Here is a 230,686-nt window from a genome sequence, read left to right as displayed (position 1 = left end):
GCGTATTGCGCAGCAGGTCGCGGATCGTCACGACGCCCGCACCGTCGAAGCCGCCCGGACGGCTTTCGAGCCGCACCACATGTGGATGGTTGAGCGACAGTTCGGCCGTGTCCTCGATCGTCACGACACGCTCCGGCTCGGGGATGTGAAAGGCCAGCGCGTTGAGCAGCGACGTCTTGCCCGAACTCGTTCCGCCCGACACCAGCACATTGCAGCGCGCCATGACCGCGGCTTCGAGCAGCGCGCCGATTTCGGGACTGTAAGTGCCGTTGCCGAGCAGATCGTCGGGACGCAGCGGGTCCTTGCGGAATTTGCGGATCGACACGATCGGCCCGTCGATCGACAGCGGCTCGATCACCACGTTGACGCGTCCGCCGTTCGGCAGGCGCGCATCGACCATCGGATTCGATTCGTCCAGACGCCGGCCGATCGGCGCGAGAATGCGCCGCACGATGCGCAGCAAATGCGCGTTGTCGGCGAAACGCACCGGTATCTTCGTGAGGATGCCGTGGCGCGACACGTACACGTCGTTATAGCCGTTGATCAGGATGTCTTCGACGGCCGGATCGTTGAGCAGATCCTCGATCGGTCCGAAGCCCGCGAGCTCCTTGGTCAACGCGTCGGCAATCGCGCGCACCTCGGCCTCGTTGATCGGCACGCGCCGCAGCCGCACGAAGCTGTCCATTTCCAGATCGACGAACTGATTGATCGCGTTGCGCGACCAGCGGCCGAACTCCGAGCCGAGTTCCTCGATACGCGTGAGCAGATGTTCGTGCGCGGCGTTCTTGATGTCCTGGAACTGCTGGCTTTGCGCAAACGACGGCGCGTTGTCGGCGAATTCGATTTCTTTTGCCATCGTCTATGACCGTCTGGAAGAAGTTGGGATGAAGCGTTTGAGCGCGCCCAACGCGAACTTGCCGCGCGCCGGCGCGCTCGTGTGTGCCGGGCCCGCGAGCCGCTCGATCAGCGGCTCGAGCGCGCGCACGTACGGGTCGCGCGCGGCGGCATCGGCGAGCAGCAAGCCCTGGTTCGCCGTCTGCCCGAGCGCCACGCGGCGATCGGGCAAGCTCGCGACGAGCGGAATCTCGAGACGCTCCGCGATCTGCGCGGCGCCGAGGCCGAGATCCGGGTCGAACTTGTTCACGATCAGCCTGACGTTGGTCGTGTCCGTGCCCGCATCGCGCAATGCCTCCAGCACGCCGACCGCCGATACGATCGACGCCACGCCCTGATCGCAGACGAGCCACGCTTCGTCGGAAGCACGCACCACGTGCGCGATGAATTCGATGTTCGAGAAGCCGCCGAGGTCGATGATCTGCTGGTCGAAAAACGCGCGCAGCCGGTTCAGGAGACTGATCGACGACGAATAGGAAATCTCGCGCATGTCGGCGAGATTCGGCGGCAGCGTGGTGAATGCGAGGCCGCTCGTGTGATGCGAAAGCGCCGTGTGCACGAAGGTCTGATCGAAGCGCCGCAGATTGCGCACGGCTTCGACGAAATGAAAGTCGCTGCGGGTGTTGAGCATCAGCAGGCCGTCGCCGGCGGGCAAGCCGAGATCGAGCAAGGCCGCCTGCCTGCCCTGCTGCGCGTCGCGCCGTTGCAGCATGACCGCGAGATTGGTCGCGAGCGTGCTCACGCCCATGCCGACGCGCGCGCCGAGCAGCGCCGTCACGCGGCCATGCCGGCTCACCGGTTCGACCAGGTTGTCGAGCACCTGCTGCGTAATGCGCAGCGCGTCGGCGGCGGGCGCGGTCAGATCGATGAAGTCGCGCACGCCCGCGCGCAACGCAGCCAGCGCGCTCTCCGGCTCGGCGAGCGAACCGATCGCGACGATCTGGAGCCCCGGATACTGCGCGCGCACCGCGTTCGTCGCCGCGCTCGCCGCCGCGCCGCGTCCGCCCGAAAAGTCGACGAATACGAGCGACGGGTTGAGCGTCGCGATACGCTGCGTAAGAATCGACGGATCGAGCGTGACCGCCTCGACCGCGCCCGCGGCAAGCAAGGTCTCCGAGAGCCAGTGCACATGTTCGTCGGCGAGCGACGCAAACATGAAATAGTCGGTGACGGCCCGGTCAGTCAACGAGTGCGTTCTTGCGTTCATCGTGCCCATCCTCTTGCGGCATCGGCGCAACGACGCGTGCCTTTGCCTTTCGTTGCCCGCCGCAGCCTAACTGCGGCAGACGCGCGCCGATCTTGCAGCGGCAAGCCGTGCGCGCGCCGCGAACTGCCGCCTGGCCGCGCGCGTTCATTTCGAAAATCCCGGCGCCGCGTCGCGCGCCGCCACGCCGCCGATCAGCGAGCGCCACACCGGCGCGTTGCGCTGCTCCGACTGCTCGCCCGGCGTGGCCGGCAAGGTCGCGCCTTTCGCGAGCGGCGACACCAGATGCGGCGTGACGATGATCACCAGTTCCTTGTCGTTCTGCTGATAGTTGAGCTGCTTGAAGAACGCGCCGATCACGGGCAGGTCGCCAAGCAGCGGCACCTTGGCCACGTTCGAAATCGTTTCGCGATCGATCAGCCCGCCGATCACGAAGCTCTCGCCGTCGCCGAGTTCGACCGTGGTGTCGGTGCGGCGCGTGGTGATCGCGGGCACCGATACGCCGCTGATCGTGACCGCGTTCGCGAAGTCGAGCTGGCTCGCTTCGGGCGCGACCTTGAGCGCGATGCGCTGCGGGCTCAACACAGTCGGCGTGAGCGTGAGACCGACGCCGTACGGCTTGTATTCGATCGACGTCGTGCCGAGACCTTGCGGAATCGGCACCGGAATTTCGCCGCCGGCAAGAAAGCTCGCGCTCTGACCGGACAGCGCGACGAGCGTCGGCTCGGCCAGAATCCGCGCGAGGTTGTTGCTTTCCATCAGGCTCAGGTCGGCGAACAGGCCGTGCGTGGCCGAGTTGAACACGAGATTGAACGCCGACGAAATCGGCGCGACCGAACTGAACGACGGCGTGGAGCCGTAGGTCGCCGAGGTCAGCGCCGACGGCGCGAAGGAGCCGAACGTGAAGCCGTTGTTCTGCTTGAGAATGTTCAGGCCGACCTGCTTGAGGACCGTGCGGCTGAACTCCACCACGCGCACGTCGACCTGGACGACCGAGCGGGTCGCGATTGTCGAGGTGTCGTAGATTTGCGCGCTGTTTGAGGCGCTGTTTGCGGCGCTGTTTGCGCTGCCGTTTGGTCCGCCGTTTGCACCGCTTTTTGCTCCGTTCACAGCGCCGATGCCGCCCGCGCCGCCCAGCGCCGCGCGCTGATGTGCCTCGATCTCGGCGGCGGCTGCTGCGCGGTGATGCGCTTCCATCGTCGGCGCGGCGCCCGTGATCAGTGCGGTGTCGCCGAGCACCTTCACGGACGGCGTGCCGGGCCCGAGCAAACTTTTCGCGGCCGGCGAACTCACGTTCACGACGTACGACAACGGCGCGTCCTTGCCCTGCTCCCACAACATGACGTTCGTCGTGCCCGGCGATTTGCCTATCAGCAGCACGCCGCCCGTTTTGTCGCCCTTGATGATGAGCACGTCCGCGACGCTCGGATCGCCGATCGCAACGCGCCGCAGCGTATGGCCGCCCGCAAGCGACTGCTGCGAGCCGACCGCGATGTCGAGCTGCTCCGCGCCGCCCGCTGCAAAACTCGCGGACGACATCGCCATCGACGAGCCGCACAGCAGCGCCGTTAATCCGTACCCGAAAATGCGTTTGTTCATTTTTTTATGGACGCGCGTGGCCGCGCGGCTCCCTGAAACCGCTATCGGGCGACCGTCTCGGCGCGCCCACCCCGTATCACTTCGATGACGCCGCCCGCGCTTCCCGCATGATTCACGACGCGCGTGACGGGCGGCGCTGCATGCGGTGCGGCCGGCGTGCGTGGCGCGGCATTGCCCGCGCCGCCCGACAGCGCGTCGAGCGAGACGCCGGCGGCCGCGCGCGTTAAATCGCCGGACGGCGCGGCGTCGCCCGCTCGCGTCGCTGTCTTCAACACCGCGGGCAGCGGCGCGAAGGCGGCGGCGTCGATTACTTCGGCATCCTTGGGATTGCGCAGCGCGAACACGAGCCGCCCCGAACTTTCGGCGAGCGTCAGACGGTCGACATCGGCAACCGGCACCGCGAGAACCGCTGTCCTGACCATGCCGTTCGGATCGCCGGACGTGTCGCCGGCAGCCGTCGCGTTGCCGAACGCGAGCACGCGCACCTTCGACATCAACAGACGCGCCTGGGTACGCTCGATCTCGCCGCCGCTGCCCATATTGCCGTCGCGCTTGAGCGTGAAGAACACGTCGACGAAATTGCCGGGCCGCAAGCGGTTGCCGACCGCATTCGATTCCTCGACGCGCACCGCGACCGCGCGCTCGCCCGGCTCGATCCGCTCGGCGAGACCGGACGACAGTTGCTCCTCGAGCACCGGCGAGTCCGCGCCGATGTCGGCGGCGGGCACGCGCCCCGCGACCAGCGAAGGATCGGCGAACGCGCCGTTGGGGTTGATCGGCAACGGCTGAACACGCAGCGCATCGGCGCCGATCGGCTTGCCCGCGGGCAGCACGCGCATCGCCACCACCACCGGAAACACCGTTTGCTTGACGGACGCGACCGGCGCGGGCGCGGGCCGGCGCAGCAACATCACGGCGAATACGCCGAGCAACAGCGCGACGGCAATCAGCGCGCCGGCAACGATGCGGGTCAGCTTCAGCATGGCCGGGCGCGCCATGAATCGCGCGAGGCCATGCGGCCGTCATGCGCGGACGAGCGAGCCGGAGTCGACGGAATCGGAGCGTGTGCGTCAGTCAAAGTATGTTCACCGGATTGAGTTGCACCGTGGCGGTACTGGTCAGGTTGTCGGGCAGCACGAGCCCGAGCAGAGGCAGGTTCGGCACGAGCGGATGCGCCGCGTAGTTGTAGGTCAGGGTCACGGCAATGCAGGTCATGGCCGGCTGGTAGCTGCATGCGGCGGGCACGGTCTGGCATGCGGCGGTGCTGATCATCTGCGCGACCATGTTTGTGGCGGTCGTGCACGCGGCTGCGGCGCGCAGATTGATGGCGGCGGGGACGTCGTTCGCTTTCTGATAGTTCAGCGCGGCGCGCGCGCCCTCCTCGCTTGCCAGCGTGAGACTCTGCTGCGCGACGAAGATCAGACTGAAGGTCACGATCGCATAGAACACGCAGAAGAAGAGCGGGAACACGAGCGCGAATTCGATCGCGGTAGCGCCGCGCTGGGAACGGCGGGGGTGTGTGTTGCGTGCGTGTGCGTTGCGTGCGGGGACGCGCGGCGCGGCGTCGATACCGTTGGCGGGTATCGAGGCCAGTCTCGAGGCGGGTCTCGAATCGGCCTGCCTGCCGCGTTGCGGACGCGCGATCATCGGGCGCCTCCTACAACGAGTTGCGCGGCGAGCCATACCATCAACGGCACGGTGAGGCATGTGGCGAACGGCGTCGAGCGCCGGCCGGCCAGCTCGAAGGTAGGCGCCCGGCGTTGCAGCAGCGCGGCCACGCGCGTGCGCGTCGCGACGAGCACCCACAGCGCATGCAGCCCGGCGGCGACGCTCGCCACCGCCCACAGCCCGAGCAGCGCATGAACGCCGCACCACGCGCCAAGCACCGCGAACACCTTGACGTCCGCGGCGCCCATCACACCGAGCGCGAAAAACGGCAACAGGGCGATGAGGCCGACGGCGGCGCCGGCCGCGGCCTGAGCGGCGGAAATACCGAACGGAGAAATGTTAAATAGAGCGCACAAAACCGCCGTTATTAAACCGACAACGACAAGCGCATTGGAAATATGCCGGCTGCGGTAATCGCAAATGGCGACGCACGCACACCAGAGCATGAATACGAGAAGCGCGAAGGATACTTGCATATTAGAACTCGACAGACGCATCAATTCACCCGGATTGCAATCGCAATCCGGGTGCGCCTATCAGGCAAGATCCCGGCAGGAATAAGAACGTAAAACGTTAAATTAATAATGCCTTACGCCGTGCTTGCCGAGACCCCATTGCTTTATTTGCTAATGAGGCAAAAGCCCGGCGATCGTCTGGAATGCCGTATTGAGCTGCGTGCCCAGACCCTGCACTGTCGAACCGATAACGACGACGATCAGACCTGCGATCAGACCATATTCCAGCGCTGTTACGCCCCGGTTATCTCTCAGGAAGCTTGCGGTGAACTTTTTCATTGTTACCCTCGATTTTCGATTTATTCGTCATTCTGTGTGCCGCGTGTTGCAGCCAGGTCCAGCACGCACTGCACCGTTGGTCTCTCGTTCCGGTGCGCGTTGCTACCGTGCAGCATCTGAGCGTTGCGGCCGCCCCCAATAAAACGGATGTGCATGAGCTGTCTGTTCGATAACCCACCTCCCTCGTGAATCCGTCCGGCTTTTGGGCTTTATAGCTGAACAATCTTTTTTAAGCAATTCTCGTGTGCCCGCACGGATGATTGCCCGTTGGTTCTTCCCGTACACATAGGTTAACGGCTGTTCGTGCGTTGCAGCACATAGTATTAACCATAATTTTGAATCGGTGCACTAATTAACTATTTGAAAGGATGTTTCAAGCGGAACACGCCGCGATATGCGCTCGCGTTACGGCGAATTCCGTAACGGCGTCCCCGGCCCGTTACGTTACGCCGCTATCGCCAATGCGCCGCGGCGCCTTTTTCCCATGCATTTTCTGATTTAGCGCTTGCTCCATCGAATTCGGCAACGCCTTATTCGATAAGGCATTGCGACGCCCATTCGAAAATCTTCGCTATTGGTCAGTCGAAATGGCATGGGTCGTGCAGAGAGAGCCCGCAGCAGGACCACACACAACACATGCGATGCGAGGGCGACATGAACATTCAAACAATCGGCACGAACCACACGACCAACCTCAACGGAACAATCCGGATCACGAAGGCGGCGAACGTCGTCACGTTGCGCACCACGCTGATCGCGGCCGGCGTGGCGGCGCTGCTTTCGCTCGGCGCGTGCGGAGGCTCGGGAAGCCTCAGCTCGGGCACCGGCAGCAACGGCAGCGGTTCGGCAGGCGGTACGCTGTCGACCGGGAGCGGCAGCGGCTCGATGGGCTCGGCCGGTTCGGGTAGCGGCGGTTCGGGCGGCCAATCTAATACAAACACCAGCACGAATACGAATACCGATCCGAACACGCACACCGATCCCGGCACCGACCCGAGCACGACGCCGGTCGCGAATGCGATCGGCACCGTGGTCGGCAACTCGGGCGGCGTGATCGGCGACGTCGGCTCGACGGTCTCGGGCGTCGGCACGGTAATCGGCTCACAGACGCTGCCGGGCGTGAGCCCGCAGACCACCCAGGCCGCAGGCGGCATCGTCAACGAAGTCGGCGCTGCCGTCTCCACGCTCGGCGGCGGCGTCACGCAGGGGCTCGGCCAGCTCGGCACAGGCGGCAACGCGGTCGGGACCACGGTGTCGAGCCTTGGCGGCGTCGTCGGACATGCCGGCGGCGCGGTGACGGAAACCGGCAAGCTCGTGACGAGCCTCGGCAGCGGCCCGCTCGCTCCGTTGTCGGCACTCACGACGCCGCTGGGCGGCGCGGTCGGCACGCTGGGCGGCGCGGTCACGAACGGCGGCAGCGTGCTCGGCACGGCGCTGTCGACCGGTCCGGTGCAGCAGGTCACGCAGACGCTGAGCACGGCGATTACGCCGATCACGTCGATGGTGGCATCGACGACACAGACCGTCGGCAACACGACGGGTCTCGGCGCGCCCGTCAACACACTGCTGTCGACGCTCGGCGGCGGGCTCGGCCACGCCGGCGTACTGCTCGGCGCGAGCGGCGGCAATCCCGTGACGACCGCGCTCGGACGCACGGTGACGGATACGGGCGCGACGGTCGCGTCGGTTGGCGGTCTTTTGACGGGGGGAACGGGCGGCAACCCGCTCGCGCCGCTGACGGGGGCGCTTGGTGGGTTGGGTGGCTTGACGGGGGGAACCGGTAGCGGGCCGCTTGCGCCGCTGACGAGTGCACTTGGTGGGCTTACTGGCGGAACGGCTAGTGGGCCGCTGGCTCCGGTTACCGGCGTGCTTGGCGGGTTGACGGGTGGCACTAGCGGCGGGCCACTTGCGCCGGTTACCGGTGTTCTCGGCGGCTTGACGGGCGGCGCTGGCAGCGGGCCGCTTGCGCCAGTTGCCGGCGTACTCGGCGGCCTGACGGGTGGAACGGGTAGCGGGCCTCTTGCGCCAGTTACCGGTGTGCTCGGCGGCCTGACGGGCGGAACGGGTAGCGGGCCGCTCGCCCCTGTTGCCGGCCTGGTCGGCGGCCTGACGGGCGCGGTCGGCGGCGCATCGGGCGGCACCAACGCGCTTGCGCCCGTGACCGGCATTCTCTCCAGTGTGACGGGCGGACTCAGCGGCGCTGCCGGCGGCGGCGCCACCAGCAGCCCGCTTGCACCCGTCACCGGCTTGCTGTCGACCGTGACCGGCGCCATCGGCAGCGCCACTGCGCCTGCAGCGGCAACGTCGAGCGCGCCGGGCGCCGCGCCCGCGAGCGTGTCGCTCACGGCGACCTCGGGTAATGCGACCACGAACAATCCGCTCGCGCCCGTGACCTCGCTGGTGGGCGGTCTGCTCGGCGGATTGTCGAAGAAGTAAGAAGCGCAACCGCTCGCGCGTCGCCGCGCGCTCAGTGCGGCTGGCGCGGCACGCGCCGGGCGGCGACTAACGCGAGATGAACCTGCAATCGACGCACATCCGCACAAGCTCGCCTGCGGCACGGACAGCGATGTTCAACGGCGGCCTTCGCGCCCGCTTTGAATGCAGTTTCACGGGTTTGGGCACAGCGTCGAACACGGCTTCAGATACGGCTTTGAGCACGCTTCCAACCGGGCTCGACACACGGCTTCGAATGCAGCTTCGAACACGGCTTCGAACCCGGCCTTAAACACCACGCGCCGCCACCCACCACACAAACGGCACGTTCCAGCAGCAAACACGATCGCCAGAAAAGGCATTGAGGAGCACACATGTCCACGCACCGCCTGTTTAACCGCCGCCCCGCCGCGAGCGCCTTTCTGTCGCTGCGCACTCCGTTGATCGCGGTGGCCGTCGCCGGCCTGCTCGCCGCGTGCGGCGGCAGCACCGTCAACTCGCCGCCGACAGCGAGCACCGGCACCGGCGGCGGCTCCGGATCGACGGGCGGCGGAGGCACCACGACGACCACGACCGGGACTTCCGGCGCCGTTACCGGCGCGGCCAAGACGACCAACGACCTGGGCGCGTTGATCGCCGCGCAGACGATTCCCGGCCTCAGCCCGCAAGTCACGCAAGGCCTCGGCAACGCCGTGTCGGGCACGAGCGCCACGCTGAACTCGCTTGCCAATGCGGTGACGAGCGGCGTCGGCCAGATCGGCGCGACGCCGAACCCGGTCGGCGCGACCGTCGCGGGCCTCGGCTCCGTGGTGAGTTCGACGAGCGGTGTCGTGCAAGGACTGAGCACCGCCGTCGACGGCCTGGGCAGCGGTAATCTCGCGCCGCTGTCGCCGGTGACGACGCCGCTGGCCGGCGCGCTCTCGACCACCGCAACGGCGCTCAACGCGGGCGGCGCGACGCTCGGCAATACGCTCGGCTCCGTGCCCGTCCAGCAGGTCACGCAGCCGCTCAGCACCGCGATCACGCCGATCGTCACGACCGCGGGTCTCGTCACCCAGGCGGCCGGCACGCAGACGGGCCTGGGCGCGCCGGTCGGCGGTCTGCTGGCTCAGGTGGGCGGCGCGCTCAGCTCGGCCGGCTCGCAGATCGGCGCGGCGAGCGGCAATCCGGTCGGCGCGGATGCGGGCGCGCTGGTCGCCTCGCTCGGCAACACGGTGACGAACGCCGGCGGCCTCGTCAATCCGAACGGCCCGAACGGCGCACTGCCGATTCCTGGCCTGATTACGAGCCTCGTCGGCAACACGAATCTGAGCGTGGCCAACGGACCGCCGTCGAACAGCAGCCCGTTGAGCCCGCTGCAAAGCGTGCTGGCCAGTCTCGGTCTGGGCGGCAATCCGCTCGGCTCGGTGTCGACGCTGCTCGGAGGCACGCCTCTCGCCGGCCTCGGCTCCGGCCTGAGCGGCGCACCGCTCGGCTCGCTGACATCGACGCTCGGCGGCACGGGCAGCGCAGCGAGCCCGCTGTCGTCGCTGTCCTCGCTGGGCGGCGCGCTGTCCGGCGTTGCAGGCGGTACGGCAAGCGGTTCCGGCGGCGGCGCTCAGGCGCTCGGGCCCGTGACGGCTCTCGTCGGGCAACTTACCGGCACATTGAGCGGCGCGGCGGGCTCGACGGCTTCCGGCGGTTCCGCTGGCGCGTCGGGCAATCCGGCGAGCGGACTGACGACGCTGGTCGGCGGCCTCCTGCCGGTTAATCGTAAGTAGTCCGCATAAGCGGTGCTGAGGCGCGGATGCGGCGCGCGTGGCATCGGCCGGAACACTCCACGGTTCCCGCCGATGCCGCTCGCAAAGACAGTGAGACTCATCGCGCGACGCCTGCTGAAACGAACACGCTTCGATTGTGCGGCTGCGAGGCTCGCCGTCGATGCCCGCGACACTCCGCGCGATGGGCGCTGCATTCAAGCTTCGTGCACTGCATGACGTAATACATGGTGGGACGGCAAAGTTCGTCCGGCCATACATAAGCGGGCGCCGTCAGGCGGCAAGGCCATGCCGCGCATCGACAGGCGCCCGTAAAACAAGATGGCATACGAGGACAATCCGATGAAACTCGGGTACGGCAGCACCTGGACCTTCGTGCTCGCGGCGCTCGCCGCGAGTGCATGGCAAGCACCGGCGCACGCGCAATCGCGCCCGGCACCGACGGCAGGCGGTAGTACGCTGGGCGGCAATCCGCTCGACTCCCTCCCCCAGATCAAGGCGCCCGACAAAGGCCCGAACGTGACCGTGCAGGTCGCGCCCCAGGCGCCTCAACTCCAGGAACTGCTCGCGCGCCATCTCACGCCGACGCGCGTGCAGGTCGAAGGCGTCAAGTCCATTCCGTTCGACGACGTCGCGCAGCGCTTCACGCCGCTCGTCGGCAAGGACACGACCATCGGCGATCTGATCCAGGTGGCCAATGGCGTGACCAAGCTCTACCAGGACCGCGGCTTCGCGCTCTCGTTCGCATTCATCCCCGCGCAGACATTCGACGACGGCGTCGTGCGCGTGACCGTCGTGGAAGGCTACGTGTCCGCCGTCAAGGTGACCGGCAGGGCCGGCGCCGTGGAAGACCGGATTCGCGCGATCGCCGATCACATCACCGCCGACCGGCCGCTGCGGCGCGCGACCTTCGAGCGCTACATCAACGTGCTCGGACTGTTGCCCGGCGTGAAGGTCGCGGCCAACGTGCCACCGCCGCAAAACACCGACGGCGCGACCACGCTCGCGCTCAACGTGGAGCGCAAGCCTTTCGACGTCAGTACGGGCATCGACTTCAATCATCCCGGCGTGCAAGGTCTGCTGACCGCGACCGAGAACGGCCTCACCGCGCTCGGCGAGCAACTGAGCGTGTCGGCGCTGCTGCCGAAAGGCCGCGACAACGTCACCTATCTGGCCGCGCATGCCGCCGTGCCGATCGGCAGCAACGGCCTGATTTCGAAGCTCGACGCGTCGCACTATCGCGGCAATCCGGTCAACAATCCGGGTTTGCCGTCGTATGTGGAGCGCACGGTCATCAACGACAAGATCGGCGGCTCGCTCGCGTATCCGCTTCTGCTGAGCAATACGCAAAGCGTGATCGGCACGGCTTCCGTCTACGCGTCGCGCAACGAGGACCGCTATCACAATCAGGTGAACGGCGCGCAGATCGGTCTGCGCTCGCAAGTGCGCGTAATGCAGTTGCAAGCCGATTACGCGAGCGTCGGAACCGGCCAGGTGCGCCGCGCGAGCATCAACGTGGCGAAGGCGTTCGACATTCTCGGCGCGTCGAAATCGGGCGATTCGAACGTGCCCGGCACCAGCATCAACAATCCAGCTTCGATCAATTTCGTGCGCACAGGTGCGAGCTTTTCGCAAACCAACGAGTGGCCGCTGAAGATCGGCACGGCGATTTCGCTGACGGGGCAGTACAGTGCGGTGTCGCTGCCCACGTCCGAGCAGATCGCCTTCGGCGCGCAGCGTTTTGCGCAGGGCTATCAGCCGGGCGAAGCGTCGGGCGATTCGGGTTGGGGCGCCATGTTCGAGATCAACCGTGCGTTCACGCCGGGCTTCACTTATCTGCGCACGTTCACGCCCTACGTTTCGTTCGACATGGCGCGCGTCTATCTGCACGCGGGCACGCCGTCGCCGTCGCGGCTTGCGTCGATTGCGTTCGGCTTTCGCATCAGCGACGCGAAGTATTACAGCCTCGATCTTTCCGTGGCGAAGGCGGTCGGCGATGCTCCAGTGGAAAGCGCGTCGCGCAGTCCGCGCATCAATGCGACGTTCTCGTATCAGCTCAATTGAGCGGCGAGTGCCCTGCTCCGATTAGAGGTTCCACTATCAAACCGTGCGCGCACTTTCGCGCGCACATCACGTATTCTGCATCGATCGCATCAAGCGGCCGCGCCAGAGCCGCCAGCCGAGCCCCGTGTGCGGCGCGCGTCGGGAGAACCTAAAGGCATCACGCGGCATCACCGGGCATCACGCGGCATCACGCGGCTCGCGCCTCACGCGATGCCAATAACGCTGCGCGACCACGATCGCGCCGTCTTTTATCAAGGAGGAAGACAATGATGCAGTTCACCCAACGTGCCCGCGCGATCGCGCTTCGTACAGCGAAACAGGCCGCGCTGGCCGGCGTGCTGCTCGCGAGCGCCGTCACCGCGATGGCGCAAGCCGACACGCCTGTGGGCACCTGGCAGACCATTGACGATCACACCGGCCAACCGAAGGCGCTCGTGCAGATCGTCGACAGCGGCAACGGCACGCTGAGCGGCAAGGTGATCAAGGGTCTCGGTCCGAACGACCAACCCGATCGCCGTTGTACCGCCTGCACCGATGCGCGCAAGGATCAGCCGATTCTCGGCATGACGATCATCGATGACATGAAAAAAGACGGCGATGCCTGGGATCACGGGCAGATTCTCGACCCGGAAAACGGCAAGCTCTACAAGTGCAAGATGCACCTGGAAGACGGCGGGAACAAGCTGGTGGTGCGCGGGTATATTGGCGTGTCGCTGCTCGGGCGCTCGCAAACGTGGGTTCGTCAGCAGTAGCGAAGACGCGCTAACCCGGCGCGCGAGCGAAAAAAGAAAACGGCCGACGAGATGATCGTTCGGCCGTTTTTTCTACGTGATGTCGCGTGATTTGAATCGTCATGCAGCGTGTTTGAAGGGCGACGTGAAAGCAAACGGAGACGACGGCAACGGATTGACCGGCGGCGGGGTATATACCGCAGGGGCCACCGGAGCCGGCGCTTTCTGCGCTGCAGCGACGTTTTTCTTTTCCGCGCTCAGATGCGTGCGCATGCGTGCTTCCATCATTGCGCACAGTTCTTCGCTGGCGGCGCCGAACAACTGTTCCATGACGCGCTTGAGCACGCCGGACTGATACCACGCCTTGAAGCGGCGATGACAGGTTTGATACGACGGGTCCCTTCAGCCTTGCCACAGGCGGCTCGGCTGTACTTGCGCGGTGTTGCTTGTTCATTCTGGGACATTTCTGGGACAGTGAACATGGCAACCATCACAAAACGAACCGACCAAGCACCGCACCGCCGCTGGCAGGCCCGCGTTAGGCGCAAGGGTTTTCCGACGCTGAGCAAATCCTTTGCGACGAAGACAGAAGCCGAACTATGGGCACGCGAGGCCGAGCAAACGTACGATAAAGGTCATGCCGTCGATTTGAAGGACGCACGCGAGACAACACTCAAGGAGGTATTGCAGCGGTATCTCGACGAGGTTGTGCCGAACCACAAAGGCGCGAAACCCGAGACTTACCGAATCCGGCAGTTGATCGCCATGCCCATCGCGCAGTTTGCGCTGGCGAACATCACGCGCCGAGCGGCAGCGGATTTCAGAGACGAGCGGATCAAGCACGTCAGCGGCTCAACTGTCACGTCAGAAATGAACGTCATAGGCCGCGCAATCGAGACCGCCCGCACCGAGTGGGGCGTGCACCTCGTCTATAACCCCTTCCATAGGGTCAGACGGCCCAAGGCTAACGCATCACGCGATAGACGGCTGGAGGATGGCGAGGAGGCCCGGTTGCTCGCGGCCTGCCGTGCCTCGCGCTGTCCCTACCTCGCGCCCGCCGTCATTGTTGCCATCGAGACAGGGATGCGACAGAGCGAAATTCGGGCGTTGAAGTGGGCGCATATCGACACGGCCCGGCGATATGCCGTGCTGCCGACGACAAAGAACGGCGACGCTCGCGTTGTGCCGCTCTCCTCTCGCGCCCTCGCGGCGATAGAGGAAATGAAGACGGCGCGACAGTACAAATATCAGGGCGTTTCCCTTGAACGCGTTGACGGCCCGTTCGCCCATATCGACGCTACGGTGATCCGGCACGCCTTCATGCGAGCGAGAGACAAGGCCGGTATGCCTGACTTACGTTTCCACGATCTGCGCCATGAGGCCACGAGCCGACTGTTCGAGAAGGGCTTCAACACAATGGAGGTCTCGTCGATCACCGGGCACAAGACCATGCAAATGCTAAAGCGTTACACGCACTTGCGAGCCGAGGAACTGGCGTTGCGCCTCGGTTGATGTGAGGCAAGCGGCTCCGTTCTCATCGAAGCGAAGCCGCTGCGCGTTCAGGTCCGATAGACGCGATGGAATACCACCCTGTCACTGTAGACCTTATTAATCAGCATCGACAGCCCGCCAAACACCACTAGACCGGTGACCCAGCCGCTGTATGGCACACCCGAAAGCAAGTGCCCAGCCTTGAGGCCGATCAAAGCCGCAACCACCAGCGCCCCACCAAACAAGCCATTAGCTGGACCGTACTTGACCTCTGCTTGACAGCCGGTGCAAACAGTCGCGCCTCTCGGAACCTGCGTGCGGCAATGCGGGCAGACCAGATTACTCATTGTGTGACCCTCTCTCTCGTGTTGGACGTGATTTCAAGCATTCGCAATACTGCTATCGGCAGTAGAAGGTCAAACTTTAGTAGCAGTTTGCGATGCAATTGGTTCACGCGTTTGCCACATGCGACAGTGCATACTGCCGTTACGCAATTGACCTCGCGCTGCGGCAGTCCACGAGCAGGCGAAAACACGGGAAGTACATCCGTGGGTCCTTCATCTTTCTTGGAGGCCCACTATGGCAACTATCACCGAACGCCGCGACACACGCGGCAACGTCACGTTTCAGGTCCGTATTCGCCGATCGGGCTACCCTCCCCTCTCTCGCAGCTTTCCGGGCCGGATGCAGGCCGTTCTATGGGCCGAGGCCGTAGAGAACGAGCTAGACAAACGGGACGAACAACGCGCCGTAGATATAGCTCTCCGCAAGATCGCCGAGTCCGCCCCGCCGGATCGCTTGACACTGGGAGACCTGTTAGAGCGGTACGTGGAGCGCGTCACGCCCGATAAACGCGCCGCAGCTGAAGAAGGTTGGCGCATCCGTGGGCTTCTGAAGCACCCGCTTGCCCGGTGTCCCGTTATCACCCTCGGTCCGATTCAGGTTGCGGAGTGGCGAGATTGGCGCCTCAAGAGCGTTACCGGCTCGACGGTCAATCGAGACATCAATCTGCTTGGTCATGTTATCGAGATTGCCCGTATCGAATGGGGCATCAAAATCGACTGCAATCCGTTCCGTTTGATAAGACGCCCACGCGAGAATCCACCGAGGGAACGACGCCTCGCGCCCGCCGAGGAGTCAAGGCTGCTGCAAGCGTGCGAGGCTGCGAGCAGCTACATGCAACGCATCATCGTGTTAGCCGTCGAGACGGGCATGCGACGCAAGGAAATCATCGAACTTGAATGGGAGCGAATCGACTTCGACAAACGTCGAGTCCATCTCACGCAGACCAAGACCGGGGCGTCTCGTGGCGTTGGATTGTCATCGCGAGCGCTTGCCGAATTACTGAAGATACTGCACGAGCTTCGGGAGTGGGCGCGACGGCGATGCTGTGAGGTGCCGCCTCGCGTGTTTCCGGGCCTTACCCCTGTGGCTGTCGGGGAGTGCTTCGAGCGCACTGTCCGCCGCGCAGGCATCAAAGACTTGCGGTTTCACGACTTGCGGCACGAAGCGATCAGCCGGATGTTCGAGAAGGGATTGAATCCGATGGAGGTCGCGCAAATGTCAGGGCATCAAACGCTGCAAATGCTGAAGCGCTACACCCATCTACAAATGGGCGACCTCGCAAGGAAGCTGGACAGGAAGCCGGGCGGCGAGTAAGCCGCGCCCACCCCTCAGTTAGTCAGGACCGTGCCGTCGAGCTTTGCTGTGAGTTCGGCGGTGTCGTCCTCGTCGATGTCGATACAGTACGTGCACAGTTTGCGCATCGCAGACGCAAGGCGAGGCATCCACACGCTACGCGAGCCGGGCGGCGTTGTGCCCGTCAGCGCCAGTGTACGTTCAATACCATGCCCGTGTGATACCTCGAACACTTCGCCCGACGTAAACGCGAAGCCCCGCGCTGCCAGCTCTGCCGCGATAGTCAGCGGAGTGTTATCGGGCTTACCATCGAGACGGGAAAGGGGGAAATACAGGGTGACTTGTTGGGAAACTGCGGCGGTAGTTTGCATGGCTGCGATCCTTACGTGAGTTGGCCCGCTCTCGTCGCCAAACGAGGTGGACGGGCATATAGCGAGGTTGGCGAACCGGTCACGTAAGCACCCGGCAGACCGCAAGGTCTCCCCGCCATTGCCCGTCCGTAGAACACGCAATGCAATACAGCTAAGCAGCCGAATGTTACATGATGCGGGTCGCCAAACCCGGTCGCATGATTGCGCGACAGAGAAAGTTTACGAGCGCGTGGAAATGGAGGTCAAGATATTTCGGTGTCCCACATTGTTTGTTGACACATTGCAGCGCGGTCTACTGTACCCCCGAACGTTATGGCCCTTGACGGCCTATCAGGTGAGGCGAATACCCATGCCGCCGCTGCTAGCACCGACGCTCGACCCTGCACCGTTACCCATATATCTCCTTCGTGGATCGGAGCCATCACCAACTGTGCTGCTCGTCAGGTCAATCTGCGTTTGCGGCTGCTGTGTCTGCATGGCAGCAATTTTGTTGGAAAGGATTGTCTGGTTAATCGTTGCCTGCTGCGCCTGTGCGGCGGCCTGCGCCTGTTGGTTGAGCATCGCGGTTTGTGCCAGCGACGCCTGACGCGTCGCCTCTGCCTGCGTATTCGCAGCCTGAATTTCTGCTGCGGCCTGCGTCGCTGCCGCCTGTCGAATAGCATCGGCCTGCGCCTGCGGGTCGATGCCCAGCAACTTGCCAACGTCAGACGCTGCCTTGAAGGGGTTAGGATTGGTAAGAGCGTGGAAAAGATTGCCAAGGAAACCCATTTGTAGTCCTCTTTAATGATAATGATGACGTGCCCCACTAAGGGACGAGTTATGCGGCCAGTCCGTTCTTAACGTTAAGGATGTCGCGACTGATGACGCACGGATGGCGTACCGGATGTTTATCCACCATCACGGCAAGCACTTGCGCAAGTGTCTCGCTGGGCGGACTGTACTCCCCATCAGCACCCTTTCCGCCCGTCTCCTTGAACAGGGTGAGTTCCAGGCGTAACAACGGGTCAACTTCGAGCGCTTGTAGAGCGAGACTGCGCAGTTGCCAGTCCTCTGCGACTTGCCACGCCCGCATGATCTGCTCAGGCGTCATCCGCTTGACCTCCGCGACCCAACGATACTGGCGCGTCCAGTACGCCTCCGCGTCGCGCAGTTCCTCGCGCAGCGCATGCAAAGCATCAGACACCTCACGCTTCGGTGATGCCTTCAGCGTGCGAGGCCGGACTTGCACCGTGGCTAGCGGCTGCACTGGCATGCTGCGCGACACCCGACGCGTGGGCGGCTTCACGCTGCGCGTGGTCGCCTTGTTCGTCGCCTTCATAGCCGACTCAGATAAGCGTGCTGACATATGCGCGATCCTGTGCGAGGAAACCACGGCGACGAGCAACAAGCCAGCGTTCGAGGGCCGCTTCCGGCGTGTCGGCAAGTGCGAGAATGTCTGCGGGCAGCTTCTCGGGCACACGCAACAACGCCGCCTTTTGGAAGGCATCCATGTTCTCCAGCGCGATCTTCACTTCGGTTCGTGCATCCTTATCAAACATCGTGACCTGTCGCGCATCCGTGATTTTCGTCTCGGTCGCATACTTGAACTCAATACCCCGAACCTCCCAGCGGATGACTGCGCGCTCTAGCTTGCTCGCCTGCTCCTGTGCGTACGCCTCGGCCCGAGCACGTTGCTCGGCTTGCAGTTCGGCCAACAACTTTCCCGCCGCTTTGAGTCGTGCGTACAGCGCAACATCCTTCTCTGCCTGTGCGAGTGCGCTTCTCAGTTCGTCACTATTCATCTTCTTGATGTCCATATGTGTTCCCTTCGCTCGTTGATCGACGCCCCTTCGCGGGCGCGACAAATTCGGTGCCGTTCGCGCACGGCGAAAATCACCGCTCGATAACCGTGCTGTTTGATGCGGCAACGTCACGCGCCGCCGCTTGCACAATCGCGTCACGCTGATGTGTTTCCTCCTTAGCCGCCTTTAACGCACCGAAGCCCCTCGTTGTTCCGGTTACGCCATATCCTTGCGAGGCGTCAATAGCCGGGCGACCGTCAGGGCCAACAACGATGTCGGTATAGCCTTCGAGCGGCGACATATCACCCGTTGCGCTCGCGTACCGCAATGCTGGCTCGATATGCGTCATCGTGAATCGGACGTTTCGCTGACTCGGCGGCGCGTTGTCGTCTGTGATGCCGAACGACGAACCAACGGTCATAGCCGAGGAACTGCTATTTGCGCGAGCCATCGAACCGAGCATCTGGTGAACGGCCAGTTTCGCCTGTCCCACCGTGACCTGTCCGCTGGGTTGCAGACCGAGCGCAATGCAGAATGCAGTTGGGTCGGCGTACATGTTGATGCGCTCACCGCTGGGTAGATATGCCCACGGATGCACTTCGCCGCTGTTGTGGCTCTGACCGCTTAGCCTCATGTGTACTCCTTATTTAACTCGATATGGCCTCCCCGGTATAGCGGAGTGTGCCGACGATTGAGGCCCTATACGGCCCTTGCCGCTCTGTGCTTCAGTCGATCCAGTTAGCCCAGCGCAGCACCTCTAGGAGGTCGGGATAGCGCTGACACATTGCATGCACCTGAACGCCTTCTAACCGGCTCAGGTCGGGCTGGTGGATATGGTGAATACGCGAGTAAACGGCGAGGCGTCCTGTCGGATACTGAATGGCTGTGAACGCGCCGCAGGTGAAGGTCTCGTGCTCGCCTTGCCGCTCGCGTTTGGTGCGTTCCAGCCGGTCTAGATAGCCATCGCGAGTGTTCTTTGATGGGGGCATGACGTTGGCTAGCATCAACGACCAGTCGCTACGGTTTGCCGTCAACATGCAGTCGTAACAATCGCAACTACGGACACGCCGCCGAGTGCTGCCGCACCGCTTACATTCCCGGCCTTCGAACCATGACCGCCCGTCAATGAACGCCTCCCATCGTGCGGGATTCGCCACCCGCGCACGCAGCGCCTCCGCGAATGCCTCGTCAGCCATACAAATTTCGCGCTGGCGTCCGGTCAACCTTTTACTTCGCGGCTGTTGACCGTGTAAGGCAAAGCGCGGATCGTGATGGCGACGAATCATCGCAGGCATGCGCGCCGTGCCTTCAATTCTGCGGGTGTTGCTTCGCGCACCGCTGCGGAGTCCGCCCGAATGAATTCTTGAATACCGATGCCTCGTATCGTCAGAACATGACGAAGCGGCAGACAGTCCCCAGCGAGTCTTATGCCGAGTCGATACCACGGTTCGTCCGACTTCGCGAGCACAGGCACGTAGGGATAGAACTTGTCGCCGAGGAACACGCCATCCGCTTTGAACTGCGTTCGTACCGTATGCGAGCGTTCCGTCACAGCGACAGCGCCTGCGGCAACACTGTCGCGGATGCCGAGGCCGGTCCGCACGTTGGCTGTACTGTAGCCGTGGCTGCGAAGTATCGAGTGCACCCTTTCCGTTTGCTTTACCGACAGCGGTTTGGAGAGCCTGACATAGCTAAATGGCTTGTCGAGGTTCATACGGTTGGTCAGCACCTTGGCTAACTCAGGCCCAGACAGAGCGGCTAATGAGGGATCGCCACATAGCAACTCCGCAAGCACGGTCGCCCAAGTCTTAGTGCCATCGTTGACATACACCTTCGTTACTGTGTCCAGCGTCACGCCGAACGACGCGGCCCGCGATAACTGCTCTGCGCTGAACTTTTCGATATTGCCAGTGACCGCGCTAGCAACCTGCTTACACAACAGCGAACTACTACTGACCTCAGTACGCAAAGGCTTACTCCTTATGTTGATAGGTAGGGTTGTGAACAACTTGGCAACATTGACAACCTCATACCCGCAAAGCCTTGTCCAGCAAGGGTCCGGTTCAAGGCGAAAATGAGGGGGTGCTCTGCCGAGAAATTGGCAACACTGGCAACATGCATGCGGGTCGCCGAATACGGGACCTACGGGCGTATGTCGCCTGAGCACATGTCCGCGTGCTTGCCGGTAGCCTTGCCAGAAGACGCTACGCGGTCGGTAGCGGGCTGCTAATCGTCGGCGAGGGTGTTGAGTACGTCGTCATCGTCGGCCTCACCAGCGACCTCGTGCACCGCCTGTGACGCTGCTTGCTCTGCACGACGACGGGCCAGGAACTCGCGCAGCGATTCGACCTTTTCCGGCGTCGGCGCGATGGCATCATGACCGGTAGTTACCTGCTTGGTAGTTACCTGATCCGTGCTACGAGGCTCGACAGCATCGCCTGTTCGGGTAGTTACTCGTGCCCACGACGGAAGATCGCCGGTAGTTACTCGAACGATGCGCCGCCATGCTGCCTTGCCGTTCTTGTTCTGCCGCTCGAAGTATTCTCGCTCGGCGGAGTTCGCTTCCAGCATGTGCATTAGTAGTCTCCCGATGCCCGCGAAAGGAACGGGTCTGACGTGCGCCGCTTGCGGCCCGGTTTCCCGCGCTTTGCCCATGTCGGCGTCGAGCCGGTCGTGGCTTCAACGGCTCGCCGGTACGCTGCCTTGCCGTGCTCACCTTGTCGGGCAAAATAATCCGCCTCGTCTGCCCGGTATTCGAGGGGATGTGCTGCGGTGGTTTTCATGATGGCCTACGTTGGTTGTGTCGTGAAGGAACCCTTAATTGCCTGCACAGGATTGGACCATCGGCAGGCGTGTCATTTCTCGCCACGCTTAGGTGACACGGTTCTCTGTGTCATGTAGGAACCGGAATTGGCCGTACAGACTTAACCCATTGACGCAAAAGAGAAAGGGCCAGCCGGATCGCTCCGAACTGGCCCCGCGTTGTTGCCGTATAGCGTTATGCCTTCTCGCGCTCCCGCTTCCTGTTGGTCCGGTCAGCCCAAGCCATCAACTCGAAAAGGATGACGAGGCCGACGCAGAGCGCTACGCCCGCATTCGGGCGCGTGGGCGCGATGAGGCTAAGGGAAACTAGGAGAACGCCTTGCGACAGGCGGAGGAGGATTTGGGTCATTCGAGACTCCGTTGGTTGCCGGTCGCCCGGTCGAGCTTCCTATCCGGTGTAGCCACCGAATCGTTAAATCCACTCGCCAAAGCTCGAAAATTGCTAGAGTCTCCCCTCTAAATCGTCGCGAAGCCTCATGCCGTCGAGACCTTGAGAATTGTCGGATGGGACACCCCGAACTGTTTCGCCAGCCCTCGCGCCGTCGCTCCCTCGGCGAGCCGCCGCCGTATATCAGCCTTCTGCTCGTCCGTCAGGCTGGCACGCCGACCCAGCTTCTTGCCCTCTGCCTTCGCCCTCGCCAGCCCCGCATGCGTTCGCTCAATCAACAGATCGCGCTCGAACTGCGCCACAGCAGCTAGCACGGTCATATGCAGCCGCCCGCTCGCGCTGGTCAGGTCAACGCCCTTGAGCGCAAGACAGTGAACATGGACGCCGAGGCCAGCAAGCCGCTCGACCGTGCCCAGCACATCGGTCGTATTGCGGCCCAGACGGTCCAGCTTGGTCACAACCAGCGTGTCGCCCTCGTCGAGCTTGTCTAGGAGCTTGGCAAAGCCGGGCCGTTCTGCTGCCAGTACGCTGCCGGATATCGTCTCGGTAATGATGTGGCGGGCATGGATGTCGAATCCTGCGGCCTTCGCCTCATGAAGCTGGTTATCCGTGGTCTGCTCCGCCGTCGAGACGCGAGCGTAGAGGAACGTGCGGGCCATGCTCTTCTCTTGGTAATCAATCGTGGAAAGAATCCTAGTCGGTAATCAACTCGTATGCAAGGACTTTCTTACCACGGCTAGATACCCCTAGGCTGCGGTAGTCAATCGCTCGTCTAATTACCGCGCAGCGTCGGCGCGGCAGGGCTCGCTCAAACGTGGGTAAAGCGGATGTATCATTCCGTCACACAATAATGAGACGGGGTAAGAAATGAGGGCAATCATTGCGGGCGTAGCGCTCGCTCTTGCCGCTTGCGCGCAGCAGTTGCCGTACACGGCACACCCACCTGTGAACGACCCGAACAGCGTGATACAGCAGGTACTCATGGAACAGGAGCAGGATCGCCGCCCTGAGTTCGTGGACACGCAGCCTGAGTACGTCGAGTACGGCAAGGGCACGACAGGCCGCTATAACGGGTTCGGCGTGACGCGCAGTAAGCACGAGGTAACGCGGCTGTACTACCGCTCGATCAAGGAATCGAACCTTTACCAGAAGCGCAAGCGCTTCATCGTGCAGTTCAGGAACGCGCAGGACAATCTATTGGCGACCGTCGTGACGGACGATGGTGACGCAGCACGCAGGCTGATAGATGCCGTGGCAACGATGCAGCCAAGGCAGACAACGCAGTAGCGCCGCGCACCGCCCGGCACACCACTCCCTCACTCGCTGCCGCTTTTTTTGCGGAGGGTGCTATGGGGGAAACTGCACGCGGCTGCGGCGGCGCTGTGCCCACGAATCAGTAATCCAAATTTAAGTCGGAACGAAATTCGAGCGAAGAGGAATCATTGTGCATTTCAAACGATTGCAAGTGGAACAGTGGCAGCAATTCCATAAGATTGATATTGACCTATCGAACCGCCTGACGATTTTAACCGGGGCAAATGGCAGCGGGAAAAGCACATTGCTCGGGATTTTAGCGCGTCACAACGGATGGGATGTGGGGCATCTTGCGGTTCCTAGACAGGAAGAATCTAGCGGGATTGTTCGATTTATGTCGAGGTTCTTTAAAGGCTTATCTGTCGAAGCCACAGCGCCTGCTCAGGTGCAAATCGGCTCTTTGCAATATTCAAATTCGATTTCGTGCGCTTTAATGCTGCCTACTGGCAATAACACAGCACATTATCAACTTCATCTGATGGGCATGCAAGCAGTACCGTCCTTTTTCATCCCTTCACATCGAGTAAATTTTCGCTACGAACCCATTGGCGCAATCCCCACTGTCAAAAAGGACAAACAGCAGGCGTTTCAAGAGGTTTCTGGGACAGCACGAACTAGATACATGGGTGGGCATACGCAATCCAGCAGCTTCTTCATGAAGAACAGTCTGATTGCGTGGGCGATTCAAGGTTATGGCGTAAGCAGCGCGAGCAATAAGCATATAATGCCGCCCGATTCGGATCAACGCAAACATTTCGAAGGCTTTCAAGAAACGTTACGAAAAGTTTTGCCCGGCACGCTAGGATTTAAGGAACTCGAAATACGGAACATGGAAATTGTTTTCGTCTGCAATAACGGCGACGACGAGTTCATGCTTGAAACTGCTTCGGGAGGCATAACCGCACTGATCGACATCGCATGGCAAATTTATATGTTTGCGCCAAAGGATAACAGCGAGTTCACGGTAATCATCGACGAGGTGGAGAATCACCTCCATCCAACAATGCAACGTCGGCTGCTACAAGACCTGTTGAATGCTTTTCCCAGCGCACGCTTTATTGTATCGACGCATAGTCCGCTAGTAGTTAGCTCGGTCCGTGATGCAAGTGTCTATGCGCTTAGATACAACGCAGGCAAAAAGGTCGAAGCGACTAGACTTGATCTGCTTACCGAAGCGAAAACTGCGGGTGAGATTCTAGATGAGGTTCTGGGCGTATCCTTCACGATGCCAATTTGGGCAGAGAACCGACTGAATGAAATCGTTGGAAAATTTAATGACATGAGCGCGGAACAGATCGATTTTCGCGAGCTACGTAAGCAACTTGCTGAGTCAGGGCTCGAAAAGACCGTGCCGTATGCTATTGAGCAAGTTGTGAGGAACAAATAATGAGGAAACTAAACCGCCCGCCATGCCCTCATCCTCAGGCACTGACCGATGGCAACTATAAGCATCCGAAGAATAAACAAGCATTGAACGATAGCAGCTTTGGCAAGTGTATGTATTGCGAAGGCAAAGTTACGCATGTCGATTACGGGGATGTTGAGCACATTAAGCCTAAGGCGGAAGGACTTTTCCCTGAACTCGAATTTGTTTGGGATAATTTAGGATTTGCTTGCGCCGTTTGTAATATCACAAAGAGTAGCAAGCATTTTCCCGATGCCCCGATTCTCAATCCCTATGAAGACGATCCCGAAAACCACCTCTATGCTTTCGGGGCTTTGCTGTTTACCAAGAACGGTAGCGAGCGAGGAGAAATGACCATTAGGGAGGTAGGACTCAACCGCCCCACGCTCGTCGAGCAACGCACAAACCGGATAAGCGCAATTGCGAAGGCGGTAGATGCGTGTAATCGCGTTGCGTCGCCGCGGTTGAGGGAAGCTGCTTTAGAGGAACTGCTGAATGAAGCTGCACAGGATAAGGAGTTCTCGGCAGTTGTCGCGGCGCAGTTGCGCGCATCGGGGGTTGAGGCTAATCCTGCTATCGCGGCTTGATCTGCCAAAATGTGAACTACAGATTCCCGAGTGTACGAGCGCATAGAGCAAGCACGCTCCGGGCCGCGCTATGGGTACAGATTACCAATCCAAATTCGACTCCGGTTGCGCGCTACAGCGCCGCTGCGACAAACTAGCAGGGACAATGCATGAATGTTTGGAATCATACAGTCAAGGCGGTATCCGCTGCCGTAGCCATAGCCGGGGTGTTTGCGGTAGCCAACTACTTAGGGATCACGGTTCCGGCTACAGTTGCGTGGCTCAAGTCCTTGGGTGGATTTTGGGGAGGTGACGCTGCACTGCCCCGTTGGGCATTGTGGCTGTGGGCGGCGATTTCGATTGGGGTTGCTACTCGGCTCATTTCACGTCTTTTGTTTGCCTTGCGAGTGACGCCTCAGCAGAATTATCGAGGTGACGTTCTTTACGGCTTGAGATGGCAATGGGACGTTTCCGCGAATAACGAGGTGCTGCGGCCACGTATGTTCTGCGCCAAGTGCTACCACGAGTTCCGAGACGCAGACTTCCGTTTTGCGACGCCAACAGCAGCCGGTCCCGTGTGGAACCTAGCGTGCGAAACTTGCGCCAATGCGATTACCGTTCCCGGCGCCCACGAGTTGTACCGAAGGGTTAAAGCGGAAGCAGAGCGCAAGATACGAACGGGAGAATGGCGGCAAGCTAAACGATCCAAGTGATTTCCGTCTAGCTGGCAGTGAACAGCCGATTCAAGGTGCTCTGAATCCGCAAGTTGTTCTCCTCTGCCTTACGTCGTCGAAGCAGTTCCGCACGTTCCGCCGCTGCTTGTGCCTCTGCATCCCTCTTGAGCATGTCCTCATACACACGCGTCGCAGTAGGGAGCCAGTTCTTGAAGTGCTGAACGATGGCCTCTATCTCGTGCTCTTGAGCGTCGATAGACGCGGCCTTCCCCGTAAAACCGAACCTCTCTGGACCTTTGTTCATCACCGACGAATAGCTGCCCATATTCCTCAGCGCCTGAATCCACTTGGGATTGACCGGTTCGCTAAGTTCAAAGCGCAACATCCCGTTATCCCATGTGCACCCCACGATTCGTATGCCGTTGGCTATGATCGGATCATCGATGTCACTTACACGGACCACAGTCTCGTCTATGCGGCTGATTTTTTGCAGGGATACAACGTTCTCGCGCTGGAACTGAATTTCCCGCTTTAGCGCGTCGATAGATACCGGCCGTGCGGCAGGGTCCTGCCGCAGCATTGAATCAACGATCCCGTCAAGCCAAGCGCAATCCGGTGCTGCGTCGGCGATCTTGCGATAGCCCGTACCATGAGGTACTTGGCCCGTGAATAATTCATTCAGCAGTAGACCCAAGGCGTAGATGTCAGCGGCAACTCCCACTTGCCGGTCCCTAACACGTTGTTCCGGCGCGGCGTACTGAAAATTAGCCAAGCGAGTCCCGGGCTTCGTCTCGATTGATGTCACCAATTCTTCCGCATTGAATCTGGCGACACCGAAGTCCGCTACCGCAAGTCGGTTCGTCTCGTAACAGTAGAGTATGTTCTCCGGCTTTAGGTCTCGATGTACGACGCCCTTTAGGTGCGCGGCTTCCACCCCGTCCAAAACTTGACTGAATAGCCGCAACACATCGGCGTGCGCAATGCCCCGCTGCATCAACCCACGCAAACTCTCGTCGTACATTTCCATGACGTAGAATGGCGTGCTCACAGCACCGTCCACCTGTACCCCGTGATCCGTAACTCGGACCAAGTTGTCGTGCCGCGTGCTCTGAAGGAATCCGATTTCGTTCTTAAAGCGTCGGCGCTTGTCCGTTGTAACGCCTTGTCCGAGTAACAACTTCAGTGCGAATGGTGCACCAGATTCGTCTCTGACAAGATAAACGCGACCGGCGCCACCTTCCCCTAGAATGCGCTCCGCAACGTATCGACTGAACGTCGTTTCGAAGCAGATTTCTTTCGCGTTCTTAGCCATGTCTGATGTCCCGAGGCAGAAGCAGCGCTTGCTCGGCTGCATTGCCGTCGATGATAAGTGATATTGATTCTCTGGGACACTGCTGGGACAATCAGCGTCGAACAAGCATCACGCGCTTGAGCAGAAGCCGACCTAAGTCGTTGATTTTATAGGTCGGCGCACCCACGCCGGACTGATACCACGCCTTGAAGCGGCGATGACAGGTTTGATACGACGGGTACTTGCGCGGCATGGCGGACCAGGTAGCGCCGCTGTACATCACCCACAGCACGCCGTTGAGCACCGACCGGGTGTTGGCCAGCGGGCGGCCGCGCAATTCGGAGCGCGGACGCAGTTCGGGCAGCAACGGCGCGATGCGCTGCCATTCTTCGTCGTTGATGTCGCGATAGGGATTCATGGTTTCTCCTTTGTCAGATACCCGACAAAGATAGCCAGTCACCCGAAGGCAAAACATCGGAGCAATCCGAATCTTGAAAATACGCCGTTAGGCCTAGGCCGCTAGGCGCAGGCGATGTGACCTATCGCAAAAGCACACCCGGCAGCTTGCGAACGCGCTCGCCGCGGCGCCGGCTTCAAGTCAGCGACGTATCGACGATCCGCCGCGGCGCATCGAGATACTCCTTGCTCTGCATCTCGACGATGCGCGACACCGTGCGCGTGAATTCGTTGGCCATCGGGCCATCCACGTAAAGCTGCTCGGGCGGCACCGCGGCCGACATCAGCAGCTTCACCTTGTGGTCGTAGAACACGTCGATGAGCCACGTAAAGCGGCGCGCTTCGGACGCCATGCGCGCCGACATCTGCGGGACCGCGGACAGAATCACCGCGTGAAAACGGCTCGCCAGTTCCAGGTAGTCGTTCTGCGAGCGCGGACCGCCGCACAACGTCGCGAAGTCGAACCAGACGACGCCGTCCGCCTTGCGCAGCGCCTTCAACTCGCGCTTTTCGATGTGCAGGATCGGGCTTTCGTCGGGCACCGCGGCGAGGCGCGCGAACGCGTCGCGCAGCGACTTGTCGGCGGCCGCGCCGAGCGGCGTGTGATACACCTCGACCTGCGCCAGCGTGCGTTGCCGATAGTCGATGCCCGCGTCGACGTTGATCACGTCGAGCTTCTGCTTGATCAACTCAATCGCCGGCAACATGCGGTCGCGATGCAGGCCGTCCGGGTACAGCGTGTCGGGATCGTAGTTGGACGTCATCACGAACTGCACGCCGTTCTCGAACAGCTTGTCGAGCAGGCGATAAAGAATCATCGCGTCGGCAATGTCGGACACATGAAACTCGTCGAAACAGATCAGCCGATAACGCTTCGAAACGCGCCGCGCGAGTTCATCGAGCGGATCGGCCTGCCCTTTCAATTCTTCGAGCTCGCGATGCACCTCGCGCATGAACTCATGAAAATGCAGCCGCGTTTTGCGCTGCACCGGCACGATCATGTAGAAGCTGTCCATCAGAAAGCTCTTGCCGCGCCCTACGCCGCCCCACATGTACACGCCGCGCGGCTGCTCCGGATGATTGATCAGCTTCTTGAACGCATTCGAGCGGCGCGACTTGTACTCGACCCACTCTTCGTAGCACCGCTGCAGACGGTCCACCGCCGCGCGTTGCGCCGGATCGGATTGGTAACCCCGCGTCTGCAGTTCTTTCTCGTAGTATTCGGTGACGTTCATTGTGTTGCTGCAAAAGTGTTGCTGCAAAAAGAAAGGCGGGAGGGATTGAACCCGCCCGCCTTGTGATGCCAGAAATGCCGAAGTTGCGTTCAGTCAGGCGTGCGCGTTTACATGTTCAGCGCGCGCTTGTCCACGGCGAGCGCCGCTTCGCGCATGACTTCCGACAGCGACGGGTGCGGATGGCAAATGCGGCCGATGTCTTCCGACGCCGCCTTGAACTCCATCGCGACCACGGCTTCTGCGATCAGATCCGATGCGTTTGCCGAGATGATGTGCACGCCGAGCAGTTCGTCGGTCTTTGCGTCGGCGATCATCTTGACGAAGCCATCCGCCTTGTTGATGCCGAGCGCGCGGCCGTTCGCCATGAACGGGAACTGGCCGGTCTTGACCTCGCGGCCTTCCGCCTTCAGTTGCTGCTCGGTCTTGCCGACCCACGCGATTTCCGGCTCGGTGTAGATCACCCACGGGATGCAGTTGTAGTCGATATGCGGCTTCTGACCGTCGATGATCTCGGCCACCAGCACGCCTTCGTCCTCAGCCTTGTGCGCGAGCATCGGGCCGCGCACCACGTCGCCGATCGCGTACACGTTCGGCACGGCCGTCGCGCAATGATCGTCCACGTCGATGAAGCCGCGCTCGTTCGCCTTCAGACCGATTGCTTCGAGACCGAGGTTGTCCGTATTCGGCACGCGGCCGATCGACACGATCAGGCGGTCCGCTTCGAGCTTCTGCGCGTTGCCGTCCTTGTCCGTGTAGTTGATCGTGACGCTGTTCTCAGTGGTCGTGACTTCGCCGACCTTCACGCCGACGTGAATGTCGAGGCCCTGCTTCTTGAACTGCTTGGCCGCTTCTTTCGCCAAAGCCTGGTCAGCCGCGCCGAGGAATTCCGGCAGCGCTTCGAGCACGGTCACTTCCGCGCCCAGACGACGCCACACCGAGCCGAGTTCCAGGCCGATCACGCCTGCGCCGATCACGGCGAGCTTCTTCGGAGCCGAGTCGAAAGCGAGCGCGCCTTCGTTGTCGGCGACGATCTTGTTGTCGACCGGAATGTTCGGCAGATGGCGCGCCTTTGAACCCGTCGCAATGATCACGTTCTTCGCCGTGACCACTTCGGTTTCGCCTTCGCCGCTCACTTCGATCTGCACGCCGGCGTCCGTCTTGCCGGTGAACTTGCCGTGGCCCTTGAGCCACGTGATCTTGTTCTTGCGGAACAGGAATTCGATGCCCTTCGTCATCTTGTCGACGATGCCGTCTTTGCGGGCCATCATCTTCGAGATGTCGACCTTCACGTTTTCCACGGAAATGCCGTGGTCCGCGAGGTGATGCGATGCGTTTTCAAATTCTTCCGACGACGCGAGCAGCGCCTTCGATGGAATGCAGCCCACGTTCAGGCAGGTGCCGCCGAGCTTCAGCGCGCCGGCCGGGTTCTTCCATTTTTCGATACATGCGACGGTCTTGCCGAGCTGCGCTGCGCGGATCGCGGCGATATAACCGCCAGGGCCGGCGCCGATCACGACGACGTCAAATTCTTTGGACATGACAATCCTTTTGATGACGGAACGGCGCGGCCACGCTTATTGGCCAAGCTTATTGGCCACACTTGGTGGCGCGGCTCGTTCCAGTACTGCGGAATGCGAAAGACGTATTGCTCATCTGGAGCCGGCTTGCGTGTTTTACAAGCCGGCTCCGGTCGGACCGTTGCTTACAGGTCGAGCAGCAGACGCGCCGGATCTTCGAGCGCGTCCTTCATGGCAACCAGCGACAGCACCGCTTCGCGGCCGTCGATGATCCGGTGGTCGTACGACAGCGCCAGATAGTTCATCGGGCGGATCACGATCTGGCCGTTCTCGACCACGGCGCGTTCCTTCGTGGCGTGCACGCCGAGAATCGCGGACTGCGGCGGGTTGATGATCGGCGTCGACAGCATCGAGCCGAACACGCCGCCGTTCGAGATGGAGAACGTACCGCCCGTCATTTCGTCGATGGACAGCTTGCCGTCTTTCGCCTTCTGACCGAACTCGGCGATCTTCTTCTCGATGTCGGCGAGGCTCAGCTGATCTGCATTGCGCAGGATCGGCACCACCAGACCGCGCGGCGAACCGACAGCGATACCGATGTCGAAGTAGCCGTGATAGACGATGTCGTTACCGTCGATGGACGCATTCACCAGCGGGAACTTCTTCAGCGCGTGAACAGCCGCCTTCACGAAGAACGACATGAAGCCGAGCTTCACGCCATGTTCCTTCTCGAACTTGTCCTTGTACTTGTTGCGCAGATCCATGACCGGCGCCATGTTCACTTCGTTGAACGTGGTCAGGATCGCGTTGGTTTGCTGCGACTCGAGCAGACGCTCGGCGATACGCGCGCGCAGACGCGACATCGGCACGCGTTGTTCCGGGCGGTCCTTCAGCCATTGATCAGCCGATGCCGGCGCCTTCACGTCCGGCAGCGACGGCTTGGCGGCCTTCGGTGCGGCAGCCGGTGCCGGCGCTGCGGCCTTGGCGGCGGGTGCGCCGGCCGTCAGCACGTCGCCCTTGGTGATGCGGCCGTCGCGGCCCGTGCCGGCGACGTCGCCCGACGACAGGCCCTTCTCCGCCATCAGCTTGCCGGCAGCCGGCGAAGCAGCGGTGTTCGCACCCGTTGCGGATGCGGCTTGCGCGGCCGGTGCGGCAGCAGGAGCCGGAGCCGGCGACGCTTCGGGAGCCGGCTTCACTTCGGCTTCGACGGCAGCGGCGCCAGCCTTGCCTTCGGTGTCGATCTTGGCGATGACCTGATCGGCCGTGACGGTGTCGCCGTCGTTCGCGATGACTTGCGCGAGCACGCCGGCCGAGGGTGCCGGCACTTCGAGCACGACCTTGTCGGTCTCGATTTCGATGAGAATTTCGTCTTGCGCCACAGCCTCGCCGGGCTTCTTCTTCCACTGCAGCATGGTGGCTTCCGAGACCGACTCGGACAGCTGGGGAACCTTGACTTCAACAATAGCCATTATGAATATCCTGAATACGTATCGGGTGACGGCGCGGTGAACGACGACCGCCTGCGAACCCTGCGTGCCGCGCTTCAACCTTGATGGGTTGCAGAACGCGGCACGGGAAAGCGCGCTGCGCTTTCCCGGTTCGTCTGTTCTCTTTATTTAGCGATCGACGCGCTCTTGAGGCGGCCGAAAGCGCCTTCGACCAGCGCCTTCTGCTGCTCGTAGTGCTTCGCGTAGTAGCCCACTGCCGGCGAAGCCGAAGCCGGACGGCCGCTGTATGCCAGCTTCTGTCCTTCCTTCATGCCTTCCTTCAGGTGATGCTCGATGTAGAACCACGGGCCCTGATTCTGCGGCTCGTCCTGGACCCACACCACTTCCGTCGCGTTGTCGTACTTCTTCATTTCCGTTTCGAACTGCTTGTGCGCAAACGGATAGAGCTGTTCGATACGGATGATCGCGACGTCGTTTGCCTTCGCTTCGCGGCGATGCGCGACGAGGTCGTAGTACACGCGGCCCGAGCACGCCAGCACGCGCTTGACCTTCTTCGCGTCGATGGTGTCGTCCACTTCGCCGATAACCGGCTGGAACGAACCCTTCGCGAGTTCCGACAGATCCGACACCGCTTCCTTGTGACGCAGCAGCGATTTCGGCGTGGCGACGATCAGCGGCTTGCGGAACAGGCGGATCATCTGACGGCGCAGCAGGTGGAAAATCTGCGCCGGCGTGGTCGGCTGAACGACCTGCATGTTGTGGTCTGCGCACAGTTGCAGGAAACGCTCGATACGCGCCGACGAGTGCTCCGGACCCTGGCCTTCGTAGCCGTGCGGCAGCAGCATGGTGAGACCCGACACGCGGCCCCACTTTACTTCGCCCGACGAGATGAACTGGTCGATCACGACTTGCGCGCCGTTCACGAAGTCGCCGAACTGCGCTTCCCACGCGACGAACGTGTTCGGTTCAGCCGTCGAGTAACCGTATTCGAAGCCGAGCACCGCTTCTTCCGACAGCACCGAGTCGATTACCGTGAACTTCGCCTGACCTTCGGCGATGTTCTGCAGCGGCACGTACGTGCCGTCGTTCCAGCGCTCGCGGTTCTGGTCGTGCAGCACCGCGTGACGGTGCGTGAACGTGCCGCGGCCCGAATCCTGACCCGTCAGACGCACGGCATAACCCGATGCGACCAGCGACGCGAACGCGAGATGCTCGCCCATGCCCCAGTCGAGCTTCGCTTCGCCACGGCCCATCGCGCGACGGTCGTTGATGACGCGCTCGACCAGCGGGTGAACCTTGAAGTTTTCCGGAATCGTGGTGATGCGCTCGGCGAGGCGCTTCAGTTCCGCGAGCGGCACGGCCGTGTCGGCTGCGTCGGTCCACTTGCGGTTCAGGAACGGCACCCAGTCGACCGCGTACTTGCTCTTGTAGTTCGAGAGCACCGGATCGACCGTGTGATGGCCTTCGTCCATCGCCTTGCGATACGCCTTGACGAATTCCTCGCCTTCCTCGGCGGTGATCACGCCTTGCTGCACCAGCTTTTCCGCGTACAGCGCGCGGGTGCCCGGATGCTTGGCGATGGTCTTGTACATCAGCGGCTGCGTGACAGCCGGCGTGTCCTGCTCGTTGTGACCCAGCTTGCGGAAGCACACGATGTCGACCACGACATCCTTGTGGAACTGCATGCGGAAGTCGATAGCCAGTTGCGTGGCCAGAACGACCGCTTCCGGATCGTCGCCGTTCACGTGCAGCACCGGCGCCTCGATCATCTTGACGACGTCCGAGCAGTACAACGTGGAGCGCGAATCGCGCGGGTCCGACGTCGTGAAACCGATCTGGTTGTTGATGACGATGTGCAGCGTGCCGTGCGTGCCGTAACCGCGCGTTTGCGCGAGGTTCAGCGTTTCCATCACGACGCCCTGGCCGGCAAAAGCCGCGTCGCCGTGGATCTGCACCGGCAGCACTTGCAGGCCGCTGTCGTCGCCGCGACGGTCCATACGCGCCTTCGCCGAACCTTCGACCACCGGGTTGACGATTTCGAGGTGCGACGGGTTGAACGCGAGCGACAGGTGAACCGGGCCGCCTTCGGTCGAGACGTCCGACGAGAAACCCTTGTGGTACTTGACGTCGCCGGCCGGCAGGTCGTCGACGTGCTTGCCTTCGAATTCGGCGAACAGGTCAGCCGGCATCTTGCCGAGCGTATTGACCAGCACGTTCAGACGGCCACGGTGAGCCATGCCGATGACGATTTCCTGGACGCCGCGAGCACCGCCGTGACGCACGACTTCGTCCATCGACGCGATGAAGCTCTCGCCGCCTTCCAGCGAAAAGCGCTTCTGGCCGACGTATTTGGTGTGCAGGAAGCGCTCGAGGCCTTCAGCGGCCGTCAGGCGATTCAGGATGTGCTTCTTCTTCTCGTTCGAGAAGTTCGGCGTGGAGCGGATCGACTCCAGCTTTTCCTTCCACCAGCGCTTCTGTTCCGGATCGCTGATGTACATGTACTCGGCGCCGATCGTGCCGCAATACGTGTCGCGCAGTGCCTTGACGATCTCACGCAGCGACGCGCGCTCGAATCCGAAATACAGATTCGTGGCGCTGAACTCCTGGTCCATGTCGGCTTCGGTGAAGTCGTAGAACGCGGGTTCGAGTTCGGGGATTGCGGGACGTTCGCGGCGCTTCAGGGGATCGAGATTGGCCCATTGCGAGCCGAGGAAGCGATATGCGCCGATGAGGGACTGCACATAGACTTGCTTTCGCGCGGTAGCGAGGTCTTCGCCGCCGGGTGCGGTGCGCGGGATGAAGGCATTGGCCTTGGCCCGTTGCGCAAACGATTCGACGATCGGGCCGTGGGCCACGTCGTTGGCATTGCTGCCGTCCGATGCGGGAACATTCTGCAACGCGTCGAAATAGCTGCGCCAGTTCTCGGGCACTGACGCCGGATTGTCGAGATATGCTTCGTACATTTCTTCTACGTACGGAGCATTGCCGCCGAACAGATAAGAGTTCGACTGGAATTGCTTCATCATTTTTACGCTCACCTTTCTTCGAGTTTCTCGAGAAATAGCGGGTTACAGAACCTTCCGCGACACGGCCTGACCGTTTAGCGGATTGCGCGAATCAAGTCTTGCTTGGAAGGACCTAAAACTTGCACCCGGGGAGCATATCACAGAACCGATAGTCCAGATAGCAGACGGATTGCCGCCCGGGCCCGCAACGACGGGCCTTCGCGGCGATTTTCGCGGCGCGCAACAGTCTTCTGCGATTAACGGAGACAAACGCGCATAAACGAAGTGCGAACCGGCGGTAAGTGCTGATAACGCTATCGGCGCGGCAAAAACAAAAAGCCACCCGAAGAAGGCTTCGGGTGGCTTTTGAACAGCAGTCAGAGCAAAGGCGCCGTAACCGGCGCGCGCTGCTCCTAGTCCACCGCGCCCTTACGGCTTGCGCTGCGGCGCTCGTGTTCCTTCAGGTAGCGCTTGCGCAGACGGATGGATTGCGGCGTGACCTCGACCAGTTCGTCGTCGTCGATAAACTCGACCGCGTATTCCAGCGACATCTGGATCGGCGGCACGAGGCGCACGGCTTCGTCCGTACCCGACGAACGCACGTTGGTGAGCTGCTTGCCCTTGATGGGGTTCACGACCAGGTCGTTGTCACGGCTATGAATGCCGATGATCATGCCTTCATACAGCGGCTCGCCCGGCGACACGAACATACGGCCGCGGTCCTGCAGCTTCCACAGCGCGTAAGCGACTGCGGCGCCGTCGTCCTGCGAAATCAGCACGCCGTTGCGGCGCTCGCCGACCGCGCCTTCCTTGACCGGCTGATACGAGTCGAACGTGTGGCTCATCAGGCCCGTACCACGCGTGAGCGTCAGGAATTCCGACTGGAAGCCGATCAGGCCACGCGCCGAAATACGATACTCGAGACGCGTGCGGCCACGGCCGTCCGACGCCATGTCGAGCATTTCGCCCTTGCGGCGGCCCAACTCTTCCATCACGCCGCCCTGGTGCGCGTCTTCCATGTCGACGGTCAGGTTTTCGTACGGCTCGTGCTTCACGCCGTCGATTTCCTGCATCACCACGCGCGGACGCGACACGGCCAGCTCATAGCCTTCGCGACGCATGTTTTCCACGAGAATGGTCAGGTGCAGTTCGCCGCGGCCCGCCACTTCGAACGTGGTTTCGTCGCCGGTTTCTTTCACGCGCAGCGCGACGTTGTGGTTCAGTTCCTTCATCAGGCGGTCGCGAATCTGACGGCTCGTGACGAACTTTCCTTCACGGCCAGCCAGCGGCGACGAATTGACGAGGAAGTTCATGGTCAGCGTCGGTTCGTCGACGGTGATCATGGGCAGCGCTTCCGGCTGTTCCGGCGAGCAGATGGTCACGCCGATGCCGATTTCCTCGATACCGTTGATCAGCACGATGTCGCCCGCTTCCGCCGACTCGACCTGCACGCGCTCGAGACCCTTGAACGACAGCACCTGGTTGATCTTGCGGTTCAGAATCGCGCCGTCCGGACCCGAACGCACGGCGACGGCCATGCCCGGCTTGATGCGGCCACGCGTGATGCGGCCCACGCCGATACGGCCGACATACGACGAGTAGTCGAGCGACGTGATCTGCAATTGCAGCGGGCCTTCCGGGTCGGCTGCGCGCACCGGCACGTGCTTGAGCACGGCTTCGAACAGCGGGCGCATGTCGCCTTCGCGCACGTCCGGCGTGAGGCCGGCATAGCCGTTCAGGCCCGACGCGTAGACGATCGGGAAATCGAGCTGCTCGTCGGTCGCGCCGAGCTTGTCGAACAGGTCGAACGTCTGGTTGATCACCCAGTCGATACGCGCGCCCGGACGGTCAACCTTGTTGATCACGACGATCGGCTTCAGGCCGAGCGCCAGCGCCTTCTTGGTCACGAAGCGCGTTTGCGGCATCGGGCCTTCGACGGCGTCGACGAGCAGCAGCACGGAGTCGACCATCGACAGCACGCGCTCCACTTCACCGCCGAAGTCGGCGTGTCCCGGCGTGTCGACGATGTTGATGTGCGTGCCTTCGTATTCGACGGCGCAGTTCTTGGAAAGAATCGTGATGCCACGTTCTTTTTCGATGTCGTTCGAGTCCATCACGCGTTCGGCAATCTGCTGGTTGTCGCGGAACGTGGCGGTCTGACGGAGGAGCTGGTCGACGAGCGTGGTCTTGCCGTGGTCGACGTGGGCAATGATGGCGATGTTGCGTAGGGCGCGGGTCATAGGAACCTGGAGACAGTTGAGTGCGCCGCTTGCTCATGCCGCTTACCCCTGCCGCTTACCCTTCTATCAGAGCAATACGAGGACAAAATTACGACAAGCCCAAAGCGCACTTTTGGGAACCCAACATTATAGCACGCGATGGTGACGCTTTCTGGTATTCCCCGATAGCGGACGCCGCGGCGTGCCATTTGCAGCCCGCAACACTGACAGCGCACCTCATTTGCGCCTACGCAAAAACGCGCCGATTCCTTCTTGAGTGCGGAAAATTCCTTGCCTAAGCTGTAATAACCCTTGCCGCGTCAATCATCCGGCTCCTATAATCGTGCATAGTCAACCATTGCATTCGCACGAGAATCATGACGGAGCCGTCCTCAACACCCGCGCCGGAGATCAGCGAGTATCAGCTCGGCGAAAGCGTCGGCTACCTGCTCGCGCGAGTGAAGTCGACCATGTCGAACATGGTCACCCAGCGCAGCATGGCCGAACTGGGCATCACCAGTCAGCAGGGCAGCATCCTGTTCATGGTGGCGAGCGGCAAATGCGTGCTGGCGGCCGAACTGGCCCGCGAATACGGCATCGACGCAAGCGCCGTCACGAGGCTGATCGACCGGCTGGAAAAGCGCGGGTTGCTGACGCGGGTGCGCAGCAGCGAAGACCGGCGCGCCGTGCGGCTCGCGCTGACGCCGGAAGGCCACGCAATCGCGGCGAAGATGCCGAAGATTTTCACCAGCGTGCTGGATAGTCTGCTCTCCGGTTTCACCCCGGAAGAAGTGGGCTTCTTAAAGAGCATGCTGCGGCGAGCCCTGATCAATTCCGGCGAATGCACGGCATTTGCTCGCGATGCGGCAAGCAGCTCCGGCAACAAGACTTAAAAATTACTTGCAGCGTCCATCATTACATTCCACTCAAAGAGTCGAGCGATGAAATCCCTTTCCCTGTCCGCGCCCGCGTTTCCGCGCCGGGCCGCTGTCGCCGCCGCGGTGGCAGCGCTCGCCCTCGCGGGGTGCGCGAACTACTTCGGTGTCAAAAGCGACAAGCAGATCTCGTCGCCGGAGCAGTACGAGTCCACGCAGAGTCTGACGGGCCAGGGCGGCCAGTGGCCGTCGCTCGAGTGGGCGAACCAGTTTGGCGATCCCCAGTTGCCGAAGCTGATTGACGAAGCGCTGGAAGGCAATCCATCGATCGCGCAGGCGCAGGCGCGTCTCGCGAAGGCGTCGTCGTATATCGAAAGTTCGCGCTCGGCGCTCTATCCGAAGGTCAACGGCAGCTATTCGTGGACGCGCGAACTCTTCTCCGGCAACGCGCTCTACCCGCCTCCGTACGGTGGCACCTGGTATAGCGAAAACAACGTGCTGGCGAGCGCCTCGTGGGACCTCGACCTGTGGGGCAAGAACCGTCAGCGGCTCGGCCAGGCGGTGTCGCAGGAAAAGGCGGCTCAGGCGGACATGCAGCAGGCGCGCGTGACGCTCGCGGCCTCCGTGGCGAGCACCTATAACCAGCTTGCGCAGCTCTACGCGCTGCGCGACATCGCCGCGCGCGAGATCGAGAATCGCCAGGAAATCGGCCGGATCACGAATGGCCGCGTCGCCGCGGGCCTCGACACCAACGTCGAACGCCAGACCGCGACCGGCAATATCGCGACGAGCCAGTCGAACCTGACCGACCTCGACGGCCAGATCACCGTGGTGCGCTATCAGTTGGGCGCGCTGCTCGGCAAGGGGCCCGACCGCGGCCTGCAGATCGCGCAACCTGTGCTCGGCGCCGGCAACGCGGTGACCCTGCCCGACAATCTGCCGGCCGACCTGGTCGCGCGCCGCGCGGACATCGTGGCCGCACGCTGGCAGGTCGAAGCGGCGATGCACGACGTGAAGGAAGCGAAGGCCGAGTTTTTCCCCGATGTGAATCTCGCCGCCGCTTTCGGCTTCGACGCGTTCGGCTGGGGCCGCTTCCTGAAGGCCGGCAGCCGGCAGATACAGTTCGGCCCGGCGGTTCATCTGCCGATCTTCGACGCCGGCGCGCTGCGCTCGCAGTTGAAGGGCCGTTACGCCGACTTCGACCTGGACGTCGCGAATTACAACCAGACGCTGATCAATGCTTTGTCGGATGTAGCCACGCAAGTCTCGTCGATCCGCTCGATCGACCAGCAATCGGGCGACGCACAGCGCGCGCTCGACGCATCCACGAAGGCGTATCAGCTCGCCGTGATCCGCTACAAGGCCGGGTTGTCGCCGCAATTGCAGGTGCTGACCGCGGACCAGAACCGCCTCGCCGCCGAACAGACCGTGACCACGTTGAAGATGCGCCGCCGCGATCTGCAGATCGGTCTCGTCAAGGCGCTCGGCGGCGGTTTCGACGCGACGCAAACCGGGCTCGTGGTGCCTGGCGACGGACCCCAGCAAGCAGCCGCGCCGGCCGCCGCGGCAAGCGCCAGCGGCACCGCGGCCACCGCCACGACCACGGCTGCGGCTGCGAAGTAACAGCGCGGACCGCAACGGATCGACAGCAACAGACCACACACGAACATCCGAATAAACGACGACGTTAGAGAGAACCCGGAGCACATCAATGAGCACCCCCCAGCAGCCCGCGGCTAACAACCAGCCGGCACAGCCGAACAAGCCGGCGCAATCCGCGAACAACGGCAAACGCAAGCGCATGATGACGCTGCTCGTCATCGTGATCCTGATCGCCGCCATCGCCTACGGCCTGTACTACTTCCTCGTGGCGCGCTTTCACGAAGACACCGACGACGCCTACGTGAACGGCAACGTCGTGCAGATCACGCCGCAGGTCACCGGCACGGTCGTCGCGGTCAACGCCGACGACACCCAAACGGTCAAGGCCGGCGACCCGCTCGTCGTGCTCGATCCGGCCGACGCCCGCGTCGCGCTCGAACAGGCCGAAGCGAATCTCGCGCAGACGGTGCGCCAGGTGCGCGGCCTCTTCGCCGACGACAACCAGTACCAGGCTCAGGTCGCCCAGCGCCAGTCCGACCTGTCGCGTGCTCAGGACGACCTGAAGCGCCGCATGACCGTGGCTCAAACCGGCGCGGTGTCGCAGGAAGAAATTTCCCACGCACGCGACGCCGTGAAGAGCGCCCAGGCCGCCGTCGAGGCCGCCCAGCAACAACTCGCGTCGAACCGCGCGCTGACCGCGAACACGACGATCGCGAATCACCCGAACGTGCAGGCTTCTGCCGCGAAGGTCCGCGACGCGTATCTGAACAATGCGCGCAACACGCTGCCGGCACCGGTCACCGGCTATGTCGCGAAACGCTCGGTGCAGGTCGGACAGCGCGTCTCGCCGGGCACGCCGCTCATGGCGATCGTGCCGCTCGGCGCCGTCTGGGTCGACGCCAACTTCAAGGAAGTGCAGCTCAAGCACATGCGCATCGGCCAGCCGGTCGAACTGACCGCCGACGTGTACGGTTCGTCGGTCGTCTATCACGGCAAGGTGGTCGGCTTCTCGGCGGGCACGGGTTCGGCGTTTTCGCTGCTGCCCGCGCAGAACGCGACGGGCAACTGGATCAAGGTGGTGCAGCGCCTGCCGGTGCGTATCGCGCTCGATCCGCAGGAGCTTGAAAAGCATCCGCTGCGTATCGGCCTGTCGATGCAAGCCGACGTCAGCATCAAGGACGAGAACGGCGGCCAGCTCGGCAACGCGCAGAACACCGTCTATCAGACGAACGTGTTCGCGAAATACGGCGACGAAGCCGACGCCGAAATCGCCCGCATCATCGCGGAAAACGCAGGTCCGAACGCTGGCGCGCAGAAAGCCGTGCAGTCGGGAACCGGCAAGCCCGCGGCTGCGGCCGCAAAACTGATGTAAGCCGCGCGGCGACTCCTACAAGGCTTTTTGAATGGCTCAGGCTCAGGCGCAAGCCCCTCATCCGCCGCTCGAGGGGGCGCAACTGGTGATCGGCACCATCGCGGTGTCGCTCGCCGTTTTCATGAACGTGCTCGACACGTCGATCGCGAACGTCTCCATCCCGTCCATTTCCGGCGACCTCGGCGTGTCGGCCGATCAGGGCACGTGGGTGATCACGTCGTTCGCGGTCGCCAACGCGATCTCCGTGCCGCTGACCGGCTGGCTCACCGACCGCATCGGCCAGGTGCGGCTTTTCATGGCGTCGATCGTGCTGTTCGTGATCTCGTCATGGATGTGCGGCCTCGCGCCGACGCTGCCCTTCCTGCTCGCCTCGCGCGTGCTGCAAGGCGCGGTGGCCGGCCCGATGATTCCGCTGTCGCAAACGCTGCTGCTCGCGAGCTATCCGCGCGCGAAGGCGCCGATGGCGCTGTCGATGTGGGCAATGACCACGTTGATCGCGCCGGTCGCCGGCCCGATTCTCGGCGGCTGGATCTCGGACAACATTTCGTGGCCGTGGATTTTCTACGTCAACATTCCCGTCGGCGCCGTCGCCGCGGCCGCGACGTGGATGATCTTCCGCAACCGCGATTCCGTCGTGAAAAAGGCGCCGATCGACGGTGTCGGCCTGGGCCTGCTGATCTTGTGGGTCGGCTCGTTGCAGGTCATGCTCGACAAGGGCAAGGACCTCGACTGGTTTTCGTCGACCACGATCGTCGTGCTGGCGCTCGTCGCCGTGATCGCGCTCGCGTTTTTTATCGTGTGGGAATTGACGGCCGAGCATCCGGTGGTCGACCTCTCGCTCTTCAGCAAGCGCAATTTCACGGGCGGCACGGTCGCGCTGTCGATCGGCTACGGCCTTTACTTCGGCAATCTCGTGCTATTGCCGCTGTGGCTGCAAACCGACATCGGCTACACGGCGACCGACGCCGGTCTCGTGATGGCGCCCGTCGGACTGTTTGCCGTGCTGCTGTCGCCGATCACGGGCAAGGTCTTGCCACGCACCGATCCGCGCTACATCGCGACCCTGTCGTTCCTCGTGTTCGCGCTGTGCTTCTGGATGCGCTCGCGCTACACGACCGGCGTCGATACGTACTCGCTGCTGTTGCCCACGCTGATTCAGGGCATCGGCATGGCCGGGTTCTTCATTCCGCTCGTGTCGATCACGCTGTCGGGCTTGCCGGGCAACCGGATTCCGGCGGCCTCGGGCTTGTCGAACTTCGTGCGGATCATGTGCGGCGGCATCGGCACGTCGATCTTTCAGACGGCGTGGGACCATCGCTCTATCATGCATCATGCGCAACTGACCGAGCGCGCCAACGCCTACAACCCGGTCTTCGATCAGTCGATCCGGCAAATGGGCGCGGCGGGTTTCAGTCAACCGCAAGCGTATGGGCTCTTCAATTCGATGGCGACGCAACAGGCCGCGCAATTGGGCGTGAACGACCTGTTCTTCGTTTCGGCCGGCATCTTCGTCGCGCTGATTGCGCTGATCTGGATCACGAAGCCGGAAAGAGCCGGTGGCGATGCGGGCGCGGCTGCTGCGGCGGCGCATTGAGACGAGCAGACCAGACTGACAACCTGCTGCACCGGGCTGGCGCCACAGACGGATCAGGGCATGACGGGGGGATGGAAGGTCAACGTCCCCGCAAGAATCCACAGCATGAAGATCACGAGCGGAAGATGCACGATGAACTGGGTAAACGTGAAGCCCACCACGTCGCGAGCCCGCAATCCCAGCACGCCTAGCAACGGCAGCATCCAGAAAGGGTTGATCAAATTCGGCAACGCCTCCGCCGCGTTGTAGACGGTTACCGCCCAGCCCAGATGAACCTGCAGTTCCCTGGCTGCCGCGATCACGTACGGTGCCTCGATGATCCATTTCCCGCCACCTGACGGCACGAAGAATCCAAGGACGGCAGAGTAGATGCCCATCAGCGCCGGAAACGACGCATGCGACGACACTGCAACGAAGAAATGCGAAAGATGATCGGCCAACGGTAGTCCCGACGGCGCGGAGGCTTTCGTCAGCATGTACGCAATGCCTCCGTAGAGAGGAAACTGGATCAACACGCCAGCCACGGACGGCACCGATTTCGCCACGGCGTTCAGGAAGCGGCGGGGGCGCCAGTTCAACAGCATCCCGGCCAACAGGAACACGAAGTTGTAGGTATTGAGATTCGAGATCGCCAGCACCGGATTTTTCGCGGTGAATTCGTGCCATGCCCAAACAGAGCCGAGTGCGACGATCAGGATTGTGATCAACGGGCTGTACTCGAGCCAGTCGCCGGGGCGTGAAGGCGCTGCTACTTCGAGTTCCGCCTCGTTCAGCGAGATGCCCAGATGCTGCGCGGTTTTGGCGCGTTCGGTGCCCGGCGCAGAGAGATACGCGATCAAAAGCGATACGACGGTCAGAGCGGCGACTATCAGCAACGACTGGGGAAGAAAAATCGTTTCGGAGAACGGAATGACACCGGTGATCGCCAGCAGCGCTTTCGGCAAACTGTCCGGATTCGCCTGCAATTGCGATGCCGACGAACTCAATCCCAGCGCCCAGGTCGCGCCCATGCCGAGATAGGCGGCGGCACCCGCCGCTCGATAGTCCATACGGAGCCCGGTGCGACGAGCGAGCGCACGAACCAGCAGGCCGCTGAAGATCAGGCTGATCGCCCAGTTGAAAAGCGACGCCGAAATGCTGACCAGCGCGACGAATGCCACCGCAGACTTGCCGTTCGACGGCAAGCGGGCAAGCCATGCGATCAATTTGGCGGCAGGCGGAGATACCGCGACCACGTAGCCTGAAATGGCCACGATCGCCATCTGCATCGTAAAGGGAATCAGGCTCCAGAATCCGTCTCCGAAGGCAATGCCCACACGTTGTGCAGGCGCGCCCGTCGCCAGCGCGCCGACCGCGACGACGACAACCGCGATCGCCGCGAATATGTATGCGTCGGGAAACCACTTTTCCGACCAACGGGTCACTGCTGCGGCCATACGCTCGAGTCCGACTGCATCGTCGGCTGTCGAGGCTGCCAGGTCTTGCTGACGGTTCAATTCCTTCATCATGGTCTCCGACGCTTCGAGTGATTAAACATGCTGTTCATAAACCTGCACTGCCGCAGCCAGGTCTTCGAGTGCGGTCCCCACCGCTTTGAATACCGTGCGCTCGCTGCCGTCGAATCGCCCACCGACGTCGCCCCGGCACAGGGCCGCGAGCGTACCGTTCAGGTCCGCCGGCGAAATCACGTTGCGCGACAACGGCCCAATCAGGTCGCCGGACTTCTGCGGCGCCTCGTCCGTATCCACAAACACGCGTGCGTGGCGGAAACAATCGTCGTCAGCCTCGCGCATCTGCGGCGTGAAGCTTCCGATAAGATCGAGATGCGTTCCCGCTTTCAACCACGAGCCGCGTACGATCGACTCGGTGGCGAGCGTCGCGCAGCTCACGACATCCGCGCGCGCCACGCTGTCCGGCAGACTGGCGACAACGGCCGCATTGAAACCTTCGCCTCGCAGTTGCTGCACGAGTCGCGCGGCCGATTCCGGATAGATGTCCCAGACCTCGACATGCGTGATTGGGAGCTGGCTTCGATACGCTGACGGCACCAGGCTTGCCACGCGTCCGGCGCCCAACAGCACCATGTGCGAGGAGTCGTCGCGCGCCAGAAAGGTTGCAGCGAGTGCCGAGGCGGCGGCGGTCCGGCGTGAGGTGATTTCATTGCCGTCCATCTGCGCGAGTGGCTCACCCGTGCTGGCGTCGTACAGCACGTAAGTCGAGTGCAAGCCGGGCATTCCGCGGCCCTGGTTACCGGGGAAAATGTTCACGGTCTTGATGCCGAGATATCCGTCCGCCTCCCACGCCGGCATGATCAATACGGTGCCGCTATTGCCGTCGCCGCTATTGATCGTGTGCGAGTGCCGGAGTGGAACCTCACACCCCTTGATGAACGCCTTCTTCAGCGACGGAATCAGCGTGGCGAAGTCCAGCGCTTCGCGTGTCGCTGGCGTGTCGAAAAATTTCATGCTCGATTTGGCTCCTCGTGGGTCATTCACGCTTCAATGGAAATATCAGTGGCCGGGATCGCCTGGCAGGCGAGGCACATATCGGCTTCATCCGGCCCATGCCCCGTCATATGCGACACCTTGCCCGCCAGGACCTTGACGGCACAGCTCTCGCATTGCCCGACCCGGCAGCCGCTCGGCATGCTGATGCCGAGGCTCTCGCCGAAGCTGAGCAGGCTTCCCCGTTCGGGTGCCCATTCCGCCTTGATCCGCGACCGCCGGAATTCGACGGCGAAGCGCTGTGATGGATCGAGGGCCGGCTTTGACGGAGACCGAAAGGCCTCGCTGAAGATATCGAACGGCGGTACGCCGCGCTCGACGAGGCCTGCCGTGATGGCGTTCATCATCGGCTCCGGGCCGCATAAATAGAATCGCGCGCGGTGCTGTATCAATGCGTCGTCCACGACGTCCGCAGTGAGGTAGCCCTGCATCTCGAAGTCGCGTCCGAGTACTTCGTCGCGCGGCTGGTTATAGCAATTCACGACCTTGAGCGTTGGCAACGCACGCTGCAATTGCGCAATTCGTTTCCGGAACGCATGAGTCGAGCTATTGAGATTCGCGTAAAACAGCTGCGATTCAGGCGCTTGTGTGCCCAGTTCCCCGATCGTTTCCAGCCACGAAATGAAGGGCGTTATTCCAATCCCACCCGCGAATATGACGACCGGTCGCTTCGAAGCCGGCGGTACGACGAAGGTGCCGCTGGGGGCTTGAAGCAAGACCCTGTGTCCAACTGCCAACTCGCGATGAATATGCGAGGACATGACGCCCTCGAACTGCTCACCATCGGCACTTCGGCCTCGCTGATGGCGCACGGAGATCGAGTATGTCCGGCGATCGCTTTCAATCGCATGGCCAGTGAGCGAATAGGCACGCGTCGTTCCTCCTTCGCACAACTCCGGAATATGGACCGTCACATGCTGTCCGGGCAGATAGTCGGGGAGCGGTCCACCGTCGGCTGCGCTGAACGTAACCGTGCGAACGCCTTCGGCTTCTCCATGTACGGCCGACACGACAAAGTCCCGGAATCCTTGCCATGCCCGTCGCGCTGGATCGACCGACGCGTCGAGCGTGACGTCGCATGGCACGGCACGAAGCGGCGACGAACCGCTCAGCGGATCGACAATGGCGCCGGACACGATGCTGTTGTAGTTACTGTTTGCGCTTCCCAGTGCCGCCGACGATTCCATGCCGATTTCGTCGCACGCCTGCCACCAGCCATACTCCGCGACTACGACATCCGGCGCGAGTTCGGGGACAACTCGCGCACGAAATCGCGCGGTGCCGTTGGTACTGGCGACGCGTATCCAGTCGCCGTCGACAATGCCCTTCACGGCCGCCAGATCGGCGCTCAGTTCCGCGACGGGATAAGGGGCACGGCGACGAAGGCTTGGCAGGCTACGATGCTGGCTGTGGCAGTAGTAGCCGTTCTTGAAGGAAGTGAGCGTATAGGGAAAGCGTCGACGCTCAGCTGCGCGTGCTACTTCTCCGCGGCTCGGCGGTACATAGTGAGGTACGGCCGGATAACCGTACCGATGCAGCTTCTCCGAATAGAACTCGACGCGCCGCGTTTCGGTCGCAAAGCCTCGCGGGCCATTCGGCGTGGCGCAAGCGTATTGCTTTTCCTGCTGCCTGAGCGGCCGGTAAATGCCTTCGGGATGTGAACGCAGCGTCGCGACGTCCAGGCCCAACGGTTCGAGAACATGGTTCCATCCTTTTTCGACGTCGCCACCGAAGAATTGATCCCCCATCCCGAGCCTGACCGCCAGATCCAGCACGATGTTGTAGTCCGCCCGGCTCTCCCCGCGAGGCGTCACCATCCGCTGCCGCAACTGGACCAATTCGACGGCCCGCTCATTGATCTCGAAGCCGAGACGCAGTCCTTCCCGTTCCCAAGGCGTATTGACCGGAAGGAGAATATCCGCATAGCGGGCGGATGGCGTTTCGAACAGGTCGCAATGGACATGAAAATCCAGTGCGCACAGCGCGTCCCGCGCCAATGCGCTGTCGGCTTGCGACATCACCATGTTGGTGCCGAACGCGACAAGCGCGCGCACCCGATAAGGCCTGGACTCGAGAATCGCACGATAAACGTCGCGCGCGGTCACCCATCCCTGGGACGGCGGACCGAGCGGTCGCTCGTCAAGTCCGAGCGCCTTTGTTCGCTGCTGAGGACTCAGCATGGCGTAATTACTGAGAGGATTTGCTGGCTGCTTCAGCAACTCGCGGTTTGAACCCTGCGTATCGAATGCACCTGTCAGTGCATACAGCGTAGCGATCGCCCGCTCCGTTTGCGTCGCGTTCGTATGTTGTCCCACGCCAGACCACGCGTGATAGGCAATGCGCTGGCGTGGGCTGAGCATCGCCGCCACGATTTCGATCGCCGAGGCGTCGACACCGGTGATTCTGCTCACGTGTTCGGGCGTGTAACCAGACAGCGCATCGCGGTACACCTCGAAAGCGGGCGTACACGTGACTTCTATCACCCGGCCCGTCAGGTCGAATACGCGAATCTGATACGAGGCTGAAATCGAAAGATCGGACGGCGACGTGCTCGCCTCCTCTCCGACGAGTTCGAGTCGATTGAGCGCGCCATTCCAGACCGCATATCGATTGTTCGACGACTCCGGATCGATGTCGCGCTCACGCAGAAAATATCCGCTATCACGACGAACCAGGAACGCGCCATTCGTCCACTCGCGGACAAATGTATCGTCGATATTTCCCGTCGCGATCATTTGCCGGGCAATTCCCATAGCAAGCGCGCCGTCCGTGCCTGGCTGCACGCGCAGCCATACATCCGCATCGCGCGCAAGCGCCGTGGGTCTCGGGTCCACGACAATCAGCTTTGCGCCGTTGCGCCGACCCGCTGCGATACTGTCCGCCTGGGCCAGCCACGTGTTGGCTGGATTCGTACCCCAAAGCACGATGACGTCGGAATTCCGGTAATCGGCCGTTGGCATGCCGCAACCGAACGTAAACACGTGCGCGAAATCCTTATGCCAGTTGCAGATCTCGGTTGCGTAGCAGATATTCGGACTCCCGAAAGACCACACGAATCGCTCCACCCAGTCGATGCTGTCGCTCATCGGCGTACCGCTCGGGGTGGTGACGCCGAACACCACCGATTCAGCGCCGTTTTCCCGCTTGACGTGCGCGAGCGTGGTCGCGATCTCGTCAAGGGCCTCGTCCCAGCTGATCCGTTTCCAGCGCGGATCGGCCGCCCCTTTTGGGGCAGTGCGGCGCATGGGATACAACACCCGGTCGGGGCTGTGTACGAGTTCCGGCGCGGCCTTGCCTTTCATGCACATCGCGTTGCCGGTCGGGTGCGTGTTGTCGGGACGAACCTTCAGCAACACGTCGCCGCGGACCGTATTGATCGTGCCGCATCTTGACCGGCATAACGTGCAGTACCCCTTCTTCTCCTGCGTCTCCATCATCGTTCCACTGTTTCCTTTCATGACGGGATGCTATGCAGCCGAAATTGCCCTGCCTAATTCATATTTCTTGCCTCGCGATATATAATTTTTCAATACCTCAGTTCGGTCGTGGGTTCGCGCCGTCGGTTTGCACGGCGCCACAACCTAGGGGAGTACGTCAACGTGGCCACACACATTACGCTTCGCCAGATCGAATACTTCATCTCGGTGGCTGATACCGGGCAGATCTCCAGATCTGCCAATCTCTGCGCCGTTTCGCAGTCGTCGATGACGATCGCGCTGAAGAATCTCGAAGACACCGTGGGGGTGCCGCTGCTGCAGCGCCACGCAAGGGGCGTCCGCCTGACCCGAGCAGGCGAGCGATTTCTTCGGCATGTGCAGAACGCGAATGTGTCCGTCGGGCGCGCCGTGGTCGCGGCCCAGGAGGAACCTGAACAGATTTCGGGGCACGTTCGGGTGGGCGTCACGGAAACCGTCTCGGCTTACCTGATGCCGTCAATGCTTGCTACCGTCTCGCAGCGCTTCGAGCACCTGACTGTCGAGGTCATCGAAGACGCGCGCGAGGATATCGAGCAACGTCTCGTCGACAATCAGCTTGATATCGGTCTGATGCTTGTGTCCAATACGGCCAACGTGGACGAGCTGAAATACGAAACGATTCTGCGCTCCATGCGCCGGCTTTGGACCCATCCGGATCACCCGTTGCAAGATGCACAACAGGTCACGCTGCAGGACATTGCGCAGGAGGACTACCTTTTACTCGACATGGACGAGCATGTCCGAACTGTTCGCAAGTATTGGGGAAAATATGGCCTCGCACCGCACGTGCGTATCCAGAGCAAGTCGATAGAAGCCGTGCGAAGCATGGTCGCACTCGGGTTGGGCGTCACGATTCTTTCGGACCTCGTCTATCGTCCGTGGTCGCTCGAAGGGAGCCGGATTATGAGGCGTGACCTGAGCATTCCGATCCCGACCATGGACGTCGGCGCCGTCTGGCACCGAAAGAGCATCCTGCCGACGCCCGCGAAAGTGCTGCTAGATCTCTTCCGGTCCTGGAAGAAGACAATCCAATAGTTGATCGTTCCTGACGGACATAGCGGACGTTCGGTATGCGAGCGACCGGGAATTGATGCGAAGCCGACACACGAACGTCACACCTACGAGCCAGGTGAAGGCGAACGGCAGATTCTTGGGCCGACAGGCAAAAGGCGCTACTTGCCGAGCCGGCAAAACTAAACGCTTTCGCCAGAACGTCAATATCAGGCATCCTGCCCCGCAGCCCTGACATATCTCCCCGGCGTCTCGCCAAAAGCCTTGCGGAACATCGCGATGAAACTGCTTGGGCTGGCATAGCCCAAGACGTCTGCGACCGCCGAGACGCACTCGCCCTACGCGAGCAGATACACGGCACGCAGCAGCAACGCCTGCTGTCGCCACTCGGCCAACGATATGCCGAGCGATACGGAAAACAGGCGCCGAGCGGTTCTAGCCGACAGGCCGGCCATTGACGACAGTGCTTCCAGAGAGTGTTCCCGGCTCAAATCCTTCAGCACGATGCTGACCATCTTCAGCAGGCGCTTGTCGTCCGGTATGGGAAGGTGCAGTGGTTCATGCTCTGCCGCGCGCATTTCGTCTATCAGCACTGAGACGACCCGCGCCTCTTCAGGCGTCCGCTCGACGGGATGGTTCCACGGTGCGACGCGCTGTATCAGCGCTCCGAGCAAAGGTCCGACCGCCAGGACCTGCGGTAGCAGTCTTCCTGCTGGGACGACATGGCCCGCGAAGTCGGGACTGACGCTCGTAGGCGATGCCGCCCACGTAATGCCGCCAATGGGCGCAGGCGTCAATCTGGCCATGCTTGACGCTGCCGAACTCGCTGAAGCAATCGTCGCGGCGGCAAACTGGCGAGACGCGGTTTGCGCACAGGAGCAAGTCATGCTTGATCGGGCGGCGCCTATCGTTGAAGAATGTTTGCGCGGTTTCGGCGAATGGTTCGACGCGTAGTGGCGCTCGCACACACTGCTTTACGGGAGCACAAGCGGCATCAGGCGGCAGAGTTCGTGCGCACCGGGCACGCTTCTTCGCAGAGCAGTCTCCTCGAGACGGCTCTCCCGCCGAAATGTCTATCGGACCGGGAGGGATGGCGCGCGCTGGCGCTGGGTCCATCCAAGCCTCGCCTCTGCGAGACTCAATGACATACCGAGAGTCAGTTCCTCGGCATCACGCGTTCCGCAGGCAGGGAGCCGCGGATCGTAGCGACCTATGACCAACGTCTCGCGACGCCCATTCAGGCGATAGTCGAACGGGAAACTAACTACCTCAGACGACGTAACGGCCACATACAGGCCACGTTGGTCGGCCACTTTGGTGGCCACCTTGTAGATACTGCCGGTCGGGTTGAGCGCCCGCAATCCGGGGTCCGTAAGCGTCGGGGAAATCCAGGCGCTTATGGACCTCTGCAGACCTCTGCAGAGGATCCTAAATCACTCCCACTCAATCGTCGCCGGCGGCTTCCCCGAAATGTCGTACACCACCCGGTTAATCCCGCGCACTTCATTAATAATGCGGTTCGACACATGCCCCAGCAACTCGTGCGGCAGATGCGCCCAATGCGCGGTCATGAAGTCGAGCGTCTGCACCGCGCGCAGCGCGACCACATACTCGTAAGTCCGGCCGTCGCCCATCACGCCGACGCTCTTCACCGGCAGAAACACCGCGAACGCCTGGCTCGTCAAATCGTACCAGGACTTGCCGGTTTCCTTGTCGATGAACGTGCGCAGCGTCTCGATGAAAATCGCGTCCGCGCGACGCAGCAGGTCCGCAAACTCGCGCTTCACTTCGCCGAGAATCCGCACGCCAAGACCGGGACCGGGGAACGGATGGCGGTACACCATCGCCGGCGGCAGACCGAGCTTCACGCCGAGTTCGCGCACTTCGTCCTTGAACAGTTCGCGCAGCGGCTCGAGCAGCTTCAGGTTCAGCGTCTCCGGCAGGCCGCCCACGTTGTGGTGGCTCTTGATGGTCTGCGTCGCCTTCTTGCCCTTGCCCGCCGATTCGATCACGTCCGGATAGATCGTGCCTTGCGCGAGCCACTTTGCGTCGGTCAGCTTGCCGGCTTCCGTCTGGAACACTTCGACGAATTCCGCGCCGATGATCTTGCGCTTCGCTTCCGGATCGGTCACGCCTTCGAGCTTGCGCAGGAACACATCGCTCGCGTCGACGTGAATCACCTTCACGCCCAGGTGATCCGCGAACGTGGCCATGACCTGCTCGGCTTCGTTCAGGCGCAACAGGCCATGATCGACGAACACGCACGTCAGTTGATCGCCGATCGCGCGATGCAACAGCGCCGCCGCGACCGACGAATCCACGCCGCCCGACAGACCCAGAATCACGTGCTCGTTACCGACCTGCTCGCGAATTTTCGCGACCGCCTCGTCGATGTAATGGCCCATCTCCCAGTCGGGACGCGCGCCGCAAATCTGCAGCACGAAGCGCTCGAGCATCGCGCGGCCTTGCACGGTGTGCGTGACTTCCGGGTGCCATTGCAGACCATAGAAATGACGCTGCTCATCGGCCATCGCGGCGATCGGGCACGATTCCGTCGATGCCATCAGCGCGAACCCCGGCGGCATCTCCAGCACCTTGTCGCCGTGGCTCATCCACACCTTCAGCATGCCGTGGCCTTCGGGCGTCGTGAAGTCGCTGATGCCTTCGAGCAGGCTCGTGTGATTGCGCGCGCGCACTTCGGCATAACCGAACTCACGCAGATGGCCGATGTCGACCCGGCCGCCCAGTTGCTCGGCCATGGCCTGCATGCCGTAGCAGATGCCGAGCACGGGCATGCCGAGTTCGAACACCACTTGCGGCACGCGCGGCGTGTCGGTTTCAGTGACCGAGCTCGGTCCGCCCGACAGGATCACGCCCTTCGGCGCAAAGTCGCGGATGAACGAAGCATCGACGTCATACGGATGGATTTCCGAATACACGTTGGCTTCGCGAACGCGACGTGCAATCAGTTGGGTGACTTGCGAACCGAAGTCGAGGATCAGGATCTTGTCATGCATGGCAGCGGACGATGTCAAAAGTGAGCGGATACGGAATGCCGCGCGTACGGCGCGGCGTTGAATTCAAAGCGGTCCACGAGGGAACAAACGGCCGGGGCTTGCGACGGTGAAGCGCAACGGCGGGAAAGCGGAACGCAATGCTGATGCCCGCGTGACGTTCGCTCGTTGCGCCCGAAGCCACAACATGGGTCACCAGGCTGCGGTGCGGCGCGCGTGCGGATTCCGGTTGCTTCGGCAAACGAGTCGCGCGCGGCCAGTCAACCATGGAACGGAGGCCGTGGCGCATTCGCGGCGTCGTCGGCGGCATTGCGGGCATCGTCGCGTGCGGCAGCAGCAGCTTCAGCGCGTGCCGCTCGCTCCGACGGGCTCAGCACTTCGCCCGTCGTGGCATGCAAATGGGCGGAGGTCGTCGGGTTGACCGGCGACGCTTCGGACGCCGCGGGCACCACAGGCGCCACGCCAGGCCTTGCAACCGGATCAACTCCACGCCCGATAACAGGCTCAACCACCGGCTCCGCGTGATACACCGGAAACCCCGCCGTAGCCGGCACAACCGGTTCACGGCGATTTGCCTCGAGGTTCGCCGCGTTTTTCGCGGCGTCTTTTGCGGCCTGCTTTTCGGCGCGCTCAGCGGCAACAGCCTCAGCGACGCGCAACTTCTCGCGCCGCCGCACCGCGCCCGACAAACGCACGCCGCCAAGACCGAGCACCAGCAGCACGACACCGGTCAGCACCGCGACGATCTGCCCGAACGCGCTCAGCGACGGCGTATGCAGCCCGAGCAGCCACACCAGCATGAGCACGCCGGTCAGCCAGTTCACATGGCCGACCACGCGTGCCACCGACGAAGTCAGCGCCCCGTCGATCGACGCATGCAACGCCAGCCAGGCGAGCCCGATGAGCGCCAGGCCAAACGCCTGGCCGGCCAGAGCCGGCTGCGTCTGCACCAACAGCAGCGCGTTGTACAACGACGTCCAGGGCGTCAGCAGGAACAGCAAGCCGAACGCGAGCAGCAACAGCGCATCGACAATCAGTACAGCGCGCAGCAATGGCTTCATTGGCGTTTAGTCCACGTGGTAGTTGGGCGCTTCCTTGGTGATCTGAACATCGTGCACGTGCGACTCGCGCAAACCCGCGCCCGTGATCTGCACGAACTCGGCCTTCTCGTTCATCTCGGCAATCGTGCGGCAGCCGCAGTAGCCCATGCTCGCGCGCACGCCGCCGATCAGCTGGAACAGGATCGCGTTCACGGAACCCTTATAAGCGACGCGGCCTTCGATGCCTTCCGGCACCAGCTTGTCGATATTCGCCGAGTTGTCCTGGAAGTAGCGGTCCGCCGCGCCGTCCTTCATTGCGCCGACCGAGCCCATGCCGCGGTACGACTTGTACTGACGGCCTTGATAGAGGAACACGTCGCCCGGCGCTTCTTCGGTGCCGGCGAACATGCTGCCCATCATCACGGCGTTCGCGCCCGCTGCCAGCGCCTTGCTGACGTCGCCCGAGAAACGCACGCCGCCGTCTGCGATGACCGGCACGCCCGTGCCCTTGAGCGCTTCCGACACGTTCGCGATTGCCGTGACCTGCGGCACGCCGACACCGGCGACGATTCGCGTCGTGCAAATCGAGCCCGGGCCGATGCCGACCTTCACGCCGTCCGCGCCGTATTCGACGAGCGCTTTGGCTGCCGCCGCGGTGGCGATGTTGCCGCCGATCACCTCGACGTGCGGGAAGTTCTGCTTGACCCAGCGCACGCGCTCGAGCACGCCCTTGCTGTGGCCATGCGCGGTGTCGACGACGATCACGTCCACGCCCGCCTGCACCAGCAGTTCGACACGCTCTTCGTTGTCCGCGCCGACGCCGACGGCCGCGCCCGCGCGCAGCTTGCCGTGCTCGTCCTTACAGGCGTCCGGGTGTTCGGTCTGCTTGGTGATGTCTTTCACCGTCATCAGGCCGCGCAGCTCGAATGCGTCGTTGATGACCAGCACGCGCTCAAGGCGGTGGCTGTGCATCAGCGCCTTGGCCTCGGCGAGCGACGTGCCTTCCTTGACGGTCACGAGGCGCTCGCGCGGCGTCATGATGCTGCGCACCGGCTCGTCCAGACGCTCCTCGAAACGCAGGTCGCGGTTGGTCACGATACCGATCAGCTGCGAGCCTTCCACCACCGGAAAGCCGGAAATGCCATGCTGCTGCGACAGCGCGATGACGTCGCGCACCTTCATTTGCGGCGGCACCGTGATCGGATCGCGCACCACGCCTGACTCGAACCGCTTGACCTTGGCCACTTCACGCGCCTGTTCGGCAGCCGTGAGGTTCTTGTGGATGATGCCGACGCCGCCCATTTGCGCCATCGCAATGGCGAGACGGGCTTCGGTGACGGTGTCCATGGCGGCGGACACGAGCGGCATATTCAGGGAGATGTTGCGGGTCAGCCGGGTCTTGAGGCTGGTGTCGCGCGGCAGAACATCGGAGAAGGCCGGGACGAGGAGCACGTCATCGAACGTGAGTGCTGTTTGGATCAGACGCATGGCAAATCCTATAGGCGCAAAAGCGAATTATACGCGATACCTCCCCGCTTTTCACTGCGCGAACAGCAGCTTAGCGAATTTCGGGCGCATTTTTTCGTGGCTTTTACACCCTTGATTTCGCTTCGCCGTTCGCCTCGGGTTCGATCGCGTTTCGTTTGCTCGGGCCCGAATGCAGAATCAAACAAGACGCCCCTCGCGCCGGCCGGCTACGCTTGCGACCATTCCAGTTTTTTCGCAGGAGCAGTCGATGCAGCGCGGTGTCGCCTATGGAGTCATGGCCGGAGCCCTATGGGGCATGGTGTTTCTGGTCCCGCGCGTGCTGCCGGATTTTTCGCCGCTGTTGCTGTCGGCCGGCCGCTACACGATGTACGGCGTCGTCGCGCTCGCAGCGGCGTTGCCCACGGCGCGTTCGCTGCTCAAGCGCCTGACTCGCGAGGACCTCGTCGCGCTCGTCAAGCTCGCGCTGGGCGGCAATCTCCTGTACTACCTGCTGCTGACGGCGGCGGTGCACCTCGTCGGCATCGCGCCGGCGTCGCTGATCGTCGGCGTATTGCCGGTGACGGTCACGCTGATGGGCCGCGGCGACCGCGGCGCGGTGCCGCTCGCGCGCCTCGCGTGGCCGCTTGCGGCCGTGATGGCGGGCATCGTCTGCATCAATATCGACGTCTTTACGGCCGCCGACGGCACGCCCGCCGGCGTCCTGACGAAGCTGCTCGGCCTTGCCTGCGCAGTCGGCGCGCTCGGCTGCTGGACGTGGTTCGCGGTCGAGAACACCCGCTACCTGCAACGGCACACGCATTTCAGCGGCAACGAGTGGTCCGTGCTGTGGGGCGTCGTGACAGGCGCGCTCGGCGCCGCGCTGTGGCTCGCGATCGCCGCGCTGCCGCCGGGCGGCCCGCAGGGCGAACTCGCGCAAAGCCGCTGGCACAGCTTCTGGGCGCTCAATCTGGTTCTCGCGATCGGCGCGTCGTGGCTTGGCAACGGGCTGTGGAATGCGGCGTCGAAGCGGCTGCCGTTGACGCTTTCCGGTCAGATGATCGTGTTTGAAACGCTGTTCGCGCTGCTCTACGCGTTCATTTACGACGAGCGCCTGCCGCGGCCGCTCGAACTCGCCGCGATTCTGTTGCTGGTGGCGGGCGTGTGCTGGTCGGTGCGTCAGCATGCGGACGACGATTCCGGCGGCACTGCGCCGGTCGAAGAAAAGGCTCAGGGTTCGGCGCCCTAGCACGCATGGTCCACGGGCCGCCCCGCATTGCAGGGCGCGCACCGCGCAACGTACGCGTTTAACGCGAATCCTTGTTCTGCCAGCGACGCCCTTCGATCGAGCCGGCCTTGCGGGTCTTCTCGACGCGACGCTGGCGTGACACCTTCGGGTCCACGAGCAGCGGCCGGTAGATCTCGACGCGGTCGTGATCGGCGAGCACGGTGTCGAGCGGCTTGAGCTTGCCGAATACGCCGACCTTTTGCGTCGCTAGATCGATCTGAGGAAAACGCTGAAGAATGCCGCTTGCCTCGATAGCCTGTGCGAGCGTGGCGCCCGCCGGCAATTGCACGTCGACGAGCGCCTGTTCGTTCGCGAGCGCATAACAGACCTGGACGGACAGACGCCCGCTCATGCCTTGCCGTAGCGCTGGTCCGCGCGCTTCACGAAAGATTCGACGAATGTATTGGCGATGTGATTGAACACCGGCCCGATGATCTTTTCGAGGATGATGTTGGTGAACTCGTAGTGCAGCGCGAACTCGATCTTGCAGGCGTCCGCGCGCAGCGGCGTGAAGCGCCAGAAGCCGGTGAACTTGCGAAACGGCCCGTCGGCGAATTCCATGTCGATGCGGGTGGGCCGCTCCATGCTGTTGCGCGTCGCAAAGTGCTGCTTGATGCCCTTGAAATTGATGTCGATCTTCGCCTCCATGCTGGTATCGTCCCGATGACGGACCTCGACGCCTCCGCACCAGGGCAGGAAGTTCGGGTAATCGGCGACGTCGGTGACGAGGTCGAACATCTGTTCCGCCGAATGGCGGATCAACACGGTTTTCTGGACATCTGCCATAAATTGAACAGCACGTGGCAAGGGTGGACGGGCGCGGCGGGCTTTCCTTGCCCCGCTTTGCTAAAATCGTGATTTTAAACGAGTTGGGCACTTTCCATTCATGAGCATTATCGACAACAGAAAAGCGTTCTACGACTACTCGGTCGAAGAACGTTACGAAGCAGGGCTCGTGCTCGAAGGATGGGAGGTCAAGGCGCTGCGCGCCGGGCGCGGCCAGATCAAGGAAGGTTACGTCGTGATCAAGAACGGCGAGCTGTTCCTGATCGGCACGCACATCAGCCCGCTGCCCGAAGCCTCGACCCACATCAACCCCGACCCTGTTCGCACGCGCAAGCTCCTTTTGCACAGCGAAGAAATCAGCAAGCTGATCGGCAAGGTGGAACAGCGCGGCTACACGCTCGTGCCGCTGAATTTTCACTACAAGGGCGGCCGCGTCAAATGCGAGATCGGCCTCGCCAAGGGCAAGAAGATGCACGACAAGCGCGAAACCGAGAAAAAGCGCGATTGGGAGCGCGAAAAGGCGCGTTTGATGCGCTCGCCGACCTGAGTCGTGGGCGGGCGTTTGCCGCGACGCTGCCAGAGCAGCGTTTACCGAGCACGATAAAAATGGCCCGCTTGCTGCGGGCCATTTTTTTACAGCAATGGCGCAACGGCGCCCAACGCAAAAACCAACGCGCGCTCAGCGCGCCTCCGCCACCCCGCTCTTGCCCTTGTTCACGATGGTCAGCGCCGATGCGATCATCGAACTCATATCCGCGAGATTGCCGGGCACGATCAGCGTGGTGCCCTGCTTCGCCAGATTGCCGAACGCGTTCACGTATTGCTCGGCGACCTTCAGGTTCACCGCCTCCATGCCGCCATGCGACTGAATCGCAGCAGCAATCTTCTGGATGGCTTGCGAATTGGCCTCGGCAACCGCAAGAATCGCCGCGGCCTGCCCTTGCGCCTGGTTGATCGCCGCCTGGCGCTCGCCTTCCGATTTCTGGATTGCCGCCTCGCGCCCGCCGGACGCGATGTTGATCTGCTCCTGCTTGCGCCCTTCCGAAGCCGCAATCAACGCGCGCTTTTCGCGCTCGGCCGTAATTTGCGCCTGCATCGCGTGAAGGATTTCCTTCGGCGGCGTCAGATCCTTGATCTCGTAGCGTAGGACTTTGACGCCCCAGTTCGCCGCTGCTTCATCGAGTGACGAGACGATGCTGTGATTGATGAAGTCGCGCTCCTCGAAAGTCTTGTCGAGTTCGAGCTTGCCGATCACCGAGCGCAGCGTGGTCTGCGACAACTGCGTGATCGCGAACACAAAGTTGCTCGATCCATACGACGCCTTCATCGGATCGGTCACCTGGAAATACAGCACGCCGTCCACCTGCAACTGCGTGTTGTCGCGCGTGATGCAGACCTGGCTCGGCACTTCGAGCGGAATTTCCTTGAGAATGTGCTTGTACGCGATCCGGTCGACGAAAGGAAACGCGAAGCTCAGGCCCGGCGTGAGCGTGCGGTGATAGCGGCCGAGCCGCTCCAGCACCCACGCGTGCTGCTGCGGCACGATCTTGATGGTCTGCGCCGCCAGCACGATCACAATGACGAGCAGCACTGCCCCGATAATGGTGGAATCCATTTACGCCCTCCAATCTTTAGTTGGTTTGATTAGTTAGTTCGGTTAACTAGTTCGGTTGACTGGTTTGGGTCAAACAAGTCAGCGAATGTCCGACGCTTACCGCGTATTAGCGTGATGCGTCGCGGGCCGCTTCGCCGCGACCACAAGACAACTGCCGTGCAGTTCGATGATTTCGTAGGTTTGAGCATCTTCGGGCTCGCCGGGCGCCAGTTCGGCGTCCCATTGCGCGCCGCGATAGCTGACCCGCGCGCGACGCTCGTGCCACGCGGGCACGCTGAGCGTCTGCCCAATGTCGAGATTGACGTCCGGATTCGCGGACGCTTCCTTGCGCGTCCTGCGGCCAAAGCGCGAACGCTTGAGCACAAACACGGCCGCCAGCGCGACGACCGCGGCAACGGCGAACTGCACGTCGGCGGCGGCGCCCGCAATATGCGCGATAGCCGCCGCGACGCAACCGAGCGCGATCATCAGCAGATAGAACGTGCCGCTGAGCAATTCCAGCACGACCAGCACGCCCGCCCCGACCCACCAGAACAATCCCCCTGGCGCCACGTCGACCTCCACAAAGCAAAACACCCCGGATCTACCGGGGTGTTTATAGCACGAAGCGCGGACAAATTACCGGCATTCAGGACGCGCTTCACTGCGCCGCTGACGCGCGTTTGACGCGCCGTTGATATGCCGCACTTTTCGTTATGCGTGCCGCTTAGGACGCGGCACGCCGCACGCTTACTTCGTCGACGATTTCGCCAGTTGCTGCCACGTCTCGATGATCGTGTCAGGGTTCAGCGAGATCGACTTGATGCCTTCATCCGTCAGCCATTGCGCGAAGTCCGGATGATCCGACGGACCCTGACCGCAGATGCCGACGTACTTGTCCAGACGCAGACACGTTTCAATTGCGCGCTTCAACATGAACTTGACCGCCGGATCGCGTTCGTCGAAATCGACCGCCAGCAGTTCCATGCCGGAGTCGCGGTCGAGGCCGAGCGTGAGCTGCGTCAGGTCGTTCGAACCGATCGAGAAGCCGTCGAAGAATTGCAGGAACTCTTCGGCGAGAATCGCGTTCGACGGCACTTCGCACATCATGATGAGACGCAGGCCTTTCTCGCCGCGCTTCAGGCCAAACTTCTCCAGCAAGCCGACCACGCGCTCAGCCTGCTTCAGCGTACGCACGAACGGCACCATGATCTCGACGTTGTCGAGGCCCATCTCTTCGCGCACCTTCTTCAGCGCGACGCATTCCATCTGGAACGCTTCGGCGAAGTCTTCGGCGATGTAGCGCGACGCGCCGCGGAAGCCCAGCATCGGATTCTCTTCGTCCGGCTCGTAGCGCGAACCGCCGATCAGCTTCTTGTACTCGTTCGACTTGAAGTCCGACAGACGCACGATCACAGGCTTCGGATAGAAGGCCGCGGCGATCGTCGCGATACCTTCAGTCAGCTTGTCGACGTAGAACGCGCGCGGCGATGCGTGACCGCGAGCGACGCTTTCCACGGCCTTCTTCAGGTCCTGGTCGATGTTCGGGTACTCGAGAATCGCCTTCGGATGAACGCCGATGTTGTTGTTGATGATGAACTCGAGACGCGCGAGACCGACGCCCGCGTTCGGCAGTTGCGAGAAGTCGAAAGCCAGTTGCGGGTTGCCGACGTTCATCATGATCTTCACCGGAATGGGCGGCAGTTCGCCGCGCTGCACTTCGGTGATTTCCGTTTCGAGCAGGCCGTCGTAGATCTTGCCTTCGTCGCCTTCCGCGCACGAAACCGTGACGAGCGCGCCATCCTTCAGCACGTCGGTCGCGTCGCCGCAGCCGACCACGGCCGGCACGCCCAGCTCACGCGCGATGATTGCCGCGTGGCACGTGCGGCCGCCACGATTGGTGACGATTGCGGACGCGCGCTTCATGACCGGCTCCCAGTTCGGGTCGGTCATGTCGGCGACCAGCACGTCGCCCGGCTGCACACGGTCCATTTCCGACGGATCGTGAATCACGCGCACCGGGCCCGCGCCGATCTTCTGGCCGATCGCGCGGCCGGTAGCCAGCACGTTCGATTGACCCTTCAGCTTGAAGCGCTGCTCGGCCTTGCCCGTCGCCTGGCTCTTCACCGTTTCCGGACGCGCCTGCAAGATAAAGATCTTGCCGTCGCGGCCGTCCTTGCCCCACTCGATGTCCATCGGACGCTGGTAGTGCTTTTCGATGATGACCGCGTATTTCGCGAGTTCGATCACGTCTTCGTCGGTGATCGAGAAGCGGTTGCGCTGCTCGTGCGTCACGTCGACGGTCTTCACGCGGCCTTCTTCACCGGCCTTCGTGAACTCCATCTTGATGAGCTTCGAGCCAATCGAGCGGCGGATGATCGGATACTTGCCTTGCGCGAGCGTGGTCTTGTAGACGTAGAACTCGTCCGGATTCACCGCGCCTTGCACGACCGTTTCGCCGAGACCGTAGCTCGACGTGATGAACACCGCGTCCTTGAAGCCCGATTCCGTGTCGAGCGTGAACATCACGCCGGCCGCGCCGACGTCCGAGCGCACCATGCGCTGCACGCCCGCCGACAACGCGACTTCAGCATGCGTGAAGCCCTTGTGAACGCGATAGGAAATAGCGCGGTCGTTGTAGAGCGACGCGAACACGTGCTTCATGCGATCGAGCACGTCTTCGATACCGACCACGTTGAGGTAGCTTTCCTGCTGACCCGCGAACGATGCGTCCGGCAAGTCTTCCGCCGTTGCCGACGAACGCACGGCAAACGACAGCTCTTCAGGCGAGCTGTTTTGAAGCGTGTCGAAGCCCGCGCGAATGTCGGCTTCGAGTTGCGGCTGCATGGGAGCGTCGACGATCCATTGACGGATCTCCTTGCCCGCTTCGGCAAGCGCCTTCACGTCGTCGACGTCGAGCGTCTCGAGACGTTGGGCGATGCGTTCCGTCAGGTTGTTGTGATGCAGGAAGTCACGGAAAGCCAGTGCCGTCGTGGCGAAACCGGTCGGCACGCGCACGCCGGCTTCGGCAAGCTGACTGATCATCTCGCCTAGCGACGCGTTCTTGCCGCCGACAATCTCCACATCGGTCATCCGCAACTGCTCGAACGGAACTACATACGCCTTATCCTTTGCGACGGTAACTGCGTTAGTCATACAAGCCCCTAAGTGTGAAAGAAATTCACGGCTGTGCAAGTGGGCTCGAACGCGAGACGCTCATTGGAAGCGTGAGCTCGCGTCTTGCACAACCTGTTGGAGAAGCAATCGCTTGTGGCGCCGCGCGGGTTCGGGCTTGCGCTCCCGTTCCACACGAAGAAGGCGAATCGACGCATTTAGCGCCCGATCAATCGCGATCCGCCCGCTTTAGCACCAGATAACATCGCGTTGAACGACCGTTCGCAGCGAGTTAGACGCCAATCGCCTGCAATTGCTTATCCAACAGGTTGCCGCTATTCTACCGTGCCGACTCTCGAAATGTGACTGTCGGACGAGAATTGCGCCTCGAATCGCGCCAGGCTGCCCGCAGGGCTCTTCCAATGCATGAAGAGAGCCTCCAGGCCAGTCCTGGCGTAGTAGCGGTGCCCACGGCGCGCTGTTTCGACGCCGCTGCATGAGTGGTCAGCCACCGCGCAGCGAAGTCGCTCCAGCAATGTTCCATTCGAGCGCTTTTTGCCGCTCACGTTCCCTGCCCCACTGATGCCGCCCACCGTATTCATCGTCTCCGACGGTACCGGGATCACTGCCGAAACCTTCGCGCATTCGATCCTCTCCCAGTTCGACCAGAAATTTCGCCTGGTCCGCGTGCCTTTTGTCGACTCGACAGAAAAGGCCTACGCCACGCTCGAAAAAATCAATGAAGCGGTCCAGCAGGACGGTCGCCGTCCGATCGTCTTCACCACGCTCGTGGACAGCGCATCGAATCAGATCGTCAAAGGCTCGAACGCGCTCGTGCTCGACATGTTCCAGACCTTCGTCGAGCCGCTCGAACAGGAACTGGAGCTGAAGTCGAGCCACGCGATGGGGCGCGGCCACCAGAACGCGGACACCGAGGAGTACAAGAACCGCATCGAGGCGATCAACTTCTCGCTCGCGCACGACGACGGCCAGTCGAACCGCAATCTCGCCGACGCAGACGTGATCCTCGTCGGCGTATCGCGCAGCGGCAAGACGCCGACGAGCCTCTACCTCGCGATGCAGTACGGCGTGAAAGCAGCGAACTATCCGCTGATTCCGGAAGATTTCGAGCGCGGCAAGCTGCCTACGCCGCTATTGGCGCATCGGCAGAAGATGTTTGGCTTGTCGATCGATCCGCAACGGCTTTCGGAGATTCGCAACGAGCGCCGGCCTGGCAGCAAATACGCTGCGCCGGAAAATTGCCGTTACGAGATCAACGAAGCCGAGGCGATGATGCGTCGCGAAGGGATCAAGTGGCTGTCGTCGACGCACAAGTCGATCGAAGAGATCGCGACCACGATCCTGCAGGAAATCAAGCTGGATCGGCCGTCGTATTGAGCGAGCCTTCGCTCGTTTATGCGCGGCTCGCGCGCTGCTGTCTGCATTGCTCGAACACGCAGACAGCCGCGGCCGCCGCGACGTTCAGCGATTCCATGCCGCCCGGCTGCGGAATCGTCACGCGCAACGTGACCGCGTCGCGCCATGCTTGCGACACGCCGGCGCCTTCATTGCCGAATACCCACGCCAGTTCCGCGCTCAGATCGCAATCGTAGATCGCTTCGGCGCCGTGCGAATCCGTGATGACAACCGGCACCGCGAGGCGCTCGATCAACGTCTGCGCTTCGACGTCTTCGTGAATCTGCAGCAGGAAGTGCGCGCCCATGCCCGAGCGCAATACTTTCGACGACCAAGCGTATGCCGTGCCCGGCGCGCAGAACACCTGCTGAATGCCGGCCGCGGCCGCACTGCGCAAGATGGAGCCGACGTTGCCTGCGTCCTGCACGCCGTCGAGCACGATGCAGGTTTGCGCGACCGTGTCGGGCAGCGGCGTATCGAGCTTTTCCACGAGCAGCAGCATGCCGACGCCGTGCACGACATTCGACAGTTGTCCGAACAGCGCGTCTGGCAGCGTGACGATGCGTTGCTCGTCGATACGCGAAACGATCGCCTGAGCTTCGTCGTGACGAAGCGCGCCCTCGGTGACGATGCACATTTCCGGCTGCCCCGCGACGTCGAGATACGCGCTCGCGAGATGAAAACCTTCCAGCAGCGCATGACCGCTGCGACGCTGTTGATGCGTCGATCCGGCAAGCGCCTTCAGGCGTTTATAGAGCGGATTCTCCCGCGAGGTGATGGCTTTCACAGGCAGCGAAGACGATGAGAAATGAGGAGAAGGATGAGCGCGTTGCTGATCGCAGGCGGTGCGGCTAGGTGCTGGTTACGGCGACGGCAGCATTGACGGGCGATTGTGCCACGTTAGCTGTGGCGTCTTATGCTCACGCGCCGCTGCGTTCGCCGAACGCGTCGCTGTCGAGCAGCGCATCGTCCAGCACGCCGTCCGCGAGCATTTCCGGCACGGCGATAATCTCGCCCGCCGGCAGCGGCACGCCGGTGCCAAATCGCAGATGCGCTTCGCGCACGGGTGCGAACGAGCGCCGGTGATGCTCGCACGGCCCATGTTCACGCAAGGCCGCCAGATGCTGCGGCGTGCCGTAGCCGGCATGCGCGTTAAAGCCGTACACGGGATAAGTCTGGTGCAATTCGAGCAGCATCCGGTCGCGCGTCACCTTCGCAAGAATCGACGCCGCGGAAATGCTTTTGACCAGTGCGTCGCCGCCGATCACCGCTTCGCTGCGAACGCTCAGCGTGGGGCAGCGGTTGCCGTCCACCTTCACGAGCGTCGGCGTGACGGACAGCCCTTCTACCGCGCGCTTCATGGCCAGCATGGTGGCGTGCAGAATGTTCAGCGTATCGATTTCCTCGACCGTTGCCGAGGCGATGCAGTAAGCGAGCGCACGGTCGACGATCTTCTCGTACAGTTCGTCGCGCTTTTTCGCGGTAAGCACCTTCGAATCGTCGAGGCCGCGAATCATCGGCTTCGACGGATCGAAAATCACAGCAGCAGCGACGACCGGCCCGGCCAGCGGCCCGCGCCCGGCTTCGTCGACGCCGCAGACGATGTCCTCCGCCGTCTCGAAGTTCAGGCCGACCTGCCGAGTCGCCGCGCTGGCGACGGCCGCGGTCTTGCGGCGTGGCGAGCGGGCAGCGGCGTGCGCAGCGGCGTGCTCGTTAGTGCGCTTGGTGCGTTCGTCGCTCACGGCCGCGCCCTGCGCTTCTCAACGACACTCGCGACCACTTCCGCCGCACGCTGCGCGGTGTTCTGCTTCAGCACGTGATGCATCTCCGTGAAGATTTCCGTCAGCGTGCGCCGGTTGGCTTCATCGCGCAACTGTTTCAGCGTGGCTTCGGCGAGCGCCTGCGGCGTCGCGAAGTGCTGCAGGATTTCCGGCACCACGAAGCGGCCCGCCAGAATGTTCGGCAAGCCGACGTACGGCAGATAACCCTGCCGGCGCATGATCTGGCCCGTCAGCCAGGGCACCTTGTACGAGATGACCATCGGCTTTTTCAGAAGCGCGGCCTCGAGCGTGACCGTGCCGCTTTTCACGAGGATCGCGTCGGCGGCGGTCATCGCGAGTTGCGACTGGCCGTCCGTAATGGTCAGCGCGAGGCCGGGGTGCGAATCGACCAGCGGGCGCAGCATCTCGCGCAACGCCGGCGTCGCCGCGGGCATCACGAAGCGCAGACCGGGCTCCTGGTGCTGCATCATTTCCATCGCGGCGAAAAACGTCGGCCCGATCAGATCGATCTCCGAGCGGCGGCTGCCCGGCAGCACCGCGATGACCGGACCGCTTTCCGCCAGACCGAGCGTGCGGCGCGCGCCGAGCGTGTCCGGCTCAAGCGGAATTTCGTCGGCGAGAGGATGACCCACGTACGATGCCGCGACGCCCGCCTTTTCGAGCAGCGCCGTTTCGAACGGGAACACGCACAGCATATGGTCGACCGCCTTGGCGATCTTCTTGATGCGCCCGCCGCGCCACGCCCAGATGGACGGGCACACGAAGTGAACGGTCGGGATGCCGGCCTCGCGCAGCGGATGCTCGAGCCCGAAGTTGAAATCGGGTGCATCGACGCCGACGAACACCGAGGGCGGCTCGGCCAGCAGTTGGCGCTTCAGGTCGGTGCGGATGCGCAGAATCTCGGGGATATGCCGCAACGCTTCGACATAGCCGCGCACGGACAGCTTCTCCATCGGCCAATGGGCGTCGAAACCGGTGGCGACCATGCGCGGACCGCCGATCCCGTAATAATGCGTGGCGGCAGGCAGGCGGCTCGCAAGGCCGTCCAGCAGCGACGACGCCAGCAGGTCGCCGGACGGCTCGCCGGCCACCATCGCGATGCGCAGCGGACTGGGTTGCAATGCCATCGCTTAGCGGATGATGCCGCGCTGCGACGCTTCGACGAATGCGAGCAGCGTCCCAACCGGGCCGTCGCCGTCGCCGCCGGCGGATGCAAGCTCACGCAGTTGCGCCTTGGCTTCCTCGAGCGACAGGCTGTTCTTGTACAACAGACGGTACGCCGAGCGCAGCGCCGAAATGGCGTCCGGCGAGAACCCGCGGCGGCGCAGACCTTCGACGTTGATGCCGTGCGGCTCCGCCTTGTTGCCGGCCGCGATCACGAACGGCGGAATGTCCTGCACGAGCGCCGATGCGCCGCCCAGCATGGAATGCGCGCCGATGCGCACGAACTGATGCACGCCCGACATGCCGCCGACAATCGCGTGGTCGCCGATCGTCACATGGCCGGCCATCTGCGCGTTGCTCGACAGAATGACGTTGTTGCCGACATGGCAGTCATGGCCGATGTGCACGTACGCCATGATCCAGTTGTCGTCGCCGAGCGTGGTCACGCCTGCGTCCTGCACCGTGCCGGTGTGGATCGTGGTGAACTCGCGGATCGTGTTGCGGTTGCCGATCTCGAGCCGCGTCGGCTCGTCTTTGTACTTCATGTCCTGCGGACGGCCGCCGACCGATGCGTAGTGGCCGATGCGGTTGTCTTCGCCGATCGTGGTGTGACCTTCGATCACACTGTGCGAGCCGACCGTGGTCCGCGCGCCGATCGTGACATGCGCGCCGATCACGGCATACGGTCCGACTTCAACGGATTCGTCGAGTTGTGCGCCCGGTTCGACGATCGCAGTGGGATGAATCCTGCTCATGCGTCCTCGCTTCTGATTCTGTTGCGTTGTCTGGATGGGCTGCGGCGAGCCGGCTGCGCTGCATGAGGCGCCGGCTGGCCGAAGCTCGAGTCAGGTGCCCTTGATTCAGGCGTCCTTGTCCGTGTGACGCACCGCGCACATCAGGTCGGCTTCAGCCGCCACCACGCCGTCCACCTCGGCTCGCGCCTTGAACTTCCAGATGCCGCGCATATGCCGTTCGAACGTGCAGTTGAGGATGAGCTGATCGCCCGGCTCGACGACACGCTTGAAGCGCGCGTTGTCGATACCGACAAACAGATACAGCGTGTTCGACGGATCGCTCGGCTCTTCCGAGAACGTCAGCAGCGCCGCCGTTTGCGCAAGCGCTTCGAGGATCAGTACGCCAGGCATGACCGGACGCGTCGGGAAATGCCCCTGGAAATACGGCTCGTTGATCGACACGTTCTTCAACGCTTTGATGCTCTTGTGCGGCTCGAGTTCGAGCACCCGGTCGACCAGCAGGATCGGGTAACGATGGGGCAGCAGCGTGAGAATCTTATGGATGTCGAGATTGATTTTTTCGGTGCTCATGGTGTTTCTGCTCACGCATTGACTGCGCGATGATGACTGCGGATGCTGGTGCAGGTGGGTTGTCAACGCGTTGTTAGCGCGTGATGAGCGCATGCTGCCGGCGCTCGCCGTGAACCGGTTGCCATGCCACCGCGGGTCACGGCAACCCTCTTCGCTTCCTGATATTCGCCCGCCATTTTACGCGGAGTCGGCGGGCCGTCCGGAAAACTAGCTTTTCTCACTCCGTGCATGACCTGCCGCGCCGGATGCCGCGCTCGCCGGCTTGCTGTCCTGCTGATCCGCTGCGGCGTTTTCCAGTGCCTTGATGCGGTCGCGAAGCTTGTCGATATTGCGCAGCAAGGCCGCGCTCTTGTTCCAGTCGGCGTGATTCACGGCCGGGAACGCGCTGGTGTACATGCCGGGCTTGAGCAGCGACTTGGACACGCCGGACTTCGCGGTCACGATCACGTGATCGGCCAGCGTCACATGCCCGGCAATGCCGACCGCGCCGCCGATCATGCAGTGACGGCCGATGGTCGTGCTGCCCGCAATGCCCGCGCAACCGGCAATGACCGTGTATGCGCCGACTTTGCAGTTGTGCCCGATCTGCACGAGGTTGTCGATTTTCACGCATTCCTCGATGATCGTATCGGCCATCGCGCCGCGGTCGATCGTGGTGTTCGCACCGATTTCGACGTCCGCCGCGATCGACACGCCGCCCACTTGCGGAATCTTCACCCAGCTACCGGTGCGCGCGTCGCCTTCGCCGACGAAATCCGGCGCGAAGCCGAAGCCGTCCGAACCGATGACCGCGCCCGCGTGCACGATCACGCGCTCCGCAAGCTTGCAGCCGTGATACACGGTGACATTCGGATAGAGATGCGAGCCAGCGCCGATGCGCGTGCCGCGGCCGATGGCCACGTTCGCGTCGAGCCGCACATTCTCGCCGATGACCGCGCCCGCTTCCACCGTGACATGCGGTCCGATCACCGCGCTTGCGGCGATCTGCGCGGACGGATCGATCGTCGCGCTCGGATGAATGCCGGGCGCGACCTTCGGCGTGGCGAGGTCGATGAAGGTTTGCGCGACGCGCGCGAAGTAAGCGTACGGGTTCGGTGTGACGATGAAATTACGCCCGCTGCCCGATGCGAGCTTCGCGAGGTCGTCCGCATTGATCAGCACCGCGCCCGCGCGGGTTGTTTCGACTTGCGACAGGTACTTCGGGTTGGCGAGGAACGCCAGCTGGTCCGGGCCTGCCTGGTCGAGCGGCGCCAGACTGCCGACGCGCTGCGAACCGTCTCCCACTACTTCACCGCCGAACCGCTGGACGATGTCCTCGAGCGTAAAAGCCATGCCTATCGTGTCTCCTGCTGATCAGTACAACTTGTCGGTGCGCGCTGTCAGTGCGCGCTGTCGGCGCTCTACTACCGCCTTCAGTTGCCTGAAGCCGCGAGAGCCTTGAGCACCTGATCCGTAATGTCGATGCGCGGGCTCACATACACCGCTTCCTGCACGATCAGGTCATAGTGCTGCGCCTCGGCGATCTGCTTGATCACCTTGTTCGCGCGATCCAGCACCGCTGCCAGTTCTTCATTGCGGCGCTGATTCAGGTCTTCGCGAAACTCGCGTTGCTTGCGCTGGAAGTCGGTGTCGAGTTGCGACAGATCGCGCTGCTTTTGCGCACGGTCCGTGGACGACATCGACGCGCCGTTCTTGTCGAGCGAATCGGACATCGACTTGAGCTTCTGCGCCATGTCCGCGAGGTCCTTGTCGCGCTTGGCGAACTCGGCCTCGAGCTTGACCTGGGCCGCCTTCGCCGCCGCCGATTCCCGCAGAATCCGGTCCGAATTCACCGCGGCGATCCTGGCTTCCTGAGCGTGCGCCACTCCGACGCCCAGCGTCATTGCCAGCGCCAGCGCGCAAGCCACACGTTTCGAAAACATACCGGTTAGCAAAGTGATCCTCTCGATACTGTTGTTTGGCGAGCCGTCCGCAACGCGGATCAGAACGCCGTCCCGATCTGGAACTGGAACTTCTGATACTGGTCGCCCGTGTGCTTCGTGAGCGGGAAGCCCAGGCTCAGCTTGAGCGGCCCGATCGGCGAAATCCATGCGAGACCGACACCGTAGCCGTAACGCAGACCGTTCGCGCCGTTCGAATTGGCCGCAGCGCTCGCGTCCGCCCAGACGTTACCGGCGTCGAGGAACGTGAACACGCGCAAGGTGCGATCATAGCCGGTGCCCGGCAGCGGGAATGTCAATTCGATGTTGCCGACGAGCAGCTTCGAGCCGCCGATCGGATCGCCCGTCGTCTTGTCGCGCGGACCGAGCGAGCTCGGCTCGTAGCCACGGACCGAACCGATACCGCCCGCGTAGTAGTTCTTGAAAATCGGGTATGGCTTGCCGCCCGTGCCCTTGCCGTAGCCGCCCTGGAAGTTGAAGCCCAGCACGAAGCCGCGCGCAAACGAGTAATAGTACTGTGCGTTGATGTCGGCCTTGTAATACTGCGTGCTGCCGATCGGCGTGCCGTATTCGGCGTTCGCCTGCGCGAAGTAGCCGCGGCTCGGCACGAGCGCGCTGTCACGCGCGTCGCGCGACCAGCCCACCGTGACCGGCACGTTGTTCGACACGCGGCCGAAGTCGTCGACGTATTGCTTGTACGATGCCGGCGTGTTCGCGTCGACGTCGAGCTTGTTCTGCTCCAGACCCGCGCCGAAGTACACCGTATCGACTTCCGAGAACGGAATGCCGAACTTCAGGTCGCCGCCCATCGTGACGATCTTGAAGCTCGAATCGGTCGAGTAATACAGCGGCTGATACGTGCGGTAGTAGACGTCGGTAATACGCTTGATGCCGTCCACCGTGAAGTACGGGTCGACCTGCGTGACGGTCAACGTGCGATACGTCTTCGCGGTGTTGACGTTCACCGCGAGGCTCGTGCCCGAACCGAACACGTTGTCTTGCGAGACGCCTGCGGACAGCACCACCTTGTCCGTCGACGAGAAGCCCGCGCCCAGCGTAATCGCGCCGGTCGGTTTTTCGGCGACCTTCACGTCCACGTCCACCTGGTCGGGCGTGCCTTCCACGGGGATCGTGGTCACGTCGACGTCGGTAAAGTAGCCAAGACGGTTGATACGGTCTTTCGACAACGCGAGGCGGTTCGAGTCGAACCACGAGCTTTCGAGCTGGCGCATTTCGCGGCGCACCACTTCGTCGCGCGTACGGGTGTTGCCCACCACGTTGATGCGGCGCACGTAGACGCGGCGGCTCGGGTCCACTTGCAGCGTCAGGTCCACCTTGTGATTCGACTGGTCGATCTGCGGCTGCGCGTTGACGGTCGCGAACGCGTAACCGTATTCGCCCAGCTTGTCGACGATTGCCTTGGTCGTGGATTGCAGCTTTTCGGCCGAGAAGCGGTCGCCCGGTTTGATCTTGATGAGCTTGGCAAGCTCCGGCTCGCGGTCGAGCAGATTGCCGGCCAGCTTGATGCTCGAGATCGTGTACGGCTCGCCTTCATGCAGCGTGACCGTCAGATACATGTCCTTCTTGTCCGGCGTGATCGACACCTGGGTCGACTCGATGTTGAACTCGAGATAGCCGCGGTTCAGGTAGTACGAGCGGATATTTTCGAGGTCGCCGGTGAGCTTGTCTTTCGCGTACAGGTCATTCTTCGTGTACCACGAGAACCAGTTCGGCGTGGACAACTGCATTTCGTCGCGCAGCGTGCCGGTGCTGAACGCCTTGTTGCCGATAAAGTTGATCTGGCGAATCTTGGCGCTCGGCCCTTCGGCCACCGAGAACAGCACCGAGACGCGATTGCGGTCGATCGGCGTGATGGTGGTCGTGACTTCGGCTGCATAGTAGCCGCGCGTCAGGTACTGGCGCTTCAGTTCCTGTTCCGCCTTATCGACGAGCGCCTTGTCGTAGTAACGGCCTTGCGACAAACCGACCGCGCGCAGCGCCTTGGTCAGGTTTTCCTTGTCGAATTCGTGAATGCCCGCGAAGTCGATCGTGCCGATGGCCGGACGCTCCAGCACCTGCACGATCACTACATTGCCTTCGGTCGCGATCTTGACGTCGTTGAAGAAACCCGTTGCGTACAGCGCGCGAATCGCTTCGGATGCCTTGTCGTCGTTGAACGTGTCGCCCTGCTTGATGGGCAGGTAGGCGAACACCGTACCGGGTTCGACGCGTTGCAATCCCTCGATCCGGATGTCTTGCACCACGAAGGGCGTGGTTGCGTGAGCAACCAGCCCATGCGCGGCGAATGCCGCGGTTATAACCGTCTTCGGAACAAAGCGATGAGGTTTAAACAACGTGCTTCCCCAGTGTGTATAGCTGCATCAGGTCGGACGGTCGCTATTGTGAGCGCCGCCGGACACTTTAAAAGTGGATTAAACGAGCGAGATCGTTGAACAGTGCAATCGCCGACAAAGCGACGATGCAGGCGAGACCCGCCCTCTGAAAAACGAGTTGCCAGCGATCGGAGACAACTTTACCGGTCACAGCTTCAACCAAATAATATAACAGATGACCCCCGTCCAATACCGGAATTGGTAGCAGGTTCAGTACACCGAGGCTAATACTGACGAGGGCGAGGAACGACAGGAATGCAGAAGGACCCAGACGTGCGCTCTTTCCTGCGTAATCGGCGATGGTCACCGGACCCGACAGATTCTTCAGCGATGCATCGCCAACGATCATGCGGCCGAACATCCGCACCGAGTAAACCGCGAGATCCCACGTGCGGCGCGCGCCGAGCTGAAGACTTTCGACCGGTCCATAACGCACGTTGATGGACGGCACCTGGGTCGCAAGCTCAGCGCCGATGCGACCGACCTGCTGCCCCGTTGCCGCGTCGCGCTGCGCTTGCGGAACGATCCTGATGTCTTCGAGCTTGCCCGAGCCCTGCGCTTCCGTTTGACCCGCGGCTGCGCGCTCTACTTGCAGCGTCAGCGGTTGGCCGGCGTGCGATTTTACATACGCGATGAAGGCTGTGGCGTTATCAGTCGCGACTCCGTTGATCGCGCGCAAGCGATCGCCCGGAAGAAGGCCCGCCTTTTGCGCGGCACTGCCCGGCTGCACGCCGGCAACCGTCAGCTTGCCCCCGCCGGGTTCGAAGCCGAGCCGCGACATGAAGTCGTCGTCGACGTCCTTTTCGGTGACACCGCGCAGATCGAGCTGGAAGTCGGACGGGCCGTTCGCGCCTTTCGCGATCAGCACGACGCGCTTGTGATCGAACGCCGCGCCGAGCAGCTTCCAGCGCAAATCCGACCACGAGCGCACCGGCTCGGAGTCGGCCGCGTTCTCCGCGCGCACCGCCACCACTGTTTCGCCGCCTTCGAAACCGGCGGCCGCAGCGGTCGTGTTGGGCGCGGGCGTGGCAAGGATCGCCGCCGGTTCGGTGACGCCGGTCGCGAACACGAGGCCGAACAGGACGATGGCAAGCAGGAAATTCGCGACCGGCCCGGCCGCGACGATTGCGATGCGGCGCCACACCGACTGCCGGTTGAACGCATGCGGCAACGCTTCGGCGGGAATCGGCGCGCCGCCCGTCTCGCGCTCGTCGAGCATCTTCACGTAGCCGCCGAGCGGCAGCGCGGCGACCGTCCATTCGGTGCCGCTCTTGGGACTAACCCATTGGAACAGCGGCTTGCCGAAGCCAATCGAAAAGCGCAGCACCTTGACGCCGCACAGCCGCGCCACGCTGTAATGCCCATATTCGTGGACGACCACCAGCACGCCAATCGCGACCGCGAAGGCGAGCACTTCGATCAGCAGATTCATAGGCGCCTCACTGGACGGCGCGTTCCGTGCGGCGGGCGGCGTCGGGCAGACGCGCGATGAATTCGGCTGCGGCGCGACGCGCGGCGGCGTCCGCTTCGATCACGTCTTCGAGCGCATGCGCGCTGCGATTGGGCAACGCGTTGAGCACCGAGTCGACCACCTGCGCGATCGCCATGAAGCCGATCTGGCGCGACAGGAACGCTTCAACAGCAATTTCGTTAGCGGCATTGAGCGCCGCGCTGGCGACGCCGCCTTCGGCGAGCGCCTTCATGGCCAATGCCAGGCAAGGGAAACGCGTGTAGTCCGGCTTTTCAAACGACAGCGACGCGATTTCCACGAGATCCAGTTGCGCGACGCCCGAATCCACGCGATCCGGGAACGCGAGCGCGTGCGCGATCGGCGTGCGCATATCGGGGTTGCCGAGTTGCGCGAGCACCGAACCGTCGGCGTACGACACCAGCGAATGAATCACGCTTTGCGGATGAATCAGCACGTCGATGCGTTCGCCCGGCAAACCGAACAGCCAATGCGCCTCGATGACCTCGAGGCCCTTGTTCATCATGGTCGCGGAGTCGACGGAGATCTTGCGGCCCATCACCCAGTTCGGATGCTTGCAGGCTTCATCGGGCGTGACGTCGGCGAGCGTGGCCGGTTCGCGCGTGCGGAACGGGCCGCCCGACGCGGTCAGGATGATCTTGGAGACGCCACCATGCAGCGCGGCTTCGCGCGGCAGGCACTGGAAAATGGCGTTGTGTTCGCTGTCGACCGGCAAGAGCACGGCGCCGTTGTCATGCACGGCATCCATGAAGATCGCGCCCGACATCACGAGCGCTTCCTTGTTCGCGAGCAGAATGCGCTTGCCGGCGCGCGCGGCCGCGAGGCTCGGCGCGAGGCCGGCCGCACCGACGATGGCCGCGACCACGGTGTCGCAGCCGTCGCTCTTCGACACCTCGACGAGCGCCTCGGCGCCGTGCGTCACCTCCGTCTTGCAGCCCGCGTCGCGCAGCTTGGCCGCGACGCGCGCCGCCGTGTCGGCGTCGCCGACCACGGCGACTTCTGGCCGGAAGCGCAGGCATTGCTCGACGAGCTTGTCGCCGTTGCGGTGCGCAGTGAGCGCATAAACCGAAAAGCGCTCGGGATGACGCGCGACGACGTCGAGCGTGCTGTCTCCAATCGAGCCCGTGGAACCGAGCAATGTCAGACGTTTTTGCATATCTCTTTCTCTAGCCGAGCAGCAGCATGGCAAGCGGCAGCACCGGCAACAATGCGTCGATGCGGTCGAGCACGCCTCCGTGCCCCGGCAACAGGCCGCTCGAATCTTTCACGCCGGCCTGGCGTTTCATCATGGATTCAAAAAGGTCGCCCACCACGCTGAACGCCACCAGCAGCGTCAGGGCAAGCAGCGCGCGCGGGGCGCCCCAATGCGCCCACAGCTCAGAATACAGGGTCGGCTCGAACGCATGCGAAAGGACCGCCGCCACCGCGACGATCATCACCGCGAGCCAGCCGCCGATCGCGCCCTCCCACGTCTTGCCGGGACTGATGGCGGGCGCGAGCTTGTGCTTGCCGAACGCCTTACCCGAGAAGTATGCGCCGATATCCGCGAGCCATACCAATAGCAGCAGCGACAGCACGAACGGCACGCCTTGCATGCGCGCGGCGACGAGAGCATGCCAGCAGGCGACGAATATCACAATCCCGACAAGCAGCAGAAAGCTGCGCCAGGCGCCTTGCGCGAGCGTCGGCTTGCGCAGCAGCACGAACGGGCCGGCGATCACCCAGAAAATGGCGGCCGCCTTGTAAAACGGCTGCGCGCTGTCCACGCCGATGCCAAGCCGCGTGCTGGCCACGAGCGCGACCGCCGCGACGAGCGCGTAGATAACCGGGCCGGCGCCGCCCAGCTTCAGCAGGCGGGCCCATTCCCATGCGGCGAACACGACGACGAAAGCGATCAGCGCGCCGAACGCGCCGACCGGCGCGAACAACGTGACGGGCAGGAACACCGCCAGAAGCACAATCGCCGTGATGACACGGGTTTTTAGCATGGAAGCGAATCGACGTTTTGCGATTGCGGCTCGAGCTGAGCGCTGGTGCGGCCGAAACGGCGCTCGCGCTCGCCGTATGAGGCAATCGCGCGGCCGAGCGCGTCGGCGTCGAAATCCGGCCAGAAGGTGTCGGTGAAATAGAACTCGGTGTAGGCGAGTTGCCACAGCAGGAAATTGCTGACGCGCCGCTCGCCGCCCGTGCGGATGAAGAGGTCGGGCTCAGGCGCATAGGCCATGGACAGATGCTCGGCGAACGAATCCTCGTTCACCTCGACCGGCTTGCCGGCGAGCGCGGCCTGTTCCACGAGCTTGCGGGTCGCCTGCATGATGTCCCAGCGGCCGCCGTAATTGGCGGCGATGGTCAGCGTGAGGCGGGAATTGCGCGCCGTCTTGGTTTCCGCCCGTTTGATCAGGTCGCGGATGCGCGCATCGAAACGTTCGAGATCGCCGACCACGCGCAAACGGATGCCGTTTGCGTGCAGCTTGCCGATTTCGCGCTCCAGCGCCGTGACGAAAAGGCGCATCAGGAACGACACTTCGTCGTTCGGACGGCGCCAGTTTTCGGAGCTGAAAGCGAACAGCGTCAGATATTCGACGCCCTGGCGGGCACACGCCTCGACGGCCGCGCGCACCGCGTCGACGCCGCGCGTATGACCGGCCACGCGCGGCAAGCGGCGCTGGGTGGCCCAACGGCCGTTGCCGTCCATGATGATCGCGATGTGTCGCGGCACCGCGGCGACATCAGGCACGCGCACGGTTGAACTGGTGTAGGTCATGGCCGTCGGGACAATAACTGCAAATGAAGAAGTAAAAATCCTGAAAGTGTGAGTGCTCCCAGACCTGGCGCTTCACGACTCGGACTTCGCGCGAGCTCCGCACAGACAGTAACGCCGAAGCGAGCCGGCGTTCTGTTCGGAGCCTCGCAGCCTCATACCGTCATGATCTCTGCTTCTTTGGTCACAACAAGCTTGTCGATTTCAGCGACGAATTTGTCCGTCAGCTTCTGAACGTCGTCGCCGGCGCGGCGTTCGTCGTCTTCCGAAATTTCCTTGTCCTTAACGAGCTTCTTCAGTTGCTCGTTCGCGTCGCGGCGCAGATTGCGCACGGCGACTTTGGCCGTTTCGGCTTCGCTCTTGACGACTTTCGTCAGTTCGCGGCGGCGTTCTTCGGTCAGCGCGGGCATCGGCACGCGGATCACGTCGCCCTGGGTAGCCGGGTTCAGGCCGAGATCCGACTCGCGGATCGCCTTTTCGACGACCGGGACCATCTTCTTTTCCCACGGCTGCACGCCGATCGTGCGTGCGTCGATCAGCGTCAGGTTCGCGACCTGCGAGATAGGCACCGGCGAGCCGTAGTAATCGCACTGGATGTGATCAAGCAGGCCCGTGTGCGCACGGCCCGTACGGATTTTCGACAGATCGTTCTTGAACGCGTCGATGGAACGCTGCATCTTTTGTTCAGCGCCCTTCCTGATATCAGCCACAGACATTTTAAAACCTCCGAACCTTCAAAACGGTGCGAGCCGGCCAGCACGCGCGATATGCGGCGGCCCGGGCTCGCGTCAAAGCCCACGTTATGTGAACGAGAGTTTACACGTGGACGAGGGTGCCCTCGTCCTCGCCGAGCACGATGCGCTTCAATGCGCCCGGCTTGACGATCGAAAAAACGCGGATCGGCAGCTTCTGGTCGCGGCACAGCGCGAACGCCGTGGCGTCCATGACCTGCAGGTTGCGGCCGATTGCCTCGTCGAAGCTGATCGTGGTGTAGCGCGTCGCGCTCGGATCTTTCTTCGGGTCGGCTGAGTAGACGCCGTCCACCTTGGTGGCTTTCAACACGACTTCGGCGCCGATTTCCGAGCCGCGCAGCGCGGCGGCCGTGTCGGTCGTGAAGAACGGGTTGCCGGTGCCGGCCGCGAAAATCACGACTTTGCCTTCTTCGAGCTGGCGAATCGCGCGCGGACGGATGTACGGCTCGACGACCTGGTCCATGCGCAGCGCGGATTGCACACGCGCCTCGATGCCGGCGTGACGCATGGCGTCTTGCAGCGCCAGCGCGTTCATCATGGTGGCCAGCATGCCCATGTAGTCGGCCGTGGCGCGATCCATGCCGGCCGCGCCGCCCGCGACGCCACGGAAGATGTTGCCGCCGCCGATCACTACCGCCAACTGCGTTCCAAGACGGACCACTTCGGCCACGTCCGCCACCATTCGTTCGATGGTCGCGCGATTGATGCCGAAGGCATCGTCGCCCATCAGAGCTTCACCGGAGAGTTTGAGCAGGACGCGTTTGTAGGCAGTGGGCATAGGGGTATCCAGATCGCGCAGAACAGGGCAACAACAAGGGACTAATGTAGGGGTGAAACGCCGATTCGGGCAAGCGCCGCCAAATTGATGAACCCGGAAGGTCCACCGGCGGCGGCCGCGCGGCGAGGATCAACCCGCGCGCAGCCTTGCGGCGCTGCCGACCGCGGCACAGTCTTGCTGCGCCGCGGGTACAACGGTACTAGCTAAGACTCGCGATGCTTATTGTTGCTTCGCAGCAGCCACTTGAGCGGCAACTTCAGCGGCGAAGTCGTCCTGCTTCTTCTCGATGCCTTCGCCGACCACGAAGAGCGCAAACTTCTGGACGCTCGCGTTGCCCGCCTTCAGCATCTGTTCGATCGTCTGCTTGTCGTTCTTAACGAACGTCTGGTTCAGCAGCGACACTTCCTTCAGGTACTTCTGCACGCTGCCTTCCACCATCTTCGCGACGATTTCAGCCGGCTTGCCCGATTCGGCGGCCTTCTGCTCGGCGATGCTGCGTTCCTTGGCGATCAGGTCCGCCGGCACGTCGTCCGACGACAGCGAGACCGGCTTCATCGCGGCGATGTGCATGGCCACGTCCTTGCCGACCTGCTCGTCGGCGCCGGTGTACTCGACCAGCACGCCGATGCGCGTGCCGTGCAGGTACGCTGCCAGCTTGTTCGACGTCTCGAAGCGCACGAAACGGCGGATCGACAGGTTTTCACCGATCTTGCCGACCAGCGCGAGGCGCACTGCGTCGACGGTCTGGCCGTCGAGCGGCAGAGCGGACAGCGCGGCGACGTCGGCCGGGTTTTGCGTGGCGACCAGTTCGGCGATCTTCTTCGAGAAAGCCAGGAAGTCGTCGTTCTTCGAAACGAAGTCGGTTTCGCAGTTCAGCTCGACCAGCGAACCTGCATTGCCGCCGATGAACGATGCGACCACGCCTTCAGCCGTGACGCGCGATGCCGCCTTGCTGGCCTTGTTGCCCAGCTTCACGCGCAGCAGCTCTTCGGCGCGCGCCATGTCGCCGTCGGCTTCCGTCAGCGCCTTCTTGCATTCCATCATCGGCGCGTCGGTCTTTGCGCGCAGTTCTGCAACCATGCTTGCGGTAATTGCCGCCATCATTTGCTCCTTGAGTTCCGTCTGTGTTCCGTGTCACACGCCGCCCGCACTTCGATACCGGCGGCAAGAATTCGTTTCAGCGTTATGCGAATTTTTTACGGATAACGCCTTGCTACAGCGTCGCGGCTTAAAAAAAGGGGGCCTGTAGAAAGCCCCCTTTTTTGCCGGACACGGGGCAGCTTTACGCTTCCGCGTTGACCTCGACGAACTCGTCGCCGTCGTCGCCGCGTGCAGCCTGCACCACTTCGTTGACCGCGTTGGCACGGCCTTCGAGGATCGCGTCAGCCACGCCGGCCGCGTACAGAGCGACGGCCTTGCTGGCGTCGTCGTTACCCGGGATCACGTAGTCGATGCCTTCCGGCGAGTGGTTCGTATCGACCACTGCGATGACCGGCACGCCGAGCTTGTTCGCTTCGGTGACGGCAATCTTGTGGTAGCCGACGTCGACCACGAAAATCGCGTCCGGAATGCCGCCCATGTCCTTCACGCCGCCGATCGACTTCTGCAGCTTGGCCATTTCGCGTTCGAACAGCAGAGCTTCCTTCTTGCTCATGCGTTCCGTTTCGCCTGCTTCCAGCGCCGCTTCCATGTCCTTCAGGCGCTTGATCGAAACCTTCAGCGTCTTGAAGTTGGTCAGCATGCCGCCGAGCCAGCGTGCGTTGACATAAGGCATGCCGGCGCGCTGCGCTTCCTGGGCGATCGTGTCACGCGACTGACGCTTCGTGCCGACGAACAGGATGGTGCCGCGATTGGCTGCCAGTTGACGCGCGTACTTCAGCGCGTCGTTGTACATCGGCAGCGTCTTTTCGAGGTTGATGATGTGAATCTTGTTGCGATGGCCGAAAATGAAGGGGGCCATCTTCGGGTTCCAGAAGCGCGTTTGGTGACCGAAGTGGACACCGGCTTCCAGCATTTGACGCATGGTAACTGCCATGAAAATCTCCGCGAGGGTTGGGTCTTAAGCCGGCTGCCGTATCCGCCGCGCCGCCATGTCTTGTCTGGCTGAGCGCCGCGAACACCCTGGGTGCGCCGGCTTGCGAGTCTGCCGCCTTGATACTGCTCTCACCCGTGGCTCGGGCGACAAGCGCCACGGGAAGCTTCACCTCTATCTGCCGTTGGTTGATTGGTTGCTGGCCCGCTGCCACCATAATCAGCCTAGAGTCGGTCTGAACGATGACAAGAAGCCACCAGGACAGGAAAAGGATCGACTTAGCCAAACATTATAGCATGCGACTATCGGCCGACTCAACCTGCCGGGTGGCTCCTTCGCGCGGGCTCCGGTTGCACCCGGCGCCTGGCTGGCCGCCTCGCGCGTCGTCTTCCAGCCGTGAACCGCAAAGCCCTCCGCTCTATCGTTACAGCCGCCGAAACGCCGCCAAAAGACTGCGGCACGGGGAATATGGTGCGATAATCCCGGAATAAATCGCATTTCAGGCCCGACTCATGGCTATCACGCTCAAAAACGAACACGACATCGCGCAAATGCGCGTCGCCTGCAAACTTGCGAGCGAAGTGCTCGACTACATCACGCCGTTCGTCACGGCCGGCGTCACGACCGGCGAACTCGACCGCCTGTGTCACGAATATATGCTCAAGGAACAGGGCACCGTGCCCGCGCCGCTGAATTATCAGCCGCCCGGCTATCCGCCCTACCCCAAGGCCACCTGCATCTCGGTGAACGACGTGATCTGCCACGGCATTCCCGGCGACAAGACGCTGAAGAACGGCGACGCGCTGAACATCGACATTACGGTGATCAAGGAAGGTTACTTCGGCGACACGAGCCGCATGTTCATCGTCGGCGAGGGCTCGATTCTCGCGAAGCGGCTGGTTCAGACCACCTTCGAGTGCATGTGGCTCGGCATTGACCAGGTCCGCCCCGGCGCGCATCTGGGCGACATCGGCTATGCGATCCAGAAGCACGCCGAGGCGCAAGGCTACAGCGTGGTGCGCGAATATTGCGGCCACGGCATCGGCACCGTGTTTCACGAAGACCCGCAGATTCTGCACTACGGCCGCCCCGGCACCGGGCTGGAACTGCAAGCCGGCATGATCTTCACGATCGAGCCGATGATCAACGCCGGCCGCCGCGACATCCGCACCATGCCCGACCAGTGGACCGTCAAGACGAAAGACCGCAGTCTGTCGGCGCAATGGGAACACACGGTGCTCGTGACGGAAACCGGCTACGACGTGCTGACCGTGTCCGCCGGCACGCCCGCGCGCCCGCCGGTGATCGCCGCCACGGCCTGATCGATCCCGCCTTTTCACCGCCAGCCGCCCATGAGTAGTGTTCCAGCCGTCGCCCGATCCCACGCCACGTCGCTCAAGGCGGACTACAAAGTGGCCAAAGCCCAGTTGCTGGAACGCTTCAGGACCGCCACCAACGTAGAAGGATTGATGGCGGCGCTCTCGCGTACCACCGACGACTCCCTGCGCGCCGCCTGGAACACCTGCGAACTGCCGGCCGAGCTGGCGCTCGTCGCCGTCGGCGGATTCGGTCGCGGCGAACTGGCTCCGCATTCCGACATCGACATTCTGGTGCTGCTGCCGGACGCGCCGCTCGAGCATCTGGAAGCGCGCATCGAGCGTTTCATCAGCCTCGCGTGGGATCTCGGGCTCGAGCTGGGCAGCAGCGTACGCAGCGTCTCGCAGTGTCTGGAAGAAGCCGCTAACGACGTCACCGTGCGCACGTCGCTGCTCGAAGCGCGGCGCATTACCGGCAGCGCGGCCCTGTTCGACGACTTCGCGAAGCGCTATCGCGAGGCGCTCGATCCGAAAGCGTTTTTCCAGGCGAAAGTGCTGGAAATGCGTCAGCGTCACGCCAAGTTCCAGGACACGCCTTACGCGCTCGAGCCGAATATCAAGGAAAGCCCCGGCGGTCTGCGGGATCTTCAGCTAATTCTGTGGGTGACCCAGGCGGCCGGCTTCGGCAGTAGCTGGCGCGAACTCGAGGCGCGCGGACTCATCACCGAGCGCGAAGCGCAGGAACTGCGGCGCAACGAGGGCTTCCTCAAGTCGCTGCGGGCGCGGGTCCACGTCACTGCCGGCCGTCGCCAGGACATTCTGGTGTTCGATCTGCAAACGCCGGTAGCCGAGAGTTTCGGCTACAAGCCGACCGCCACCAAGCGCGCGAGCGAACAGCTGATGCGCCGCTATTACTGGGCGGCGAAGGCGGTCACGCAGCTCGCGACAATTCTGATCCAGAACATCGAGGCTCAGCTTTTTCCCAGCACGAGCGGCATTACGCGGGTGCTGTCGGACCGTTTCGTCGAAAAACAGGGCATGCTGGAAATCGCCAGCGACGACCTGTTCCAGCGCGAACCGAACGCCATTCTCGAAGCCTTCCTGCTGTACGAGCAGACGCCGGGCGTGAAAGGGCTTTCGGCGCGTACGCTGCGCGCCATCTACAACGCGCGCGAGGTGATGGACCAGCACTGGCGCCGCGATCCGGAAAACCGGCGTCTTTTCATGGACATCCTGAAGCAGCCGGCCGGCATCACGCACGCGTTGCGCCTGATGAACCAGACCAGCGTGCTAGGGCGATATTTGCTGAATTTCCGGCGCATCGTCGGACAGATGCAGCACGACCTGTATCACGTCTACACGGTCGATCAGCACATTCTGATGGTGCTGCGCAATCTGCGGCGCTTCGCCGTGGCCGAACACGCGCATGAATATCCGTTCTGCAGCCAGTTGATCGTCAGCTTCGACCGGCCGTGGGTACTGTACGTCGCGGCGCTCTTTCACGACATTGCGAAAGGCCGCGGCGGCGACCATTCCACGCTCGGCATGGCCGACGCGCGGCGCTTCTGCCGCAATCACGGCATCGAGGGCGACGACGGCGAACTGGTCGTCTGGCTCGTCCAGCAGCATCTGACCATGAGCCAGGTCGCGCAAAAGCAGGACACGAGCGATCCCGAGGTCATCAAGCGATTCGCGGAACTGGTCGGCACCGAGCGCCGCCTGACCGCGCTGTACCTGCTGACGGTGGCCGACATCCGCGGAACCAGCCCGAAGGTCTGGAATACGTGGAAGGGCAAGCTGCTCGAGGACCTGTATCGCGCGACGCTCGCCGTGCTCGGCGGCGCGCGGCCGGACGCGCATTCGGAACTGGAGTCGCGTCAGGAAGAGGCGCTTGCGCTCTTGCGTCTCGAAACAGTGCCGGAAGGCGCGCAGAAGGCGCTGTGGGACAAGCTCGACGTCGGCTATTTCCTGCGTCACGACGCGGCCGACATCGCTTGGCAAACGCGTGTGCTCTACCGTTACGTCGAGACGCCGACGCCGATCGTCCGGGCTCGCCCGTCGCCGATCGGCGAAGCGCTTCAGGTGCTCGTGTACGTGAAGGACCAGCCGGATCTGTTCGCCGGCATTTGCGCGTATTTCGACCGCAATGGCTTGTCGGTGCTGGATGCGCGCGTCAGCACGACGCGTCACGGCTACGCGCTCGATAATTTCCTCGTCGCGCATACCGAAGAAGACGTGCATTATCGCGACATTGCCAATCTCGTCGAACAGGAACTGACCGCGCGCCTCACCGGCGACGGCACCTGGCTTCCGGGCCCGTCGAAGGGCCGCTTGTCGCGGCTGTCGCGGACCTTCCCTGTTACGCCGCGCGTCGATCTTCGGGCCGACGATCGCGGCCAATACTACATCCTGTCCGTGTCGGCGAACGACCGGCCAGGCCTTCTTTATTCGATCGCGCGCGTGCTCGCCGAACATCGTGTCGGCGTCGCGTCGGCACGGATTAATACGCTCGGCGAACGCGTCGAGGACGTGTTCCTGCTGGACGGGCACGGTCTGTCGGACAACCGCCTGCAAATTCAGGTCGAGACGGAACTGCTGCGCGCGATCGCAGTGTGAGATTTCATGCGAGTCAAATTAACAGCCAAGCACCCGCGGCCGGCTTCGTCCGAACGCGCCCCTGTCCGTAGCGGCAGCACGTCGGCGCGCAAGCCGACACGGCCGGCGGGACCCAAACCGTCGACGTCCGGCCCGGGCGAGGCGCGCGGCGAAGGCGCGGGGGCGTCGGCGGGCGAGAAACGTTCGGCTGGCGCACGCGCGCCGCGTGCTCCTCGCGAGGAAGGTGGGTTCGCGCGTGAGCGTGGCGCTGGCGGGGCTGGCGGCGCGGCTGGCGCGCGGCGGAGCGGGTCCGATCGGCCGCCGCGTCGCGAAGGTACGAGCGGTGCGCCTGCACGGCGTTTTGAAGGAAGCAGTGAGCGCGGTGGCGAGCGAGCGCCGCGACGGTTTGAGGATCGGGCCGGTGGTCGCGAGCGCGCACCGCGTGCCCCAGCCGGCGACCGCGCTGAGCGTGGGCCGCGGCGCTTTGAAGATCGCGCCGGTAGCAGCGAGCGCGCACCGCGACGGTTCGAGGATCGCGCAGGTGGTGGTGAGCGAGGGCCTCGTGCCCCGGCCGGCGAGCGCGCCGAACGTGGGCCGCGACGCTTTGAAGATCGCTCAGGTGGCGGCGAGCGAGCACCGCGACGGTTCGAGGATCGCGCAGGTGGCAGCGACCGCGGGCCTCGTGCCCCGGCCGGCGACCGCATCGAGCGCGCACCGCGACGCTTTGAAGATCGTGCCGGTAGCAGCGACCGCCCACCGCGGCGCTTCGACGATCGCGCAGGTGGTGGTGAGCGCGGACCTCGTGCCCCGGCCGGCGAGCGCGCCGAACGGGCACCGCGACGTTTTGAAGATCGGGCGGGCGGCAGTGACCGCGCACCCCGACGCTTTGACGATCGCGCAGGTGGCAGCGAGCGCGGACCTCGCGCACCGGTCGGCGACCGCGCCGGCAGCGCCGACCGCACACCCCGACGCTTTGAAGACCGCGCCGGCAGCAGCGACCGCACACCGCGACGCTTCGAAGACCGCACCGGCAGCACCGACCGAGCCCCTCGCGGCGCAGGCGCGGAACGCGCCCCCCGTCGTTTCGGAGACAGCACCGAGCGCCCGCCCCGCCGCTTCGACGGCAACGCCGACGGCGGCGCCGCGCGCAAATTCGGTGGAGACCGTGCGCCGCGCGGCGACAGCGGCGAGCGCCGGCCATTTGCTGGACCACGCACCGGAGCAGGCCGTCCTGCGGAAGCCGGTGCGCGCGGCGAACGTCCGACGGGCCGCGAGCGCGACGCATCCGATCGCCCGCGTTTCGGCAGCGAGCGCGGACCGCGTAGCGACAGCGCCCCGCGTCGCTTCGAAGGCGAACGCGGAGAGCGTGGAGAACGAAGCTTTGCGAAGCCCGTGAAGAGCGGCTACGGCGACCGCCCGGACCGTGAAGCACGCGCGCCCCGTGACGAACGCGGCGAACGCACACCCGCCCGACGCGATTTCAGCAACGCCTCCGCCCCGCGCACAGAGCGCACGGACCGCGCCCCCCGCAGCTTCGATAAGCCATCCGCCACACGCCGCGGCCCCGACGACCGCCCCGCGCGCGCCGGCAAGCCGCGCGGCGCCGCATCGGCCGACCGTCACGCGCAAGCCGAGCAGGCCCCGCGCACACCGCGTCGCGACATCGAAGACGCGCCAGGCACGCTGCGTCTGTCCAAGCTCATGTCGGAGCTTGGCCTCTGTTCGCGCCGCGAGGCCGACGAATGGATCGAGAAAGGCTGGGTGCTCGTCGACGGCGAACGGATCGACACGCTGGGCACTAAAGTGCGTCCCGATCAGCGGATCGAGATCGACCCCGCCGCCGAAGCCGTGCAAGCGAGCCAGGTCACGGTGCTGATCCATAAGACAGTCGGCTACGTGTCGGGCCAGGCGGAGGACGGCTATCAGCCGGCCATCACGCTCGTGACGCCGGAAAACCGCTGGGAAGGCGACCATTCGGACATCCGTTTTTCCGTCGCGCATTTGCGTCAACTGGCGCCGGCCGGGCGTCTCGACATCGATTCAACGGGCTTGCTGGTGCTGACGCAGGACGGCCGCATCGCCAAGCAACTGATCGGCGGGCATTCGGAGATCGACAAGGAATATCTGGTGCGCGTCGCCTACGGCGAGCATACCGTCGACGTCGAAAGTCACTTTCCGGCGGAAAGCCTCGAATTGCTGCGCCACGGCCTCTCGCTCGACGACGTCCCGCTCAAGCCCGCGCAGGTCAGCTGGCAAAACGGCGAGCAGTTGCGCTTCGTGCTGCGCGAGGGCAAGAAGCGCCAGATTCGCCGGATGTGCGAACTGGTCGGCCTCGAAGTGATCGGCTTGAAGCGCGTGCGGATGGGTCGCGTGGTGCTCGGCGCGCTGCCGCCCGGACAGTGGCGCTACCTGGCCGCCGACGAGTCGTTCTGACAGACGTCCGAAAAAACAGCCCGATCAGCGTAAGCCGATCGGGCTGTCCCAGTCATCCAGCAATCTCATCGAACCCACTCATTTGCGTGAGTTTTTTCTTTCGCCTCGAACTTCCGCCTCAATCGTCGCTATTCGGGTCCAGGTCCGGAAACAGCACTTCCGTAAAGCCGAACTTCGCGAAATCGTTGATTCGCATCGGATACAGCTTGCCGATCAGGTGATCGCATTCGTGCTGCACGACGCGCGCATGGAACCCTTCGGCAACGCGGTCGATCGGTTTGCCGTACTGATCGAAGCCGTGATACTTGATCATCGAAAAGCGGCTGACCGCGCCGCGCAAGCCCGGCACCGACAGGCAGCCCTCCCAGCCCTCTTCCATATCGAGCGAGACCGGCGTGATGGTCGGATTGATCAGCACGGTTTCCGGCACGGGCGGCGCGTCCGGATAACGCTCATTGCTGCCGAAGCCGAAGATCACCACCTGCAGATTGACGCCGATTTGCGGCGCGGCAAGCCCTGCCCCGTTCGCGTCGTGCATGGTCTCGAACATGTCTTTAATGAGCTCATGCAATTCCGGCGTGTCGAAGTGATCGACCGGATCGGCAATACGCAACAGGCGCGGATCGCCCATCTTGAGAATTTCGCGGATCATGACTGCCCCTCCAGGAGCTTACGCATACCATCTTCGTCGAGTACGGGAATGCCGAGTTCCTCGGCCTTCACCAACTTGCTGCCAGCTTCGGCCCCTGCCACCACATAGTCTGTTTTCTTCGACACCGAGCCGGCCACTTTCGCGCCGGCCGCTTCCAGCATTTCCTTCGCTTCTTCGCGGGCAAGGCTCGGCAACGTGCCGGTCAGCACAATGGTCTTGCCGGCCAGCACGCCTTGCGGCGCCTTCGGCGCGGGCGGGCCCTCGGGCCATGTGACCTTGCCGTGCGCGCGCAGTTGCTCGATCACCGTGCGGTTGTGCTCTTCGGCGAAAAACTGGTGAATGGATTCGGCGACAACCGGCCCGACGTCGTTGACTTCGAGCAGCGCCTCCACCGAAGCCTCCATGATCGGGTCCAGCGAGCCGAAGTGCTTCGCCAGATCCTTTGCCGTGGATTCGCCGACATGCCGAATCCCCAGTGCGTAGATGAAACGCGAGAGCGTGGTGTGCCTCGCCTTCTCGAGCGAGTCGAGCAGGTTCTGCGCGGACTTGTCGGCGAAACGGTCGAGTTGCGCGAGCGTCGAGAAGCCGAGGTTGAACAGATCGGCGGGCGTGCGCACCAGGTTCTGTTCGACGAGTTGATCGATAATTTTTTCGCCCAATCCGTCGATGTCCAACGCGCGCCGCTGCGCGAAATGCCACAGCGCCTGCTTGCGCTGCGCCGGACAAAAAAGGCCGCCCGTGCAGCGCGCAATCGCCTCGTCCGGCAGCCGTTCGATGTTGGAGCCGCACACCGGGCAATGCGTCGGCATCACGAATTCGCGAGCGTCATCCGGACGACGGTCGATGAGCGCGCTCACCACTTCGGGAATCACGTCGCCGGCACGCCGCACGATCACCGTGTCGCCGATGCGGATGTCCTTGCGGCGCACTTCGTCTTCGTTATGCAGTGTCGCATTGGTCACCGTGGCTCCGCCGACGAACACCGGCTCGAGCCGCGCAACGGGCGTGATTGCGCCGGTGCGCCCGACCTGCACGTCGATCGCGACGAGCTTCGTAAGCGCCTCCTGTGCTGGGAATTTATGCGCGAGCGCAAAACGCGGCGCACGCGATACAAAGCCCAGCGCTTCCTGCTCGTCGCGCCGGTTGACCTTGTAGACCACGCCGTCGATGTCGTACGGCAGCTTGTCGCGCTTCTCGCCCACCGCGTGAAAAAACGCGAGCAAACCTTCGGCGCCCTTCACGACCGCGCGCTCCGAATTGACCGGCAGGCCAAGCTCCTTGTACCAGTCGAGCAGTTCGCTGTGCGTGGCCGGCATCTCGATGCCGTCGAGCACGCCGATGCCATAGGCAAAGAACGACAGCGGCCGCTGCGCGGTGATCTTCGGATCGAGCTGACGCAAGCTGCCTGCGGCTGCATTGCGCGGATTGGCGAACTCCTTGTGTCCCGCCGCGCGCTGACGCTCGTTCAGACGTTCGAAGTCACGCTTGAACATCAGCACTTCGCCGCGCACGTCGAGTATGTGCGGCACGCGCTTGCCTTTGAGCCTGAGCGGAATCGAACGGACCGTGCGGATGTTTTCGGTGACGTTCTCGCCCGTCGCACCGTCGCCGCGAGTCGCGGCCTGCACGAACACGCCGTCGACGTAACGTAGCGAGATGGCCAGGCCGTCGAACTTGAGCTCCGTTGCGTAGTCGACGGGCACCGGCGGCTCTTTCGCATTGTTGCCGAGCGCGTCGCCGACGCGCTTGTCGAACGCGATGATGTCTTCGTCGGCGAAACCGTTGTTCAGCGACAGCATGGGCTGGTCGTGAACGACCGGCTCGAAGCCGCTCGCCGCTTCGCCGCCCACGCGCTGGGTGGGCGAATCCGGCACGATCAGATCCGGGTGCTCCGCCTCGATGCTTTCGAGCTCCTTGAACAGCTTGTCGTATTCGGCGTCGGGCAGATCAGGCTGGTCGAGCACGTAGTACGCGTAGTTGGCGCGTTCGAGTTCCGCGCGCAGCCACTCGGCGCGTGCAGCCGGATCGCGCTCGGCCGGAGCGCTCGTGGCTGAATGTGAGGCGGGAGTTCGAGCCATGCTGTGGGACGCTTCTTCAGTGAAATCGGACACTGGATTATCGCAGGAAAGCGTGCCCCTTTACATCGTCCGAATGGCCAGGTTTCGGGCCTCGTGCAATGGCGTTAAAGTGAGCGCAACGTCATTTGCAAACGACAACGGCCGCGCATCGCGCGGCCGTCGGCAACACTGGAAACCTTCGGTGAGTTACTGGCTGAAGAGGCGCCGCGTGGCCGGCGAGCCCGCCGGAATGCCGGCCTGCTCGAGCTTCGCGTAAAGCGTCATGAGCTGCTTTTCGATCGCGAGCAGCGCGGTCTCGGGCAACGGGCGCCGACCATCGTCGACCACTCGCCCGCCGATGCGCTCGGCCAGCGACTTCGCGTAGTCGCACATCAGACGGAACGGCAGGATGTCTTCGTCGGCGACCGGCACGTCGAGCACCAGCGTGATCATCTGCCCGCCCTTGTACGTGAGGTCGTCGCGCAGGAAATTGGTGTCGCCGAACTGCAGCATGAACACCGGGCTCTGGCGCGCGTCGAGCTTGACGAAGCGCGTGCCGTCGCGCGACAGCAGCAAGCCGTCTTGCGAAGCGACCGCCTGCACATAGTTGGCCGACCACGGCGCGCCGTCCGACAGCACGTTGATCGACAACTGCGCGTCGCACTGCGCGGCGAAAGCGTCGAGCTCTCGCGCCATCGCAACCGTTTCGAGCATGTCGGGAAATTCCGGCGATGCGTCGAGCGCGTCGGCGAACTGCTGCACGCCTGTCACGAACTCGGAGAACTCGAGTTCGTTGAGCGCGCCGCTGCGGTTGGCCAACTGCGCGGCCGCGCGCAACTCTTCGTAACGCGCGCCGTTTTGCAGCAGTTCCCACGCGCCGCCTTCGAGCTTGCCTTCGATATGCACGGGCTTGCTGCCCGCGCGGCGCAAACGCTGCGCAAGCGGGATGACCTTGTCGCCCGCAACCGGTCCGTTCAGACGAATCGGCACGATGCAGTCGATGCGGCGATCGACGATAGCCGGCGGCGCCGACGAGATAGTAGTGGCCGCAGGCAGGATCGGTTCGATGTGCTCGTCGGGCTCGCGCGAAGCGTCGGCGGATTGTGCTGCCGCTGCGTCTTTGTCAGCACCGGCGCTCGCACCGCGCTCGGCATCGTCGTCATTGCCCGCTGGTGTAAAACCGTTCGGCGTAGTCGTCTCGGCCTGAATATCAGCCGGCGTATCGAGCGGCGCAGCGCCCACCGGCGCGCCGAAAGTCGGCTCTACACGTGCCGACGCCGTATCGGCAGACGTATCCGCGCCGACCACCGGCTCGCGGCGCGTGGTCGGCCGGGCCGGTTCGATGAACGGGCTCTGCTCCTCGTGGTCGTCGCGCGCGAAACTCTCCGCGGCGTCCGCCGGCATCGGCCGCGGCATCTTGCGACGCACCTTGGCGCTCTGCCACGCGTTGTACACGACCACGCCCCCGACCACCACGGCGCCCGCGCCGATCAAACCGAGTGTCAACTCGTCCATGCATGCTCCATCAGCAATTCTTTATATGCGCGGCCCGATGCCCGCTCCACGTGTCGCGCAGCCGCGGCCGCAGCGCTGAACGCGGGCGGCCGCGCTTCCATGATTCAAACGAAATTCGAACCGAATTCGAACCTAAGCTCAAACGATATTCTGGGCGAAACCCGCAGCCGTTTCCATGTCGACGGCAACGATGCGCGACACGCCCTGCTCCTGCATCGTCACGCCGATCAGTTGCTGCGCCATTTCCATCGCGATCTTGTTGTGCGAGATGAAAAGGAACTGGGTCTTGTCGGACATCGCGCGCACGAGGTTCGCGAAACGTTCGGTGTTGGCGTCGTCGAGCGGCGCGTCCACTTCGTCCAGCAGACAGAACGGCGCGGGATTCAACTGGAACATCGCGAACACCAGCGCGGTCGCGGTCAGCGCTTTTTCTCCGCCGGACAGCAGATGAATGGTCGAGTTCTTCTTGCCCGGCGGTTGCGCCATGACCTGCACGCCGGCGTCGAGAATTTCGTCGCCGGTCATGATCAGCTTCGCCTGGCCGCCGCCGAAAAGACGCGGGAACAGTTCGCCGAAATGACGGTTCACTTCGTCGAACGTGCCTTGTAGCAGCGTGCGCGTTTCCGCGTCGATCTTGCGGATCGCGTCTTCGAGCGTTTCGATCGCGCTCGTCAAATCGGCCGATTGCGCGTCGAGGAACGTCTTGCGCTCGGTCGCCGCCTTCAGTTCGTCGAGCGCGGCCATGTTGACCGGACCGAGCGCGGTGATCGCGTTGTTGATGCGCGTGACTTCGCCCTGCAGGTACGACGGCTTCATGTCCGGCGTGAGCTTGGCCTGCAGTTCCGCCTCGTCCACGCCGGCTGCCGCCAGTTGCTCGACGAACTGCTCGCCGTTCAGCCGCGCGGCCTGTTCCTTCAACTGCAATTCGTTGATGCGGTCGCGCAGCGGTTGCAGCGCGCGCTCGGCGGTCAGACGCGTTTCGTCGGCGGCGCGCAGCTTGGCGGTCAGGTCGTCCAGTTCGAGGCGAGCGGCGTGCAACGCCTCTTCCTTGACCGCGCGAATGTCGAGCGCGTCCTGCAAGCCGGTGTGCGCGGTCTGCTCGTTGATCGTTTCGAGTTCGGCGCGCGCGTCTTCCAGCGACGCCGCCACGCGCTCGCTCTGCTCATGCGCGACCTGAATGCTGCGCTTCAATTCGTCGATGCGAGCGGCCATGTTGCGCGCGGCGAAGCGCGCGTCGGTGGCGGCGCGGTCGAGATCGCGCGCCTGTCCGCGGGCCGTGGTCAGCTCTTCGTCGAGCGCCTCGAAAGCCAGTTGATGATCTTCGAAACGCGCCTGCAATTCCGCGAGTTCGCCGTCGTAGCGCTCGAAGTTCGCTTCCGACTCGGCACGCAGCGCGCGCTGTTCGTCGATCTGCGCATTGATCTCTTCGAGTTCCTCGCGAATCTGCGTGCTGCGCTGCGTATAGCGCTCGTGCGCCTGCGTGAGCTTGAGCACGTCGAGCTGCAACGCATGCACACGCTGCGTCGCGCGCTCGGCTTGCTGGCGCACGTCGGTCAGCGCCTGCGCGGCTTGCGTGTGCGCGGCTTCGGCGCGGATCGCGGCGGCCTTCGCTTCGTCGGCGAGCAAAGCCTGAGCGCGCACCTGGCGCGCGAGATTTTCGATTTCCTGCTGACGGGCCAGCATGCCGGCCTGCTCGGAATCGGCGGCATAAAGCTGCACGCCGACGCGCGTCACCACGTGCCCCGCCTTCACGACGAACGAGCCGCCTTCGGGCAACTGCGCGCGCATGCTGAGCGCCTGCTGCAGATCGTCGGCGACGAAAGCGAGGCCGAGCCAGTCGTTGAGCACGGCGCGGATGCCCGCGTCGTCGATCCGCACCAGCGACAGCAACGGCCGCAGCCCAGCGGGCGCCGCAACCGGCTGACCGGCGACGGGTGGTGCGTAGAACGCGAGCTTCGCGGGCGGCGCGTCGGTGGCGAACGCCTTGACCCAGTCGAGATTCGACACTTCGAGCGCGGCAAGCCGCTCGCGCAGCATCGATTCGAGCGCGGCTTCCCAGCCGGCTTCGACATGCAGCTTCTTCCACAGACGCGGCAACGCACCCAGTTCGTGCTTTTCGAGCCACGGCTGGATCTTGCCTTCGGTCTGCACGTTTTCCTGCAATTGCTTGAGCGCGGCGAGGCGCGCATCGAGCTGATGAATCTGCGCGCTTTCGGCCTGCACGCGCTCTTGCGCGGCGCGCCGTTCGGCGTCCAGACGCGGCAGCGTTTCCTGCGCATCCGCGAGACGCGCTTGCGCGTCGTGCAAAATTTCTTCGTGCTCGGCGAGCTGCATGCGCAGTTCTTCGAGTTGCGCTTCGTCGGGCGCATCGAGACCGCCGGCTTCCGCTTTCAGCCGCTCGTGACGCTGCTGCAACTGCTGCAATTGCTGGTCGGCGTTGCGCTGGTGCGCGGCTTCGAGCTTGAGCGCCTGTTCGGTCTGCGCAATGCCGCCGCGCTCCGCGTTCAGCTCCGCTTGCGCGTCGCGCCAGCGCGCTTCGAGCGCGGGCATGGCGTCGTGTTTCGCCGCGGCTTCTTCCTCGGCGACTACCGCTTTTTCTTCGGCGACGGCAAGCTGCTCTTCGGCGTCTTCCAGATCGCCTTGCGCCTTTTCGGCTTGCGCGAGCCATTGCTCGCGCTGCGCGGTGAGCGCGGCAATCTGCGCCTGCACGCGGTTGCGCGATTCGACAATGAACTTGATCTCGGCTTCGAGCTTGCTGACGTCGGCGTTCGCCTCGTAGAGCGCGCCTTGCGCGCCCTGCATCGCGTCGCTCGCCGAGTAGTGCGCGACGCGCAGCGTCTCGAGTTGCGCTTCCACTTCACGCAGTTTGGCGGTTTGCGCCTCGAGGTCGATCTGCGCCTGTTCGATCGCGCGCTGCTGACGTTCCTGCTCGCTGCCCGCCTCGTTCTTGCGCAACAGCCACAACAGACGCTGCTTTTCCTCGCCGTCGGTCTGCAGTTCCTTGTAGCGCGTGGCGACGACCGCCTGCGCTTCGAGCTTCTCCAGATTCGTGCTCAGTTCGCGGACGATGTCCTCGACCCGCGTCAGGTTTTCCCGCGTGTCATGCAGACGATTCTCGGTCTCGCGGCGGCGTTCCTTGTACTTGGAGACGCCCGCGGCTTCTTCGAGAAACACGCGCAACTCTTCAGGCTTCGCTTCGATCAGGCGCGCGATCATGCCCTGCCCGATGATCGCGTACGCGCGCGGCCCGAGGCCCGTGCCGAGGAAAATATCCTGGATGTCGCGGCGGCGCGCCGGCAGGTTGTTGATGTAATAGCTCGAGGTGCCGTCGCGCGTCAGCACGCGCTTGACGGCAATCTCCGCATATTGGCCCCACTGGCCGGCGGCGCGGCCGTCCGCGTTGTCGAACACGAGTTCGACGCTCGCGCGGCTGCCCGGCTTGCGCGCAGTCGAACCGTTGAAGATCACGTCCTGCATCGACTCGCCGCGCAGCTCGGAGGCGCGCGATTCGCCGAGCACCCAGCGCACGGCGTCGATGATGTTGGACTTGCCGCATCCATTCGGTCCGACCACGCCGACTAGCTGGCCCGGAACCTGGAAATGCGTGGGATCGACGAATGACTTGAATCCAGCGAGTTTGATCGAGGTCAGACGCACGGCGATTTCGCTGTTTGAGAAGGAAAAATAATAGGTGGCTCACGAAGACCGCACGAGCCGTTCGCGGCTGCGGCGAGACGGCCTACGGTCCTTGCCAGCCCTCGGGAATTGGGGCGCCGGTTGCACGCGGGTCGCGCATGCGCCGGCTAATGAGGGGCAATCATACCATCGCGCGTCGGCGGTTCTTGCGGTCGTTAGACTGTTCGCCCGCGCTGTCGTGCTTGTTGTCGTCCTTGTCGTCGCGGTCGGCCGCGGCGGCGTCGCCAGTGTCCTGATTGGCGGGATCGGGCGGCATGGCCTTCGGGCGATGCATCCAGCTCGACAGCGCCGACGCCAGCACGATGCACGCGCCGCCCGCCCATTCGCGCGGGCCGGGCGTTTCGCCGGCGAAGAGCCATGCGGAGAGCGCCGTCACTACCAGTTCGAACAGCATGATGATCGACGCCCGGTTGGCCGGCACGCGCGAGAGCCCGTACTGCACCAGCATGTTGTTCGACGCCAGCAGGAAACCGAGCCCCAGCACGAGCCACGCCGCGGTGCCGAGATGCGCGCCCGTCGGCGGCGAGGGCATCGCTTCGAACAGCGACGCGCACGCGCCGAAAATCGCCGCGCCGCCGAAGATGGTCGCGGTGCGCATCTCCGGTTTCATCTGCGGCAACACGCGGCTTGTCTTGAGGATCAGGACGTTGCTCATCGCGAAGCCCATGCCGCCCGCGAGGCCCGCCCATTCGGCGAGGTTGCCCGGCAGCGGAATGCCGAGCTGCGGCGACCATAGCATCGTCATCGCGCCGACGAGCGACAGCGCGGCGAGACCCGCGCCCGGCCAGGTCAGGCGCTCATGCAGGATGAAATGCGCGAACAGCGCGGTCCACGCGGGCGTCAGATAGAAGAGCAGCAGCACGCGCATCACCTGGCCGTGGATCGAGCCCCACACGAAGCCGAGATTCGTGATGCCCGCGGCGAGCGCAAGCGCCGGCAGCAGCCAGTGCCAGCGCACGGTCCGGATGGCCCGATGACGCACGAGCAGCACGAACAGGCAACCCGCGCCGCTCGTCAGCGCGCTCGCCGCCGTGCCCGTAACGCCGAGCGACGCCAGCATCCGCAACGGATACCAGATCACGCCCCACACCGACGCGCCCAGCATGATCGCGAGCGTCGGCCAGCCTGTGCGCAGCCAGTTCGTCATGGCGACGGGCTCCGCGAGAGCGTGGCGGCGATTCGCTCGACGGCGTTGCTGGTGTTGCTGGTTTTGCTCGCGTTACTGCTGTTGCTGGTGTGGTAAGCAGCGGTGTTTTCACGGCTGCATTGCCTGGATGTCTGCCCGGCTCCTGCGTACATTGCTGCTCCTGCGGTGTTGCTGTTCGTGTTGCTGCGTGTCTTGTTGCTTGTGTTGCTGCTTGTATTGCTGCTCGTCGTTGTTTGCGTTGCTGCTCGCGTTACGGCCCGCGCCGTCCGCGCCGCGCCAGGCCCAAGCCCGCCCCACGCCACGCTATAATTCCCTGCTCGCCGCCGCCGTCCCGCCGCCACTTAGCGCGGCTCGACAGGACACCAGCGGAGGCGCATGCGCCGTCGCACCTCTTTCCGCGCTTTCTTCGATCAGGCCCGATCCGCCCAGTGAATCCGCTACTCGACTCCCTTCAGCCCTATCCGTTCGAAAAGCTGCGCGCGCTTTTCAAGGACGTCACGCCGGCCGCCGGCCTCGCGCATATCAGCTTCGGCATTGGCGAGCCCAAGCATCCGACGCCCGCGCTGATACGCGACGCGGTGATCGCATCGCTCGGCGGTCTGTCCGCGTATCCGGCGACGCTCGGCTCGGCGCCGTTGCGCGAGTCGATCGCGACCTGGGTCACGCAGCGCTACAGTCTGCCGCCCGTCGATCCCGCGACTGAGGTGCTGCCGGTGTCGGGCTCGCGCGAGGCGCTGTTCGCGCTCGCGCAAACGGTCATCGACCCGAAGCGTAATGCAGAAGGCGAGCCTGCGATCGTACTCTGTCCCAACCCGTTCTACCAAATCTACGAAGGCGCCGCGATCCTCGCGGGCGCCGAGCCGTACTTCGTGAACAGCGACCCGGCGCGCAACTTCGCGTGCGATTACTCGGCGGTGCCCGAAGCGATCTGGGCCCGCACGCAGTTGCTGTACGTGTGCTCACCCGGCAATCCGACGGGCGCTGTGCTGACGCTCGAAGACTGGCGTGAACTCTTCGCGCTGTCGGACCGTCACGGCTTCGTGATCGCCTCCGACGAGTGCTACTCCGAAATCTACTTCGACGAAGCCAACCCACCGCTCGGCGGCCTCGAAGCCGCGCACAAACTGGGCCGCGGCTACGATCGGCTCGTGATGCTGTCGAGCCTCTCGAAGCGCTCGAACGTGCCGGGCATGCGCTCGGGTTTCGTCGCGGGCGACGCCGCCATCCTCAAGGACTTCCTGCTGTACCGCACGTACCACGGCGCGGCGTTGTCGACCGTGTATCAGAGCGCCAGCATCGCGGCCTGGAACGACGAGGCGCATGTGCGCGAGAACCGCGCGAAATACGTGCAGAAATTTTCGACGGTCACGCCGATGCTCGCCGAGGTGCTCGACGTGCGTCTGCCGGACGCCGCGTTCTATCTGTGGGCCGACGTCTCGCGCACCGGCCTCTCCGATACCGAGTTCGCCCAGCGTCTTTACGCCGACTATAATGTGACCGTTCTGCCGGGTTCGTTCCTCGCGCGCACCGCGCACGGCGTGAACCCAGGCCGCAATTTCGTGCGCATGGCGCTCGTCGCCGACGTCGACGAATGCACGCAGGGTGCGCAACGAATCGTCGATTTTTGCCGCGGGCTCGCGGGCTGACTGTCGTGCTGCCGCGTTTGCGCTTGCCGGCTTTGCGCTGCCGGCTTTGCGCGAACACTGCACACCGCCTCCCTTCTTCAGACTTCAACTCTTCATAAAGCACGCATATGTCGCAACAACTTCAGCAGATCATCGACACCGCCTGGGACAACCGCGCCGAGCTGTCGCCCAAGGCCGCTCCGGCCGACGTGCGCGAAGCCGTCGCCCACGCCATCGAGCAACTCGATAAGGGCGCGCTGCGCGTCGCCGAGAAGAAAGACGGCGACTGGGTCGTCAATCAATGGCTGAAGAAAGCCGTGCTGCTGTCGTTCCGCCTGGAAGACAATGCGCCGATGCCGGCCGGCGGCTACAGCCAGTTCTACGACAAGGTGCCGTCGAAGTTCGCGAACTACACCGCTGAAGACTTCGCGGCCGGCGGCTTTCGTGTCGTGCCGCCCGCCATCGCGCGCCGCGGCTCGTTCATCGCGAAAAACGTCGTGCTGATGCCGTCGTACACCAACATCGGCGCTTACGTCGACGAAGGCTCGATGGTCGATACGTGGGCCACCGTCGGTTCGTGCGCGCAGATCGGCAAGAACGTGCACCTGTCGGGCGGCGTGGGCATCGGCGGCGTGCTGGAGCCGCTGCAGGCGAACCCGGTCATCATCGAGGACAACTGCTTTATCGGCGCGCGCTCGGAAGTGGTGGAAGGCGTGATCGTCGAGGAAAACTCGGTCATTTCGATGGGCGTGTACCTCGGCCAGAGCACCAAGATTTACGACCGCGAAACCGGCGAAGTGTCGTATGGCCGCATTCCGGCGGGTTCGGTCGTGGTGGCGGGCAATCTGCCGTCGAAGGACGGTTCGCATAGCCTCTACTGCGCCGTGATCGTCAAGAAGGTCGACGCGAAGACACGCGCGAAGGTCGGCCTGAACGAGCTTCTGCGAGGCGACTGATGGCGCGCGGCACAAAAACTGTCGTCTACGGTATTCCGAATTGCGACACGGTGAAGAAAGCGCGCGTGTGGCTCGAGGAGCACGGCGTCGAGTTCGAGTTTCACGACTTCAAGAAGGCCGGCGTGACCGAGCCGCTCGTGCAGGACTGGCTGAAAGACGTGAAGCTCGACGCGCTGCTGAACCGTCGCGGCACCACATGGCGCGGCCTGTCCGACGACATGAAGGCCGCTGCCGACACGCAGCCGGGCGCGATCGCGTTGATGATCCACAAGCCGTCGGTGATCAAGCGGCCGGTGCTGGTGGTCAACGGCCGCGTCAAGTCGCTCGGTTTTTCCGCCGACGAATACGCGGCGTTGTTTGCGTAAGCGTAGCGTTGTTTATCTAAAAACGCGGTCCGCCGCGTTGCGTCAAAGCTGTTGCCGGCTGCGGTGCTTCACCGCCAGCCGGCATTTTTTCATTTCCAAGTGGCTTGTACTGAATCCATGTCCGGCACCCTCGCCCTTACCGAACAACTGATCGCGCGCGCCTCCGTCACGCCCGACGACCAGCATTGCCAGCGCCTTCTGATCGAGCGCCTGTCCGCGCTCGGCTTCGAGCACGAAACCATCGAATCGAACGGCGTGACGAATCTGTGGGCCGTGAAACGCGGCGTCGACGGCCGGGCGGGCAAGCTGCTCGCGTTTGCCGGTCATACGGACGTGGTGCCCACCGGCCCGCTCGATCAATGGCAATCGGCGCCGTTCCAACCGACGCATCGCGACGGCAAGCTGTACGGCCGGGGCGCAGCCGACATGAAAACGTCGATCGCCGGCTTCGTGGTGGCGAGCGAGGAATTCGTCGCGGCGCATCCTCAGCATCGCGGCTCGATCGCGTTCCTGATCACGAGCGACGAAGAAGGCCCCGCCACCGACGGCACCGTCAAAGTGGTCGAAGCGCTGCAGGCGCGCGGCGAACGCATGGACTACTGCATCGTCGGCGAACCGACTTCGAGCGCGCAGTTCGGCGACACGGTAAAGAACGGCCGGCGCGGCTCGATGTCGGGCAAACTCGTCGTCAAGGGCGTGCAAGGCCATATCGCGTATCCGCACCTGGCGAAAAACCCGGTCCATCTGCTCGCGCCCGCGCTGGCCGATCTCGTCGCCGAACGCTGGGACGACGGCAACCAGTACTTCCCGCCCACCACCTGGCAAGTGTCGAACATTCATAGCGGCACGGGCGCCACCAACGTGATTCCCGGCCACGCCGACATCATGTTCAACTTCCGCTTCTCGACGGCCAGCACGGTCGAAGGATTGCAGCAGCGTGTCCACGCGATCCTCGACCGGCACGGCCTCGAATACGATCTGCAATGGACGGTCAGCGGCCTGCCGTTTCTCACGCCGCACGGCGAACTGTCGAGCGCGCTGGCGAAAGCGATCAAGGACGAAACCGGCGTGAGCACCGAACTGTCGACCACGGGCGGCACGTCGGACGGCCGCTTCATCGCGCGCATCTGCCAACAGGTGGTCGAGTTCGGCCCGCTGAACGCCAGCATCCACAAGATCGACGAACATATCGAAGTTGCCCACATCGAGCCGCTCAAGAACGTGTATCGCCGCGTGCTCGAACAACTGATCGCTTAACCCTCGGCACATACGAGGGACATTCAAGGACTATTGCGATGACGCTGCCCTTTTCCACCGTCCGCGACCTGCTGCGTTTCGCGGTGTCGCGCTTCAACCAGGCCGGGCTGTCGTTCGGCCACGGCTCGGCCAACGCCTACGACGAAGCCGCCTACCTGGTGCTGCACACGCTGCATCTGCCGCTCGACCTGCTCGAGCCGTTCATGGACGCGCGTCTCTCGGCAGCCGAAATCGACGCCGTGCTCAACGTGATCGAGCGCCGCGCCAGCGAGCGCGTGCCGGCCGCGTACATCACGCAGGAAGCGTGGATGCACGGCTTTCGCTTTTACGTCGACGAGCGCGTGATCGTGCCGCGTTCGTTTATCGGCGAGCTGCTGCAGGACGGCCTGCAACCGTATGTGGAAGATCCCGAGCAGGTGAGCGCCGTGCTCGAACTGTGCACGGGTTCCGGGTGTCTCGCGATTCTCGCGGCGCACGCGTTTCCGAATGCCGACATCGACGCGGTGGACCTGTCCGCGCCGGCCCTCGAAGTCGCCGCGCGCAACGTGGCCGACTACAAGCTCGACGACCGCATCGCGCTCTTCGAAGGCGATCTTTATGCGCCGCTCGCGCAGCGCCGCTACGACGTGATCATCAGCAATCCGCCGTATGTGAACGCGGCGTCGATGCAGGAACTGCCCGCCGAGTACAAGCACGAGCCGGAAATGGCGCTTGCGGGCGGCGCGGACGGTATGGACATCGTGCGGCGAATCATTGCGGACGCACGCAACTGGCTGACCGAAGACGGCGTGCTCGTGATCGAGATCGGCAACGAGCGTCAGCATGTGGAAGCGGCGTTCGGCGGCCTGAACCTCGTCTGGCTGTCGACGAGCGCCGGCGACGACAACGTGTTCCTGATTCAGGCCGCGGATCTGCCTCTCTGATGTTGTGACGATGTTTTAGCGCCGAGCGGTGTGTGGGCGAGAGGCGCCTGCGCGCCGGTCGACGTTGGCTTGCCGCTTTTGCTGGGCTGCCCGCCGAAGCCAGCCAGCACGCGCGCCGCCGCGCGCACGCGCCGTCCACGGAAGCTCTAAGCCCGCCCCCGCCGTCGCCCCACACAAACCCCGCCCTCACCCCAACCGCCTCGCGTTCGGTAAGATGAGCGCCGTTGCCCGCGTTCCTCCGACGCCCCGGCACGGCATTTCGCTCAACCCTTCGCTCGCCTATGCAATTCGACCTGCTTCACGTCGGCACGCTGGTGGCCCTCGCGCACATACTCGGCGCGGTCGCGGCGTGTCACGCGATTCTCAATACCCGCACGTCGCAAGGCGCGATCGCGTGGGCCGTGTCGCTGGTCGCGATGCCGTATCTGACACTCGTCCCTTACCTGTTCCTCGGGCGCAGCAAGTTCGCCGGCTATGCCGACGCCCGCCGCGTCGAGAACGAACTGTTGCGCACGCACGCGCATCCTCCGCAGTGGGACAAGCTGGCTTCGTCGGTCGAACTGCCCGCGCATGCGCTGGGAGGCAGGCTCGTGCACTCGCTGACGCGCCTGGGCGGCATGCCGTTTCTGCCGGGCAATGCCGTGCGTACGCTGGTGAACGGCACGGCGACTTTCGAGGCCATTTTCGATGCCATCGAGCACGCGCGTCACTACATCATCGTGCAGTTCTTCATCGTCCGTGAAGACGCGCTCGGCGAGATGTTCAAGGAAGCATTGATCGCGAAAGCGCGCCAGGGCGTGCGCGTCTATTTCCTCTACGACAGCATCGGCAGCTTCGATCTGCCTCATCGTTACGTCGCGTCGTTGCGCGCGGGCGGCGTGGACACGCATCCGTTCGCGACCAATCGCCTGTTCGTCAACCGGCTGCAACTGAACTTCCGCAATCACCGCAAAATCGTTTCCGTCGACGGCGAGCGCGCGTTTGTCGGCGGACACAATGTCGGCGTCGAGTATCTGGGCGCGAAGCCGCCGCTTTCGCCGTGGCGCGACACGCATATCGAAGTGCGCGGGCCGGCGGTCGCGAGCATCCAGTTCGTGTTCACCGAGGACTGGTACTGGGCCACGCAGCAATTGCCGCAACTCGATGTGCCGCCGATGCCGGTGGACTCCACGAACGCGTCGCTCCCCGCAAGCTCAACGCCCGCCGCCAACCACGACATGCACTGCCTGGTTGTGCCGAGCGGCCCCGCCGACAAGCAGGAAACCTGCTCGCTGTTTTTCGTCGAAGCGATCAACGCGGCGCGCGAGCGCATCTGGATCACGACGCCCTACCTCATTCCCGACGAAGCCGTGTTCTCCGCATTGCGGCTCGCCGCGCTGCGCGGCGTCGACGTGCGCATCATGATTCCGAGCCGGCGCGATCACGTCGTGGTGTTCGAAGCGTCGAAGCTGTACGCGTACGATTCGCTGCGCGCGGGCATCCGCATCTTTCGTTATCAACCCGGCTTTCTGCACCAGAAGGTCGTGCTGATCGACACCGTGGCCGCCGCGGTGGGCAGCGCCAACCTCGACAACCGTTCGTTCCGGCTCAACTTCGAGATCATGGTCGTGACCGTCGATCAGTCATTCGCGAAAGAAGTCGAAGCCATGCTGCTCGACGACTTCGCGCAATCGCGCGAGATCGACCGCAACGAGTATCGTCAGGCAAGCGCGGTGCGGCGCGTACTCATGCACGTGGCCCGGCTGTTCTCGCCGATCCTGTAAAGCCCCGCCACGTGCCGCCGGTTTCACAGCAGCTTTTCGATGTCCTCGGTAATCGTCTCCGGCTTGGTCAGCGGCGCATAGCGCTTGACCACGTTGCCGTCGCGGCCGATCAGAAACTTCGTGAAATTCCACTTGATGCCTTCCAGGCCGAGCAGCCCCGGCGCTTCGCCCGTCAGATAACGGAACAGCGGATGCGCATTCGCGCCGTTCACGTCGATCTTGTCGAACATCGGGAACGTCACGCCGTAGTTCTTCTCGCAGAAGCTGCCGATCTGCGCGGCGTCGCCCGGCTCCTGCTTGCCGAACTGATTGCATGGAAAGCCCAGCACCGTGAGCCCGCGCGCCGCGTAGCCGTCATAGAGCTTCTGCAAGCCCGCGTATTGCGGCGTGAACCCGCATTCGCTCGCCGTATTGACGATCAGCAGCACTTTGCCTTCGTACTGCGCGAGGCTCACTTCCTCGCCGCCTAGCGTGCGGGCCGTAAAAGAATAAATCGATGTCATATGCTCTCCCCACGAAAGCCGTCAGTCTATGTCAAAAGCGCGGCCGATACAGTCGGCCGAATGGCCGATGCCGGCTAAGGTCCCGGTGTCATCCCCGGCAGTCTAAAATAGCGTTTTTCTTCAGCCGGCCTTTTCGTGATCCGCTTTAACCAGTTCAGCCTCGCGCGCGGCACCAAGCCGCTCTTCGACAACACCACGTTCACGCTCAATCCCGGCGAAAAGGCCGGCCTCGTGGGCGCAAACGGCGCGGGCAAGTCGACGCTGTTTGCCGTGCTGCTCGGCGAACTGCACGCGGACGGCGGCGATTTTTCGATCCCGCCCACGTGGCAGATCGCGCACGTCGCGCAGGAAACGCCCGCTGCCGACAAGACCGCGCTCGCCTATACGCTCGACGGCGACGCCGCGTTGCGCGCGATCGAAGCACGCATTGCCGCCGCCTCCGCCGCGCACGACGGCGCGGCCGAAGCCGAAGCCCACGCCGCCTTTGCGGACGCCGACGGCTACACGGCGCCCGCGCGCGCCGAAGCCTTGCTGCTCGGTCTCGGCTTCACGCTCGAGCAGACCCGCGAGCCGGTCAGCAGCTTCTCGGGCGGCTGGCGCATGCGCCTGAATCTCGCGCAGGCGCTGATGTGCCGCTCGGACTTGCTGCTGCTCGACGAACCGACCAACCACCTGGACCTCGACGCAATCGTCTGGCTCGAGGAGTGGCTGCATCGCTATCCGGGCACGCTGATCGTGATCTCGCACGACCGCGAATTTCTCGACTCCGTCTGCAACGTCACGCTGCATCTCGAACAGCAGCAGATCAAGCGTTACGGCGGCAACTACTCGCAATTCGAAGTGCTGCGCGCGCAGCAGATCGCGCTGCAACAGAATGCGTACGAGAAGCAGCAGCGCACGGTCGCGCATCTGCAGAGCTACATCAACCGTTTCAAGGCGCAGGCCACCAAGGCGCGCCAGGCGCAAAGCCGCGTGAAGGCGCTGGAAAAGATGGAACTGATCGCGCCGGCGCACGCCACGTCGCCGTTCACGTTCGAATTCCGCACGCCCGATTCCGCGCCGAATCCGATGATGGTGATGGAAGACGTGCGCTGCGGCTACCACAGCGAGGACGGCGCGGAGATTCCGGTCGTCGAGCGTGTGATGCTGTCTATCCAGAACGGTCAGCGCATCGGCCTGCTCGGCGCGAACGGCCAGGGCAAGTCCACGCTGATCAAGACGCTGGCCGGCACGCTTGCGCCGCTCGGCGGGCATGTGCGCGAAGGCAAGGGTTTGCGCATCGGCTATTTCGCGCAGCATCAGCTCGAAACGCTGCGTGCCGACGACACGCCGTTGCAGCACCTCGCGCGTCTCGCGCCCGACACACGCGAACAGGAATTGCGCGACTTCCTCGGCAGCTTCAATTTTTCCGGCGAAATGGCGACGTCGAAAATCGCGCCCTTCTCCGGTGGCGAAAAGGCGCGGCTCGCGCTTGCGCTGATCATCTGGCAAAAGCCGAACCTGCTCCTGCTCGACGAGCCGACCAATCACCTGGATCTGGAGACGCGGCATGCGTTGACGATGGCGCTCGCGCAGTTCGAAGGCACGCTCATTCTCGTCTCGCACGACCGGCATTTGCTGCGCGCCACGACCGATCAGTTCATGCTGGTCGCGAAGCACCGTCTGCAGGAATTCGACGGCGATCTCGACGATTACCGCGACTGGCTCTTGCAGCACGCAGCGGAGCAGCGCGCGGCGTTGAAGGCGGGGAATGCGGCGAACGGCGCGTCCAATGGTGGCTCGAACGGCACCGACAACGGCGCTGACGGCGGCGTGAATCGCAAGGAGCAACGCAGGCTCGAAGCAGAAACGCGTCAGAAGCTCGCGCATCTGAAAAAGCCGCTGCAAAGCCGCATCACGAAGATCGAGAAGGAAATGGACGCGCTCAACGCGGAGAAGGCGACGCTCGACGCGTTCGTCGCCGATCCGGCCAGTTACGAGCCCGCTCAGAAGAGCAAGCTGACGGACGCGATCCGCCGTCAGGCAGATGTGAACGCACGCCTCGAGGCGCTCGAAGCCGAGTGGCTCGAGACACACGAGGAACTCGAACAAATCGGTTAGCGGAACGCTCGCTGCGATCCGCGCCGGCATCGACGAGAGGTTGGCTTTGTCATCTGCGACGTCTTCCGCTGCATCTGCTGCATCTGCTTCGTCTTTCGGCGAGTCCGCGCCGGCCGACGCCGCGCCACCGCCTCTAAAGGGCCTGCGCGTGCTCGACCTCACGCGCCTGCTCCCCGGCCCCGTTGCCGCTTTGCGGCTTGCGGAACTCGGCGCCGACGTCCTGAAGATCGAAGCGCCCGGCGCCGGCGACCCTACCCGCACGATGATGCAGTCGTCGAGCGACCGCGTAGCCGGGCGGCCCGGCGCGTTCTACCGGCTCGTCAATCGCGGCAAGCGCGAGACGCGTCTCGACCTCAAATCCGAAGCGGGACGCAATGTGCTGCGCGCGCTCGCGTCCGAGGCGGACGTGCTGATCGAAAGCTTCCGGCCGGGGGTGATGGACCGGCTCGGCGTCGGCTACGCGACGCTGCGCGCGGCCAATCCACGGTTGGTGTACTGCGCGATTAGCGGCTACGGCGCACGCGGACCATTCGCCGATCGCGCCGGGCACGACCTGAACTACATCGGCTACGCGGGTGTGCTGGATCAACTCCAGAGTCGCGACGGCACGCCTATCGTGCCCAACTTTCAGATCGCCGATCTGCTTGGCGGCGCGCTTAGCGCGGTCACGCAGATTCTCGCCGCGTTGTGGCAGGTGTCGCGCGGCGGCGAGGGCCGCTTTGTCGACGTTTCCATGACACACGCCACGCATGCGCATAACGTGGTCGCGCAAGTTGCGCTTGCCAATGAGAATGCCGCGGCAAACATAGCGGCAAGCGCAGCGGGAAACATGGCGGCAAGCGCAGCGCGACAGGCGCCGGAAGAAACACGCGCGGGTTCGGGTCTGCTGAACGGCGGCGTGCCCTGCTACAACCTCTACCGCACGCTGGACGGCCGCTGGCTCGCGGTCGGCGCGCTCGAACTGAAGTTCTGGGAGAGCTTGTGCATGGCGCTCGATCGCCCCGAGTGGGCCACGCGTCACTGGAGCCTGGGTCAGGCGATTGGCGGACCGGACGCCGCCGCGCTCACGCAGGAGCTTGCCGACGTGTTCGGCTCGCGCGCACTCGATGAATGGGTCGCGCTGCTCGAGCCGCTGGATTGCTGCGTCTCGCCTGTACTGACGGCGGCGGAAGCGGCGCGGCATGTGCTGTTTGATCCGCGGGCGTATGAAACGCAGGAAGCGGATCAAGCGCATGAGCCGAACCACGAGCTCGACGCGTTCGGTCAGCGCAACAAGGAAAGCGAAGGCTAAAGCGCCCTTCGCTCCTCATCCCAACCCGAGGACGCCGCCGACAACTACCGCCGCGCCACCGTCTGCCGCGGCAACGTCTGACGCGGCGTCTTTTCATCGTCGTAAAGCAGATGCTTGCGGCCTTCCACGTGGCGATTGATGGTGGCGCGCACGTCGGCGGCGGTGGCGTCGCCCGCTACCACGCGGCGTGAAATCTGTCCGGTCCGGTCGATCCACTCGACAATCCGGCAAGCGCCGCCCCACGGTTGCTGAATGGGCGCGGAGACCCGGCAACCGCGCACCTGTATCGGCCGCTCGGCTACGGTTTCATGTGACTGTTTCAAGGCGCGATCCTTTTTCCGGCATCGAAGGGATGCAATACCCTGGCAGCTTAAGGAAAAAGGAAGGGCTTGTTGGTTACAGCCAACCTGGAGATATTTACCGCGCATTACGGCAAGCGCCGCGCGCGCCCCGGTCGCGGCAGCGGCGAAAGGCCCGTCTACTCGAGCGTACGAACCCGGTCGATTGCCTGTTCGATACGCTCGACCGCAACGACCTGTAAGCCTTCTATCGGCTGCTTGGGCGCATTGGCCTTCGGAATCACGGCCACCGAAAAGCCGAGCTTGGCCGCTTCCTTCAGACGTTCCTGACCACGCGGCGACGGCCGGATTTCGCCGGCGAGGCCGACTTCGCCGAACACCACGAGGCCTTTGGGCAACGGCTTGTTACGCATCGACGAATGAATCGCGAGCAGCACCGCGAGGTCAGCGGCGGGCTCCGTGATCTTCACGCCGCCCACCGCGTTCAGGAACACGTCCTGATCGAAACAGGCAATGCCCGCATGCCGATGCAGCACCGCGAGCAGCATCGCGAGACGATTCTGTTCGAGGCCGACGGCGAGACGCCGCGGATTCGGCGCATTGGCGGAATCGACCAGCGCCTGCACTTCCACCAGCAGCGGCCGCGTGCCTTCCTGCGTCACCAGCACGCACGAGCCCGGCACCGACTGTTCATGCTGGGACAGAAAAAGCGCCGACGGATTGGCGACGCCGCGCAAACCGCGCTCGGTCATCGCGAACACGCCAAGCTCGTTGACCGCGCCGAAGCGGTTCTTGATCGCGCGCACGAGGCGAAACGACGAATGCGTGTCGCCCTCGAAGTACAGCACCGTATCGACGATATGTTCCAGCACGCGCGGCCCCGCGAGCGCGCCCTCTTTCGTGACGTGGCCGACCATGATGATCGTGGTGCCCGACTGCTTCGCGATGCGCGTCAATTGCGCCGCGCACTCGCGCACCTGGGCGACCGAACCGGGCGCGGACGTGAGCGCGTCCGAGTACACGGTCTGGATCGAATCGATGACGGCGACATCCGGCCGCTGGTCGGCAATCGTCGCCTGAATTTTTTCCAGCTGGATTTCGGCGAGCAATTGCAACTCGCTCGCCTTCGAACCCGGTTCGAGCAGCGACAATCGTTGCGCGCGCAACGCAATTTGCGCAGCCGATTCCTCGCCGCTGATGTAGAGCGCGCGCTTGTCGGCGGCAATTTCAGCGAGCGACTGCAGCAACAGCGTCGATTTGCCGATGCCCGGATCGCCGCCGATCAACACCACGCCGCCCGGCACCAGACCGCCGCCGAGCACGCGGTCGAATTCGCCGACGCCGGTGGTGAAGCGCGGCACGTCGGACGCTTCGATGTCCGCGAGGCGCCGCACCGGCGCGCTCTTCGCGAGCGACTGGAAGCGATGCGTGGAAGGTGCTTCCGCAACCGATTCGACCAGTGTGTTCCAGGCCTGGCATGACGGGCATTGTCCTGCCCATTTCGGCGATTGACCGCCGCATTCACTGCATACGTACAACGTTTTTGCTTTTGCCACGCGTTCCTGCCCGAGTTGCGGTTGTTCTAATGTTGCTTGGTTGTTGTTTGCCGTTGCCTACGTCATTCCGCGCGCACCGGAACGCGTGGCGCGACCGCGCACATCAGCTCATAACCAATCGTGCCGCACGCGCGCGCCACATCGTCGATGGGCAAGGACGCGCCCCACAATTCGACGCGCGAGCCGACGTTCGCCGTGGGAACCGGCGTGAGGTCGACGGTCAGCATGTCCATCGAAACGCGTCCGACGATCCGCGTGCGCACGCCGTCCACGATCACCGGCGTGCCTTCGGGCGCGACCCGCGGATAGCCGTCCGCATAGCCGCACGCGACCACGCCGATGCGCATTGGCCCGCGCGCCTTGAAGAGCGAGCCGTAGCCGACGGTCTGACCTTCCGCGATGTTTTGCACGGCGATCAGTTCCGACGCGAGCGTCATGGCCGGCTGCAAGCCCGTGCCCTGGATCGCCGCGGACACGCCCGAAGGCGACGCGCCGTACAGAATGATGCCCGGCCGCACCCAGTCGAAATGCGATTGCGGATGCCACAGCGTCGCAGCGGAATTAGCGAGGCTGCGCGCGCCGGCGATGCCTTGCGCGCCGCGCTCGAACGCTTCCATCTGGTGAGCCACGCCGCGCTCGCTGTCGGCGTCGGAGAAATGGGTCATTAGCGTGATCTGGCCGACGCCCTGGCAGGCGCGCGCCCGCTCCCACGCCGCGCGGAATTTTTCCGGCGTGTAGCCGAGCCGGTTCATGCCGCTGTTCATCTTCAACTGGATGTTGACGGGCTTGGAGAGCCGCGCCATTTCCAGCATGCGCAACTGCTCGTCCGAATGCAGCGCCGTCGTGAGGCTATAGCGGTCGATGACGTCGATGTCCGTCGGACGAAAAAAGCCTTCGAGCAAAAGAATCGGGCCGGCCCAGCCCAATTCACGCAACTTCACGGCTTCTTCGAGGTCCAGCAACCCAAAGCCGTCGGTTGCCCGCAAACCTGGAAAAGCGCGCGCGAGGCCGTGCCCGTAGGCGTTGGCCTTGACGACCGCCCAGATCTTCGATTTAGGCGCATAGCGGCGCGCGACGGCAAGGTTATTGGCAAGGGCGGACGTGTGAATCGTGGCTGAGAGGGGGCGCGGCATGGAATATTTTCGTAAAGACGCTTGCGAATCAGCGGCTTACAGGGCGTTTTCAACGCGCGGCAGCCCGCTGGGCGGTGCGATCAAGGATTCTGCTAGTCTGAATGCAGCTATTTTCATGATATAAAGCCGTGCGCACAACCCATTTCGAACGGCATAAGCCCGGACGCATAACAAACGGCCGGGGCGGACAGACCGCAGCGAGGACAGCATCGCATCAGATGAAAAAAGGTTTTTACACCATCATGGCCGCGCAGTTTTTTTCGTCGCTGGCCGACAATGCGCTTCTGATCGCCGCTATCGCACTGCTGAAAGATCTTCACGCTCCGAACTGGATGACGCCGCTGCTCAAGCTGTTCTTTGTGCTGTCGTACGTCGTTCTTGCCGCCTTCGTGGGCGCCTTCGCCGATTCCCGTCCGAAAGGACGCGTGATGTTCATCACGAACACGATCAAGGTGCTCGGCTGCATCACGATGCTGGTCGGCGCGCATCCGCTTATTGCCTACGGTATTGTCGGTTTCGGCGCGGCGGCGTATTCGCCGGCCAAATACGGCATTCTCACGGAACTGCTGCCGCCTGACCGCCTGGTTGCCGCCAATGGCTGGATTGAAGGCACCACGGTCGGCTCGATCATTCTCGGCACCGTGCTCGGCGGCGCGCTGATCAGTCCGCATATCGCGGCGCCCATTCTGCGGCACCACATTCCCACAGTGAACACGCCCGCCGAAGCGGCGATGCTCGTGATCATGGTGATCTATGTGATCGCGGCGCTCTTCAATCTGCGCATTCCCGATACCGGCGCGCGCTATCCGAAGCAGCAGCACGGTCCGATCAAGCTCGTGACCGATTTCGCCGACTGCTTCGTCGTGCTGTGGCGCGACAAGCTCGGGCAAATCTCGCTGGCCGTCACCACGCTCTTCTGGGGCGCAGGCGCGACGCTGCAATTCATCGTGCTGAAGTGGGCGGAAGTGTCGCTCGGCATGTCGCTCTCCGAAGCCGCGATTTTGCAGGCCGTGGTGGCCGTCGGCGTCGCGGCCGGCGCGATCTTCGCGGCTTCGCGCGTGCCGCTCAAAAAGTCGCTGTCGGTGCTGCCGGTCGGCATCATGATGGGCATTGCCGTGATGCTGATGGCGTTCTACACGCGGCATCTGTTCCCCGCTCACTGGGGGCTGTACTTCGGCCGCATGCATGTGCCCGGCTATCTGATCTTCGCGTACATTTTCCTGATGATCGTGGGCGGCCTGTCGGGCTTCTTTGTCGTGCCGATGAATGCGCTGCTCCAGCATCGCGGCCACGTGCTGCTGTCGGCCGGCCATTCCATCGCCGTGCAGAACTTCAACGAAAATCTCTCCGTGCTCGTCATGCTGTGCCTGTACGCGGTGCTCGTCTGGCTCGACGTGCCCGTCGCGGCGGTGATCGTGCTGTTCGGCACCTTCGTCTGCGTGATGATGTGGCTCGTCATGCGACGTCACCAGGCGAATCAGCGCGCGTTCGACTCGGTCGCGCTGATCGGCGAAGTCAAGCACTGAACCACGCGCGCGGCCCGGTTGTCGGGCCGCCCACCGTCAACCGTCTCCGCGGCTTTACGCTGCTGTGCCAGTCCGCTTTGCCATGACCCAATCGATTCCCAATGTGCTGACGATCGCCGGTTCCGACTCGGGCGGCGGCGCCGGCATTCAGGCCGATCTGAAGGCCTTCTCCGCGCTCGGCGCTTACGGCGCGAGCGTGATTACCGCGCTGACCGCGCAGAACACGCGCGGCGTCACCGCGATTCACGCGCCGGACGCGGGCTTCGTCGGCGCGCAACTCGACGCGGTGTTCGACGACATCCGTATCGACGCGGTGAAGATCGGCATGCTGGCCAATGCGTCGATCGTGCGCGCCGTCGCCGACGCGTTGCGCCGGCACAAGCCCGCGCACATCGTGCTCGATACCGTGATGATCTCGAAGAGCAACCATGCGCTGCTGCTGCCCGACGCGGTCGCGGCCTTGCGCGACGAACTGCTGCCGCTTGCCGATCTGCTGACGCCCAATCTGCCCGAAGCCGCCGCGCTGCTCGGCGGCGCGCAAGCCGCTGCCGACGAAGCCGCGATGCTCGAACAAGGCGAAGCGCTGCGCGCGCTCGGCGCCCGCGCGGTGCTGATGAAGGGCGGCCATTTGAACGCCGCCGACAGTCCCGACTGGCTGGTGCAGGAGAGCGGCACGCTGCGTCTGGGAGGTCCGCGCGTGCCGGTGAAGAACACGCACGGCACGGGCTGCACGTTGTCGTCGGCGATTGCAGCGCTGATCCCGCAACGCGGCGATCTGGCGAGCGCGGTCGCGGATGCGAAGGAATATCTGACCGGCGCATTGCAGGCGAGCGATCGCCTCGACGTCGGCAGCGGCGTCGGCCCGGTGCATCATTTCTATCGATGGTGGTAACGCAGCGCGCCCACTGCTACTGCTGCCGTGCGTAGTCCCTTGCCCGCTGCGGCCAATCGTCGGGCACGATGAAACCGCGACTGCGTTCGAGCAGATTGCCCGTCGTGTCTTCGTCGAATGCGGCGACCATCGTCGGAACGTGTTGCTGCGAGGTTTGAGCCGCGAGCGTTTGTGCATCGACGAACGGCGTGCTGGCCGCGTGTTGTTCGCCAACGCGATAGCGACGCGGCGCCAGCCATTCGAGACGCGGCAACGTGCGCCAATGCTGGCCATGCGCCGACGCGAACCGCAGCCACTCGCCATGCGTCACCCACCAGCCGCGGCCATGCGCGGGATCGAGTTCGACGGGATCGGCCGGCGTCTCGCCGTGTCCGTGCCGATAGAACAGCCAGCCTTTGATGAACATTTGCGGCGTCCACAAGCCCGGATAACCGGCCGACGCAAAGTCTTCACGCGCGCTCAACAGCAATTGATGGCCGAGCAAATGGGCGAGCTTCAGATCGAAGCGGTCTTTCAGATTTGGGCCGACATAGTCCGATAGCTCTGACGCGTGGTGCGTGCCGGAATGGCCCGCATGCAGATAGCACTTCACCGCGAGTTCCCAGTGAAGCCGCGCGCCTTCTTGCGTTTCGAGCAGAAAATCGCATTCGCCAAGCGTGACGCCCGCGCGCCGCAACGGCACACTGGCCGCGACGAGCCGCGCCGCCGGTCCGTGCTGCAGAAACCAGCCCAGCAGACGTTCAGCGTACCGGCCAAGCCGCGTCATGCGCGTCGCCGCGAGATCGCGGTGCAAGGGCTCGGGCGCGGCGTCGAGCGAGCGCAGAAAGTCCAGCGTTTCGGCGAGTTCCTGCGGCGTATGAAAAAGCGTGGCCAACTCGCCTGCCGGCGGTTGCGGACGCAACAAATCGACGCTCAGAAGCAGCCACGCGAGATCGCGCACCGCGGGGTCATGCAACGCGTCGAGCAAGGCGCGAAGCATCGCCGCGTCGGCGCGCGGCGCGTCAGGTCGGGCCGCGTCAGGCCGGGCCGCGTCAGGCCGGGGCGCCGACGGTGGGTCGACCGTCACTGGCTCGCCGCATTCGACGACTCGCCGCCCGCCTCGCGCCACGTATCGCGCGCGAGGCACAGATCGGCCCACGCCTTGGCTTTGTCGGGCAGGCTGCGCAGCAGATAGGCCGGGTGATACGTGACGATCACCGGCACGCCCTCGTATTCGTGGACGCGGCCGCGCAGCGACGAAATGCTCGCATCCGTCTTGAGCAGGCTTTGCGCGGCGAAGCGGCCGAGCGCGACGATCAGCTTCGGCTTGACGAGCGCGACCTGCCGTTGCAGATACGGCTCGCAGCGCGCGACTTCGTCGGGCTCGGGATTGCGGTTGCCAGGCGGCCGACACTTGATGACGTTCGCGATATAGACGTTGCTGTCGCGCGCGAGCGTCAGCGAACGCAGCATGTTGTCGAGCAGCTTGCCGGCCTGGCCGACGAACGGTTCGCCCACGCGGTCCTCGTTTTCGCCTGGCGCTTCGCCGATCAGCATCCAGTCCGCGTTCCGATCGCCGACGCCGAATACGGTCTTCGTGCGTTTCTCGCACAGCCGACAGCGCTCGCAGGTCGAGACGCGCTCGCTCAGTGCGTCCCAGTCGAGCGTGTCGATTGCGGGCAGCGCCGGCATGGCGGCGTCGGCGTCGCCCTCGCCCGGCGGATGCAGCGGCAGATCGTCGAACCACGCGAAACCGTCGTCGGGCGGAGCGTCGAAAGAAGACGGCTCCGATGTGCGCGGCGGCTGCGCCACGGCCGGCTCATCGCTTGCGGCGATGGAAGGCTCGCGCTCCGGCTCAGGCGTGCGCGACGGTTGCGCCGTTCGCGGATCGCTGCCGTCGGCTGCGGGTTGCACGCGCTGCTGCTGCCGCGCTTGCGACGCAGGCGGCGCAGCGCGGTCGTGCTTCTCCGCGCCCTGCTGCGCGCTCTCGACGAAGCGCGTGGACTCGGCGGCGCGCCCGGCCGGCTCCGCGCTCTGCGACCGCTCACGCGGCAGCGCTGGCGCTCGTGGCGTCTGAACCCCGTCAGCACGCGGTCCGGTTTCAACCGACGTTCGCGCGTGGACCGCATCGTCGGCCCGTGTGCCCTGCGGCTCGTCGCTCAGCCCGGCAGCCGCTTCCTGCACCGCGCCCATGCCGCGACGCACCCAGCGCGGCGCGAGTCCGAATTCTTCCAATACCGATTCATGCAGCGCCATCCGCGCCCTCCCTGACAAACGATAAACGCATCACGATGGCGTCCTCCCGGCTGCGATGCCGCGCCGGATAATAGTTTTTGCGCCGGCCAATCGACGTAAAGCCGAAGCGCTCATAAAGCCGGATCGCGCGATGGTTCGACGGCCGCACTTCGAGCAGCAGTCCGTCGAGCTTTTCGGCGCGCGTGATGCGCACCGCTTCGCGCAGCAGCGTGAGCCCGGCGCCCGCGCCTTGCGCATCGGGCGCGACGCACAGATTGAGCAAATGCATTTCGTCGACGACGGGCATCAGCACGCAATAGCCAATCAACGTGCCGGTGACGTGCCGCAGACAGATGCCGAAATAGCCGTTGCGCAGCGAGTCGCCGAAGTTACCGCGGCTCCACGGAAATTCATAGGCGAGCTTTTCGATGGCGGCCACTTCGTCCAGATCGCCTTCGGTCATCGGCGACATGTAGCGATCCGCCAGCAGCACGCCGCTCATGGCCGGCCCTCGCGCAACGGGGTGTCCTCCGCACCGTTCGGGCGCTCCGCGAGCGCCGCCGCCTGCTCCGCTTTCGCGGCTTTTTCGGCGATGCGCTCCGCCGTGGTCTGCGCGACCTTGTTGCGCACGTACTCGGGCGCGGCCTGGTCGGCGGGCACCGTGCGTCCCGCGTGGAACGCCCGCAGCGCGGCGTAGGCGAGCGGCAACGCATGCGGCAGCGCGTCGTGATCGACGGTTCGGGCGGCGGACGCGGCCGGCAGACGCGCGCCGAAAGCCGCGGCGGCGTTGCCCGCGAGCGTGAACGGCTCGGCGGGCACGACAAGCTGCTGAGGCGTGTCGAGCGACGCTTGCTGCAAGACGCGCCACTCGCCTTGTGCTTCGTCCCACGCGTAATCGGCCCAGTAAATCTCGTCCATGCGGGCGTCGAGCGCGGCCAGCACGCGCGTCGCGGCCGGATCGCGGCGCCGGGCGCTTTCCGCGCAAACGAGCAAGGTGCTGATCGGCACGACCGGCAGATCGAGGCCGAACGCGAGTCCCTGTGCGACGCCGGTCGCGGTGCGAAGTCCGGTGAAAGAGCCGGGGCCGGAGCCGAATGCGATCGCGTTGCAATCGGCGAGCGTCAGGCCGGCTTCGTCGAAAAGTTCGCGGATTGCGGGCAGAAGCCGCGTGCTGGACACGGCGCCGGTCTGCTCGTGGCGGACCCACGCGCGCGGCCCGGTTTGCACGTGGCCGGCGGCGTCGACGGCGACGGACAACAGCGCGACCGAGCAGAATTCGGTGGAGGTATCGAGGGCAAGAAGCACGGTCTGAGTCATGGACGGTATTGTAATCGGCACGGCGCGCGCGGATGCGGTTTGGGCCCGCATCCGGTTGCCCGTTTGCCGATCAGCGATCGCCGGCGTTTGGAATAAGCCCTCGGCCACGCCGCGGCATGCAATTGTTATGATCGTCGGCCACCCGATCACCGCGCCGGAGCGCATCAAGATGACGAACCTCGACACGCAGTTCACCCAGGCCCAGGAAGACGTCAAGCAACTGCCCGAACGCCCGGGCAACCTCACGCTGCTGCGCCTCTATGCGCTCTTCAAGCAGGCCAGCGAAGGCGACGTGCAGGGCGACAAGCCGGGCTTTACCGACATCGTCGGCAAATACAAGTACGACGCGTGGGCCGCGCTCAAGGGCACAGCGCAGGACGCAGCCAAGCAGCAATACGTGGAACTCGTGGAATCGCTGAAGAGCGGCGCCTCGGCCTGACACGCGTGCGGGCGGGAATCCGGCTGGAAATTCGGCCATAAGCGCAGCCATAAAGCGGCCGAAACACGCGCCCCAACGCACCGCAGCGCCGGGCGGCGCCGCAACTTTCGTGCTAGGAAATATCCTAACAGTGGCGCAGTGCAACAAATACCTATACAATGCTGCCTGCGCTTCACTGCTTTGCCCGGCTTTCTCAAGCGGCCTTTGCGGCGCAGCGCCTCGTAGCGTTTAGCTCCAATCCAGTTTAGAACCTGTCCCCTCCTGCCTAGCCCCCTACGGGCGATCATGTCCCAGGCTGGCGGCAAGCCAATGTTGGCGTGTCGCATCCGATACAGCTTCTAACGAAAAACTCGCCCTCCATTGGTGCGAGTTGCCCCCGTTTTTCGATTTGCTCGCTGCTTCTTTGCTCGCTGAATCCGACGACTTGGGTATGCCGATTGGCGCCGACGTTTTAATTCCCTGTGTTTTAAGGATTCTCATGACTTCGAGCAATACCCCCAGCAGCCCGTTGAACGCCATCGCCGACCAGGCCCTCGGTTTCGCCGACGCACCCGCGCAAGCCGCAGCACCCGCTGTTGCCGCTGCCGCGCCTGCCGTCGCCGCTGAAGCCGCCGCCCCCGCCGGCCCGTCGTTCGCGTCGCTCGGCCTGTCCGCGGATGTCGTCTCCGCGCTGACCGCCGCTGGCTATCAGAACCCGACGCCGGTTCAGCAACGCGCAGTGCCCGCCGCCATCGCCGGCCGCGACCTGATGGTCTCGAGCCCGACCGGTTCGGGCAAGACCGCCGCGTTCATGCTGCCCGCCATCGAGCGTTTCTCGCAATTGCAAAAGGCGCAAGCCAGCCAGCCGCGCGAACCGCGTCCGGCCGACGGCGCCCGCAACACGCGCCGTCCGCAACCGGTTGCACGTCCGACCATGCTGGTTCTGACGCCGACCCGCGAACTCGCGATGCAGGTCACCACCGCCGCCGCCACGTACGGGAAGCACCTGAAGCGCCTGCGCACCGTCAGCATTCTCGGCGGCGTCGCTTATGGTCAGCAATTGATGCTGCTGGCAAAGAACCCGGAAATCCTGGTTGCCACGCCGGGTCGTCTGATCGACCACCTGGAACGCGGCCGTATCGACCTGTCGCAACTGCAGATTCTCGTGCTCGACGAAGCTGACCGCATGCTTGACATGGGCTTCATCGAAGACATCGAAACGATCGTCGCCGCTACGCCGGCTACGCGTCAGACGATGCTGTTCTCGGCCACGCTCGACGGCAAGATCGGTTCGCTGACGGGCCGTCTGCTGAAAGATCCGGAGCGTATCGAGATCGTTCAGCGCCTGGAACAACGCACGAACATCGCGCAAACCGTCCATTACGTGGACGACCGCGATCACAAGGACCGTCTGCTCGACCATCTGCTGCGTGACGAAGGCCTCGACCAGGCTATCGTCTTCACGGCAACCAAGATGGACGCCGATCAACTGGCCGGACGTCTCGCCGACGCCGGTTTCGAATCGGCCGCACTGCACGGCGACCTGCCGCAAGGCGCGCGTAACCGCACGATCAAGGCATTGCGCGAGCGTCGCGTGCGCGTGCTGGTGGCAACGGACGTCGCCGCTCGCGGTATCGACATTCCGGGCATCACGCACGTGTTCAACTACGACTTGCCGAAGTTCGCCGAAGACTACGTGCACCGTATCGGCCGTACTGGCCGCGCCGGTCGCTCGGGCATCGCGGTGAGCCTCGTGCATCACGCCGAACAGGGCGCGCTCAAGCGCATCGAGCGCTTCGTGCGCACGCCGCTGCCGGTGAACGTTGTCGTAGGCTTCGAGCCGCGCAAGTCGGCTCCGTCGGGTAACGGCCGTCCTGGCTTTGGCGGCCGCGGCCGTCCGGGCGGCGGCAATAGCGGCGGCCGTCGCTTCGGCAGCGGCTCGGGCAAGCCGGCCGGCAGCGCAGGCAGCTCGCGCAGCGGCAGCGGCAATGGCAGCGGTTGGGCCGGTAAGCCGGCAGGCAGCGGTTCGCGCGAAGGCTACGGCGGCTCGCGTGACGGCGGCTACGGCGCACGCCGCAGCGACGGTCCGCGTACCGCGCGTCGCGGCAGCTAACGTACGCAGCGCTACGCTCTGCGTAGCAATGAGTTGAATGACCCCGACAGCGCTTCATCGTCGGCTGGTCGACAGAAAAACCGGTGCCCAGGCACCGGTTTTTTTTCGCCTGCGACGCATCGCCGCCCAAATTTCACGATGTGGAAAAAATTTTTGCGTCGTAAAAAATCGTGCTGCACGGCACAACGACGGGCATTGCAGCAGGGAAAATAACGTTTCTTAATGCGGAACGTCGAAGATAAGCCACTGATTATCCGAACAAAGATTTATTGGAAAATCGCGCCCGCCCCGCTATTGCGCGTCTGTCGATTTGCCTAGACTCTTATATAAGACTTCACGAAACGGAACGCTTAGGCGCTGAGCGCCGGCCGGCCCGCTTCGACGAAGACAGAGTCCACCATCTGTTCATTAGGCAACCAAGGAGAAAATCATGACGACGCGCGAAGAACAAGCCCGCCAACTTCAACAGCAATGGGAAACCGATCCGCGCTGGAAAGGCGTCAAGCGCAGCTATACCGCCGAAGACGTGATCCGCCTGCGCGGCTCCGTGCAGGTCGAGCACACGCTCGCGAAGCGCGGCGCCGAAAAGCTCTGGCATAGCGTGAACACCGAGCCGTTCGTCAACTCGCTCGGCGCGTTGACCGGCAATCAGGCGATGCAGCAGGTCAAGGCAGGTCTGAAGGCGATCTATCTGTCGGGCTGGCAGGTCGCGGGCGACGCGAACGTGGCCGGCGAAATGTACCCGGACCAGTCGCTCTACCCGGCGAATTCGGTGCCGCTCGTCGTCAAGCGCATCAATAACACGCTGACGCGCGCCGACCAGATCCAGTGGTCGGAAGGCAAGAATCCGGGCGACGAAGGCTATATCGACTACTTCGCGCCGATCGTCGCGGACGCAGAGGCCGGTTTTGGCGGCGTGCTGAACGCGTTCGAACTGATGAAGGCGATGATCGAAGCCGGCGCCGCGGGCGTGCACTTCGAAGACCAGCTCGCCTCGGTGAAGAAATGCGGCCACATGGGCGGCAAGGTGCTCGTGCCGACGCGCGAAAACATCGCCAAGCTGACCGCCGCGCGTCTCGCCGCCGACGTCTCCGGCGTGCCGACCGTGCTGCTCGCCCGCACCGATGCGGAAGCCGCCGACCTGATCACATCGGACGTCGACGAAAACGACAAGCCGTTCCTGACCGGCGAGCGCACCGTCGAAGGTTTCTATCGCACGAAGCCGGGTCTCGAACAGGCGATCTCGCGCGGCCTCGCCTACGCGCCCTACGCCGACATGATCTGGTGCGAAACGGGCAAGCCGGACCTCGAGTTCGCGAAGAAATTCGCCGACGCGATCCACAAGGAGTATCCGGACCAACTGCTGTCGTACAACTGCTCGCCGTCGTTCAACTGGAAGAAGAACCTGGACGACGCGACCATCGCCAAATTCCAGCGCGAACTGGGCGCCATGGGCTACAAGTTCCAGTTCATCACGCTGGCCGGGTTCCATGCGCTGAACTACTCGATGTTCAACCTCGCGCACGGCTACGCGCGCAATCAGATGACGGCGTTCGTCGAGATGCAGCAGGCCGAATTCGCGGCAGCGGAAAAGGGCTTCACCGCCGTCAAGCATCAGCGCGAAGTGGGCACCGGCTATTTCGACGCGGTCACGCAGACGGTCGAGCGCGAAGCATCCACGACGGCGCTGCACGGCTCGACGGAAGACGAGCAGTTCTTCGACAAGAAAGTCGCGTAACGGTCTCGCGACCTGATCGCAAAAATGAAAGGCAGATAGACAGCGGACGGGCGGCGCAGCGGTTGCGCCGGCTGGCCGCCGTCGGCAGGGAGGAGCTTCGGCGGCGCATCGGCGGTTCTTGTGCGCAGCGCCGGAGGGAGTTGACGGTAAGGCGGGGGCTGCATAAAGCCAGCACAGCCAGGCATCACCGGATTGTGCGGCGAATGGACGACGCGCCGGCCCAGGCGCCGGCGCGTTCTCCACTATCAGCGATCACGACGGCCGTAACGACGGCCGTAACGACGGCGGTAACGACGGCGATAACGACGACGATAAGCGCCGGTATCCGCGATTTCAGCGATACACCAGCACGGGAATTTTCGTGTGCGTGAGCACGCGCTGCGTTTCGCTGCCGATCAGCAGACTGCCGAGACCGCGCCGTCCGTGCGACGCCATGAAGATCACATCGCAGCCACCGCGCTCCGCGGCTTCGATGATCCCGAGATACGGCGCGGGATGCACGCTCGTGCGTCGATCGACGACCACGCCGACGCGGCTCGCCGCAAATTCGACTTCGCGCAGATGCTCTTGCGCTTCGCGCTCGCTGCGGTTGAGAAACTCCGACGGCGGTTCGACGGCGATCTCGGAGAACGGCGCGTACGGATATTGCGGCAGGCACGCGTACGCGGTAATTCGCGCGCCGACCGCCTGCGCGAGATCGATGGCGCCCGCGATCGCTTTGCGCGAGAGGTCCGAACCGTCGGTCGGGACGAGAATGTGCCTGAACATGTGCCCTCCGTTTGCGTGCCCGGTTGGGTTGCTGCTGCGGTTGCGGGTCGGATTTGAGCAATCCCCGCGACGCTTTTCATCCACGCCTTAAAACCGATTGTAGGCCGCAGAAACCGGCGCCCAGGTCTTATTGCGGGTCTGTCCGAATATCGAAAACCCGTTGCGCGGCGTCATCCCCAGTAATCTGGAAGGCCATACGTATGCTTGAGAAAATCCAGGAACAGCCGCACGCGCAGCGGCAAATGGCGGCGCTGCGGAAACACCGCATGAATGCCGATGGGCGGCGCGGCGAACTCGTCGAGCACGCTGACGAGCCGGCCCGCCGCGATGTCCGCGCCGACTTCCCACCACGAGCGCCACGCGAGGCCGTGGCCTTCGAGGCACCACTCGTGCAGCACCGCGCCGTCCGAGCATTCCATCGTGCCCGATACCTTGATCGATACCACTTTGCCGTCCTGCTGGAACATCCAGCCGCGCTGCTGATTGGCGCTCGCGCCGAGCGCGAGACAGTTGTGCTGCGCGAGATCCGCGAGGCTGTGCGGCGCGCCGCGCCGGCTCAGATACGCCGGCGACGCCACGCACACGCGCCGGTTTTCGCCCAACTTGAGCGACACGAGCGACGAATCAGGCAATTCGCCGAGCCGCACCGCGCAATCGAAACCTTCGTTGACCAGATCGACGAGCCGGTCCGACAGATCGAGCGTGATCGACACATCGGGATGCGCGACGGTGAACGCCGGCACCAGCGGCGCGACGTGCCGGCGTCCGAAGCCGGCCGGCGCGGAAACGCGCAAATGCCCGCTCGCCTTCACGCCGCCCGCCGACACGCTCGCCTCGGCGTTCTGCATGTCGTGAATGATGCGCTGACAGTCCTCGAGAAACGCCGAGCCTTCGAAGGTCAGTGTGATCTTGCGGGTCGTGCGCACCAGCAGCTTGACGCCGAGGCGCTCTTCGAGCGCGTCGATACGGCGGCCGATGATCGCCGGCGCCACGCCTTCGGCAAGCGCCGCGGCGGACAGGCTGCCTTTGGCCGCGACTGTGACGAAAGTCTCGATCTGCTTGAAACGGTCCATGGAAGAAGCGCCGCTCGCGCGGCAAAGTTGGCCGGTGCGCGCCAGATTAGGTGGATGAAAGTAAAAGATCAAGTGATCTTTAGCCTCTTTTTTAGCGCGCAGTACCGCTAATACAATCTGTCCCGACCTCTGACAGGAGCGCACGGCAATGTCGGCCACAACGACACTCTCCCCAAAAGCCATCATTTTCGACGCCTACGGCACGCTGTTCGACGTGCACTCGGTGGTCGCCGCGGCGGAGCAGATCTTCCCCGGGCGCGGCGACGCGCTCTCCCAGTTGTGGCGCCAGAAACAGATCGAATACACGCAGTTGCGCACGCTTGCCGATGCCGGCGAAGGCGCCGCGCACTATCGGCCGTTCTGGGACATCACGCTCGACGCTCTGCGCTTTTCCGCGAAAAAACTTCAGCTCACGCTCGGCCGTACCGCGGAAAAACGTCTGATGGACGAATACGCGTGTCTGTCGGCGTTTCCCGATGCGGTGCCGGCGCTGCGTCTGTTGCGCGATGGGGTTTCGTCGTCAGCGGCGACTAGCGCGCGCCCCGGCCTCGCGATTCTCTCCAACGGCAATCCGCAAATGCTCGACGTCGCCGTGAAAAGCGCGGGCATGAGTGGCCTCTTCGACCAGGTGCTTTCCGTCGACGCCGTGCGCGCCTACAAACCCGCGCCCGTCGCGTACGCGCTCGGCACCCAGGCTTTCGGTGTGGAGCCGCGCGAGATCGTCTTCGTTTCGTCGAACGGCTGGGACGTGGCGGGCGCGACGTGGTTCGGCTTCACGACGTTCTGGCTCAACCGCCAGAACGCGCCGCTCGAGGAACTGGGCGTGACGCCGCACGGCACGGGCGCGGGCATGAACGATCTGCTGGCTTTCGTGAACACGCTCGCATCTGCCGGCGATGCGCCGCGCCCAAGCCGCGCTACCGCCGCGAGCCGCACGCGCCGTCCGCGCAGCAGCGGGGGCGCATAGCCACGCTCCGTAGCCGACTCATCAAGCCCACTCAAACGATTACAACCGCACCTCAACTTTGCATCTTCGCAATCTGACCGACCAAGGAGAAAACATGGCGAATTCGCTGCCATCGCTGTCATCGTTAGACCTGCCGCAAGGCATGGAAATCACCGGCGAAATCAAGCCCGGTTATGAAGCGATTCTCACGCGCGAGGCGCTCGAGCTCGTCGCCGCGCTGCATCGCACGTTCGAGCCGCGCCGTCAGCAGTTGCTGCAGGCACGCGCCGAACGGACCAAGCGCCTCGACGCTGGCGAGCGCCCCGACTTCCTCGCCGAGACGAAGAGCGTGCGCGAAGGCGACTGGACCATCGCGCCGCTGCCGCGCGACCTGCAATGCCGCCGCGTGGAAATCACCGGGCCGGTCGAGCGCAAGATGATCATCAACGCGCTGAACTCGGGCGCGGATTCGTACATGACCGACTTCGAGGATTCGAATGCGCCGAGCTGGGAGAACCAGATCATCGGCCATATCAACCTGAAGGACGCGGTGCGCCGCACGATTTCGCTCGAGCAGAACGGCAAGAGCTACAGGCTGAACGACAAGGTCGCCACGCTGATCGTGCGTCCGCGCGGCTGGCATCTCGACGAAAAGCACGTGAAGGTGGACGGCAAGCGCGTGTCGGGCGGCATCTTCGATTTCGCGCTCTTCATGGTGCACAACGCGAAGGAACTGGTCGCGCGCGGCTCGGGCCCCTACTTCTATCTGCCGAAGATGGAGAGCCATCTCGAAGCGCGTCTGTGGAACGACATCTTCGTCGCCGCGCAGGAAGCGGTCGGCGTGCCGCGCGGCACGATTCGCGCGACCGTGCTGATCGAAACCATTCTCGCCGCGTTCGAAATGGACGAGATCTTGTACGAGCTGCGCGAACATAGCTCGGGCCTGAACGCCGGCCGCTGGGACTACATCTTTTCCGCGATCAAGAAGTTCAAGTCCGACCGCGACTTCTGCCTTGCGGACCGCTCGCAGATCACGATGACGTCGCCCTTCATGCGCGCCTATGCGCTGTTGCTGCTGAAGACTTGCCATCGCCGCAATGCGCCGGCTATCGGCGGAATGAGCGCGCTGATTCCGATCAAGAACGATCCGGCCGCGAACGACAAGGCCATGGCCGGCGTGCGCTCGGACAAGGCGCGCGATGCCGGCGACGGCTATGACGGCGGCTGGGTCGCGCATCCGGGCCTCGTGCCGATCGCGATGGAAGAGTTCGTGAAGGTGCTCGGCGACAAGCCGAACCAGATCGGCAAGCAACGCGACGACGTGCTCGTGACCGCGACGGATCTCACGGACTTCCGCCCGGAAGCGCCGATCACCGAAGCGGGTCTGCGCAACAACATCAACGTCGGGATTCACTACCTGGGCTCATGGCTCGCGGGCAACGGCTGCGTGCCGATCCATAACCTGATGGAAGATGCCGCGACCGCCGAGATTTCGCGCTCGCAAGTGTGGCAGTGGATTCGCTCGCCGAAGGGCACACTCGACGACGGCCGCAAGGTCACGGCGGAACTGGTGCGCGAACTCGCCGTGCAGGAACTCGACAAGGTGAAGCAGGCTGTCGGCGGCGATACGAAGCCGTACGAGCGCGCGGCGCAGATCTTCGAGCAGATGTCGACGTCGGAGCAGTTCACGGACTTCCTGACGCTGCCGCTCTACGAGGAAATCTGAGCAAGGGCGCCCGCGTCGCAATGCAGTGGCGAGCGGGCGCACGGCGGGCGCAAAGAATGACCGGCCTTACGGCCCGCGAGGCTTGCTGTCTCGCGGGCTGTTTTTTTTGCGGCGTGCCGGCGCTTGTGCGGGCTATCTATCAGCGCGTCGCGCGATACTTGACCCAATCGCCGGATTTGATTTCCGGCAGTCCCTTCACCGTGTTCGGCGCGACCGGATAGAAGCGGCAGTTCACCACATTGCCGTCCACTTTCACCATCACGTCGCGAGCCAGAAAACGATCTTCGACGCCGGGATACACGGCCTCGATTTCGTCGAGTACGGCGACGAGTTCATCGTCGATTTCGTACACATCGCCGATCACGTCCACACCCTGATCGTCGACCACCAGGCCCGGATACGAGCCGAAGTCGAACAGATGGCCGCGAACCGTGGCCGTGCCGAGCAGCGTCGGCTCGGCGATCTCGTTGCGCGCCGCAGCTTCGCGGATGTCGTTTACTTCGCCCGCTCGCAGCGTGCCGTAGACAAAGACGGTTTGCATCGTCGTTCGTGCTCCTCGAGTATGTGGTCGGTCAGACTGGCCATTATGCAACGTCGCAAAGCGCGCACGCTCTACAATAGGAAACCGCCCGCCCGCGATCGCGCTTCGTTCAGTGGCGTTTCGTTTTATGGATCGACCTTTGCCCATGACTCCGTACGCCGGCTCGGACCGCTCGAGCTTCGTCAGCCTGACCGACACGCCGCCAGAATTTCAGCCGAACGAAGCGCACCCGATTCGCGTGCGCTCGCGTCCTATGCCGATGGGTTCGCACTTCGCGCGTCACCAGCATGCGTGGGCGCAGGTCGCGTATGCGTCGCGCGGCGTGTTGCGCGTCGCCACAACCGGCACGACGTGGATGGTGCCGCCCTCGCGCGCCATCTGGGTGCCGCCGCATGTGACGCACGAAGTCGTGGCCGTCGAAGACGCGTTTCTACGCACGTTGTACATCACCGAAAGCACGGTGCCCGCGGGGCTCGACGCGCCCCGTGTCGTCGAAGTGTCGAATCTGCTGCGCGAAGTCATTGCCGCGCTGGATACGCCCGGCCTCTCGCCCGCGCGCGAGCGCCTGCTTGGCGCACTCGCGCTCGACGAGCTGACGCGTTCCCAGCCGCTGCCCCTTTCGGTGCCGATGCCCAACGAAAAGCGCCTGCGCGCGCTCTGCGAAGCGGTGATCGCCGACCCGACGCCCGGTGAATCGCTAGAGCAATGGGCGGCGAGCGTGGGCGCGAGCACGCGCACCATCGCGCGGCTTTTTCGGCAGGAACTCGGCGTGAGCTTTTCGCAATGGCGCCAGCAGGCGATTCTGGCGCGCGCGATTCCGCTGCTGAGCCAGGGACGGCCGCTGTCGCACGTCGCGCAAGAGTTGGGCTATCAAAGCCAGAGCGCTTTTTCTGCGATGTTTCGCCGTGCCTTTGGCGAAAGCCCGCGCGCGTTTATCGAGCGCGGCTCGGAACATCGGCTGGAAAATGGCGAAAGCGCTGACGACGCCGATCAAGACGAAATTTCTCTTGAACAGACTTTGCCGACGAGCGCCGATCCGATCGCGCCGGGCGCGGACCGCCGCTAGGCGCCGCTCGGCGAACTCAAACCCGCCGCGCCAGATGACGAATCGCGCCGAGTTGCGCGAGGCGCGGCCCGGCCAGCTTGTAGCCCTTGCGCTGATAGAGACGCGCCGCGGGATTGTCGACGAACACGCGCAGCTGCAGCTCGCGTAGTCCACGTTCGCGCGCCCATTGGTGCGACATGTCGAGCAGGTAGGTGCCGGCGCCGAGCCGCCGGTAGCCCTCGGCGATTTGCACGTCGCGAATATGCAGCGAATCGCCCTCCTGCGTGATGCGCAGAACGCCGATCGGCTTGCCGTCCATTTCGAGGATGAAGTTTTCGGACTCGCGCCAACTGCCGAGAAAAAGATCGCCGCGCCAGACGAGATGATGCCGCTGATAGTAGCCGCCCATGTTGCCGTGAGTCAGCGCCTCGGCGAACTCGAAGTCGTCCATGCTGGCTTTGCGCAGATGGAACGGTGACGGAGCTTCGGTTGGATCGAACATGGCGGCACGACGAAGAGAAGTCGGATAAACGGTAAAACAGGCCGCGCGCGCTGGCAATGGCTGTTTGTCCCGAGCATAGCCAGGCGGAAAGGCGGCGCAAATAAAAAAAGCCCACTTCTTTCGAAGTGGGCTTTTCAAAATCTGGCGGAGCGGACGGGACTCGAACCCGCGACCCCCGGCGTGACAGGCCGGTATTCTAACCAACTGAACTACCGCTCCAGATTTTTACAACTGACCGGCAAGTGAGAAGCAAGGCTTTGCTCGCTCGCCAACCGCACCGTTCAACTTCTTACCGAACGACGCCGATGTTCTGGCGTCCCCTAGGGGATTCGAACCCCTGTACTCACCGTGAAAGGGTGATGTCCTAGGCCTCTAGACGAAGGGGACAACGTACTGCTTACACCTTTAATGAAAAAGCCCGTTCAAATTTGCATGAACGGGCTTTGTCTGGCGGAGTGGACGGGACTCGAACCCGCGACCCCCGGCGTGACAGGCCGGTATTCTAACCGACTGAACTACCACTCCAGTCTTTACACCCTGGCTTGCGAGCGTCGGTTATGTCTCTGCAAGCTGCGCTGCTTTACTGCTAAAGCGACGCTGATGTTTGGCGTCCCCTAGGGGATTCGAACCCCTGTACTCACCGTGAAAGGGTGATGTCCTAGGCCTCTAGACGAAGGGGACATAATCTTTTCAGACTCTGTCTTTAACTCGCTGCTGACTCGAATCAACTAATACCAACCGCGGTTACTGGTCAGATATTCGTTTCGTCAACTGCGAAGACCGCTATTTTAACTACGATACAGCGGCTTGTGAAGTCTTTTTTGCTACAAGCTCCAGACTTCGGAACGACTTCACTCTGCTCTGATGGTGGAGGTAAGCGGGATCGAACCGCTGACCTCTTGCATGCCATGCAAGCGCTCTCCCAGCTGAGCTATACCCCCTTGCAGAACAGAAACGAGATTCTAGAGGCCGTTTTGCGCTTTGTAAATACCCTTTGAGCAACTGCGTGCGACTTTTTTCCGAACTCGCACGCAAACCATCTCAATGCACGGACGAATGCGCTTGCGCCCTTCCGCGTCTTAAGCCAGCGCCTTCTCGATACGGCTCACGACAACCTCGCGGCCGAACAGCATCAGCACCGTATCGATCGACGGCGTATGCGTCGTGCCCGCCACCAGCAAACGAACCGGCATCGCCAGTTGCGGCATCTTCAGCTTGTGCGCGGAAAGCGTTGCCTTGAGCGCGGCGGCGATGGCTTCCTTGGTCCACTCGACCGTTTTCAGCGCGGCGGCCAGTTCGCCGAGCGCCGGGCGCACCGCATCGGTCACGTGCTGCGCCAGGGCTTCGGCATCCGGCGCCGGCGTGCGATAGAACATCGCCGCGTTCTCGGCGATCTCCTTGACCGTGGACGCGCGATCTTTCAGCAAGCCCACCACCGCGGTCAGATCGGCGCCTTGCGCGATCGTCGCTTCGTCGATACCCAGGTCGGCGAGGAATGGACGCGCGAGGCCGGCGAGGCGCGCGTTATCCGCTTCCTTGATGTAGTGCGCGTTGAGCCAGTTGAGTTTGTCGTGGTCGTACTGCGCCGGCGACTTGCCCAGATGCTCGAGATCGAACCATTCGACGAACTGCTCGCGCGAGAAAATCTCGGCGTCGCCATGCGACCAGCCAAGGCGCGCGAGATAGTTCACCACCGCTTCCGGCAGATAGCCGGCGTCGCGATAACCCATCACGCTCATTGCGCCGTGACGCTTGCTCATCTTTTCGCCCTGCTCGTTGAGCACGGTCGGCAAATGGGCGTAGACGGGCGGCTCGCCGCCGAGCGCGCGCAGAATGTTGATCTGCCGCGGCGTATTGTTCACGTGGTCGTCGCCGCGAATGACGTGCGTAATGCGCATGTCCAGGTCGTCCACCACCACGCAGAAGTTGTAGGTCGGCGTGCCGTCCGGCCGCGCGATCACGAGGTCGTCGAGTTCCTCGTTCGAAATCTCGATGCGCCCTTTCACCGCATCGTCCCAGGCGACCACGCCGGTCAGCGGATTACGGAAGCGCAGCACGGGCTGCACGCCCGCCGGCGGCTCGGGCAGCACCTTGCCCGGCTCGGGACGCCATGTGCCGTCATAACGCGGCTTTTCGCCGGCTTCGCGTTGACGCTCGCGCAGCGCGTCGAGTTCTTCCGTCGACATGTAGCACGGGTACACGAGCCCGGCGCTCTGCATCTGCGCGAGCACTTCGCGATAACGGTCCATGCGCTGCATCTGGTAGAACGGGCCTTCGTCGAAATCGAGGCCGAGCCATTCCATGCCTTCCAGAATAGCGTCGACGGATTCAGTCGTGGACCGCTCGACGTCGGTGTCCTCGATCCGCAGCACGAAGGTCCCTTTCATCTTGCGCGCGAACGCCCACGGATAAAGCGCGGAGCGGATGTTGCCGAGGTGAATGAAGCCGGTGGGACTCGGTGCAAAGCGGGTGCGAACGGAGGTGGTCATTAGCGGTTACTCGAAGACGGGCGCCGGCGCCGGACAGACATCGCCCGTCAGGCGCGGCAGCGAAGCGCGCCCGGACGGCACAAAGGCTGCCGCGCGCGGACACGAAGGAATCAAAGCAAGAGCCGAATTATACCTTTCACGGACGGCCCGGCCGCCCTCGTCCGAATGGCCTGGCGAGGGCCCAGGGAAGCGTCCGTGCAACGTTTCATTACGCGCCGCCGCGAGCGCGCCGCTTTGCTTTATGATGTGCGCGCGCTGGGGCGCGGACCCGTCAGCACGCTGGAACCGCTTTGTTTGCGGCCGCGTGGAGTTTGTCCCTGGCGCTGTCTTCGGTGTTGTCCCCGGTTTGTCCCTGACCCTTGCCTGATCGCGGCAATTGGCGGCGCCCATTTCGCCGCTTACGCCGTTGCTGGAGAACTCGTTGAAACCTTCGTCGCCTCGTTACGGCCGCCGCCATTTTTCGCTCGCGGCCGCCTCAGCGGTGCTCGCCGCCTGCACCACGGCCGGCAGCAAAATCGACGGCGTGTCGTCGAACGCCGCCACGCCCACCACGAACGCGCCGCCGCTCGACAAGCCGCAGCGGCCGCTGCGCGTCGCGCTCGCGCTGGGCGGCGGCGCGGCGCGCGGCTTCGCGCACATCGGCGTGATCAAGGCGCTCGAGGCGCGCAACATTCAGGTGGATCTGGTGGCCGGCACGAGCGCCGGGTCGGTGGTCGGCGCGCTCTACGCGTCGGGCATGAACGGCTTTGCGCTCAACAAGCTCGCGCTCACCATGGACGAAGCGTCGATCAGCGACTGGGCAATGCCGTTTCGCACGCGTGGCTTTCTGCAAGGCATCGCGCTGCAGAATTATCTGAACACCACGCTCAACAATCGGCCGATCGAGAAGATGGTCAAGCCGCTTGGCGTCGTCGCCACCGACCTGAAAACCGGCCAGCCGATTCTTTTTCAGCGCGGCAATACCGGCGTTGCGGTGCGCGCGTCGTGCAGCGTGCCGTCGATCTTCGAGCCGGTGAAAATCGGCGGACATGAATATGTGGACGGCGGCCTTGTGAGTCCGGTGCCGGCCTCGTTCGCGCGCAAGATGGGCGCGGACTTCGTGATCGCGGTCGACATCTCGCAGCGCCCGGAAAGCGGCCTCACGGCCAGTTCGTTCGACGTGCTGATGCAGACCTTCACGATCATGGGCCAGACGATCAAGGCGTACGAACTCGACAAATACGCCGACATCGTGATCCGGCCGAATCTGGCGGCCATGAGCGGCAGCGACTTCTCGCAACGCAACGCCGCGATTCTCGCCGGCGAGGAAGCCGTCGCGAAGATCATGCCGGAGTTGCAGCGCAAGCTGGCCGCGAGCCGGGTGGCGGCTTAAGGGCTTAAGGGCTTAGTGGCGAAGGGCCTAAGGGCTTAGGGGCAACACGCAAAAAAGCCTGCTTCTTTAAGAAGCAGGCTTTTTTCGCTGGATCTGCACAACAACCGCCGGCGAACCGGAATCAGTTATTTCCGCCGATCGTCGCATTCACGCGCTTGCGCAGATCTTCGCCTTCCTGATACGACGTCTCGATCCGGCGTGCGCCCGTGAAGCGCTTTTCCCAGTAGCCGCTATCCATGTCGTCGACGCGGATCGTGCTGCCCGTGGAAGGCGAATGCACGAACTTGTTGTCGCCGATATAGATGCCGACGTGCGAGAACGTGCGGCGCATCGTGTTGAAGAACACCAGGTCGCCCGGCTTCAGGTCGCTCACGCGAACCTTTTCGCCGACGCGGCTCATTTCCTCGGCGCGGCGCGGCAGTGCCATGCCCAGCGTGTCCTGGAACACGTAGCGCACGAATCCGCTGCAATCGAGCCCGGAGTCCGGCGTGTTGCCGCCCCAGCGGTAGCGCACGCCGATCATGTTCAGCGCGCCGACGACCACGTCGCCCGCCTTGCCGGCCATGCCGGAAAGAAACGATTTGGCGCCGCTGTCGGTGTTGCCGGCGAGCGATTGCGAACTGGAGGAAGACGAGGAATTCGCCGGGTTAGTCGGCGAAAAGGAGGCATTCTGATTGAAACTGCTTACTTCGTCGGCGAAAGCGCCGGGAGCTGCTGCGATCAAGACGCCAATGAACATCCCGGCGACGGCGCGCGTGCAAGCCTGGGTCAGATTTCTGTGCTGCATTGGTCGGTATTTTTTGCTAAAGAATCAGGGGTCTACGGAAAAAAGTTTGGTCGATACTAGCCAGTAAGTATTCACGTGTCAAAACAAATAGAAAAATACAATCGAGACACGCACTCAATTGGTGAAAGGGTGAAAAATCAGCGGTCTGATGCGGCTTTCAGGAGTTTTCGAGTGTACGGGTGCGAAGGCGTCGCAAAGATCTTCTCAACGTCTCCACTTTCGACGATAGAACCGTTTTGCATGACCGCCACGCGGTGTGCCATCGCCCCGATCACGGCCAGGTCGTGGCTGATGAAAACGAAGCCGAGGTTGTACTTCTGCTGCAGTCCGGCGAGGAGTTTCAGCACTTGCTGCTGGATGGAAACATCCAGCGCGCTGGTCGGTTCGTCGAGGATCAGAATGCGCGGCTCGACCACGAGCGCCCGCGCAATCGCGATGCGCTGACGCTGCCCGCCGGAAAACTCGTGCGGATACCGGAAAAGCGCGGTCCGGTCGATCCCGACCTCGCGCAGCACGGCAAGCACCTTGTCGCGCCGCGCTTGCGGCGACATCTGCGGCCGGTGCAGCGCGAGCCCTTCGCCAACAATGCGTTCGATCGTCTGACGCGGCGAAAGCGAGCTGAACGGGTCCTGAAACACGACCTGCATGTTCGAGCGCAACGTCGTCTGCTCCGTGCCGCGGTAGCTGCCGAGCGCCCTGCCCTGAAATTCGATGTCGCCATGCGCGGTGCGCTGCAGGCCGAGCAGCGCCATCGCGAGCGTCGACTTGCCCGAGCCCGATTCGCCGACAATCCCAAGCGTCTCGCCTTGCCGCACGGCAATCGTCGCGTCGGCGACCGCGCGAAACCGCCCCGAGCGGAACCAGCCGGCGAGTCCCGGCAGCTTCGTTTTGAAATCGACGGATACGCCGCGCGCTTCCAGCAGCACGGGCGAAATGGGCAGCACCGGCACGACCGTGCGCTGCGGCCGGCTCGCGAGCAGCCGCTGCGTGTACGGATGCTGCGGCGACTCGAACACCTGCTCCACCGATCCGCTTTCGACGAGCACGCCGTTTTCCATCACCGCGATGCGCTGCGCGAAGTGGCGCACGAGGTTCAGGTCGTGCGTGATCAGCAGCACGGCCATGCCGCGCTTTTCGGCTTCGTCGCGCTGCAGTTCGAGCAGCAAGTCGACGATTTGCGCGCGAATCGTCACGTCGAGCGCGGTGGTCGGCTCATCCGCGAGCAAGAGACGCGGACGGCACGCGAGCGCCATCGCGATCATCGCGCGCTGTCGTTGTCCGCCGGAAAGCTCGTGCGGGTAGCTGTTCACGCGCTTGCCCGGCTCGGGAATGCCCGTGCGTCCAAGCAGCGCGACCGCGCGCTTGCGGGCTTCCGCTGCCGGCACGCCGTCGTGCACGACGATCGTCTCCGCAATCTGCTCGCCGATCGTGTAGAGCGGGTTGAGCGCCGTCATCGGCTCCTGAAAGATCATCGCGATGTCCGAGCCGCGCAGGCCGCGCATCTCGCGCTCGCTCTTGGCAAGCAGATCCTCGCCGTCGAAACGGATCGCGCCGCTCACCTGCGCGTCGCTCAACAGACGCAGGATCGACAGCGCCGTCACGCTCTTGCCCGAACCCGATTCGCCGACCAGCGCGATGCGCTCACCGCGGCGAATGGTCAGCGTGACGTCGTCGACGGCGACCGTTTCGCCGAAGCTCACATGAAGGTGATCCAGTTCCAGTAGCGGCGCGTGGCTCCCCGCTTCGCCGCCGTCGTGCTGCTGTCCGTTCGTTTGCCGTTGCATGCTCACTGGTTTCCTCCGGCGCGCATCGCATCGGAGATGCGGGTGTCGAGCGCGTTGCGCAGCGCGTCGCCCATGAAGGTCAGCAGCAACAGCATCGCGACCAGCACTCCGAAGGTCGACAACGAAATCCACCACGCGTCGAGATTCGCCTTGCCCTGCGCGAGCAGCTCGCCAAGGCTCGGCGTCGGCGAAGGCACGCCAAGGCCAAGAAAGTCGAGACTGGTCAGCGCGAGAATCGAACCGCTCATGCGAAACGGCAGGAACGTAATTACCGGCGTGAGGCTATTGGGCAGCACGTGACGCCACATGATCTGCCAGTTGGACAGGCCCATCGCTTTCGCCGCACGCACGTAATCCTGCTGACGGTTGCGCAAAAACTCCGCGCGCACATAGTCGGACAGACCGATCCAGCCGAACAACGAAAGCAGCACGATCAGCAGAATAAATCCGGGCTCGAAGATCGACGAGAAAATGATCAGCAGATAAAGCTCCGGCATCGCGCTCCATATTTCGATCAGGCGCTGACCGACGATATCAGTACGTCCTCCGAAATAACCTTGCACGGCGCCCGCCGCGATTCCGAGTATCGTGCCGATGAAAGTCAGCACGAGGCCGAATTCCACCGAGACGCGAAAGCCGTACAGCAGACGGGCGAACAGATCGCGGCCGCGGTCGTCGGTGCCGAGCCAGTTTTCACGCGAAGGCGGCGCCGGGTTCGGCGCTTTCGAAAAATAGTTCAGCGTGTCGTAGTAGTAATGGTTCGGCGGATACACGGCGAAATTGCCCGGTGCGTCGAAACGCTGCTTGATATAAGGATCGAGATAATCCGCGGGCGCGGGGAAATCGCCGCCGAAGGTCGTTTCCGCGTAGGTGTTGAAAAGCGGGAAATACAGATGGCCGTCGTAGCGCACCACGAGCGGTTTGTCGTTCGACCAAAGCGGCCCCGCGAGACTCGCCGCGAAGGCCACAACGAACACGATCAGGCTCCAGTAACCAAGACGCTGTTGGCGAAAGCGCTGCCATATGCGGCGCGCGGGCGAAGGCGAGACGAACGCGCGCGCGGGTTCGACGCGCGCTGCTGCATCGGCTGAGAGGCGGGCTCGATTCATCAGCGTTCCAGTTGTTCGAATTGGATGCGGGGATCGACCCACACATAGCAAAGATCGGAAATGAGCTTCGTCGCGAGGCCGATCAGCGTGAAGAGATAGAGCGTGCCGAGCACGACCGGATAGTCGCGCCGCACGACCGACTCGTACGACAGCAAGCCGAGACCATCGAGCGAAAAGAGCGTCTCGATCAGCAAACTGCCCGTGAAAAAGGCGCCGATAAACGCTGCGGGAAAACCGACGATCAGCGGCAACATCGCGTTGCGAAACACGTGCTTCCACAGCACGCGTTTCTCCGAGAGACCTTTGGCGCGCGCGGTCAGCACGTATTGCTTGCGAATCTCGTCGAGAAAGGCATTCTTCGTGAGCATCGTGACGACCGCAAAACTGCCCACCACCGAAGCCGTGATCGGCAACGCGATATGCCACAGGTAATCGAGCACCTTGCCTACGACGCTCAATTGCGCCCAGTTATCCGACGTGAGATTGCGCAACGGAAAAAGCTGCAGGAACGTGCCGCCGCCGAACAGCACCAGCAGCAGCACGCCGAGCACGAAGCCCGGGATCGCATAACCGATCAGCACGACGAGACTCGTCGCGATGTCGAAGCGCGAGCCGTTGCGCACCGCTTTCGAAATGCCGAGCGGCACTGAAATCAGATACGTGAGAAAAAACGTCCATAAACCGATGCTGATCGACACCGGCAACTTGGACACGATCAGCGACCACACGCTCTGATGGCGGAAATAGCTCTGTCCGAGGTCGAACGTGGAGAAGCGCTTGAGCATCAGCACATAGCGCTCGAGCGGCGGTTTGTCGAAACCGTAGAGCGCCTTGAGTTGCGCGATCTGCTGCGCGTCCACGCCGCTGTGCGCGCGCAGGCCGAACGGCGCCGCGCCCTCGGCGCCCTTGCGCAGTTCATGCTGCATCTGTTCGACAGGACCGCCCGGCACGAACTGGATCACCACGAAGGTCAGCGTCAGCACGCCGAGCAAAGTCGGAATCATCAGCAGCAGGCGTTTGAGAATGTAGCTCCACATGGCGGCGTTCCGTTGCGAGGGCGGTGTGTGAATGACGATAGCGTGCGGGTTCAATGCGGTCGATTACTGCGGCTTCGCCTGACTCGCCGCTTGCGGCTCTGCGAACCACCACGTCGACGTGATCCAGCCTTCCGCGCCATAGTACAGGGGCAGCGTCGACGGCCAGGCCAGCCCGCGCTTGAACGCCACGCGATGCGTCGCGCTGTACCAGTGCGGCACCACATAATAGCCATGCATCAGCACGCGATCGAGCGCATGCGTCGCATCCAGCAGTTGCTCGCGCGTTTGCGCCTGCACGAGCGCGCGCAGGATTGCATCGACGGCCGGCGACTTCAAGCCGATTACGTTGTCCGAGCCGTGGGTATCCGCTGCCTTGCTGCCGAAGCGCTCGATCTGCTCGGAACCTGGCACCTGCACGTCGGGCATGCGAATCGTCGTGGTATCGAAGTCGAACGCGTCTAGGCGCTTCTGATACACCGCGAAGTCCGCCACGCGAAACGTTGCCGTAATGCCGAGCTTTTTCAGGTTCCGAATGAAGGTCGCGACGATCGGCTCCATTTGCCCAGCCGATCCGGAGTCGTCGAGTATCTCGAACTCGAACGGCTCGCCTTTCGCGTTGCGCAGCGCGCCGTCGCGATAGGTCCATCCGGCCTCTTGCAACAACGCGCGGGCTTGCAGCAGATTCGCGCGCAAAGAGCCCGGCGGATCGGTGTCGGGCTGCTTCGGCGGCGGCCCGAAAACCGCAGGGTCGAGCTTCGCGCGCCACGGCTCGAGCAGCGCCAGTTCACCGGGCGAAGGCAACCCCTTTGCCTGCAGATCGGTGTTGGCAAAGAAACTGTCGATACGGCTGTACTGATTGAAGAACAACTGCCGGTTCAGCCACTGGAAATCGAGCGCGAGATCGAGCGCCTTGCGCACGCGCACGTCCTGGAACAACGGCCGCCGCGTGTTCAGCATGAAGCCCTGCATGCCCGTGCCGTTGTGCTGCGGGAACACCTTCTTGATCAGTTCGCCGCTATCGAACCGTTTCCCGACATCGCGCCGCACCCAGTTACGCGCGACATACTCGACGAGCGCATCGTATTCGCCCGCCTTGAAGGCTTCGAGCCGCGCGACGCTATCGGAATACAGCTTGTAGACGATGCGATCGAAGTTGTACATGCCCACGCGCACCGGCAGCGCCGCGCCCCAGTAATCGGGGTTGCGCCGGTAGGCAATGGTGCGCCCGTTGTCGTAGCGTTCGATCAGATACGGACCGCTGCCAATAGGCTTTTCAAACGCGAGCTGATCGAACGGAATATGACTGCCGTCGGCTTTCATCCCCCACTTGCGCGAGAACACGGGCATGCCGCCCGCGAGCAACGGCAACTCGCGATTGCGCTGGTGAAATTCGAAGCGCACCGTCTGCGGATCGACGACGACCGCGCGCACGATCTGACCGAAGATCGACATGAACTGCGGCGCGGCTTGCGGACTCTTGAGCGTGTCGAGCGAATACTTGACGTCGTCCGCGGTAACGGGATCGCCGTTCGAAAAGCGCGCGCGCGGGTTGATATGGAAGGTGGCCGACAGACCGTCCGGTGCAACCTTGATGTCGTCGGCGAGCAAGCCGTAGGCGGACGCCACTTCGTCGCTGCTACCGGTCGTCAGGCTTTCGAACAGCAGGTCGACGCCGGGCGCGGTATTGCCGCGCAGCGTGAACGGATTGAATTTATCGAAGCTGGTCAGGCGGCTCGGATTGGCCAGCACGAGCGTGCCGCCCTTCGGCGCATCCGGGTTGACGTAGCCAAAATGCTTGAAGCCGGCCGGATACTTGGGCTCGCCGTACTGCGCGATTGCATAGACCGCGCGAGCCTGCGGCGCCGCGAAGAGACCTACCGCAGCGACCACCCCACAGCCTATCGCGACGCAGGCTTTGCGCGATGACCGCGATGCAACGGTCGGACCGACACGCGAGGGCCTCGAAGTAACGCGTCGAATAACGTATTGGATAGCGTATTGAAGCGCACGAGGCGATGGAACCCGTCGCGAGCCAGTTGTCATAAGCGCCTTTGGTCAGTGGGCAATTGCGTGGTGAGGGAATTCTACCGAATAAACTCACGCCAACTGTAGGTTCGCTGGCCACATCGCCGACGCGCGAAGGCATAAAAAAACCGCCCGTTGGGGCGGTTCGGTTTGTCTCGTCGCTGAAGCTAAAGGCGCTAACGACGCTAAAGATTCGCGGCTGCCGTTCAATGCCAGCCGCGGCCGTGATCGTAGTGATCGCGGCGATAGTCATAGCGGCCCGGCGGATGATGGCGATACCAGTCGTCGCGCGCCCAGTAGCGGCGACCGTCCCAGTAGCGGTCGCCATGCCAGCCGATCACGACGGCCGGCGCGCCGTAATACACCGGCGCCGGCTGATACACGACAGGCGGCGGGGGCGGCGGAGGCGGCGCATAAACGGGAGCCGGCGCCACGTAGACCGGCGCGGGAATGCCGATATTGACACCGATATTGACGCCGCCGGCCATGGCTGCACCCGACGCGCCCAACGCGATAACCCCGAGAAGAAGCGGAACAAAACGAGCGGACTTCATCGATCACCCTTTGGAAGAATGTGTTGTTGGCGGAAATATAGCGCAACCCCGCAAGCCGCGTATTTCAACTTTGTAATAACTGATGCATAAGATCGCAGCATCGGTCTGACGTTACTTCCGGTTACATCCTGGGCGGTCCCGAGTAGGTGAACGCAGTGAGTGGAAAGCCAGGGCAAAGGTGCGCATGCCTGCATTTGCGCGGTCTCCGCAGTCGTCGAAATACATAGGATGACAAATTATTATGCCGTTTAAACCGCCTGCGGCCCGGCGGCGGTCCCCTGCCCGCTTACTGCCGCGCGTGGGCATGAGCGGGCGCTGCACGGCGGCGACCACGCCGATCGCCAATGAACATTACATGTTCGAAAGAACATTTTAATCGTGCTTCCGTACGAAAGCAGTCGTCAGACTTCGCGCGGCAACGCGGCCGCGTCATCCCACAAACCCACGGTAAATCTGGCCAAACAGCGCCACAAACAATGGTTTTCCCTAGTATCAAACAGCTTTCTCAGTGATACGATGACTGACACTAAACGCCGATAAATGTTCGAATTCGCGCATTGCCGCGCCAGCGGCCGGCCACCGGACATGCGGGCACGGAGACAGACTTTGAAGACAATCATTGGTTTGCGCTGGTGGATCATCGCTCTCGTATGTCTTGGGACGATCGTCAATTATCTGTCGCGCAACGCGCTCGGCGTGATGGCCCCCGAGTTGATGAAGCTCATGCACATGAGCACGCAGCAGTACTCGTATGTGGTCGGCGCGTTCCAGGTGGGCTACACGGTCATGCAGCCGGTGTGCGGTCTCATCATCGATCTGATCGGTCTGCGCCTGGGCTTCGCCCTCTTTGCGTGCCTCTGGTCGCTCACGGGCGTGCTGCACGGCTTCGCGAGCGGCTGGTTCTCGCTTGCCGCGCTGCGTGGTCTGATGGGCCTCACTGAAGCCGTCGCGATTCCGGCCGGCATGAAGGTGGTCGCCGAATGGTTTCCGAATCGCGAGAAGTCGGTTGCGGTCGGTTACTTCAATGCGGGCACGTCGCTCGGCTCTTTGCTTGCGCCTCCGCTCGTCGTGTTCCTCTCGCTTCGTTACGGATGGCAAAGCGCGTTCGCCGTGACGGGCGCGCTCGGCTTCATATGGGCCGCTGCGTGGTATACGCTGTACCGTTCGCCGGCCGAGCATGCGCACATCGGCGAAGCCGAACGCCAAACCATCATCAGCGGACAGACGCCGCCGGCCGCGCGGCGCAGCAGCATTCGCGAAGTGCTGCGCACGCGCCGCTTCTGGGCAATCGCGCAAGCGCGCTTTTTCGCCGAGCCCGCATGGCAGACCTTCAGCTTCTGGATTCCGCTTTACCTCGCCACGCAGCGCCATATGGATCTGAAACAGATCGCGCTGTTCGCGTGGCTGCCGTTCCTCGCGGCTGACCTGGGCGGTCTGTTCGGCGGCTATCTGTCGCCGTTCCTGATGAAGCATCTGCGCGTGCCGCTGATCTGGTCGCGCATTGCAGGCGTCGCGCTCGGCGCATTGATGATGCTCGGGCCCGCCTGCATCGGTCTCGTTGCTTCGCCATACGAAGCAATCGCACTTTTCTGCGTCGGCGGCTTTGCGCATCAGATGATCTCCGCGCTCGTCAATACGCTCGCCGCCGATGTCTTCGATCCGGGCGAAGTCGGCACCGTCGCGGGTTTCGCGGGCATGTCCGCGTGGATCGGCGGCCTCGGCTTCTCGCTGCTGGTGGGCGCGCTCGCGGACACCATCGGCTATACGCCGCTCTTTGGCGCGCTCGGCGCTTTCGACATCATCGGCGCGACGCTGCTGATCATCCTGATGCGCGGCGTTTCGCGCGACGCACGTCCGCGCGAAGCCGATGCGGCCTCGAATGCAGCGGCGTGATTTCATCGAGAACTCATCATGCGCTCAATCACGAATCTGAAGCATCCGCCGCGCTTCGCGCTGGCGTCTCATGAAGGCAATCGCATCGTTCTCGCTTCCCCCGCGAATTGCCGGATCGAACTCTACGTACTCGCCGAAGACATCATCCGCGTGCTGGTGTTGCCGGACGGCGAACTGCATGGCCCGCGCACCTGGGCGATCGCGCCCGGCGCGGAAGACGTTGCGCTCGAAGGCCGCGAGCGCCGCGACATGAGCGGCTTCACGCCGCCGCCCTTTCACGTATCGAACGACGGCGCGCAACTCGTCGTGCAAACGGCGTGCATCCGTCTGCGCGTGGCGCTTAACGGCGGCTTCTGCGCGTGGGACATTCTGCGCGACGCCGAATGGCATTGCGTGATGAACGACCGCAAGACGCAGGCGTACAACTTCGGCTGGTGGGACGAGCGCGTTTATCACTACGTCGAGCGGCGCAAGGACGAGATCTACGTCGGTCTCGGCGAGCGAGCCGGCTCGCTCGATCGCGCGGAGCAGTCGTACGAGATGCGCAATATCGACGCGATGGGCTACAACGCGCGCACGACCGATCCGCTCTACAAGCACATTCCGTTTTACGTGACGTGGCAGCCGCAAACGTCGACGGGCTTCGGGCTCTTTTACGACACGCTCGCCGATTGCCGCTTCGACATGGGCCGCGAACTCGACAACTATCACGGCCACTATCGCCATTTCGTCGCGGAGCATGGCGACCTCGACTATTACTTCATCGCGTCGGCTGATACGCCGTTGCATGCGGTGCGCCGCTTTACGTGGCTCACCGGACGTCCCGCGTGGATGCCCAAATGGGGACTCGGCTATTCGGGCTCGACGATGAGCTACACCGACGCGCCGGACGCACAGCAACGCATGGGCGAATTCATCGAACGATGCAGCGAACACGACGTGTTGTGCGATTCGTTCCACCTGTCGTCGGGCTATACGTCGATCGGCCCGAAGCGCTACGTCTTCAACTGGAATCACGAGAAGTTTCCGGACATCGACGGCTTCGTCAACGGTTACCTGGAACACGGCGTGCGTCTGTGCGCGAACATCAAGCCGTGCCTGCTGCAAGACCACCCTGCGTTCGAAGAAGCCGCGAAGGCCGGCCTGCTGATCGAGTCGCGCGACGGCGAGCCTGCGTGGGTGCAGTTCTGGGACGAAGTCGGCGCGTACCTCGACTTCACCAATCCCGACACGATCGACTGGTGGAAGTCGCGGGTAAAAGAAAGCCTGCTGAAACACGGCATCGCTGCAACCTGGAACGACAATAACGAGTTCGAGATATGGACACGCGACGCCATCGCGCGCGGCTTCGGCAACGCGTATCCGGCGCACCAGGCGAAGGTGCTGCAAACGCAGTTGATGATGCGAGCCTCGCGCGACGCGCAACGCGAATTCGCCCCTGAACGCAGGCCTTTTCTCGTTTCGCGTTCGGGCGGCGTGGGCATGCATCGGTATGTTCAGACGTGGTCGGGCGATAACTACACGTCGTGGGAAACGCTGCGTTTCAATCTGAAGATGGGTCTCGGGCTCGCGATGTCCGGCGTGTCGAACAGCGGCCATGACATCGGCGGATTCTCGGGCCCCGCTCCCGGTCCCGAACTGTTCGCGCGCTGGGTCGCGTTCGGCATCTTCCTGCCGCGCTTTAGCATCCATTCGTGGAATGACGACGGCACCGTCAACGAGCCGTGGATGTATCCGGAAGTCACTCCGCAGATCGCCGCGCTCATCAAGCTGCGCTATCGGCTGATTCCGTATCTGTACGAGTTGCTCTGGCAATCGCACAGTGCCTACGAGCCAGTTTTGCGGCCCATGTTCGCCGAGTTTCCGCATGACTCGCGTTGTCTCGTCGATGGCGACGACATGATGCTCGGCTCGTCGATGCTGGTCGCGCCCGTAGTGGATGCCGGTCAAGCGACGCGCGACGTCTATCTGCCCACGGGAACGCGCTGGGTGTCGTACTGGAGCGGCGAATCGTTCGACGGCGGCCAGAGCGTCACGCTGCCCGCACCGTTCGAGCAACCGGTCATGTTGTTGCGCGAAGGCAGTGTGATCGCATTGAACATTGCCGAGCAGCACTTCGGCCAATCCGCCGACGAACGCGCGTTCATCGCCGTGCCTTACCTGGGCGCAGGCACAGCAAATGGCGGCTCGATCGAAGACGACGGCGAAAGCGAAGCCTGGCGCTCGGGCGCGCAAGGCCGCTGGAACGTGACGATTGCGAGCGACGCCGCGACGCTGCGCGTTGCCATAGAACGCGAAGGCGCGATGCCGCACACGCAGAACGAAGTCCGTCTGTTCGTGCCTGCACACGAAACGCGACCGGTCACGTGCACACGCGGCACGCTGCTTAACGACGAATCCGCCGACGGCTGGCGATGCCTGACCATTTCCCTCGCGCCCTGAAACGCGCGCTATTCCGTTGCATCACACAACACCGAAAACACCGAAAGACTGGACCGGAGACTTCTCACCATGAATTCATCGAAGCGCGCACGGACCCGCGCGGTCATGTCGTGCCTGCCGCTCGCAGGCGCATTGCTGTCGAGCGGCGCATCGGCACAAAGCAGCGTCACGCTATACGGCGTGGTGGACAACGCGTTCACCTATGTCAGCAATCAGCGCGGCCATGCGAACTTCTATATGAGCCAGGGCAATCTGCAAGCAAGCAAATTCGGCCTGCTCGGCGCGGAAGATCTCGGCGGCGGCACCAAGGCGATTTTTCGGCTTGAAAGCGGCTTCAACTCGCTGACGGGCGCGCAGAGCAGTTCGGGTTTCATCTTCAACCGGCAGGCGTATGTGGGGCTCAGCAATGACCGCTATGGCACGCTGACGCTCGGCCGCCAGTACACGCCCTACTTCCAGATGGTCGGCGCACTAGGACCGACCGGCGTGCTGACCGGCGCAACGGGCGCGCATCCCGGCGACATCGACGCACTCGACACCACGCTGCGCCTGAATAATTCGGTTACCTATCTATCGCCGACACTCGCAGGTCTGCAATTCAGCGCGCAATACGGGCTCGGCGGCGTGCCAGGCAGTGTCGCGAACGGCAGTCACTTCAGCGCGGCGTTCCGCTACGACTACAAACCGTTCGCCATCGCGGCGGGCTATGTCAAGCTCAAGGACATTGCGACGAGCGCCGCGCTCGGCACTTACGCGATCAATTCGCCGGTGAATAGCGGCTACGCGACGGCGCGCAGTGCGCAGTTATTCGCGGCCGCGGCACGCTACACCGCGCAGGATCTGATGGTCGGCATCAACTATTCGAATGTGCAATACGCGCCCGGCCACGGCTCGCTGTTCGCAAGCGAAGGCGTGTTCAATACCTACGGCGTGATTTCGACCTACCGGATCACGCCGGCCGTGATTGTCGGCGCCGGCTACAGCTACACGCGGGCGAGCAAGGCGAACGGCGTCAGCGATCCCGCGCGCTATCACCAGATTTCGCTCGAACAGACGTACAGCCTTTCCACTCGCACCACGCTCTACGCGCTCGAGGCGTATCAGCTCGCGCGAGGCAAGACGCTCGCCGCGGCGGGCAGCAGCGCGACGAGCATCATCGACGCGGTGGCCGTGGTCGGTGACTCGCAGAACACGACGCCGTCGTCGGGACCTTCGCAGTTCGTCGGCATGGTCGGCTTGAGGCACGCGTTCTAACTTTGCATCCGGGCACGATGCGCTGCCGGCGTTGCAGCGCATCTTCCGCGCTTTCATTCTTCTAACTCCGTGGCGAGAAATACAAAGCAGAAAAACTTGGTTTGATCGCAGACGACGTCTTACTAGACTCACATCGTCTTGTCATAACAAGTTTGAGCGATGTCGAAAACGACTCTCGTACCGCTGGGCGCCGAACCTGCTCGCGCCTCGGTCTCCCCGCTTCCGCTGTACGCGCAGATCAAGGACGCGCTGCGCGAGCGCATTCTCGACGGCACCTATGCGCCGCATTCGCAGATGCCGTCCGAACACGAACTGTGCCGCAGATTCGCTGTGAGCCGCATCACCGTGCGCCAGGCGCTCGGCGATTTGCAGAAGGAAGGTCTGCTGTTCAAACTGCATGGCAAGGGCACCTTCGTCTCGAAGCCCAAGGCATTTCAGAACGTCACGTCGTTGCAAGGCTTTGCCGAAGCGATGTCGTCGATCGGCTATGAAATCGTCAACCAGTTGCGCAGTTTCAGAACGGTTGAAGCCAGCCGCCACATTGCGGCGCGCCTGAACATTGCGGAAGGCACACCCGTCACGGAGATTCATCGCGTGCGGCTGCTCAATCGCGAGCCCGTCTCGCTCGAACTGACGTGGGTGCCCGAAGCGCTGGGCAAGCGCCTCGCAAACGCGGACCTCGCGACGCGCGACATCTTCCTGATTGTCGAGAACGACTGCGGCGTGCCGCTCGGTCACGCCGATGTATCCATCGACGCGATTCTTGCCGACGCCGATATCGTCGATGCGTTGCGCGTCGAAGAAGGCAGCCCGGTATTGCGTATCGAGCGTCTCACGCACGACGCGTCGGGACAGCCTGTCGACTTCGAATATCTGTACTTTCGCGGCGACGCCTTCCAATACCGGCTGCGCGTGGACCGCGAGAAAGAACGTCAAAAAGCCCTGCAAAAAAGCTCCAAAACCGCAACGGAGGCACGATGAATACCCATGTACTCGACTACGACGTCGTCGTGGTCGGCGGCGGCACGGCCGGCCCGATGGCCGCCGTCAAGGCGAAAGAACGCGATCCGTCTCTGAAGGTATTGCTGCTGGAAAAGGCCAACGTGAAGCGCAGCGGCGCGATCTCGATGGGCATGGACGGCCTGAACAACGCGGTGATTCCCGGCCACGCGACGCCCGAGCAGTACACGCGCGAGATCACGATCGCGAACGACGGCATCGTGGATCAGGAGGCCGTGTACGCGTATGCACGCCATAGCTTCACGACGATCGAGGAACTCGACCGCTGGGGCGTGAAGTTCGAAAAGGACGGCAACGGCGACTACGCGGTCAAGAAAGTGCATCACATGGGTTCGTATGTGCTGCCGATGCCCGAAGGCCACGACATCAAGAAAGTGCTGTACAGGCAGCTCAAACGCGCGCGCGTCGCGATCACGAACCGCATTGTGGCGACGCGCCTGTTGACCGATTCGCAAGGCCGCGTGTGCGGCGTGCTCGGCTTCGATTGCCGCACCGCCGATTTTTACGTGGTGCGCGCGAAGGCCGTCGTGCTGAGTTGCGGCGCGGCCGGAAGACTCGGGTTGCCGGCGTCCGGCTATCTGATGGGCACCTACGAGAACCCGACGAATGCCGGCGACGGCTACGCGATGGCCTATCACGCCGGCGCCGCGCTCGCGAATCTGGAGTGCTTCCAGATCAATCCGCTCATCAAGGACTACAACGGCCCCGCGTGCGCGTATGTCACCGGTCCGCTCGGCGGCTTTACCGCGAATGGCAAGGGCGAGCGCTTTATCGAATGCGATTACTGGAGCGGCCAGATGATGTGGGAGTTTTATCAGGAACTGCAAAGCGGCAACGGCCCTGTGTTCCTGAAGCTCGACCATCTCGCGGAAGAAACCATTCAGACGATCGAACAGATTTTGCATACGAACGAGCGCCCGAGCCGCGGCCGCTTTCATGAGGGACGCGGCACCGATTACCGCAGCCAGATGATCGAGATGCACATTTCGGAGATCGGTTTTTGCAGCGGACACAGCGCGTCGGGCGTGTATGTGAACGCGCGCGCGGAAACCACCGTGCCGGGCCTTTATGCTGCCGGCGACATGGCGGCCGTGCCGCACAACTACATGCTCGGCGCGTTCACGTATGGATGGTTCGCGGGGCACAACGCGGCCGACTACGTGGCGGGCCGCGAACATGCGGCCGTCGACGAAGAGCAGATCGACGCCGAGCGCGCGCGCATTTATGCGCCGCTAGAGCGCAGCAACGGTCTCGCGCCCGCGCAGGTCGAATACAAACTGCGCCGCATGGTGAACGACTACCTGCAGCCGCCGAAGGTCACACGCAAAATGGAAATCGGTCTACAGCGCTTTGCTGAAATCAGTTCGGATATCGAATCGATGTCGGCCGCCAATCCGCACGAGTTGATGCGCGCCGCCGAAGTGCGCGCGATACGCGATTGCGCGGAAATGGCAGCACGTGCATCGCTTTTTCGCACCGAGAGCCGCTGGGGGCTCTACCACCATCGCGTGGATTACCCGCAGCGCGACGACGCGCAATGGTTCTGCCACACGCATTTGCGCAAGGACGCGAATGGCCGCATGACGAGCGAAAAGCGTGCGGTCGAGCCGTACATCGTCGCGCTCAACGAGAACGAACGCGATGCCTATCGCAACCTGCGGATCGGCGAGCCCGCGCTCGACGCCGCCACAGCCTGACGGAGCATGACCATGTCCTCGACGCCGCTTACATCACCGCTTACCGCCTTTACGCCGCACGATATTTTCCAGCGCAGTTCAGCGCCCGTCACGATCGACGAAAGCAAGTGCATCGCCGAAAAAGGCTGCACGGTATGCGTCGACGTGTGCCCGCTGGATCTGCTCGCAATCGACATGACGAAAGGCAAAGCGTATATGCAATTCGACGAATGCTGGTACTGCATGCCTTGCGAGCAGGATTGCCCGACGGGCGCCGTCAAGGTGTCCATTCCGTATCTTCTGCGTTAAGCGATGCGCGGAATGTCTACTCTTCCATCACGTCCATTCATGACCGATTCGACCGATCCGAATGCTTCGCTCGACGCCGTTCCCGCGGAAGCCCTTGCGCTGCTGTCCCGTCTCGCGTCCGAAGACGCCGTCGTGCGCCGGATCGCGCTGCTCGATCTCGCCGATCTCGAGGATGCCTGCGTGATCGAACCCATTGTCGATGCGCTACGGCGCGACGCGTCGCCTGAAGTGCGTAGCGAGGCGGCGCTCGTGCTGGCTTCGTGGGAGCGCGACGATGTGGTGGAGGCGCTGTGCGGCGCGTTACTCGACGGCGACGCGTCCGTGCGTGCGAATGCGGCGCAGAGCCTCTCCGAACTGAAGCACGCGTCCTCGGGCGCGATCCTGCTCGAGTGGTTGAAGCGTCCCGATTCGTTCATGCGCGCCGCGCTGTTGCGCGCGTTGCGCGAACTTCGCGTGGCCGATGCGTTCGCGCCTGCATTGCACGCGCTCGCCGATGCGGACGCGAATGTGCGCGAGCAAGCCGTCGGCGTGTTGGGATGGTTGAAGAACCCGCTCGCGCTCGAACCGTTGGCGTCGCTCGCAACCAGCGACGCCGATGCTTCGATCCGGCGTGCCGCAGCAGCGGCGCTTGGCTTTGCGCCGCCCGCACATCGCGAGACGACCGCGGCGTTGCTCAGTGCGTTGCGCGACGACGCCTGGCAGGTGCGCGAAGAGGCCGCGACGACGCTCGGCAAACTGCGCGCCGCCGAATCGCGCGAGGCTTTGGAGCAAGCGCTCGACGACGCCTACTGGCAAGTGCGCTTGCGTGCGCTGCGCGCGCTCGGACAGATCGGCGACAGCGCGAGCGCGGCACGCGTCGCTCCCCTGCTCTCGCATTCGATCAGCAACGTGCGCAAGGAAGCCGCGCTCGCGCTAGGCGAGATCGGCAGCAGCGACGATGCGCCCACATTGTCCGCGCTCGAAGCAGCCGAGGCCGACGGCGATCCGGAGGTTCGCAAGGCGGCGCGAATCGCGCTGCGTCAAATCGCGGGGCGTCGGCCATGAACATTCCCGACCATGTGACGATCGACGCAAGCAGCGCGAGCCTGTCGATACGCTGGCCCGACGGCTCGGCCGCGCAGTTGCCGTTCGCCGCATTGCGCGCGGCGTGTATGTGCGCGCAGTGCCGCAAGCGCAAGTACGACGGGGAAGCTCCGTTGTCACGACCCGATGTGAAGCTGCTCGATGCGCGGCCGTCGGGCTATGGATTGCAACTCGTGTTCGACGATGGGCACGAGCGCGGGATTTTTCCGTGGGTCTATCTTGAGCGGCTCGCGAAAGGTGAGCGGAACGATGTCGTCTAGCTCGGGCACCGCGACACATATCGAAACGGCCACGGACGACCGGGCGTTACTCCGGCTGCTATGTGAGCGCCACTGTGTCGGGCGATTTCTCCGACCATACGCTGGCGAGTGACGCCCACCTTCACACCTGCAAAGCAGGCGCCCGTGGGTTATTTATTGTGCACCATTCACGCTGACGTGCACGGACGACGTGGCTCCCTCCTCCGCTCCCCCACCCCCGCACAAAACGAAAATGACTTTTGCCTCACCTGATCTCGCCGACATTCCCAACTAGACTCCCCTACAGGCGAATCAAAGTCAGCGGCGTCGAGGCCGGTTGAAAAACCAGGAGCACCTTTGCTCAACACCATTCTCAACGGACTTCTGCCGGTCGCGTTCGTGATCATGCTGGGCTGGCTATCGGCGCGCATAGGCTTGCTGAAACATGGCGATGCAGACGTGTTCGCGACGCTCGTCATCCGTTTCGCACTACCCTTCGCGCTGTTCGAAGGCGCGGTCAGGACTTCGCCGGACAAGCTGCACAACGTGGGGTTCGCGCTATGCCTGACACTCGGACTGATGGGCACGTATGTGATTGCGTTAGGGATCGGCCGATTCGTCTTCAGACATGATCTGCGCACCGCCACCATGCAGGCGCTGGTGTGTGCATTTCCCGACATGGCCTATTTCGGCGCGCCGATTCTCGCCGCGGTGTTCGGGCCGGAAGGATTTCTGGCGGTGCTGGTCGGCAATCTCATCACGAGCCTGTTCATGCTGCCGCTGACGATAGTCCTGACCGGGCTCGGCAACAACGGAACGGCCACCGAGCGGACGGACGTGCTGCGGGTGTTCCGGCAAAGCATTGCCCGCGCCGTCATCCATCCGATTGTGTGGCTGCCGGTCTCAGGCATGGTGCTGAGCTTTTGCCACGTCACGCTGCCCGAACCGGTGCTAACTTCTGTCGGCCTCATTGCAAAGGCTGCCGGCGGCACGTCGCTGTTCGCGCTCGGGCTGATGCTTTACGGCGAGCGCTTCGTGATCAACGCCAACATCCTCGTGAATCTCGGCATCAAGAACTTCGTCCAGCCCGCGTTGATGGCACTCGGCGCCGTACTGTTCGGCGTAGTCGGCGCCCCCGCACATCAGGCCATCATTACGGGGGCCGTGCCGACTGCGACCGCCGCCGCCATGTTCGCGATCAAGAGCAACACCTACACACGCGACGCCACCGCAACGATTCTCGTCAGTACGATTCTCGGCGTGTTCACTGAGGGATTGCTGATCGCCTGCTTCTTTTGACGAGGCCAGCCAGCAATCCCACACGCGAATGAACAGCCTCATGCAAGATCGGCCCGCTGCCTAACGCAAGTTGGTGCGCGCCAGTTCGACGATCTCGTCGCCGCGTCCATTGAGGATCGCGCGCATCATGTAAAGGCTGAATCCCTTCGCTTGCGCCAACTCGATTTTGGGCGGCATCGCCAGTTCATGTTTGGCCGTGACGACGTCCACGAGCGCGGGCCCCGGATGATCGAATGCCTGGTTTAACGCAGCCGCCACATCTTCCGATTGCTCGACGCGCACACCGAAGATACCGGCACCCTTTGCGATCGCCGCGAAATCGGTTCTGGCCAGATCGACATTGGTATCGAGGTAGCCGGCCGCCTTCAGTTCCATCGAAACGAAGCCGAGCAGGCTGTTATTGAAGACCACGACCTTGATCGGCAAGTCTAGCTGCCGCGCGGTGAGCAGATCGCCGAGCAGCATCGACAGGCCGCCGTCGCCGGACAGGGACACGACTTGCCGCCGCGGATGCGCCCCTTGCGCGCCGAGCGCCTGCGGCATCGCGTTGGCCATCGAGCCGTGATTGAAAGAGCCGTGCAACTGGCGCTTGCCGTTCATCGTCAGATAGCGCGCGGCCCAGACCGTGGGCGTGCCGACGTCGGCGGTGAAGATCGCGTCGTCGCTGGCGGCTTCGTCGATCATCTTCGCCAGATACTGCGGATGGATCGGCCGCCCTGGCCCCGCCGGCGTCGCCAGATCGTCCAGATCCTTGCGGGCCGACGCGTAATGCCTGCGCGCGTTGTCGATGAACCCGCGATCCGTTTTGCGTTGCAGCCTTGGCAGCGTCGCGGCGACGGTCTCTTTCACCGTGGCCACGAGCCCGAGCGCGAGCGGCGCACGGCGGCCGAGCCGTGAGCCTTTCCAGTCCACCTGGATGATTTTCGCGTGAGCGGGATAGAACGGACGGTAGGGAAAGTCGCAGCCGAGCAGCAACAAGGTGTCGCACGACATCATCGCGTGATAGCCCGAGCTGAAGCCGATCAGCCCGGTCATGCCGACGTCGTAAGGGTTGTCGTATTCGATGAACTGCTTGCCGCGCAACGCGTGAACGATCGGCGCACCGAGCGTATCGGCGAGCGCCACGACCTCGTCGTGCGCGCCTTGCGTGCCGCTGCCGCACATGATCGTCACGGCGTCGGACGCATTCAGGAGCGCCGCGAGACGATCCAGGTCTTCTTCCGCGGGCAGGATTCGCGGCGGGGCGCTTTCCGTCCACGACACTGGCTCGGCCGGGCCTTCGCTCAGCGCGACGTCGCCGGGAAGCACGATCACCGCGACGCCGCGCTCCTCGATCGCCGTGCGCATCGCGCGGGCGAGCACGCGTGGAAACTGCGCGGCCGACGACACGACTTCCACATAATGACTGCACTCCTTGAACAACTCCTGCGGGTGCGTTTCCTGAAAGTAACCGAGGCCGATTTCACTCGAAGGAATATGCGCCGCAATGGCCAGCACGGGCTGATGATTGCGGTGGCAATCGAACAGGCCGTTGATCAGATGCAGGTTGCCGGGACCGCAACTGCCCGCGCACACGGCGAGGCGCCCGCTCGAAGCCGCGTCGGCGCCGGCCGCGAATGCGGCGGCTTCCTCGTGACGCGTATGCATCCAGCGTATCGAGCCGACTTCATCGAGGCTGTAGGCGAGCCCGTTCAGACTGTCGCCGGTCACACCCCAGATTCGCTCGACGCCCGCTGCGGCAAGCGTTCTCGCGAGGTATCCGGCAATCGTGTTACTGGCCATGCTTGACTCCTTTTCAGTGAATGAAGACTGGCGGCAAGCAATGACGGGACCGCGGCATTGCCATGCCGAATTCATAACCTACGAGACCGTCGCAAACAAGTCCTGAATCACGCCTGAAAACAACTGAAGCCGGTGCGTGAATCGTCACGGCGCGGCGGTCGGTCGCAGCGGCGCCATCAACTCTAGCGCCGATTCGAGAATCATGGCGTGCGCGTTGACGGGTTCCGGGTTCGACCGCCAGGGATGATAAATGCGATCCCCACGCCGAATCCGTTGTCCGGTCAGGACACACACGCCTGAAACCTTGGCGCCGGCCACTCGCCATATCTGCGCGCCGTAGAAGCAGCTCGTGGAATCGCGCCACTGAATCGTGACGGCGGACGGCGAGGTTCGCTCGATCAGACTCACGACAGGTCGGGCAGCACAGTTCACGTTCGAGTACGCGTCTGAACGACACGGCGTCATACGCTCGTGCGCGGAAGTTCTTCGCCCAGCGCACTCCTCGCATCGCGATCCGGATAAAAGCAGATGTATCGTCTGCGCCCACGGGTCCACTCGCTTGGTCATGATCAAGTGCGCTCTCCAGTAGAAGACACGTCGGGTGAAGGGAACATTGCACGCAGACCATGCCCCGACGTCTATTTCGCCTTCCATGAAAATAGCGCTTTTGCTCACCTGGAAAACCGATGCAGCACGAACAACACTTGATCCCCGGTATCAACAATGGCCTTAAGGCGCAGCCCCCGCGGACGGCAGCGTGAAGTGAAAACGCGCCCCGCCGTGCACGGACAGATTGTCGGCCTCGATGCGTCCGTCATGCGCGTCGATGATCGAGCGGCATATCGGCAAGCCCATTCCCATCCCGCCTTCCTTCGTCGTGAAGAAACTTTGGAACACGCGATTCATATGTTCGGGCGCGATGCCAGGACCACTGTCCTCGATAGCGCAATGCAGCGTGCCCGCGTCCGGTGCATTGGTGCGAATTGTGATCCTCCGCTCGGGGCTGCCGGTCTGCTCCATCTGCTGCATCGCATTGACCACGAGGTTGACGATCACCTGCTGCAATTGCACGCGATCGGCGCGCACTCGCCTCACGCCCGGCGCAAGTTCGAGCGAAACCTGGACGTCGCGCGTCTGGATCTCACGGCGCAAGAAAACCAGCGCCTCGTCAATGAGCAGCGCAAGCGGTTCGAGCGTGTATTTAGGCCCACGCCGCAGCGCCATCCCGCGAATCCGGCCGATGATGTCGACGGCCCGCTGCGCATCGGCGGCGATGCGCTGGTTCGTGTCCCGCACCTCGTCCAGTTCGGGCACCGGCCGGTTCAACCAGCGCTCGCTGACCTGGCAATTTATCGCGATCGCAGCGAGCGGCTGGTTGAGTTCATGCGCGATCGACGCCGTCAATTCACCCAGCATCGAAATGCGCGCCGCATGCGCGAAATCCGCTTGTAGCCGCTGCAGCATGTCCTGGGCACGAACGCGCTCGGTCAGGTCGACGAGGCTAATCAGCGCGATCCCCAGGTCGTCGACCGTGCGCGGGCGCGCGACAGTCAGCAGAACGTCGATGACGCGCCCGTCGAGCGTCGGCAGCCGGGTCGTTTCCTGGAACAGCATGTCCCCGCGATAACGGCTCTCGAGCGCGCGCCGCAGCGTATCGGGACTCTCCTTCCAGACCCACGGCAGCGGACCAAGCAGCGCGCGCCGCTCGGTCGCGCCGAACATCTGAAGCGCATGGTCGTTTGTCTCTTCGACGACAAGCGTGTTCTTCGCGCGCTCGAGCCAGTCTGCGTGGTCGCTGATATATGCCGACAGATCGTCGACACCTTGCCTGCGCAGTTCGGTCAACATCGCGGTCAACGGCTGCGCCTCGATCTGCCACAGTCCGACCGGTATATCGCGAAAGAGGCTGCGATAGCGTTGCTCGCTGCGCGCAAGCGCGGCGTGCGCCTGCTTGCGGGTCGTGATGTCCATCAGCGCGCCGACCAGCCGCCTTTGGCCGGGCCCATCGGCCACCACGTGCGCCACGACCTGCAAGTGACCATGCGAACCGTCCGGCATCGACAGCCGATGCTCGATGTCGAACGCCTGGCCGTCGCGCGCGGCGCGATCGAACGCCGAGCGCACGAAAGCCAGATCGTCGGGATGGACGCGATCGAGCATCAACTGCAACGTCGGCGTGATGCTTGCGTCGTAGCCAAAGATACGGAAACTTTCTTTCGACCAGAACATCGCATCGCCCGTCACATCCCAATCGAAACTCCCCGTGTGACTCAACTCCTGTGCGGCCGTCAACAGCGCTTCCGCATGTTGAAGATCCGCGTATAGCCGCAACGTTTCGAGCGACAGCGCCGCCTGCGATGCCAATAGCCGCAACACGGCTGTTTGCGCCGGCGAGAATACGTCCACCGTCAGCGTGTTTTCGAGGTACAGCACGCCGATCAGCCTGGTCAGTTTGACGAGCGGAAGACACAGGATTGAGCGGCAGTCATGCGCGCGAATGTACTCGTCCTGTGAATAGGGGTTGGGCGCAGTCACGTCGTCGAGCATGAGTATGTCCCGGGTCCGCGCGACATAGCGAAGGATGGACATAGGCAGATCGGCGGCGCTCGGGCGCGATTTCGGCAAACGCACTGCCACCGTATTACCGACTGTCTCGGCTTCCGCTTCGATGCGCAGTTCGTCGCCGCGCGCGAGAATCAGCAGCCCGCGGTTGGCACCGGCGTGTTCGAGCGCAAGCAGCATCAGCTTGCGAATCAGCTCGTTCAGATCCATGCCGCTAAAAATGGACTCCGATACCTTGACGACAGTCGCGAGGTCCAGTTGTTCTACCGATGTCGCAACCGACCCTTCTTCGTCGACCAGTTCGGCTCTTAACTGCGGGTAGATACTTTCCAGTTGACGCACCTTGCCTTGTGCGCCCCAGCGTTCGTAGCAGGAGCGAGCATCGGTCAGATAATGATCGGCAAGCGTCGCGCGAGCTCGCGAGGCGTGAAATCGCGCGGCCAACTCATTGGCCATCGCCTGATTCTGAATGAAGCCGTGCACGCGGGCGAGCCGCAGCGCGTCTTCGTAATGGTGCATCGCGTCGACGTCGCGACCGTCGATGCGCGCCAGTTCCGCCAGAACCAGCGAATAACGGTTTCCGTAATTCGCCGGGCAATGTCGCGCCCACATTTCAAATTTCGGAAGCTTCTCTGTGATGACCTGCCAATACGCCTGCTGCTGGCCGGCAGACGCGTCGGCATAAAGCGCGCTCAGTGTGAGCACATGAAAAAAGTGAAACGTGGGCTCGATCGCCAGTGCCATCACCGAACTGAGGACCGCGTCGGCCATCGCTGCGGCGTTCAGTGCGTCGGCATAGCGGCCATCGAGATACGCGAGCATCAGCTTGATGATGTGATAAACGCCGATGCCGCAGCCGAAATTGGATTTGACGATGGCCTCGCAACAGGCGGCTTCGTCGAAGTGGTCGTCGTTGAGCGTGAGCATTCCGCTCGACAGACCTCGCAAGCTCGCGACGAACTGCTGCTCGATACGAATCGTTTCATGAACCGCGTCGTTATGACTCTCGAGCATGAGCGTTGCGTATCGTGCCGAATGCGCGTGCACGTCCTTGAGCGCGTCGCCTTTTTCGATCGACTGCCATACGGCATTGAACGCGAGATTGCCGGCGAACACGAGGTCGCCCACTTCCATGCAGGCAACGGCCGCCTGTTCAAACACCGGGAGGTTCTCGTCGATGTTACATCGCCAGAAATTGACATGACTGCAATACAGATGAAGCAGCTTTCCGTACAGGCGGCGATTGCCGAACTTTTCGTTCAGACGCAACGACATTTCGGAGAACTGCACGGCAGCCGGGATATCGCCGATACGGGAAACCAGCATCAACGCAAAATTGCCGTACGCGAAACTCGAGTTGTCGGTATTGCCGTGACGCAGCGAGAGATTGACCGCCTTCAGCGTGAACAGCGGATAAAAGACCGGACGCGCGGCGAACGCGCACGGCATGGCCTCGACAAGCAGATTGATGACCGCGCGGCTCGCCGGGTCTTCGGCCACGGGCGCATCGACCAGTTCTTCAGTCGGACGACCCGCCTGGTTGATGGGCACCTCCAGCAACGCGTCGTCGACGGCCGCGCGGAGTTCGTCGTCAGCCTCCGGAAAAACGATACCGAAGTCACGCAGCGCCGCTAGCGCGGCGGCGAAGCTCTCGTTGTACTTTCCGGCGAGCTGATATAACTCCATCCGCAGACTGAATACTTTGGCCCGATCGAGATTGTCATGCGCCCTTTCGAGTACTAGATCGGCTACGGCGTCCGCCCTGGCGAAATCGCCAACCAGGTACTCGCATTCCAGATACGCGAGATAGAGTTCCAGCGTGCTGTCGTAACGCTCGTCCCACGCGGCGTCCGAGAGCAGCGCGACGCCCTGGGCGAGATAGCTTCGGGCCGACGAGTACGCCGTCGAACTCATCGCGCGCTTGCCTGCAATCAGGTTGAGTGCCGCGGATTGCTCGCGCTCCGTCTTGCTCTGTATTAAAGCTGCACCGCGATTGAGGTGATTGACGATGTCGAAAATCGCCTCGTGAAGCGCCTCGGGCGGAGTATGCGAGGCGAGCGCTCGGCCGATTCGCAGATGCGCCGCGGGCCGCTCGCCGGCGGGAATCAGTTCATACGCGGCTTCCTGCACGCGGTCGTGAGCGAACACATAGTTGGAGCCGACGCGAAACACGAGTCCGCCGCGTATGGCTTCCCACATGCGGGCGTTGGTGACCTCCTCCGCTTTGTCTTCCGCTTTGTCCTGCACCCATGTCAGCGCGGTGACATCGGCCACATTGCCGAGGCACGCGAGTTGTCCCAGCACGTCACGTGTTTCGGCGGACAAGCGGCCGAGCTTCGCAGCCATCAGGTCGGCGACGTTGTCGGTATAGCCCTTTGCGCGGATGCCCGGCAAATCCCACGTCCATACCGCGGCGCGATGATCGAAGCGGATCAAGCCTTCATCGTGCAGCGCGGTCAGAAACTGGATCGTGAAAAACGGATTGCCGCCTGTCTTCTCATGCACCAGTTGCGCAAGCGCCTCGACCGGTGCGCCGTCGCAGTGCAACGCATCGGCAGCAAGCTGCGCGATGCTTCGCGCGTTCAGCGGCTCGAGCACGATCTGCTGCACGTTGCCGGCCGCGCTACGAATCGAATCGAGCGTGCGCGCAAGCGGGTGCGACGCATCGACTTCGTTGTCGCGGTATGCGCCGATCAGTAAAACATGGCGCACTTCGGGATGCGTGACGAGATGCTCCAGCAGTTCGAGTGTTGCGGTATCGAGCCATTGCAGATCGTCAATGAATAGCGCGAGCGGATGCTCGGCCCGCGCGAACACACCCAGGAAGCGACGGAACACCCAATGAAACAGGTTTTGCGCATCTTGCGGCGGCAGATTCGGAACGGGCGGCTGCTCGCCGATGATGAGCGCAAGCTCGGGAATCAGATTGACCATCACCTGCCCATTCGGCGCGAGCGCCTCCATCAACTGTTCGCGCCAGGGCTCGATCTCCGTGTCGCTTTTGCTGAGCAGATCGCGCAAGAGCCACTGGAATGCCTGCGCAAAGGTGGCGTACGGAACATCTCGCTTGTACTGATCGAACTTGCCGGCAGCAAACAGCCCGCGCGGCGGCACCAGCACTTTGTGCAGCTCGTTGACGACCGACGATTTGCCGATGCCGGCATAGCCCGCAATCAACACGAGTTCGGTCGCGCCGCCCGCGACGATTCTCTCGAACGCGTCGACGAGGTTCCCGATCTGCGCCTCGCGCCCATAAAGTTTTTCGGGAATCAGCAGACGGTCCGATGCATCGTGCAAGCCGAGCGCAAACGGCGCAATCGAATGATTCATGCCCCACGACGCAACGCACGCACGAAGATCCGCCTCGACGCCCGCCGCGGTTTGATAACGGTCTTCCGCGGCCTTGGCCAGCAGTTTCAGCACGATGCGCTCGACAGGCTCGGGAATGCCCCTCGCCCGCTCGCCTGGCGGCGGCGGCCTGCGCGCGATATGACAGTGGATCCATTCCATCGGGTCGGATGCCGTGAACGGCAGCGAACCCGTAAGCATTTCGTACAAAACGACGCCGAGCGAATAGAGATCGCTGCGGGTGTCGATCGAGCGATTCATTCGCCCCGTCTGCTCAGGCGCCATGTATGCAAAGGTGCCCGCCACCACTTCCGGCGGTATGGGCGGCTGATGCTCCTGCGGCAATTGCGAAGCGATGCCGAAGCCGGTAAGACGCACGCGATCGTTGCTATCGACCAGCACATGCGCCGGCTTGATGTCTTTATGTATGAGACCGCATTGATGAACGCGGCCGATGACCTTTGCGAGGTTGACGGCGATACGCAACACACGCGCCAGTTCGAGAGGACGGCGCAAGATGCGCCGCAAAGGCTCGCCGCCGTCGTCGTCGAGAACCAGCATGGGCGGCTCGCGGCGCGGGTCGAGCGCGAGCGGGTGCGCCGCCCAGCTTGCATCGAGGAACGGCGCCAGACGGTACTCATGCACGAGGCGCGCGACACTGCGCGAAGTCGGCCGCGCGGCGACCAGCGCAAGCATCGTCACCGCATGACTGGCCTTCCTCGCCCGATACAGCGAGAAATCGCCGTCATCGTGTAATGGCTCGAGTTCGTACCCGCTGAGGATCACGCCGCCTCCTGTCGTCGAGTGCGCCGAACGGACAGGAACGGAGCCAGCGCGGGACCTTGCGCGCCCGATCAGCCAACAACATCACGCTCGCGATCATTGAGCGACCATTCTTGTACGAATAGACAACAAACGCAAAGCAAAACTTACGGTTGCACGCGCAACGGCGACGCCCCACCAACCGCGCTCCGCGTCGCCGCATTCGAATCTTTCAGCCTGTAATGCACCGATTCAACGCAGTTTCGCGACGGCGCCTTCGTCATAGCACGATGGTGTGGCAAGCCATACCATCGTGTGATGGACTGGCCTTCCGACTCGCGGTTTCATCTACTCATCGCAGCGGTCTGAGCGGGTACGACGACAAACCTGGCAGAACTGCTAACGATCGATGCAGCCCGCGTTGCTGCACACAAAATGCTCGCTCATATCGATTCATAACGATTACTTCGATCTCGTCGGCGTCGCCTCCAGGAGTCGCATCATGGACCATCTTGAAACCATCCGTATCTTCGTGAAAGTTGCCGATACATCGAGCTTCAGCCGCACCGCGGAGCACTTCGCCGTGACTACAGCCGTCGTGACGCGACGCGTCGTCGCGTTGGAGAAACGTCTCGACGCCCGGCTATTTAGACGCACGACTCGGCACGTCGCATTGACCGATGCCGGCGCGACGTTTCTGGAAAGCGCGCGCCGTATTCTCGACGACATCGACGAGGCCGAAATGGCCGTTGCCGGTCAGGAGCGCCGCGCCTGCGGCGTGCTCAGGATCGCGTCTCCCGTTGCGTTCGGGCTGCGGCACCTGAGTCCGATCCTGAAGTCGTTCCGCGACGCCTATCCGCTCGTCATGCCGCATGTGGCGCTGTGCGACGACACGATCAACCTGGTCGAAAGGCGGGTCGATGTCGTGATCGTTCCCGAAGTGGAAGCCAGCGGCAATTCGCTCGTCACCAGACGGTTCGCCTCCAGTCCGATGCAGCTCGTTGCATCGCCGATGTATCTGCAGCGGCACGGCGTACCGGGCACGGTGGCCGCGCTGAACGATCATGTGGTCTTGCAGCATTCAGGCAAGCAGTTCTCCGAATGCCTGCGCCGGCTCGAGCGGCTGGGCGATGGCCGTTGTCATCCGGACAGCCTGATCATGTCGAACAGTCTCGCGATGCTGCACAAGATGTCCGTGGACGGTCACGGCATCGCCGTGCTGCCGGCCTATTTGGCCGAGCCGGATATCGACAGCGGTCTGCTCGTCAATGTGCTGCCAGGCATCGACATGCCGCGTCTCGACCTGTCGGTCGCGTTCGAAACACGCCATAACATGCCCGCAAGAATTCGCGCGTTCATCGACTTCATCGTGAATCACTTCAACATCGACGACATCGCGACAGCGCCGCACGTCGCTCCCGTCACGGTGCGAAAAGCCGCCACGCCGCCTTGCATGGCGCGCGCCATCCATCATTCGTTCGACGCGGTCGGCTCGCCGGTTTACGACTGAGTACGACTGAGCGCGTCTATTCACCCGCCAGCCGCGAGAAACCGGTGTATCTGCCCCACGACAGCCGCGCCCTCGCCCACTGCCGAGGCGACGCGCTTGGTCGAACCCGAGCGAACGTCGCCGATCGCGAACACGCCTTCGATGTTCGTCTGCAACGGCATCGTCGACGCGCCGGCTTCTTCCAGGTCGGCGCCGGTCAATATGAAGCCGCTGCTGTCGAGCGACACCGCGCATTGATCCAGCCAGCCCGTATTGGGTTCAGCGCCGATGAAAACGAACAGGTGATGCGCCGTCATGCTTCCTTCGATGCCGCCGGCACCACGGTAGTGCACGCGCTCGAGACGCGCATTGCCGTCGAGCGCGGTCAGTTCCATCCGGGTATGAAGCGTGAGGTTCGCGAGCGACGCGACGCGATCGGCGAGATAGTGCGACATGCTGCGAGCGAGGGTCGCGCCCCGAATGAACATGTGCACATGTTCCGCGTGCCCGGCGAGGAACACGGCAGCCTGTCCCGCGGAATTGCCACCGCCCATCAGCACGACGGACTCCTTGCGGCACAGCCTCGCCTCGATCGGCGTCGCCCAGTAATAGACGCCGGAGCGTTCAAAGCGCGAGAGGTTCTCGACGGAAGGCCGGCGATATTCAGCGCCACTCGCGATCACCACCGTGCGCGTGGTAATGCGGCGGCCGCCGATCAGTTCGACGACAAGCGGTTGCCTGTCGCAATGCAGTGCGCTGACCTCGCACGGGATTCCGATATGCGCGCCGAACTTCTGCGCCTGGACCAACGCGCGGCCCGCGAGTGCCTGCCCGGAGATGCCTGTAGGAAAGCCGAGATAGTTCTCGATGCGCGCGCTCGTGCCGGCCTGGCCACCGGGCGCGCGGCAGTCGAGCGCCGCCACCGACAATCCTTCGGACGCCGCATAGACCGCTGCTGCCAGGCCCGCCGGACCCGCGCCGACGATCGTCACATCGTAGACATGCGTCGGATCGAATTCCGGAATGAGTCCGAGACACGATGCCAGTTGCCCTTCATCGGGGTTTCGCAACACCGTGCCGTCCGGACAAAAGATCAGCGGGAAGTCGTCGGGCTGCGGCGTCAGTCGCTCTAGCAACGCGATGGCTTCGGCGTCCTGCTCGCTATCGAGCGTCATGTTGGGAAACGCGTTGCGCCGCAAGAAATTCTGCAAGGCGGCCAACTGTGGATGGCGCGACGAGCCGACGAGAACGACACCCTGTCCCCGTTCGATGACGAGCACCCGCCGCAAGATCAGCGCGCGCATGATCTTTTCGCCGAGGTCGGCTTCGCTCACCATCATCGCGCTAAGCTCGGCGGGCCGCACGAGCACGGCTTCGACATCTTCGAGGACATGCGCGTCGACCACGGCCAGCTTGCTCGATAGCTGCGTGACGTCAGAGGTAAATTCGCCGCGCTTCGTGTAGGTGTGAATCACGCGTTCGTGGCCGAGGCCGTCGCGGCCGACTATCCGGACCTTGCCTGACAGCACGACGAACATTCCTGGGCAACGGCTTCCGGCACGGTAAAGCAAGTCGCCCTTGACGTAGCGCGACACGCTGCCAAACCGCCGTATGCTGTCGATCTCCGCAGCGGAGAGGACCGGAAACATCTGGTTGTAGCGAGGATGGTCGCGCACCGCAGGGTCGTCGTCGAGCGCCTCGTCATCAACGCGGCTCGTGTTCTCCGTCACTTCGCGGGCGGGCGCCTTGCCTGGCGACTCTGGCTCGTTGCTCATTGCCGAACCTCCTTGACCGGCCGGCTGGCGCCCGCGTGGCGAGGCTGCGCGCCGTCGCGGCAGGCAGGCGGCAGCGCGGGCAAATCACGCCCTGCACCCGCTAGGCCCGCAGGAGCTTGATCAGTTCTCTGGCAGCCGGGCCAGACGAAGCCGGATTCTGGCCTGTGATCAGCCGCCCGTCTACGATCGTATATACCGACCAGTCCGGGCCTTTTTCAAACAGGCCGCCCAGACGCTTCAGCTCGTCCTCGACCAGGAACGGTACGACCGCGGTAAGCTGCACAGCCTCTTCTTCGCTATTGGTAAAGCCCGTGACACGCTTTCCCTTGACGATGGGCTGCCCCTGATACGTGACGTTGTTCAATACGGCCGGCGCGTGACAGACGGCGGCGACCGGCTTGCCGGCGTTATAGAACGCCTCGATCAAGGCGATCGAGTTTCTGTCTTCCACCAGGTCCCACAGCGGGCCGTGCCCGCCCGGATAGAAGACCGAATCGTAGCCGTCGGAGCTTACTTCGGACAGCTTGACGGTGTTGGCGAGAATTGCCTGGGTGGCAGCGTCTTTCTTGAAGCGCTCCATGGAATCTGTCTGGTTGCCGGGCTCGTCGCTTTTGGGGTCGATCGGCGGCTGGCCGCCTTTGACGGAAGCCACGGTGACCTCCACGTCGGCATCGACGAACGCATAGTACGGAGCCGTGAACTCTTCGAGCCAGAAACCGGTCGGCTTGCCGGTGTTTCCAAGCACGTTGTGCGAAGTCAAAACCATCAAAACCTTCATTGTCAGTCTCCGGTTGATTGCGAGGACATGCCTGTGCGACGGCTGGGCGGACACCGGTAACGCTACGCCCAATCGCGGCGGCACACCATACGTACAACGGATGTCGGGCGGCCGCCGTTCGATTGTTCAATCAATACCTACGTATGGCGTTGCCGGCCTGTGCGGTTGCGCAGAACGAGTACTTCGTCTTCTGCGCCCGGCTCGACTGGCAATATGCAAAACCGTCTACAAAAATCTGGCGATAAGCGGGACGGTTGCTTACTATACGAACGTATCCGCGTCGGCTTAATGCAACCAGTTCTGGATGAGCAAGCGATGAAACATGACAATGCGATGGGCGCAAGGGAATCATTGTCGGACTCGCTTGTTTATGTGGTCGACGACGATGAATCCATTCGGGGCGCACTGACTTCTCTGCTCACTTCCGTCGGCATCAAGGTACTGGCGTTCGAATCGGCGGACGACTTTCTGGCCGCGGAAATGCCCGACGTTCCCAGTTGCCTCATTCTCGACGTTCGGCTGCGAGGCACGAGCGGCCTCACGCTGCAACAGCATCCATTCCGGGAGAGCGTCCCGTTTCCGGTTATTTTTCTGACCGGGCACGGCGACATCGAAATGTCCGTGAAGGCGATGAAGGCAGGGGCTTTTGACTTCATGACAAAGCCGTTCAAGGATCAGGACCTGATCGATACGATCGCCGCCGCGCTGAAGCGGGATGGAGAATTGAAGCGTCAGGCGAAGATCGTTGCGGGCATCCGTCAAACGTACGAATCCCTGACGGCGCGTGAGCGGCAAGTCATCAAACTGGTCGCCGATGGACTGCTGAACAAGCAGATCGCGGGCCAGCTTTCTCTGAGCGAAGTGACAGTCAAGATCCATCGCGCGCAAGCGATGCACAAGTTGAATGCACGCTCAGTGCCTGACGTCGTGAGGAAACTGCAGCAGGTGGCGCCTCTGCACTAGGAGCGGCTCTGCAAACCGATTTGGCGCTATCGCACTGCCCTTACCTCTTCCTCAATCACGACGAATGCGCTCAGGCTAATACACACTGTCATCCGGATCATTCGAACGTCTTATTGCTGCTTCGCCCATTGGCCTGTAAGTTGCAAGAAGAATCAGCTTGTTCGAATCCGTGTCCGTGCTCTGTGGATTCCTGATGAAATCAAAGCGCTCTCCTGCAACTATTGCAGTGGTGGACGACGACGAATCCATCCGGATGGCGATATCCAATCTGCTTCGTTCGGCGAACTGGCACGCTATTGTTTACGAGTCCGCCAACCATCTTCTGGTCGATGCGTCGCGGTCGCAGCCGAATCTGGTTATCGCCGATATTCACATGCCCGGCATGGACGGTTTCGCGCTTCTTGAGTCGATCAAACTATGGCAACGCCCAAGCCCCGTCATTTTTATTACGGCTTACGCGACGCAACAGCTACTCGAAAAAGCGCAAGCGAGCCGCGCCGCCGGCTTCTTCTCAAAGCCAGTGGACGGCGTGCGGCTACTCGCGCTGATTGGTGAAATACTACAGACGTAACCTTGCTTTTATCGCCGCCATCATCACGTCAGCCCTTTGTCCCGTGTTTCGATCAGTACTGGACAGGGCGACCGGTCGATCACTTCTCCGCTGATCGACGGATTAGCCCAGCGGCGCAGCCGTGACAGATGATGGTGCCCCATCACGATGACCTCGGCGGCCAGCAGCCCGGCTTGTTCGATGATCACATCGGCCGGAGGATTTCCCGCGCGAAGGTGCTGCTCCACGATCAGATTGTGGCCGGCAAGCTGCCCCGCTGCTGTGGCGAGGACGGATCGCGCAAACGATGTCTGCGCGCTTGCGGGCGGATAGGTCAGCCCGTCGGGCGCGATACCGCTTTCGCTGCCGGGAGGCAGTGCATAAGAAGGATCGATAACACAGAGAAGATGTACGGTCGCGCGCCCCGGCGACGCGACGCGCCGCACCAGGTCGATGACATTCGCACTTTGAAGCGTGCCGTCCAGCGGCACCAGAAGGATATTGAACATGGTGAGCCTACCCAACGAAGATCAGATTCACACGCGGGCTCCGTCGCCACACGAAGTCAATTTCCGGGCTCGTAGACCGTGAGCCGGTTGTCCACGCGATGAACGCCTCCTACGTTTTCCGCTGCTGTTCCGGCCGACTGGATTTGCGCCTCATCGGGCGCAGTTCCCGCAAGCGTGATGACGCCGCCGTGCGCCAGCACGTTAATGTGCGAGGAGTCCAGCCCTTTCACTTTCGTGAGCGACTTGCGCACGGCATGACTCAAAGCGCGATTGTCGGCTCGAAGCTGCTTCTTGCTCGGAGCGTCCGTGCTGACGGACGACGAATCCGCAGCCGAAGTACTCGGTATGCCGCCAGGCAAAGCCATCGTAAAAGCGGCCACGGCCGTCATGGTGAGGATCAGTACTCGGGTTTGCATGTCTGGCTCCTGCCGGTAAGCAAATCATGGACGATGGATAGTCAGTCGCGGGCAATCCTGATTACATGACGTCACCCGCATTGCGCTTTTACTCGCCGTATCTGTGCGGTCAACGCAGAGACCGAAAGCTCACGCGCAGCTCTTCCGAGAAAGCTTGCGGTTGTTCCCACGCCGCAAAGTGCCCGCCTTTGGGAAGGCGGTTGTAGTGGATCAACTGTGGATATGCTTTCGCTGTCCAGCTTTGCGGCGCGGCGTAGATCTCATCGGGAAAGACGCTCACGGCAACCGGAATAGCAACGTGCTTCGGCGCAAAGAAGTTGAGCTTGTTTTCCTCATACAGACGCGCCGATGAAATTGCCGTGCCCGTGAACCAATAGAGCGTCACGTTATCGAGCACGTCGTTGCGTGTGATCCCTTCGGACTGACCGTCAAATACTCGCGCGATCAGTGCCTGGCTGGCGGCGTCGTGGTCGATCATCCACGCGGCGAGGCCGAGCGGCGAATCTTCGATGCCATACAGCGTCTGCGGACGGTTCGCCATTTCCAATGCGTAGCCGAGGCCGTGCTTGTAGAAATAGTCGAGCTGATCGAACGCGTGCTTCTCGTCGGCTGACAGAGACGCGGGCGCCGGTTCTCCAAACTTGAGCGCCTGCGCGATGTCGTCGGGCACCGTCGCCGGCATGTTGGTGTGAATGCCGAGCAGTTCCGGCGGTGTCAGCAAAGCCATTTGCTCCGTCACCGCATTGCCCCAATCGCCGCCTTGCGCGACGTACCGCGTGTAGCCGAGCCGCTGCATCAGTACGACCCATGCGCGTGCGATGCGAACGGGGTCCCAGCCCTCCTCGGTCGGCTTCCCCGAGAAGCCGTAGCCAGGGAGCGACGGAATCACGACATCGAATGCATCGGACGCAGTGCCGCCGTACGCCGTTGGGTTCGTCAGCGGGCCAATAATCTTCAATTGCTCGATGATCGAGCCAGGCCACCCGTGCGTGATGATGACCGGTAATGCATTGGCGTCCTTCGAGCGAACGTGGATGAAGTGAATGTCGACGCCGTCAATCTCGGTGACGAATTGCGGCAGCGAGTTCAGCCTCGCCTCGACGTCGCGCCAGTTGTAGTCCGTCACCCAGCAACGGGCGAGCTTTTGCATGGTTGCGAGTTGCACGCCTTGAGACGCATCCTTCGCGGTTTCGCGCTCAGGCCACCGGGTCGCCTTTATTCGCCTCTTTAGATCGATAACTTTTGATTCCGGCGCGTGGACACGAAGTGGCCGAATAGCCGATTTGTCGGCGCCGCCTGACGGCGATGCGTCAATGATCGATCGATTCGGTTCTGCGAACGCCAGTCGGCTTAATGAACCAGCAACAGCGGCCGACGCCGCCACGCCGATAAAGCGACGGCGCGATGCGGTCTCGGGAAAGATATCGTCGGCCATACAGACTCCTGTTGGCAATAAGTGCGACGCCGCACGTCGCAGTGGTGGTAGCGATTGTGGGTAAACAAACCTCGCGGGTAAACGGCCGGGTTAGAACAACAGTTGTGTCGGCCGCGAATAGATCTTTTCCGCTGCAATCAGCGTGGCCGCAGCGATACATACGATGCGCGTAAAGCACCGTGTGAGATGTCATGCGACGGCAACGCAGCCGGATACGCCAGCCGTTTTTTCGCGTCGCTCAATACGGTATCAAGACTATTGATCGAGCGATGGCGTCATGCTCATTGGTCTTGCACAAGGCCGCGACTAGACTACCTGGGTGGACCGGATGCGCCGCACGCTTTTTGTCCCGCGAATCTTCTCAGGACCAAAAGGAAGCAAACATGAACCCGACTCAATTTGTGGTGGCATTGATCGCAAGCCCACTGTTTTTCAATAGCAGCGCGATCGCACAAGACAATCAAAGCGGCGCTGCCGCGAAGCAGGCGGTGCAACTGGAAGCAGGCGCAAAGCCGGAGTTCAGTATCAGACGCGTAACGCCGCAATACTGGCGTGTCACGATCGATCATCCGCCGTTCAATATCTTCGGCCCCGAATCCATACCTCAGTTGAACAGCGTCATCACGCAGATAGAAAACGATCCCGAACTAAAGGTCGTGGTGTTCGACAGCGCCGTACCTGGTTTTTTCCTGACTCACTATGATTTCGTGCCCCCGCTCGAAGCGACTACGAGCATGCCGCCCGGACCCACCGGTATGCCGCCATTGCCCGATATGTTGAGTCGCCTGAGCCGCTCTTCTGTCGTGTCGATCGTATCGATCCGGGGCCGGGCTACCGGCGTTGGCAGTGAGTTGTCGCTTGCATCCGACATGCGCTTTGCCAGCCGCGAAAAAGCCGTGCTTTCGCAATTCGAGGTGGGCGCCGGGTTCGATCCGGGTGGCGGACCGATGTCGCGTCTTCCCCGCCTGATGGGACGGGGCCGTGCGCTTGAAATCCTGCTGAGCGGCAGCGACATCAACGGCGAACTTGCGGAGCGATATGGCTATGTCAACCGCTCGCTGCCAGATGCCGAGCTGGATAAGTTTGTCGACACACTGGCCCGGCGCATCGCCTCGTTCGACAAGCAAACCATTGGCGAAATCAAGCATTTCGTCAACATTGCCACTCTCCCGCCCGATAGCGAACTCGGCCCACAATGGGACGCCTTCATTACTTCTGTGCAGCGTCCGCAGGCACAGCACGATATTGGGAAGCTGATGGAACTCGGGCTGCAGAAAAAGCCCGACGTGGAGATTCATCTGGATCGATATACGGGCGAAGTAAGTCGGGGTGGCAAGTAGGCATAATGGCGCAACGCGACCAGTTCATTAATAACGGAGAAGTCACAGTGGAAGGCAAACCCCTAACCCGCGGAATAGACCATATCGGTCTGACGGTTCGAGACCTCAAGCTCACGGTGGAGTTCTTCACCCAATGCCTCGGCTGGGCTCTCGTCGGCGAGCGCCCGAACTACCCTGCGGCGTTCGTGTCCGATGGACACGTCACGCTGACGCTTTGGCAAGTACTCGACGCGGACCGGCGCGTCGAGTTCGACCGCAAGACCAACGTCGGCCTGCACCATCTCGCATTGAAGGTAGGTAGTGAAGAAGCATTAAACGAGATCTTCGCGCGCGTTTCGGAATGGCCAGGCGCGGTGGCCGAGTTCGCGCCCGAGGATCTCGGTCAAGGGCCGAAGCGGCACGCGATGGTTTATGAACCCGGCGGCATCAGGCTCGAATTCGATTTCGACCCGCGCGTTTAAGAAACGAATTGCGACGAGCTCACGCTCGAGGGCGGTAGCCGCGAACACCGCGCGGTGCCATCGTCCAATACGGTGTCGCGCATCGTGCGCTCGTGTGTTCATGTAATACGTTCGGATGGACTCGTATCCGGGGAAAGCGGAACCCATGACCCCGGCCAACGCATCAAAGCTGCGATCGCGGAATAAACCCGGGATTGCCGGTCTTCACGACTTCATTGAAGCGCTGCCTTGTCTGAATGTCGTTGATCGCGTCGAAAGCATCATCGGGCAGCGGCGCAATGTCAAAGTTTTCACGCGCACGCGCGCCAGTCTTGGGTGTCGTCAATACAGCGGTGCCGCGCTGCACTGCCCATGCGATCAGCACTTGCGCAGGCGTCTTTCCAACTCGCTCGGCAATCCGCAAGACAACCGGATCTTCGAGTGGTCCGGGCCTTATGCCATGCCCCAATGGCGCAAACGCCAGAAAGACGATGTCGTTCTTTTGGCAGAACTCCAGAAGTTCTCTTTCCGGAAGATAAGGATGAGCCTCGACCTGAACGACCGCCGGCTTGATTCGCGCAGCTTCATACAGCGGCTCGAGCTCATTCAGACCAATGTCGGAAAGGCCGATCGCGCGGCATCTTTTACGGTCGACGAGATCTTCCAAGGCCCGCCACGTGTCGAGTAAAGTCACACCGCGATCATAGAGAATGGCTCCATGCTCATCTCGCGGGTCCTGCTCGTCGCCAGGTTGAAACGCGAACGGCGTATGAATCAGGTAAAGGTCCAGATAATCGAGTCCTAGTCTGTCAAGACTCGCATTGAACGCAGGTTCGACGCGCTCGGGCCGGTGATTGGAATTCCACAGTTTCGTCGTGACGAAGATGTCTTCTCGCGAAAGCTCTCGTGCCGACAGCGCGGCCTGTAAAGCCGCGCCCACCTCGCGCTCATTGCGGTATCGCTCGGCACAATCAAGGTGCCGATATCCAACTTTTAGCGCAGCGGTCGTGGCGCTTGTCGTGACGGCGGCATCGGCAATCAACGTGCCAAATCCGACTGCGGGCACGCGGCCGCCGCCGTGACTAAGCGCTATTCTTTTGAGCTGGAAATCGGAAGGCTCATTCATGACGACACCTCCAGGAGTTTGTGCAAATGTCTTCCGGCGGCTGCCGGACTTTCAGCATAGGATGATTTGCGCGGCATGCCTGACTATTTCGACGAAGCTCTACGCGGGCGCGATGCTGACAAGTTGTCACTGATCTGCGTGGCAAACGCGAGGATCACTTCTTCATTGCGCGACAGGAAAGTCCACTGCCCTGCCCGCGTCGCAACAAGAAGCCGGGCCGCGACGAGTGTTGCGATGTGGGCCGAGACGGTCGACTGCGATAGACCGCTTTGCGCATGAATCAGATTCGGCGGTACGCCATGACTGAAATCGAAATGGCCCTGTTCGAATACTTTGGCAGGCGTCTTCAACCATTCGAGAATGTCCCGCCGAAAGGGATTCGCAAGGGCTTTATAAATCCGGTCGATGTCGATCATGGCGATAGAAGAAGGCATGGTCAGAACATGTCCGCAGCGTTCAAACGCACTGCGCCCTGATGTCCAGCTTCCGGCGTGCGACGCGAAGGGATGAAAGGCCCCGTGATCATCTCCGAGTAGCTTTGGCCTGGCCCTACCATCGGGAACACGTCGGCGTTCTCATCGATCATCACTTCGAGAAAGGCGGGTCCTTCGAACTTCACGAATGACTTCAGTTTGTCCTCGAGTTCGCTTATCGCTTCGACGCGGCAGGCAAACCTGAATCCGTCGGCGCGCGCCGCCATCACAAAGTCCTTCTGATGAAGCGACTTGTCGCTGACAAACGTCCGGCCCTCGTAAAAGAGACGCTGCCACTGTCTGATCATCCCGTCACCGCGATTGTTGAGCAGCAAAACCTTGACGGGGACGCCATACGTGCTCGCTGTTTCCAGTTCGCCCGCATTCATCCGGATACTGCCGTCACCGTCGATGTCGATTACCAGCGCATCCGGCCGCGCCAGTTGTGCGCCAATAGCCGCGGGCAATCCGAACCCCATCGTTCCCATGCTGCCCGACGTCAGAAAGCTGCGAGGCTCGACGAACTCGAAGAATTGCGCCGTCCACATTTGATGCTGGCCGACGCCCGTACTGATAATGGCTCTCCCCTGAGTAATTTCGCTGAGTTTCTCGACGACGAATTGCGGCTGAATCAGCGGACTGCGCCTGTCGTAGTTCATGCCGTGGCGCTGCTTGAGTTCCACCACTCGTTCGAGCCATCCGGCAGGCGATTGCACACCTGCACCGTGCTCCATCAACGAACGCAACGCCTGCTTCGCATCGCCCACGTGGCTCCAGTGCGTGCGCTTCACTTTGTTGATCTCGGCCTCGTCGATGTCGATATGCGCGACGTAACGTGCGCCGGCGGCAAATGCATCCGGGCGGCCACCGGCGACGCGATCGTCGAATCGGGAACCCACGGCAATCAGAAAGTCGCAATCTTCGACTGCATAATTCGCGCACGCGGCGCCGTGCATGCCGAGCATGCCAAGCGACAATTCGTGTTTTGCCGGTATGGCGCCGAGACCCATTAGCGTCGTCACTACCGGGATCCTGTAACGCTCCGAGAACGCGCGCAGCTCGGCTGCTGCGCCCGCTGCGATGACACCGCCGCCGACGTATAACAGCGGACGTTCGCTCTGCCGCAGAAGATCGAAGAAACGCGCGCGTTTGTCCTCGCCGAGATCGCTGCCTTTCGCGACCATGCGCAGGCGATCGGAATAGCCGCGAAACTGCAACGTGCCTTTGCCCTGATAAACGCCCATCCAGTTCTGAATGTCCTTTGGCACGTCGACGACAACGGGACCGGGACGTCCGGTGCGCGCAATCTCGAATGCGCTTCGCAGGGTCTGCTCGAGTTTCGTTGCGTCGGTCACCAGGAACACCTGTTTGGCGCAGGCCGACATGATGTTGAAGACCGGCGCTTCCTGAAAAGCATCGCTGCCGATCGCGGCGCGCGGCACTTGCCCGCATATCAGTACAACAGGAATCGAATCGCCATTGCAGTCCGCAATGGGTGTCACGGCGTTCGTCGCGCCAGGTCCGGACGTGACCATGAATACGCCCACTTTTCCGCTCGCTCGCGCGTAGCCGGCGGCCATGAAGCCGGCCGCCTGTTCGTTGGCCGGCACGATGAATCTGATTTGGCGCTCGGGATGCGACGCGCACGCTTCATTGAATCGAAACACCGCGTCGTAAGTCGGCAGGATCGCGCCGCCGCTATAGCCGAATAGTGTATCGACGCCCTGTTCCGCGAGTACACGCAGAATGATGTCGGCGCCCGACATCAGTTCGCCTTCATGTGTCGGGTCTGGACAAACTTGCGAAGCTATTTGTGGATTCTGGGTCACGGCTGACTCGTATGGAAACCGGCGCTGAGGGCATCAGCGGCCGCGATTGGGGAATATCCCGTTCAATTCGAGAACAGCGTATGTTCGGCGCCAGTTCATGGACCATTACTGCGGCGGGATCTCCATACCGGTGCAGTCCATTTAGCACTTGCTTGGTGTGCATCTGGAAGAATTGCGAGGATGAATTGATTCTGCCAACTATCGGGACCTGCTGCGCGGGGATGCATTTGCGTCACAGGCCAAAAGAGTTCGCTTTCGGGCCACGCGGTCTTTGACGCGGTCTTCGTCGAACGTGTGAGCCAGCGAGGTCTGCGCGATGTATTGCGCCACATCTGCGCCCAGATCTTCTTCGACCAGAGTCAGCGCGAGGCCAACACCGGCGCTCACGCCGTCCGAAGAATAGAGATTGCCGTCTTTCAGCCAACCCGCATCTGGCACGACGTGCACCAATGGAAAGTCCCTCGCGAGACGATGTGCGTCGCACTCGCGAATAGTCAATGAGCGATGATCGGCGAGACCGGCACGCGCCAGCAGAAACGCACCGTTGGATATGCACGCGATCTTTGTCGCAGTACGATCCACGCCGCCGAGCCAGCTCACCAGTTCCCGATGCTCACGCGCCGAGCCGACCGCCGGAGAGCCGGGCACGATGACGATATCAAACGATGTCCGTGAATCGCGCAGAGATTCGGTCGTCCGTACCGCGGTCCTGTTCGAGCATATGACCGGCCCGAGTGTCGGGCCAATGACATGCTGTACATAGAACCGTTCACCGCATACGCGGTTTGCTTCCTCGAATACATCCATCGGCCCGCTCACCTCGAGCAGTTGAAAGCCTGCATACAGCATCATTGCGACACGCATGCGCCATTTCTCCGCGAGTGTACCCAGCCCAGAACGAACGATTCTTCAAACGAAGTCTAATCAATGCGGCCGATGTGCGACCCAGTAGATCACGCGATGTCAGGCCAATCGATGCGGGATTTGCGCCACCCTGCAAAAAGAGGCATTCCCACGCGCAGGCGAGGCGCTTCTCTCTTTACGCCAGCGAAAAAGTCATTTACCACTTGTGACGGGCGGGCCGCGCCATCATTGGGGTAAGCTAGGCGCTCGCTCGTTGCCGCGGCTTATCGCAATGCATGAAATTCCCACGAAAACACGTCGGTCTGCACCGTCAAGGCGAGCGTGCTCTTACTCGATGAAGGTCACGGCATGAAAGTCGCCATTGTCATATTCGAAGGTGCGCAAGCACTGGATGTAGCAGGCCCACTCGATGTATTCGCTGAAGCGAATGCAAACCTTCCCGAGCATCAGCGATATGAAGTGTCGCTCGTCGGTAGCAAAGCCGGCACGGTCACGTGTTCAAACGGCATGCAGCTTGCCGTTCCTTATGGCTATGCGGACTCCGTCAATCAGTTCGACCTCGTACTGGTGGCAGGCGGGCCCCGGTTGCCTGACTGCAATCCACCGAACGAATTGCTGACCTGGCTGCAAAACCAGGCGCACGGAGCGGCGCGCTTCGGCTCCGTTTGCAACGGTGCATTCGTGCTTGGACATGCTGGCTTGATCGACGGCAAGCAGGTGACGACTCATTGGGCCGATGCAAGGCGCCTCGCGGACAACTTCCCTCTTGCTCGAGTACAGCCCGACAGGATCTTCATTCGTGACGGTCGTCTTTTCACCTCTGCCGGTGTGACGGCGGGCATCGACCTGTGTTTGTCGTTAGTGGCGGAAGACTGGGGACACGAGATGGCGGTACGCGTTGCCAAACGTCTGGTTGTCTATATCCAGCGAGAAGGCGGCCAGTCGCAGTACAGCCCCTACATTGGTGCAGGCAAGGAGGAAAACCCGATCATCGGCAAGGTGCACCGCTATGTCACCGAACATATCACCGATGCATTGTCGATCGAACAACTGGCAGGCGCTGTTTCGGTAAGCCGGCGCACCTTCTCGCGGCTCTTTGCCAAGTATGCAAAGGTGACACCGTCGGCGTTCGTCGAGCAGGTTCGCGTGGACACTGCGAGGAAACTGCTTGAAGACTCGGACGCTCCGTTGAAAACCGTCGCGTTTCAATGCGGCTTTCACAGCGCCACGCAAATGCGGACCACGTTCACCCGAAGACTGAACGTTACGCCGAAACAATACCGCCAAAGATTTCGCGGCACAGTAAGCGCACCGCCGCGGACCTATAGCGGCGCCGATCAGCACGCCGCATCTCAGCTTTCGCCGCAGTTGTGATTCCTGAAGAGTTGGCCCCTTCTCTTCCGGATGTTCTCGAGCCGGGTTTGTCGCTGGTCTTTTGCGGTATCAATCCTGGCGTGCGTGCGGCAACGACCGGCCATCATTTCGAGGGCAGAAACAACCGGTTCTGGCGCGCCGTTCATCTCGCGGGTTTTTCTCCGCAACAGATTCGGCCTGAAGACGACCGCAGCTTCCTTCAGTATGGATGCGGTCTCACTACAGCAGTATCGCGCCCAACCGCACGCGCCGACCAGCTATCGCGAGCGGAAATCGAAGCAGGCGCGTCTGCATTCGAGCAAAAGATCAAACGCTATGCGCCACGCTACATTGCCTTTCTCGGGAAGATGGCGCTATCCGCTATGTCCGGCAAACGCGATATTCAATGGGGACTTCAGCAAGAACCTTTCGGTGGTGCGCGCGCCTGGGTGCTGCCAAATCCGAGTGGCCTGAATCGTGCGTATAGCCTCGAATTACTCGTGCGTGCTTACCGCGAACTTTACGTTGCCGTTGCGTCTTCGGATTGAAGATGCGGATTGCTGCGCAGGCTCTCCGTCACGAAGTCGACAAAAGCGCGGACCTTCCCGCTCGCGCCTCGCCGTTCGATATGCAAGAGACTCACTGGTGTGGGCTCCGGCTCGAATGCCGTCAGAATAGGCTTGAGTTTGCCGTCCTGTACCTCTTGAGCTGCCTGATAGGACAACAATTGCGTCAATCCCACGCAATCGAGTGCCGCCAGAACGGCAGCCGCAGTCAGGTCGACGATCATTCGCGGCTGGATTCGAACCGGCATTCTCGTACCGTTGCCATCGAACACCCACTCGAGCGGATGAGAGACGCCCGTGAACGACACACATTGATGATCGGCGAGATCTTTTGGATGACGCGGCTCGCCATGCGCCGCGAGATACGCAGGCGCGGCGTAGGTCCGACGTCGCACAAACCCCAACGGAATAGCGAATATCGACGAATCTCCAAGATGGCCGATGCGAACGGCGATATCCACGCCTTCTTCCAGTAGCCGCGTGGTGCGGTCGACATAGATGGCGTTGACGGTGACTTCCGGATAGCGCAGCGCAAACGCATTGATGAGCGGCGCGATAAAGCGCTGACCAAACATCACCGGCGCGGAAACAGTCAGTGTGCCAACGGGATTCAGATGATCGGCGGCGACATTGGCGTCGGCCTCGGTGATCGCGTCCAGCACTTTGCGGCAAGCGTCGAGATAGCCGAGACCTGCGTCGGTCGGCCGTATTGTCCGCGTGGTTCGCGCGAGCAGTTGCGTGCCGAGACGGGCTTCGAGTGAATTGAGCGCGCGAGAAACCGCGGGCGTCGACATGCCGAGTTTCTCCGACGCGCTCGTGAAGCTCCCACGATCCACGATGGCAACAAAGACTTCCATCTCGCGCAATTTGTCCATTCCGGCTTCCCATGCGGTAACGCTCACGTCTACACCGCGATTGTAGGCGCCGTAATAGCCCGAATCCTGCATTGGCCTGAATTCGATTGAAAATAGCCCGCTTCTCACTCTTCCGGGTGACTGCAAAGCGAGTTTTCATGATGCTCGTCGCGAATCAAAGGCACTCTTTTGCGCATCCGGAAAAACACTTGTTCGCCGCATGAAAACGGTGATGACGCTTTTCGCCGCGCTGGCAAATTTCGCCACGTTATTGGCCCGATACGCGATCCATTCCGGCTTCTGCAATTCCCACGCGTCGCGGACAATCAACTCGCCACTCATCGTATCGACAAGCAAAGGAAGAGTCCGTTATGTTTTCTGCAATGCTCGAAGTCAATCCGCTACCTGAACAGTTCGACCTTTATCTCGGCATGGCAAAGATGCTGCGCCCGGAACTCGAGAAGATCGTCGGCTTTATCGACAACGCCCGCTACGCCAGCCTGACGCGCGAGGGATGGCTTCTTTCCCTATCGAGCTGGCGCGACGAGAAGTCGCTGGTTCGCTGGCGCACCACGACGAAGCATCATCAGATACAGCAGGCGGCGCGCGATCGTGTGTTTGCCGACTATCGGCTGCGCATCGGCCAGACTGTGGCCGATACACGCGTGCCCGAAGGAGAAGTTCTGCTCGAGCAACGGCTCGATGTCACCGAGGCGGGAGCGGGTACGGCGGTGACACTACTCGATGCGCAGCGCGCGCCCGAGTGGGTCAAAGAGGCCGGCGCAGAAGCCGTGGCAAGGTCGCTCGGATTTGATGCAACAACAGCGACATCGGCAGCGGGCCTCGTGGCGTGGGACGTATTCGACGCGCTAATGGCGCCCGGCGATGTGATCACTGTGCTGACCTGGCGCGATCACGCCGCCGCCGAATCTTTCGAACGCAAGGCTGCATTGCCGGACGATGTGCGTCTGCGGCATATCCGCGTGGTGCGCGAGTACGGCATGTTCGATCGTCGCGAAGCGCCTCAGTACTTTGCGGACGTGCAACCTTCCGCATAGACAGTAAAGCAGCGTCCGGGAAACAAAAGACTATTGCGATGGACGCACATTGTCATTGTGCCAGGCCGAGCCCTGGCCTGATTTGCGAACGAAATGGCCAACTGCGCCAGCTCTGTTGTCTTCGGAGAGCAAAGCAATCTCCTAGAATGAATCAACGTCCGATTCATAGCCTTATTCAACCTTACTCGATTCGCGCACTCATATGACCATCGCTACGCCATGGAACGCGGGAACGGCAACATCGGACGTAGCAGATGCGTCGTCACCGAGTGTCGTCCGCGAGACAGAGAGCCCGCTTCCTCCTAAGTCCGCGGCAGCGGAGTTGTCGCCTCGTCTTGCGACGGGTCTCGTCGGGATGCTTCTCGCGTCTTTGTTGGCAATACTTAACGAGCAGGTCACCGCAGTGGCGATGACCGACATTCGCGGTGCGCTTTCAATCGGACACGATGACGGAAGCTGGCTGACCGCCCTCTTCGAGGCCGCGAATGTCGCCACGATGGTCTTCGCGCCGTGGTTCGCGATAACGCTCACGCTCAAGCGGTTCACGCTTGGCGCCGTAATAGCCGCGATGCTTATCGGTGTTCTTTGCCCGTTTGCACCGAACCTCCCGGCGCTTTATGCGCTGCGTGTGCTGCAGGGAATAGCCGGCGGCTGCCTGCCTCCCATGTTGATCATCGCGGCGCTGCGCTACCTTCCGCCGAAGATCAAGTTATACGGCCTTGCCGGCTACGCGCTGACCGCAACCTTTGGACCATCGCTGGCAACGCCGCTCGCGGCTCTGTGGACCGAGTACGTCGACTGGCGAATGGCATTCTGGCAAATCGTACCGCTCGGCCTGATTAGCTGCGTGGCGATCCAGCAAGGACTGCCCGACGAATCCTCGAAATTGGAACGTTTCAAGTCGTTCAACTGGACCGGCTTCGTCACCGGCTTTCCCGCTATCGCCATGCTCGTGATTGGTTTATTGCAAGGCGACCGCCTCGACTGGCTGAATTCCGGCTTCATCCGCGTCATGCTCGGTGAAGGAACGCTGTTGCTGGCCGCGTTTCTCATCAACGAGTGGTTTCATCCCTCGCCGTTCTTCGGTCTTCAACTGCTACGCCGCAGAAACTTCACGCACGGTCTGATTACACTCGCGGGCGCGGTGATCCTGCTGACCGGCGTAGCCGTCATTCCCGCGCAATACCTTGCGAAAGTACACGGATACAGGCCGCTGCAAACCGCACCGCTCGCGCTGCTGGTCGCGATTCCGCTATTGATTGCGCTGCCTCTGACTGCCGCGCTGCTGAACATGCAGCGCGTGGATCGCAGATGGGTCATCGCGATCGGACTTTCACTCATGGCTACCACATGCTTCCTGGGAAGCTATATGACTTCCGAGTGGATTCGCGACAACTTCTATTGGCTGCAGTCATTGCAGATTGCCGCGCAACCGATGGTGATCCTCTCGATCCTGATGGGCGTAACCGGAGGCTTGCCGCCGACAGAAGGCCCGCTTGCTTCCGCGATGTTCAACACGCTAAAAGTTTTCGCCGGCGTGGCGGCCACCGGTCTCATCGAAGGGCTCGGTACTGCGCGCCAGCACTTTCACTCGAGCATGCTCGTGGACCGGCTTGGCAATAACGCGTTGATCACGACTCAAAGCGTCGATGCAAATCACGGTTTCGGCGCACTCGCGCAGCGCATTCACGAGCAGGCAATCGTGCTGACATCCGCTGATCTGTATCGCGTGATGGCGTGCATTGCCGTCGCCCTGCTTTTTCTTGTTCCGGTGTTACCCACGCGCATTTATCCGCCCTGGAGCACCACGCCGCCATCTTCACGCTAAACGACAATAGATATGTCAGTTCTCACCCGCCCTTCCAACAAAACGCTTCGCCTCATAGCGTATGTGTCAGTAGCTTGCGCCATTGGTGTCGCCTGCATATGGCTGCTCGCGACGCCCAATAGCGAGTCGACCAACGACGCCTATGTCACGGCCGATTTCACGCTGCTCGCAGCGCGTATCCCCGGCCAGCTTTCCGAAGTACCTGTCGCGGACAATCAGCAGGTGAAGACGGGGCAACTGATCGCACGCATCGACGACCGCGATTTCCGCGCCGCACTGATGAGCGCCGAAGCGGACGTCGCTGCAGCGAAAGCATCGGTCGTTAACTACGACGCCGAAATCGCGCGTCACCCCGCGCTCGTCGCGCAGGCGCGAGCCACGCTTCGCTCCGACGAAGCGGAGATCCAGTTTGCGCGAGCAAACGCCGCGCGTTACAGCAATCTTTCGGAAGCCGGCGCCGGAACGACGCAAGAGCAGCAGCGTTCTTCCAGCGCATTAGCCGAGCAACTGGCGCAGCAATCGCGCAATCAGGCAGTGCTTGTCGCGACCGAGCAGAACCTCGACGTTTTGCGTGCACAGCGCGACAAGGCGGCCGGCGCGTTAGCGCATAGCGAAGCCACGCTCCAGCAGGCAAAGCTCAACCTGTCGTATACGGAGATTCGCGCACCGGTCGACGGCAAGATCGGCAGACGTTCCGCACGTGTGGGCGCATTTGTTACGCCGGGCGCCCCGCTTGTCGCCATCGTTCCGCTATCGGACGCATACGTCGTGGCGAATTTCCAGGAAAACCAGCTCGCGAGAATGCGGCCCGGCGCACGCGTGCGTATTAAGGTGGACAGCTTTCCAGGCGTCGTGATCCGAGGCCACGTCGACAGTCTTGCGCCTGCTACCGGCGTGAGCTTCGCGCCCATTGCGCCGGAGAACGCCACCGGCAACTTCACGAAGGTCGTTCAGCGTGTGCCTGTCAAAATCAGCATCGACCCGGGGCAACAGGCTGCGTCTGCATTGAGCGTGGGCCTCTCTGTCGAAACGGAAGTCGATGTCGGCAAGCCCGCCGAAGTGTCGATCAGCGGAGCGGACCCAAAATGAACGCGAACCTGTGTTCAATCCGCACACCGGTCCTCGCGACGCTGCTTGGCATGTTGCTCAGTGCGTGCATGGTCGGCCCCAATTTCGAGCGCCCGCAGACCGCTGTGCCCGATGTATTCAGTCGCACGCAATCCGCACAGGCGCCAAGCCGCGCGATCGAAGCCGGCTTTGATTCGGACTGGTGGAAGCTGCTCAACGATTCCACGCTGGACTCGCTGGAGCAACGCCTCACCGATGCGAATCTCGACGTCGCCGCCGCGTCGGCCCGCTTGCGCCAAAGCCGTGCGCAGCAACGTATTGTCGGCGCGGACGAGTACCCGACCGTGAGCGGCGCCGCATCGTATAACCGCGAGCGAGGCAGCATGAACGGCATTCTGTCTTTGCTCGGCGTGACGCCGACAGGAAGCCAAAGCCAGTCGGCCTCGGGCGCGTCGCCTACTGGCGTGGCCCCATTGCCAGGCGACAAAGGCTCGCCCGCTTACGACCTCTATCAGTTCGGCTTCGATGCATCGTGGGAACTCGATTTCTGGGGACGCGTACGACGCGGTGTCGAGGCCGCGACGGCGGTGAGTAACGCATCATATGAGGACCGGAACTTCGTGCTCCTGTCCGCGCGGGCCGAATTGGCTCGCGACTATGTGCAGTTGCGCGACACTCAGGCTCTGCTTGAAATAGCCCAGCAGAACCTTGAAATAGCACGCGATGCCACGAAGCTCACGGAAACACGCGTGCGTGAAGGCGTCACGACGAATCTGGACGTCGCGAACGCGGCCGCCCAGGCGGCGTCGATTGAAAGCCTCATTCCGACTCTTGAAGCCAACTGCGAGACGACCATCAACTCAATTGGCTTATTGCTCGGAATGCAGCCTGGCGAACTACAGCAAACCTTGAGCGCGCGAGGCGCTGTTCCGAAGCTCCCGAACAATGTGCCTATCGGCTTCGCATCGGAAGTCGTGCAACGGCGGCCCGACATCAGAAGAGCCGAGGCGCAGTTGCACGCCGCCACCGCTGCGATTGGAATGGCGAAAGCGGATTTCTATCCACGCATATCGCTGAACGGCAGCGCGGGATTTCAGAGCCTTCAGCTTTCGAATCTCGCGGACTGGGCATCGGGACAGTTTGTTATCGGACCGTCGATCACGCTTCCCATCTTCGAAGGCGGCCGCCTGAAAGGAACACTTCATTTGCGCGAGGCGCAACAGCAGGAAGCCGCAATCGTCTACAAGCGCACGGTGCTGGCCGCGTGGCGCGAAGTCGACGATGCACTGGTCCTGTATGACGCAGAACAGCGGCGCAATGAGCGCCTGCAACAGGTCGTACGTCTGAATCAGAGTGCGCTTTCGATTGCGCGGCAACGATATAAAGCGGGCGCCGTCGATTTTCTCGATGTACTCAATGTGCAGAAGCAGTTGCTCGACGCGCAAAGCAATCTGGAGCGCAGCACGGCGAACGCGGCGACGAATCTCATCACGTTATGCAAGGCACTCGGCGGCGGTTGGGAGTCGACGTACGCGCAGCAGGATGCCAGGCAGTAACTTCCTGCCTGCCAATGCTCTCCTTCTAACAATCGACACGCAATAGCGAATTGCGGCACTGATGTGGCACTAACGGGGAACCAATGGGGCACTTGAAATCAGCAGTTCAATCTGCGCGATTCTATTGGTCATCGTGATCGACTAATCAGAATCGTTCTTTTAATCGAGGTGGAAAATGAAAGTCTCTCTTGCTTCAGTACTCGTCGCAACGGCGCTCTTTGCCGGATCGGGCGTTGCATTTTCGCAGCCGGCCGGCAATACCAGTCAGGGGGCAAACTCAACGCTGTCTCAACCGCCGATGGCGCAGTCGTCCGGGTCCATGAGCGGCAACGACTCCCGCGGACCGCAGTACAGCGGATCGACCGCAAGCGGACGCGCGAGGAATGGCGGCGCTTGTGTCGTGGGCTTGTCTTGCGACATCTATCAGGGCAGTTAGCAGGGCCGGGCTGGGACGCGTGCCGCCGATGAACGACAGGCAGTTCCTCGGCTCAGCAACGGGTCGAAGTCTGTATGAGGGCCGCCCGGCTGACATAGCGGGCCCCGGCAAGCTTCTGCACTGGCGCCCCCCTCATCGAGACAAAGAAAATAGCGTTACCTTCATTCCGCCACAGGAATCCAGGCAGCACTCGCCGCATCGCTAGACCTGAACGCCGGAAACCTGGCCCCCAGCTCCGTGACAGTCTTGATGTCGTTCTTCACGAGATCGTCACGCGTAATAAGCGTAGGCTTGACCACGATATGATGCGCAAGACCCTCACCCGCCACTGCCAAAGCCGCGGCCCGCACAGAAACAGCGCCAACCACCGCGGGATTAGTCGCAGCGGTCGCTACCCACGCACTATTAGGCGCGCGAATCGCCTCTATGTCCGCAGTCGAGATATCGGCACTGTAAATGCGAACCTTTGATCCTAGTTTCGCTTCATCCGCCGCCAGCTTCGCGCCGCGTGCAAATTCATCATAAGGCGCAAAGACCACACGAATGTCAGGATGCGCACGGTAAGCCGCCGCGGCCTGGTTCGCGACCGATTGCGCAATCGGATTGTTCACCGTCCCAAAGCGCGCCTTCTCCTGCACCTGTGGATGCGCACTCTTGAACTCGCGCCACACGGCATCGCGCCGGTCCAGCGGCGCAAAGCCCGCCACATAGACATAGCCGGCGGAGAACGCGTCGCCGTTATCCTTGACCGCCTGATTCAACAGCAGCGTCGCAAGGTCATGATCGCTCTGCTCGATCTGCGGCACCTTCGGGTTGTTCAGGTCGACGTCAAATGCAACCACCTTGATGCCTTTATCCAACGCTCGCTGCACCACGTCCTTAAGCGATTCCGGCAAGCCATGATTCACGATGATCGCCGAGACGCCAAGGCTGATCGCCTGCTGAATCTGCTCGCGTTGTTCGGCGGCATCCTGCCGCCCCTCGTAGATGCGCAGATCGATCCCAAGCGCCTTGGCCTGCTTCTGCGCGCCGGCCTCATAGGCCTGGAAGAAATCGCCCTCCGAAAGATAGTTGACCAACGCAATCTTCACGCCGCCCTTGTCGAACGGTGCAGGTGCGCCCTTGAGCGGCGCGGCGTGCGTCGGCTGACCAACGCCCAGCATCGCCGCCGCGGAGAACAACGTCAATGCAACAGCCATGCGTCGCGCGCGCAACGTGTGACTAAAAATCGATTTCATCGGAGGTCTCCTGCAAACCGGTTAACGTAGTGATGGGTGAATGCAAACTATTCGGCGTGCGCCGTATGTCGAGCCCGGTAGCGCGCGCCAGGATGCGGTTGCGCAAGACGCGCCCCCTTGCCATGCAATTTTTCGCGCAGCGAACCGTTCGAATACTCGGTCTTGTACACGCCGCGGCGCTGCAATTCCGGCACGACGAGATCGACGAAATCGCTAAACGTTTCGTGCGTCAGTGCATAGGCGAGATTGAAACCGTCGACGTCGGTCTCTTCGACCCACGACTGCAACTCGTCGGCAATCTCCTGCGGATCACCCACCGACAACGGTCCAAGTCCGCCAATGCCACCCCACTTCGCAATCTCGCGTACGGTCCATACGCGCGTGGGATCGGCGCTCGATAGAGCCTCCACCGCGGATTGCACCGCGTTGCTCTCGACGTGACGCAGCGGCTCGTCCAGTTCGTACTTCGACAGGTCGATGCCTGTCCAGCCCGACATCAACGCGAGCGCCCCCTCGTCGCTTGCATAGCGCCGATAATCCGCATGTTTTGCATGGGCCTCGGCGGAGGTCTTTCCGGTAATCACCGTATGCAGATTGAAAATCAGCACGTCATGCGGATCGCGGCCAAATGACTTCACGCGAGCGCGAATATCCGCGACGAACTGCTTGAGAATGGTGCGCGACGGCGCCGCGATGAAAATGCACTCGGCATGCTGCGCGGCGAAGTCCTTCCCTCGCTTCGATGCGCCCGCCTGGTACAGCACCGGCGTACGCTGCACAGAAGGCTCACAAAGGTGGATGCCCGGCACGTCGAAGTACTTACCGTGATGCTCGATGGGATGCACCTTCGACGGCTCGGTAAAGACCTGTCGTTCGCCATCGCGCACAACGGCGTCGTCTTCCCATGACGACTCCCATAACTTGTAGCAAACGTCCAGATATTCTTCGGCGAGCGCATAGCGTTCGTCGTGATCCGCCTGGCTCGGCAAACCGACATTGCGCGCCGCGCTATCCAGATACGACGTCACGATGTTCCAGCCCACGCGCCCGTTGGTCAGATGATCGAGCGTCGACATGCGCCGCGCAAACGGATACGGGTGCTCGTACGAAAGCGAGCACGTCACGCCAAAGCCGAGATGCTGGGTGACATTCGCCATCGCCGAAACGAGCAGGATCGGATCGTTGACGGGCACCTGCGCCGCCTGACGGATCGCCGCTTCGCCGTTGCCCTTGAAGACATCGTAAATGCCGAGCACATCCGCGATGAACAGGCCATCGAACTTGCCGCGCTCGAGCAGCTTCGCAAGATCGGTCCAGTAATCGAGGTGCTTGTATCGCCACGATGTGTCACGCGGATGCGCCCACAAGCCCGGCGACTGATGCCCAACGCAATTCATGTCGAACGCGTTTAGACGGATCTGTCTGGCCATAATCGGATCCAGTTAGGTTGATGCGGAAAGGAAGCGGCGAGCGCGCTAAATCGCGCCGTGACGCGGCGGCAGCACGTCGTTCAGAAAGTAGTTGCCGACGGCGATGTATTTCCAGCGCACCGGATCATGCAGCGTATGCGTGCGGGCATTGCGCCAGTGGCGGTCGAGGTTGTGCTCGCTCAACGTGGACTGCGTGCCCGCCAGTTCGATTAGACGCGTCGAGGCCTGCAACGCTATTTCCGTTGTGGCCGCACGCGCCTGCGCCACAGCAATCGATGCGGCAGCAACGGTCTGCTCATTCGACTCCTGAGCCGCGAGGTCCACCTTGCGTCCTGCGCGCTCAACCAGCGCGTCCGCGGCATTGAGTTGCAACGCGAGCTTGCCGAACAATTCGATCGTCAGCGGATCGTCGCTTGCGCGTTCCACGCCGCTGTCGATCCACGGACGCGACCGCTCGCGAACGAAGCGCCGTGCATCGGCGAACGCGGCGCGCGCAATGCCAAGATCCACTGCGGCGTGAATCAATTGACCGACCGGGCCCACCGTCGTGGGCTTCGCATTGAACGCCGCGCTATACGGCACGACGGCGGCGGCTTCCACATAAACGTTATCGAGCGTGGTCGTGCCGCTACCCGTGGTCCGCTGGCCAAAGCCCGACCAGTCATCCACCACGGACAAGCCCGGCGTCTGCGCGCTCGCAAACGCCACATGCAGCGTATTGTCGGAAGCCTTCGCGACAATGGGAATCCACTGCGCAAACAGCGCACCCGTCGAATAGAACTTCGTCCCGTTGATGCGAAAGCCGTTGCCATCCGGTGTCAACGTGGTGCGGTAATCGGCGACGGTTCGGGTGCCGCGCTCAGACAGCGCATTGCCGAATCGTTCGCCCGCAAGCGCCCGTTCGAAGTAAAACGCCTGCTGTTCGCGCGTGCCGTTAACCCGCAACACGTCCAGCATATAGAAGTGATTTTGCGGAATCTGGCCTATTGCAGGATCGGCTTCGGAGATGATTGCGGTTACCTCGGCCAGCGTCGCAAACGACACCTGGGGTCCACCAAACTCGCGCGGCACAGCAATGCCCCAAAGACCGCTCGACGAGTACGCTTCGATTTCCGCATGCGGCAAGCGGCGCTCACGGTCACGCTGCGACGCTTCGCGGGCGAAGTCCCGCGCTAACTGGCGCGCGACGTACAGCGCTTCTTCGTCGTTGGCAATCCGCCTTGCTTCACTACGCGCCGCCGGTTCTGTCAAGGCATTCATAGCATCAGTTCCACGCATGCCGGGCCGGTTTGACGCCGTTCAGATAGTAGTTGCCGACAAGGTGATATTTCCAGCGCACCGGATCGTGCAAGGTATGCGTGCGCGCATTGCGCCAGTGGCGGTCCAGATTGTGTTCGCTCAAGGTGGACTGCGTGCCTGCGAGCTCGAACAGCTTTTCGCTCGCCAGTAGTGCGATTTCCGTGGTCAGGACTTTGGCCTCGCCGACTGCGACGGAAGCTAGCGCCACATCGTCCTCGGTGGTTTCGCCCTTGGCGGCGATCGCGTCGAGTGTCCGTGCGGCGCGTTCCAGCAGCGCCTCGGCGGCGTGCAACTGAATATGCAGGTGGCCGATTTCGCGCACCGTCAGCGGATCGTCGCCGGCGCGCTCGACATTGCTATCGATCCACGGCCGCGAGCGCGTGCGCACGAACGTCAGCGTGTCGTTCACCGCGGCCTGTGCGATGCCCGCGTCGATCGCCGCCTGAATGATCTGCGAAACGGGTCCGTTCAAGGTGGGGAAATCGGACACGCGATGCGCAGGGAACACATGCGACGCAGGCACGCGCACGCCCTCGAGCACGACCGTACCGCTCGCCGTGGTGCGTTGCCCAAAGCCCGACCAGTCGTCGATCACATTCAGACCCGGCGTGCCCTTCGGTATATACGCGAGCCAGCCTTTACGCTCGTCATCGAGGCCCAGCACCGGCACGAAGTGCGCAAACAACGCCCCCGTCGAGTAGAACTTGGTGCCGTCGACCACGTAGTCGTCACCGTCACGCCGCACGCGCGTCTTCAGATCCAGTACGTGTTTCGTGCCCTTTTCCGAAAAGCCGTTACCGAAGCGCTTGCCGCTCACTATCTGCGCAAAGAAATAGCGCTTCTGTTCTTCCGTCCCTGTCAGCGAAATGACATCCACCAGACCGAAGTGGTTTTGCGGCAACTGTCCGAGCGACGGATCTGCTGCTGCAACGATCTTGATCACTTCCGTCAGCGTCACGAAGGACACGCCCGCGCCGCCATACGCCTTCGGCACGGTGATCGCCCACAGGCCCGATTGCGAAAACCATTCAATTTCTTCGTGCGGCAAGCGGCGTTCGCGATCGCGTTGAGCGGCGTCCCTGGCAAGACGCACAGCCAGTTCATGTGCGACGGCAATCGCCTCGGCGTCATCCGCAATGACACGCGCGGCATGTTGATGCACACCGCTTACCTGCGACGCGTTCGCTTCGTTCGCTTCATGTACCTCGGCCATACGAATCTCCGCTTGAGTGACTGATTACACAATCTATCAGCGGGTACGACGCGCGCAAACTGAACGTTTATGAAATGAATATTCCTTCGGATGGCAAACGAATTTTTCCGCCTCCGCAGATAAGCACTTCGCAGCCGACCTGATAAAGATAGTCCGATTCGATAGTTTCATGCGCGATGCGTTGTTGATTAGAGTCATCGCAGGATGGACCTTCTTGCCTCTTCAAACCGGACACCATGAAACGCCCTCTGCCCACTCTGCACACTCTGTTCTCGCTGCTCGCCGCAACCGCTTTCACACTCGGCGGAGGCCTCTTCTCTCTAGCGCACGCGCAAGGCGAAACGCCCGCAGCGGCGTCCACGGGCGATAACGCCGCGCCGGTGCCCTCGCTCAAGGGCAAACGCATCGGCATTACTGTGGCAGGCACGGATCATTACTGGGATCTGAAAGCCTACCAGGGCGCCGTGGATGAAGTAAAACGCCTCGGCGGCACACCGATCGCGCTCGACGCGGGCCGCAACGACAACCGCCAGATTGCGCAGATCCAGACGCTGATCGCGCAGAAGCCCGATGCGATCATCGAGCAATTGGGCACTGCAACAGTGCTGGAGCCGTGGTTGCAGAAAATACGCCAGGCCAACATCCCGCTGTTCACAATCGACACAGCGTCTCCGTCGAGTATCAACGACACGACTTCGGATAACTTCTTCATCGGCGAACAGCTTGCGCTGAAGCTCGTCAACGACATTCACGGCGAGGGCAACATCCTCGTATTCAATGGTTTTTACGGCGTGCCGGTTTGCGCAATCCGCTACGACCAGTTGAAAGCCGTGCTGAAGTACTACCCGAAAGTACACATCATTCAGCCCGAGTTGCGCGATGTAATCCCGAACACGGTGCAAAGCGCGTATGCGCAAGTGAGCCAGTTGCTCGCGAAGTATCCGAAGGGGCAGATTGCCGCGATCTGGTCGGCATGGGACGTGCCGCAGGTCGGCGCCACCCAGGCCGTGGATGCCGCGCATCGAAATGAAATCAGAACCTACGCCGTGGATGGCAGCCCGGACGTCGTGGCGCTCGTCAAGGACCCGAAGTCGAGCGCAGGCGCCGTGGTCGCACAGCAACCGGCGTTGATCGGCAAGACGGCCGTGGACAACGTCGCGCGCTACCTCGCGGGCGACCGCACCTTGCCGCCCTACACTTACGTGCCGTCGATTCTCGTCACCAAGGACAACGCCGGCAACGTCCAGCAAACCCTGGGACAACTCGGCTCGAAATGAATCCAAAGGCGCATCTTTCCGCGCTCGAGCTGCGCGGCGTCGTCAAACATTTCGACGGCGTGCCCGCGCTGCGCGGCGCGTCGCTCAACGTGGCGCGCGGCAGCGTACACGGTCTGATCGGCCAGAACGGCGCGGGCAAATCGACGCTGATCAAGATTCTCGCCGGCATTCACGCAGCGGACTCGGGCACGATCAGCGTCGACGGCATCGAACAACCGCTCGATGCGTCCGCTCACCCGCATGGGTCCGGCATTGGCTTCATCCATCAGGAACGCATGCTGCCGCCCACCTTCACGGTCGCGGAAGCGCTCTGGCTGGGCGACGAACGCAGCTTCGGTCCACGCGCGGCGGGCCCGTTTCGTCTACTGGACGTGCGCCGCATGCAGCGCGATGCGCGTGACGCGTTGCAGAAACACTTCGGTGTCGACTTGCCGCCCAACCGGCTGATAGCCGATCTCAGCGTCGCTGAACAGCAAATCGTGCAGATCACGCGCGAACTGATTCGCGAGCCGCGCATCCTCGTCTTCGACGAACCGACCGCGGCGCTGGTGAGCCGCGAAGTGGACCGCTTGCTGCAGACCATCGATCGTCTCCGGCAACGCGGCCTGACCATCCTTTACGTGTCGCATTACCTCAACGAAATCGCCGCTGTCTGCGATCGCGTGACCGTGCTGCGCGACGGCGCGGACGTCGCTCATGTCGATGCACGCACCACCTCTACGGAGTCGCTCGTCACGGCAATGATCGGCGCGCAGCCGCAAACGCGTATGCCCCAGTCGGCGCGCACACCTGGCGAAACCGTGTTGAGCGTACGCAAATTGAGCGCGCAAAACCGCTTCGACGACGTCTCGTTCGATGTGCGGCGCGGCGAGATTATCGGCGTGACCGGTTTGCTCGGCTCCGGCGGCAAGCAGGTGATCCGCAGTCTGTTCGGGCTTGAACGCGGCGTCGAGGGCGTGATCGAAATCGACGGCAAGCCGGTGCGTTTGCGACGTCCGCAGGACGCCGTGCGCCGACGCATTGCCTTCGTTCCGGAAGACCGGCGCGCGCACGGCGTTGCGCCCGCGCTTTCCGTGCGCGAGAACACGACGCTTGCCAGTCTCGCGCGCTTCAGTCGCTTCGGGCTGCTGAAGCAACGCAGCGAGACCCTCGCCGTGCAAGGTCTGATCGAGGATCTGGCCGTGCGCACGCCGGGCACGGAAGCGCCGGTGCGGCATCTGTCCGGAGGTAACCAGCAGAAAGTCGCGCTCGCGAAGTGGCTGAGCCGCGCGTCGTCGGTGTATCTGCTCGATGAGCCTACAGTCGGCGTCGACATCGGCGCGAAGACGGAGATCTATCGTCTGCTGGACCGGCTTGCGCGGGACGGTGCCGCCGTACTGCTGTTCTCCAGCGATCTGATCGAACTGCTCGGCATGACCGACCGCGTGCTGGTGATGGCGCGTGGCCGGATCGTACGCGAACTCGTCTCACGCGAAGCCGATAGCCAGGACGTGCTCGCATGGGCAACCGGTGCACGCGGTGCGTCATCGCAACAGGAGGTTGCCGCATGAGCAAGGTTCTCGAAAACGCGCCACGTAGCGGCAAATTCGACATACCCGAGCGCTTCTTCGGCGCGCAATGGTGGCTGCGCAGCGGTGCGGCGCTCGCCTTTGCCGCTGTGTTCGTCGGCTTTGCCATCAGTTCGCCGCTCTTTTTCAGCCTCGCCAATCTGGCCAACGTCGTGCAGCAATCCGCCGTAGTTGGAATACTCGGCTTTGGGTTGACGATTGTACTGATAGGCGGCGGTGCCGATCCGATCAGAGGCGGCCTTGATCTGTCCGTCGCGGCCAATCTCGGGCTGAGTGCGGCGGTGTACGCGGTGACGCTGCGCGAGGGCTTTTCGCCTTTGAACGCTTTCGCGCTGACGCTGGCAGCGGGCGCCGCAGTCGGTGCGCTCAACGCGTTCGCCGTGATCGTACTGCGCATCTTCCCGTTGCTTGCCACACTGACGACGATGAATCTCTGCGCCGGATTCGAACTGGTGCTCACGCAGAATACGTCGGTGCCTGCAAGCGGAGCATTGCCTGGCTTCCTGCTTGACAATGGCGCGCTTGGCGTGCCCCATCTTGCGTATACGTTGCTGCTCGTTGCCGCGCTCTTCACCTTGCTGATTCACTACACACCGTTCGGATTGCGCTTGCGCGCGGTCGGCGCTCATCGCGACGCCGCGCAGGCAGCGGGCGTTCGAACTCATCGCTACATTGCGGCCAGTTACGTGTTGAGCGGCGTGGCGGCTGCGTTGGCGGCACTGGCTTCCACCGCGCTACTCAGCGGCAGTTCACCGGGCGCGGGAGAAAATCTGCTGGCGACCGTCGCGGCGGCATTGCTCGGCGTCGTGTTTTCGCGGCGTCTCGTGCCGACCATTCCGGGCACGCTGCTCGCCGTGCTTTTTATCGGCGTGATCAGCAACGGCTTTCAACTCGACAATGTATCGAGCTATTGGGTCAACGGAGTGGAAGGCGTGTTGATTCTGTTTGTGGTCGCCACCACTGCTCTGGTCCGCCGCCGTCATGCGGGGAGTCATGCCCATGATTGAAACCATCGGACGCTTTCAGCGCTTCGCGCTAGTCGGCGCATTGATCGCCGTGATCGTTTTCTTTGCGGTTTTTGCGCCCGGTTTTGCGCGGGCCGGCAATCTCGCCGACGTTCTTCTCAACAACTTCGCATTGCTCGCTATCGCCTCGCTTGGCATGACGCTCGCATTGTCCCTGGGTGCGATCGATCTGTCGCTCGGCACGTCCATCGACGTCGCCAGTCTCGCGTTCGTGCTGTTGAGCGCCCATCATGTGGGCGTGTTGCCGGCGGCATTGGGCGGTCTCGCCGCCGCATTCGTAATTGGCGCGTTCAACGGCGTGCTGATCGGCAGACTCGGCATCGCACCGTTTCTCGCGACGCTCGGCACGTTGTTCATCGGACAAACCGTGCAACAACTCGCGACCGATGGCGGACAGCCCGTGTATCTGTTGAATATGGCGTTGCCGCCGCTATTCAGTGCGCTCGCGCATGGCGCCGTAGCCGGGCTGCCGGTGCCGTTATGGATCGTGGCTGCATTGGCGCTTATCGTACACATCACGCTTTCGCGCTCCGCGTTCGGCAGGGCAATCACGGCGCTTGGCGCGCAACCTGGCGTTGCACGCTATTCGGGGCTGCCGGTGGCGACGATCACGGCAGTGACTTTTATCGCCAGCGCGTTGATTTATGGCGTCGTGGGACTGCTGCTTTCGTCCACCGTCAAAGCGTACGTTCCGCAGGCCGGCAACGGTTATCTGCTCAATGCGATCGGTGCGACGTTTATCGGCACCACGTTGTCGCCGACGCGCCGTCCTGGCGTCGTCGGCACCTTGCTTGGCGTGCTGCTGCTCAGTCTGGTCGCAAACGGACTCTTGCTGATCGGCTGGAATTTCTACTGGCAACAAGTGGCGACCGGCGCATTGATCTTCGCCGTGCTGGCCGTCAGCTTCGCTCAGCGCCGCGCCCGTTATGCGTGAGATTCCGCGCCACGTCCCACGCTAAACGTAAATGCCAACGCGCCGACCAGCAGCACACCCTTGATGAAATCCTGCATGTAGTACGGCGCGTTGAGCATCGTCAAGCCGTTCAACAACACACCGACGAACACCGCGCCGACGACCGTGCCGAACACGTTCGGCCGCTTGGCGCCCCACACCGCGTATCCGACCAGCGATGCCGCGACGGCATCGAGCAGCATCGAATGGCCCGCGCTGACATCGCCACGGCCGACGCGCGCTGCAATCAGCACGCCGCCCAGCGAAGCAATCGCGCCCGACACGACATACGCGGCAATCCGGTAGCGCGCAGTCGGTGCACCAGCCAGACGCGCCGCCGTCTCGTTGCCGCCGATTGCGTAAATGACGCGGCCCCAGCGCGTGCTTTCCATCAGCACGCAAGCCACCACCGTCAACACGGCAAGCACGATCACCGGCAACGGCACGACGTCGAATAGACGCAGACGTCCGAGCGCCAGGAACGCATCGGGGAATACGCCGGTCGTTTCCGTGCCGTCGGGCAGGATCGTACCCGTGGCGAGCGAACGGCCACCTGTGGGTATCAATTGCAAGCCGGCCAGCAGAAACAGCGTGCCGAGCGTGGCAAGCTGATCCGGCACGCGCAGGCGCGTAATCAGCAGGCCGTTGAAGAGACCCGCCAGCACGCCGAGGACGAGGCATGCGGCGACCGCCGCGAGCGTATTGCCGTGCCAGACGATCAACACATAGCTCGCCGCCATCTGCGCCGATGCGGCCACGCTGCCCACCGACAGATCGAAACCGCCCGCCGCAAGCGTCACGGTCACGCCGATTCCGAGCAGCGCCACAATCGACACCGACTGCAAAATGCTGAACAGGTTGTCGATATTCAGAAACGCCGGCTGGTTGAGCGCAAAGACGACGATCAGTAGCGCGAGCACAAGGAGCATGCCGGTTCGTTCGAGGTGGCCTCGCAGGCTGCGCAATGCGCCGCCTTTGCGTGCGACCGGGGTTCGTGCCGCATGAGCGTTTTGATCGACGGCCTCGGATGCAATCGAAGAGCTGGTTTTCATGAGTGAGTGTGGAGATTGAGGTCGGAATGGGCGGCAGGCTCGAGCGTGGCCCGATCGAAACGGACGACGCGATCGGCGATCTCGAGCGCCTCCTCGAGATCGCTGACGAAAACGAGCGTGGCGCGTTGGCCGGCGTGACGCCGCAACGTATCGACGATATCGGCTCGTGCGCCCGCATCGACGCCCTGAAACGGTTCGTCGAGCAGCAGCAAACGCGCGGGCTGCGCATGCCAGCGCGCGAGCACGACTTTCTGCTGATTGCCGCCTGATAGACGCGTGAGCCGGTCATCCGGACCCGTGCAGCGAATCCCGAAGTTGTCGATTGCGTCGGCCGCCGCGCGCTGTTCGCGGCCGCGATTGACCACGCCCCGCCTGAACCAGCGCGTGAGAAACGGAAAGCTGAGCGTGCCCGCGATCGACGCGAACGGTACGCTGTCCGGAAACAGCGACGTACGCCAACGGTCTTCGCCCGCGAGGAAGACACCGGCGCGGATTGCGTCGGCAGGTGAGCCCGGACGCCACGGCTTGCCGTCGAGCGTCATCGTGCCGGACGCTGTGCGGATCGCGCCAAAAATGGCCCGTGCAAAACGCGACTTGCCCCCGCCGACCGGCCCGGCGATCGCGACGATTTCGCCTTGCTGCACGTCGAGATCGAAAGGGACGCTGCCGGGCGTCAATTGCAGATCGCGCACGCTGAAGCAGGGCTTCTGAGCGGAAAGAGCAGCTTGAGTGGACACAGCCGCGTTGCGATCGCTGCGCAGTTTGCGGCCGATCATCGTTTCCACTGCGGCGTTGAAATCGATCGGCGCGCGCAAGTCGGAGACGATGCGGCCGTCGCGCACAATCGTCACGCGCTGCGCAATACGACGCAGGTCGCCGAGCCGATGCGATACCAGCAGAATCGCAACACCTTCATCGCGCAAGCGCTCGAGCAACGCAAAGAGACGCTCGGCCTCCGGCTCGGACAGACTGGCCGTGGGTTCATCGAGAATCAGCAGCGCCGGTCGCGTAGCCAAAGCACGCGCCAGCGTCACGAGCTGCTGCGCGGCGAGCGACAGCGACGCCAAGGGCGCAGCCAGATCGGCGTCCAGCCCTACCCGCGCGGCCAACGGCGCTGCGTCACGAATGCGCGCTGCCGGCGGCGCGCGCCACGGCGAGGCCGGATCGCACAGGCGGTCGAGCAACAGGTTGTCCGCTATGGAAAGCGTCGGCACCACCGCATCAGCAATGGACTGGTGGACGGTGGCAATGCCGAGCTGTTTCGCGTGATGCGGCGACGCGGGCTGGAACGGCTCGCCACGCAAGCTCAGATTGCCGCCGTCGGGGCGATAAACCCCACTCAAGATTTTGACCAGTGTGGATTTGCCCGCGCCGTTGGCGCCCATCAGCGCGACGACTTCACCGGCGCTGATCGAGAAGTCGACGGAATCGAGCGCCAGCGTGGGGCCGAAGCGTTTCGAAACGGCGGCGACGGTCAGAATGGGAACGGCCATCGAAGAGCGCGCAGCGTGACTGCGCTCGTAGCGAATGACCGACCATCGTAGCTAGCGGATATCAGCCGGCCAACGAAGCGTTGCTCATATCGATAGTGTGGCCGCTTTCTCTTCCCTGGCCCGATATCGGCCCGGAGACCGAACGGCAAGCAACGGGCGACTAGCCTCCACCCAAATGCCAAACGCGCATAACCTTCGATGAATCGCTTATTGGAGCAACGCGCGCTCTTCTTTCTATACTCGATTCCGGTCAGCACTCACCAACGACGAGTGCCAAAACTCACACGCGGATATCGAACCATGAGCCTACGTCCTTTGCATGACCGCCTGATCGTCAAGCGTCTCGACCAGGAAACCAAAACCGCTTCGGGCATCGTGATTCCTGAAAGCGCTGCCGAAAAACCCGATCAGGGCGAAGTTATCGCCATTGGTCCGGGCAAGCGCGATAGCGACGGCAAGCGCGTCGAACCTGACCTCAAGGTCGGCGAGCGCGTGCTGTTCGGCAAATATGCGGGACAGTCGGTCAAAGTCGACGGCAACGAACTGCTCGTGCTGCGCGAAGAAGATGTCGTGGCAGTGGTCACTCAATAACGAACGGAGCGTCAAATCATGGCAGCAAAAGAAATCATTTTCAGCGACGTCGCCCGCTCGAAACTCGTGGAAGGTGTCAACATTCTGGCCAACGCGGTCAAGGTCACGCTCGGTCCGAAGGGCCGCAATGTTGTGCTCGAACGCAGCTTCGGTTCGCCCATCGTGACCAAGGACGGCGTCTCCGTCGCCAAGGAAATCGAGTTGCCCGATCGCGTGCAGAACATCGGCGCGCAGCTCGTGAAGGAAGTCGCCTCGCGCACCAGCGACGCCGCCGGCGACGGCACCACCACCGCGACCGTGCTCGCGCAAGCCATCGTGCGTGAAGGACAGAAGTATGTGGCGGCGGGCCTCAATCCACTGGACCTGAAGCGCGGCATCGACAAGGCCGTGATCGCCGCGATCGACGAGCTCAAGAAGATCAGCAGGCCGACCACGACCAGCAAGGAAATCGCTCAGGTCGCGACGATCTCGGCCAACGGCGAAGAGTCGATCGGCCAGCGGATTGCCGAAGCGATCGACCGTGTCGGCAAGGAAGGCGTGATCACCGTGGAAGACGGCAAGTCGCTCGACGATGAACTCGACGTGGTGGAAGGTCTGCAATTCGATCGTGGCTACCTGTCGCCGTATTTCATCAACGATCAGGACAAACAGGTGGCCGTGCTCGATAACCCGTTCGTGCTGCTGCACGACAAGAAGGTATCGAACATTCGCGATCTGCTGCCGGTTCTCGAACAGGTCGCGAAAGCCGGCCGCCCGCTTCTGATCATCGCGGAAGATGTCGAAGGCGAAGCGCTGGCTACGCTCGTGGTCAACAACATTCGCGGCATTCTGAAGACGGTTGCTGTGAAGGCGCCGGGCTTCGGCGATCGCCGCAAGGCGCTGCTCGAAGACATCGCGATTCTGACCGGCGGCCAGGTGATCGCCGAAGAAACGGGACTGTCGCTCGAAAAAGCGACGCTCGCGGAACTCGGTCAGGCCAAGCGGATCGAGGTCGGCAAGGAAAACACCACCGTCATCGACGGCGCGGGCGACAGCAAGAACATCGAAGCACGCGTGAAGCAGATTCGCACGCAGATCGAGGAAGCCAGTTCGGACTACGACCGCGAGAAACTGCAGGAACGGGTCGCGAAACTGGCGGGCGGCGTGGCGGTCATCAAGGTCGGCGGCGCGACCGAGATCGAGGTCAAGGAAAAGAAAGACCGTGTCGACGACGCGCTGCATGCAACGCGTGCCGCTGTCGAGGAAGGCATCGTGCCGGGCGGCGGCGTCGCGCTGATTCGCGTGAAGCAGGCTATCAGTGCGCTCAAGGGCGTGAATGCCGATCAGGATGCGGGCATCAAGATCGTGCTGCGCGCGCTAGAAGAACCGCTGCGGCAGATCGTGACGAATGCCGGCGAAGAGGCCAGCGTGGTCGTCGCGAAAGTGGCGGAAGGCACGGGCAATTTCGGCTACAACGCACAGACCGGCGAGTATGGCGACCTGGTGGAATCGGGCGTGCTCGATCCGACCAAGGTGACGCGCACGGCGCTGCAAAACGCGGCATCGGTCGCGGGTCTGCTGCTCACCACCGACGCCACCGTCCATGAAGCGCCGAAGGATGCGCCGGCAGCGGGACAGCCGGGCGGTCCCGGCGCGGGCGGGCCGGGACTCGATTTCTAAGTACCCGTACCGTCTGCCGCAAGGCATCGCGCACTTGCACTGCGCGCGGTTAAACGCAAGGGACACGGGCCGGTATTCGCTTTATCGCGAGCCGGCTTGTGTCTGTTCTGCTCTCGCCTGCTCTCCGCTCACGGCCCGCAGCCGATGCGCAAACTCATCGCATCAACGCACCGCCACGCCGTGTTGTTCATCGCGCACCGTACTGGCCTCGGTTTCCATTTCCGTTGCCGCATCGATGCGCGTCACGTGAACCGCCCGTTCCCGCAACAACACCCGAGACGCGATCCATTGCAGCGCGGAGCACAAAACCAGATACACGATCCCGACGAATACGAAAATCTGCGCGGGATAAATCATCAGACGGCTGTTGACCTGATTGGCGAGAAACGTGAATTCCGGCACGCCGACGATATACGCGAGCGACGTGTCCTTCACCAGCGACACCCACTGATTCACGAATGACGGCAGCATGATGCGCACGGCCTGCGGCAGCACCACATGACGCAATGCCTGCCAGCGCGTGAGCCCGAGCGACAGCGCCGCCTGCTGCCGGCCCGCGCCGACCGACACGATCCCCGCATGCACCGCATGCGACAGATACGCGCCGCCGATCAGCGACAGCGCGCAGACCACCGCGACGAGGCCCGGCACGTCGATATGCAGCAGCGTCGGCATCAGGAAGAAGGTCCAGAAGATCAGCATCAGCACCGGAATTGCGCGGAAAAACGCGACGATTCCGAGCAGCACCACGTATGCGCCGCCGCGTGTCAGCGCGAGCGCCACGCCGCCCGCCAATCCCACGACGGCGGACAGCAACGCCGACACCACCGAGAGCACGACCGTCAGCGCCGCGCCGCCCAGCGGCCCGTTGGGAAACGCACCGAGCAGCAGATAGCGCAGCGTCGGCAGCCACTCGAGGGCGGTCATGCTCGCCCCCGTTGCAGCGCGCGTACGCCCGTGTGCTGCCAGATCACGAGAGCCGTTTCGATTAGCGCGACGGTGCCGACATACAGCACGGTTGCCGTGCCGAACGCCTGAAAAGTCCGGAAGCTTTCCGTGTCGACCTGGCGCGACGCATACGACAACTCGGCGACGCCGATCGCCATCGTCAGCGACGAGTTCTTCACGATATTCATGTATTGCCCCGCGAGCGGCGGCGTGGCGATCCGCACCGCTTGCGGCAGCACCACGTGCCGCAAGGTCGCGTAACGCGTCATGCCCAATGCCGCGCTCGCCTGATATTGCGCGATGCCCACGCCGCGGATTCCGGCGCGAAACTCCTCGGCGATAAAGGCCGTGCTGTAGCACGTCAGCCCGAGCCAGCCGGCGAACAGTTCGAAGCTCGGCCAGTGCAGCGCAAACGGCCCGGCGCTCAGGACATGCGGCGTGTTCAGCCACGTCATCCACGCGGAAGGCAGCAGCATTGCCGCGCCGAAGTACCAGAACAGCAATTGGACCAGCAACGGAGAATTGCGAAACACGAGTACGTAGAGCTTCGCCGCCGTGGCGACCGCGCGATGTTGCGCGATGCGGGCCATTGCCAGCCCGAATCCAAGCAACGTCGCGCACACGCTCACGCACGCCGACAGGATCAGCGTGATCAGGAAGCCGTGCGCGAGCCAGCCGAGATAGCGCGGGCCCAGCCAGAAGTTCATCAAATGCATTTGGAGAAAACGCGGTCCTGTATCAGCAAGAAGGCCCGGTCACGCGTTTCGTGACCGGGCCATGTCGGGGCGGCTGTCAAGCGACGGGCGTTCAGCTCTTCTGCGGATCGCCGATCCTGAACAGACGCGGCAGCGGCGCGGCGCTCTTCGGGCCGAACCAGGTATCGTAGATCGTGCCGGCCGTGCCCTTGGCTTCGAGATCCTTCAGCGTGTCGTTGACGACATTCAGCAGGCGCGTCTCGCCCTTCGGCACGCCCACGCCTTCGTAGTCGTTGGAGATCGTGAACGGCGGGATCTCGTAGTTCGCCTTGTCCGGCACCTTCGCCAGCAACGCGACGAGCTTCGGTCCGTCCTGCGTGATCGCCTGCACGTTGCCCGTGCGAAGCGCGGCGAAGGCGAACGGCGTGTCGTCGTAAGCGATGATCGTCGCGCTCGGGAATTGCGCGCGCACCTGCTGCTCATTGGTCGTGCCTTTGTCGGCGCCGATCCGCAAACCGTTCAACTGTTGCGGCGAAGTAAGCGTGCCCTTCTTCGCGATGAATTGCGTGCCCGACGCAAAATACGGCGTGCTGAAATCCACTTCCTTCTTGCGGTCGTCGGTAATCGTGAAGTTGGCGAACACGAGATCCACCTTGCCCGACTTCAGGAACGCGATGCGGTTCGCCGGATTGGTCGGCTGGATCTCGAGCTTGACGCCGAGGCGCGTGGCGAGCGCTCGCGCATAATCGACGTCGAGCCCGACGATCTGATTGCTCTTCGGATCGACGAAGCCGAACGGCGGATTGCTGTCGAACGCGGCCACGCGCAATACGCCCGCCTTCCTGATGTCGTCGAGGCGATCCGCGTGCGCGGCGGCGGACATGACAAGCAGACTTCCGGCGATCGCTGCGCCAAGCACTCTGAGATTCATAGCGGTGGTTTCCTGTTGTTTTGATGGGCCGCGCGCGAGGTCGAATAGCGCGTGCCTTAGCGTGAGAAGTGGACTCTAGCAACGCTCGCGCACGGCACAAACCAAGCAATTTTCAGGTGCTAAGCAGCGTTTCTGATAATGGGTGGGGCGCGGCGGCGGGGTTGGGTATTCCCGTGTTCGCGTTTTCAGTGCGGGTGTCCGCGCGGAACCTGTCGTCTATCCACGCAACGCACCAGGGCAATCCACAATCCGTCGCGCTCACGACCCCGTTTCCGCCGCAAGCGATCCGCCGAGATAAGCATCGCGAATCCGTTGATCGCCGAGCAGTTCGCTTGCGGTGCCCGACAACACCACGCGGCCGGTCTGCAGCACATAGCCGCGATGCGCGCATCGCGGCCAGGTCATCCGGTTGTCCCATTGCCGACAACCGCGCAAAACCGCGCTTCTGGCATCCAATGAGTTGCTACGCGACCGACGTCACATATCCGCCATCGGGCGCGTCGTGCGGAAGGGACCAGCCGAAATAGACCTCTGCCTCGACGATCTTGCCGCCGCGGACGGTCAGCCGCTCCGTATTGCGGAATCGTCGACTGCCAAGAGTCGTTGCTTCGTAAACGACGAACACCTGTTCGCCATGAACAACGACATCGACGAACTGAAAGTCGGTAATCGTCTCGCTGTTCGGCCAACAACGCGTGAAGTAAGTGCTGCGATCCAGGCGGTTATCCAGAGGGCTAGTGAAATGGAAGTCAGCGCCGATCAGCGCCTCGATGGCGGCGCGGTCCTTATGTACATAGGCGAGATAACTCGCACGGGCGATGTCGGCAGGATCTTGCTGCATATACGTCGTCTCCATTGAATGTTTCAGGAAAGCGCCTCAACGGCCTGTTCCCGCAGGCTGACCTGCGGAAAACTCAGGTGCATCGCAGGCTCCTGGCCATTGTCGACCCGACCGGCGCCGCCTTCTTTGCCCCTCATGCGTCCACGATCACTTCAAACCCGCCGTAGATCAGCCGCTTGCCGTCGAAAGGCATCGGATTCGTGTCGGGCTGCAGCCGTGGGTCGGCCATCACCGCTTTCATGCCGTCGTCTCGTGCCTGACGCGAAGGCCAGACAACCCAGGAGAACACCACCGCCTCGTCATGCTGCCGTTTGACCGCCATCGGAAAAGACGTCAGCTTCCCTTCCGGGACGTCGTCTCCCCAGCACTCGACCACCTTCAATGCGCCGTGCTCCTTGAAGACGGCCGCTGCCGATTCGGCATGCTTCCTGTACGTTTCGCGATTGGCCGTGGGCACCGCGGCGACAAACCCATCTATGTAAGTCATGAACGATCTCCGGTTTGCGTGAGTCATGAATAAGGGCGCAAAAGCGACATCGGGACCGCATTGCCGCAATCTTGCCGCCCTATACACACGACGAACCACGCTTGAGGAAATCGACAAAGCTCACGATAAATTTCGTCCGCGTGCGCGCGCACTGGAAGATCAGGACTGACTCGAGCCGCCGGCGACAGGCACCTGAATCCTCACAACGGAAGCCCGCGAAATAATCAGACTAACAGCGGAAAGTGCGAGGAAGCCCAACGAGGTGCAGATGACACCCGCAAAACCGAACACCGGATAGACATGCCCCGCCACTGCCGAACCAAAGCCGATTCCGCAAAATACGAACGACGCAGTCAACGCTAATGCAGTCCCGCGCCGGTCCGGCACCATCTCGACGATCCGGCGCTGCTGGGAAGGCCACAGCAGATCCGTGGCGAATGCCCAGGCAGCAAGCGCAACGAAGAACCATTGCAGATGGGGTGGCGTCATCCAAAGCAACGCGAGGTCGAGGGCGAGCAGCGCGAGCCCAGCGGTCAACATCGCTTCCGCGCTATAGCGCCTCGCGGCACGCGTCACGAAAAGGTTGCCTGCGACGCCGGCAACGCCCAGCACGACAAGCGCGGCCGATACAGCGCTGGAACCGGCATGGAACGTGTCGCGAACAATCGGCGCAATAAACGAGTACGTCGAATAGACGCCTGCCGCGATGAAAAACACGACGAGAAACGCGCTGAGTGTCTCGGTACGGCTTAGCAGCGATGTAACGGTTCTGAGCTCGACATGCTCGCCCTCGCTGGAATCGGGCACGACCGCCACGATAAGCGCCGCTGTTGCCGCGCCCGCGCACGCAATCGCAACGAATAACGCCCGCGCCCCCCACACGTGAGCGACCCATGCCGAAAGCGGCATCCCGACGAGACCCGCGATACTCAGTCCGAGCAGAACGATGGCGATCGCGCTGCCCTGATGCCTGGGTTCAACGAGGCTCGATCCCAATGCGCCAAGCACAGGACCAATAAATCCCGCGCCCAATCCCATCAGCACGCGCGACAGAACGAGGACGGAGTAGTTTGGTGCGGCCGCGAACAGCAATGCGGCGGCGCTGAAGAGCGAGAGCCCGATGAGCACCTGGCGACGCCGTCGCAAATGTCCGAAGCCGACTTGCAGAAAAGGCGCGGCAAACGCGAAGGTCACGCCAAAAAAAGATATCAGGTAGACGCTTTGCGCGTCGGCAAGACCCCATTCACGCGAAATCGCATTGAGACTGCCGACGACCGACAACGCGCCTGTCGCTTGCACGAAGTACGCAAAACTGAGCGCGCGAAGCGCACGCGTGGTTTTCGCAGGGATAGCTGGGGTCATGAGCGAGTACTGGAGTTGAGCGATTCCGGCGCCGGACGGCGGACGGCGGACAAGCGGCCGGACCGCGCAAGCGGCGCCGAGCGCCGCTTTGTCGCGATCGCCGTTCGGGTACGTCAGGCTACTGGAATGGGGTTGTCTTTCAACGAGAGGTTGAACTGGTCGACGAACGCATACTCGTTAGGTCCGACGTTGTCGCGCAGCGGCTGGGCAGCGCTGACCACCACTTCCTGCGTCGCGGTAGCGAGCTTGTCCAAGGTCTCGGCGATGAACGCATCGAGCGGCATTGCACGCGGATCGCCACTCCTGTGGACGAGATCCGTGTCGACCCACGGCGGCGCGATTTCGAGCACGCGCACGCTGGTGTCGCGCAGCATGAATCGCTGCGACATGGTGTACGAGTGGACTGCTGCCTTGGTTGCGGAATACAGCGCAGTAGCAGCCAGCGGTACATAGGCGAGCACGGAACTGTTGTTGATGATCGTCGACTCCGGCTGCTGCTTGAGATGTTCGACAAGCGCCGCACTCATCCGCACCGGACCGAGCAGGTTCGTATTGATCAGATGCACCGCCTGCGCATTGTCGAGCGCACTGCCCGCGTTGTCGAACGGCATGATGCCCGCGTTGTTGATCAAGACGTTCAGCGTGGGATAGCGCCCGATCAATTGCCTTGCCACCTGTTGAATCTGCGCGCCGTCTGCAATGTCGAGTTCGATGACATCGATGCCCGGGTTCGCGTTTGCGACCTCGTCGAGTAACGCTTTGCGCCGCCCGGCGATGATCACCTTGTTGCCGCGTTGATGGAACGCTTCGGCGAGCGCGCGTCCAATACCCGACGTGCCGCCCGTAATGAATATCGTGTTGCCTGAAAGTTTCATGATCACCGCTTCCTTAATGTAGATGTGTATCGGCAACCAATGTCAGTGAGTGGTCGTGTAGCGCGGTGCCGGAACGTTGGTCGACAATAGCGGCGACATTGCACGCCTCGCGCTTTCGTATTCTTCCCATTTGGCGACGTCGTGCAGCGAAGGAATCGTCACGAGTTCGCCCCGCTCGAACCCGACCAGCGCCGCATCGACCATGTTTTCCGCGGACATCACGATCGACTTGTCCAGGTTTTCGAGGGGTAGCCCTCCCGTTTGCCAGAAATCGGTAGCCGTTGCACCCGGCAAGACGGCCTGGATCCGAATTCCTTTGCCGGCAAGCTCGTGGTGCAGCGACTGGCTGAATGCGAGCACGAAGGCCTTGCTTCCACCGTAGACACCATTGAGCGCTTCCGGCGCAATCGCGACGATCGACGAAATATTGATGACAGCGCCTTTGCCGCGCGACACAAAGCCGGGCACGGCGGCGTAGGTAAGACGCATCACGCTCGTCACGTTGAGATCGATCATGCGCGACATCGCATCGACGTCGCTGTCCTCGAGAGGCGTATGCGTACCGACGCCCGCGTTATTGACCAGCAGGGTGATCGTCGCATCCTGTTTCAGCTTTGTTTCGACGATCGAAAGGCCAGCCCGAGTCCCGAGGTCGGCGTCGAGAATTTCGACACTGCGTTGGGTTTGCGTCGTGATACGGCTGGCTAGCGCGGCGAGGCGCTCACGGTTGCGGGCAACGAGTATGAGTTCGTAACCGCGTCGCGCGAGGCGTTCGGCATACACCGCACCCATACCGGACGATGCGCCCGTAATCAGTGCTGTGCCCAAATGTGCTTGCGTCATCATGTCACTCCGGTTGAAGACAGTTGTGCCGGAGTGAATTGTGGTGCCGAAGGCCACCAACTCAAATGACGTTAAAGGTCATGTTTTAGGACATTCCAGATAGAAGGGATGACCGACTGGCAGCCCGTCGAATTTCTAGCGGCACTAAAGCCGTCTCTTTCTATTCGTCGATCGGGTGATCGTCACCGGTTACATTCCGCGACTCTCTCCTCAACGACTGCGGAGTCATTTGATAGGCCCGCGTGAACACTTCCCGGAGATGACGCCTGTCACGAAATCCTGTTTCGCGCGCAATTGTTTCAAGTGAATGACGGCCACGTTCAATCAGATTTCTCGCCTCTTCCAGACGCAGACGTTCGATTGCCTTCGCGGGAGATATGCCGGTCTCGGAAAGAAAAATGCGCGTAAATTGCCGGCTGCTCAGATGCGCTGCCTTCGCTAGATCGTCCACGCGCAAGGGTTTGGATAAATTGAGGCGTGCATGTTCGAGCGCCTTCTGGACCCGGTCCGACTTTGGCGCGAGCGCCAGCATTTCAGAGTGCTGCGACTGCCCGCCCGAGCGCCGATGCGTCATGACCATCGCACGCGCCACCCTGGTCGCGAAGTCCGCACCCATGTCCTTCTCCACCAGGCCAAGCGCCAGGTCCATCGCCGCCGTCAAACCCGCTGACGTCCATATCGGGCCATCGACGATAAAGATGCGGTCGGCTTCGACCTGAACGAGCGGCCAGCGCGCCTGCAAAGCGTCTGCGAACGCCCAATGCGTGGTCGCGCGTTTACCGTTTAGAAGCCCGGCTTCAGCGAGAACGAACGCACCCGTACAGAGGCCCGCGGTGCGCCGTGAGCGCGCGGCCGCCTCGCTGATGAATCTGAGTTCTTCGGCGGTTGTGGTGCGGCCGGTTGGATTGGCCACGCCGCTGATCATCCAGGTGTCTGCCGTCGCATTCGAATCGGCCGGCCTGGTCATGACGGAGACGCCGAGCGACGAGCGGATTTCTCCGCCCTGCAGCGAGTAATTCGTCACATGATAAATAGGCTCGCGCGCAACGACGTTGGCGATTTCAAATACGGTCTGGGTCCCAATGGCCATGACCTGGAAGTCGTCCGTCAAGAAGTAGCCAATCCGATGCATTAATACGCCAGCCGTGGTGTCCGAAAACGTGAGTATAAATGTCGTTGTAAAAGCCTGCCTGCGGCATGGATGATAAGCATCCTATCCGCCAATACCGTGCCGCTAGTCCGGCATAACAGCGCGCTGTGTCGATGTCTGTGTCGACGTCTGTGTCGATGTAATAGCCGGCTCAATCAGGCGCGTGGAACTTCCCATCGCGCACGCAACCGCAGGAACGCAAATGAGCAGCTCCACATGGTTAGCGCCAGCTACCGACCGTCATGAACAGAAGTATCCGCAACTGACCGAGGCCGAATTAGCACGACTGCGTCAATACGGCGTTGTTCGTTCGTGGACATCGGAACGGATTTTCGAAGTCGGCGCGCCAGGGTTCGGGATGTGCGTGGTATTGCACGGGATGATTCGCGTGAGTAGCCGCGACGCGTTCGGGCGTCATGCCGTCGTTAGCGAAAACGGTCCGGGACACTTCGTTGCGGAAGTCGGACAGCTATCCGGCGGTCGATGCATAGTGGACGGCGATGCGGTCGGCGATGTATCGGCCATTCACATCCTCCCCGACAGACTGCGGGCGCTCCTGATCGCCGAAGCGGAGCTGGGTGAGCGCATTATGCGGGCGCTTATTCTCAGGCGGGTTGCGCTTATTGAGCGAGGCAATGGGATCGTTATAGTCAGCCAACCGCATAACGCCCGCCTCCACGCATTGCAAAGTTTCCTGCGACGTAACAATGTTCCTCATGCGGTCATCGGCGCGTCGTCAGAAGACGACGACACAGCCCGTTACGTAGCGAAGTGGGTACGCGATGACGCCGACTACCCGCTCGTGCTGCATCCAGACGGGACCATCTTGCGAGCACCCGATGAAGCGGAGCTTGCCAACGCGCTGGGCTGGCTCCCTGATTTCGATCCGGAGCATGTCTACGACGTCGCAATCGTCGGAGCGGGTCCGGCGGGTTTGGCGACAGCCGTCTATGCCGCGTCCGAGGGGCTGAGAGTCATCGTACTCGATCATAGTGCGCCAGGCGGACAGGCCGGTGCCAGCGCCCGCATTGAAAACTTCTTCGGATTCCCAACAGGCATCTCCGGCCATGCGCTCACCGCCCGCGCGTACGTACAGGCACAGAAATTCGGAGCCGACGTAGCCATTCCCGCTCAGGCGGAAAGCCTCGATTGCGGCATAACGCCGTTCGCGCTGCGCTTGTCCTCCGCCGTGACCATCCGGTCCCGAACGATCGTTATCGCTTCGGGCGCGGCTTATCGCAGACCCGACATTCAGGGCTTGGAACGCTTCGAGGGACGAGGAACATACTATTGGGCTTCGCCGGTCGAGGCGAAGCTTTGCGCGGGACAAGACGTATTGCTGGTCGGCGGCGGAAACTCCGCGGGACAGGCCGCCGTGTACCTCGCGTCGCGCGCGCGGCGAGTTCGCATGCTGGTACGTGGACAAAGCCTGAAGGCCAGTATGTCGCAATATCTCATCGACCGTATCGCTGCTCTGGACAATGTCGATGTGACGTACGGCACTCAGATCACCGCGCTGAGAGGCGCCAGGACGCTCGAGGAAGTAGAGCTTTTGAGCGGGACGCAACGGTCGGTTGTATCCGCGGAACACGTGTTCCTGTTTACCGGTGCATCTCCCAACACGTCGTGGCTTGACGGATGCGGCGTCGCCGTCGACAAAAACGGCTTCGTGCTTACGGGCGAAGGCGCCGGACCTGGGTCGCAAGAGCATGAAACAAGCGTGCGCGGCGTGTTCTGTGCGGGGGACGTCCGCTCGACTTCGACCAAACGTGTTGCCGCGGCGGTGGGAGACGGTGCTGCCGTCGTCGCGCAGATTCATCGTCAACTGGAGCGGACGGTCGCTCAGGCATAAGCGCCGTCGTGATGGATTGGCGTGCAGCACACAGCACGATGCTAGTGCTGATTTTCAAGGTACCGCCGATGTCGGGCGATGATAGTTGACGGGCAAAAAGGAACTCCGCGATGACAACGATCGAGCACTTCGAATATGTATTTCTTGGCGGCGGCAAAGGTGGCAAGACACTGGCGATGGAACTCGCGCAGGCGGGCCGCAAGGTTGCCGTGATCGAACGAGGCATGATCGGCGGATCGTGCATCAACGTGGCATGCATACCGACCAAGACGCTGATCCAGACCGCGCGCACCGAATACATACTGCATCGACAGGATGGCAGGGCCGCGGACATGGCCAAAGTGTCGCAGCGCGTGAAAGCCGTGGTCGACGGTATGGTGGAAATCAATCGCAACGCGTTGCGTGACTCCGGCCTCGAACTCGTGCTGGGCACGGGCCGCTTTGTCGGACCGCGCCGGCTCGAAGTGAAAACCAATGACGGCGGTCTGCGAATGATCGAAGGCGAACATGCTTTTATCAACACGGGCACGACGGCGGCGATTCCCGATGTGCCGGGATTGAAGGCCGCCGAGCCGCTGACGCACGTCGAAGCGCTGGTGCTGACGACGTTACCCGAAAGCCTGATCGTTCTCGGCGGTGGATATATCGGGCTCGAAATGGCGCAGGCATTCCGTAGACTGGGCAGCAAGGTCACGCTGATACAGGACGCGCCGCGCGTGGCGATGCGTGAAGACGAGGACGTCACCGAGGCGATCGAGGCGGCGCTGAAAGAGGAAGGCATCGATATCAGAACCGGCGCGAGACCCGCCAGCGTGACGGGCAAGTCGGGAGAGTTGGTGACAGTGGTACTGCAGAATGGCAGCACGGTGAGCGGGAGTCATCTTCTGGTCGCGGCGGGCCGCACCCCTGGCACGTCCGGTATCGGCCTCGACGCCGCCGGGGTCGAAGTCGACGCGCGCGGCTTCATCAGAACGGACGAACGTCTCGCGACGACAGCAGAGCGCACATGGGCCATCGGCGAGGTCGCAGGCACACCGATGTTCACGCACGCATCGTTCGACGATTACCGCGTGTTGCGCTCGCAACTCGCTGGGGAAAATGCGAAAACCACGCGCGACAGAATCATTCCGTATGCGCTCTTTATCGAGCCGGAACTCGGTCGTATCGGTCTCAGCGAAGCCGACGCGAAGGCGCGCGGCATCGCGGTACGTGTTGCAAAGCTGCCGATGGCGGCGGTGCCGCGGGCGCGGACGAACGGCGCGACGAAGGGCTTCATGAAAATGCTGATCGACGCGGACTCAGACGCCATCCTTGGCTTTGCGATGCTGGGCACCAATGCCGGCGAGGTAGTGACCGCGGTGCAGATGGCGATGCTCGGCGGATTACCTTATACGGCCGTGCGCGATGCAATCATTGCGCATCCGCTGATCTCCGAGGGCCTCAATATCCTGCTTGCGAAGGTGCCGCAGCGTGCGCCCTAATGAGGAGCCGCGATAGAGACTTGCAGCGATGAACCTCCTTGCTTGTCTGCGATTACCCAGGCCGGTCCAACCGGCGGCATGCAGCCCGCGCACGGCGTGCGCGAAACCATGTCGAACGACACTGCTTTTGTCCGGGGAGTTTGCAAGAATCGCGTGACGTTGGCGGCCCGCTCTCTCACCCAGCGAAACGCGGCTCCGGCAAACCGCGCACTCCCAGCCCCGTCACCGCGAACAACCCGCCCTTCTCGCGTTCTTTCTGCGGAATGCCCCACATCGGGCGGCCCATCGTCGTCACGTAGAGCGTGTCGAGATTCGGGCCGCCGAACATCACGCTCGTCAGATTGCGCACCGGGAATTCGACGACGCGGTCGAGCTTGCCGTCCGGCGCGAAGCGCAAGATGCGCCCGCCGAACACCAGCGCGGACCAGACGTAGCCTTCCTCATCGACGGTTGCGCCGTCGAAAGTGCCGGCCATGTCGCGCGCCGATGCGAACAGGCGGCGGTTGCCGGCGGCGCCGGTTTCGATGTCGTAGTCGTACGCGTACATCTCCCTGCTATACGTGTCCGTGAAGTACAGCGTGCGATTGTCGGGGCTCCAGCAGGGTCCGTTCGAACAGCTGATGCCCGAGTCCAGCCGCGCCAGCGTGCCGTCGATATCCAGGCGGTACAGACCGCCGCTGCGCGTTGAGCGCTGGCCGCGATCCGCGTCGTAGCGGTCGAAATCGTAGGACATCGTGCCCGCGATGAAGCGGCCGCGCCGGTCCACCTTGCCGTCGTTGAAGCGGGTCTCGGGATCGTCGCTTTCCGGATCGGCGATGAACTGCACCGTCTGCGCATCGAAGTCGTAAAAATGCAGGCCGTTGGCAAGCGCCACGACCGCGCCGCCCTGCTCGCGCAGCGCCATCGAACCGATATGACGCGGCACGAAAAAGCGCTTTACCTCGCTGCCGTCCGCGCGGCAGCTATAGATTTCCGCGGCGGTACTGTCGATCCAGTACAGCCGTTCCTCCTTGACATCCCATAGCGGGCCTTCACCAAGATGATTGTTCGCATCCACGAGCAAGCGTACTTCAGGCATCGTCGTCTCCTTGTTGGCACGATGTTGGCGCTTCGGTTCACTCGTTGTCCTTGAGCGCGCGCCGATGAGCGAGCAGCGCCATCAGACGCCGATCCCGCCAGCGGCTGCGCTCCTCGATACGCTCGCGCGGCAGCGCGGCACGCCGCTCGGCATCGAGGCGGTCCAGCGTGGCGGCGGCCCAGTCAAAAGGCACGCGCGTTTCGGCGATGCTGCGGTATGTGCCGCCATAGCGCTGTGCATAGTCGGCCACGCCGCCCGGCGCGTTCAGATCGATCGTCTCGAACGGGCCCATGAAGGACCAGCGCATCGCGAGACCGTCGCGCATCACGGTGTCCAGATCGGCGGCGCTCGCATAGCCCTGCTCGTAGAGGCTCAACGCCTCATCGAGCACCGCGCCTTGCAGGCGGTTAAGCAGAAAACCCGAGATTTCGCGATTCACGGTGACCGGCTTCTGTCCAGCTTGCTCATAGAAAACGCGAGCACGTTCGAGCGTGTCCTGCGATGTCCAGGGCGCCCCGCACAACTCGACGAGCGGCACGAGCGACGGCGGGTTCACCGGATGCGCGACGAGACAGCGCGCGCGGCCTTGCAACGCTTCGGTGAACGTGGATGCCGGCAGACCCGAGGTCGAACTGGCAAGCAGCGCGTCGGGCTTCGTCAGGCGGTCTAGCTGCGCAAAGAGCGTGCGCTTCACGTCGACGATTTCGGCAATGTTCTCCTGCACGAGATCCGCCTCTGCGACCGCTTCGGCAAGGGTCTCGCATGTTGTGATGCGCGCGACGATCGCCTCTGCCGGCTCGTCGATCAGATCGAACGACGCGAGGTCCTCCACGCTTTCGCGAATGGCCGGGACAGCGTCCCTCAGCATGTCTTGCGAGGCGTCGTGCAACTTCACGTCGAAGCCGCTGCGCGCGAACACAATCGCCCACGCGCGCCCGATGCGCCCCGAACCGATTACCGCTGTCGTCTTCGTCTGCATGAATGTGTCCCGATGTTATGCGCGCCGGTCGCGCAGCGTGATGACGGCCGCCAGCACGACGAGCCCATTGATGATGTCGCGCACGGCGGGCGGCACGGTCGTGCCCGCGAGCAGCGTGCCGAGAGCGGTCAGCAGCAGCGCGCCGCCGAACACGCCGAGATAATGCCCGCGCCCGCCGGTGATCAGAGCGCCGCCCACGACGACCACCGCGATGGACGGCAGCAGATACGGATCGCCCATACCGAGGAACGCCTGCGAGCTGAACCCCGCGAGCAGCAAACCGACGAGCGCCGAGCACAATCCTGAGAGGCAGTACACGGCGATCAGCGTGGTGCCGACACGCACACCTGAGAGCTTCGCCGCGACCTGCGAATTGCCGACCGCGTACACGCGCCGCCCGAACGGCGTGCGATGCAGCAGCAACAGCGCAAGCGCGAGAAACACCGGCACGCTCCATGCGGCGAACGACAAGGGCCCGAGTTTGCCGTTGGTGAATTCGCTGATCGCGGACGGCGACCAGCCTTGCGGCGAGCCATTGCAGTAGATCAGCGTGAGACCTTGCAGCAGGCCGTTGGCGGCAAGCGTCACGACGATTGGCGGAAGGCCCAGCATCACGACGCCCACGCCGTTGAATGCGCCGACGAGCAGGCCGACGCCGAGCACGGCCGGGACCGCCCACGCCGCCGCGGCGTTCGCGCCGTGCGTGAGGCCCGTGAGAAGAACGCCGGCCAGCGTGATGAGCCAGGGCATCGAGAGATCAAGTCCGCCGGTCAGGATCACCGCGCCCTGTCCGAGGCCGAGAATCGCGAGGAACAATGTCAGCGTCAGCAGGCTGCTGTAGAAGTTCGCGCTGGTCAGCACCGCTGGGCCATACACGAAGCCGGTGATCGCCACTACCGCGAAAAACAGCAGATACGCCGGCACGACATACTTCACCCACTCGCGGTTGCGCTCGATCCAGTCCGCAATCGCGCGGCCCTTCAGCTCCGTGTTGGCGATCGGCTGAAAACCGCTCACTTCGAAGGACACGCGCCGCGCGTGAGCGTCGTTCTTCACTCGCGTGCCGGTTCGCATCGCCCTCAGCCATTGTGCCGCGTGACGCGCGCATTCATGCGCGGCCGACTGTTTGCCGATCGACGAACCGAGTACCGCGAGAATCAGGATCACCGCTTCCGCGATCGTCGTGAAGAACGCCGACACGTTCAGCACCAGCAGGATATTCACGGTGACCATCAGCGTCATGGCGGCGAACACCGTGCCGACGCAGCCGCCCCGCCCGCCGCCGAGCAACGTTCCGCCGAGCACCACGGCGGTAAACATCGACAGCAGCAGCGGACGGCCGACGAGGGGATCGGCAGAGCCCGTCTGCGCCGACACGTACAGGCCCGCCGCCGCGTAGAACATGCCTGCGAGCGCGTAGGTCATGATGCGATAGCGCGTGACGGGCATGCCGTTGGCGTACGCGCTGTCCGCGTCGCTGCCGAGCGCGTACAGACCGACGCCGAAACGCGTGCGCCGGATAAACGCCCATATCAGCAGCGCGGCGATCAGCACGCCGGCCGACATCGGCAGTTTCCCGTCAATCAGATCGGATGTGATGAACGCGCCGAACTCGTCGCCGACGCTGCCGCCGGGCTTGTTCTGGATCAGCAGCGTCACGCCCTGAACCATGAACATGGTCGCGAGCGTGACCACGATGGATTGCAGGCGGAACCACGCGATCAGCGCGCCATTGATCAAACCGATGCCGCCGCCTGTCGCGAGAATCAGCGCCGCACCCGCCCATTGTTGAAGCGGCGTGCCATGCACGAAGCGCACCGCGAGCACGTTGGCGAGCGACACGACTGCCGACGCGGACAGATCGAAGCCGCCCGACAGCACGACGATGGTCTGTCCGAGCGCGGCGAGCGCGAGCGTCGTCGCGCTCGAAATGACGGAGCCGATGTCGTACGCGCCCACCGGCGTGGCCGACAGCGCGCCCCACGCAACGAGCATTGCGACGAGCGCGCCGATCGCGATGATCAGTCCGCGATGATGATCGACTCGCGCGGCCCAGGCAGCGCCCGCGCCTCGACGCACGATCCCGCTGTCGGGCGACGCAATAGCTATTTTCATGGCCAACCTCTCAGCTGGAAAGCATGTTGCGCATCACGGCTTCTTCCGTGAGCGCATCGCCGGACAATTCTCCGACGTTGCGGCCGCGATACATCACCGACACGCGGTCGCACACATTGACGAGTTCGGGAACATCGGTCGAATAAAACAGCACGGCGCCGCCTGCCGCGGCGAACGCGCGCATCAGCACGAAAATCTGATGCTTGGTGCCCACGTCGATGCCGCGCGTCGGATCGAACATGAGCCAGACGCGGCTTTGCGTGAGCATCCACTTGGCCATTGCGATCTTTTGCTGGTTGCCGCCCGAGAACGACAGGCACGGCTTGTAGAGCGCGCGCGGATTCACTTCCATCTGCGCAAGCGACCTGGCGATCGCGGCCTGCTCGCGCTTGCGGTCGATCAGTCCAAAGCGCGCATAACGTCCGATCACCGGCAGCGACACGTTCTCTCCGCCGGGCAGACGCAGAAACAGACCTTCGGTCTTGCGGTCTTCAGGCAGAAAACTGGTCGACACACCGGCCTTCAGCGAATCGGCGGTCGAGGTCAGCGTGACCGGCTTGCCGTCGATACGGATTTCGCCGTCGTCGATATAGGTGGCGCCGAACAGCGCCTCGAACAGTTCGCGCTGGCCCATACCCTGCAACGCCGCGATGCCGTGCACTTCGCCGGCGACAAGCGTCAGGTCGAAGTCGCTCACCACGCCGTCCACGCGGATGCGGCGCGCCTGCATGGCGGGCGGCCGGGTTTGGCCCTGCGCCAGCGCCGGCGGCGCGACCTTCGGCGGATATTTCGCTTCCATGGAGCGGCCGATGACGAGGCGGATTACCTCGTCGTCCGAAATGTCGGGCGTGTCGAATGAGCCGACATCGCGGCCATTGCGATACACGGTGAGGCTGTCGCAGAACTCGCGCACTTCCTGCATGCGGTGCGAGATGAACACGAACGTGACGCCCTTTGCCTTTAACGCATCGATCCGGCGCGAAAGCCACGCCACGTCCGCGCCCGACAGCGACGAAGTCGGCTCGTCGAGCAGCAGTACTTGCGGGCCACGCAGGATCGCCTTCGCAATCTCGATCTTTTGCCGCACCGGCAAGGACAGATCGCGAACATACGCACCGGGGCGCACGTCCGGCAGATCGAGTTCTTCGAGCCACTGCGCCGCCATGCGCTGCGCCTCGCGCGTTCTGATGCGGCCGAAGAGCCCGGTCGGCTCGTACGACAGAAGCAGGTTCTGCGCGACCGTGAGATCGCGCACCAGCGTCATCTCCTGAAACGCCGTCTGCACGCCGGCGCGATGCGCGTCCTGCGGGCCGCGCATCGTCAGGTCGCGGCCCATCACGCGGATGGTGCCCGCGTCGGGCTGCATCAACCCGGACAGCAGCTTGACGGTGGTGGACTTGCCTGCGCCGTTCTCGCCGAGCAACGCGTGCACGGCACCGCGCTTGACGCGAAACGACGCGCCGTCGAGCGCGACGGTGGCGCCGAAGCGCTTGGTCACGTTCGACAGGTCGATGGCGAGAGATGCGTCGCTCATGACAAGGTCCTCAGTCCTGGTTGCCCGTGAGCGCCGCGTTGAAGCCGACCTCTCTGGTTTCCTCGGAATAGATGTCCGCGAACCAGCCCGGCGGCACCTTGTCCGGCATGAAGGCCGTGCACCCCGCCTTCAGTTCGTCGATGCTGCCGGTCTTGCACAGCCTGGACTGCGGCGTTTCGACGAGCGGCAGCTTGAGCGTGATGCGCTGCGGGAAGTCCTTGCCGTCCAGCTTCTGCACGGCCATCTTGAGCGCCATTGCACCCGAATACGGCGGCGCGCCATACGAAATCGAACGGTAGCCGATCGAGCGATAGGCGCCCTGCCCTTTCACCTCGCCAGGCGGCAGCATCTGCACGCGATGACCGTTCGACGACTCACCCGCGCAGGGCTTGATCTTGTCGTCGGCGATGCCGGCATCGAGCTGCATCGACGCGGCGGTGAAGCAGCCGACCTGCATCCACAGCCCGTCGATCTTGTCCCAGCTATTGGTCGCGAGAATCTTCGACAGCTCGGTCTTGGCCGTGGCCTGACTCCACATGCCCGTGCCTTCCGCCACGACCTTGATGCCGGGGTACTTCGAGAACACGGCCTTGGCGGCTTCGGTGCGGGCGCGATCCACCGACGTGCCCGGAACGCCGTTGATCAGCACGATGTTGCCCTTGCCGTTCAGCGTCTTCGCAAGCCATTCCGCCGTGACGGTGCCGGCCTGGTGCTGGTCGATCGTCACGTTGTGGGCGCACGGTTCGGTCACTTCGCCGTCGTAGGCCGCGACGACCACGCCCTTCGAACAGGCGTTCTTGATTGCGCGGTTCAGCGCCGTGGGCGAGATCGGATAGATGATGATCGCCTTCGCGCCCGCCTGCACCATCGAGTTGATCTGCTGGATCTGCTTCTGCGCGTCGGTGCCCGCGACCTGCACCTCGAGATCGACCTTGTCCTTCAGCGCGGGCGTGTTCGCCATCGCCTTGACCATGTTCGCGGCCTCGGTCTGCCAGTCGTTGCCGACATAGCTCATCGACAGGAACACCTTGTACTTGCCCGCCGCATGCGCCTCGCCGGAGACAGCGAGCGCCGCAGCGAAGCCGATACCCATACCGATACCGAGCGCCGTCAGTCCCGCACGACGAATAGATTGCGTCCATGCTTTCATGTCATCCTCCAATGTTCGTTTTTGTGTCGAACTACGCTTCAGCCAGAAACCGGTACATGCGGCAAGCGCGCACTGGCCGGCAATGCGATACCCGCGCTGCCCGGCACGACGTTGGGATCGTGGCCGGGGATCACGTAATCGGCGATCTGGCGAATGCGCGTGAGCGAGCCCATTTCCGCAAGCGTCTCGTGCACGATGCCCACCGGCACCAGATCGACGATGTTTTCCATGCAGTTCGCGCAATCCCCCGCGATCAGCACCACGCCGTCTTCCGTATCCACCGCAACGGATTGATGGCCGGGCGTATGTCCTGGTGTCGGCACGACGCGCACGCCCGGCACGATATCGGCGACGCCATGCACGAACTGCCAGCGGAAATACGCGAGCGGCTCGCGGCCGATCAGAAACTCCTGGTAGTACGTGGCCTGCGTCGGCAGAGGCTGGCCCGCGTATTCCCATTCTTTCGCCTGCACGATAAAGCGCGCGTTTTTGAACAGCGTGTTGCCGCCCGAATGGTCGTAATGCAGATGCGTGTTGATGACAATGTCGACCTCGTCCGCGCTCCAGCCGACGTATTGTTTGAGTGCGCGTTCCAGCTTCTCTTCCGGCGCCTGGTCGCAAGGACACACGAAGTCCGACACCCACCCCGGATCGTGAATGCCCGTATCCACCACGATCTTTTTCTGCGCGCCGACAATCGCCGTGGACCACACCGGCACCTTGATCGACTGCCCGAAATAGCGGCCGTACACCTGTGACGAGCGATCGACGGTGAGCCAGCCCGTCGGCATCGCGACTACTTTCAATCTGGCGTTCACGCTGCGCTCTCCGCTATCAGAAGTTGGTGTTGGCCGCGCCCTTGAGTTGAAGCATCTCGCGCGCTTCGGCGGGCGTCGCGATATCGAGCGACAGGCCTTCGATCACCTGGCGTATCTTGCGGACCTGCGCCGCGCTCGATTCCGCGAGCTTGCCCGGCTCGATCCACAACGAATCTTCAAGGCCGACGCGTGCGTTCGAGCCTTGCGCCACGCCGATCGAAGCGAGCGGAATCTGATTGCGTCCCGCGCCGAGAATCGACCACACGTAGTCCTTGCCGAACAGGCGATCCGCCGTGCGGCGCATATGCGCGAGGTCTTCCGGATGCGCGCCGATGCCGCCGAGCAGACCGAATACGCTTTGCACGAAGAACGGCGGCTTCGCGAGCCCACGGTCGACAAAATGCGCGAGGTTGTACAGATGCGAGATGTCGTAGCACTCGAACTCGAAACGCGTGCCGTTCGCCCCGCAAGACGTCAGGATGTATTCGATATCCGCGAACGTGTTCTTGAACACCAGATCGCGGCTGTTCTCCAGATGCTTGCGTTCCCAGTCGTACTTGAGTTCCTTGAAGCGCTCGAGCATCGGATACAGGCCGAAGTTCATCGAGCCCATGTTGAGCGACGCCACTTCCGGCTGAAAATGATGCGCGGGCTTCAGGCGTTCCGCGACCGTCATATGCGGGCTGCCGCCCGTGGTGAGGTTGATGACTGCATCGCATTCGGCCTTGATGCGCGGCAAGAACTCCTGGAACACGGCGGGGTCCTGGGTCGGATGACCGTCGTCCGGATCGCGCGCATGCAGATGAATGATCGCCGCGCCTTCTTTCGCCGCGGCAAGCGCGGCATCGCCGATCTGTTGAGGAGTAACCGGCAGATACGGCGACATCGACGGTGTATGGATTGCGCCCGTCGGCGCGCACGTGATGATGACCTTGCGTTTCGTTGCCATGTGAGCCTCGTGCGGTTAGAGGAATTCGACGTTGCCGCAGACGGATATCGCTTGTCCCGAGATGCCGCTGCCGGCGGGCGAACACAGAAAGAGCGCGGTGGCGGCCACTTCTTCCGGCGTGGTCATACGGCGCAGCGAGATTTTGGCGAGATACTGCTTCTCCATCTCTTCGTAGGAAAGCTTGAGCTGCTTCGCGCGCGCCGCGATCACGCGCTCGATGCGCGGGCCTTTCACAATGCCGGGCTGTATCGCGTTGACACGGATATTCGAAGGCCCGAGTTCGATGGCAAGGCTCTTGGTCATGCCGACCACCGCCCATTTGGTCGCGGCGTAAGGCGTGCGGAACGCATAACCAAGACGCCCGGCCACCGACGACAGCGCGATGATGGTGCCGCCATCGCGCGCCTGCCTGAGAAGCGGCACCGCGCGGCGCGCGAAATAAAACTGCGCGTTGAGATTCACGTCGACCGTGTTGTTCCATTCCTGCTCGTCGAGCTCGTCGACGCCGCCGGTCGGCCCGGCAATGCCTGCGTTATTGACCAGCACGTCGAGACCGCCAAGCTCCGCCTGCACATCGACGAAAACGCGCTCCACGGCCGCGCGATCCGCCACGTCGGCGAGCGTCGCCGTGATGCGGTTCAGTTCCACACTTTCCTGGGCTTTTTGAAGCGCGTCGATCGCCTGCTGGCTCGCATCGCAAACATGCACGCGAGCACCTGCTTCGATGAACGCCTGGGCCATCACGAGGCCGATGCCCGATGCGCCGCCCGTGATAAGCACGCGCAAGCCCGCGTGCGGCTTCAGCATCTGAAGAACCGTCATTGTCTGTCTCCGTTGTCCGTGTTTTTACAACTCAGGCGCGTGCCTGTTCGCCGGGGTCTTCGCCGTCCTGTATCGCGCTTTGCAAGCGCTCCTTCAGATCGGCGGCGGCTTCGCCGATGTCCTGCTCGATGCCCGCGCGCGCGCCCTCGCCGTCGCTGCGCCACAGGGCCTCGACGATATGGCGGTGTGCATCCATCGACCTGCGCATGTGCGGAATGTCGGGGGCCACGAGATTCAGAAACGGGCCGATGCGCATCCACAGGTTTTGAATCGTGGACAGCGTGATATCGCTCGCGCCGTGCGCATAGATCGCGATGTGAAATTCGAAGTTGCTGCGCAGATAGGCCGGCACATCGCCCGCTTCGACGTGCGCGTTCATGGTGTCGAATACCTGTTGCAACACAGCGAGATCTTCGCGGCTCATGCGAGTCGCAGCCCGCTTTGCAACGGCGCCTTCGAGCGCGATACGCACGTCGCGCAACTCTTCGAGGAGTTCGACTGTCATGGGCGGGACGATGAGCGCGCGGCCCGGTCCGTCGATCAGCGCGCCCTCGGCTTGCAGGCGTGTGAGCGCCGCACGCACCGGCATGGTGGACGAGCCGACCGCGTCCGCCACGCTGCGCAGGCTCAGCAATTGTCCTGGCGCGAAGCGTCCGGTCATGATCGCTTCCTTGAGTTGCGCATAGACGCGACCGGCCATCGTTTCACGCGCCACGAGCTGAAGCTCGGGCAGGTCTGAACTCGTGCGTGGCGCCACTAATGCCTCCGTGGATTCGCTGCGATGTGAGATTCCGGCGCAAGTGTGACCTGTGATCACACTTGCGTTGAAAGAAGTTTGGCCTTTGCTCGAGCCCGAGTCAACCGTGGATTGCTAGGGGAAAACGCGGAAGGCTTTCCATCGCGTTGGGCCCCAAACAGGCTTCAACCGATGCGGCGGCCGCAGTACAAAAACGCTCGGCTTAAATGAAACAGCCTGAACGCTCATGATCTCGAGTCGAGACGTCGCTGGTGCCGCGCTTACGTTTTGCCGATGCCGTCGAAGAAGAGATCGATCAGGTGGGTGACGCGGGATCTGGTTGTGCCGCCTTGCTCGACGGCGAGAGCGATCGCCGTCACGACACACACGAGATCGCCGATGGAGACGTCCTTTCGAACCGCCCCCGCCTTTTGGGCCCGCTCGAGCAGCCGGCGTCCTTCTTCACTGCCGGCGCGGCAGCCAGGCGTCCCTTCCTGTAATACCGTTCCGAGCAACGCAGCGAGCCCGCGATAGTGGTTCGCGTGGTTCACGAGCTCCTTGACGAAGGCGCGCAGGGACGCGATCGGTTCGAGCTTGTCATCGCGTGCGCGGCTTGCTTTGGCAAGCGACAGCAGGCGCTCATCACTCGCCGCGGCAAGCAGCGCGTCGCGCGTCGGGAAACGGCGGTAGAGCGTGCCGATACCAACGTTGGCGCGCCTCGCGATATCGTCAAGCGAAACCTCAGCGCCGCGTTCGAGAAACAGCGCTTCCGCCGCTTCGAGAATGCGTTCCCGGTTCCGGGCTGCATCGGCGCGCAGCGGTGCTTCGTCGGTCGTCGAACACTTTCTGTTCATCGTTGCCTTGATTTCTGTTGATAAGTGGATGATGCCTCCATATACTAAGTGGAGCAATACTCCACTTAACGAGGAACGCATATGGCAAAGCGATTCGGGAACAAGGTTGTAGCAATCACCGGCGGCAGCGAGGGCATCGGCCTTGCGAGCGCCAGGCTTTTCGCGGACGAAGGCGCGCGGGTCTACATCATGGGGCGCAGGCAAGCTCGACTGGACGAGGCGATACAGGAAATCGGCAACGGTGCGGTGGGCGTTCGGGGGGACGCGAGCAACCTCGCCGACCTTGATCGACTGTATGAGCGCATCCAGCGCGACCACGGCAGGCTCGACGTGGTTTTCGCAAATGCAGGCGTTGCCGAGGTGGAGCCGCGTCCGCTGGGCACCATCGACGAGGAGGGTTTCGACAGGCTTTTCGGCCTCAACGTGCGCGGCATGCTCTTCACTGTGCAGAAGGCCTTGCCACTACTTTCGTCGGGTGGCGTTGTCGTCCTCAATGGCTCGGTGGCTGGCAGCAAAGGCTTTCCTGGCCAGTCGCTCTACAACGCAAGCAAGGCGGCTGTGCGGTCGTTTGCGCGAAGCTGGACGACCGACCTGAAAGAGCGAGGCATTCGCGTGAACGTGGTCTCGCCGGGCGGGACCGAGACAAGCCCGATGCGAAGCTACCTCGATGCGCGGCCCGGAGTCGAAGATATGCTGAACCAGCTCGTGCCGCTGGGGCGTCTGGGCCAGCCGGATGAAGTCGCGCGCGCCGTGCTCTTTCTGGCGTCGAGCGAGAGCAGCTATATCGCGGGCGTTGAACTGTTCGTGGACGGCGGGTCCATTGCCGTTTGAGCCCTCGATGTCGCTGTCGCGCCGCTCTCGCCGGGCGGGCGCGGATTTCCGCGGCGAGTGAGCGAGGTTATGCCGGACGTACGAATGCGCGCGCCTGGCTCACTCGTCAGTCTGTGAGCGAAGAGAACCCACCGCATCGACAAGAATGCACCCTGCGTCATCGATATGTTTTTCCATCAACGCACAGGCACTCCGATCGTCTTTCGCTTTTATCGCTTCCAAAATCTCCAGATGCTCGTTTTCTGATTTGACGTCCCACTCAATCAGCGTCGATGTCGCATACATGTAGCGAAGTCGCGCCTCATGCAGGGCGTCAATATGTGAAAGCAGCCGAGGCATTTGGCAGGGTCGATAAATACTTGCATGGAATTCCCGGTTGGCGGCCTCCCACGTGCTGATGTCACGGGCCGTGTTCCCTTTGTGCATCGCGTTTTCTGCACACGTGATGTCATCTTGAGTCAGGTTGGGTATCGCGTACCGGAGCGCCAGAACCTCAAGTGCGGTACGCATCCGGGTAATCTCAATGATGGATGCCTGATCGAGCAGTGGGACATACACGCCTTTACGCTCGCGCGAAACCAGCAGGCCGCGAGCTTCCAGACGCCTGAATGCTTCCCGGACCGGAACGTGACTGGCATTGAACTCATCTGCGATTGCGTCCTGCCGAACTCGCGCTCCCGGCCTAAGATCGCCCCGGATAAATCTGTTCGGCCAGCGCCGCCGCAATGCGTGCAGGAAGTGAATCCGAGCTGTCTACATCCACGTTTGCTTTCCCTATGCCGAAGGTGCCCAGATATCGCCGCAGGCAACCGAAACCGCTTCATTCAGCGTGCCGTTTTGTACCAGGCATTTTACCGCTTCGACATCGTCATGCACCCACCGATCGTTACCCATCATCGCAGGAACGACCGATCTGACTTTCTCCAGCGCCGTGGATGCGCCAAGGCCGAGCGGCAGGTGTGAGAGCGCTTGGCGACTAATATCGAGCGCCTGAGATGCAATCAGAATTTCGGCGCAGACAACCGCCTGCGCATTTTCGACAACCGTCCGCGTGCGCCGCGCAGCGAAACAGGAATTACTGATGTGGTCTTCCTGGTTACCTTTGGCAGGCAGACTCGTCACACTGGCTGGACTACATAGCCCTATGTTCTCGAGCACGAGTCCGGTACCCATACTCTGGATAACGGCGAAACCCGTGTTGATGCCCGGCTCGGTAGCGATCATGTTTCTCGGCAATCCGTAGTTGCAGGCCGGATCGATCAGCTGATTATTACGGCGATCACAGATTGCGCTCAGGTCGGTCGTCACCAACGCGAGAAGGTCCATCGCTTGCGCGACGTATTGTCCGTGAAAATGCCCGCACGAGACGATGTCGTAGCCTGCATCGGAAGCGAATATCAACGGATTGTCCGTTGCGCTATTCATCTCGGTGACGAGTATGCCGTCAATGTAATCGAGTGCATCAAGAACGGGCCCGTAGACCTGTGGCGCGCAGCGGAACGAATAGACGTCCTGTATCCGCGGTTGGACCGTGTCGCCCGGCGCGGCAAGAGCATCGATCGGAATGGCACGTGCCTCGGTGCTGCATCGCATGGAACCATTGAGCAGCGTGCGAACGGCCGCAGCGACGCGGCGCTACCCCGGATGTGGACGCGCTAGCATCACACGGTCTTCAAAGCAGGCCCGCTCCGCCCGCATTGCCTCCAACGACAACACCAGTGAGATCGTTGCGCTAGTCAGCAGGCGACGCGCGTCGAAAGCGGCGATGACCGCGTACGCCAACGACGCCGTCGAGCCATTGATCAATGCTGTCGCATCCTTTGCTTCCACATCGAAGGTCACTGAAAGGCCCGATCGCTCAAATGCGGAGCGCGCGCTTGTTACGGCGCCCTGGAACGTCACTTTCGATTGTTCCAACCCAAGCAATGCACCGCTCATGATGGCCAACGGTGCAAGGTCCCCGCTGGCACCGACGCTTCCTTTTGCCGGGATGACGGGCGTAATGCCCTCGTTGAGCATCGCGACAAGCCGCTCGACCACTGCGACGCGTATGCCGGAGTGATTGCGAGCAAAGGTGTTCACCCGGATCGCCATCATCGCGCGCACGACCTCAAGCGGCATGTTTTCGCCGGTGCTCGCGGAGTGCGAGTGAATAAGATTGCGCTGAAACCGCGCGATGTCCGAAGCGCTGATACGTTGATTCTTCAAGGCTCCTACCCCGGTGTTGAACGCATACATCAGGGGAGCGTCGTCGACCAGCCAGTTTTCCTCAATGAATCGTCGAGTCGACAACAGATTCGCCCGAGCCGCGTCAGACAGACGAACGCGAGCGCCGTGACGCGCGATCGCGATGATCTGGTCGATCGTCAGATCGGAACCTGTGAGTGCGATTTCGTTTTTTGCCATGAGGGCCTCGAGTGGTTTTTATCTATATCTATAGAATGTGCTCGACTAGCAATCTTTTCGACGATCGCAACTCAATCGCACTAATAGTCAGTCGTCGGGCACACCACTGTTTAGGCCGATAAGCCTGTCGACGAGAGTCGCAATGAGTGTGGGGCTTCCGGGCGTGGGCCTGCGCTTGTGCTAGCGCTTCCCGGTTTCTTCCTGGAAAGTGCGGTCGTAGAAGTCCCGGATCGCCTGATACGCGAGCAAGCGATTTTTCTCGAGCAAAACGAGGTGCGTGGCTTCGCCTATTTCAGCCCATTGACGGTAAGGCGCGTTCCTGAGTTCAAGGAAAAGCGACTGCGCGAGGTCAATAGGCACATCGATATCCCACTCGCCATGGACAAGCAACACGGGCACACGAATCTCGGCCGGCTCGTAGTATTTTCGTCCCGCACGCCAGTAGTCACGGATATCCTGGATCGGGCCGTTACTGGCCCGCAACTGGTGCGGCGCGCGCTCCCGGCTCCAGGGATCCTCGGCCAGCGTGAAATCGGCCCACTGCTCGAACCAACCTTCCGGGACCAGGCTCGCGCGTCCGTGTTCCGGTGCGGTGCTGAGCCAGCGGGCCTTGCTTTCGCGCACCGGAACCAGGCGCCACGCGTCGAGCCTCCCGCCAGTGTCGATAGGAATCGGCCGATCGCTCAGCCACTGCGGCGCCAATAGGACCAGTTTATGGACCTTGTCGTTATTGCGGCTGGTATAGGCACCCGCCACTGTGCCGCCCCATGACATGCCAAATACCGATACTTTGTCCAGCTGGCGACGCTTGAGGACGTAATCGACCACGGTGCCAAGATCGGCCAACCCGATGTCGGTGCCGACGACCGGAGGACTCAGATCCGCTGCCTGCTCCATCTCCGCCGGGCGTGTTGAGTGGCCGTAACCACGCACGTCGAGCGCATAGACGTCATATCCCGCCGCGGCAAGAAAGTCGATGAACGACATTCCGTTGAACGGAACGTCATACAGGCTTCCCGACGAAAAGGTGGCACCGTGAACCATGACGATGGTGCGTTCCGCCGTGAAGGTCTCGAGCGCGGCGGGGCGCTTGTTGCGAACGTAGAGGTCAATGCCGGGGGTACCGGTCGCTACGCGCAATTCCTCGAAGACAAGTTGCTTTCCTTTAACCACGATGTTCTGCCTCATGATGGGTAGCTCCTGGGTCTGGCTCATTATTCATAGCGCCAGGAGAAACGGTCGCCCTGGCTGGTGACGTAACCGGCCGATGTCTCGGCGAAGTGCGGGGTGAACAGCAGCAGATTGCGTTCGGCGCCCTGCTCCAGCACCCAGCGGCGCGACGCGCGGGCCTCGTCCTGCCATTCGCAGAACACCGAATTCCAGTCGGGGCGCACCACCTGCAACGGGTGATGCATGACGTCTCCGGTAAAGAGCGCCGCCTGCCCCTTCGAATGCAGTTCAATCGACATGTGGCCAATACTGTGTCCCTTGGTCGGGCGGAACACGAAGTTATCGAGGTACTCGCCCCCGTCGTTGCTGATGCGTTCGGCCTGCCCGGAGGCAATGATCGGCGCGACGCTGTCCTCGAATACGCCAAGGCTGGGCACGTTCACTTCGTTGTGGCTGTCGGGGCCGCCGTAATAGTCCTCCTCCGCCCTCGCGAACACGTGCCGCGCATTCGGGAAGGTCGGCACCCAACGGCCATCGACGAGCCGTGTATTCCAGCCGACATGGTCGACGTGAAGGTGCGTATGCAACACATAGTCGACTTCCTCAGGGCGCACGCCAACCGCGGCGAGCCGCTGCAGATACGGCGTGTTCAGATGATGGAAGATCTGATTCTGCGGCCGTTCCTTGTCGTTGCCGGAGCCGGTATCGATCAGGATGGTGTGATGCGGCGCGCGCACCAGCCACGTGTGAATGCTCTGGATCAGGTTTCCGGTCGTCGCGTCCATGTTGCTGGGCGTAAGCCAGTGAAGATTGGGCTCGAGTTGTTCAGGTTCCCACGCCGGGTAAAGAAAGGACGGCGGCGCGACGTTCAGGCGCATTTCTTCGATCTTGGTGACGGTCACATCACCGATCCGGTAGGTTTTGTTCGGATGAACCATGCTGGGTCTCGCTTGGCTGAAAGGACGTCCGTAGTCTATGATTCGAGCAACGAACGAACAAATCGATTCAAATCATGAGCTCCATCGATCACTTCAATTTATGGTCTTTCGACCTGAATCTGCTGGTCGCCTTCGATGCGCTGATGCGCGAGCGCAGCGTCACCAAGGCAGCTACGCGGTTGAAGATCCAGCAGTCGGCCATGAGCCACAACCTTGGTACGCTGCGTATGCTGTTCGATGACCAACTCTTCGTTCGTGTGGGGCACACAATGAAGCCGACGCCCCGATCTGAAGCGCTCGCGGCGGCAATCGGCACGGTTCTCGAGCAGGCTCAGGATGCGATCACTGCCCGCGAAAGGTTTCGTCCCGAAACCGAGGAGCGGACTTTTTCGATCGGCTTTTCGAGCGAGCTCGAGGTGCTCCTGATGCCGTGCTTGACCGCCCACGTACAAAGGTGTGCTCCAGGAATCCGGCTACTCGGTCGCCCGGCGCAACCGGGCGACGTGCACAGGATGCTGGATGACGGCGTGATCAATCTGGCGATTGGATGTTTTGGCGACGGCGCTGAACGGCATCGAAGGAAACTGCTGTTCGAACAGTCCTTGATGTGCTGCTTCAACCCCCGCCTGCTCAATCTGTCGATGCCCGTCAGCCGAAGTGCGTACCTGGCTCAGAAACACGCCCTTGTCTCGCAAAACGCGAGTATTCGCGGATGCCTGGACGACGCCCTGCGCGCCGCCGGCGTTGAACTTGACGTGGCCATGGCTGCGCCCGAATTCCTGACCATTCTCGGCGCGGTCATGCAAACGCCTGTCATCGCTACGTTGCCGTCGAGGATCATCAAACGGTACGCCGCGCTGTTGGGGCTGGTGGCAAGCCCCGTCCCGTTCGACTTTAGAGTCACACCAATTTCGATGGTCTGGGCTGCCTATTCAGATCGAGACCCGGCTTCTGAGTGGCTACGGCAGCAGGTTGAACCAATCCTGGCGCAGATCGAGGAAGCCAGCCCGTCATTCGAAATCGCCACCGACAAGATTAGTTAAACCAAGGGGTCCTCCGGCGCGGTCCGGCCCGTTGTTCATACGGGCTCGTCAATGCGCGCGCTGAAGGGGGCGCCGAGCGGAGCGATGCGCAAACCGGGTCGCAAGTCCTTCCAGGGAAGATCGCGCGGATCGGCGCGCATGGCTCCCGGCGCTTTTGCGACGAGTGTCGCGCAAGCAATGGCGTCGAAGTCGGCACGAAAGTGCACCGAACTTTTGTTGACAAGAATGCGCATGTTCTCGGGTTCGATACCCGCCACCCGATAGAGATTGCGATCCATCATCTGAGGTGGACGTTCGCTGCTGACAATGACGAAAATCTCGTGGATTTTCAGCAATGCAGTCAGCCCCAACTGAACCTGCATGCCATTCAGCATTGGGCCATCGAACACACATTTCCCGTCCGACAGTTCGACGACTTCGAAAACACCACGAAAGCGCGCACCATTAGGCAAGCCGGATTCACCACCCAGTTCAATTTCCAGCGAGCGGCCGATGCCGGTCTGCTGTGCTGCGATAGCGGCCTCGGCATCATGAACAACGCCGAATGCAGCACTACTGGCGCCCTGGGCGATGAGTGCCCGAAGCATTCCGGTGGTGTTGGATTCGCCCCCGGCGCCCGGATTGTCCTGCGTGTCGGCAATCACGACCGGTCTGTTCTTGCCGTCGGACAGCTGCATGGCTTGCGTCACGGCGTCCTCCGGCGTGAGGAAATCGACGGCCCAGTCCGCCTCTGAAAGCGCTATCCCGTCGAAAATTTGGCCGACGGCGGCTTCCACAGGATTCCTATGTGTCCCGTACGCCCACACCATCGGCCCGCATTCGGGGAAGTCGGCGGCAGGAAAGCCGAGTGTGAACGACATTGAGGCAAGACCGGCCTTCTCACGTTGCTCGACCTTCTCAAAGGCCGACTTTGCCGGGTCGACGAGGGTGCACATTGCGTTCAGGGGAATAAGAAAGGGCAACCGGCGCCAGGCGCAGTGCCAACGCTCTCCACCCAGAAGCGCCCGCAAAAGGCGAGCAGCTCGCGCGCCCGTTGCAGCCATGTCGACGTGGGGATAGGTTCGGTACGCGACAAGCGCGTCGGCGCAAGCAAGCATGCGCTCGGTGACATTCGCGTGCAAATCGAGCGACGCGACGATAGGAACGCGAGGTCCGATCACGCTTCGCAAGCGGGCCAGCAGTTCGCCTTCGCCATCGTTGGTCTGTTCGGCGACCATGGCGCCGTGCAGATCGAGGTAAACAGCATCCGGCACATGCATTCCAGCCGCCTCGACGATTTCGCCGGCAATCTTCTCATACGTGTCATGCATAACGTGTGCCGAGGGACCTGCGCCTGCCCAAAGTACCGGGACAAGCGTATGACCGTCCGGTTCGATCTCGCTAATGAAGCCCCCGATCGGAAGGTTGACGTTTCGGAAACCAAGCACTTGCTGGCCGCGCCTCAACGCGGGGAACGTTTCACCATTCACGAAGTTCTGGTAGAGCGCCTTTCGCTCGACGAATGTATTGGTTTCGTGCTGGAAACCCGCGATCAATATTTTCATTCCGCTTTGTCTGGTAGGTTTGACGGGTAATTGCCATGCCGCGAGGCATAGACCGATGCAATAGCGCAGGCTTCAATGCTCGATCCAGACCCGAGCGCGCGGCAACAGCAAAATGCGGCCTTCGACGCTGCCTGACGGGCAGCACGCTGACACAGACCGGTACCTCGCCCCCGGATGCACGCTCTGACATACTGCTAACATTTCAACAGCCCGGAAGGTCGCACGGCTGTCGGGTTCATCGCGACTCGCCTCAGACGAGATCATTCCGACAGATCAGGAGAACCGAATGGCCATTGGTGAAATCAACCAGCGCCGTCTGCGCTACTTCCACGAAATTCTGGCGCGCGGCTCGATCCGCGCGGCGGCGGATGCGCTCAACACCGCGTCCTCAGTGCTGACACGACAGATGAAGCTGCTCGAGGACGAAATCGGCACGCCGTTGTTCGAACGCGGCAATCGCGGCGTCGCGCCGACCGAGGCAGCGCACGCGCTGCTCGCGTACTGGCGCGGCTGCCAGTCCGAACGCGCGGTGTTTGAAAATACGCTGCAAAATTTGAACGGCCTTCGGATCGGCAGCGTGCGCCTGGCCATCAGCGAAGGCTTCGTCGACCCGCTCATGGATCATGTGCTGACACCGTTTATCAACGCGCATCCGCAATTGAACATTAGTGCGAAAACGCTTGCGGTCAACGACGTCATCAGCGAAGTTGCGAACGATGAGGTGGACATCGGCCTCGCGTACAACCCGCAGCCCGCGGCGCGTGTGACGCAGCATGCGATCGCCGCGAACCCGGTCTGCGTGCTGATGTCGGGCGCGCACACGCTCGCGTCGCGGAACACACCGCTGACAATCGCCGAACTCGCGCCGTTTCCACTCGCGCTGATGTCGTCGGCTTTCGGGCTGGGCCAGATCGTGCGCACGGTCGCCGACCTTGAGCGCGTGCGGCTGACGCCGGCGCTCGTGTCGAACTCGGTCGCGATGCTTAAGCGATTCGTGCGCAGCGGCAACGGCGTTACCTTCCTGACGTACGCGGCGACGCTCATTGATAGCGCGGATCCGGCCTTCTGCGTCGCGCCGCTCGCGCATCCCCTGTTCGGTGCGGCACAGTCGTGCGTGCTGGTCCGCGAGGGCCGTCGATTGCCGAATGCCGCGCAACGCGTGCTCGATCTGATCGTCGAGCAAATGCCGCTATTCGGCTCCGAAGTGCATGTGAGCAGTGCGCTTGTGCGATGCTGACCGAGCGATGCCGAAAAGGCAGCGCAACGGCGATGCGATTGCTGTTGTGCCCCACGTTTTGACCGGGAAACATTGTCCACACCTCCCATCCCCCGACGGTGTATGACAACATGCAAAGCGACGCCACGTGGTCGTTGACGACCTCCACGAATAACCTGTTTGCGCGGATCAACTGGCGGCTCCTGCCTTTCTTGACGCTGTGCTATGTGTTTGCGTATCTCGACCGGATCAATATCGGTTTCGCTAAGTTGCAGATGCAGGCCGACGTCGGCCTGAGCGACGCCGCGTACGGTCTCGGCGCCGGCGTCTTCTTTCTCAGCTACATGCTTTTCGAGATTCCGAGCAACATCCTGCTCCCGAAAATCGGCGCGCGGCGCACGCTGAGCCGCATCATGATCCTCTGGGGACTGACCTCGGCGAGCATGATGTTCGTCACGAGCGCGAACGCGTTCTACGTGATCCGCTTCCTGCTCGGCGTGTTCGAAGCTGGCTTCGCGCCCGGGCTGATTTTCTACCTGACCTACTGGTACCCCCAGAACCGGATGGCACGCGCGATCACCGTGATCATGCTGTGCGGGCCGATCGGCGGGATCTTCGGCGCGCCGCTGTCGACCGGCACGATGATGCTGCTGGACACGGTCGGCGGCCTCCACGGCTGGCAATGGATGTTCATTGCCGAGGGACTGCCGAGCGTCTTGCTCGGCGTGTTCGGCCTATTCTGGATCACCGATCGCCCGGCCGAAGCGAAATGGCTCAGCGACACCGACAAGCGTCTGCTCGCCGCCGAGCTGAAGCACGACACAGCAGGCAACGAACCTCGTCACCATTCGTTCCGCCAAGTGGTCTCCGATCCACGCGTGCTGCTTCTCGGCGTCTCGTACTTCTGCATCATCTGCGGGCATTACACCGTGAGCTTCTGGCTGCCGACCATCCTTAAGAGCGCTGGCGTCACCAGCACAATGACGATCGGCATCCTCGCGGCGATTCCCTACATCGCGGCGATCTTTGCGATGGTCTGGTGGGGACGCCGCTCGGACCGTCTTGGCGAGCGCCGCTGGCACACGGTGTCGATGCTCACGCTAGCCGCCGTCGCGTTGCTGATCGCCGCGCTGAACGATACCAGCCTGCTGATCACCATCATCAGCCTCACGGTGGCGACCGCCGGGCTGTGGGCCGCGTACACGGTATTCTGGGCGATGCCGTCCGACTATATGAAGGGCGACACGGCAGCCGGCGGCGTCGCGCTTGTCAACACGATCGGACTGTTCGGAGGCTTCGTGAGTCCGACCTTAATCGGCTATTTCAAGACACTGACGGGTACGATGCAGGCCGGCCTGCTCGGCATGGTCGGAATTCTCGTGATCGGTAGTCTGCTGCTGTCGTTCAACCGCCTGCCTTCGCCGGCAGGCACACAGGATCTCGCCGCCGCGGAGTTCGAGTCGTCATGAATGCAGCGGTTCTCCTACGTGCCCGACTGAGACAGCGGATGAGCAGACCGCGCACGCTTGCTGCTCCCGGCACCTTCGATCCGCTATCGGCGTTGCAGGTTCAACGCGCAGGCTTCGAGGTCGCCTACGTCGGTAGCTATGCGCTATCGACCAGCGTCGGGCAACCAGACGTCGGCTGGCTCGATCTGACGACGCTGTGCGCGAGGCTCGCCGAGTTCTGCGACGTACTGAGCATTCCCCTGATCGCGGATGCCGAAGGCGGCTTCTTCAACGCGACAGGTATCGGCAAGACGATCCGCGCTCTCGAGCGAACCGGCGTTAGTGCGATCCATATCGAGGATCACGTCAGCGGCAAACACACCAATATGCCAAAAGCAGTGCTCTCGACGAGGGAAATGGTACAGAAGATCCGCGCGGCGCTCGATGCGCGCGAAGATCCGAACTTCCAGATCATCGCGCGCACTGATATCGCCGACGTCACCGGCAGTCCACTGGATGCGCTAGAACGAATGCTCGCGTATCTTGACGCTGGGGCCGACGCGGTCATGCCGGGCGCGCTTGATGTCGCCCAACTGGCGACAATCCGCGCGCGGATTCCGGGCAAGGTCGTGCTGGTCAACACGGCCGGCGCGAGCGTCGCCGACGAGCAGGCGGCCGGAGTCGACGTCGCGATCTATCACGGCCTATGCCTGCAAGCGGCACAACATGCCATTGAGCAAACCCTGCGGACGTTCACGGAACAACGCGATATTCGTGCACTTGATGGATCGCTCGCGTCCAGCGCCGCGCTCGACGCACTTACCGGTTACGAAGACTTCAATCGGCGCGCCGCTGAATATTGCTTGATCGATCCATGAACCAACATCCGGGCGCTCGTCTCTCGAAGTGTCCTGACACCGAAACTGCGACGCCTCTTCAGCGGAACGTGTCGAACGCGGAGCGCGTAAGCCGATCGAGGAAGACCATCAGTTCATCGCCCGCGACCGTCGCTTCGTCGGCCGCACCCTTCGCGATCGCGCGCAGCACGGCCGCGTGGCGAGCGGCGCCCTCCGCAAAAGCCTCGCTCTGCTGTACGTGCACGAACCAGAAGCGCCGTGATTGAGCATGGATGACCTGCATGGTCGTCGTGAGCATCGAGTTGTGCGTTGCGGTGACTTCCAGTTCGTGGATCGCGCGATTCACCCGGAAATATTCATTCACATTGCGCTGCCTGGCCGCCCGGACGATGTGGTCGGCGAGCGATTTCATCTCCGTGCGCTGCTCGCTTGTGGCGCGCGCGCATGCTGCTGCCACGACAAGAGGCTCCAAGGCGCGACGCACTTCCAGCAGTTCCAGTTGCTTGCGAACATCGACGGTCGACACGAATGTGCCGCGCCGCGGATGTGTTTCCACGAACCCGAACTGCTTCAGGCGCGCCAGTGCCTCGCGCACTGGCGTGCGGCCCACATTGATCTCGTTTGCGAGCTGCACCTCGGACACGAGCGCGCCCGGTGGCAGTGCCCGCGTCACGATCATCTCTTCTAGACGCCGATAGGCGTAATCCACCTTGGGCTCGTTTGCATCGGGGTCGGCGGGCGTGGCACGCGTGCTGGATTTCGTCATGAAAGCCGGTTAGAGAGTTCGATTGGACCAAAGTGAGTATTACATATCGGCCGCGTGAGGCGGCTTGCGCCGGCCCCGATCCTGCCGCACCGTGCGCTTCGCGATGCGCCCTCGGGGTTAACCTGCAATCGACAGCGGTTGACGCGGCCTCACTCCAATCGCTATCCTGATGTTGTGTTGACATGTCAGGAGTATATTATGAGTTTATCAGTGGTGGAACATCGCCTGGTCGATGCACTTTCCACCGACGTTCTCGTCGTTGGCGGCGGCGCGGCGGGCGTGGCGGCTGCCGTCACGGCGCGAAGGCAAGGCTTGCGCGTCACTGTGCTCGAACGCTATGGCTTTTGCGGAGGCGGCGCGGTCGCGGGCCTCTCTGGCACTGTCTGCGGTCTGTATCTCGCGACGGAGCGCGCCGGCGCCAAACCCGAGCAGGTCGTCTTCGGTTTCGCGGACGAATTCGTGCGCGCGCTGGAAACGCGCGGAGGACTGGCGGACCCCGTCCGGTACGGGCGCACCTGGACGCGCGTGCACGATCCGTTGATCTGGCGCGATACCGCCGACGCGCTGCTCGCCGGTGCCGGCGTGCAGGTGATCTATCACTCGATCGCGACCGGCGCGCTGATGGATGGGGCGCGCGTGGAGGGCGTACGGGCATGGACCAAGCAAGGTCCGCTCGATATCCGCGCGAAGCTGACCATCGACGCAAGCGGTGACGCGGACGTCGTCGCGATGGCGGGCCTGTCGAGCTTCATCGGTCATGACGGACGTGTGCAGAACCCGACGATGATCTTCCGCCTGCTGGGCGTCGATATCGGACGCTTTCTCGCTGCCTACGGCGACGACACCATCATGGGCGAAGAAGTCTCGCTGAAACTGCGCGCCGCCGCAGACGCGGGCGCGAATCTGCCGCGCGCCAAGATCTGGCTCTTCACGACGACGCGGCCCGGGGAATTGCTCTGCAACTGCACGCGCGTGACCGGTGCGGACGGCCGCGAGTTGAACTCGCTGCTGCGCGATGACTTCACCGAAGCGGAAATCGAAGGGCGCAAGCAGGTGCATGCGTACGCACAGTTCTTCCGGAAGAACCTCGCGGGATGCGAAAACGCCTTCGTCAACGACACGGGCATGCAGGTGGGCATACGCCAGAGCCGGCAGGTCAGCGGAGTCACGCGCCTGTTGAACGACGACGTGCTCGCGGCTCGCAAGTTCGACGACGGCATCGCCGTATCGCCGTGGCCAATCGAACTGCATGCGGGTGCAAAGCCGAAGGTCGAGTGGATTCTCGACGACTTTTACACGGTGCCGTATGGCTGCTTCGTGCCGCAGTCGGGAGATGGCCTGCTCGTGGCCGGCCGCTGCCTGTCGGCGGAACACGAGGCGGTCGCATCGGCGCGCGTCACCGCGCAGTGCTTCTCGTACGGGCACGCGATCGGACATGCGGCGGCCATCGCCATCAACGAAAGATTGGAGCCCCGTCAGGTGGAGCCGTCGGCGATCCGCCGCGCGCTCGACCGCGACGGCGCACAACTGAGCTAAGGAGAATACAAATGCAAATCGAAGACATCGGCGGCGTGCGGCAACTCGTGCTCGACCGTCCGCAGCGGCGCAACGCGCTCAGTCAGGCGCTGATGGAGCAACTCGAACAGGAATTGCGGAGGGCGGAAAGCGACGCTTCGGTCGCCGCGATCGTGCTGTCGGGCGCCCCACCGGCCTTTTGCGCGGGCAGCGACCTGAAGGAGCTCGGCGGCCTCTCGATCGATCACATGTGCGAACACGAACTCGAAACGGCGCGGATCGCGCGCGGCATAGCGGGACTATCGAAGCCGGTGATTGCCGCGGTGGAGGGCTTCGCGCTCGGCGGCGGCTTCATTCTCGCGGTGTCGTGCGATCTCGTCGTGAGCGCTGTCAACGCACGCTGGCATCTTCCCGAGGTGCCGAACGGCTGGCTGCCGCCGTGGGGCCTGCAGGCGCTCATCGCGCGGGTCGGCGCGGTCCGGGCGCGCATGCTCGTGTGGGGCGACGAACCCATCGACGGCGTGGAAGCACACCGGTTGGGCGTCGCTGATCATTTGGCCGAAGCAGGTCATGTCGACGCGCGGGCAATCGCGCTCGCGCAACGCCTCGCCAGACTCCCACGCGGTGCTGTCGCGTCGGCCAAGCGCTTTTTCGAGCCGTTCATCGCGCTCGATGGCGAGCGTCTGGACCGAGAAGCAGCCCGCATTTTTGCCGACGACTGCAAGTCCGATGCGGCCCAACAAATCTTCGCAAAATTCGCGGTGAAATCATGAATATGAGCAAGGTCGTGA

General features: G+C 62.6%; 196 protein-coding genes, 5 tRNA genes and 5 pseudogenes (2 of these 206 cut by a window edge). 74 read left to right on the top strand and 132 right to left on the bottom strand.

Features of this window, described 5'->3' with window-relative positions:
- The 7 genes from C8K18_RS04150 to C8K18_RS04120 form a co-directional block, all read right to left on the bottom strand.
- On the bottom strand, positions 1 to 856 hold the 5' portion of the coding sequence (locus C8K18_RS04150; RefSeq protein ID WP_107706721.1) for a CpaF family protein. 509 nt of this gene lie to the left of the window's left edge; 856 of the gene's 1,365 nt are visible here — the first part of the coding sequence; its start codon is at positions 854 to 856; its stop codon lies beyond the left edge, outside the window.
- A gap of 3 nt (positions 857 to 859) precedes the next feature.
- Entirely contained in the window at positions 860 to 2,101 is a 1,242-nt protein-coding gene (locus C8K18_RS04145) for a fimbrial protein (RefSeq protein ID WP_053859039.1), read from the bottom strand.
- 144 nt (positions 2,102 to 2,245) lie between these two features.
- Positions 2,246 to 3,697 carry a type II and III secretion system protein family protein gene (locus tag C8K18_RS04140; RefSeq protein ID WP_107706720.1) on the bottom strand — a complete coding sequence of 484 codons (1,452 nt, stop codon included), beginning with the start codon at positions 3,695 to 3,697 and terminating at the stop codon, positions 2,246 to 2,248.
- 41 nt (positions 3,698 to 3,738) lie between these two features.
- A complete protein-coding gene (gene cpaB, locus C8K18_RS04135; RefSeq protein WP_107706823.1) occupies positions 3,739 to 4,680 on the bottom strand; it encodes a Flp pilus assembly protein CpaB in 942 nt (313 codons plus the stop codon).
- 91 nt (positions 4,681 to 4,771) lie between these two features.
- A complete protein-coding gene (locus C8K18_RS04130) occupies positions 4,772 to 5,344 on the bottom strand; it encodes a TadE/TadG family type IV pilus assembly protein (RefSeq protein WP_107706719.1) in 573 nt (190 codons plus the stop codon).
- Positions 5,341 to 5,841, bottom strand: a complete 501-nt coding sequence (locus C8K18_RS04125) for a prepilin peptidase (protein ID WP_053858227.1) — start codon at positions 5,839 to 5,841, stop codon at positions 5,341 to 5,343. The genes C8K18_RS04130 and C8K18_RS04125 overlap by 4 nt, the downstream gene beginning before the upstream one ends.
- 150 nt (positions 5,842 to 5,991) lie before the next feature.
- Complete coding sequence (locus tag C8K18_RS04120) at positions 5,992 to 6,159, bottom strand: Flp family type IVb pilin (RefSeq protein WP_006053275.1); 168 nt, start codon at positions 6,157 to 6,159, stop codon at positions 5,992 to 5,994.
- Between the two features lie 654 nt (positions 6,160 to 6,813).
- On the opposite strand from C8K18_RS04120, the gene C8K18_RS04115 reads away from it, so the two are divergent.
- From C8K18_RS04115 to C8K18_RS04090, 5 genes are all read left to right on the top strand, one after another.
- On the top strand, positions 6,814 to 8,595 hold the full coding sequence (locus C8K18_RS04115; RefSeq protein ID WP_107706718.1) for a collagen-like triple helix repeat-containing protein: 1,782 nt from the start codon (positions 6,814 to 6,816) through the stop codon (positions 8,593 to 8,595).
- Between the two features lie 371 nt (positions 8,596 to 8,966).
- Complete coding sequence (locus C8K18_RS04110) at positions 8,967 to 10,352, top strand: collagen-like triple helix repeat-containing protein (RefSeq protein ID WP_107706717.1); 1,386 nt, start codon at positions 8,967 to 8,969, stop codon at positions 10,350 to 10,352.
- Between the two features lie 339 nt (positions 10,353 to 10,691).
- Positions 10,692 to 12,413, top strand: coding sequence for a ShlB/FhaC/HecB family hemolysin secretion/activation protein (locus C8K18_RS04105; protein ID WP_107706822.1), 1,722 nt, complete (start codon positions 10,692 to 10,694; stop codon positions 12,411 to 12,413).
- A 266-nt stretch (positions 12,414 to 12,679) separates the two neighbouring features.
- Positions 12,680 to 13,165 carry a DUF2147 domain-containing protein gene (locus C8K18_RS04100; protein ID WP_029971605.1) on the top strand — a complete coding sequence of 162 codons (486 nt, stop codon included), beginning with the start codon at positions 12,680 to 12,682 and terminating at the stop codon, positions 13,163 to 13,165.
- Positions 13,166 to 13,624: 459 nt separating this feature from the next.
- Positions 13,625 to 14,656 carry a site-specific integrase gene (locus tag C8K18_RS04090; protein WP_107706715.1) on the top strand — a complete coding sequence of 344 codons (1,032 nt, stop codon included), beginning with the start codon at positions 13,625 to 13,627 and terminating at the stop codon, positions 14,654 to 14,656.
- 47 nt (positions 14,657 to 14,703) lie between these two features.
- On the opposite strand, the gene C8K18_RS33045 is transcribed toward C8K18_RS04090, so the two are convergent.
- The gene (locus C8K18_RS33045) at positions 14,704 to 14,982 is read right to left on the bottom strand and encodes a hypothetical protein (protein WP_132384541.1); all 279 of its coding nucleotides are present in this window, start codon (positions 14,980 to 14,982) and stop codon (positions 14,704 to 14,706) included.
- Positions 14,983 to 15,214: 232 nt separating this feature from the next.
- Here C8K18_RS33045 and C8K18_RS04085 point away from each other — a divergent pair, with 232 nt between their 5' ends.
- Complete coding sequence (locus C8K18_RS04085) at positions 15,215 to 16,294, top strand: site-specific integrase (RefSeq protein ID WP_107706714.1); 1,080 nt, start codon at positions 15,215 to 15,217, stop codon at positions 16,292 to 16,294.
- A gap of 14 nt (positions 16,295 to 16,308) precedes the next feature.
- Here the strand turns inward: C8K18_RS04085 and C8K18_RS04080 are convergent, their stop codons facing one another.
- From C8K18_RS04080 to C8K18_RS04040, 11 genes are all read right to left on the bottom strand, one after another.
- The gene (locus C8K18_RS04080) at positions 16,309 to 16,644 is read right to left on the bottom strand and encodes a hypothetical protein (protein WP_107706713.1); all 336 of its coding nucleotides are present in this window, start codon (positions 16,642 to 16,644) and stop codon (positions 16,309 to 16,311) included.
- A 330-nt stretch (positions 16,645 to 16,974) separates the two neighbouring features.
- Entirely contained in the window at positions 16,975 to 17,412 is a 438-nt protein-coding gene (locus C8K18_RS04075) for a hypothetical protein (protein ID WP_107706712.1), read from the bottom strand.
- A gap of 49 nt (positions 17,413 to 17,461) precedes the next feature.
- Entirely contained in the window at positions 17,462 to 17,962 is a 501-nt protein-coding gene (locus tag C8K18_RS04070) for a hypothetical protein (protein WP_107706711.1), read from the bottom strand.
- A gap of 7 nt (positions 17,963 to 17,969) precedes the next feature.
- Entirely contained in the window at positions 17,970 to 18,440 is a 471-nt protein-coding gene (locus tag C8K18_RS04065; protein ID WP_107706710.1) for a hypothetical protein, read from the bottom strand.
- 76 nt (positions 18,441 to 18,516) lie between these two features.
- Positions 18,517 to 19,059: a hypothetical protein gene (locus C8K18_RS04060; RefSeq protein ID WP_107706709.1), complete on the bottom strand. Its 543-nt coding sequence runs from the start codon at positions 19,057 to 19,059 to the stop codon at positions 18,517 to 18,519.
- 91 nt (positions 19,060 to 19,150) lie between these two features.
- Positions 19,151 to 19,720: a hypothetical protein gene (locus C8K18_RS04055; RefSeq protein ID WP_132384540.1), complete on the bottom strand. Its 570-nt coding sequence runs from the start codon at positions 19,718 to 19,720 to the stop codon at positions 19,151 to 19,153.
- A complete protein-coding gene (locus C8K18_RS04050; RefSeq protein WP_107706707.1) occupies positions 19,708 to 20,394 on the bottom strand; it encodes a hypothetical protein in 687 nt (228 codons plus the stop codon). Before C8K18_RS04050 ends, C8K18_RS04055 begins: the two co-directional genes overlap by 13 nt.
- Positions 20,395 to 20,651: 257 nt before the next feature.
- Entirely contained in the window at positions 20,652 to 20,996 is a 345-nt protein-coding gene (locus C8K18_RS04045; protein WP_132384539.1) for a hypothetical protein, read from the bottom strand.
- Between the two features lie 5 nt (positions 20,997 to 21,001).
- A complete protein-coding gene (locus C8K18_RS33040; RefSeq protein WP_132384538.1) occupies positions 21,002 to 21,208 on the bottom strand; it encodes a hypothetical protein in 207 nt (68 codons plus the stop codon).
- A gap of 215 nt (positions 21,209 to 21,423) precedes the next feature.
- Positions 21,424 to 21,597, bottom strand: coding sequence for a hypothetical protein (locus C8K18_RS33205; RefSeq protein ID WP_181324806.1), 174 nt, complete (start codon positions 21,595 to 21,597; stop codon positions 21,424 to 21,426).
- Between the two features lie 125 nt (positions 21,598 to 21,722).
- A complete protein-coding gene (locus C8K18_RS04040; RefSeq protein WP_107706705.1) occupies positions 21,723 to 22,295 on the bottom strand; it encodes a recombinase family protein in 573 nt (190 codons plus the stop codon).
- Between the two features lie 208 nt (positions 22,296 to 22,503).
- Here C8K18_RS04040 and C8K18_RS04035 point away from each other — a divergent pair, with 208 nt between their 5' ends.
- The 3 genes from C8K18_RS04035 (at position 22,504) to C8K18_RS04025 (ending at position 24,942) form a co-directional block, all read left to right on the top strand.
- On the top strand, positions 22,504 to 22,923 hold the full coding sequence (locus tag C8K18_RS04035) for a hypothetical protein (protein WP_107706704.1): 420 nt from the start codon (positions 22,504 to 22,506) through the stop codon (positions 22,921 to 22,923).
- A 178-nt stretch (positions 22,924 to 23,101) separates the two neighbouring features.
- Positions 23,102 to 24,337 carry an AAA family ATPase gene (locus tag C8K18_RS04030; RefSeq protein ID WP_207909679.1) on the top strand — a complete coding sequence of 412 codons (1,236 nt, stop codon included), beginning with the start codon at positions 23,102 to 23,104 and terminating at the stop codon, positions 24,335 to 24,337.
- Positions 24,337 to 24,942, top strand: coding sequence for an HNH endonuclease (locus C8K18_RS04025; RefSeq protein ID WP_107706702.1), 606 nt, complete (start codon positions 24,337 to 24,339; stop codon positions 24,940 to 24,942). Before C8K18_RS04030 ends, C8K18_RS04025 begins: the two co-directional genes overlap by 1 nt.
- Before the next feature lie 699 nt (positions 24,943 to 25,641).
- Here C8K18_RS04025 and C8K18_RS04020 read toward each other — a convergent pair.
- The 7 genes from C8K18_RS04020 to typA form a co-directional block, all read right to left on the bottom strand.
- The gene (locus C8K18_RS04020; protein ID WP_165919790.1) at positions 25,642 to 26,907 is read right to left on the bottom strand and encodes a serine/threonine-protein kinase; all 1,266 of its coding nucleotides are present in this window, start codon (positions 26,905 to 26,907) and stop codon (positions 25,642 to 25,644) included.
- A 91-nt stretch (positions 26,908 to 26,998) separates the two neighbouring features.
- Positions 26,999 to 27,304, bottom strand: coding sequence for a transposase (locus C8K18_RS04015; protein WP_165919789.1), 306 nt, complete (start codon positions 27,302 to 27,304; stop codon positions 26,999 to 27,001).
- 175 nt (positions 27,305 to 27,479) lie between these two features.
- Complete coding sequence (gene zapE / locus C8K18_RS04010) at positions 27,480 to 28,577, bottom strand: cell division protein ZapE (RefSeq protein ID WP_006053265.1); 1,098 nt, start codon at positions 28,575 to 28,577, stop codon at positions 27,480 to 27,482.
- A 107-nt stretch (positions 28,578 to 28,684) separates the two neighbouring features.
- Positions 28,685 to 30,115: a dihydrolipoyl dehydrogenase gene (gene lpdA, locus C8K18_RS04005; RefSeq protein WP_107706699.1), complete on the bottom strand. Its 1,431-nt coding sequence runs from the start codon at positions 30,113 to 30,115 to the stop codon at positions 28,685 to 28,687.
- A gap of 164 nt (positions 30,116 to 30,279) precedes the next feature.
- Positions 30,280 to 31,563: a 2-oxoglutarate dehydrogenase complex dihydrolipoyllysine-residue succinyltransferase gene (gene odhB, locus C8K18_RS04000; RefSeq protein WP_029971603.1), complete on the bottom strand. Its 1,284-nt coding sequence runs from the start codon at positions 31,561 to 31,563 to the stop codon at positions 30,280 to 30,282.
- A 143-nt stretch (positions 31,564 to 31,706) separates the two neighbouring features.
- Entirely contained in the window at positions 31,707 to 34,568 is a 2,862-nt protein-coding gene (locus C8K18_RS03995; RefSeq protein ID WP_006050940.1) for a 2-oxoglutarate dehydrogenase E1 component, read from the bottom strand.
- Between the two features lie 392 nt (positions 34,569 to 34,960).
- A complete protein-coding gene (typA, locus tag C8K18_RS03990) occupies positions 34,961 to 36,787 on the bottom strand; it encodes a translational GTPase TypA (protein ID WP_107706698.1) in 1,827 nt (608 codons plus the stop codon).
- Between the two features lie 356 nt (positions 36,788 to 37,143).
- Here typA and C8K18_RS03985 point away from each other — a divergent pair, with 356 nt between their 5' ends.
- The 4 genes from C8K18_RS03985 (at position 37,144) to C8K18_RS03970 (ending at position 42,209) form a co-directional block, all read left to right on the top strand.
- Positions 37,144 to 37,659, top strand: coding sequence for a MarR family winged helix-turn-helix transcriptional regulator (locus C8K18_RS03985; protein ID WP_006050942.1), 516 nt, complete (start codon positions 37,144 to 37,146; stop codon positions 37,657 to 37,659).
- Between the two features lie 48 nt (positions 37,660 to 37,707).
- The gene (locus C8K18_RS03980; protein WP_006050943.1) at positions 37,708 to 39,264 is read left to right on the top strand and encodes an efflux transporter outer membrane subunit; all 1,557 of its coding nucleotides are present in this window, start codon (positions 37,708 to 37,710) and stop codon (positions 39,262 to 39,264) included.
- 88 nt (positions 39,265 to 39,352) lie between these two features.
- On the top strand, positions 39,353 to 40,615 hold the full coding sequence (locus C8K18_RS03975; RefSeq protein WP_006050944.1) for an EmrA/EmrK family multidrug efflux transporter periplasmic adaptor subunit: 1,263 nt from the start codon (positions 39,353 to 39,355) through the stop codon (positions 40,613 to 40,615).
- A 31-nt stretch (positions 40,616 to 40,646) separates the two neighbouring features.
- On the top strand, positions 40,647 to 42,209 hold the full coding sequence (locus tag C8K18_RS03970) for a DHA2 family efflux MFS transporter permease subunit (RefSeq protein WP_006050945.1): 1,563 nt from the start codon (positions 40,647 to 40,649) through the stop codon (positions 42,207 to 42,209).
- Positions 42,210 to 42,262: 53 nt separating this feature from the next.
- Here the strand turns inward: C8K18_RS03970 and C8K18_RS03965 are convergent, their stop codons facing one another.
- Genes C8K18_RS03965 through C8K18_RS03955 form a run of 3 tightly spaced genes read right to left on the bottom strand, consistent with a single transcriptional unit; the run spans position 42,263 to position 48,147 of the window.
- Complete coding sequence (locus C8K18_RS03965; protein ID WP_053859044.1) at positions 42,263 to 43,714, bottom strand: short-chain fatty acid transporter; 1,452 nt, start codon at positions 43,712 to 43,714, stop codon at positions 42,263 to 42,265.
- A 24-nt stretch (positions 43,715 to 43,738) separates the two neighbouring features.
- Entirely contained in the window at positions 43,739 to 44,674 is a 936-nt protein-coding gene (locus C8K18_RS03960; protein WP_107706697.1) for an ornithine cyclodeaminase family protein, read from the bottom strand.
- Between the two features lie 26 nt (positions 44,675 to 44,700).
- Positions 44,701 to 48,147 (bottom strand): molybdopterin-dependent oxidoreductase, encoded by a 3,447-nt coding sequence (locus C8K18_RS03955; RefSeq protein WP_107706821.1) that lies wholly within the window; start codon positions 48,145 to 48,147, stop codon positions 44,701 to 44,703.
- Between the two features lie 165 nt (positions 48,148 to 48,312).
- Here C8K18_RS03955 and C8K18_RS03950 point away from each other — a divergent pair, with 165 nt between their 5' ends.
- Positions 48,313 to 49,224: a LysR family transcriptional regulator gene (locus C8K18_RS03950; protein WP_029971596.1), complete on the top strand. Its 912-nt coding sequence runs from the start codon at positions 48,313 to 48,315 to the stop codon at positions 49,222 to 49,224.
- A 185-nt stretch (positions 49,225 to 49,409) separates the two neighbouring features.
- On the opposite strand, the pseudogene C8K18_RS34095 reads toward C8K18_RS03950, so the two are convergent.
- Together C8K18_RS34095 and C8K18_RS33605 are read right to left on the bottom strand one after the other, a co-directional pair.
- Positions 49,410 to 49,520, bottom strand: a pseudogene (locus tag C8K18_RS34095) (helix-turn-helix domain-containing protein); the annotation flags it as partial.
- Between the two features lie 18 nt (positions 49,521 to 49,538).
- Positions 49,539 to 49,874 carry an AraC family transcriptional regulator gene (locus tag C8K18_RS33605; protein ID WP_053858234.1) on the bottom strand — a complete coding sequence of 112 codons (336 nt, stop codon included), beginning with the start codon at positions 49,872 to 49,874 and terminating at the stop codon, positions 49,539 to 49,541.
- On the opposite strand from C8K18_RS33605, the gene C8K18_RS34025 reads away from it, so the two are divergent.
- Complete coding sequence (locus C8K18_RS34025) at positions 49,777 to 50,154, top strand: FAD-dependent monooxygenase (protein WP_308810911.1); 378 nt, start codon at positions 49,777 to 49,779, stop codon at positions 50,152 to 50,154. The genes C8K18_RS33605 and C8K18_RS34025 overlap by 98 nt on opposite strands.
- Positions 50,155 to 50,318: 164 nt before the next feature.
- On the opposite strand, the pseudogene C8K18_RS33595 reads toward C8K18_RS34025, so the two are convergent.
- The 4 genes and pseudogenes from C8K18_RS33595 to guaB form a co-directional block, all read right to left on the bottom strand.
- Positions 50,319 to 50,588, bottom strand: a pseudogene (locus tag C8K18_RS33595) (Arm DNA-binding domain-containing protein); the annotation flags it as partial.
- Positions 50,589 to 50,633: 45 nt separating this feature from the next.
- Entirely contained in the window at positions 50,634 to 52,217 is a 1,584-nt protein-coding gene (guaA, locus tag C8K18_RS03930; protein WP_107706695.1) for a glutamine-hydrolyzing GMP synthase, read from the bottom strand.
- Positions 52,218 to 52,474: 257 nt separating this feature from the next.
- Positions 52,475 to 53,275: a hypothetical protein gene (locus C8K18_RS03920; protein WP_107706693.1), complete on the bottom strand. Its 801-nt coding sequence runs from the start codon at positions 53,273 to 53,275 to the stop codon at positions 52,475 to 52,477.
- Between the two features lie 6 nt (positions 53,276 to 53,281).
- On the bottom strand, positions 53,282 to 54,742 hold the full coding sequence (gene guaB, locus C8K18_RS03915; protein WP_006048697.1) for an IMP dehydrogenase: 1,461 nt from the start codon (positions 54,740 to 54,742) through the stop codon (positions 53,282 to 53,284).
- Between the two features lie 247 nt (positions 54,743 to 54,989).
- Between guaB and C8K18_RS03910 the strand changes: the two genes are divergently transcribed.
- Positions 54,990 to 55,967 carry a DMT family transporter gene (locus C8K18_RS03910; RefSeq protein ID WP_107706692.1) on the top strand — a complete coding sequence of 326 codons (978 nt, stop codon included), beginning with the start codon at positions 54,990 to 54,992 and terminating at the stop codon, positions 55,965 to 55,967.
- A 58-nt stretch (positions 55,968 to 56,025) separates the two neighbouring features.
- On the opposite strand, the gene C8K18_RS03905 is transcribed toward C8K18_RS03910, so the two are convergent.
- Together C8K18_RS03905 and C8K18_RS03900 are read right to left on the bottom strand one after the other, a co-directional pair.
- Entirely contained in the window at positions 56,026 to 56,358 is a 333-nt protein-coding gene (locus tag C8K18_RS03905; protein ID WP_029970859.1) for an RnfH family protein, read from the bottom strand.
- Positions 56,355 to 56,792, bottom strand: a complete 438-nt coding sequence (locus tag C8K18_RS03900) for a type II toxin-antitoxin system RatA family toxin (RefSeq protein WP_006048694.1) — start codon at positions 56,790 to 56,792, stop codon at positions 56,355 to 56,357. The genes C8K18_RS03905 and C8K18_RS03900 overlap by 4 nt, the downstream gene beginning before the upstream one ends.
- Before the next feature lie 100 nt (positions 56,793 to 56,892).
- On the opposite strand from C8K18_RS03900, the gene smpB reads away from it, so the two are divergent.
- Entirely contained in the window at positions 56,893 to 57,339 is a 447-nt protein-coding gene (smpB, locus tag C8K18_RS03895; RefSeq protein WP_006048693.1) for an SsrA-binding protein SmpB, read from the top strand.
- A gap of 132 nt (positions 57,340 to 57,471) precedes the next feature.
- Here smpB and C8K18_RS03890 read toward each other — a convergent pair whose 3' ends face one another.
- From C8K18_RS03890 to ppsA, 3 genes are all read right to left on the bottom strand, one after another.
- On the bottom strand, positions 57,472 to 58,407 hold the full coding sequence (locus C8K18_RS03890) for an SPFH domain-containing protein (RefSeq protein ID WP_006048692.1): 936 nt from the start codon (positions 58,405 to 58,407) through the stop codon (positions 57,472 to 57,474).
- A gap of 96 nt (positions 58,408 to 58,503) precedes the next feature.
- A complete protein-coding gene (locus tag C8K18_RS03885) occupies positions 58,504 to 58,959 on the bottom strand; it encodes an NfeD family protein (protein WP_107706691.1) in 456 nt (151 codons plus the stop codon).
- A gap of 177 nt (positions 58,960 to 59,136) precedes the next feature.
- Positions 59,137 to 61,542, bottom strand: a complete 2,406-nt coding sequence (gene ppsA / locus C8K18_RS03880) for a phosphoenolpyruvate synthase (RefSeq protein WP_029970856.1) — start codon at positions 61,540 to 61,542, stop codon at positions 59,137 to 59,139.
- Between the two features lie 540 nt (positions 61,543 to 62,082).
- Here ppsA and C8K18_RS03875 point away from each other — a divergent pair.
- Entirely contained in the window at positions 62,083 to 62,898 is an 816-nt protein-coding gene (locus C8K18_RS03875; RefSeq protein ID WP_006048688.1) for a pyruvate, water dikinase regulatory protein, read from the top strand.
- 16 nt (positions 62,899 to 62,914) lie between these two features.
- Here C8K18_RS03875 and C8K18_RS03870 read toward each other — a convergent pair whose 3' ends face one another.
- The 16 genes from C8K18_RS03870 to rpsB all read right to left on the bottom strand — a co-directional run bounded on the left by C8K18_RS03870 (position 62,915) and on the right by rpsB (position 79,334).
- Positions 62,915 to 63,703, bottom strand: coding sequence for an RNA methyltransferase (locus C8K18_RS03870; RefSeq protein ID WP_107706690.1), 789 nt, complete (start codon positions 63,701 to 63,703; stop codon positions 62,915 to 62,917).
- Between the two features lie 133 nt (positions 63,704 to 63,836).
- Positions 63,837 to 64,658: a ribonuclease HII gene (gene rnhB / locus C8K18_RS03865; protein WP_107706689.1), complete on the bottom strand. Its 822-nt coding sequence runs from the start codon at positions 64,656 to 64,658 to the stop codon at positions 63,837 to 63,839.
- Positions 64,655 to 65,824, bottom strand: a complete 1,170-nt coding sequence (lpxB, locus tag C8K18_RS03860) for a lipid-A-disaccharide synthase (RefSeq protein ID WP_006048685.1) — start codon at positions 65,822 to 65,824, stop codon at positions 64,655 to 64,657. The genes rnhB and lpxB overlap by 4 nt, the downstream gene beginning before the upstream one ends.
- A 3-nt stretch (positions 65,825 to 65,827) precedes the next feature.
- Entirely contained in the window at positions 65,828 to 66,616 is a 789-nt protein-coding gene (gene lpxA / locus C8K18_RS03855; RefSeq protein WP_053858266.1) for an acyl-ACP--UDP-N-acetylglucosamine O-acyltransferase, read from the bottom strand.
- Between the two features lie 105 nt (positions 66,617 to 66,721).
- Entirely contained in the window at positions 66,722 to 67,186 is a 465-nt protein-coding gene (gene fabZ, locus C8K18_RS03850; RefSeq protein WP_006048683.1) for a 3-hydroxyacyl-ACP dehydratase FabZ, read from the bottom strand.
- Between the two features lie 207 nt (positions 67,187 to 67,393).
- Positions 67,394 to 68,518 (bottom strand): UDP-3-O-(3-hydroxymyristoyl)glucosamine N-acyltransferase, encoded by a 1,125-nt coding sequence (lpxD, locus tag C8K18_RS03845; protein WP_006048682.1) that lies wholly within the window; start codon positions 68,516 to 68,518, stop codon positions 67,394 to 67,396.
- 80 nt (positions 68,519 to 68,598) lie between these two features.
- Complete coding sequence (locus tag C8K18_RS03840; RefSeq protein ID WP_006048681.1) at positions 68,599 to 69,120, bottom strand: OmpH family outer membrane protein; 522 nt, start codon at positions 69,118 to 69,120, stop codon at positions 68,599 to 68,601.
- A gap of 47 nt (positions 69,121 to 69,167) precedes the next feature.
- Positions 69,168 to 71,480: an outer membrane protein assembly factor BamA gene (gene bamA, locus C8K18_RS03835; protein WP_029970852.1), complete on the bottom strand. Its 2,313-nt coding sequence runs from the start codon at positions 71,478 to 71,480 to the stop codon at positions 69,168 to 69,170.
- A 67-nt stretch (positions 71,481 to 71,547) separates the two neighbouring features.
- A complete protein-coding gene (gene rseP / locus C8K18_RS03830; protein ID WP_107706688.1) occupies positions 71,548 to 72,951 on the bottom strand; it encodes an RIP metalloprotease RseP in 1,404 nt (467 codons plus the stop codon).
- 7 nt (positions 72,952 to 72,958) lie between these two features.
- Positions 72,959 to 74,164, bottom strand: coding sequence for a 1-deoxy-D-xylulose-5-phosphate reductoisomerase (locus C8K18_RS03825; protein WP_053858268.1), 1,206 nt, complete (start codon positions 74,162 to 74,164; stop codon positions 72,959 to 72,961).
- A 10-nt stretch (positions 74,165 to 74,174) separates the two neighbouring features.
- Positions 74,175 to 74,996 (bottom strand): phosphatidate cytidylyltransferase, encoded by an 822-nt coding sequence (locus tag C8K18_RS03820; RefSeq protein WP_107706687.1) that lies wholly within the window; start codon positions 74,994 to 74,996, stop codon positions 74,175 to 74,177.
- Entirely contained in the window at positions 74,990 to 75,772 is a 783-nt protein-coding gene (uppS, locus tag C8K18_RS03815; protein WP_006048676.1) for a polyprenyl diphosphate synthase, read from the bottom strand. Before uppS ends, C8K18_RS03820 begins: the two co-directional genes overlap by 7 nt.
- A gap of 152 nt (positions 75,773 to 75,924) precedes the next feature.
- Positions 75,925 to 76,485, bottom strand: a complete 561-nt coding sequence (gene frr, locus C8K18_RS03810) for a ribosome recycling factor (RefSeq protein ID WP_006048675.1) — start codon at positions 76,483 to 76,485, stop codon at positions 75,925 to 75,927.
- 100 nt (positions 76,486 to 76,585) lie between these two features.
- Positions 76,586 to 77,299, bottom strand: coding sequence for a UMP kinase (gene pyrH / locus C8K18_RS03805; protein ID WP_006048674.1), 714 nt, complete (start codon positions 77,297 to 77,299; stop codon positions 76,586 to 76,588).
- Between the two features lie 219 nt (positions 77,300 to 77,518).
- Positions 77,519 to 78,400 carry a translation elongation factor Ts gene (gene tsf / locus C8K18_RS03800; protein WP_006048673.1) on the bottom strand — a complete coding sequence of 294 codons (882 nt, stop codon included), beginning with the start codon at positions 78,398 to 78,400 and terminating at the stop codon, positions 77,519 to 77,521.
- A gap of 181 nt (positions 78,401 to 78,581) precedes the next feature.
- Positions 78,582 to 79,334, bottom strand: coding sequence for a 30S ribosomal protein S2 (gene rpsB, locus C8K18_RS03795; RefSeq protein WP_006048672.1), 753 nt, complete (start codon positions 79,332 to 79,334; stop codon positions 78,582 to 78,584).
- A 509-nt stretch (positions 79,335 to 79,843) separates the two neighbouring features.
- Here rpsB and map point away from each other — a divergent pair.
- The 3 genes from map to C8K18_RS33590 are packed head-to-tail and all read left to right on the top strand — an operon-like array spanning position 79,844 to position 85,675.
- A complete protein-coding gene (gene map / locus C8K18_RS03790) occupies positions 79,844 to 80,653 on the top strand; it encodes a type I methionyl aminopeptidase (RefSeq protein WP_006048671.1) in 810 nt (269 codons plus the stop codon).
- Between the two features lie 30 nt (positions 80,654 to 80,683).
- Positions 80,684 to 83,263 carry a [protein-PII] uridylyltransferase gene (locus tag C8K18_RS03785; protein ID WP_006048670.1) on the top strand — a complete coding sequence of 860 codons (2,580 nt, stop codon included), beginning with the start codon at positions 80,684 to 80,686 and terminating at the stop codon, positions 83,261 to 83,263.
- A 6-nt stretch (positions 83,264 to 83,269) separates the two neighbouring features.
- Positions 83,270 to 85,675 (top strand): pseudouridine synthase, encoded by a 2,406-nt coding sequence (locus C8K18_RS33590; protein ID WP_374710134.1) that lies wholly within the window; start codon positions 83,270 to 83,272, stop codon positions 85,673 to 85,675.
- Between the two features lie 118 nt (positions 85,676 to 85,793).
- Here C8K18_RS33590 and def read toward each other — a convergent pair whose 3' ends face one another.
- The 5 genes from def to C8K18_RS03750 all read right to left on the bottom strand — a co-directional run bounded on the left by def (position 85,794) and on the right by C8K18_RS03750 (position 94,742).
- Positions 85,794 to 86,327, bottom strand: coding sequence for a peptide deformylase (def, locus tag C8K18_RS03770; protein ID WP_006048667.1), 534 nt, complete (start codon positions 86,325 to 86,327; stop codon positions 85,794 to 85,796).
- On the bottom strand, positions 86,324 to 88,405 hold the full coding sequence (gene ligA, locus C8K18_RS03765) for an NAD-dependent DNA ligase LigA (RefSeq protein WP_107706685.1): 2,082 nt from the start codon (positions 88,403 to 88,405) through the stop codon (positions 86,324 to 86,326). Before ligA ends, def begins: the two co-directional genes overlap by 4 nt.
- 186 nt (positions 88,406 to 88,591) lie before the next feature.
- Entirely contained in the window at positions 88,592 to 89,899 is a 1,308-nt protein-coding gene (locus tag C8K18_RS03760) for a cell division protein ZipA C-terminal FtsZ-binding domain-containing protein (protein ID WP_107706684.1), read from the bottom strand.
- Between the two features lie 138 nt (positions 89,900 to 90,037).
- The gene (smc, locus tag C8K18_RS03755) at positions 90,038 to 93,556 is read right to left on the bottom strand and encodes a chromosome segregation protein SMC (protein WP_107706683.1); all 3,519 of its coding nucleotides are present in this window, start codon (positions 93,554 to 93,556) and stop codon (positions 90,038 to 90,040) included.
- Between the two features lie 160 nt (positions 93,557 to 93,716).
- A complete protein-coding gene (locus C8K18_RS03750) occupies positions 93,717 to 94,742 on the bottom strand; it encodes a DMT family transporter (protein ID WP_107706682.1) in 1,026 nt (341 codons plus the stop codon).
- A 428-nt stretch (positions 94,743 to 95,170) separates the two neighbouring features.
- On the opposite strand from C8K18_RS03750, the gene dapC reads away from it, so the two are divergent.
- From dapC to cls, 6 genes are all read left to right on the top strand, one after another.
- Complete coding sequence (dapC, locus tag C8K18_RS03740; RefSeq protein WP_107706680.1) at positions 95,171 to 96,388, top strand: succinyldiaminopimelate transaminase; 1,218 nt, start codon at positions 95,171 to 95,173, stop codon at positions 96,386 to 96,388.
- A gap of 107 nt (positions 96,389 to 96,495) precedes the next feature.
- The gene (gene dapD, locus C8K18_RS03735) at positions 96,496 to 97,323 is read left to right on the top strand and encodes a 2,3,4,5-tetrahydropyridine-2,6-dicarboxylate N-succinyltransferase (protein ID WP_053858274.1); all 828 of its coding nucleotides are present in this window, start codon (positions 96,496 to 96,498) and stop codon (positions 97,321 to 97,323) included.
- Positions 97,323 to 97,688, top strand: a complete 366-nt coding sequence (locus C8K18_RS03730) for an ArsC family reductase (protein ID WP_006053008.1) — start codon at positions 97,323 to 97,325, stop codon at positions 97,686 to 97,688. The genes dapD and C8K18_RS03730 overlap by 1 nt, the downstream gene beginning before the upstream one ends.
- A 117-nt stretch (positions 97,689 to 97,805) precedes the next feature.
- Positions 97,806 to 98,945, top strand: coding sequence for a succinyl-diaminopimelate desuccinylase (gene dapE, locus C8K18_RS03725; RefSeq protein WP_107706679.1), 1,140 nt, complete (start codon positions 97,806 to 97,808; stop codon positions 98,943 to 98,945).
- Positions 98,946 to 98,983: 38 nt separating this feature from the next.
- Entirely contained in the window at positions 98,984 to 99,868 is an 885-nt protein-coding gene (gene prmB, locus C8K18_RS03720) for a 50S ribosomal protein L3 N(5)-glutamine methyltransferase (RefSeq protein WP_107706678.1), read from the top strand.
- Between the two features lie 281 nt (positions 99,869 to 100,149).
- On the top strand, positions 100,150 to 101,631 hold the full coding sequence (cls, locus tag C8K18_RS03715) for a cardiolipin synthase (protein WP_006053005.1): 1,482 nt from the start codon (positions 100,150 to 100,152) through the stop codon (positions 101,629 to 101,631).
- A gap of 23 nt (positions 101,632 to 101,654) precedes the next feature.
- On the opposite strand, the gene C8K18_RS03710 is transcribed toward cls, so the two are convergent.
- On the bottom strand, positions 101,655 to 102,134 hold the full coding sequence (locus C8K18_RS03710) for a glutathione peroxidase (protein WP_029970836.1): 480 nt from the start codon (positions 102,132 to 102,134) through the stop codon (positions 101,655 to 101,657).
- 135 nt (positions 102,135 to 102,269) lie between these two features.
- On the opposite strand from C8K18_RS03710, the gene C8K18_RS03705 reads away from it, so the two are divergent.
- Both C8K18_RS03705 and C8K18_RS03700 read left to right on the top strand, forming a co-directional pair.
- Entirely contained in the window at positions 102,270 to 104,234 is a 1,965-nt protein-coding gene (locus C8K18_RS03705; RefSeq protein ID WP_107706677.1) for an ATP-binding cassette domain-containing protein, read from the top strand.
- Between the two features lie 148 nt (positions 104,235 to 104,382).
- Positions 104,383 to 105,525, top strand: coding sequence for a CaiB/BaiF CoA-transferase family protein (locus C8K18_RS03700; RefSeq protein WP_053858277.1), 1,143 nt, complete (start codon positions 104,383 to 104,385; stop codon positions 105,523 to 105,525).
- A 44-nt stretch (positions 105,526 to 105,569) separates the two neighbouring features.
- Here the strand turns inward: C8K18_RS03700 and C8K18_RS03695 are convergent, their stop codons facing one another.
- The 3 genes from C8K18_RS03695 to alr all read right to left on the bottom strand — a co-directional run bounded on the left by C8K18_RS03695 (position 105,570) and on the right by alr (position 108,513).
- Complete coding sequence (locus C8K18_RS03695) at positions 105,570 to 105,848, bottom strand: DUF2866 domain-containing protein (protein ID WP_006053001.1); 279 nt, start codon at positions 105,846 to 105,848, stop codon at positions 105,570 to 105,572.
- 155 nt (positions 105,849 to 106,003) lie between these two features.
- The gene (gene radA, locus C8K18_RS03690) at positions 106,004 to 107,380 is read right to left on the bottom strand and encodes a DNA repair protein RadA (RefSeq protein WP_006053000.1); all 1,377 of its coding nucleotides are present in this window, start codon (positions 107,378 to 107,380) and stop codon (positions 106,004 to 106,006) included.
- Positions 107,381 to 107,442: 62 nt separating this feature from the next.
- The gene (alr, locus tag C8K18_RS03685) at positions 107,443 to 108,513 is read right to left on the bottom strand and encodes an alanine racemase (RefSeq protein ID WP_006052999.1); all 1,071 of its coding nucleotides are present in this window, start codon (positions 108,511 to 108,513) and stop codon (positions 107,443 to 107,445) included.
- Positions 108,514 to 108,731: 218 nt separating this feature from the next.
- On the opposite strand from alr, the gene lplT reads away from it, so the two are divergent.
- Positions 108,732 to 110,039: a lysophospholipid transporter LplT gene (lplT, locus tag C8K18_RS03680; RefSeq protein WP_006052998.1), complete on the top strand. Its 1,308-nt coding sequence runs from the start codon at positions 108,732 to 108,734 to the stop codon at positions 110,037 to 110,039.
- Between the two features lie 82 nt (positions 110,040 to 110,121).
- Positions 110,122 to 110,931, top strand: coding sequence for a bifunctional hydroxymethylpyrimidine kinase/phosphomethylpyrimidine kinase (gene thiD / locus C8K18_RS03675; RefSeq protein ID WP_107706676.1), 810 nt, complete (start codon positions 110,122 to 110,124; stop codon positions 110,929 to 110,931).
- A gap of 16 nt (positions 110,932 to 110,947) precedes the next feature.
- Here thiD and C8K18_RS03670 read toward each other — a convergent pair whose 3' ends face one another.
- The 4 genes from C8K18_RS03670 to tsaB form a co-directional block, all read right to left on the bottom strand.
- Positions 110,948 to 111,910 (bottom strand): DUF1853 family protein, encoded by a 963-nt coding sequence (locus C8K18_RS03670; RefSeq protein ID WP_107706675.1) that lies wholly within the window; start codon positions 111,908 to 111,910, stop codon positions 110,948 to 110,950.
- 83 nt (positions 111,911 to 111,993) lie between these two features.
- Positions 111,994 to 113,166, bottom strand: coding sequence for a uracil-DNA glycosylase family protein (locus C8K18_RS03665; RefSeq protein WP_107706674.1), 1,173 nt, complete (start codon positions 113,164 to 113,166; stop codon positions 111,994 to 111,996).
- On the bottom strand, positions 113,153 to 113,647 hold the full coding sequence (gene rimI / locus C8K18_RS03660; RefSeq protein ID WP_006052994.1) for a ribosomal protein S18-alanine N-acetyltransferase: 495 nt from the start codon (positions 113,645 to 113,647) through the stop codon (positions 113,153 to 113,155). The genes C8K18_RS03665 and rimI overlap by 14 nt, the downstream gene beginning before the upstream one ends.
- Positions 113,644 to 114,462 (bottom strand): tRNA (adenosine(37)-N6)-threonylcarbamoyltransferase complex dimerization subunit type 1 TsaB, encoded by an 819-nt coding sequence (gene tsaB, locus C8K18_RS03655; RefSeq protein ID WP_107706820.1) that lies wholly within the window; start codon positions 114,460 to 114,462, stop codon positions 113,644 to 113,646. The genes rimI and tsaB overlap by 4 nt, the downstream gene beginning before the upstream one ends.
- A 169-nt stretch (positions 114,463 to 114,631) precedes the next feature.
- Here tsaB and C8K18_RS03650 point away from each other — a divergent pair, with 169 nt between their 5' ends.
- The 3 genes from C8K18_RS03650 (at position 114,632) to aceA (ending at position 118,731) form a co-directional block, all read left to right on the top strand.
- Positions 114,632 to 114,901: an acyl-CoA-binding protein gene (locus C8K18_RS03650; protein ID WP_006052992.1), complete on the top strand. Its 270-nt coding sequence runs from the start codon at positions 114,632 to 114,634 to the stop codon at positions 114,899 to 114,901.
- Positions 114,902 to 115,379: 478 nt separating this feature from the next.
- Positions 115,380 to 116,993 (top strand): DEAD/DEAH box helicase, encoded by a 1,614-nt coding sequence (locus C8K18_RS03645; RefSeq protein WP_006052991.1) that lies wholly within the window; start codon positions 115,380 to 115,382, stop codon positions 116,991 to 116,993.
- Between the two features lie 430 nt (positions 116,994 to 117,423).
- Positions 117,424 to 118,731 (top strand): isocitrate lyase, encoded by a 1,308-nt coding sequence (aceA, locus tag C8K18_RS03635; RefSeq protein ID WP_006052990.1) that lies wholly within the window; start codon positions 117,424 to 117,426, stop codon positions 118,729 to 118,731.
- Positions 118,732 to 119,064: 333 nt separating this feature from the next.
- Here aceA and C8K18_RS03630 read toward each other — a convergent pair whose 3' ends face one another.
- Both C8K18_RS03630 and C8K18_RS03625 read right to left on the bottom strand, forming a co-directional pair.
- Positions 119,065 to 119,499, bottom strand: coding sequence for a universal stress protein (locus tag C8K18_RS03630; protein ID WP_006052989.1), 435 nt, complete (start codon positions 119,497 to 119,499; stop codon positions 119,065 to 119,067).
- 170 nt (positions 119,500 to 119,669) lie between these two features.
- Positions 119,670 to 120,572: a LysR family transcriptional regulator gene (locus C8K18_RS03625; RefSeq protein ID WP_006052988.1), complete on the bottom strand. Its 903-nt coding sequence runs from the start codon at positions 120,570 to 120,572 to the stop codon at positions 119,670 to 119,672.
- Positions 120,573 to 120,720: 148 nt separating this feature from the next.
- Between C8K18_RS03625 and C8K18_RS03620 the strand changes: the two genes are divergently transcribed.
- A complete protein-coding gene (locus C8K18_RS03620) occupies positions 120,721 to 121,539 on the top strand; it encodes a haloacid dehalogenase type II (RefSeq protein WP_107706672.1) in 819 nt (272 codons plus the stop codon).
- Positions 121,540 to 121,633: 94 nt separating this feature from the next.
- A complete protein-coding gene (aceB, locus tag C8K18_RS03615) occupies positions 121,634 to 123,244 on the top strand; it encodes a malate synthase A (RefSeq protein WP_107706671.1) in 1,611 nt (536 codons plus the stop codon).
- Positions 123,245 to 123,383: 139 nt separating this feature from the next.
- Here the strand turns inward: aceB and C8K18_RS03610 are convergent, their stop codons facing one another.
- Positions 123,384 to 123,785 carry a gamma-glutamylcyclotransferase gene (locus C8K18_RS03610; RefSeq protein WP_006052985.1) on the bottom strand — a complete coding sequence of 134 codons (402 nt, stop codon included), beginning with the start codon at positions 123,783 to 123,785 and terminating at the stop codon, positions 123,384 to 123,386.
- A 145-nt stretch (positions 123,786 to 123,930) separates the two neighbouring features.
- Between C8K18_RS03610 and C8K18_RS03605 the strand changes: the two genes are divergently transcribed.
- Complete coding sequence (locus tag C8K18_RS03605; protein WP_244230929.1) at positions 123,931 to 124,851, top strand: helix-turn-helix domain-containing protein; 921 nt, start codon at positions 123,931 to 123,933, stop codon at positions 124,849 to 124,851.
- A gap of 16 nt (positions 124,852 to 124,867) precedes the next feature.
- On the opposite strand, the gene C8K18_RS03600 is transcribed toward C8K18_RS03605, so the two are convergent.
- The 7 genes from C8K18_RS03600 to gltX all read right to left on the bottom strand — a co-directional run bounded on the left by C8K18_RS03600 (position 124,868) and on the right by gltX (position 127,821).
- Positions 124,868 to 125,332, bottom strand: coding sequence for a GNAT family N-acetyltransferase (locus C8K18_RS03600; protein WP_013338845.1), 465 nt, complete (start codon positions 125,330 to 125,332; stop codon positions 124,868 to 124,870).
- 142 nt (positions 125,333 to 125,474) lie between these two features.
- Positions 125,475 to 125,551 (bottom strand) — tRNA-Asp (locus C8K18_RS03595).
- Between the two features lie 92 nt (positions 125,552 to 125,643).
- Positions 125,644 to 125,719: transfer RNA gene (locus tag C8K18_RS03590), tRNA-Glu, on the bottom strand.
- 61 nt (positions 125,720 to 125,780) lie between these two features.
- Positions 125,781 to 125,857: transfer RNA gene (locus C8K18_RS03585), tRNA-Asp, on the bottom strand.
- 80 nt (positions 125,858 to 125,937) lie between these two features.
- Positions 125,938 to 126,013, bottom strand: a tRNA-Glu gene (locus C8K18_RS03580).
- Between the two features lie 184 nt (positions 126,014 to 126,197).
- Positions 126,198 to 126,273, bottom strand: a tRNA-Ala gene (locus C8K18_RS03575).
- 138 nt (positions 126,274 to 126,411) lie between these two features.
- The gene (gene gltX / locus C8K18_RS03570; protein ID WP_107706670.1) at positions 126,412 to 127,821 is read right to left on the bottom strand and encodes a glutamate--tRNA ligase; all 1,410 of its coding nucleotides are present in this window, start codon (positions 127,819 to 127,821) and stop codon (positions 126,412 to 126,414) included.
- Positions 127,822 to 128,242: 421 nt separating this feature from the next.
- Between gltX and C8K18_RS03565 the strand changes: the two genes are divergently transcribed.
- Positions 128,243 to 129,193: a patatin-like phospholipase family protein gene (locus C8K18_RS03565; protein WP_006053094.1), complete on the top strand. Its 951-nt coding sequence runs from the start codon at positions 128,243 to 128,245 to the stop codon at positions 129,191 to 129,193.
- Between the two features lie 121 nt (positions 129,194 to 129,314).
- Here C8K18_RS03565 and C8K18_RS03560 read toward each other — a convergent pair whose 3' ends face one another.
- The 6 genes from C8K18_RS03560 to C8K18_RS03535 all read right to left on the bottom strand — a co-directional run bounded on the left by C8K18_RS03560 (position 129,315) and on the right by C8K18_RS03535 (position 136,489).
- Positions 129,315 to 129,980 carry a C40 family peptidase gene (locus tag C8K18_RS03560; protein ID WP_107706669.1) on the bottom strand — a complete coding sequence of 222 codons (666 nt, stop codon included), beginning with the start codon at positions 129,978 to 129,980 and terminating at the stop codon, positions 129,315 to 129,317.
- Positions 129,981 to 130,117: 137 nt separating this feature from the next.
- Complete coding sequence (locus tag C8K18_RS03555) at positions 130,118 to 131,764, bottom strand: ABC transporter ATP-binding protein (protein ID WP_107706668.1); 1,647 nt, start codon at positions 131,762 to 131,764, stop codon at positions 130,118 to 130,120.
- 2 nt (positions 131,765 to 131,766) lie between these two features.
- Positions 131,767 to 132,873: an ABC transporter permease gene (locus C8K18_RS03550; protein ID WP_006053091.1), complete on the bottom strand. Its 1,107-nt coding sequence runs from the start codon at positions 132,871 to 132,873 to the stop codon at positions 131,767 to 131,769.
- Positions 132,873 to 133,910: a microcin C ABC transporter permease YejB gene (locus tag C8K18_RS03545; RefSeq protein ID WP_053858284.1), complete on the bottom strand. Its 1,038-nt coding sequence runs from the start codon at positions 133,908 to 133,910 to the stop codon at positions 132,873 to 132,875. Before C8K18_RS03545 ends, C8K18_RS03550 begins: the two co-directional genes overlap by 1 nt.
- A gap of 63 nt (positions 133,911 to 133,973) precedes the next feature.
- On the bottom strand, positions 133,974 to 135,800 hold the full coding sequence (locus C8K18_RS03540; protein ID WP_375135802.1) for an extracellular solute-binding protein: 1,827 nt from the start codon (positions 135,798 to 135,800) through the stop codon (positions 133,974 to 133,976).
- Positions 135,801 to 136,141: 341 nt separating this feature from the next.
- Entirely contained in the window at positions 136,142 to 136,489 is a 348-nt protein-coding gene (locus C8K18_RS03535; protein WP_006053088.1) for a hypothetical protein, read from the bottom strand.
- Between the two features lie 606 nt (positions 136,490 to 137,095).
- Between C8K18_RS03535 and C8K18_RS03530 the strand changes: the two genes are divergently transcribed.
- From C8K18_RS03530 to C8K18_RS03490, 9 genes are all read left to right on the top strand, one after another.
- Positions 137,096 to 138,382: an MFS transporter gene (locus C8K18_RS03530; RefSeq protein ID WP_006053087.1), complete on the top strand. Its 1,287-nt coding sequence runs from the start codon at positions 137,096 to 137,098 to the stop codon at positions 138,380 to 138,382.
- 18 nt (positions 138,383 to 138,400) lie between these two features.
- Complete coding sequence (locus tag C8K18_RS03525; RefSeq protein ID WP_107706666.1) at positions 138,401 to 140,824, top strand: TIM-barrel domain-containing protein; 2,424 nt, start codon at positions 138,401 to 138,403, stop codon at positions 140,822 to 140,824.
- Positions 140,825 to 140,893: 69 nt separating this feature from the next.
- Positions 140,894 to 142,078 (top strand): porin, encoded by a 1,185-nt coding sequence (locus tag C8K18_RS03520; protein WP_107706665.1) that lies wholly within the window; start codon positions 140,894 to 140,896, stop codon positions 142,076 to 142,078.
- A 159-nt stretch (positions 142,079 to 142,237) separates the two neighbouring features.
- A complete protein-coding gene (locus C8K18_RS03515) occupies positions 142,238 to 143,059 on the top strand; it encodes a GntR family transcriptional regulator (protein ID WP_107706664.1) in 822 nt (273 codons plus the stop codon).
- On the top strand, positions 143,056 to 144,795 hold the full coding sequence (locus C8K18_RS03510; protein ID WP_107706663.1) for a fumarate reductase/succinate dehydrogenase flavoprotein subunit: 1,740 nt from the start codon (positions 143,056 to 143,058) through the stop codon (positions 144,793 to 144,795). Before C8K18_RS03515 ends, C8K18_RS03510 begins: the two co-directional genes overlap by 4 nt.
- A 12-nt stretch (positions 144,796 to 144,807) precedes the next feature.
- The gene (locus C8K18_RS03505) at positions 144,808 to 145,083 is read left to right on the top strand and encodes a ferredoxin family protein (protein ID WP_006053082.1); all 276 of its coding nucleotides are present in this window, start codon (positions 144,808 to 144,810) and stop codon (positions 145,081 to 145,083) included.
- 39 nt (positions 145,084 to 145,122) lie between these two features.
- Positions 145,123 to 146,127: a HEAT repeat domain-containing protein gene (locus C8K18_RS03500; protein ID WP_107706662.1), complete on the top strand. Its 1,005-nt coding sequence runs from the start codon at positions 145,123 to 145,125 to the stop codon at positions 146,125 to 146,127.
- Entirely contained in the window at positions 146,124 to 146,426 is a 303-nt protein-coding gene (locus C8K18_RS03495) for a gamma-butyrobetaine hydroxylase-like domain-containing protein (RefSeq protein ID WP_029970809.1), read from the top strand. The genes C8K18_RS03500 and C8K18_RS03495 overlap by 4 nt, the downstream gene beginning before the upstream one ends.
- A 336-nt stretch (positions 146,427 to 146,762) precedes the next feature.
- Complete coding sequence (locus tag C8K18_RS03490) at positions 146,763 to 147,704, top strand: AEC family transporter (protein ID WP_107706661.1); 942 nt, start codon at positions 146,763 to 146,765, stop codon at positions 147,702 to 147,704.
- Between the two features lie 60 nt (positions 147,705 to 147,764).
- On the opposite strand, the gene poxB is transcribed toward C8K18_RS03490, so the two are convergent.
- From poxB to C8K18_RS03475, 3 genes are all read right to left on the bottom strand, one after another.
- On the bottom strand, positions 147,765 to 149,486 hold the full coding sequence (gene poxB, locus C8K18_RS03485; protein WP_107706660.1) for a ubiquinone-dependent pyruvate dehydrogenase: 1,722 nt from the start codon (positions 149,484 to 149,486) through the stop codon (positions 147,765 to 147,767).
- 144 nt (positions 149,487 to 149,630) lie between these two features.
- Complete coding sequence (locus tag C8K18_RS03480; protein WP_258196060.1) at positions 149,631 to 149,951, bottom strand: DUF3331 domain-containing protein; 321 nt, start codon at positions 149,949 to 149,951, stop codon at positions 149,631 to 149,633.
- A 264-nt stretch (positions 149,952 to 150,215) separates the two neighbouring features.
- Positions 150,216 to 156,182 carry an AAA family ATPase gene (locus C8K18_RS03475; protein ID WP_107706659.1) on the bottom strand — a complete coding sequence of 1,989 codons (5,967 nt, stop codon included), beginning with the start codon at positions 156,180 to 156,182 and terminating at the stop codon, positions 150,216 to 150,218.
- 478 nt (positions 156,183 to 156,660) lie between these two features.
- Here C8K18_RS03475 and C8K18_RS03470 point away from each other — a divergent pair, with 478 nt between their 5' ends.
- On the top strand, positions 156,661 to 157,668 hold the full coding sequence (locus tag C8K18_RS03470; protein WP_165919788.1) for a LysR family transcriptional regulator: 1,008 nt from the start codon (positions 156,661 to 156,663) through the stop codon (positions 157,666 to 157,668).
- A gap of 20 nt (positions 157,669 to 157,688) precedes the next feature.
- Here C8K18_RS03470 and C8K18_RS03465 read toward each other — a convergent pair whose 3' ends face one another.
- Both C8K18_RS03465 and C8K18_RS03460 read right to left on the bottom strand, forming a co-directional pair.
- A complete protein-coding gene (locus C8K18_RS03465; RefSeq protein ID WP_107706657.1) occupies positions 157,689 to 159,422 on the bottom strand; it encodes an FAD-dependent oxidoreductase in 1,734 nt (577 codons plus the stop codon).
- Positions 159,423 to 159,522: 100 nt separating this feature from the next.
- Positions 159,523 to 160,200, bottom strand: coding sequence for a type 1 glutamine amidotransferase domain-containing protein (locus C8K18_RS03460; protein ID WP_006052667.1), 678 nt, complete (start codon positions 160,198 to 160,200; stop codon positions 159,523 to 159,525).
- A 315-nt stretch (positions 160,201 to 160,515) separates the two neighbouring features.
- Here C8K18_RS03460 and C8K18_RS03455 point away from each other — a divergent pair, with 315 nt between their 5' ends.
- Together C8K18_RS03455 and C8K18_RS03450 are read left to right on the top strand one after the other, a co-directional pair.
- Entirely contained in the window at positions 160,516 to 161,163 is a 648-nt protein-coding gene (locus C8K18_RS03455) for a response regulator transcription factor (RefSeq protein ID WP_006052666.1), read from the top strand.
- Between the two features lie 157 nt (positions 161,164 to 161,320).
- Positions 161,321 to 161,734, top strand: a complete 414-nt coding sequence (locus C8K18_RS03450) for a response regulator (RefSeq protein ID WP_132384536.1) — start codon at positions 161,321 to 161,323, stop codon at positions 161,732 to 161,734.
- A gap of 23 nt (positions 161,735 to 161,757) precedes the next feature.
- Here C8K18_RS03450 and C8K18_RS03445 read toward each other — a convergent pair whose 3' ends face one another.
- The 3 genes from C8K18_RS03445 to C8K18_RS03435 form a co-directional block, all read right to left on the bottom strand.
- Complete coding sequence (locus C8K18_RS03445) at positions 161,758 to 162,222, bottom strand: universal stress protein (protein WP_006052664.1); 465 nt, start codon at positions 162,220 to 162,222, stop codon at positions 161,758 to 161,760.
- A 56-nt stretch (positions 162,223 to 162,278) separates the two neighbouring features.
- Positions 162,279 to 162,638 carry a BON domain-containing protein gene (locus C8K18_RS03440; protein WP_107706655.1) on the bottom strand — a complete coding sequence of 120 codons (360 nt, stop codon included), beginning with the start codon at positions 162,636 to 162,638 and terminating at the stop codon, positions 162,279 to 162,281.
- 109 nt (positions 162,639 to 162,747) lie between these two features.
- Positions 162,748 to 164,073: an epoxide hydrolase family protein gene (locus tag C8K18_RS03435; RefSeq protein ID WP_107706654.1), complete on the bottom strand. Its 1,326-nt coding sequence runs from the start codon at positions 164,071 to 164,073 to the stop codon at positions 162,748 to 162,750.
- Between the two features lie 383 nt (positions 164,074 to 164,456).
- Here C8K18_RS03435 and C8K18_RS03430 point away from each other — a divergent pair, with 383 nt between their 5' ends.
- Complete coding sequence (locus tag C8K18_RS03430; RefSeq protein WP_181324804.1) at positions 164,457 to 165,413, top strand: enoyl-CoA hydratase/isomerase family protein; 957 nt, start codon at positions 164,457 to 164,459, stop codon at positions 165,411 to 165,413.
- 5 nt (positions 165,414 to 165,418) lie between these two features.
- Positions 165,419 to 165,874 carry a VOC family protein gene (locus C8K18_RS03425; protein WP_258196052.1) on the top strand — a complete coding sequence of 152 codons (456 nt, stop codon included), beginning with the start codon at positions 165,419 to 165,421 and terminating at the stop codon, positions 165,872 to 165,874.
- 163 nt (positions 165,875 to 166,037) lie between these two features.
- On the opposite strand, the gene C8K18_RS03420 is transcribed toward C8K18_RS03425, so the two are convergent.
- The 4 genes from C8K18_RS03420 to C8K18_RS03405 all read right to left on the bottom strand — a co-directional run bounded on the left by C8K18_RS03420 (position 166,038) and on the right by C8K18_RS03405 (position 170,145).
- On the bottom strand, positions 166,038 to 166,979 hold the full coding sequence (locus tag C8K18_RS03420; RefSeq protein WP_107706653.1) for an aldo/keto reductase: 942 nt from the start codon (positions 166,977 to 166,979) through the stop codon (positions 166,038 to 166,040).
- 83 nt (positions 166,980 to 167,062) lie between these two features.
- Positions 167,063 to 167,395 carry a helix-turn-helix transcriptional regulator gene (locus C8K18_RS03415; protein ID WP_107706816.1) on the bottom strand — a complete coding sequence of 111 codons (333 nt, stop codon included), beginning with the start codon at positions 167,393 to 167,395 and terminating at the stop codon, positions 167,063 to 167,065.
- Between the two features lie 20 nt (positions 167,396 to 167,415).
- Complete coding sequence (gene ilvB / locus C8K18_RS03410; RefSeq protein ID WP_375135801.1) at positions 167,416 to 169,281, bottom strand: biosynthetic-type acetolactate synthase large subunit; 1,866 nt, start codon at positions 169,279 to 169,281, stop codon at positions 167,416 to 167,418.
- Between the two features lie 198 nt (positions 169,282 to 169,479).
- Positions 169,480 to 170,145 (bottom strand): DJ-1/PfpI family protein, encoded by a 666-nt coding sequence (locus tag C8K18_RS03405; RefSeq protein ID WP_029970792.1) that lies wholly within the window; start codon positions 170,143 to 170,145, stop codon positions 169,480 to 169,482.
- Between the two features lie 348 nt (positions 170,146 to 170,493).
- Between C8K18_RS03405 and C8K18_RS03400 the strand changes: the two genes are divergently transcribed.
- Positions 170,494 to 171,519, top strand: coding sequence for a GlxA family transcriptional regulator (locus C8K18_RS03400; RefSeq protein ID WP_107706651.1), 1,026 nt, complete (start codon positions 170,494 to 170,496; stop codon positions 171,517 to 171,519).
- Complete coding sequence (gene mug, locus C8K18_RS03395) at positions 171,516 to 172,046, top strand: G/U mismatch-specific DNA glycosylase (protein ID WP_375135800.1); 531 nt, start codon at positions 171,516 to 171,518, stop codon at positions 172,044 to 172,046. Before C8K18_RS03400 ends, mug begins: the two co-directional genes overlap by 4 nt.
- On the opposite strand, the gene C8K18_RS03390 is transcribed toward mug, so the two are convergent.
- Positions 172,019 to 172,939, bottom strand: coding sequence for a LysR family transcriptional regulator (locus tag C8K18_RS03390; protein WP_044021990.1), 921 nt, complete (start codon positions 172,937 to 172,939; stop codon positions 172,019 to 172,021). The genes mug and C8K18_RS03390 overlap by 28 nt on opposite strands.
- Before the next feature lie 135 nt (positions 172,940 to 173,074).
- Complete coding sequence (locus tag C8K18_RS03385) at positions 173,075 to 173,275, bottom strand: hypothetical protein (RefSeq protein ID WP_029970788.1); 201 nt, start codon at positions 173,273 to 173,275, stop codon at positions 173,075 to 173,077.
- Between the two features lie 14 nt (positions 173,276 to 173,289).
- Between C8K18_RS03385 and C8K18_RS03380 the strand changes: the two genes are divergently transcribed.
- The 4 genes from C8K18_RS03380 (at position 173,290) to C8K18_RS03365 (ending at position 178,428) form a co-directional block, all read left to right on the top strand.
- Positions 173,290 to 173,976 carry an antibiotic biosynthesis monooxygenase gene (locus tag C8K18_RS03380; protein WP_107706649.1) on the top strand — a complete coding sequence of 229 codons (687 nt, stop codon included), beginning with the start codon at positions 173,290 to 173,292 and terminating at the stop codon, positions 173,974 to 173,976.
- 355 nt (positions 173,977 to 174,331) lie between these two features.
- Positions 174,332 to 175,804 (top strand): MFS transporter, encoded by a 1,473-nt coding sequence (locus C8K18_RS03375; RefSeq protein WP_107706648.1) that lies wholly within the window; start codon positions 174,332 to 174,334, stop codon positions 175,802 to 175,804.
- A 12-nt stretch (positions 175,805 to 175,816) separates the two neighbouring features.
- The gene (locus tag C8K18_RS03370) at positions 175,817 to 176,893 is read left to right on the top strand and encodes an HlyD family secretion protein (RefSeq protein WP_053858306.1); all 1,077 of its coding nucleotides are present in this window, start codon (positions 175,817 to 175,819) and stop codon (positions 176,891 to 176,893) included.
- Complete coding sequence (locus C8K18_RS03365; protein ID WP_107706647.1) at positions 176,890 to 178,428, top strand: efflux transporter outer membrane subunit; 1,539 nt, start codon at positions 176,890 to 176,892, stop codon at positions 178,426 to 178,428. Before C8K18_RS03370 ends, C8K18_RS03365 begins: the two co-directional genes overlap by 4 nt.
- 597 nt (positions 178,429 to 179,025) lie before the next feature.
- Here C8K18_RS03365 and C8K18_RS03360 read toward each other — a convergent pair.
- The 4 genes from C8K18_RS03360 to C8K18_RS03345 are packed head-to-tail and all read right to left on the bottom strand — an operon-like array spanning position 179,026 to position 184,044.
- Positions 179,026 to 180,102, bottom strand: coding sequence for a substrate-binding domain-containing protein (locus C8K18_RS03360; RefSeq protein ID WP_029970784.1), 1,077 nt, complete (start codon positions 180,100 to 180,102; stop codon positions 179,026 to 179,028).
- 47 nt (positions 180,103 to 180,149) lie between these two features.
- Entirely contained in the window at positions 180,150 to 181,532 is a 1,383-nt protein-coding gene (locus tag C8K18_RS03355; RefSeq protein ID WP_053858307.1) for an LLM class flavin-dependent oxidoreductase, read from the bottom strand.
- Between the two features lie 45 nt (positions 181,533 to 181,577).
- Positions 181,578 to 182,792, bottom strand: a complete 1,215-nt coding sequence (locus tag C8K18_RS03350) for an SfnB family sulfur acquisition oxidoreductase (protein ID WP_107706646.1) — start codon at positions 182,790 to 182,792, stop codon at positions 181,578 to 181,580.
- A gap of 4 nt (positions 182,793 to 182,796) precedes the next feature.
- Positions 182,797 to 184,044 (bottom strand): SfnB family sulfur acquisition oxidoreductase, encoded by a 1,248-nt coding sequence (locus C8K18_RS03345; RefSeq protein WP_258196051.1) that lies wholly within the window; start codon positions 184,042 to 184,044, stop codon positions 182,797 to 182,799.
- Positions 184,045 to 184,280: 236 nt separating this feature from the next.
- On the opposite strand from C8K18_RS03345, the gene C8K18_RS03340 reads away from it, so the two are divergent.
- Genes C8K18_RS03340 through C8K18_RS03325 form a run of 4 tightly spaced genes read left to right on the top strand, consistent with a single transcriptional unit; the run spans position 184,281 to position 188,848 of the window.
- Positions 184,281 to 185,321: a sugar ABC transporter substrate-binding protein gene (locus C8K18_RS03340; RefSeq protein ID WP_107706645.1), complete on the top strand. Its 1,041-nt coding sequence runs from the start codon at positions 184,281 to 184,283 to the stop codon at positions 185,319 to 185,321.
- The gene (locus C8K18_RS03335) at positions 185,318 to 186,871 is read left to right on the top strand and encodes a sugar ABC transporter ATP-binding protein (RefSeq protein ID WP_107706644.1); all 1,554 of its coding nucleotides are present in this window, start codon (positions 185,318 to 185,320) and stop codon (positions 186,869 to 186,871) included. The genes C8K18_RS03340 and C8K18_RS03335 overlap by 4 nt, the downstream gene beginning before the upstream one ends.
- On the top strand, positions 186,868 to 187,896 hold the full coding sequence (locus C8K18_RS03330; RefSeq protein WP_107706643.1) for an ABC transporter permease: 1,029 nt from the start codon (positions 186,868 to 186,870) through the stop codon (positions 187,894 to 187,896). Before C8K18_RS03335 ends, C8K18_RS03330 begins: the two co-directional genes overlap by 4 nt.
- A complete protein-coding gene (locus C8K18_RS03325; protein WP_107706814.1) occupies positions 187,889 to 188,848 on the top strand; it encodes an ABC transporter permease in 960 nt (319 codons plus the stop codon). The genes C8K18_RS03330 and C8K18_RS03325 overlap by 8 nt, the downstream gene beginning before the upstream one ends.
- On the opposite strand, the gene C8K18_RS03320 is transcribed toward C8K18_RS03325, so the two are convergent.
- Together C8K18_RS03320 and C8K18_RS03315 are read right to left on the bottom strand one after the other, a co-directional pair.
- Positions 188,839 to 189,918 (bottom strand): ABC transporter permease, encoded by a 1,080-nt coding sequence (locus C8K18_RS03320; RefSeq protein ID WP_107706642.1) that lies wholly within the window; start codon positions 189,916 to 189,918, stop codon positions 188,839 to 188,841. The genes C8K18_RS03325 and C8K18_RS03320 overlap by 10 nt on opposite strands.
- Entirely contained in the window at positions 189,915 to 191,411 is a 1,497-nt protein-coding gene (locus tag C8K18_RS03315) for a sugar ABC transporter ATP-binding protein (RefSeq protein ID WP_107706641.1), read from the bottom strand. The genes C8K18_RS03320 and C8K18_RS03315 overlap by 4 nt, the downstream gene beginning before the upstream one ends.
- 300 nt (positions 191,412 to 191,711) lie before the next feature.
- Between C8K18_RS03315 and C8K18_RS03310 the strand changes: the two genes are divergently transcribed.
- Both C8K18_RS03310 and groL read left to right on the top strand, forming a co-directional pair.
- Positions 191,712 to 192,002 (top strand): co-chaperone GroES, encoded by a 291-nt coding sequence (locus C8K18_RS03310; RefSeq protein ID WP_006052637.1) that lies wholly within the window; start codon positions 191,712 to 191,714, stop codon positions 192,000 to 192,002.
- 18 nt (positions 192,003 to 192,020) lie between these two features.
- Positions 192,021 to 193,661: a chaperonin GroEL gene (groL, locus tag C8K18_RS03305; RefSeq protein WP_006052636.1), complete on the top strand. Its 1,641-nt coding sequence runs from the start codon at positions 192,021 to 192,023 to the stop codon at positions 193,659 to 193,661.
- Between the two features lie 162 nt (positions 193,662 to 193,823).
- On the opposite strand, the gene C8K18_RS03300 is transcribed toward groL, so the two are convergent.
- From C8K18_RS03300 to C8K18_RS03255, 10 genes and pseudogenes are all read right to left on the bottom strand, one after another.
- Positions 193,824 to 194,588, bottom strand: a complete 765-nt coding sequence (locus tag C8K18_RS03300; protein WP_107706640.1) for an amino acid ABC transporter permease — start codon at positions 194,586 to 194,588, stop codon at positions 193,824 to 193,826.
- Positions 194,585 to 195,325, bottom strand: a complete 741-nt coding sequence (locus tag C8K18_RS03295) for an amino acid ABC transporter permease (RefSeq protein ID WP_181324801.1) — start codon at positions 195,323 to 195,325, stop codon at positions 194,585 to 194,587. Before C8K18_RS03295 ends, C8K18_RS03300 begins: the two co-directional genes overlap by 4 nt.
- Before the next feature lie 91 nt (positions 195,326 to 195,416).
- Positions 195,417 to 196,235: an ABC transporter substrate-binding protein gene (locus C8K18_RS03290; RefSeq protein WP_107706639.1), complete on the bottom strand. Its 819-nt coding sequence runs from the start codon at positions 196,233 to 196,235 to the stop codon at positions 195,417 to 195,419.
- A gap of 258 nt (positions 196,236 to 196,493) precedes the next feature.
- Positions 196,494 to 196,622 (bottom strand): annotated as a pseudogene (locus tag C8K18_RS03285) (ABC transporter ATP-binding protein); the annotation flags it as partial.
- Between the two features lie 76 nt (positions 196,623 to 196,698).
- On the bottom strand, positions 196,699 to 197,076 hold the full coding sequence (locus C8K18_RS03280) for a nuclear transport factor 2 family protein (protein ID WP_107706812.1): 378 nt from the start codon (positions 197,074 to 197,076) through the stop codon (positions 196,699 to 196,701).
- A gap of 133 nt (positions 197,077 to 197,209) precedes the next feature.
- Positions 197,210 to 197,563, bottom strand: a complete 354-nt coding sequence (locus C8K18_RS03275) for a DUF1428 domain-containing protein (protein WP_006052629.1) — start codon at positions 197,561 to 197,563, stop codon at positions 197,210 to 197,212.
- Between the two features lie 159 nt (positions 197,564 to 197,722).
- Positions 197,723 to 198,925 (bottom strand): MFS transporter, encoded by a 1,203-nt coding sequence (locus C8K18_RS03270; protein ID WP_107706638.1) that lies wholly within the window; start codon positions 198,923 to 198,925, stop codon positions 197,723 to 197,725.
- Between the two features lie 113 nt (positions 198,926 to 199,038).
- The gene (locus C8K18_RS03265; protein WP_107706637.1) at positions 199,039 to 199,800 is read right to left on the bottom strand and encodes an SDR family oxidoreductase; all 762 of its coding nucleotides are present in this window, start codon (positions 199,798 to 199,800) and stop codon (positions 199,039 to 199,041) included.
- 42 nt (positions 199,801 to 199,842) lie between these two features.
- Entirely contained in the window at positions 199,843 to 200,643 is an 801-nt protein-coding gene (locus C8K18_RS03260) for an SDR family oxidoreductase (protein WP_053858320.1), read from the bottom strand.
- A gap of 160 nt (positions 200,644 to 200,803) precedes the next feature.
- Positions 200,804 to 201,775 (bottom strand): GlxA family transcriptional regulator, encoded by a 972-nt coding sequence (locus C8K18_RS03255; protein WP_006051461.1) that lies wholly within the window; start codon positions 201,773 to 201,775, stop codon positions 200,804 to 200,806.
- A gap of 220 nt (positions 201,776 to 201,995) precedes the next feature.
- On the opposite strand from C8K18_RS03255, the gene C8K18_RS03250 reads away from it, so the two are divergent.
- Complete coding sequence (locus C8K18_RS03250) at positions 201,996 to 203,645, top strand: FAD-dependent oxidoreductase (RefSeq protein ID WP_107706636.1); 1,650 nt, start codon at positions 201,996 to 201,998, stop codon at positions 203,643 to 203,645.
- A gap of 110 nt (positions 203,646 to 203,755) precedes the next feature.
- A complete protein-coding gene (locus C8K18_RS03245) occupies positions 203,756 to 205,126 on the top strand; it encodes an FAD-dependent oxidoreductase (RefSeq protein WP_107706635.1) in 1,371 nt (456 codons plus the stop codon).
- A 175-nt stretch (positions 205,127 to 205,301) separates the two neighbouring features.
- On the opposite strand, the gene C8K18_RS03240 is transcribed toward C8K18_RS03245, so the two are convergent.
- The 10 genes from C8K18_RS03240 to C8K18_RS03195 form a co-directional block, all read right to left on the bottom strand.
- Positions 205,302 to 206,204: an SMP-30/gluconolactonase/LRE family protein gene (locus C8K18_RS03240; RefSeq protein ID WP_006051458.1), complete on the bottom strand. Its 903-nt coding sequence runs from the start codon at positions 206,202 to 206,204 to the stop codon at positions 205,302 to 205,304.
- 37 nt (positions 206,205 to 206,241) lie between these two features.
- The gene (locus tag C8K18_RS03235) at positions 206,242 to 207,183 is read right to left on the bottom strand and encodes a 3-hydroxyacyl-CoA dehydrogenase (RefSeq protein ID WP_107706634.1); all 942 of its coding nucleotides are present in this window, start codon (positions 207,181 to 207,183) and stop codon (positions 206,242 to 206,244) included.
- Positions 207,184 to 207,198: 15 nt separating this feature from the next.
- Positions 207,199 to 209,298 carry an ABC transporter permease gene (locus tag C8K18_RS03230; RefSeq protein ID WP_107706633.1) on the bottom strand — a complete coding sequence of 700 codons (2,100 nt, stop codon included), beginning with the start codon at positions 209,296 to 209,298 and terminating at the stop codon, positions 207,199 to 207,201.
- A 10-nt stretch (positions 209,299 to 209,308) separates the two neighbouring features.
- Positions 209,309 to 210,832 carry a sugar ABC transporter ATP-binding protein gene (locus tag C8K18_RS03225; RefSeq protein ID WP_107706632.1) on the bottom strand — a complete coding sequence of 508 codons (1,524 nt, stop codon included), beginning with the start codon at positions 210,830 to 210,832 and terminating at the stop codon, positions 209,309 to 209,311.
- Between the two features lie 10 nt (positions 210,833 to 210,842).
- Entirely contained in the window at positions 210,843 to 211,982 is a 1,140-nt protein-coding gene (locus tag C8K18_RS03220; RefSeq protein WP_107706631.1) for a sugar ABC transporter substrate-binding protein, read from the bottom strand.
- Positions 211,983 to 212,020: 38 nt separating this feature from the next.
- Entirely contained in the window at positions 212,021 to 212,800 is a 780-nt protein-coding gene (locus C8K18_RS03215; protein WP_006051453.1) for an N-acyl homoserine lactonase family protein, read from the bottom strand.
- Positions 212,801 to 212,816: 16 nt separating this feature from the next.
- Positions 212,817 to 213,749, bottom strand: a complete 933-nt coding sequence (locus tag C8K18_RS03210; protein WP_006051452.1) for a 3-keto-5-aminohexanoate cleavage protein — start codon at positions 213,747 to 213,749, stop codon at positions 212,817 to 212,819.
- 15 nt (positions 213,750 to 213,764) lie between these two features.
- The gene (locus C8K18_RS03205) at positions 213,765 to 214,571 is read right to left on the bottom strand and encodes an SDR family oxidoreductase (RefSeq protein ID WP_006051451.1); all 807 of its coding nucleotides are present in this window, start codon (positions 214,569 to 214,571) and stop codon (positions 213,765 to 213,767) included.
- A 31-nt stretch (positions 214,572 to 214,602) separates the two neighbouring features.
- Positions 214,603 to 215,328, bottom strand: a complete 726-nt coding sequence (locus tag C8K18_RS03200) for a GntR family transcriptional regulator (protein WP_006051450.1) — start codon at positions 215,326 to 215,328, stop codon at positions 214,603 to 214,605.
- Positions 215,329 to 215,588: 260 nt separating this feature from the next.
- Positions 215,589 to 216,218: a TetR/AcrR family transcriptional regulator gene (locus C8K18_RS03195; RefSeq protein WP_232292347.1), complete on the bottom strand. Its 630-nt coding sequence runs from the start codon at positions 216,216 to 216,218 to the stop codon at positions 215,589 to 215,591.
- A 24-nt stretch (positions 216,219 to 216,242) separates the two neighbouring features.
- Here C8K18_RS03195 and C8K18_RS03190 point away from each other — a divergent pair, with 24 nt between their 5' ends.
- Positions 216,243 to 216,992 carry an SDR family oxidoreductase gene (locus tag C8K18_RS03190; RefSeq protein ID WP_107706630.1) on the top strand — a complete coding sequence of 250 codons (750 nt, stop codon included), beginning with the start codon at positions 216,243 to 216,245 and terminating at the stop codon, positions 216,990 to 216,992.
- A 99-nt stretch (positions 216,993 to 217,091) separates the two neighbouring features.
- On the opposite strand, the gene C8K18_RS03185 is transcribed toward C8K18_RS03190, so the two are convergent.
- From C8K18_RS03185 to C8K18_RS03170, 5 genes and pseudogenes are all read right to left on the bottom strand, one after another.
- The gene (locus C8K18_RS03185) at positions 217,092 to 217,550 is read right to left on the bottom strand and encodes a GntR family transcriptional regulator (protein ID WP_244231007.1); all 459 of its coding nucleotides are present in this window, start codon (positions 217,548 to 217,550) and stop codon (positions 217,092 to 217,094) included.
- 51 nt (positions 217,551 to 217,601) lie between these two features.
- Positions 217,602 to 217,718, bottom strand: a pseudogene (locus tag C8K18_RS33580) (GntR family transcriptional regulator); the annotation flags it as partial.
- A gap of 48 nt (positions 217,719 to 217,766) precedes the next feature.
- Positions 217,767 to 219,398 (bottom strand): annotated as a pseudogene (gene hutH, locus C8K18_RS03180) (histidine ammonia-lyase).
- A 180-nt stretch (positions 219,399 to 219,578) separates the two neighbouring features.
- Complete coding sequence (locus C8K18_RS03175; RefSeq protein WP_107706811.1) at positions 219,579 to 220,586, bottom strand: alpha/beta hydrolase; 1,008 nt, start codon at positions 220,584 to 220,586, stop codon at positions 219,579 to 219,581.
- A 26-nt stretch (positions 220,587 to 220,612) separates the two neighbouring features.
- Positions 220,613 to 221,506 carry an MBL fold metallo-hydrolase gene (locus C8K18_RS03170; protein ID WP_107706629.1) on the bottom strand — a complete coding sequence of 298 codons (894 nt, stop codon included), beginning with the start codon at positions 221,504 to 221,506 and terminating at the stop codon, positions 220,613 to 220,615.
- Positions 221,507 to 221,580: 74 nt separating this feature from the next.
- On the opposite strand from C8K18_RS03170, the gene C8K18_RS03165 reads away from it, so the two are divergent.
- Positions 221,581 to 222,549, top strand: coding sequence for a LysR family transcriptional regulator (locus C8K18_RS03165; protein ID WP_107706628.1), 969 nt, complete (start codon positions 221,581 to 221,583; stop codon positions 222,547 to 222,549).
- A gap of 35 nt (positions 222,550 to 222,584) precedes the next feature.
- On the opposite strand, the gene C8K18_RS03160 is transcribed toward C8K18_RS03165, so the two are convergent.
- Positions 222,585 to 224,093, bottom strand: a complete 1,509-nt coding sequence (locus C8K18_RS03160; RefSeq protein WP_107706627.1) for a M81 family metallopeptidase — start codon at positions 224,091 to 224,093, stop codon at positions 222,585 to 222,587.
- A gap of 286 nt (positions 224,094 to 224,379) precedes the next feature.
- Here C8K18_RS03160 and C8K18_RS03155 point away from each other — a divergent pair, with 286 nt between their 5' ends.
- From C8K18_RS03155 to C8K18_RS03145, 3 genes are all read left to right on the top strand, one after another.
- Positions 224,380 to 225,330: a LysR family transcriptional regulator gene (locus C8K18_RS03155; protein ID WP_244230932.1), complete on the top strand. Its 951-nt coding sequence runs from the start codon at positions 224,380 to 224,382 to the stop codon at positions 225,328 to 225,330.
- 110 nt (positions 225,331 to 225,440) lie between these two features.
- Entirely contained in the window at positions 225,441 to 226,778 is a 1,338-nt protein-coding gene (locus tag C8K18_RS03150) for an MFS transporter (protein WP_107706809.1), read from the top strand.
- Positions 226,779 to 226,816: 38 nt separating this feature from the next.
- Positions 226,817 to 227,635, top strand: coding sequence for an oxaloacetate decarboxylase (locus tag C8K18_RS03145; RefSeq protein WP_161966573.1), 819 nt, complete (start codon positions 226,817 to 226,819; stop codon positions 227,633 to 227,635).
- 58 nt (positions 227,636 to 227,693) lie between these two features.
- Here C8K18_RS03145 and C8K18_RS03140 read toward each other — a convergent pair whose 3' ends face one another.
- Positions 227,694 to 228,380 carry a GntR family transcriptional regulator gene (locus C8K18_RS03140; protein WP_006051438.1) on the bottom strand — a complete coding sequence of 229 codons (687 nt, stop codon included), beginning with the start codon at positions 228,378 to 228,380 and terminating at the stop codon, positions 227,694 to 227,696.
- Positions 228,381 to 228,578: 198 nt separating this feature from the next.
- On the opposite strand from C8K18_RS03140, the gene C8K18_RS03135 reads away from it, so the two are divergent.
- The 3 genes in view from C8K18_RS03135 to C8K18_RS03125 are tightly spaced (at most 11 nt apart) and all read left to right on the top strand, a layout consistent with a single transcriptional unit that may run on beyond the window.
- Complete coding sequence (locus C8K18_RS03135) at positions 228,579 to 229,916, top strand: FAD-dependent oxidoreductase (RefSeq protein ID WP_107706625.1); 1,338 nt, start codon at positions 228,579 to 228,581, stop codon at positions 229,914 to 229,916.
- A gap of 11 nt (positions 229,917 to 229,927) precedes the next feature.
- Positions 229,928 to 230,668, top strand: coding sequence for an enoyl-CoA hydratase/isomerase family protein (locus C8K18_RS03130; RefSeq protein WP_107706624.1), 741 nt, complete (start codon positions 229,928 to 229,930; stop codon positions 230,666 to 230,668).
- Positions 230,665 to 230,686, top strand: partial view of a CoA-transferase gene (locus C8K18_RS03125; protein WP_006051435.1) — the 5' portion only. 1,607 nt of this gene lie beyond the right edge of the window; 22 of the gene's 1,629 nt are visible here — the first part of the coding sequence; it begins with the start codon at positions 230,665 to 230,667; its stop codon lies beyond the right edge, outside the window. The genes C8K18_RS03130 and C8K18_RS03125 overlap by 4 nt, the downstream gene beginning before the upstream one ends.

The sequence above is a fragment of the Paraburkholderia sp. GV068 genome (genome assembly GCF_003058125.1).
GTDB lineage: Bacteria > Pseudomonadota > Gammaproteobacteria > Burkholderiales > Burkholderiaceae > Paraburkholderia > Paraburkholderia graminis.
The sequence above is the reverse complement of the archived record's forward strand: the minus strand, read 5'-3'. Positions and strand labels throughout refer to the sequence as shown.

Bases quoted from the DNA above. Each gene is read 5' to 3' on its own strand.
- C8K18_RS04145 (WP_053859039.1), bottom strand. From the start codon at position 2,101: ATGAACGCAAGAACGCACTCGTTGACTGACCGGGCCGTCACCGACTAT.
- C8K18_RS04140 (WP_107706720.1), bottom strand. From the start codon at position 3,697: ATGAACAAACGCATTTTCGGGTACGGATTAACGGCGCTGCTGTGCGGC.
- cpaB (WP_107706823.1), bottom strand. From the start codon at position 4,680: ATGCTGAAGCTGACCCGCATCGTTGCCGGCGCGCTGATTGCCGTCGCG.
- C8K18_RS04130 (WP_107706719.1), bottom strand. From the start codon at position 5,344: ATGATCGCGCGTCCGCAACGCGGCAGGCAGGCCGATTCGAGACCCGCC.
- C8K18_RS04125 (WP_053858227.1), bottom strand. From the start codon at position 5,841: ATGCAAGTATCCTTCGCGCTTCTCGTATTCATGCTCTGGTGTGCGTGC.
- C8K18_RS04120 (WP_006053275.1), bottom strand. From the start codon at position 6,159: ATGAAAAAGTTCACCGCAAGCTTCCTGAGAGATAACCGGGGCGTAACA.
- C8K18_RS04115 (WP_107706718.1), top strand. From the start codon at position 6,814: ATGAACATTCAAACAATCGGCACGAACCACACGACCAACCTCAACGGA.
- C8K18_RS04110 (WP_107706717.1), top strand. From the start codon at position 8,967: ATGTCCACGCACCGCCTGTTTAACCGCCGCCCCGCCGCGAGCGCCTTT.
- C8K18_RS04105 (WP_107706822.1), top strand. From the start codon at position 10,692: ATGAAACTCGGGTACGGCAGCACCTGGACCTTCGTGCTCGCGGCGCTC.
- C8K18_RS04100 (WP_029971605.1), top strand. From the start codon at position 12,680: ATGATGCAGTTCACCCAACGTGCCCGCGCGATCGCGCTTCGTACAGCG.
- C8K18_RS04090 (WP_107706715.1), top strand. From the start codon at position 13,625: ATGGCAACCATCACAAAACGAACCGACCAAGCACCGCACCGCCGCTGG.
- C8K18_RS33045 (WP_132384541.1), bottom strand. From the start codon at position 14,982: ATGAGTAATCTGGTCTGCCCGCATTGCCGCACGCAGGTTCCGAGAGGC.
- C8K18_RS04085 (WP_107706714.1), top strand. From the start codon at position 15,215: ATGGCAACTATCACCGAACGCCGCGACACACGCGGCAACGTCACGTTT.
- C8K18_RS04080 (WP_107706713.1), bottom strand. From the start codon at position 16,644: ATGCAAACTACCGCCGCAGTTTCCCAACAAGTCACCCTGTATTTCCCC.
- C8K18_RS04075 (WP_107706712.1), bottom strand. From the start codon at position 17,412: ATGGGTTTCCTTGGCAATCTTTTCCACGCTCTTACCAATCCTAACCCC.
- C8K18_RS04070 (WP_107706711.1), bottom strand. From the start codon at position 17,962: ATGAAGGCGACGAACAAGGCGACCACGCGCAGCGTGAAGCCGCCCACG.
- C8K18_RS04065 (WP_107706710.1), bottom strand. From the start codon at position 18,440: ATGGACATCAAGAAGATGAATAGTGACGAACTGAGAAGCGCACTCGCA.
- C8K18_RS04060 (WP_107706709.1), bottom strand. From the start codon at position 19,059: ATGAGGCTAAGCGGTCAGAGCCACAACAGCGGCGAAGTGCATCCGTGG.
- C8K18_RS04055 (WP_132384540.1), bottom strand. From the start codon at position 19,720: ATGCCTGCGATGATTCGTCGCCATCACGATCCGCGCTTTGCCTTACAC.
- C8K18_RS04045 (WP_132384539.1), bottom strand. From the start codon at position 20,996: ATGCTGGAAGCGAACTCCGCCGAGCGAGAATACTTCGAGCGGCAGAAC.
- C8K18_RS33040 (WP_132384538.1), bottom strand. From the start codon at position 21,208: ATGAAAACCACCGCAGCACATCCCCTCGAATACCGGGCAGACGAGGCG.
- C8K18_RS33205 (WP_181324806.1), bottom strand. From the start codon at position 21,597: ATGACCCAAATCCTCCTCCGCCTGTCGCAAGGCGTTCTCCTAGTTTCC.
- C8K18_RS04040 (WP_107706705.1), bottom strand. From the start codon at position 22,295: ATGGCCCGCACGTTCCTCTACGCTCGCGTCTCGACGGCGGAGCAGACC.
- C8K18_RS04035 (WP_107706704.1), top strand. From the start codon at position 22,504: ATGAGGGCAATCATTGCGGGCGTAGCGCTCGCTCTTGCCGCTTGCGCG.
- C8K18_RS04025 (WP_107706702.1), top strand. From the start codon at position 24,337: ATGAGGAAACTAAACCGCCCGCCATGCCCTCATCCTCAGGCACTGACC.
- C8K18_RS04020 (WP_165919790.1), bottom strand. From the start codon at position 26,907: ATGGCTAAGAACGCGAAAGAAATCTGCTTCGAAACGACGTTCAGTCGA.
- C8K18_RS04015 (WP_165919789.1), bottom strand. From the start codon at position 27,304: ATGAATCCCTATCGCGACATCAACGACGAAGAATGGCAGCGCATCGCG.
- zapE (WP_006053265.1), bottom strand. From the start codon at position 28,577: ATGAACGTCACCGAATACTACGAGAAAGAACTGCAGACGCGGGGTTAC.
- lpdA (WP_107706699.1), bottom strand. From the start codon at position 30,115: ATGTCCAAAGAATTTGACGTCGTCGTGATCGGCGCCGGCCCTGGCGGT.
- odhB (WP_029971603.1), bottom strand. From the start codon at position 31,563: ATGGCTATTGTTGAAGTCAAGGTTCCCCAGCTGTCCGAGTCGGTCTCG.
- C8K18_RS03995 (WP_006050940.1), bottom strand. From the start codon at position 34,568: ATGATGAAGCAATTCCAGTCGAACTCTTATCTGTTCGGCGGCAATGCT.
- typA (WP_107706698.1), bottom strand. From the start codon at position 36,787: ATGACCCGCGCCCTACGCAACATCGCCATCATTGCCCACGTCGACCAC.
- C8K18_RS03985 (WP_006050942.1), top strand. From the start codon at position 37,144: ATGACGGAGCCGTCCTCAACACCCGCGCCGGAGATCAGCGAGTATCAG.
- C8K18_RS03980 (WP_006050943.1), top strand. From the start codon at position 37,708: ATGAAATCCCTTTCCCTGTCCGCGCCCGCGTTTCCGCGCCGGGCCGCT.
- C8K18_RS03975 (WP_006050944.1), top strand. From the start codon at position 39,353: ATGAGCACCCCCCAGCAGCCCGCGGCTAACAACCAGCCGGCACAGCCG.
- C8K18_RS03970 (WP_006050945.1), top strand. From the start codon at position 40,647: ATGGCTCAGGCTCAGGCGCAAGCCCCTCATCCGCCGCTCGAGGGGGCG.
- C8K18_RS03965 (WP_053859044.1), bottom strand. From the start codon at position 43,714: ATGAAGGAATTGAACCGTCAGCAAGACCTGGCAGCCTCGACAGCCGAC.
- C8K18_RS03960 (WP_107706697.1), bottom strand. From the start codon at position 44,674: ATGAAATTTTTCGACACGCCAGCGACACGCGAAGCGCTGGACTTCGCC.
- C8K18_RS03955 (WP_107706821.1), bottom strand. From the start codon at position 48,147: ATGGAGACGCAGGAGAAGAAGGGGTACTGCACGTTATGCCGGTCAAGA.
- guaA (WP_107706695.1), bottom strand. From the start codon at position 52,217: ATGCATGACAAGATCCTGATCCTCGACTTCGGTTCGCAAGTCACCCAA.
- C8K18_RS03920 (WP_107706693.1), bottom strand. From the start codon at position 53,275: ATGAAGCCATTGCTGCGCGCTGTACTGATTGTCGATGCGCTGTTGCTG.
- guaB (WP_006048697.1), bottom strand. From the start codon at position 54,742: ATGCGTCTGATCCAAACAGCACTCACGTTCGATGACGTGCTCCTCGTC.
- C8K18_RS03910 (WP_107706692.1), top strand. From the start codon at position 54,990: ATGCAGCGCGGTGTCGCCTATGGAGTCATGGCCGGAGCCCTATGGGGC.
- C8K18_RS03905 (WP_029970859.1), bottom strand. From the start codon at position 56,358: ATGAGCGGGCGTCTGTCCGTCCAGGTCTGTTATGCGCTCGCGAACGAA.
- C8K18_RS03900 (WP_006048694.1), bottom strand. From the start codon at position 56,792: ATGGCAGATGTCCAGAAAACCGTGTTGATCCGCCATTCGGCGGAACAG.
- smpB (WP_006048693.1), top strand. From the start codon at position 56,893: ATGAGCATTATCGACAACAGAAAAGCGTTCTACGACTACTCGGTCGAA.
- C8K18_RS03890 (WP_006048692.1), bottom strand. From the start codon at position 58,407: ATGGATTCCACCATTATCGGGGCAGTGCTGCTCGTCATTGTGATCGTG.
- ppsA (WP_029970856.1), bottom strand. From the start codon at position 61,542: ATGACTAACGCAGTTACCGTCGCAAAGGATAAGGCGTATGTAGTTCCG.
- C8K18_RS03875 (WP_006048688.1), top strand. From the start codon at position 62,083: ATGCCGCCCACCGTATTCATCGTCTCCGACGGTACCGGGATCACTGCC.
- lpxB (WP_006048685.1), bottom strand. From the start codon at position 65,824: ATGGCATTGCAACCCAGTCCGCTGCGCATCGCGATGGTGGCCGGCGAG.
- lpxA (WP_053858266.1), bottom strand. From the start codon at position 66,616: ATGAGCAGGATTCATCCCACTGCGATCGTCGAACCGGGCGCACAACTC.
- fabZ (WP_006048683.1), bottom strand. From the start codon at position 67,186: ATGAGCACCGAAAAAATCAATCTCGACATCCATAAGATTCTCACGCTG.
- lpxD (WP_006048682.1), bottom strand. From the start codon at position 68,518: ATGGCTTTTACGCTCGAGGACATCGTCCAGCGGTTCGGCGGTGAAGTA.
- rseP (WP_107706688.1), bottom strand. From the start codon at position 72,951: ATGAATCTGCTGATCGAAGTGCTCGCCTTCGCGGTCGCGATTGGCGTG.
- C8K18_RS03825 (WP_053858268.1), bottom strand. From the start codon at position 74,164: ATGCAAAAACGTCTGACATTGCTCGGTTCCACGGGCTCGATTGGAGAC.
- C8K18_RS03820 (WP_107706687.1), bottom strand. From the start codon at position 74,996: ATGCTAAAAACCCGTGTCATCACGGCGATTGTGCTTCTGGCGGTGTTC.
- uppS (WP_006048676.1), bottom strand. From the start codon at position 75,772: ATGACCTACACCAGTTCAACCGTGCGCGTGCCTGATGTCGCCGCGGTG.
- frr (WP_006048675.1), bottom strand. From the start codon at position 76,485: ATGTCTGTGGCTGATATCAGGAAGGGCGCTGAACAAAAGATGCAGCGT.
- pyrH (WP_006048674.1), bottom strand. From the start codon at position 77,299: ATGCCCACTGCCTACAAACGCGTCCTGCTCAAACTCTCCGGTGAAGCT.
- tsf (WP_006048673.1), bottom strand. From the start codon at position 78,400: ATGGCGGCAATTACCGCAAGCATGGTTGCAGAACTGCGCGCAAAGACC.
- rpsB (WP_006048672.1), bottom strand. From the start codon at position 79,334: ATGGCAGTTACCATGCGTCAAATGCTGGAAGCCGGTGTCCACTTCGGT.
- map (WP_006048671.1), top strand. From the start codon at position 79,844: ATGGCTATCACGCTCAAAAACGAACACGACATCGCGCAAATGCGCGTC.
- C8K18_RS03785 (WP_006048670.1), top strand. From the start codon at position 80,684: ATGAGTAGTGTTCCAGCCGTCGCCCGATCCCACGCCACGTCGCTCAAG.
- C8K18_RS33590 (WP_374710134.1), top strand. From the start codon at position 83,270: ATGCGAGTCAAATTAACAGCCAAGCACCCGCGGCCGGCTTCGTCCGAA.
- def (WP_006048667.1), bottom strand. From the start codon at position 86,327: ATGATCCGCGAAATTCTCAAGATGGGCGATCCGCGCCTGTTGCGTATT.
- ligA (WP_107706685.1), bottom strand. From the start codon at position 88,405: ATGGCTCGAACTCCCGCCTCACATTCAGCCACGAGCGCTCCGGCCGAG.
- C8K18_RS03760 (WP_107706684.1), bottom strand. From the start codon at position 89,899: ATGGACGAGTTGACACTCGGTTTGATCGGCGCGGGCGCCGTGGTGGTC.
- C8K18_RS03750 (WP_107706682.1), bottom strand. From the start codon at position 94,742: ATGACGAACTGGCTGCGCACAGGCTGGCCGACGCTCGCGATCATGCTG.
- dapD (WP_053858274.1), top strand. From the start codon at position 96,496: ATGTCGCAACAACTTCAGCAGATCATCGACACCGCCTGGGACAACCGC.
- C8K18_RS03730 (WP_006053008.1), top strand. From the start codon at position 97,323: ATGGCGCGCGGCACAAAAACTGTCGTCTACGGTATTCCGAATTGCGAC.
- dapE (WP_107706679.1), top strand. From the start codon at position 97,806: ATGTCCGGCACCCTCGCCCTTACCGAACAACTGATCGCGCGCGCCTCC.
- prmB (WP_107706678.1), top strand. From the start codon at position 98,984: ATGACGCTGCCCTTTTCCACCGTCCGCGACCTGCTGCGTTTCGCGGTG.
- cls (WP_006053005.1), top strand. From the start codon at position 100,150: ATGCAATTCGACCTGCTTCACGTCGGCACGCTGGTGGCCCTCGCGCAC.
- C8K18_RS03710 (WP_029970836.1), bottom strand. From the start codon at position 102,134: ATGACATCGATTTATTCTTTTACGGCCCGCACGCTAGGCGGCGAGGAA.
- alr (WP_006052999.1), bottom strand. From the start codon at position 108,513: ATGCCGCGCCCCCTCTCAGCCACGATTCACACGTCCGCCCTTGCCAAT.
- lplT (WP_006052998.1), top strand. From the start codon at position 108,732: ATGAAAAAAGGTTTTTACACCATCATGGCCGCGCAGTTTTTTTCGTCG.
- thiD (WP_107706676.1), top strand. From the start codon at position 110,122: ATGACCCAATCGATTCCCAATGTGCTGACGATCGCCGGTTCCGACTCG.
- C8K18_RS03670 (WP_107706675.1), bottom strand. From the start codon at position 111,910: ATGCTTCGCGCCTTGCTCGACGCGTTGCATGACCCCGCGGTGCGCGAT.
- C8K18_RS03665 (WP_107706674.1), bottom strand. From the start codon at position 113,166: ATGGCGCTGCATGAATCGGTATTGGAAGAATTCGGACTCGCGCCGCGC.
- rimI (WP_006052994.1), bottom strand. From the start codon at position 113,647: ATGAGCGGCGTGCTGCTGGCGGATCGCTACATGTCGCCGATGACCGAA.
- tsaB (WP_107706820.1), bottom strand. From the start codon at position 114,462: ATGACTCAGACCGTGCTTCTTGCCCTCGATACCTCCACCGAATTCTGC.
- C8K18_RS03650 (WP_006052992.1), top strand. From the start codon at position 114,632: ATGACGAACCTCGACACGCAGTTCACCCAGGCCCAGGAAGACGTCAAG.
- C8K18_RS03645 (WP_006052991.1), top strand. From the start codon at position 115,380: ATGACTTCGAGCAATACCCCCAGCAGCCCGTTGAACGCCATCGCCGAC.
- aceA (WP_006052990.1), top strand. From the start codon at position 117,424: ATGACGACGCGCGAAGAACAAGCCCGCCAACTTCAACAGCAATGGGAA.
- C8K18_RS03630 (WP_006052989.1), bottom strand. From the start codon at position 119,499: ATGTTCAGGCACATTCTCGTCCCGACCGACGGTTCGGACCTCTCGCGC.
- C8K18_RS03625 (WP_006052988.1), bottom strand. From the start codon at position 120,572: ATGGACCGTTTCAAGCAGATCGAGACTTTCGTCACAGTCGCGGCCAAA.
- C8K18_RS03620 (WP_107706672.1), top strand. From the start codon at position 120,721: ATGTCGGCCACAACGACACTCTCCCCAAAAGCCATCATTTTCGACGCC.
- aceB (WP_107706671.1), top strand. From the start codon at position 121,634: ATGGCGAATTCGCTGCCATCGCTGTCATCGTTAGACCTGCCGCAAGGC.
- C8K18_RS03610 (WP_006052985.1), bottom strand. From the start codon at position 123,785: ATGCAAACCGTCTTTGTCTACGGCACGCTGCGAGCGGGCGAAGTAAAC.
- C8K18_RS03605 (WP_244230929.1), top strand. From the start codon at position 123,931: ATGACTCCGTACGCCGGCTCGGACCGCTCGAGCTTCGTCAGCCTGACC.
- C8K18_RS03600 (WP_013338845.1), bottom strand. From the start codon at position 125,332: ATGTTCGATCCAACCGAAGCTCCGTCACCGTTCCATCTGCGCAAAGCC.
- gltX (WP_107706670.1), bottom strand. From the start codon at position 127,821: ATGACCACCTCCGTTCGCACCCGCTTTGCACCGAGTCCCACCGGCTTC.
- C8K18_RS03560 (WP_107706669.1), bottom strand. From the start codon at position 129,980: ATGCAGCACAGAAATCTGACCCAGGCTTGCACGCGCGCCGTCGCCGGG.
- C8K18_RS03555 (WP_107706668.1), bottom strand. From the start codon at position 131,764: ATGCAACGGCAAACGAACGGACAGCAGCACGACGGCGGCGAAGCGGGG.
- C8K18_RS03550 (WP_006053091.1), bottom strand. From the start codon at position 132,873: ATGAATCGAGCCCGCCTCTCAGCCGATGCAGCAGCGCGCGTCGAACCC.
- C8K18_RS03545 (WP_053858284.1), bottom strand. From the start codon at position 133,910: ATGTGGAGCTACATTCTCAAACGCCTGCTGCTGATGATTCCGACTTTG.
- C8K18_RS03535 (WP_006053088.1), bottom strand. From the start codon at position 136,489: ATGAAGTCCGCTCGTTTTGTTCCGCTTCTTCTCGGGGTTATCGCGTTG.
- C8K18_RS03525 (WP_107706666.1), top strand. From the start codon at position 138,401: ATGCGCTCAATCACGAATCTGAAGCATCCGCCGCGCTTCGCGCTGGCG.
- C8K18_RS03520 (WP_107706665.1), top strand. From the start codon at position 140,894: ATGAATTCATCGAAGCGCGCACGGACCCGCGCGGTCATGTCGTGCCTG.
- C8K18_RS03515 (WP_107706664.1), top strand. From the start codon at position 142,238: ATGTCGAAAACGACTCTCGTACCGCTGGGCGCCGAACCTGCTCGCGCC.
- C8K18_RS03510 (WP_107706663.1), top strand. From the start codon at position 143,056: ATGAATACCCATGTACTCGACTACGACGTCGTCGTGGTCGGCGGCGGC.
- C8K18_RS03505 (WP_006053082.1), top strand. From the start codon at position 144,808: ATGTCCTCGACGCCGCTTACATCACCGCTTACCGCCTTTACGCCGCAC.
- C8K18_RS03500 (WP_107706662.1), top strand. From the start codon at position 145,123: ATGACCGATTCGACCGATCCGAATGCTTCGCTCGACGCCGTTCCCGCG.
- C8K18_RS03495 (WP_029970809.1), top strand. From the start codon at position 146,124: ATGAACATTCCCGACCATGTGACGATCGACGCAAGCAGCGCGAGCCTG.
- poxB (WP_107706660.1), bottom strand. From the start codon at position 149,486: ATGGCCAGTAACACGATTGCCGGATACCTCGCGAGAACGCTTGCCGCA.
- C8K18_RS03480 (WP_258196060.1), bottom strand. From the start codon at position 149,951: ATGACGCCGTGTCGTTCAGACGCGTACTCGAACGTGAACTGTGCTGCC.
- C8K18_RS03470 (WP_165919788.1), top strand. From the start codon at position 156,661: ATGGACCATCTTGAAACCATCCGTATCTTCGTGAAAGTTGCCGATACA.
- C8K18_RS03465 (WP_107706657.1), bottom strand. From the start codon at position 159,422: ATGAGCAACGAGCCAGAGTCGCCAGGCAAGGCGCCCGCCCGCGAAGTG.
- C8K18_RS03460 (WP_006052667.1), bottom strand. From the start codon at position 160,200: ATGAAGGTTTTGATGGTTTTGACTTCGCACAACGTGCTTGGAAACACC.
- C8K18_RS03455 (WP_006052666.1), top strand. From the start codon at position 160,516: ATGAAACATGACAATGCGATGGGCGCAAGGGAATCATTGTCGGACTCG.
- C8K18_RS03445 (WP_006052664.1), bottom strand. From the start codon at position 162,222: ATGTTCAATATCCTTCTGGTGCCGCTGGACGGCACGCTTCAAAGTGCG.
- C8K18_RS03440 (WP_107706655.1), bottom strand. From the start codon at position 162,638: ATGCAAACCCGAGTACTGATCCTCACCATGACGGCCGTGGCCGCTTTT.
- C8K18_RS03435 (WP_107706654.1), bottom strand. From the start codon at position 164,073: ATGGCCGACGATATCTTTCCCGAGACCGCATCGCGCCGTCGCTTTATC.
- C8K18_RS03430 (WP_181324804.1), top strand. From the start codon at position 164,457: ATGAACCCGACTCAATTTGTGGTGGCATTGATCGCAAGCCCACTGTTT.
- C8K18_RS03425 (WP_258196052.1), top strand. From the start codon at position 165,419: ATGGCGCAACGCGACCAGTTCATTAATAACGGAGAAGTCACAGTGGAA.
- C8K18_RS03420 (WP_107706653.1), bottom strand. From the start codon at position 166,979: ATGAATGAGCCTTCCGATTTCCAGCTCAAAAGAATAGCGCTTAGTCAC.
- C8K18_RS03415 (WP_107706816.1), bottom strand. From the start codon at position 167,395: ATGATCGACATCGACCGGATTTATAAAGCCCTTGCGAATCCCTTTCGG.
- C8K18_RS03405 (WP_029970792.1), bottom strand. From the start codon at position 170,145: ATGCGTGTCGCAATGATGCTGTATGCAGGCTTTCAACTGCTCGAGGTG.
- C8K18_RS03400 (WP_107706651.1), top strand. From the start codon at position 170,494: ATGAAAGTCGCCATTGTCATATTCGAAGGTGCGCAAGCACTGGATGTA.
- C8K18_RS03390 (WP_044021990.1), bottom strand. From the start codon at position 172,939: ATGGACAAATTGCGCGAGATGGAAGTCTTTGTTGCCATCGTGGATCGT.
- C8K18_RS03380 (WP_107706649.1), top strand. From the start codon at position 173,290: ATGTTTTCTGCAATGCTCGAAGTCAATCCGCTACCTGAACAGTTCGAC.
- C8K18_RS03375 (WP_107706648.1), top strand. From the start codon at position 174,332: ATGCTTCTCGCGTCTTTGTTGGCAATACTTAACGAGCAGGTCACCGCA.
- C8K18_RS03370 (WP_053858306.1), top strand. From the start codon at position 175,817: ATGTCAGTTCTCACCCGCCCTTCCAACAAAACGCTTCGCCTCATAGCG.
- C8K18_RS03365 (WP_107706647.1), top strand. From the start codon at position 176,890: ATGAACGCGAACCTGTGTTCAATCCGCACACCGGTCCTCGCGACGCTG.
- C8K18_RS03360 (WP_029970784.1), bottom strand. From the start codon at position 180,102: ATGAAATCGATTTTTAGTCACACGTTGCGCGCGCGACGCATGGCTGTT.
- C8K18_RS03355 (WP_053858307.1), bottom strand. From the start codon at position 181,532: ATGGCCAGACAGATCCGTCTAAACGCGTTCGACATGAATTGCGTTGGG.
- C8K18_RS03350 (WP_107706646.1), bottom strand. From the start codon at position 182,792: ATGAATGCCTTGACAGAACCGGCGGCGCGTAGTGAAGCAAGGCGGATT.
- C8K18_RS03345 (WP_258196051.1), bottom strand. From the start codon at position 184,044: ATGGCCGAGGTACATGAAGCGAACGAAGCGAACGCGTCGCAGGTAAGC.
- C8K18_RS03340 (WP_107706645.1), top strand. From the start codon at position 184,281: ATGAAACGCCCTCTGCCCACTCTGCACACTCTGTTCTCGCTGCTCGCC.
- C8K18_RS03335 (WP_107706644.1), top strand. From the start codon at position 185,318: ATGAATCCAAAGGCGCATCTTTCCGCGCTCGAGCTGCGCGGCGTCGTC.
- C8K18_RS03330 (WP_107706643.1), top strand. From the start codon at position 186,868: ATGAGCAAGGTTCTCGAAAACGCGCCACGTAGCGGCAAATTCGACATA.
- C8K18_RS03325 (WP_107706814.1), top strand. From the start codon at position 187,889: ATGATTGAAACCATCGGACGCTTTCAGCGCTTCGCGCTAGTCGGCGCA.
- C8K18_RS03320 (WP_107706642.1), bottom strand. From the start codon at position 189,918: ATGAAAACCAGCTCTTCGATTGCATCCGAGGCCGTCGATCAAAACGCT.
- C8K18_RS03315 (WP_107706641.1), bottom strand. From the start codon at position 191,411: ATGGCCGTTCCCATTCTGACCGTCGCCGCCGTTTCGAAACGCTTCGGC.
- C8K18_RS03310 (WP_006052637.1), top strand. From the start codon at position 191,712: ATGAGCCTACGTCCTTTGCATGACCGCCTGATCGTCAAGCGTCTCGAC.
- groL (WP_006052636.1), top strand. From the start codon at position 192,021: ATGGCAGCAAAAGAAATCATTTTCAGCGACGTCGCCCGCTCGAAACTC.
- C8K18_RS03300 (WP_107706640.1), bottom strand. From the start codon at position 194,588: ATGACCGCCCTCGAGTGGCTGCCGACGCTGCGCTATCTGCTGCTCGGT.
- C8K18_RS03295 (WP_181324801.1), bottom strand. From the start codon at position 195,325: ATGCATTTGATGAACTTCTGGCTGGGCCCGCGCTATCTCGGCTGGCTC.
- C8K18_RS03290 (WP_107706639.1), bottom strand. From the start codon at position 196,235: ATGAATCTCAGAGTGCTTGGCGCAGCGATCGCCGGAAGTCTGCTTGTC.
- C8K18_RS03280 (WP_107706812.1), bottom strand. From the start codon at position 197,076: ATGCAGCAAGATCCTGCCGACATCGCCCGTGCGAGTTATCTCGCCTAT.
- C8K18_RS03275 (WP_006052629.1), bottom strand. From the start codon at position 197,563: ATGACTTACATAGATGGGTTTGTCGCCGCGGTGCCCACGGCCAATCGC.
- C8K18_RS03270 (WP_107706638.1), bottom strand. From the start codon at position 198,925: ATGACCCCAGCTATCCCTGCGAAAACCACGCGTGCGCTTCGCGCGCTC.
- C8K18_RS03265 (WP_107706637.1), bottom strand. From the start codon at position 199,800: ATGAAACTTTCAGGCAACACGATATTCATTACGGGCGGCACGTCGGGT.
- C8K18_RS03260 (WP_053858320.1), bottom strand. From the start codon at position 200,643: ATGACGCAAGCACATTTGGGCACAGCACTGATTACGGGCGCATCGTCC.
- C8K18_RS03255 (WP_006051461.1), bottom strand. From the start codon at position 201,775: ATGCATCGGATTGGCTACTTCTTGACGGACGACTTCCAGGTCATGGCC.
- C8K18_RS03250 (WP_107706636.1), top strand. From the start codon at position 201,996: ATGAGCAGCTCCACATGGTTAGCGCCAGCTACCGACCGTCATGAACAG.
- C8K18_RS03245 (WP_107706635.1), top strand. From the start codon at position 203,756: ATGACAACGATCGAGCACTTCGAATATGTATTTCTTGGCGGCGGCAAA.
- C8K18_RS03240 (WP_006051458.1), bottom strand. From the start codon at position 206,204: ATGCCTGAAGTACGCTTGCTCGTGGATGCGAACAATCATCTTGGTGAA.
- C8K18_RS03235 (WP_107706634.1), bottom strand. From the start codon at position 207,183: ATGCAGACGAAGACGACAGCGGTAATCGGTTCGGGGCGCATCGGGCGC.
- C8K18_RS03230 (WP_107706633.1), bottom strand. From the start codon at position 209,298: ATGAAAATAGCTATTGCGTCGCCCGACAGCGGGATCGTGCGTCGAGGC.
- C8K18_RS03225 (WP_107706632.1), bottom strand. From the start codon at position 210,832: ATGAGCGACGCATCTCTCGCCATCGACCTGTCGAACGTGACCAAGCGC.
- C8K18_RS03220 (WP_107706631.1), bottom strand. From the start codon at position 211,982: ATGAAAGCATGGACGCAATCTATTCGTCGTGCGGGACTGACGGCGCTC.
- C8K18_RS03210 (WP_006051452.1), bottom strand. From the start codon at position 213,749: ATGGCAACGAAACGCAAGGTCATCATCACGTGCGCGCCGACGGGCGCA.
- C8K18_RS03205 (WP_006051451.1), bottom strand. From the start codon at position 214,571: ATGACGGTTCTTCAGATGCTGAAGCCGCACGCGGGCTTGCGCGTGCTT.
- C8K18_RS03190 (WP_107706630.1), top strand. From the start codon at position 216,243: ATGGCAAAGCGATTCGGGAACAAGGTTGTAGCAATCACCGGCGGCAGC.
- C8K18_RS03175 (WP_107706811.1), bottom strand. From the start codon at position 220,586: ATGAGGCAGAACATCGTGGTTAAAGGAAAGCAACTTGTCTTCGAGGAA.
- C8K18_RS03170 (WP_107706629.1), bottom strand. From the start codon at position 221,506: ATGGTTCATCCGAACAAAACCTACCGGATCGGTGATGTGACCGTCACC.
- C8K18_RS03165 (WP_107706628.1), top strand. From the start codon at position 221,581: ATGAGCTCCATCGATCACTTCAATTTATGGTCTTTCGACCTGAATCTG.
- C8K18_RS03160 (WP_107706627.1), bottom strand. From the start codon at position 224,093: ATGAAAATATTGATCGCGGGTTTCCAGCACGAAACCAATACATTCGTC.
- C8K18_RS03155 (WP_244230932.1), top strand. From the start codon at position 224,380: ATGGCCATTGGTGAAATCAACCAGCGCCGTCTGCGCTACTTCCACGAA.
- C8K18_RS03150 (WP_107706809.1), top strand. From the start codon at position 225,441: ATGCAAAGCGACGCCACGTGGTCGTTGACGACCTCCACGAATAACCTG.
- C8K18_RS03145 (WP_161966573.1), top strand. From the start codon at position 226,817: ATGAGCAGACCGCGCACGCTTGCTGCTCCCGGCACCTTCGATCCGCTA.
- C8K18_RS03140 (WP_006051438.1), bottom strand. From the start codon at position 228,380: ATGACGAAATCCAGCACGCGTGCCACGCCCGCCGACCCCGATGCAAAC.
- C8K18_RS03135 (WP_107706625.1), top strand. From the start codon at position 228,579: ATGAGTTTATCAGTGGTGGAACATCGCCTGGTCGATGCACTTTCCACC.
- C8K18_RS03130 (WP_107706624.1), top strand. From the start codon at position 229,928: ATGCAAATCGAAGACATCGGCGGCGTGCGGCAACTCGTGCTCGACCGT.